This window comes from Enterocloster sp. OA13 (genome assembly GCF_022440595.1).
In the GTDB taxonomy this organism is placed as follows: Bacteria; Bacillota; Clostridia; order Lachnospirales; family Lachnospiraceae; genus Enterocloster; species Enterocloster hominis.
On the sequence record NZ_JAKNTF010000001.1, the window covers coordinates 5,017,423 to 5,248,108 of the forward strand.

Consider the following 230,686-nt stretch of genomic DNA (forward strand, 5'->3'; position numbering starts at 1 on the left):
GACCAAATCTCCCACAAAGTGGGACGCACAGCTAACGGAAAGCAATTTTCAAACACGCCCTAAAACCTGAAATAAATGAATGGATTATATGTACTGCCCACAGCCACCGCGATGCTGTATGCAAACAGCAGGATCAGCCCCGCTCCCTCCATAAGGGAAATGCCTTCCTCATCCGTCATATGGCGCCTAAGTCCTGGCGCCAGGGCCTGGGCCGGGCCGCAAAGCACGATTCCAATCATCATGAATACCGTTGTTTTATGTGTCATGAACATGGAAATGTCATAAACCCCCGGTCTCATGGCAAACATCTGCCCAAGAAGCATGACCCCTCTTGTAAGGGAATCCGCCCGGAACATGGTCCATCCGATGACCGTGACAAAGAACATATACAGGAAACTTATGATTCCTGGTAAATGTTCCAGGCGTTTTTTCAGGAAAAGCCGTTCCGCCACCTGCAGGACGCCATAGTACAGGCCCCAGGCAATGAAGGACAGCCCGGCCCCATGCCAGAAACCGGTGCAAAGGAATACAATCATCAGGTTCAGGCAGGTGCGCATGGTTCCCTTCCTGCTTCCGCCTAACGGAATATACAGGTAGTCCTTAAACCAGCTGGACAGGGAAATGTGCCACCTGCGCCAGAACTCCCCCACATTCCGCGCCAGATACGGGTAATTGAAATTCTCCGGCAGATTAAAGCCAAGCATTTTCCCCAGCCCCACCGCCATATCGGAATACCCTGAAAAATCAAAATAAATCTGAAGGGTATAGAGAATCCCGATGTACCAGCCCAGCCCTCCGCTGATCTGCTCCATGGGATGGGAAAGTACCTTATCCACCACACTTCCGAACTGGTTTGCAAGAATCAGTTTCTTGGAAAGTCCATAGATAAAGCGCCTGACCCCATAGGCAAATGTCTCAGGCGTCACACGGCGGTCATGGATACATGCGTCAAAGCCCCTATAGCGGACAATAGGCCCCTGAATCATTTTCGGAAAAAATAAAAGATACAGCGCCAGGTGGGACAGGCGGCTTTCAGCCGGTATATCCCCTCTGTATACATCGATGACATAAGAAATCATCTGAAAGGTATAAAAGGATATGCCAATGGGCAGAAGCAGGTTCCTGGGCGCCATGATCTGCCTGCCGGACAATTTCCCCAGTAGGTCCGTAAAAAAATCAAAATATTTAAAATATCCCAGAAAGCCCAGGTTAAATACCAGAAGCAGGATCAGGACGGCGGGACGGCACCCAAAGCCTTGAGACCGTGAATCCGCAGCCTTCCCCATGAGCCGCGCGCCACAGTAATTGACCAGAAGGGATAGCAGCAACACCCAGATGTACTCCTGTTCACCCCAGGCATAGAATATAAATCCGGCTGCAATCATGAACCAGTTTCCGGCCCTGGGGGGAAGTATTAAGTTGAGAATCAGGACACATGGCAGAAACAGCCATAAAAATATCATTGAACTGAACAGCATGGCGGGAGAATCCTCCTGTTTTAGTGTGCGTACATGGAATCCCCATCCAGAAGGGCGGGGCGGAATCCGTACTATTATCCTACCATATCATTCTGTTCCAATCAACGGATATCTAAAAACCATGGCAAGGCATGAACCTGGATAGCTGAAGCATCTCAAGTCTTTGATTGTGCTGGACAGGCTTCTGTGATATAATTGTATGGTCAAAAAAACATTGGACTTAAGATGAAAGAAGGAAGTGTTATGGATTTAAAACTGCAGGTTAAGCAGACACAGACCCTGTCCCAGCGGATGATACAGTCGGCTGAGATTCTGCAGATGACCTCTCAGGAGCTGAATACCTATATTAATGAATTGGCATTGGAAAATCCTGTGATTGATATCGTGGAGCCTCCTGCCGGGAATCAGCAGAAGGAATCGATTGAGGAACAGCAGTGGCTGAATTCCTTTAATGAAGAGAACTATTACCTCTATCAGAGACAGAATAATGACGATGATTATGATTTTAAGAACAGCTGGAACATCAACACGGACGACGGCGAGACCTTACAGGATTACCTGTGGTCCCAGCTGGTTACCGAGGACTTTTCAAGCCTGGAAACCGACATGATTAAATTCATGCTGGAATCCCTGGACAATAAAGGCTACCTGGGGGAGGGCGTGGAGGATATCGCTTCTTACTTTCAGACCGACCTGTCTGTGGTGGAAAGACTTTTATATACCCTCCAGCAGCTGGACCCGGCAGGCGTCTGCGCCAGGAACCTGGAGGAATGCCTGTCGCTTCAGCTGGAACGGCGCCAGATGCTGACCCCTGTCCTCAGTTCCATCATTAATGGCTGCCTGGAAATGGTGGCCAGGAACCAGATTCCCGCCATTGCAAGGAAGCTGCACCTGTCCCAGGCCGAGGCCGCCGGATACTGCCAGATCATCAAGTCGCTGAACCCCAAACCCGGAGTCTCCTTCAGCAGCAGGGAAAAGCTCAGATACATCATACCGGACGTGACCATTGTTAAATTCAAGGAACATTTTGACATACTTCTCAATGAGTCCATGTACCCGAATATAGAGATTAACAGTTACTACAGCCAGATGAACCGCAACCCCGATTCTGCCGAACTGAAGGAATACCTGAGCAACAAGATCCGCCAGGCGGAATGGGTGAGGCAGTGCGTGACCCAGAGGGGAAAGACCCTGATGCAGGTTTCCAAATCCATCCTGGAACATCAGGAAGGCTTCTTTACCTACGGTCCCTCCCATCTGGCGCCCCTGAAGCTGGCTGACATTGCACAGGAACTGGACATCCATGAGTCCACGGTCAGCAGGGCTGTAAGCAAGAAGTACCTCCAGTGTTCCTGGGGCGTATACCCTATGAACTTTTTCTTCTCCCGCAAAGTCTCTGTCCAGGAAAATACCGCTGACCCGGATAACGCCTCCGCCGTCACTGCCGCGGACATCAAACGGGCGCTTCGGGAAATCATAGACGCCGAAGATAAGAAAAAGCCCTACAGCGACCGCCTGCTGGGCGAAAAGCTGGCTGAACGCGGTATCTCCATCTCCAGAAGGACGGTTGCCAAATACCGCGAAGAAGAAGGGATTGCAGATGCCAGCGGACGGAAGGAATATGTGTGACAGGCGTGCATGGCCGCGGGGAAAACCATAACTTCCCCGTGGTTTTTAACTGTCTCCCGTCAAAGCGGATAGTCAGTGTTTCAATCCATCATCTGAAAAAAGGTAAAAATAAAAAATAATTTTTTGTATTTTCACTTGACAATTGGGCAAAAACTGGGTAAAATATTAGCGTTGTCGGCATGATGAAGAAGAACAGGATTGTTCCTCAGAATCTGCGGATAGATGCCCAGATAGCTCAGTTGGTAGAGCAGAGGACTGAAAATCCTCGTGTCGCTGGTTCGATTCCGGCTCTGGGCACTGCTGAGATCATATCAGCAGAATGCAGGTGTAGTTCAATGGTAGAACACTAGCCTTCCAAGCTAGATACGTGGGTTCGATTCCCATCACCTGCTTTTAACTGAATCAGTTATATATGCGCGAGTGGCTCAGTGGTGGAGTATCGCCTTGCCAAGGCGAGGGTCGCGGGTTCGAATCCCGTCTCGCGCTTTTTTTATTGGCTGGAATCCCTTGATTTACAAAGGATTCCAGCCTTTTCGTTCTCCAGAATGATGTAGACAGCTGTAGACACTTCCTATTCTGTCCAGATGGGAATCGGGCCATCTATCCTTTCCCCTCTATCCCTTCACCCGGCCGCAAAAGACCATCACCGTTCTTGGCGGAATCACAAATCCTGGCTCCACAGGCCCGGACTCCCTGATTTGTGCATCCCACGTATTGACCGCCCGGAACCATTCCATGCCATCCGGCAATTGAGGAAGCACTGCCTCCAGCTGCTCCCAGTACGCATTACTGGCAATATAGACTGTCTCCGGCCGCTTCCCATCCTCCTGGCCTGCCATCATGACACCGATGTACCTGTCATAGCCGGAAAATCCTTCAACCCATGGACTTGTGCCATGGAAGCTGATATCTGGAATGTCTCCAAATCCATTGCTTATATTAGAACGCAGCACCGGATGCTCCTTACGGAACTGTATCATGAACTTGAAAAACCGGAATATGTCCTGGTTCTTTTCCAGAAGGCCCCAATCCAGCCAGGACACCTCATCGTCATGGCAATAGGGGTTATTGTTTCCAAACTGCGTATTGCCAAACTCATCCCCTGCCAGGAACATGGGTATTCCCCTGCTGCACATTAGTACCGCACAGGCGTTGCGTATCATCCGCCTCCTCAGGGTATTGACCGCCTCGTCCCTTGTCTCCCCCTCCGCCCCGCAGTTCCAGCTGTGATTGTCATTGCTGCCATCGGTATTATCCCATCCATTGCTCTCATTGTGCTTTTCATTGTAAGAGTATAAATCATACAAGGTAAAACCGTCATGGCAGGTAATGAAGTTCACGGATGCATTCTCACGGACAGAGGGATCATATATGTCGCTGGAACCTGCAATACGCAGGGCCGCAGCGGCTGCAGCGCCTTCATCCCCTTTCAGGTACCTGCGGATATCATCCCGGTAACGGCCGTTCCACTCTGCCCAGCGGTTCCAGGAAGGAAACTTCCCCACCTGGTATAATCCCCCTGCATCCCATGCCTCTGCAATCAGCTTCACGTCCCCCAGGATGGGGTCAAATGCCAGCTGCTGCAGAAGCGGCGGCTTTTCCATGGGTGAGCCGTCCTCATTGCGCCCCAGGATGGATGCCAGGTCAAACCGGAAGCCATCCACCCGGTAAGCCGTCACCCAGTAACGCAGGCAGCTTACTATCAGCTGCTGGACAATGGGGTGGTTACAGTTCAGCGTATTGCCGCAGCCGCTGAAGTTGTAGTAAAATCCTTCCGGTGTCAGCATGTAATAGATATTGTTGTCAAAACCCTTAAAGGAAAAAAATGGACCGTTTTCATTGCCCTCGGCCGTGTGGTTGAACACCACATCCAGATAGACCTCAATCCCATGGGCATTGAGCAAATGGATCAGCCGCTTTAATTCATTTCCCTCCCGGTTGTACTCCTTGCTGGCTGTGTAGCTTGTATTGGGCGAGAAAAAGCTGACCGTGTTATAGCCCCAGTAATTATACAGCTTATTCCCATCCACTTCCCGGTAATCCAGCATCTCGTCAAACTCGAATATGGGCATGAGTTCCACTGCATTGACTCCCAGCTCCACCAGATAAGGGATTTTCTCCTTTATCCCCTCAAATGTGCCCGGAAATTCCACCCCCGATGAACCATGCTTTGTATATCCCCTCACATGCATCTCATAGATAATCAGGTCCTCCATGGGAAGCAGGGGCTGTTGATTATCACCCCAATCAAAATCATCCTTCACCACCCTGGCCTTATAGCGCTGCCCCAAAGTGGAAGGCTGTCCCCACAGGCTTTGTCCGGTCACGGCCTTGGCATAGGGATCCAGAAGGTATTTTTCCCTGTTGAAAATCAGGCCCTTTTCCGGCTCATAAGGTCCTTCCACCCGGTAAGCATATTCAAATTCCCCGATATCCAGCCTGAACACAATCATGGAATACACATTCCCAATCCGGTAATGGGCCGGAAACGGCAGGACTGCATAGGGTTTATCCTCGGTCCGCCTGAACAAAAGCAGTTCCACTCCCGTGGCATGGTGGGAATGGATGGTAAAATTCACGCCGCCCGGTATTGCCGTGGCCCCGTATATATCGTAAAACCCGGGACGCACGGCATATCCGCCTATGTGGTCCATGGCAACCAGATGGATGGCCCCTTCCGCCCCCACAAGGGTTTCCTTGACCTGGGGGCATTTCCCCGTTTCCTGTGCCGAAGTAATCCTTCCTGTTTCCTGTGCCATATTTCCTCCGTTTCCGCACACTTACCATGATATCTGGCATTTCATGGTCCATCATCTGTCATGACATGCGCTGCCTCTGCTGAAAGATTCCTGTTTTTATTATATGTGGCAGATAGGACAATAGCAAGGAGGATACACCTTTATTTCCAAAAAGGGTATGGCACGACACCGCACCATACCCAGTCTATCCGCCTATTTCCCCTGCGCTTTCTGTCCCCCCACCGTATTCAGGTACTCCATGATGCCCACATGGATGGTCCATGCCATCCGGTCCTGATAATCCTCCTGCTCCAGTTTAGCCGCCTCCTTTTTATTGCTTAGGAAGCCGCATTCCACTATGACAATGGGCTGTTTTACATGGAGAAGAAGGTAATAATTGTCATTGGCCTTGGCCATGCGCTTATTGGCATCACCCAGCACATAATCAAACCGTTTCTGAAGGATTTCCGCCAGATATTTCCCCTTCTCTGAGGTTTTATAATAGAATACCTGCCCGCCGTTCACATACTCCTCATGGTAGCTGTTCTGGTGTATGCTTACAACCAGGTCAGGGACTGCCTCATTAATCACGTCGCAGCGTTTCCTCATATCCGCCATCTTCTTATGGCTGTCGCCGGAGGTGTAAAGGCCCTGATCTGAGTCCCTGGTCAGCACCACCTTCACATCGGATGCCTCCAGATAAGCTTTCAACCGCTCTACAATCTTTAGATTAATGTCTTTTTCCAACTGCCCGTCAATTCCCACCTTGCCGGGGTCGTTGCCGCCATGCCCCGCGTCTATCACCACCACGGGCCTTGCCTTGTCAGCGTCCGCCTTATCATTCTGGACAGCCACCAGTGTCCCGGCCTGCCACGATACAAGCGCCACGATTCCCAGCAGGAGAATCCCCATCACGGTCTGCCATGCTGATTGCTTCATCAATGGGTGCTCCTTCATAACCTTTAATCCAGTATATTCACCCATCTACCTGAAAAAGACCTGTTTTTACTCCACACTCAGGCTGTTATAGTCCTGAACCGCATCCTCCACTATATATTCCAGATATTCGTACAGGATGGCCGGATAACAATATTCCTGCCACATCCCATATCCCGGCTGCTTCACAGCCTCTTCCACCACCTCATAGGCCCTGCCCGCATAGCAGGCCGCATTGATATCCGCATATACCTTGGACATCTGCTGTTTCTGTGTCTCTGACAGCTTCACGAACAGGCTTCCCGTCTCCTCCTCAGCAGAATCCTTCATTGCGTCATATGCCTGATTGTAGAAAATCCGGTTCAGGGTAGGGGGACTGTATGTATTGAAATTCAACAGGTTCTCATCCGTACTCCTGTGCCTCCTGGCCCACTTTTCCATGTCAACCTGCCTGGTATGGTAGGAAAATGATTCATCCTCCATATATTCCAGGACGCCATACTGGCAGGGCGGCGTGCTCAGGGAACTGGTTACGATTTCATGGATTCCGAAGCTGTTGTTGCGCATGAAATGCTGCACATGAAGATGACCGCTGAGGAACAGCGGGATGTTCTCCCCTTCCAGCTTCTGTATCAGCTCCTCGCTGTGCTCAATGGTACAGTCATCCACATATACCTTGCTCTCCTCCAAAAGGTTGTGGTGGGCCACGGGCAGAAGGATGACACCGTCCTCATTGGCAGTCTCCAGCTGTCTGTCAATCCATTCATATGTTTCGGTCTTAATCATGCCTCCCACACGGTTACGCGGCTCATACTGGCAGGTATCCAGCATCAAAAGCCTCATGGACGGACTCAGGTCATAGGTGTAACTCAGGGAACTGGTATCCCGGCTGTTGGCCTCAGAGTAACCGAATTCCTTATAAATCCTTACGAAGTCCGCTGGCGTGGTGGGTTCTGCCGGGTAACGGTCCGCACCGGAATACACGGCCGCGCTGGGGTTATTGATGTCATGGTTGCCGGGAATCACCACAACGGTTATCCCTGCCCGCTCCAGCGCATCCAGCTTGCCGGCCAGTTCCTCATGGCTTTTCTTTTCGCCCTGAAGGCTCAGATCCCCGCTAATGATCAGCACATCCGGGTTCAGAAGCTGGATTTCCTCAAAGGCTGCATCCGTTATCTCCCACACATAGTTGGTCAGCTTACCGTCCCCATGCTCCACCATTGACTGGAACATGTCGCCTCCATCTGTAAGTGATTCAGCCAGATAATGGATATCCGTCATCACCACAATCCGTTTACCGCCTTTCAGCGGTTCGGCCTTTGTCTCCTTTTCCGCTCCTGGAAAAGGCTCTATCTCCGACGGGCTCGGCGCCGTGGGCTTCACAACCTCCGCCTCGGTGGAGGGCGCTTCTGTCCTGCCGGCAGATGTCTGTACGCTTTCCTCCACAGCGGTCTGGCTGCTGCACCCGGCCGCCATCACCATCAATGCTGCTGTCACAATCCCTGCAATCCACTTCCTGTTTCCCATATCCATCCCCCGGGTTCATATTATCTATTTCACCGTTGACACAATGTCCCATATGTCAGATGATTCAAATCCAAGCTTCCAGCACGCCACGCCTGCCAGGTCAAAATCCTTCACCAGACCAATCTTGAGGGCCATGGACTTCTCATCTTCCATCCATATATATTGCTCCCCATTGCCGTTAACCGTACTTCCGTAAGACAGTCCAAGCCCTTCATCCCAGGCCAGCTCCACATGATTATCCGCAACCCATTGCCTGGCGTCCACAATGCCGTAAGCCTTGGATGTGGTCTTTCCTTCATTGACCGTCCACACCCTTGTGTAGAAAGGCACGGCATTGATGACCTTTTCCTTTGGAACCTCCTTCAAAGTATTCCCTATCCCGTCCTTTACATAGGAAATGGATGCAACAGGGCCTGCTTCTCCTCCTGCATAATGTTCGTCATATCCCATGATGATCACATAATCCGCTACAATCCCCTGTTCCCGCCTGTTATAAAATGCAGAGTAAGAGGAAGGGACATAATTGTCAACTGACAGCACCAGCCCCTTCTGTCTGCATGAAACGGACAGTTCCCGGATGAACTGTACATAGTGGGGACCTGCTTCTGCCTTCAGGCTTTCAAAATCCAGGTTGAATCCGTCAAAGCCATAGGTATCGGCTTCCTTCATGAGATTCTCAATCAGCTTCCTGCGGGTGCTGGTAGAGGACATAAGCGTCTTGGTGTTAAGGTTCTTCACACTTTCCTGCGTACTCACGTTTTCTACCATGGCCCATACCTGAAGCCCCATCCCATGTGCTTTGTCCACGTACTCCTTGCTGGCCAGGGAGTTATAGGTGCCGTCGTCCGATATCACATTGAACCAGGTGGGGACAATCACATTCATGTCCTTTGTAACAGCCACATAGCTTTCCAGGGTACTGTTGGCCTCCTGGCGCGTCACCTGATGGAAGCCGAGGCGGACCTTTTCATCCATGGAAATGCTTGTGTATACCGGCGCCTCAAAGGAACTCTGAGGCGTTACCTGTTCCCGGGCTTCCAGCCTGCGGTTCTCAATATAGCCGATATAGCCGTCCTCCGTGCGCACCCTGGACCACTTTTCCATGGTTTCCAGCACATCCACGGACTCTCCCTGCTCAAGTTCTGTCAGGATTGGGCTTTTCACCCCGCCCTTTTCCCTTACCTGCCCTGCTTTCTTGATTACCGCGGTATCGTAAGGCTCCCACAGGGTGTCAATGAACACGCGCTTAATCTGGCTTGTGGCAAAGGACTGGGTCCGTATGTCCGTGTAATTGACCACAAGGCCCAAAGACAGATACATGCCGTCATCCGTCACCTTAAAAAGAGGGCCTTTTTCCCCCTGTGCATCCTCATCCGCGTAAACAATGGACTCCGGAAGGGCATAGACCAGAAGCTTCTCGCCCTCGTCCCAGTAAAAACGCTGGTTCAGATATTCATTCACCCATTCCACCGGCAGATATACCTGTCCATCCTCGTAAATACCCTTTTCTTCCTGCAGTTCATTATCTAATAGCAAGGCAACCTGGCTGCCCTTAATCCCAAACACCTTTGTCTTATCTGACAGTTCACTGGTCGGCATATATTTACGGATATAAACATAACCTCCGGCGCCGCCTGCCGCCATCAAAAGGAGCAGCAGGACCAATACCGTAACCGCACACCCATGACCTTTTCTTCTTCTGCCCATCCTGTCCTCCAGTTCTCATATAATTGTTTTTATTTTATCACAAAACAATAGGAATGGGACATTTAAATATTTACAATTTACGGTCATGGAGGATTACAATCTTCTTATTCCACCCCTTATGAAAGAGTCCTACAGGCACGCTGCCGGCTTTGGCTGCACAGGCTTGGGATGATACCCTTGGCAGCGTACCGGTAAAACTCCCTAACTCATACTAATCACCTTTTTTCTTTTGGGGAGGGTCACAAAGATATACTTTATCAAAACGTATCTCTTTCAGGCATCCCTGTTCGGCCCCTATATAGTCTCCCATATAGAAACCACCGTCTTCCCCCATCTCAAATATGCGTTCCCATTCTGTCTCAGGACACTCTTTTCCATCAATCAGTATACGAACTCCCTTGTTTTTATACCGCCTTAATCCATCCAGATAGACTTTCTGATGTTCCCTGCGGTCCGCATATTCTATATTTCCAACCATAAAGTACCCTCCACCAGATGCATTTAAAAGACAGGCCGTTGTTTCAGGAGGCAGTTCGTGACATATCCATTCATGACGGCCTGCTTCTTTATCTTTACAGGATTCCCTCAAACCACTTCATCGTCCTGTAGTCCACGGAAAAGGCATCCACTGAAAGAGGGACTCTTCTTAGGGGAATACTGAACTGCCTTTCGATTTCCCTTCTGGTGTCCTCGCTGCCAAAGGCAGCCGTATATATCCACCCTGCACCGCACTCTTCTTCCCCTGTTAAAAGTTCCATAAATGCCTCTAACTTCCACTCGCTAAGGGACGCTGTGATAATCTTAACCGTGCTCCTGAGCCACTCATCCCGTATGGAAGGCCTCATCTCCCCAAAATCAATGATGATGTCTTCAAAATCCCCTTCCATACACCGGGCCAGGGCACCTGGGGATCCCTGGGTATAATATGTCACCCCGAGAATCCTGAATCCGTACACCGCAGCATCTGCGTTTTTTTCATTATTCCTCCCTGATGCGCAAGCCATGGACATGAGGTCCCCATGGCCGCTCCAATCCAGGACAGCTGTCCTGCGCTGCAGGGAACTGGCAAGGTAATTAGCCATCAGTATGCAAAGATGGGTTACTCCTGTCCCGCGCCCTGCCCCGGCGATGCCGGTGACCCTGCATCTTCCTGCCGGGTCATGCCTGCGTTTAAAAAGGCTTCTTTTAATCTTCTCCATCCCATTGGCCAGCCTTTCCTTACGTTCCCTGGCCTGCCGCCGGACACAGCCTTCCATAATGACCTGAAAAATGCTTCCGTTTCCTTCTGCTGCATAAAAGGATCATCATATTCCGGCGAGGCAAACACCATGGACTGCTTCAGCAGCCTGTTCCAATCCAATGGCTGCCTGGAATGATCCAGATACCTGTCCTTAAGGGTCCATTTCCAATATCCGCCCTGTCTGTGGCGGAACACCACAACCGTCCTCCGGTTCCCATCCCGGTTCCAGACCGTTTGTATAAAGGAGGACATGGAATCCACAAAACAGCTTTCCCACGGACTGGACACGGCCACGGCAACCAGTACTCCCATGCCGTCCACCGCATCCTTTGCAAGCTGGCTCCAGTCTGTCCCGTAATCCCTGAGGATGACACGGTATCCCAAAGGCCTGTCCAACCGGACCGCGGGTCCATACCATGGCTTCATATTACAGCCTTTGATTGTATAAATCCCCTTTTCGTCCGGACGCGCACAGACATGGGCGGAAAGCTCCCGTACTGCCCGGGAATGGTTATGCTCTTCATACAACGGGCACCATCCCTGGTCCGTAAGGAAATGCAGCAGCCCAAATGCCAGATGGGTCACTCCTGCCCCTGGTCTCATGCCTGCCAGATATATAATGAGAGATGAGTCTGGTATTCCTTCCTGATTCCCAGCCGTTTCCCTGGCACAGAGCATACGCAGTGCGGCCTCTGCTTCCTTGGCAGAACCGTACCGTTTGTCCATGTCAGGACTCATACACTTTCCGATTATCCGCTGCAGCGGTCCTGATATGGACTTGGACGTGCCTGCCTCCTGCTTCAGGGTTCCACATAGCATGAAACGGAGGACCGCACCAATGGCATAAATATCAGTCCTTTGATCCAATATATGGTCAGAAGTATATTGCTCAGGGGCAGCGCATCCCGCTGTGCCGTACCTTAGCCGTTCCTGGTTGGCGTCGGTATAGCGCGCAGCATGGTCAAAATCAATCAGCTTTACTGTGCCGTCGCAGATAATCAGATTGTTCGGTTGTAAATCTAAATATAATATGGGTAATTTATATGCAGAGTGCATATATTCCACAAGTCCGCAGATCTGCATCCCATAACGGACTGCATCTGCCTCTTGAAGAGCGCCCTGATGTTTAACCAGGGTGTAAAGAGAGTTCCCTTGCAGGAATTCCTCGATTAAATAAAAATATTCAGAATCTTCTTCCAGGTCATAAATCAATGGGATTCCCGGATGCTGCAGTTCCTTCAGTATCAATGCCTCCCGGCGGAACGTTTCATAATCCGCACACTTCCTGGATACGCACTTGATTGCCCTGTATTCTTCCAGGCCCAGATGAACTGCCAGCCAGACGGTTCCCGACCGCCCAGATCCCAGTCTGTGCAGCAGGCGGTATTTGCCAAATAGTATCCTGTCCCTTTTCCTTCCCTCCTTTGTCACAGATTCATCTCACTCCATGATTTTAACCTATTTTTTGTCATTCGTCTATGGTCGATATATCCTCTATCTTATTCCTAAGTATTTTTCTTGGTTCACTGCAAAAACCTCCTGACTGGACATATTCTTTGCCCAGCCAGGAGATAACCCTTTAAGGACGTTCTGCAAGTTTCTGCCTGGTATAGGGTATAATCCCGCCACATGCAACTAACTCCTTAACATATTCCGGATACTGTTCAAACCTAAACATCCCTGATGCAGTATATATCTCCCCCTTTTCCATATCAATGGACACATTTTCCCCGGCTTGGATTGCATCTACTGCATTGGGGCAGACTATGGCCAGCAGCCCTTCATTTAGACAATTACGGAAATAGATGCGCGCAAAGCTTTTCCCGATTATTGCTGATACACCTTTATATTTCAGGGTTTTCACCGCCTGTTCCCGCGCAGATCCGACTCCCCAGTTTTTACCTCCAACAATGATATCTCCCGGCTGTACCAGTCCGGCAAAGCTGCTGTCAAGGTCCTCCAGTGCATGGGAGGCAATCTCTTGCTCTGTTAACAGCTGATATGTGTAACGGCCCGGATAAATTACATCCGTATTAACATCATCCCCATATTTCCAGCTTTTTCCACTGATTTTCATATACCACCTCCGGATATTATAATATTTTTCTTGGGTCCGTAATGCAGCCATTCAGGGCAGATGCTGCAGCTGTTGCGGGCGATGCAAGGTAAATTTCTCCCTGCCTGCTCCCCATTCTCCCCTTAAAATTACGGTTTGATGTTGCGATGCAGGTTTCCCCATCGCCAATAACCCCGCCGGATACCCCGATGCATGGGCCGCAGCCCGGAGGCATGACTGTGCAGCCTGCATCCACAAGTTCCGCAATGATTCCTTCTCTCAGTGCATCTGACATCACTTCACAGGATGCCGGAATCACGATTGTCCGGACACATACCTGCCTGCCGCGCAGGATATCAGCCACAATACGCAGGTCTTCCAGCCTTCCATTTGTACAGGCACCGATAAATGCCTGGTCAACATGTATGCCTTCTACCTCTTTCATCCCTGCCAGATTATCTACCCTGCTTGGTTTTGCCACGCTTGGTTCAATATCTTCAAGGTCAATGTCCATGACATCGCAATAATCCGCATCATCATCAGCCCAAAGCCAGTCCACATTTTCATGAATCCCTTTTTTCTCCACCATAGACCTTACCTTTTCATCCGGTCTGCATACAGCAGCCTTGGCATCCATTTCAATAGCCATGTTACAGATTGTCATGCGTTCTGCCACACTCATGTCCTGTATTCCCTCGCCGTGAAATTCCAGACATTTATAACTTGCGCCGCCAGCTCCCAGCATGCCGCAAAGTGTAAGGATTAAATCCTTAGCATATACGCCTTTACCCAACCGGCCATGGACATTAACCTTGATTGTCTCCGGCACCTTCAACCAGATTTCACCCAATGCCCATACAGAAGCCATCTCACTTCTTCCAATTCCGGTGGCAAACGCCCCCATGGCCCCCGAGGTACATGTATGGGAATCAGTCCCCACAATCAGCCGTCCCGGCGCCGCATACACTTCCTGGCACATAATCTGGTGGCAGATGCCGCCATGGCGGTTCATGTCATAAAAATGAGTGATGCCTTGATCAGCGGCAAACTTACGGATTACGCTGTGGGAATTTGCATAAGATTCAGTGGAAGCAGGAACCGTGTGGTCTAAGGTAAGGACAATCCTGTCAGGGTCCCAGACCTTATGGGTTATTTTATAAAATGTCTGACTGATGGAGGATGCATTTTCATGACTTATACAATAATCAGGGGATACTATGACGATATCTCCGGCAGATGCATTCCTTCCTGCCTTTTTGCTTAATAGTTTCTCAGCAAATGTCTGCCCCATCCGCTCCACCTCCCTGCTCCTGATTTTTAATATAAGGCACCACTCCTCCTGCCGCCAGGATATCTTTCATTATATCCGGCATTGATGCAACGGGTATATCAATCCCTTTAGACAGATTGTGGACCAGGCAATCTCCAACAGAATATTCGATTTCATCATTTTCATCAATCAGATCCGTGTTGCATTCCGCTACGCACAACCCCAGATTAATGGCGTTTCTATAGAAAATACGCGAGAAATCCTTTGCCAGCACACATTTTATACCTGAAACCTTTAAGGCAACCGGTGCCTGTTCCCGTGATGAGCCACATCCAAAGTAAATTCCAGCTGCAATCACACAGCGCCCAGCAGCTTTCTCATGAAAACACGGGTCCAGATCTTCCATGGCATGGGCACCAAGTTCCTGTATATTCAGGGTTTTTGTATATTTTCCTGCAATAATCGAGTCTGTACTGATTTTGTCACCATACTTAATCACTCTGCTCTTCATACTGTTAACTCCTTCAGATATTTTCTAGGGTCGGCTATATGCCCCTCAATTGCAGATGCTACAGCAGTCTGAGGCGATGCAAGATATATCTGGGCTTTATTATTTCCCATCCTTCCTTTGAAGTTCCGGTTTGCCGTGGATATGGCAATCTCCCCGTCAGCAGGGACCCCGCCATGGCTTCCCACGCACACACCACAGCCCTGGGTGAAAAATACGGCTCCGGCACTTAAAAGCACTTCGACAATCCCCTCTTTAGCTGCCTGAATCATGATGTCGCGGGAAGCCGGTGTCACAATCATCCGTACACCTTCTGCTACATGGTGCCCCTTTAAAAGCCTGGCTGCGATACGCAGATCCTCAATCCTCCCATTGGTACAGCTGCCAAGAAATACTTCCTGAACAGGAGTCCCCTCAACTTCATGAACCGCCGCATAGTTATCCACCATATGCGGCTTAGCCACACATGGAATCACGGAGGATAGGTCAATATGGATTTCCTGGCAGTATTCCGCATCCATATCCGCCTGTATCTCCACATCCTTCCCACAGATATATCCGCACTTTCCCCCCATTTCCACTACCATGTTGGCGATGGTCATACGGTCTGCCAGACAGCAGTTATCAATATACTCCCCGTAAAACTCAACAGATTTATAGTTAGCCCCAGATGCCCCGACCTGCCCGATTACAGTCAGGATTACATCTTTCGCACTGCTTCCTTGTGGTAAATCCCCACTCAAAACTACTTTTATCGTCTGAGGCACTTTAAACCAATTGCGCCCGGTATACATGGCAACCCCCATATCGGTTGCGCCAACTCCTGTCGAAAAAGCACCCACCGCACCATATGTACATGTATGCGAGTCCGTACCTAATATCAGGTCCCCTGCCTTCACATGCCCCTTTTCCATCATAAGTTGATGACAGACTCCCTCCCCACTTTCATAAAACCGGATTCCCTGTCCTTTCGCAAAACTTCTCAGCAGCGCATGCAGGTTAGCTGCTCTTTCATATGGCGCAGGGCATACATGGTCCATGATAAAGAAGATTTTATCCGGGTCACAAACCTTGATTCCTCCCAGCTCATGGAATGCCTGAACAGCCATTGGACCATTAGCATCATGGGCCATCATCTTGTCTATGGTACAGAATGTAATGTCACCTGCATAAACCTTTTTATCACTGTGTGCTGAGAGGATTTTTTCAGCAACCGTCATTCCTTTCAAATCATCACCCTGCCTTTCACATGTTTGAATAATGATGTAATATATGGAATAAATGCCCTAAATCCAATATTTCATCCTGCATAATACATTTATAGATATCTGATTGCTCTGACCGGCCGTATATCCCTTTACAGCAGGAAGACATTTTCCCCATTAAATCAGCCTCTGTCAGGGGAGTCTCAGGGTCGCCCTTGGGAAGCAGCCTGCTGACTTCCATCATCCGGCCATCTTCCATAATCAATGCCACATGACATCCACGTATGTGGTCTTCTTTATTTTCATAAAACTGGTCAGGGATAATTTCCATCTTATCAATCAGTGCACTTGTTTCCTGGCTCATATTCTTACAGTCTTCCAAATCGTCCAATGTATAGGTCCCATTCTGCAGGGCCTTTGCTAATGCATAGGTCATACTGAATTTCCCCTCATCTGCGGAAACCGGCTTCCTTATATTTCCTGTCACCAGAATTGAATTTGGGTAAGTAGTAATCTTTATGCTTTTTATCTGATTCAGATTGACATCATCCATTTTCCTCAGGGCTGCACCAGCATCAACAACCGGATGCAGATGCCGGCAGGCCGGATACAGTTTCACATAAGACGTATCAATCAGCAGAGGACCACCCAATCCTGATGTAATCTCTTCCACATGGGGATTTCCTGAAAATGCTTTATAAAAACCTTTAACGCCTTCAAATGGATGGATAGGTGCATGGATTCCTTCCCTTGCCATCAATGCGGATATGACTCCCGTACGGCAGGCATTGGCCGGATTAACCGGCTTTGTCATCTGTCCGCTCTCAGAAACCTCAAACAGTCCTGAAGCCTGCACAGCACCGTAACTGATTGCCTGGCATGTTTTATCTGCATCTAACCCCAGTAGTTTTGCACAGGCGGCAGAAGCAGCAACTGCACCCACCACACCGGTTCCATGAAATCCCCGCTGCAGCGCGCTAGGCTGTACCGCATTGGATACACGGATATAAATCTCATAACCAGTAAGGATTCCTTCGTAAACAGATTGATTGGATCTGTCTTCTGACTCTGCCAGGGCCAATACGGCTGGAATGACAGCAACCCCGGGATGTCCATTTGCGGTTTTATGTCCATCGTCCAGGTCGGCCCCATGTCCATAAGATGCATTCATATAAGCCGCTGCCGGGGCAGGTACTTTTTTTTCGCAGAACAGGACGCTGCTTTGTTCATTGCCGCCAAAACCATACATCACCCGTTCTACCATATGGTTATAATCATTATTTACTTTAAGACCAGCAATCGCTGATATCACGTAATCCAAAATCCTGAACCGTACACTGTTCCCATAATCTTTATCCGTATCATTCAAATCAAAGGCAGCGGTCCAGTCACCTAAAACCTTACAGGTATTTATCTGTTCCATTCCTATTCCCTTTCCACGTAAGTTCTATTTCCTGCCTGTTATAGTCAGCAGAGGAACTGCCTGTTGACAATCGCATCCGGATTTAATTTTCCTCTATCAAATGATTCCAAATTTTCTTTTACAAGGTCAGCCATGACAAGACCTATGTCCGATGTATTGCCTCCCACATGGCAGCTCAGGGTAACATTATCCAGGGACAGAAGGCGGTTTTCCGCGGACACAGGTTCATTTTCAAAACAATCCATTCCAGCTGCCAGCAGTTTTCCATCCTTGAGCTGTTCGTACAAAGCGTCTTCATCAATAATGCCTCCACGGGCTGTATTGATGATGACTGCAGTAGGTTTCATTGATTCCAGCTGTGCCTTTCCAATCATATGATAGGTTTCATCTGTTTTTGGTATATGGATACTGATAACATCCGAAGTCTTCATAAGTGTTTCCAGGGAGACATACTTCATTGCCAGTTTTTCCTCCACTTCCTCAGCCAATGGAAACACATCATAGTATTGTACTTTTGCACCAAAAGCCTGGACAATCCCTGCAACCCTGCGCCCGATATTGCCTGCTCCAAGAAGACCGACTGTCTTGCCCTTCAACATATAAGAACGGCCTTCAATGGAGGATTTAATCCAATGCCCATCACGTATATTCTTATCAATAAAAGCAGTATTCCTCAGGGTTGCCAGCATCAGGTTAACGGCCTGTTCTGCCACGGCCGGGGCATTCCCTCCTGCTATATTGGCAACAACAATCCCCCTCTTGCCAGCAGCTTCAATATCAACCGTATCCACACCTGCACCCCAGCGCTGGATGAATTTAAGGGACGGCATTGCATCCATCTCCTCTTCATTCATTCGCAGGATTCTCAGAATTACATAATCTGTCTCCGGGTGCTGCGTAAGTTCCTCCTGCTTTGACGCAAAGTACAGATTAAAATGACTGTCTAAAAGACTTATGATTTTTTCTTTTACATCCGGAGAATAAGAACCGGCAACCAAAACATTTTTCATTATTCCATCCACTCCTTTCAATCTTATTGATTACAAAGTTAACCTGCTTTCTGGATTTTACGCTTAATGATATCCCCGAAAAACCCCCAAACCAGCATTCCTGCAGTCAACACCAGGAATACCAGGGTAATGGGACGCCTCAGGAAAGGCAGGAAACTTCCATGATAAAGCATCAGCCCCCGGAATAGGTTCTTTTCTGCAATCCTTCCAAGTATATACCCCATAATCAGTGGTGTTTTGGGGAATTTTAATTTGGACAGCCCATAGCCGATGATGCCGAATATCAAAACACAATATACATCAAACATACGTGAATTTACCCCAAACGCCCCTACACAGCACAGAACGAAAACAACCGGCAAAAGAATATATTTGGGAATTTTTAGTAATTTAACAAACATTGGAAGCGCAACCGTTTCAAGGATTGCCATTACAATTGTTGCAATCAGAAGCACACAGAACACAGCTCCCACCAAGGTACGCTCTTTTGTAAACAGCAGCGGCCCGGCACTGATTCCTTTTAGTGTCAATCCTCCCAGCAGGATTGCAGTCACATTATCTCCCGGTATCCCCAATGTCAATAGAGGTATCAGCGCACCTCCTATGGATGCGTTGTTAGCTGCCTCCGATGCCACGATTCCATCCGGGATACCGGTGCCGAATTCTTCCGGATGCCTGGAACTGCTCTGAGCCACGGAATATGAAATGATATTAGATGTACCACCTCCGATTCCAGGAAGGATTCCAATGCCAAGCCCAATCACCGATGAACGGATTAAATTAATCGGTTTGGAAAAAATATCCCTGAATGTATCGCGAAGCTTGGGAATTCCTGTCAGGGAACCGATAATCATTTTTTCTTCACGCCCAACCTTTTCTGAAGCAGCCATGACTTCTGCCACCGCAAAGAATCCAAGAAGGATTGGAAGGGTTGAAATGCCGCCCAATAGTTGGGTATTATTAAAGGTAAAACGTGGCGCCCCATCCACAGGAGCCTGTCCAACCGTGCTGATTAATATCCCAAAAAGGCAGGCCATCAGACCTTTGATAGGGGATCCCTTGACCAAAGTGGATACTGTACTCAGAGAAAACAATGCAACGGCAAAATACTCCGGCATGCTGAATTTGATTGCCACCTTGGCCAAAGCAGGGGATATCAGTACCAATCCAAACCAGCTGATTAGCGTGCCCAAGAAACTGGCAGCTATCCCAACTGAAATGGCCCGCCCGGCCTCTCCCTTCTGTGCCATGGGATGACCGTCAAAACAAGTTGCCAGCGAACTGGGTGTACCCGGGATCTGAAGTAAAATAGCCGAAATCAAACCTCCGGATATCCCACCGACGTAAAGCGCAATCAAAAGCGTAATTCCCTCAATGGTTGGCAGTGAATATGTAACAGGCAAAAACAGGGTAATTGCCATAGCTGAAGTCAGGCCGGGGATGGCGCCAAATACAATACCGGTAAACACACCTAGAACTATTAAGACCAGACTGATTGGATTAGCAATTGCAGGAAATCCCATTGTAATTAAACTCATTTCGTTTCACCTCTCTTTTAAAACGGCATGATACCGCGGGGCAGCATCAGATTCAGGCCATAACGGAATATATAGTAAATAGCAACGGATACTATTACCGATATAATTGCAAACAGAATGTAATTGCGTTCCTTTGGTTCGGATAAAATACAGGTCAGGGCAAACAGGAAAGCGGATGATGACGGACAGAAACCGACCGGACGCATGATAAGGATATATACGCTGATTACAATGAATGTAAGTATGAATGCGAGCCAGTTGATATTAGTCTTTGTACCCTCCCTGCTTCCGGAATCTTCACGCCTTCGTACTTTCCTGATATCTGTAATAATCAGGATAAGTGACAGCGCCCACATGGCATAGCAGATCCATTGAGGGATTGTTGCAGAATAGAACCGGCCTGTCAGTCCCCGATTTTCAATATAGCCTGTATTGTAATAAACAAAAGCAGTAAAAACGCCTGCTCCTATACCAATGAAACTTTCCTTATATTTATGGACAATGCTCATTTCTATCCCCTTTCACTATAAGTGACAGCGTTTTGAACCCTATATATCAAGATGGGCAAGTTTATATCCTTGCCCATCTTCACTATATACCTAGTTACCCCGCATCATATTCTCCAATTTCTTATAATAATCTTCCTGCTTCATCCAGCTGTCAATGGCTCCTATGGAATCAGCATTAACGGAAGCGCCGCAGGCCGCTGTAAACCTCTGCTGAAAATCAGTATCAGAACATATCTGGCTCATGATATCGCGCCAGTAATCCTCAACAGCCTTATCCGTACCCTTGGGAAATGCCATCACAAAGTAGCGTGTTGCCGAAACATCGACCCCCTGATCCTTAAAAGTTTCAACATCCGAATCAATATCCGGTTTAGCATCAGCCGTAAAACCAATACAGCGGAACTGCCCTGACTCCACATAATCCTTTACAGTTACCCATTGGGCAGATATGATATCCACAGTGCCGGACAGCAGGGCAGCACACTTTTCAGCCGCAGTTCCCACGTCAACCGGATGCAGGTCAACATCTGCCTCATTTTCAAACATCAACATAGTTGCATAGGTACTGGCACCAATCTCCGTGGCATAAATAACCGTATCCGGTGCAGCTTTTGCCGCTTCAATGATATCTGCAACCGTATAATACGGTGAATCCGCGGAAACATACCAACCGGCCGTATTATCACTGATTACACATGAAATGATATCAAACTTCTCTGATACATAATTAGGGATACTTCCTGCAGACGCTGCTGCTGTCAGGGATGTGTGATAAAACAATGCAGTATTTCCATCGGTTCCGGCATCCAGTGCATTTTGGAAGCCAATGGAACCTGAACCACCGCTGACATTTGAAACAACTACTGCTACCCCTGTTTTTTTGCTCATTTCCTCAGCAAAAAACCTTGCATTAATATCGGAATCTCCTCCCGCACTGGCACATATCACCAGCGTTAAGGCAGAGGACGGTTGATAAGAACCACTGCTTTCTTTTGTACCCGTATCCTCTTTTTCACCCGCTTCAGAAGTTGGGGCCGCAGTACTGCTATTATTGGCCGTACTGCTGGTTTTTGCTGAACTGCCGCAGCCGGACAACAAAGATATGATCATTACCGCCGCCATAAAACCCGCTGTCAATCTCTTTTTCATTTAAAATCCTCCTTTGCCACACTAACCTTAAGTAACATTTTCCATTTCAGGTATGATTTCCGAGCCATATGGAACCACCATAAATGAAGCCTCCGGGCCATATCGTTCAAGAGCCTTATTAATCGCCGCCTCATAGGAAACATATGATTCAAAAAACATTTGTTCCAACGTTGTATCCGGAACCTTACTATATAATATTGTAATCCTGAAGTTCTCCATGGCCCGGGCCCACATGAAGGCTTTACTCAAAGCATCCGGCTGATAACCCGTTGCACGGAAGCGCTCAACAACCGCATGCGGACTCCCTGCCTCTAATAAAACCTTTCCTGGTTTACCGATTCCATCCCGCATCTCTGCAACCATGATGATCATTCCGCCTTCTTTGCAGAGCATCTCCGCGCACCCAATTGCCTTCTGGGACTGGTGTAAATCGAAATCCCGTGGATATCCTCCCGGACTCACTATTACCACATCCGGCTTATGGTCTATCTTCACTGTCCACACTTTACGGCAGAGTCCAACCCCTTCCATATATGCGGATTCTAAGTCACCCGCAACACACTGGATTAACTCATGCAATTCGTTATCAATTGAATTGACAATAAAATCAACTCCCGCAATACGTGCTGCTTTCAGGGATTCCTCATGAAATGGGTTTCCCTGCAGCCAGCCAAGGGATGTTCTTTCTGGGCGGATAGGAAAGGAATGATGTTCCTTTAGGGTCTTAAATCCTGATATACCAGGCACCACACTCTTTCTTCCTCCTGAAAATCCAGCCAGTTGATGGGGTGCTATACATCCGGTCAGGATTCTTAAATCTGCTTCTGCAAATTCCTTTGTAGCCTGAACAATAACCCCTCCATCCGTAACCCCCATGATAACCAGCCGGTTATCGTCAAATGCATCATGATGGACAATCCGGAACCGGTTTACAACCTCATCCCCAAACATACTGCGAAGCTCCGGTTCTGTATTCATCCTGTGGGCTCCATATGCGACAATCAATATTATCTGGCTATCCTCCATCCCCCCCTGGTGCAGTTCCTCTGCAATCTCAAGCACCATCTCACCGCCGGGATAAGGACGTGTTATATCGTTGACCACAATAGCCGCCATCCGCTTTCCCTTTGCCAACACATTCAGATGCGGCGTCCCTATCGGATTTTTTATAGCACGCCGTATTTCTTCACGGATATCCGATACACCTGCAATATGTGTTGGCGCTGCTATCGGCATCATATTGGGTACTGATATGGTTACCGTCCCTTCCCCAACAGGTATCTCTGTTTCTGTAAATCCCATCCCCGTGTTTTGCCTCCCTTCTCTCTCCATTTTTTATATCACTTATCATTATAGATGGCGCATGTCCAATTAACCAGTTATTTACATAAATTGGAAGCAATTTCCATCATTAATTCTTTTGTCGGATTCTTTTTATCCAGTCTGGATACCTCTACAATCAATCGCTTTACATCCACTCCATATTCCTTTGCAACGGCTTTAAAGGTTTTCAGGAACCCTGAATGACATCCCGAATATCCCAAAATCATCTCCAAAGGCGTAATAGCCGGCTTATATCCATGTATTTCCATTGCAGGAATTAATTCCTCTTCCAGGAAATCCAGAAGGCCGTAAAAATCCACCTCCAAAGCCTCGTTGTATTTTTTTCCAAGAACCACGGCTATCTCTGTAGCCATGTTTCCTGCACTTCTCGCCATTCCTAAAAGTCCGCAATCAAGCAGATCCACTCCTGCTTCCATGGCTGCCTGTCCATTAGCCGCAGACATTCCCAGGTTATTATGGCAATGGAATCCAACCGGAATGGAAATATTTTCTTTTAATGCTTTTACATATGCCTTTACCTCATCCGGCATCATATACCCAGCCGAGTCCATAATGGTAACTTCATCCACTCCATGATTTTGAAGGTCCAATGCCTCCCTGGCCAGCTCTTCCGGTGATAAGAGATAAGCTTTCATAAGTGAATATCTGCATTTTAAACCATTATCCTTTACGGTTTTGATAACATCATAGTAAAGGTGTGCGTCACCGGCATCGGCTCCAACCCTTAAAAAACAAAGACCTGCTTTAGCAGCACTTTCCACATTTTCCTTTTTATAGCGCTTGGCATTTAAGAACATGCCAATCTCAGCTTTATTAAGGAATGGTTTTGCAAGTTCATAATATTCTTCATCTGTACACGGAGCAGCAAATCCCAGATTACCAGCTCCTATACCCTTTGCGTTTCCGTATTCAATAACTGATATCCCGTTTTCCGTCAGCCCCTTCAGCATCATAACCGTCAAATCCTTTGGGAAACCACTGCCCAGAACATTTCCCCCATCTCTCATTGTACAGTCCATAATTTTCATATCCCGCCGCACCCCTTCATATGATTTTTTGTTGTTTTTTATAAATGCACTTATTTTTTTTGTTATATTTATCATAATGCTTTTCTTAGTAAAAGTGAAACAGAGAATCTTTGTCTTTTAACAAATATTATTTGTTGTTTTTATAATATCAACTATTTATTTTTGTTATTTTCTTGACAAACAGAGTTACTGCTGCTTATAATAAAGGAAAAGAACAGCAGGGGGGATATATATGGAAACAACAAGCCTTCTTTACTTTGCAGAAGCCGCCAAAGATTTGAATTTTACCCAGACCGCCAAACGGCTGTTTATTTCCCAGCAGAATCTCAGCAACCATATTGCACGCCTTGAGAAGTGTTATGGTGTTAAATTGTTTGAAAGGAAGCCCCACCTTTCCCTGACATATTCCGGTGAGGTCCTGCTGGCCTATGCCAATGATTTTAAATTGGATGATGATAATTTAAGAAATGTCCTGCTGAACATTAAAGAAAAAGAACACGGTGTGCTGCGCATCGGGTGCAGCCCAATCCGCACCAATATCGTCATGCCCAGACTGACGGAAATATTCACCCAGAAATATCCCAATGTGGAATTACAGTTTTTTCAGGAACATTCTTCGGATCTTCTGGAAATGCTGCTGGCAGGAGAACTGGATTTTTCTGTGAGTATTGCCAAGGGAAACCAGCCCAACCTTATCACAACCCATCTGTTTGATGACAGGATTTACCTGATGGTATCAAAAAAACTCCTGCAGAAATATTTTGGCGAGGATACGGACGCACTTATCGAGCGGTCAAAAAAAGGAATACACTTAAAGGAATATGAATGCCTGCCTTTTGTAAATGTACGCTCCAGTAAGATTTTTAAGGACATACTTTATTATTCCGACTGTAAACCGAATTTTCTGGTCACCACCACATACCCGCTGTTTTCGCAGCAGAACCTGTACGAAAATATTGCAGCATCCATCGTGACTACAACGATTTATTTCCATATCCGGGCGTACATGAGTGAGGATATATACTTTTTTCCAATCATCAAGCCGCCGGAAATGCCGCTTCACGACATTGTCTTCATCCGCCATTACAGAAAGTATCTATCAAAATATGGACAATATTTTTTTGATATTACCGTAAAATATTTTGAGCAGCTCAATGATTTATGATTTCATACCGGATTCATATCCGTATTTTCCAAAAATTTTTATTAAAATTCAAAAGAGTAATTGATATTTTCCTATGTAATGTAGTATATTTAAAGTGTAGAAGTCTATCTTGCGCTACAGATGCAGGAAGACAAACCACAGTTGATATAGAACAGGAAGTGATCCTATGAAGATAGAACGTATTAGTGATAATCAGATCCGCTGCACATTGACCAGTTTTGATTTAAGTGTACGCAACATTAACCTGGTAGAACTTGCCTATGGCACTGAGAAGGCCAGGAAGCTGTTCCGGGAGATGATCCAGAAAGCATCCAACGAGGTTGGGTTTGAAGCGGAAGACATCCCTCTTATGGTGGAGGCCATCCCGCTGTCCAGCGAAAGCATCATGCTGGTGATTACCAAGATTGAAGATCCGGAGGAGCTGGATACACGCTTTGCCAAGTTCTCGCCATTTACGGAGGAGAACCAGAACCCGTTGCTGTCCCAGCTGGCCAGCGAGTTCCTGGAAGGCGCTGAGAATCCCCTCAACTATCTGGAACCGGATACGGTGGAGGAGGCGCAGAATAACGCGGACTCCGCGGTCCAGGGCGCGGATAGTGCCAAGAAGAAGAAAAATGCGGTCAGCAGCGCCCGGATATTCCGTTTCGACAGTCTGGACCGGATCAGTGAAGCCGCCCGCGCGGTCGACGGCATTTATAACGGCGTCAATACCCTTTATAAAAAACCGGATACCCGCCAGTACTATCTGATTGTCAAGCGCCTGGACTGCGAGGACCTTGACTTTTCAAGGGTGTGCAACATCCTGGCGGAATATGCGGCAAAGCTTCCCAATGAATCTGCCAGCGAGGCTTATTTTAAAGAACATTATGAGGTGATGATTGAAGGCAGTGCACTGCAGAATCTGGCTAAGATATGATGATTGGGACATATTGGCCCATTCGGGCTGATATATCTAAGATGTGTTGTCCGGGATTGGATGCTCAGATATACCATAAGATGCAATGTCCGGGATATGGAAAACCAGATATATTGCTAAGGAATGACAACTGAACTTTAACCGCTAAGTTTCGTACAAAATCAAACCAGCCACTATGATTCACAAAAAGCAATCCAATTGTAAAACACCCCAACCATAACGCCATATCAAAAATTCCCCCCGTGGCCCACATCCGGCCACAGGGGGAATTTCCTTATTATCCATAACTACTAGGGATTTCTCTAATTATCTATAATATCATCATAAACACCATCATTTAAAATACTGCGGATACTGCTCCCTGAACAGCTTTTCATTCAGCATCCAGTTATTCAGATGCCTGTCCATGGTTTCCACTGCCCTCTTCTTATCCTTTAACCGGATTGCATCCAGAAGTTCCCGGTGCTCCCCGATAATCTTATGGTCCTTGACCGTGGTCACGGAAAGGCTCCGTATCCGGTCATAGTGGATGGACAGGCGCTGGCACATGCTGTAGGTAAGTTCCTTCCTGCATATGGAAAAAAGCTTTCTGTGCATCTCATTGTCCAGTTCCAGCAGTTTTTCAGGAGAACCGCCTTGACGATAGAACTCCTGAAGCCGGATATTCTCGTCCAGCCACTTGAGGTCGTCCTCACACGCCATGTCGCATACCAGCTCCACGGCTGCCTTTTCCACAATCAGGCGCAGGAACCTTGCCTCCTCCACCAGCTCCACATCAATCAGGGCAATACGCATGCCCCTTTGGGGAAATATCTCGATGATGCGGGATTCCTCGCTGAGCTGGATGACCGCCTCGCGCACAGGTGTACGGCTGATGCCAATCTGCTGTGATACCTCAATATCATTAAAGGGGGCCCCGGGTTCCAAATCCAGGGAGATGATATTGTCGCGGATGGTGCGGTAGGCAAATTCCCTTGCGGTCTCGCCTGATTTCTTTTCTTCTATCTTCATGGGTACAGTCTCCTGTTTCTAAACTGATGCGGGATTACCGGTCCTGCTTTTCAATGGCCTCCCAAAGCCCGTTTAAGTAGCATGCCCCAAGTGCCCTGTCATAAAGGCCGTATCCCGGCATGGACACCTCGCCCCAGATAGCCCTGCCGTGGTCAGGACGCATGATTCCGTCAAATCCGATATCATGGAGCGCCTTCATTATTTCATACATGTCCATGCTTCCGTCCTCTGACAGATGGGCTGCTTCCTGGAAATCCCCTGGCGCATTATACTGCAGGTTGCGTACATGGGCAAATGGAATCCTTCCTTTAAGGGAACGGATGATGTCGGGGATATCATTCTCCGGGTTGCTTCCCAGGGAACCGGTGCACAGGGTAACGCCGTTAAACGGTGCGTCCACTGCCTTCATAAGCTTTAACAGCTGCTCCTTGCCGGTCATGATTCTTGCCAGTCCGAATACAGGCCATGCCGGATCGTCCGGATGGATTGCCATGCGGATGTCGTATTTCTCACATACCGGCTGGATTGCCTTTAAGAAATATACCAGGTTGTCAAACAGTCTGTCAGCATCCACATCCTTGTACATTTCAAATAATTCCTTAATCCTGGCCATACGCTCAGGCTCCCATCCCGGAAGTTCAAAACCATTGGACTTCTCACCCATGGATTCAAACATGTTCTCAGGATTAATCTTGTCAATCTCCTTCTGGTCATAGGCCAGGACCGTGGAACCGTCCGGGCGTACCTTGGCAAGGTCGGAACGGGTCCAGTCGAACACAGGCATGAAGTTATAGCAGACAATATGGATATCTGCCTGTCCCAGGCGCTCCAGCGTTGTAATGTAGTTGGCAATGTACTGTTCCCTCTCAGGCGCGCCCACCTTGATGGCGTCGTGGATGTTCACGCTCTCGATTCCCATTACCTTCAGGCCTTTGGACTCCACGTACTCCTTCATCTGAAGAATACGCTCCATGGGCCATGCCTCGCCTGCCGGGATGTCATACAGTGTGGTGATGATACCCTTCACACCTGGAATCTGGCGGATCTGCTCCAGGGAGACTGAGTCAACACCTTCACCAAACCAACGCAATGTCATATCCATAATCCTTGTCCTCCTTAATTGTTTCATGGGTTTTAAATAATCCTGTAATCCTATGATTCTATACAGCTTTAATATCTTAGTATACTAATATATTACTCTCGGGAGCACGTTTTGTCAATACATAATTGACAATATCTCCTATGGAAAATGCCCTGGGCGTATTTAAGCACCCATTTCCGCTCTCTGCACATCCCATAGTTATCTTATATTTAAGCATTAAAATACCTCATGCCAATAAAACAGAAAGCCATCTGCCATCCCCCATCAATATAGAAAGGCGCCTGCCATATCCCATGGATACGGCGGACGCCCTTTCATTCCCTAACCCGCTACTGCCTCTAAAGCCTTACCTGCTGGCCAGGACTTCGTTCATCCCTGCAACCAGCTTATCACAGTCAATACCGTGAACCATGCAGGCCTCTTCCAGGGACTCACCCTGGGAAGCAGGACAGCCTAAGCAGTGCATTCCTGCACGCATCAGCATAGGTGCAACCAGCTCATCCATCTGTATCAGTTCGCCAATCAGCATGCTCTTATCAATTGTCATGACTATAGTACCTCCTTATATTTCTGCTTTTAGTATTCCCTTAAAAACGGATACCTGCGCTTTTATCATCATAATACGATTTCGTGTTTTTGACAAGCCCTGGATCCACTTACATTTTTTTCATATTAACCAGAATTATCAAGGATTGTTAAAAAATATTATCATTAAAACCTATTGACGTGTATACAATGTACATCTTATAATAAATGTTGCAAAAGCAACAGCATAAACCATTTATTTTTAGTACACTATGGGTGCCAGAAGAACCGGTAAATATTTCTGAGCAGTATGGCTGTCATTCATATGGCTAATAATAATTCTATTATGATACTATCAGCACACGCATTCCACAGGAGGAAAAGTCTATGAGAACAGAATGGAACACTTTTAACGGCGGTGTATGGCAGCGGGAAATCAATGTCCGCGATTTCATACAGAAAAACTATACCCCCTATGACGGCGATGACGGATTCCTGGAAGGGCCTACTCAGAATACCACGGAGCTTTGGGACCAGGTCATGGAGCTTACAAAGAAGGAACTGGAAGCCGGCGGCGTCCTGGATATGGATACGAAAATCATTTCCACCATCACTTCCCATGGGCCGGGATATTTAAATAAGGAAAAGGAAACCATTGTGGGCTTCCAGACCGATAAGCCATTTAAGCGTTCCCTTCAGCCTTACGGCGGCATCCGCATGGCGGTGAAGGCATGCCAGGACAATGGCTATGAGGTTGATCCTGAGATTGTAGAATTTTTCACAAAGCATAGGAAGACACACAATGCAGGTGTGTTTGACGCATATACGGATGAGATGCGCGCATGCCGTTCCAGCCATATCATTACAGGCCTTCCTGACGCCTATGGCCGCGGCCGCATCATCGGCGACTACCGCCGTATTGCCCTTTATGGCGTGGATGCGCTGATTCAGGAGAAGAAGGAAGAAAAGGATTCCACACGCACCATCATGTACTCCGATGTCATCAGGGAGCGGGAAGAGCTGTCCGAGCAGATCCGCGCGCTGGAGGATCTGAAGACACTTGGAAAGATTTACGGATTTGATATTTCAAGGCCGGCGGCAGACGTTAAGGAAGCAATCCAGTGGACCTATTTCGGATATCTGGCGGCTGTTAAGGAGCAGAACGGCGCAGCCATGTCCCTCGGCCGTACCTCCACCTTTATTGACATTTACGCGGAGCGTGACTTGCGCGAGGGCAGATACACCGAATCCCAGATTCAGGAATTCGTGGACCACTTCATCATGAAGCTGCGCCTTGTGAAGTTTGCAAGGACACCTGAATATAATGACCTGTTCTCCGGCGACCCCACATGGGTTACGGAGTCCATCGGCGGAATCGGCATTGACGGGCGCCATATGGTTACCAAGATGTCCTACCGTTACCTCCACACCCTTAAGAACCTGGGAACTGCGCCTGAGCCGAACCTGACCGTGCTCTGGTCCCCAAGGCTGCCGGAGAACTTCAAGCGGTTCTGTGCAAAGACCTCCATTGAGTCCTCCTCCATCCAGTATGAGAACGATGACCTGATGCGGGTAACCCACGGGGACGACTACGCCATTGCCTGCTGCGTATCCAGCATGAGGCTGGGCAAGGAAATGCAGTTCTTCGGCGCAAGGGCCAACCTGGCAAAGTGCCTGTTATACGCCATCAATGGAGGCGTGGACGAGATTTCCGGCAAGCAGGTAGGACCAAAATACCGTCCCATCACTTCTGAGTACCTGGATTACGACGAGGTCATGGACAAATATAAGGACATGATGAAATGGCTTGCCAAGGTATATGTCAACGCCCTTAACATCATCCACTACAACCACGACAAATACAGCTATGAAAGACTTCAGATGGCCCTTCATGACAAAAAGGTGACCAGATGGTTTGCAACCGGTATTGCAGGGCTTTCCGTCGTGGCAGACTCCCTGTCCGCCATCAAGTACGCAAAGGTTAAGACCGTGCGCAACGAAAAGGGTATTGTGACAGATTATATCGTCGAGGGAGATTTCCCTAAATATGGAAATAATGACGACCGCGTGGACCAGCTGGCAGCCGACCTGGTGCACACCTTCATGAGCTTCATAAAGGGCAACCACACCTACCGCGGCGGAATCCCCACCACCTCCATCCTTACCATTACCTCCAACGTGGTGTATGGCCAGAATACCGGTTCCACACCGGATGGACGTAAGGGCGGTCAGCCATTTGCCCCCGGCGCAAACCCAATGCATCACAGGGACAGCCACGGTGCAATCGCATCCCTTGCCTCGGTTGCCAAGCTTCCGTTCAGGGATGCCCAGGACGGTATCTCCAACACCTTCTCCATCATACCGGGCGCCCTTGGTAAGGATGACCAGGTATTCATGGGTGACCTGGAAGTGGAACTGTCCGGCTGCGGCGGCTGCGAAGTGGGAGGCAACCTGTTCGAGGGCCTGGACACCGAAGCAGATATTGAGGAATCATGAACCAATAACCGTTTAACCATTCAAATGACATAAAGAAAGCGAGGACAACATTATGGTAAAAGCAAGCGAATCCCAGATTGATAACCTGGTGGCACTGTTGGACGGCTATGCCCAGGAAGGCGGCCATCATCTTAATGTAAATGTATTCAGCAAGGAAACACTTCTGGACGCCCAGGCACATCCTGAAAAATATCCTCAGTTAACAGTCCGGGTATCGGGCTATGCCGTAAACTTCAATAAGCTGACAAAACAGCAGCAGGATGAGGTCATTTCCAGGACCTTCCACGGAGCCATCTAAAATCATAACTGTCATAACCAGGGGGATTGTGGTAAAGTAAAGAGGAAAAAGGAGGGCTGCACATGATTGGACGTGTACATTCGGTTGAAAGCTTCGGCACGGTTGACGGACCTGGCATCCGCATGGTCATTTTCTTAAGCGGCTGTCCCATGAGATGCCTTTACTGCCACAATCCCGATACATGGGACCCCAAAGGGGGGACCCCTATGACCGTGGAAGAAATCCTGGCGCAGTTTGAACAGGCCCGCCCGTTTTATAAAAAGGGCGGTATCACGGTCAGCGGCGGCGAGCCATTGATGCAGATCCGCTTTGTCACCGAACTTTTCGAGGCGGCCAGGGCCAGGAATATCCATACCTGTCTGGATACCTCGGGCATCACATTCAACCCTTCATCGGAAGGAGTCATGGCCATGTTTGACCGGATTATGGCTGTCACCGACCTGGTGATGCTTGATATCAAACATATTGACCCGGAGGAACATATAAAGCTGTGCGCACAGCCCCAGGACAATATACTGGCATTTGCCAGATACCTGGAGCAGAAGAAAATACCTGTATGGATCCGCCATGTGGCGGTGCCGGGCATTACGGACAATGAAACATATCTGTACCGTCTTGGCAGGTATCTGGGAACCCTTAAGAATATAAAGGCCCTGGATGTACTTCCCTACCACGACATGGGCAAGGCCAAATATCACGAGCTTGGACTTCCCTACGCCCTTGAGGATGTGGCACCCATGGAGGCCGGCAGGGCAGTGGAATGCCGGAAGGTCATCCTGAGGGGAATGCGGGAAGCCAGGTTGTCCCAGACAGGAGGCGTTTAGGCTGATTGCTCTTGAATTTATACAATATTAACACACAGAGGCAGCATTTTCCTCTTGAATAATTGTACTTTATAGTATAAAATAAAATAACAATGTAGACAAATCTAAGGAGGTACTTAATCATGGCATATGTAATTAACGACTCTTGTGTAAGCTGCGGCAGCTGTGCTGGGGAATGTCCAGTAGGCGCTATTTCTGAGGGAGATGGAAAGTACGTTATCGACGCTGATACCTGCATCGACTGCGGAACCTGTGCAGCTACCTGCCCAACCGGAGCTATTGAAGGCTAATTGAGTTACATAAGAGCTTCTTCCTGAGGGAAGGGGCTCTTTTTCAGTTTACGGAAACACCCAAAGGCGGCACACCGCATAAAATCTATTAATGTGGAATACATAAGTTATCCGGAGGAATTCAATGATGATGAAAAAACCAGTAATTGGAATCACCCCATCCCATAATACTGAAAATGATGATATCAGCCTGCGCCCCACCTATCTGAGGGCTGTTCTGGCTGCCGGGGGTATTCCTGTGGTCCTCCCGTTAGAGGCAGGGAATGAAGATCTGGAAATGCTTGTACAGATGTTTGACGGATTTCTCTTCTCCGGCGGACCGGATCCCCATCCCTTCCTCTTTGGTGAGGAAACCCAGGCAAACTGCGGCAACGCGTCCATTCCCAGGGATACCATGGAACTGGCGCTTTTAAAAGCTGTCATGGCTGAGAAGAAACCCATCCTTGGCATCTGCCGGGGCGCCCAGATCATCAATGTGGGGCTTGGGGGAAATATCTATCAGGATATCCCCAGCCAGACCGAACGCAGTTTTCCCATTGCCCATAAGCAGCCCTTTGCATATCCGGTCCCATCCCATCATGTGCATGTTGTAAAGGATACCCTGCTTGCAAGGATATGCGGCGGCAGGACGGAAATCGCAGTCAACAGCTTCCATCATCAGGCGGTGCAGGAACCGGCTCCAGGCCTTATTGTCAGCGGCCTGGCGCCGGATACAGTCATAGAGGCCGTGGAAATGCCGGATTATCCTTATCTGCTGGGTGTGCAGTGGCATCCGGAACACATGTGGCCCAAGGACCAGGCTGCTGCCAATATATTTAAGAGTTTTGTGGAGGCATGCAGGTAATAGATACAGATAAGCCGGGAGGATCCATGATACATAAGAATCTCCCCGGCTTTCTGTTATTACTTTATACCATTACTTTCCGTTACTTCTATATATTAATGCATCCCGCTATTTATTGTCGATTACCTCTCCCGCCATCTGCACCATCTCTTCCGCAGTCAGGGAGCCGTCAAATGTAAGCATATTATAATGTGTCCCGCCATCCGTCCAGTCCACACTCTTCACCACCTGATCCTCTACCTGATCCGAGCCATAGGAGATATAAAGCTCCCCTGCATCCATCCTGGCCTGTTCCTCCTCAGATACCTGGTAGTTCGGAGGTACAAAGCGGTACTGGTCGGCCCTGTACTGAATAGCTATGCCATTGTGGTCAAAGGACTGGCTCTGTCCCGAATCCTCCCCATATGAATCCATATTGCCTACATTGATAAACAGGTCGGGCATACCGGACTTTTTATATGTCAGGTTAAGCTCCTGGCCCTGCTGAACCACATTCCCCTCATCATCCATCTGGCTCTCATTTACCGGGACGCCTGTACTGAACTGAAAACCATTGGCAAATGTCTCCGGCGCCTTTGTGACAAATCCCAGCTTTGTCTCCATCTCCCCCAGCTTATCATATGTGAAATCATCTGCATGGGAGCTATGGGAACTTATCTGTGTAACCTTACCTGCCGCCACTGCTGTCATGCTTCCAATTACACATACCGCTGCTGCCGCTACCATTATTTTTCTTGGACTCCATTTCCTCATTCTTGATTCCTCCTCTATTTTCCGGTGAACAGAGCACCGCATCCTCTCTTCATCTGCGGAAGTTACCTGTAAAGATCCAGCCTGCTTATATAAGGCATGGCTTATCTGTTCATCGAATCCCGCCATGTTCCCTTTTCCCTGCTGTCTGTTCATAAGGCTACCTCCTTTTCTGCATCCTGCCGTCTGGTCAGCTCTCTCTTTAAATTAATCCTGGCTGTGTACAGCCTTGACTTGACAGTTCCTTCCATACAGCCCATGATACCTGCAATTTCCTTTGTTGACATCTGGTTAAAATAATAGAATACCACCACCGTCCTCTGCTTGACCGGAAGGCTGCCTATGGCCCGGTACAGCTCATCATCCCTGGAATGGGCCAGCACTTCATCCAGGACCGAGGATGCCTGGGGCTCCTCCTCCCCATATACCTCCTCCACCGGCTGTTCCCTCCGGCTCTTCCTGCATATACGCCATGCTTCCCTGGTGAGTGTCTTATAGAGCCAGCTGGAAAAATGTTCCGGTTCCTTTATCTTCTTTCGGTTCATCCAGCACAGCACAAAGGTTTCCTGCACAATATCCTCGCTGTCTGCATGATTTCCGGATATGAGATATGCCATGCGAAGCACTTTGGGATAGTAATGTCCCATTAGCTGGTCAAATGCCTGGCTGTCGCCTTCCGACATCCTGCCCACAAGATATGACACTGACTGTTCCGCTTGCGTCTGTTCCGTGTGCGTCTGCCCTGTGTGCATCTGCCCTGTGTGCGTCTGCCCCATATGCATCTCCTCCTTCCATCATATATTAGTTAGTATGGTCTGTTTCTATATTTTATCGGTGCACCTGTTATATAGAGGATGCTGCGGGGAATTTGGTTCATTTTTATGAGACATATAAATTAAAATTTTTGATTATCCATATATATGCTCCATCCAGCCAGAAACCATACTGCCAGCACTGCCTATTTTGCCATCTGCCGCGTTGTCGTCAGTCAGCGGAGGACCCACTCCGCTTCCTTCCTCCGCCTTGCAGGCTGACAAAATATTCAGCGCTGGCAGTACGGTTTCTGACTGGATGGAGCATATAGATGTAAAAAGAAAGCATCCACAAAAAAGCGGATGCCTTCCTAAACTTTATTTTATCATGGGAACCTATGTCTTTCAATCATGGAATGAACGGATCCTCCAGTGAATTATCTGACTCTTCATCCACCGTTTCACCTTCCGTATCACCTACCGGGCCATCACCCCACCGCCGCCTTCATCTGCCGTACATAGTTACACACAGGCTCCACACATCCGCGGCCATATTGGGCAACCATCTTCACAATGGCGCTTCCCACAATCACCCCGTCTGACTGGGCCGCCATCTCTTTGGCCTGCTCCGGTGTTGAGATTCCAAAGCCTACTGCGCAGGGCACCTGCCTTGCCTGTTTTACCGTATCCACCATTTCCTTTATATTAGTAGTAATCTGGCTGCGGACACCGGTAACGCCCAGGGAGGATACGCAGTACACGAACCCGTCTGATTCCCTGGCAATGGCCTGGGCCCGTTCCTTGGAGGTGGGGGCTACCAGGTATATCAATACCATGCCGTATTTTTTGCAGGCAGGAAGCAGCTCCTCCCGCTCCTCAAAGGGCATATCCGGCACAATCAGGGCATCGATTCCACAATCCGCGGCATTTTTCATGAACTTACCCACACCGTAGGCAAATACAGGGTTGATATATGTCATGAATGCCAGCGGCACGTCCGTCTTCTGCCGTATCCTTCTTACGCTGTCAAATATCTTATCTGTGGTGGTGCCGGAAGCCAGGGCGCGCATATCTGCTTCCTGGATTACAATCCCCTCTGCCACCGGGTCAGAAAACGGGATGCCAAGCTCAATCAGGTCCGCCCCTGCCTCAGCCATGGCCGGAACCAGTTCCTCAGTCACTCCCAGGTCCGGGTCTCCTGCTGTTATAAATGGTATGAATGCCTTCTTATTCTCAAATACTTCCTGTATCCTATTCATAGAGTTCCACCCCCCTGTATCTTGCAATTGCCGCAACATCCTTATCCCCCCTGCCGGAAAGATTTATCACAATAACCTGGTCCTTATCCATGTCTCCCGCCACCTTCCTGGCATATGCCACCGCGTGTGCGCTTTCCACAGCCGGGATGATGCCCTCCATCCGTGAAAGATATTCAAAGGAATCCACTGCCTCATCATCAGTCACGGGGACGTACTCAGCCCTCCCTTTATCATGGAGCGCCGCATGCTCAGGCCCGATTCCCGGATAGTCCAACCCGGCGGATATGGAGTAAACCGGCGCAATCTGCCCATACTCATCCTGGCAGAAATAGGACTTCATACCATGGAAAATGCCCAGCTTCCCGGTTGCAATGGTGGCCGCGGTCTTCTCCGTCCGCACGCCCAGCCCGGCTGCCTCGCAGCCCACCAGCTTTACTCCCTCATCACCGATAAATTCATAAAAAGCCCCCATTGCATTGCTGCCGCCGCCCACACATGCAATCACCATGTCCGGAAGCTTACCTTCCTTTTCCATGAGCTGCGCCTTGATTTCCCTGCCAATCACACTCTGGAAATCCCGCACCATCATGGGAAATGGATGAGGCCCCATGACCGAACCGATGACATAGTGGGTATCGGATATCCGGTTGGTCCACTCCCGCAGGGTTTCATTGACAGCGTCCTTTAATGTCTGGGTGCCGCTGGTCACCGGATGTACCTTTGCGCCCAGAAGTTCCATGCGGTATACGTTTAACGCCTGGCGGTCCGTGTCCTCCTTGCCCATGAACACCTCACATTCCAGTCCCAGAAGGGCTGCCGCTGTGGCAGTAGCCACGCCGTGCTGTCCTGCACCGGTTTCTGCGATGACCCTGGTCTTACCCATCTTTTTGGCCAGCAGCACCTGGCCCAGGGCGTTGTTAATCTTATGGGAACCTGTGTGGTTTAAATCCTCCCTTTTCAGGTAAATCCTGGCCCCGCCCAGGTCTTTTGTCATCTTCTCTGCATAGTACAGGCGCGACGGCCTGCCCGTGTATTCCTCCAGCAGATATTTAAGCTCAGCCACGAACTGAGGGTCCTTTTTATAATGTTCATACGCTGCTTCCAGCTCAGCCACGGCACTCATCAGTGTTTCCGGTATAAACTGGCCGCCGTGGATTCCGAATCTTCCATTTGACATTGTATTAAGCTCCTTTGCATTCATTATATTCATTGATGGTCCTTACCATGGCCACCAGCTCCGCAATCCTCATCCGGTCCTTACGCCCCTCTGTCTCGGCCCCGCTGCTCACATCGATGCAGTAAGGTTCAAAGGATGCGGCCTGGACCAGATTATCCCTGTTGATGCCTCCTGCCAAGAAAAACGGCTTTGTAAGTTCAGGAATCATGTTCCAGTCAAACCGGACGCCCGCTCCTCCGTATGCGTTGGCGGTGCATGTATCCAGAAGCAGATATTCACAGGGAAGTTCCTGTGCCCTCAAGATCTGCTCCCTATCCCTGACCCTCAGGGCCTTTATGATCGGCAGGTCTGTATGGTTCCTTAATTTCCTGATATAATCCTCGTCCTCATCACCGTGAAGCTGGATCATGTCAATCACAGGCCCCTGTCCATTTCCCCTCCCTGTCAGGGAAAGGATTTCCTCCTGCGGCGCATTGACAAATACCCCTACAGCCTGAATCCGTCTGTCCAGCTCGCTCTTAAGCTGTCTTGCCTTATCCGCCGATACCTGGCGGCTGCTCTTTGCAAATACAAAGCCAATATAATCCGGTCCCGCCTCATTAACCGCCATGATATCGCTGAAACGGCTGAGGCCGCAGATTTTGATTTTACATGGTCTCATCTGATGACTCCTTTATTTACTTACTTTTCCCGTTTTAACCGCCTCCGCGTTTTATGTGTTTCCGTGTTTTAACTACATCCGCTTTTCAACTCCGCCAAAGCCATTTTCCTATCCTGCGCCCTCATCAGCGTCTCGCCAATCAAAACCGCATCCACCTTTGCCTCTGCCAGCGCCTCTATATCCTGCGCCGTCCTGATGCCGCTCTCAGCCACGAATATGGTGTCAGGCCCCACCAGTCTCCTGAGCCTTAACGCATTGGAAAAGTCCACCTCAAATGTCTTTAGGTTCCTGTTGTTAATCCCTATAATACCGGCCCCGGCATCCGCCGCCATGGAAACCTCCTCCTCTGAGTGGGCTTCCACAAGGGCGGAAAGCCCCAGCTCCCTGCTGATACGCAGATACTGCGTCAGCTGTTCTTTGCCCAGAAGGGAACAGATAAGAAGCACTGCCGATGCCCCCAGCAGCCTGGCCTCGTATATCTGGTAGGGGTCAACCGTAAAATCCTTTCTCAGGAGAGGAAGCCGTACCGCCTGGTGTATTTCCTCCAGATACCTGTCATTTCCCAGGAAAAATTCCGGTTCGGTGAGCACGGAAATGGCGTCTGCTCCAGCATCCTCATAGTCTTTCGCAATATCCACATAAGGAAAATCCGGTGCAATCAGCCCCTTTGACGGGGAAGCCTTTTTTACCTCGCAGATAAATGATATCCCCGGGCCGGACAGCGCCTGTTCAAAGGCCGTACGGCTTTTGGCTTCCCCATTTCCGCCCCCTCTGTTCTTAAGGCCTTCAGCACAGGTCAACGCCTGCTCCATTACCAGCGCCAGCGGTTTTATCCGCTTCCTCTCCTCCACCCGCCTGCGGGCGGCCGCTGCAATCGTGTCCAGTATCATGACGCCTTCTCCTTCTTTCCTGCTCCGTCCACCCCGGTTCCCGCCGCCTGGCTGGTGGCCTTGATGAACTCCTCCATCTTCCCAATGGCTGCTCCTGAATCAATGATGTCCTGGGCCTTCTTTACACAGTCCTTAACCGTGCAGCCGTCAATGCCAAGATACAGGCTGATGGCTGCGTTGAGCACCACCACGTCCCGCTTTGGCCCGGTCAGCCTGCCGGAGAGGATATCCCTTGTGATGGCTGCATTTTCCTGGGGCGTGCCTCCGATAAGTTCCTCCAGCTTACAGGATGTAAGGCCCAGTTCCTCCGGCGTGATGTCATAGGAGGACAGCTGTCCGAACCGTATCTCACACACATGGGTGGGTCCTGTTAAGGTTGCCTCGTCCAGTCCATCGCCGCCGCATACCACCATGCCCCGTATCACTCCCAGGTTAGCCAGCACCTGGGCCAGAGGCTCCACCAGTTCCCTGCTGTAGACGCCCAGAAGCTGCATGGACGCCCCCGCCGGATTGGATAAGGGACCTAATATATTGAAAATGCTTCTGATTCCTATTTCCTTCCTCACCGGCGCCGCGTATTTCATGGAGGAGTGGTAGGCCGGGGCAAACAGGAAACACATCCCTGTCTGTTCCAGCACCGCCTCCGCCTGGTCCGCTGTCAGGGCAAGCTGGGCGCCCAGGCACTCCAGCACATCCGCGGCCCCGCTCTTACTGGATACGCTGCGGTTTCCGTGCTTTGCCACATGGATGCCTCCGGCTGCTGCCACGAATGCGCTTGTGGTGGAAATGTTGAAGGTTCCCACTTCATCCCCTCCCGTGCCCACAATATCCATGACCGGGAACGGCGGGGCCAGCTTCACCGCCTTATCCCTCATGACCGTTGCACAGGCCGTAATCTCATCAATGGTCTCCCCCTTCATCCTGAGCGCTGTCAGGAAGGAAGATATCTGCGCCTGGGTTGCCTCCCCGCTCATGATCTCATCCATTACTGCCTTTGTCATATCAAAATCCAGGTCTGCCCTTTCTACTAACTGATGGATTGCCTTCTGAATCATAATCATTCTCCTTTTCAAATAAAACTGCGGTTGATAGGTCACATATGCCCACTGTATAGCTGCGTATTCACGCTGGAAAAACAAGCTGGAATATCATGCTGGAAATCACGCCGTACAAGCAAGTGAAAGGAAATTCCCCAGTATCTGTTTCCCATCCGGCGTCAGGATGGATTCCGGATGGAACTGAAGTCCGTAAACCGGATATTCCCTGTGCTGCACGGCCATCACTTCCCCTTCCTCCGAATCCTTTGCAATGATTTCAAGTTCCCCGGGCAGGTTTCCTTCCTCAGCCGCCAGGGAGTGGTATCTGGCGGCCTGTATCCTGGGCGCCAGCCCCTTAAACAGTGGTGACTGGTTGTTCACCTCAATGCTGCTCTGCTTTCCGTGCATCAGCTTCCTTGCGTGTGAGATGGTCCCTCCGAATGCTTCACAGATTCCCTGATGTCCAAGGCATACGCCCAGGATAGGCATCCTGCCCTTCAGTTCCCTCACCGCCTGTTCCAGGATGCCTGCATCCTTGGGATACCCCGGTCCCGGGGACAGGACCAGATGGCTGGGGGACATTCCCTTAATGTCCTCTATGGTAATCCTGTCGTTCCTGACCACCCGGATGTCCGGGTCGATGCTTCCAATCATCTGCACCAGGTTGTAGGAAAAGCTGTCGTAATTATCAATCAGAAGTATCATTTATCATCTACCTCCCCTGCGTTCTTGATGGCGTTTATCACGGCCATTGCCTTGTTTGCGGATTCCTCATATTCCAATTCAGGTACGCTGTCCGCCACGATTCCTCCTCCGGACTGGACCGTGACTGTCCCGTTCTGTTTGACCGCCATGCGGATGGCGATGCATGTATCCATGTTTCCGGTGAAATCCAGATAGCCAAGCGCTCCTCCGTATATTCCCCTGGGGACCTGCTCCAGTTCCTCGATGATCTCGCAGGCCCTGATTTTGGGCGCTCCTGACAGGGTTCCGGCTGGCAGCAGCGCCTCAATGGCGGAACAGCCGTCGTATCCAGGTCTTATATCGCCCTCCACCTGGGAGCAGATGTGCATGATTTTTGAGTAGCGGTGTATCATCTTGTACTCGGTCACTTCCACGGAGTCAAAGGATGCAATCCGTCCGATATCGTTCCGCCCCAGGTCCACCAGCATGTTGTGTTCTGACAGTTCCTTTTCATCTGCCAGCAGCTCCTTTTCCAGTCTCCTGTCCTCCTCATCCGTGGCTCCCCTGGGCCTTGAGCCGGCCACCGGGAATGTGGTCAGACGGCCGTCCTTCAGGCGGATCAGCGTTTCCGGGGACGTACTTATGATTTCATCGTCATCTATGTTCATGTACACCATGTAGGGCGACGGGTTGGTGGTGCGCAGGACCCGGTAGGCGTTTAACAGGCTGCCGCTGTAGGGACTGGAGAACTGTCTGGAGATGACTGCCTGGAAAATGTCGCCGTCCAGGATGTATTCCTTTGTTTTCTCCACTGTATCACAATAGGCTTCCCTGGATACATTGCAGGTAAAAACGGGTTTGGATACGGATGTAAGCTTTTTCAGCGGGGCCGTCTCATTAATCAGGGATGCGATGGCCTCAATCTCCCCGCACGCCCTTCCATACTCCTTCATCAGGTATTCCAGGTACTGGGTTTCCTTTGGGCGGGAATCCGGGGAAGGAGGATTAAAGGCCACAAGCCCCTTGGCGCCCGGATTTTCCTCAATGTTCCTTCCGGTCCTCATGTTAACCACAATCCCGATTTTCTGCTTCAGGTGGTCATAGGCAATCACCTTGTCAAACAGCATCAGGTCATAATCATTGGCTTCCCCCCTGGAGATATGGAGGGTGGGTTCTGCATATCCAATCATGGCATATGCAAAATACCCCACGAACCCGCCAGTGAAAGGAGGTTCCCCGTCAAGCCTCGGGGACTGGTAACGGTTCAGGATTTCCCTTATGACCTGAAGGGGCTGGCTGGTGGGGATGGTCTGGGACGGTATCTCTTCCATGCTGCTTTCAATGGTAACCAGGCTGTTTTTGCAGGTCACCCGCATGACAGGGTCATACCCCAGGAAGGAGTAGCGCGCCCATTTTTCCCCGCCCTCAATGCTCTCCAGAAGATAGAAGCGGCTGCTTCTGCCTGCAATGCGGCGAAGCAACGTGATGGGGGTGACGATATCCGCGTACACCTCGCGGCAGATGGGGATGATATCGTATTTGGGGGAAAGATTCAGTATTTCTTCACAGGTTGGGATAATCATATGGGAATGTCTCCTTTCTGGTTGTGGGTGCGGCTGCAGGGCCAGTGTCATCCGGCTTACATACGCCGGGCGGTCCGGATGTTGATCATCTGCAAAAAAAGAAGCCTCCATCCCTAAGCTGACCATATGTCAGCAGGGACAAAAGCTTCTGAAAACTTCTGCGGTACCACCCTGGTTGGCGTATTCCTGTTCCATGGAGTCCACCCCATGGATATAAAAAAGCATCAAGTCAAAAATAACCTGATGCTGTGTCATCGAACAAGAATTATAATACGCCCGCTCTGTAACGCACCATCATGCGTCCTCCCTGGTAACGGTGGGATACCCGTCAGCCCATACTCCCATCAGCTTAACACTGCTGGTTTCCAGCTGCCCTCGCAGGTCCATTCAGACTCTAATCCAACGCTCCCTTACACCGGCCGGAAGCTCTCTGTGCCTGGCATTACAATCTTACTTACTCCTGCTCAACAGTTTTTTATGTTTTGTTGAATGTTGAGCTTATTATAATCACATGATATTTAAATGTCAACTGTTTTTTGGAAATAACTTGAATTTTTATCACGGATTTTTATCATGGCTTCTTTTAGCCGGGCAGTAGCCAGGCATATGTCCTGTGCCGCGAAAATGCCGGAAACAATGGCTGCCCCGGCCACGTGGCTGCCTTCCAGAAGCCCGATATTCCCCAGGTTGATGCCTCCGATGGCAACCACGGGAACGTCCGAACAATCACATATGGACCGCAGGGTCTCCATGGTCATGGGCCTGGCATCGGCTTTGGTGGTGGTGCCGAAAACAGCACCGCTGCCCAGATAATCCGCGCCCTGGACACAGGCCCTTTTTGCCTGCTCCACGGTCTTGGCCGTCACCCCCAGTATCCGGTCAGGCCCCAGCAGCTTCCTGGCCAGGCCAGCATCCATATCATCCTGCCCCACATGAAGCCCGTCCGCGCCGCAGGCCAGGGCCAGCTCTATGTCATCATCGATAATCAGCGGGACCTGGTAACGCTCTGTCAATTTCCTGAGTTCCAATGCCTCGGCCAGCATCCGGTCATAATTTCCCTGTCCCAGGTTCTTTTCCCTGAACTGGACCATGGTGGCGCCTCCTTTCAGGGTTTCCTCCACCTGCTCACACAGACTCCTGCCCTTTGTCCACGCCCTGTCCGTCACCGCATAGATTAAAAGCTGATTCCTATGAAATCTCAATTTTTTTCCCTCTTTCCAGCATCCCGTCATCCAGAATGCTCATATAGTCCGTCAGGTACATCCTAAAGCTGCCTGTTCCGCCTCCTGTCCTGACGGCCTTTCCGGCAGCCAGCTCCCCGCACAGGCCATGGGCGCATACTGCCATGGCGGCGGCTTCCGTCATGGCATCGGCTTCCGTCACAGGCGCGCCCACTGCGCAGAAAGCTCCGATAATCCCATCCAGCATACACCCGCTGCCCGTAATGCGCCCCATAAAGGGATGCCCGTTCCTTATCTTCATGACCCTGCCGTGTCCGGCCACAACATCCGTTGTCCCTGTCATCACCACAACAGCGCCCGTACGGTTTCCAAGGGATACGGCGGCTTTTTCGGGCTGGTCCGTCCAATCGCCTGGCACGGAATCCACCCCGCACAGGTTCCCTGTCTCCATTCCCATAAGCGCCTGTTCCAGCATATGGATTTCAGAAACATTTCCCCGTATCACCGATGGCCTGACGGCCTTAAGGATCCTAAGGGCCGACACCCTCCGAAAGGCTGACGCAGTCACTCCCACCGGGTCAAGGATAACCGGATGTCCCAGGCCAGCCGCCTTTTTCCCGGCCAGGATCATGGCCTCAACCCGTTCCTCTTCAAGGGTTCCCATGTTCAGCACAAGGCTTTGGCAGATGGACGTGACGTCCTCCACCTCCTTAATCCCCTGGGCCATGATGGGGGAACCGCCAATGGCCAGCACCATGTTGGCCACGTCCCCAGCCGTCACATAATTGGTGATGCAGTGGACACGGGGTGAGGTATCCCTTATTTTTTTTATCCATTCTATCTGTTTCATCTGTCAGTTCCTTCCGGGCTGTACCTGCAGCCCTACCTCCCCTGTCCCTTCACTGCCACGGACGGCTGCACATCGGCATCCAGCATATGCTTCATGTACTTAAACGCCCCTGACTTACACAGCACGCCGATGAAGAACGCGGCAATCACGGTTCCGCACAGCGTACTCATAAGGAACGGCATCACGTAGGCAAAGATGGCAGCCTCCTTGCCCATCACCAGGGTGGCAACCGGATAGCACAGGATACCGCCCAGGATTCCCGTGCCGAAAACCTCGCCTCCATACGCCAGGGCCAGCTTACCCGTATGACGGTACAGCATCCCGCACACCAGCGCCCCTATCATGCTTCCAGGGAATGCCAGAAGGCTTCCGGTTCCCATCAGGTTACGGATAAGGGAGGTACAAAAAGCCATTGCCACCCCGTACCACGGCCCCAGGAACACGCCGGCCACCACATTGGCCAGGTGCTGCATGGGAAAGCACCTGGACGCCCCGATGGGGATGGAAAAGCCGGACAGCGACACCGCCACCGCCACCAGCATTGCGCTTACAGCCAGTTTCTTAATGTTCATCTTCATATCCATTTCCCTCCATATGAATTAAAAAAAGTCCATACCCCCGCGGGATATGAACCTTGATATACACAATGAAGCGCTTCATATTTCCCTACGTTGGCATTACCCAAATCAGGTACGATAGGTCGAAGTTCGATTACTTCCTCTCAGCCTGCATCACAAGCTCCCTGCTGTTACTTAGCATAGCACCGGCCATCTGTTTTGTCAATCCGGCCGTGGGAAATCCAGTTGGGAAATCTAGCCGAGAAATCCGGCATCTTTAATTTTATTAAAGTTAAGATAAATAATCTTTTATTCCATAGTTGACATCCCATATGGTATTCTTATACAAGAAGAGAAGAAAAAGTTTAACAATTTTAGGTATTCTGCTTAAGCATGGAATAAACCAAACAATTTTTATGCATATCCGGAAATGCATGAAAAGGCAAATGAAAGGAGAAATTGAATGTCAATACAGGTAGGTATCCCACAGGCAGCGATGAATTCGCTGATTGATCTTGTAGACAACGTTGCTGAGGTCAAACCTGGAATGGAGGTTGTAATTGTAGCCCATAAAGACGGGCTGTACGGCGGTGATAATCTGGTGGATGAGGAAGCCGTTTCATGGATGTCATCCGTGGTACAGTCGCGGGGCGCCCATTGTTCCATCCTTTGGCTGGACGATCCACAGGAACCGCATCACTGGCGCTATCCCCCGATCTTAAGAGGAGTTGTTGAGGAAGCAGACCTTGTGCTCTGTACTTCATTTGACATCACTACCACAGAGCTTGGGAATTTCCGCAGACATTTTGAGGATGCCCAGACATGGATGGTGCGTATATTCCCAACCACAGCACCCCTGCTGATGAGCAGATGGGCACAGACGCCTTATGAACTGGTCACGGCCATCCGCCATATCAGCTCAAAGCCGTTCATGAACCATATGTCCAGGTTTGTGCTGACCGATCCAAACGGCACCCATCTGGAAGGCTATACACTTGATCCGGTGAAGCGTCCCGGTATCCCGGGGCTGCCTTATGACTCCTACCGCAAACAGGTCCGGCATGTGTCGTTCTGGCCGGAATGGGTACATCCGCCTGTGAACTGCCAGGATATCAACGGCGTTTATTACTTTGACCGCATGCTCAGCTGGTGGTCCCGCTACATCGGGATCAGGCCGCAGTGGGAGGACTTAATCCGCCTGGATATCAAGGACGGCCGCATCGTAAAGATTTCCGGCGGTTCCGAGGCAGACGCGCTCCAGAGATTCTTAAAGGACATGGAAGGAAAGGTGGGCGATGGCATCTGGAAGTTCGATACATTCCATTTCGGCGTCCATCCCAATGCGGCGGTTACTGAGAATGAATGCCCCAATCCGCTTCACAGAAGGCTGATTGAGCACTCACATACATCGAACCTCCATGTACATATCGGCTCTGCCGGGGCAAATGAAAATTATGGCTATTACACACATATTACCGGGGACATCCGCCATGCAACACTGACGGTAGGTGATACCCTTGTATATGACAATGGATGGCTCTGCTGTCTGGAAGATCCGGAAGTACAGAAGGTTGCCGAAAAGTATCCGGGCCTGCCGGGCATTCCGAAACGATAAACCGGTGATGAATTTATATTGACACAAGTTGATGATGATTAGGGGGTTACAATATGGACTTTTCAGCAATTTCATTAATTGTATTAGTTCTGGTAATAATCGTTGCCTATATAACCAGGCTGAATGTAGGTCTTTTAGCGCTTGCAGTAGCCATTGTCCTGGCACGGTTCGGCGGAATCAAGGATTCCGTCATGTATGGCGGTATCAATCTGAACGTTTTCTGGACCCTGATTGGTATTTATTTCTTCGGGCAGTGTATGACACAGTCCGGGACACTGGCCCTGTTTGCCAAAAAGCTGATTACGAAACTGCCTGTTAAGGCAGAGGTCTGGCCGCTGATATGTTTTGTGTTTACCATGCTGTTTGCACTTTTAGGACCAACCACCATCCTGGCCCTGACCGTGGTGCCGCTGATTACCATTGAAATCGCGGGATACATCGGCGCCAATGTGGAATGTTCCATGATCCTGACCATGTTCGGCGGTCTTGCAGGCAGGATGACCCCGCTTGGCGGCAACCTGGCGGGACAGATTGCAATTGCGGAGGGCGAAGGCTTTATCGAGACAGGGGTTCTTTCCAAAATCTTTTTCTGGGACCATATCCTGGTCTGTACCATACTGGGAATTATTTACTACTTTGTATTCCGCGGGTTCAAAAAGGATAAGAAGTATGTTTCGGAAGTGGAAGCGCTTAAGGATATCCCTGCCTTTAACAAGAAGCAGTGGATCTGTATGATCTGTATGTTTGCATTCATCCTCTTTTACGCCTTCACCCAGTGGCATATCGGATTCGTGGCAATCATCTTCTCCGTAATCATGATTGCAGCGGGCTGTGTGGAGCAGAAAGATGTGCTTGATAAAACCAAATGGGGCACTGTCATCATGGTTGCCGGCACCGGCATCCTGGCGTCCGTTGTCCAGGCTCTTGGCGGTATAACAATCCTCTCCAACTTTATCGGATATGTTGCAAACCTCCCCATCGTATCCGGGGTTTACAGCGCCGTATCCGGCGTGCTGTCCATGTTTACACACGCCATGTCGGTTCCGATCCCCATTCTTTTTGCAACCGTGGAAGAAACCATACAGAGCCTTGGCGGCACAAGGCAGGATATGTTCCGCTGCCTGGCAGCCATCGGCAGCGGCGCCTATATCGGAATGTCCTGTCCTATGTCACTGGCTGGCGCCAATGTATTCGCATGCTGGACATCTGTTGTGAATCCAGGTCCCAAGGAGCAGCAGAAACAGTTTGGTAAAATGATGCTGCTTGCATTCGTGTCAACCGTCTTAAGCGGCCTTATCTGGGTATTCATAGTAAGACTGTTTTAACCGATAATACACACAGAAAAAACCGGCCGGAAGCGCTGTCATTGCGCTTCCGGCCGGTTCTTATATGGCAGCTGCTAAACGCCTGCCTGCCGTCCTCCTGGACCGTGGCCGGACTTCAGGAGGATGTGCTCTATCAATGTGTGGGTTTTCTTATTCTGGAACTTATCCTTGCGCCATACCAGTGAAAAGGTGATGGGTATCTTCTCCGTCAAGGGGACCGTCACCACCTCCGGCCATGTATCAGCCAGTTCCTTGATGAGGAAGGTTCCGGCCTGCCCGGAGGAAACCAGGTTCCGGATTAGAGACAGTTCCACGCCGTACATCAATATGTTGGGAACCGAATTTGCATTATAAAACGCCGTCTTCAGTATCTTGGCCATGTAGGAGTTCTCCTGGCTCAATATGATGGGGGCGTTTTTCAGGTCCACGATATTAATCGCCTTTTCCTTTGCCAGGGGATTGTCAGGGTTGACACAGAACACGAATTTCGAACTGAAAACAGGCCTTTTTTCCAGATTCCCCGGAAGCTTCCCCTCATCGACGATGATTGCCACATCGCAGGAGCCGTCATCAAGTGATTTGAAGGCCTTGGGGGAATTATACTGTCTGATTATATAGTAAATGTCCGGATGTTCCTTGCGGAAATCATTCATGAAAAGGTTGAGCATGAACATCCCGGTAAGGATCGGGACTGAAATGCACAGCTGGTTCCGGTGCTTTCCCAGGTCCTTCATCTGGACCTCGAGGGCGTTAATCTGGGTCAGGATGTCCTTTGTGACCTCATACATATATTTCCCTTCCTGTGAAAGCTGGAAGCGCTTATTCTCACGGTCAAACAGTGTAACACCCAGCTGCTCTTCCAGATCCTTGATTGCCAGGGAAATGGACGGCTGAGAGATGTGGAGCATTTCAGCGGATTTCGAGATGGTCCCGTATTCACATACGGCGACAAAATACTGCATTTGTGTAATGGTCATGATATCCCCCTCCGTGGTGGCTGCAATAAAAAATGTCAACTGCCTTTATTATAGCATGGACAATCAAATTACAGAACCCGGTTTACGTCAAAATGAACAACCGGAACCATAGTTTTTTTTAAAGATATATGAGATTATCTATATTTTACTTTTGCACACACGGCATTTTATAATTGAATCAGGATAAAACAAAGCAGAAAAGGAGAAGTGTGAACCATGAGCGATACTATCATTACTGGTGCATATGACATGCACATCCACACAGGCCCTGACATCATGGACCGGAAACTGGACTTCCTGGAAGAGGCGGAACGTGTGAAAGAGGCCGGTATGGCCGGATACGTCATTAAGAGCCATTATTTTCCCAGCTCCTCCTGGGCAAAGGTTGCTAATAAAAGGGTACCTGAGTGCCAGACCTTTGGCAGCATTGTCCTTAACAACTCAGTGGGAGGGCTGAACCCTTACGCGGTGGACGCGGCTGCCAGGGACGGCGCCAAGGTGGTCTGGTTCCCAACCGTTGACACGGTTGCAGCCATCAAGAAGACAGAGCATATCGAGGAAGGCGGACGCCGCCCCTTCTGGCTGGACGTCCTTCTCTCCATCCAGGCCGACGGGATGACCCTGCAGCCGGTGCGGCTGCTGGATGATGACGGCAGGCTGGTGCCGGAGGCCATTGAGGTCCTGGACGTGATTGCAAGATACGACATGGTCCTGGCAACCGGACACATATCCGTACGCGAGGCAAAGGAACTGATTAAGGTTGCAAAGGAACGCAAGGTCGAACGGATTGTATGCACACATGTGGATTCCCAGCTTTGCTTCTGGGAAATTGAAGAGCAGATTGAATTCGTAAGGAAATACGGCGTCTACATGGAGCACTGCACCAACAGCTGCACCACCGGGAAGGTGGAGTGGGATGTGTGCCTGAACCAGATTAAATCCGTGGGCTGCGACCACATCATCATCAGTACGGATCTGGGCCAGAAGAAACACAAATACCCGGATGAAGGACTCCTTGATTTTGCAAACTGGATGCTGGAAAACGGTATCTCCGAAACAGATGTCAGGAAGACCATCCATGACAACCCCAAACAGCTTCTGCTGGGTTAAGTGAACAAAAAATATTGAAAGATAAAGGAGAAGAACAATATGTTTAGTGATCAGCGTTTATTAGTTGTATCTGCACATTCCGCGGACTGGGTATGGCGCAGCAGCGGCACCATTGCCAAATATCTGGCAGGAGGCGCCCAGGTATATGTGGTCTGCCTTACCTACGGCGCGCGCGGGGAGTCCGGTCCTCTTTGGAAACAGGAGGGACAGGACGCGGAGAATGTGAAGAAAATCCGCCTTACCGAGTCCATGAACGCGGCAAAGGTCCTGGGCGTCACCAATTTTGAGATGTGGGACTACGATGACTGCATGCTGGAAGTCAGCCCTGAAATCATCCGGAAGCTGAACGAGAAGATCCGCGAAGTACAGCCCACCCTGATCATCACCCATGACAAGGTAGATCTGACAAACCCGGACCATGGGTTTGCAAGGGACATTGTTTACCGTGCATCCATCATGTCCAGACAGGCCGGAATCGAAAGCAGCGGCCTGAAACCCGCCAAGGCAGCCCCCATCTATGGATTCGAGGCATCCGAGCCTGAGCGCAGCGGCTACGTACCCGCCGTATACATTGATATCACCGATTTCTTTGAGAAGAAGCTGGAAGCCATGAAATGCATCGCAACCCAGACCGAAGGCCCCCATATCCACACAAGGCTCAGCACACACAGGGGCTGGCAGGCATCCAGGACCATCGGCGATAAGAACATCAAATACGCGGAGTCCTTTACCATGAGCGATTCCCTTGTGGTGACGGAACTGCCTGTTTCAAAGCTCCAAACTTTTTAACGGATGAAGGAGGTTACATATATGGCTGAATTAACAAAGGAACTGAGAGAACGACTTTATAAACTGGGCACCACCAATATTTCCGATGCCATGGACGCGCTGGGATTTTCCAATGTCTGTGCCGGAATCACCCCTCTCTATGAGAGCTGTAAGAAAATCGTAGGCCCTGCCATCACGCAGCGGTTCATCCCAACGGACCACCTGCCCAAGCAGAAGCACGGGGGCATGGAAACCATCCAGAACGCCGCGCCTGGCAGCGTGATCGTGGTGGAAGGCAGCGTCCGCCCGGACATGAACACCTGCGGAGGAATCGCAGCAACCGCAGCCTGCATGAACGGGCTGGAGGGCTGGGTGTCCGATGGACTGGTCCGGGATGTGGATGAGATTGTGGACCTTCAGTTCCCCATGTACTGCAAGGGAAGGACCGTACTGACGGCCAGGGGACGTTTCATGGAAGCCGCTATCAACGAACCGGTCTGCTGCGGAGGCGCGCTGTGCCGCTTTGGGGATATTGTGGTAGGCGATAAAAGCGGGGTGGTCATCATCCCACAGGAACGGATTGAAGAGGTAACTGCCAAGGCTGAAGAAATTGCCGCTAAAGAAGAGGAAATGATCCGCAGCATCAAGGAAGGCGCAAGGCTTGGGGAAGTGGATTCCAAAGCAAACTACGAAAACATGTTAAACCGATAAAAGAGTGAAAAGGAGAAAAATCATGGAACTGAAAGACAGAATTCTGGCACCGGAAATCATAGAGGCATATAAGGAACTGGACACCACCGAGGTAGCGGACGCAGTAAACCGTTTTGGTTATAACACAGGCATGTTCGGACTGAACTGCATTGTTCCCGGGACAAAGCTCTGCGGCCAGGCATTCACCGTACTGTTCGGCGTCTGCCAGGGCGGATTTGAGGGCAAGATGGACTATCTTGACGAAGTGCCTGCCGGCAATGTCATTGTAATTGACAATGACGGCCGCCTGGATTACTCCTGCTGGGGCGACTTAATGAGCCGCGTTGCCATGCGCAACGGTGTCAACGGCACGATTGCAGACGGCATCATAAGGGATATCCCGGATATCCGTGAGATGAAGTACCCCACATTTGCCCGCGCAACCCATATGTGGACCGGGAAAATGCATTCCTATCTTGAGGCAACCCAGGTTCCTGTGCGCATCGCAGGCGTTTCAGTCAATCCCGGGGACCTGATTTTTGGCGACGACACAGGCGTTCTCAGCATTCCCTTTGAAATCGCTGAAAAGGTCCTGGCAGCTGCCCAGGAAATCCACGAAAGGGAGAAAGTAATCGAAGGCTTCATCAAGCAGGGGATGCGCCTTGACAAGGCACGTGAGGAAACAGGATATTACTTCCTGCAGGAAGCTAAAAAGGCCGGAAAGTAAAGGAGATCATTATGTCAAATGTCGGATTTCGCCAATACAACAATATAAAACGTGCGGACCCCAGCCTTGTAGAGCTGTTCCGCGGTATCCCCACCCCCAATATTGATGACAATATGAACCGCATGTTTTCCCTCCGGGGCCTTAAACCCTACAACAGGACGCCCCTTCTGGGCACGGCCTTTACGGTCCGGGTGGCTGCCGGAAACAACCTGATGTTCAACAGGGCCATCGACCTGGCCCAGCCCGGGGACGTAATCGTGGTGGATGGCGGCGGTTACATGGAACGCGCCCTTTGCGGTGAAATCATGATCAGCCACGCCAAAAAGCGGGGGCTTGCCGGATTTGTGGTCAACGGCTGCATCCGGGATGTGGAGGCTGTTGCAGCCATTGATTTCCCGGTCTACGCACTGGGCTTCAACCCCAACGGCCCCATGAAAAACGGGCCTGGTGAAATCAACACCCCGGTTGTCTGCGGAGGCATGGCCATCCTGCCCGGCGATATCCTGGCAGGGGATGCCGACGGCATCGTGGTCATCCGGCCGGACGATGCTGCCGGGGTGGCCCAAAAGGCCGCCAGACAGAACGAAGGCGAGAAAAAGCTCCTTGAAACCATTGCCCAGGGCAAATGGGACCGAAGCGGCTTCGCTGCAACACTGGCTGAACTTGGCTGTGAAATCATGGACTAATCCAGCCGGAAAAACATACTAGGAGGAATATTTATGTCTCAGGCAAAAGAAGTTTCAATTGTTCTTGATACTTATCCCCATACCAGCGCCATAAAGGACGGCAGCTTATCAGATCCGGATATCAAATTAAATTTTACGGAATACAAACCCATCAGCAAGTCATTTGACGATATGCTCCGTGACCAGCCTTTTGATATCTGCGAAATGGCGCTGGGTACCTTTTTACAGGGGCTGGACAGCAAAACCCCTATCAGGCTCCTGCCCATCGTCATGGGCGGGGAGTTCCATCACGGAAGCCTCTGGTACAACCCGGCCCTGGGAGCCATGGGCCCTGCTGACTTAAAGGGGAAAAAGGTGGGCGTGCGGGCCTACACCCAGACAACCGGCGTATGGGTCCGGGGCATGCTGTCCGAACAGTTCGGGGTATCATCCGGGGACGTGACCTGGGTTACCACCGAAGCCCCCCATGCGGCTGATTATAAGTGCCCGCCAAACGTAGAGCTTGCACAGGGGGCAGACCTGGCGGGTATGGTCCGCTCCGGTGAACTGGCAGCCGTGATCATGGGCACCAAGCAGGGCGCGCCAAAGGGACTGGAGCGGCTGGTTCCCGATGTGGACGGGGCCATCACGGAATGGTTTGAAAAACATCAGGCAGTTCCCATCAACCACATGGTCGTGTTCCGTGAGGGCGCTGACATAGACGCGGTCCACAAGGTATATGACCTGCTGGCTGCAGGGCTTTCAAAAGCCTATCCGGCAGAAGGACGAAGCGGACGGTTTGCGCTGCAGTGCGGCGTGAAGAACGTGTGGAATGCAGTGGAGATGGCTATGAAATATTCTTATGAACAGGGTCTTATCTCCCGCGTCTTTACCATGAACGAGATTTTCCATGAATCATTCCTTTGATTATAGTTACTCAGACAAATAAACAGTTGAGAAGGAGCAGAATAATGAAAGTTCTTATGACGGGCAATGAAGCAGTTGCGCGTGGTGTATGGGAGGCTGGTGCACAATTTGCATCAGCCTATCCGGGGACGCCAAGTACAGAAATTATGGAATGTCTGGCTAAATTTGATAAAAAAGACATCTATGCGGAATGGGCGCCCAATGAAAAAGTCTCCATGGAAAGCGCCCTTGGCGCATCCCTGGCCGGGGTCCGTTCATTTGTTTCCATGAAGTGCGTGGGTGTGAACGCATCCGCGGATCCATGGATGTGCTTTTCCTATACCGGATGCGAAGCCGGTATGGTGGTGGCTGTCGCGGATGAGCCGGGCCAGCAGTCAAGCGGGCAGTCCGCCCAGGATGACAGGGTATTCTTCAAGCATGCCCGTTATCCGTTCTTTGAACCGGCCGACAGCCAGGAAGCCCTTGACATGGTCAAGGAAGCCTACCGTATCAGCGAGATGGCGGACACCCTGGTGGCGCTGCACATGACCACCAGGATCTGCCATTCCAAATGTGTGGTCGAAACAGGGGAACGCATGGAGGTGCCGGTCCGTCCTTATGAAAAGAACGCGGCTAAATACATCCCCCTTCCCGCCCATTCGCCAGCAATGGTCAGGCATAGTTACACAAAACTGGAGGATTTAAAGGACTACTCCGAGCATACCCCGTTCAACCGCGAGGAAATGCATGATACCTCCATCGGAATCGTATGTTCCGGATGCAGCTACTACTTTGCAAAAGAAGTATTCGGGGACAAAGCCTCCTACTACAAAATCGGCTTCGTCAATCCGCTTCCCATGGAAAGCATCCGCGCCTTTGCCAAAAAGGTAGATAAGCTTTATGTCATTGAGGAGACAGACCCCTTAATTGAAAATGAAATGCGTCTGGCCGGGATTGAATGTACCGGAAAGGACGTGCTGCCGGTTACCGGGGAGCTTCTGCCCGACGTGCTCCGTGAAAAGCTGTTAAACATCACCAGTCCGAAGCCGGAAGTGGACCGGGATAAGATATTGCCCAGGCCGCCTGCATTCTGCGCGGGATGTCCTCACCGCGGCGTATTCTACACACTGTCAAAGATGAAGGATATCATGGTTGCCTCAGACATCGGATGTTACAGCCTCAGCCCCGTGGAACCCTATTATGTGGGGGATACCGGAATCTGTATGGGTTCCAGCATCAGCATCGGCCACGGATTCCAGCAGGTCATGAACAAGGTGGGCGGCAGCCGGCGCGCGGTTGCCGTGCTGGGTGATTCCACCTTCCTGCATACTGGATTTAATTCCCTTCTGGATGTTGCATATAATCAGAGCAATACCGTAACCATCATTCTCGATAACCGCATCACCGGCATGACCGGGCATCAGGAAAATCCCGGTTCAGGTTTTACCGCGCAGGGAGAAGCTGCTCCTGAGGCTGACATTCCCGCCATCTGCCGCGCCATCAACATAAAGCATGTGGTAACCGTGGACCCCAACCATCTGGACGAATTCAAGAACGCCTTAGATGAGGCCCTTGCCCTGGATGAGCCGTCCGTCATCATCACCCGCTGGCCATGCGCCCTCAAGAAAATGTCCCAGGAAAACAAAGAAGAATTCCCGGATGCCTTCAGCCAAAGGTATCAGGTGGATGACAGCGCCTGTGTCGGCTGCAAGGCCTGCCTTAAGGCCGGATGCCCTGCAATCCATTTTGAGAGGGAGAAAAAGAAGGCATTCATCGGCAGCGATTGTCTGGGCTGCAGCGTATGTTCCCAGATATGTCCGGTACACGCAATTATAAAAAAGTGAAAAGGAGCCAGAGAAAATGACAAAAAGTGTATTACTGGTCGGCGTGGGAGGCCAGGGAACAATTACTGCGGCTAAGCTTCTTACCACAGGGCTTCTGGAAGCTGGATGTGATGTGAAAATGAGCGAGATACACGGCATGAGCCAGCGCGGAGGAACGGTTTCCTCCCATGTGCGCTATAACGCCGACGGCCAGGTATGTTCCCCTGTCATCGGGGAAAAGGATGCGGATATCCTGGTATCCTTTGAGCAGATGGAAGCCCTGCGCTGGATTGATTATGTAAAACCCGACGGCGCAATCGTGACCAGCACCGAGAAAATCGACTGCCAGTCCGTACTGACCGGACGGAGCGCCTATCCCGGGAATATAATTGAGGAACTGAAAAAGGTGGGCGGCCAGGTATTCGTGATCAACGCATCGGAAGAAGCGGCAAAGCTTGGCAGCAGCAAGGTTGCCAACGTCATCCTGTTAGGGATGATTGTGAAGTATATGGGACTTGAACACATCGACTGGGAAAAAATCATCCGGGAGAATGTAAAAAAGAACTTCATCGAGATGAACCTGAAGGCCCTGGAGTTAGGAAAGTCCCTGATTTAGGCCCCGGGCCATGTAAAAGGAGGTAACAGCTATGAAAACCCTTGTCATCAATCCTGGTTCCACTTCCACAAAGGCCGCTGTGTTTGAGGACGATAAGGAACTGGCCCGGGAAAACCTGGCCCATTCAAAGGACGACCTTTCAGGCTTCAAGGTATGGACAGAGCAGCTGGACTACCGGTATGGGCTGGTGATGCAGTTCCTGAAACGCGCGGGATACAGACCCCAGGACCTGTCCTGTGTCATGTCCCGCGGCGGTTCCCCGCCCGGAATCCATGCAGGCGCAACCGCTGTGGACGAACGTCTTGTGGACGCGCTGCTAAACCGTCCCCTGGAACCCCATCCCGCCAGCCTTGGACCTGTGATTGCCGCAAAAATCGCAAAAGAGGCAGGAATCCCCGCCTTTGTATACGATCCCATCACTTCGGATGAACTGAATCCCCTTGCAAAGGTCTATGGGGTAAAGGGAATCCAGCACAATAGCATGTGCCATTTCCTGAACACACACGCCATGGGAATCCGGCTTGCCAAAAACCTGGGCAGGGATTTTCATGACATGAACATCCTGGTGGCCCATATCGGCGGCGGCAACAGCATATGCCTCTGGAAGAAGGGGCATCCGGTGGATGTGGTCCCCGGGGATGCCTGTGCATTTTCTGCGGAACGGGCAGGCTTCATGCGCTCAGAGCGGATGGTTCAGCTGGTGCAGGAATACGGGGCCACAAACTGCATCGGATGGCTCCATGGAAAAGGCGGATTTGTCTCATTACTTGGGACAAATGACCTGCGCGAAGTGGAGCAGATGATAAAAGAGGGGAACGGGGACGCGCTCCTGTGCCAGAAGGCAATGGCATACCAGCTCAGCAAATGCATCTGTTCCCTGCTTCCCGCCGCTGACGGCAGGCTGGACGCCGTCATCATCACAGGCGGAGGCGCCTACTGGGAACGCCTTACCGATGATATCAGGGACAGGATCGGTTTCCTGGATACGCCTGTATATATCATGCCCGGTGAAAATGAAATGCAGGCCCTGGCCGAAGGCGCGCTGCGCGTCATGAACGGCGAGGAAAAGGTCCAGCAATACAATGGCTGAGACGGATGAACCAAACCAAAGGAGGATCAGATGGAACTTCATAATTTTAGTGAAATGATGGCGATGAATTCATCGCTGGGAAAAAAATGCACCATGGCAGTGGCCGGCGCAGGGATTCCCTCCGCCATTGACGCTGTGCTGGACGCCTATGATAACCAGGTGGCGGACGCAATCCTGGTGGGTGAACCGGAGGTCATCCGCTCCCTGCTCAGGGAACGCGGGCGCAATGTTTCCAGCTTCAATATCGTAAAGACGGCTGCCGGACAGACCCCGGCGGACACTGCCGTGGAAATCATCAAACAGGGGGATGCCGATTTCCTACTCAAAGGCATGGTGGAAACCTCAGACCTGTTCCGTCCCGTGGTCAAAAAGGAAAACGGACTGAGGACAGGGCGTACCATCTCCCACGTGGCGTTTTACCAGCTTCCCTTTTACCATAAGCTTCTGATTACAACGGACGGAGGGGTATGCGCCTATCCTGACCTGAATAAGAAGAAGGACATCCTCGTCAACGCGGTGAACACCCTGCACTGTCTGGGTTATGAAAACCCAAAGGCCGCCGTCCTGTGCTGCAAGGAACACGCGGATGAACATATGCCTGAGACAATGGACGCCGCCGCCCTTAAGGAGATGTGCGCCAGCGGCGGACTTGCCAGCTGCATCGTGGAAGGCCCCATTTCTTATGACCTGGCAATGAGCCCGGAACGGGCCGCCATCAAGAAGTATGACTGCCCGTACTGCGGTGATTTTGACATCCTCGTATCCCCCAATGTACACGCGGGCAACATCCTGGGGAAATGCCTGGAGCTGCTCCCCGGAGTCACCATGGCAAGCTACGTCGCGGGAGCCAGGATTCCCATTGTCCTTACGTCACGGGCCGCCCCTGCCGAGGAACGGCTTCGCTGCATCGCGCTGGCAGGCATTGTAGCGTCCCGCCAAGAGGGATAGGCCATGGGGACAAAAATAAACCGATGGCTGATCCTGGCCCTTGGCACCGCTGCCATGTTTTTTTCCGGCATCATTTATGCGTGGTCTATCTTAAAGGCACCGCTGCAGGATGAATTTTCCTGGTCGGCATCCCAGCTGGCCATGAACTTTACCCTGACCATGTGCATGTTCTGTATCGGCGGCATCATCTCCGGCATACTTCTCTCAAAAATCAGTTTAAGACTGCTTCTCGGGGCGGCCGGGTTCCTCTCCTTCGCAGGCTTCATCCTTGCGTCCGGTATCGGGGCTGGCGGGCTTGGCAGGCTGTATCTGTCCTACGGAATCCTTTCCGGCCTGGGCATCGGCATCGGATATAACGCCGTCATCTCTGTCATAAACGAGTGGTTCCCGGATAAAAAGGGAACCAGCTCCGGGGTCCTGATGATGAGCTTTGGGGCCAGTGCCCTGATTCTTGGGAATATTGCGGACTCCATGATAGCATCCTCCATGGGCTGGCGGGCCACCTACCGGATACTCGGCTTCTTCACTGGCCTTACCCTGCTTCTGGCGGCTGTATTCATGAGGCATCCGGTCAGGGAAGATCATGTGCCCGGCAACCCGGGGACAGCTCACGGCAAGGGACCGCAGAAAAATTACACACCAGGGGAAATGGTCAGAAGGCCTGCCTTCATACGCTTTTTCCTCTTCCTGATACTGGCCTGCGCCGTGGGCAACAGCACCATCAGCATGGCCCGGGATGTGGCGCTGTCCGTGGGCGCCAGGGCAGGGCTTGCGGCCCTGCTGGCAGGCGTGCTTTCACTGTGCAACGGATGCGGCAGGCTGCTGGCAGGAATGCTTTTTGACCGTTACGGACAGAGGATGACCATGACCATTGACGGCATCATCACCATGGCGGCTCCCGCTGTCATGCTGCTGGCAATCAGCAGCCATTCCGTTGTCATCTGCGCAATCGGGCTTTGTATCACCGGACTGTCCTACTCCTTCCAGCCGCCCGTCACATCCTCGGTTGTATCCTCCTTTTACGGCACGGAGCATTTCTCCCTTAATTACAGCATTGCCAACCTGATGATGATTCCCGCTTCCTTCACGGCAACAATCGGCGGCGCGCTCCTTACTTTTACAGGTTCATATTTTGCGCCGTTCCTGCTGCTGCTGGTATTTTCCGTGATATCCTTTGGACTGAACCTGAGCATACGCCATGGGTGAATATGAGGTTGAGATATGAAACAGCAAACGGCTTCCCAATATGAGAAAATGATAAATACAGACGTGGCACCGCTGATTGCCCGGCTCTGCGTCCCGTCAATCCTGACCATGCTGGTCACGAACATCTATAATCTGGCCGACACCGCCTTTGTGGGCCGGCTGGGCACAAGCGCAAGCGGGGCAGTGGGCGTGGTGTTTGGCTTCATGACCATGATTCAGGCCATCGGCTTCGTGTTCGGCCAGGGCGCGGGCAGCATCATTGCCCGCCTGCTGGGGCAGCAGGAAAATGAAAAGGCCACCGTAACCGCTTCCACAGGATTTTTCTTTTCCTTTGGATTCGGTGTCCTGCTCTCCATTGTATCCTGGCTGCTGTTAGACCCCCTGGTCATGCTTTTGGGCAGCACGCCTACCATTGCCTCCTATGCCAAGATCTACATTTCCTATATCCTGGCGGCTACTCCGTTCATGTCAGCCAGCTTTACCATGAATCAGATCCTGAGGTATGAGGGAAAGGCCGCATTGGGCATGATTGGCATGATGACCGGGGGCATCCTCAATATAATCGGGGATCCCATCCTGATGTTCGTCTTTAAAATGGGCATTGCCGGGGCCGGATTATCAACGGCCCTCAGCCAGATGGCCGGATTTTGTATTCTGCTGGGTATTTACATACGTGGGAAATCCGTGTGCCGGATTACCTGGAGGAAAGTCTCATTTGACAGAAAACAGATTTTAGATATCCTGGCAACAGGGCTTCCAAGCCTGCTGCGCCAGGGGCTGAACAGCGTGACTACCATGGTGTTAAACGGGCAGGCCGCTGTCTACGGTGACGCCGCCATCGCGGCAATGAGCATTGTGAACCGCATCATCCATTTCATATTTTCCATTGCCCTTGGCATCGGGCACGGCTTCCAGCCGGTCAGCGGTTTCAACTACGGCGCAGGCAGGTACAGCCGCGTGCGTAAGGCATTCCGTGTGACCGTCATCATGGCGGAAACATTCGTCAGTGTCTCAGTGGTGTTTCTGATCATCTGGTCCGGCAGCCTGATTGGGCTGTTCAGGGACGATCCGGACGTGATTGCCATCGGTACACGGGCGCTCAGGGTCCAGGGCCTTTCCCTTCTGCTCCTCCCCATGTCCATGGCAACGGAGATGTTATACCAGAGTACCGGACAGAAGCTGGGCGCCTCCGTGCTTTCCCTGCTGCGGGGAGGACTGATCTTCATTCCTTCAATCCTGATACTGGCAAGACTGAGGGGACTTCATGGGATAGAGGAGGCCCAGGCCGTTGCATTTGCAGGGGCATTCCTGCCGTCCTTCCTGTTCATGTGGCGCTTATTCCGGAAGATGCCTGAAAAGGATACTGCCGCGGATCCGCCTAACTAGTACAGCATTGCGTAAGGCAGCACTAAATTTTCAATGGCGTATGCCACCCCGTCCTGGCTGTTGGGGCGCGTCTGGCATTTGGCGGTCTTTTTAATGCGTTCCACGGCATTCCCCATGGCCACCGTGTACTTAAGATTCATGGACAGCATGGAATGGTCGTTCTCGCTGTCCCCCACCGCCATGATTTCATCCCGCCGTATATTCCTCATTGCGGCGTATTCTGCCAGGGCCTTGCCCTTCTGGGCCTCCTGGTGGGTCAGTTCCAGGTTGGTAGCGGCCGAGGACGCGATGGCCAGGCCGGGAACCGCCCGAAGCCGTTCCCTGAGTCCATCCAGCACAAGGGGGGATTCATGGATGACGGAAATCTTATAGAACTCCAGCCCCCGTTCAAACAGCTCCCCGGGAGGCAGGAAGGTAAAACGCCGGCGCACGCCTTCATAGGAAAATTCAGCCATTGGCAGCAATACATTGCGGTTAAAATAATCCTTGAAGGCTTCCTCTTCTGCAATGGTACAGCTTCCCTTATCCGTCATGAAGTCAAAGATGACGTCCGCATCCTTACAGCATTCCACAATCCGTTCCACCTGTGTCCCGGCAAGCTCCACCTTGCCGATCCGCCTGCCCCGGACGTCATAGGTGGAAGCCCCGTTCATACATACAACCGATGCCTTAAGCCCTGCCTCTTCAAGCGGAAGCAGGGCGTCTTCATAGCTTCTTCCCGTACATATGAGAAGCTCCACCCCCATGTTCTGCATACACCGTATCACATGGGCATTCCGGTCCGACACACGCCCGTCAGGTCCCAGCAGTGTGCCGTCCATGTCAACCGCTACAAGTCTTATCATTCCATCAATCCTTTCCTGAATCCGGCATCAGCCAAAGGGATCCACCCGGTCGGCCACGCTTCTGCACAGATCCGGTTTATTGGTGATGATGGCCTCCACTCCCTGCCTTACCAGCATTTCCATATACTCCTCATCGTTGACCGTCCACACGTGCAGGGCCAGCCCAAGGGACCTGGCCGACGGGATCAGTTCCGGATCCTGCATGTGGTACAGCGCGGGATGGAGCGCATCCACCCGGGCCGTATGCCGCCCATAGGAAGCCACGTCAATCCACCCGTCAGAATAGAGCAGCCCGGTTTTCACCGAGGAATCCAGCATTTTCAGCTTCACAAGGCTTGGGTGATGGAAGGAGGAGTAGATGACCCGGTCACCCATCCCCATTTCAGATGCCAGGTCAAGCACCCTTTCCTCAATTCCCTCATAGGGCACGATCCCTGTCTTCAGTTCAACGTTAACCACAAGCCCTGTGGGTCTTAACAGCTCATAGACCTCTCCCAGCGTGGGGATGGACGCATCCCTGTACTCAGGGAACAGGCGGTTAAACCGCAGTTTCTTAAGCTCACTTAAGGTATGGTCCTTAATGTAGCCTGAACCGTTGCTGACCCTGTCTATGGTTTCATCATGCGCCACTACCAGTTCATTGTCCCGGCTCAGCTGTACATCCAGCTCCACGCCGTCAGCGCCCTGTCCCGCCGCCAGCTTGAATGCCTCCAGCGTATTCTCCGGCGCATAAGCGGACGCGCCTCTGTGTGCCCATACCTGTGTCTTCATGTCCCATCCCCCACTCATCATTATCACTCATTTAAAAGATTATATTCCTCAATTGCCTTATTAATCTGCTTTGCCATATTGGCAGCCGTATCCTCAGGAGTTATATTGTTGTTCAGCATGTTCTCGATTTCCGTCTCCACCACCTGTCTGGCCTCAGGGAACACACTTAAAAGCGCGCCCGCGGACTCCGGAGCGGAATCATGGAGCTGGTCAATGGCTGTCCCGAACTGGGGATACTGAGCCATATTTTCCTTAAAGACCGGCTCGTCATGGGCGTCTGCCGTCACAGGGAAATATCCGGTCTGGGCATTCCAGTATGCCTGGCTTTCAGGCGATACAAGGAATTTCACGAACTCCCATGTGGCTGCCTTTTTCGCATCATCCTCGTTATTCAATGCCCACAGGGATGCTCCGCCAATGGAAACGCCGCCCTTATCGTCTGCATTTACCTTTGGGAAATAAGCGGTCCCCACCTCAAATTTACCGTTCACATCCCCTAATATCTGCTTCAGGGAAGCCGTGGAACCCAGGGTCATGGCAGATTTCCCGGAGCTGAAATCAGCCAGTCCGGAGTCGCCTCCCCGCCCCACGATTGGGGCATATCCCTTGTCATACAGCTCTTTCCAGGCCGTCAGCGTGCTCACGGCCGCACCGTTCCGGTCAAAATCCACAGCGGTTGCTGCCGCCTGTCTTCCATTTCCATTGTTGACATATGAAAGCCCCTGTTTACATGTGAACTGCTCGAAAAACCAGCCGTAGATGCCAAGGGAAATCGGCTCTCCGGCCCCGCCCTTTTGTACCAGGGCGTCCGCGGCATCGGCAATCTCCATAAGGCTTTCCGGCACCTTTGTCACGCCTGCCTTCTCAAACATATCCTTGTTGTAGTAAAGGATCGGGGTGGAGGAATTAAATGGCATGGAGTACAGCTTATCATCTACAGTATAATACGCAGCGATGTTTGGTTCAATCACTGATTTATCCCAGCCGTCCGCATCCATCAGTTCCTGCATGGGCACCACCCAGCCGGAATCAATCATGAAACGGGTGCCGATGTCATATATCTGGACCAGGTCAGCCCCCATGTTGCCGATCTGGGCGCTTTTTAACTTGTTGATTGCATCATCATATTCCCCCTGGTACTGGGCATCCACCTTGATTCCAAGGGTATTTTCCGTATTAAAACGGTTAACCAGGTAATCCAGCGCCTCCCCGTTCACCCCGCCCATGGAATGCCAGAAGGTGATGTCCGTACCCTCCGCCGGTATGGTCCCGGTCTGTTCCGTGCTGCCGGAAGCCTCCCCTGGCTGGCCCTGTCCTGCCGTGTCCTGCCCCGCGCCATCCTGTCCGCTGCCGTCCTGCCCGGTTCCTTCCCTGCTTCCCTGTGCAGACGTATCCGAAGATGCCGCCTTGGCCCCGCATCCTGTCATGGAAGCGGCCAGCACTGCGGCTGCCGCGAAGGCTGTCATTGTTGTCATCCATCTTTTCTTCATAACCGTTCATTCCTCCGAAATCTTATTTATGATTTATTTTATATGTAAAGGGCTGGTCATCCCTTAACAGCGCCTGAGAACATCCCCCGGATCAGCTGTTTCTGTCCGGCGATAAAGATAGCTATGGAAGGTATGATTACCAGGATTACCCCCGCAATCATCAGGGTAATGGACTGGGCATCCTCATTATTGAGCATACTGATACCGATCTGCACGGTCCTCATCTCATTGGAACCCGTCACAAGCAGCGGCCACATATACATATTCCATGCATTGATGAAGGTATACACCGCCATGGCCCCGATGGCTGACTTGGTCAGGGGCAGGAGTATCCTGAATATGAACCGGAGGTTCCCGCATCCGTCTATTTTGGCGGATTCATACAATGAGATGGGAAAGGATTTATAAAACTGCCTGAACAGGAAAATGCCCATGGCCGATGTAAGATACGGCACGATCAGCACCTGATAGGAATCCAGCCATCCGAAACGGCTTACGGTCAGGTAATTGGATATGATGGTCGCCTCCCCCGGTATCATCATGGTTGCCATCACAAGCATGAACAGCGCTTCCTTCCCCTTAAAGTCCAGGAAGGAAAAGGAAAATGCTGCCAGGGAACAGGATATGATCTGCCCCAGGGTAATCAGCCCGGCCACCATGAAGGAATTGGCCACAAACCTGGCCAAGGGCACCTTGATGAGGGCCTGCCGGAAGTTCTCCAGGGTCGGCGATGAGGGCAGCAGGTTCATCTGTGTGGTAAACAGTTCGCTGGAGGGCATGAAGGCCACGCTGACCGCATACAGAAGCGGAAGCAGCACAAACAGGGAGACAAGTATATTAAGCCCAATAAGGACGGCGGTCCTCCCTCTTCTCACCAGCAGCGCCCTGCGGTTGGCCGCCTCCTGGACGCGTCTGATTTCTTCCCGGTCCATTTCCCCGGTCCTTCTGATAACAAGTGTCTGCTCCATTAATAGCTGACCCCTTTCTTCTCTACTTTAAACATGATTAACGTCAGTGCCATGATGATGGCAAACAGGATGACGGACTGGGCAGCCGCGCTGCCGAACCGGTAATTAAAGAATGCATCCCTGTAAATGGAATATACAATCAGGTTGGTGGACTCCCCCGGCCCGCCCTTGGTCAGGATCTTCACCTGCCCGAAGGCCTGGAAGGCCTGGATGATATTCACCACCACCGTGTAGAACATGATGGGGCTGAGCCCCGGCAGGGTCAGCCGGAAGAATTTCTGCAGCGCGCCCGCTCCGTCCACCGATGCCCGCTCATAGATGGACTCATCGATATTGCCAAGACCTGCGGAAAAGTACAGGAAGTTGATGCCGCTGTTCAGCCACGCGGTAAGGAGGGCCACACAGACCAGCGCATATTTGGGGTCATTGACCCAGTTGATGTCAAGTCCCAGCAGCTTGTTCACAATCCCGATGGACGGGTGGAGCATGATTTTAAATATCAGGGCAGCGGAGCTGGACGCAATAGCCATGGGAAGCGCATATGCCGTGCTGAACACCCGGATACCCGGAAATGCCCGGTTGCACAGCATGGCTGCCATGAGTCCAAGGGCCATGCTGACCGATACCACTATCACCACGAATATCAGCGTCACCGTCAGGCTGTTAAAGAATGACCCGGACCGGAACAGGTCCGTATAATTCCCAAGTCCCACAAACAGCTTGGCCTGACCCATTTTATTTGTCTTAAACAGGCTTAGATAGATTGTCTTAAAAAATGGATAAAACAGGAATACGGCAAAGACCAGAAGCGCAGGCGCCGTGTAGGCGTATGGTCCCGCCTTTTTTATGAATGATTTTTCTTTCATGGTTCTGCTCCTATACATACAGAATATTTTCTTCTGTTATTGTGTCAAACAGTTTGATACGGGCCATATCCACATAAAGGCGTACCCGGCTGCCTGCCTTCGCAGGACAGGAGGGCGGCAGCTTGGCAGATATAATTGGGGAATTTTCCCAAATGATTCCTTCCGGAACCGGCCCACCTTGGGCTGCATCGCCCCGGGCCGGCCCGCTCTTGGCTGCATCGTCCCTGTCAGCCCCGCACTGGACCATATCACCCCGGACAGTTCCGTCCTGGTCCATACCGTCCCGGACACTCCCGCCATCCCCACACACCCGTCCATGGAGCAGGACTTCCGCGCCCAGCATTTCCCTCACATCCACCAGAACCTCCAGCCAGGCTTCTCCCGACGCCTGTCCATGCAGGTCTTCCGCCCGGATTCCCAGGGTGACCGCCTTTTCCATATAGCCTTTATTCATAAGCTTTTTCCCCTGGGCCGCGGTCAGGGGAAGCTGCCAGCCTTTTCCTTCCAGGCACGGTTTCTGGTCCTTAAGGATTACCTTCCCTTCCAGGAAGTTCATGGCCGGGGAGCCGATGAAGCCGGCCACGAACCGGTTCACCGGGTTCTGATACAGTTCGGCAGGCGGCGCCACCTGCTGTATGGCCCCGTCTTTCATGACGACGATCCTGGTGCCCAGGGTCATTGCCTCCACCTGGTCATGGGTCACATAGATCATGGTGGCTCCCAGCTGCCTGTGAAGCTTGGCTATCTCCACCCGCATCTGGCTCCTCAGCTTTGCATCCAGGTTGGACAAAGGCTCATCCATGAGATACGCCCTGGGCTTGCGCACAATCACGCTTCCGATTGCCACCCTCTGCTTCTGCCCTCCGGAAAGGGCGCTGGGCTTTCTGTCCAGAAGGTGGCCTATCTCCAGTATCCCGGCCGCCTCCCTGACCCGTTTGTCAATCTCTGCCTTGGGCGTCTTATGGGCCCGCAGGCCAAAGGCCATGTTTTCATATACCGTCATATGGGGGTACAGGGCGTAGTTCTGGAATACCATGGACAGGTCCCTGTCCTTTGGCTCCACCATGTTCATGAGGCAGTCATCCATCCACAGTTCCCCTGAGGATATATCCTCCAGGCCCGCAATCATCCTGAGGGTGGTGGACTTTCCGCAGCCCGATGGACCCACGAAGATAACCAGCTCGCCTTCCCGGATATCCAGATTAAAATCCTTTACCGCGCAGTAGCCGTTTTTATAAGTCTTGCTTACATTTACCAATGATATATCAGACATGGCCGTTCCTTTCACATTTCCAATCTACTCTTAGATTTTAGCCGGACAGTGTAAAATCAAAAAGTGAGGTCCTGTAAAATAGATGTAAAACAAAAACTCCATGGCACAAAAAAAATCGCCCTGGAGAGTATGTAACTACTCCCCAGGGCAGAACTGTAAAAACAAAAACCCTTCTATCCAACTGCATCCTGCTGACTCAGGAAATGACACACCTTCTCCTCCGGCATGGGACGGGCATAATAATATCCCTGAATGAACTGCACGCCGGAAACAGCAATGGCATTTAATTCTTCCTGTGTCTCAACCCCTTCCGCCACTACCCCCAAATCGTTGATGGCAGCCATTTCCGCAATGGATTTAAGCAGGGCGCACTGTTTAGGGCTGGTCAGGATCTGCTTGGTCAGGGAACGGTCAATCTTAATGACATCCACCGGAAGGTTGGATAGATAGTTAAGGCTGCTGTAGCCCACACCGAAATCATCCAGTGCGATGTGGACGCCGGACAGACGTAACTGCTCCAGTACCTCTGCCGCCCGGTCAATGGATTGGATCAGGATACTCTCCGTAATCTCCAGGGTAATCCGCCGTGGATCCACCCCGGTGGAGTGGATCAGTTCCAGCAGGTGCCGGGCGCTGTTTTCCACCAGAAGCTGCTGCACGGACAGGTTGATGCCAATACGTTTAAGTCCCAGACCCACGCCCTGGTTCTGCATGAATACGCATGCCCTGGACAGCACATAATCGCCAAGTTCCTCCACGATGCCATTGCGCTCAGCAAGTGAAATCACCTGCCCCGCGGAAAAATGTCCCCCGTTTCCATCCGGCAGGCGTACAAGCGCTTCGGCCGCAGTGTATTGTCCGCCATCCAGCTGCATGATGGGCTGATACCAGACCTCCAGCGTGTCCTCCCGGATGGCATCCTTCATGCGGCGCAGGATGTCGGCCTCTGTCCGGATGATTTCATCCAGCTGGCGGCTATAAACCACCACCGCATCTCCTGATTCCTTGGAGAAACGGAGGGCGGACTGTATATGGTCCAGAAGATCCCCCGGTGTTTTGCCATGTTCCGGATACAGGCATGCCACGATGCGGATCTGCAGGAGAAAGGAAAGGTTCCCTACCGTAATCGGTGTGGCAAACATTTTCTGCAGCCGGGTAACAAAGAACCCTACGCTTTCATCGGAGAGGGATACCCCTAAAAATACATCGCCGTTAATACGGTAGACATAGGAACCAAAGGGCCGTGACAGACGGCGCAGTACCTCATGCAGGATTTCATCCCCTATGCTGGCGCTGAACAGCTCATTGTACTGGCTGAAGGAACAGATATCCACGCAGTACAGTTTGAACCGCCTTTTTTTGTCATAGGAAATCAGCATATTCGTATCCCGGAGGAACTTCGGCCGGTTCCCCACATTAAACACAGGGTCAAAATAGGCCAGCTGCTCCACCTGCTTGCGGTAACGGTTAAAGGTCTTGGACAGCTCCATCATTTCAATATCCGTATATTCGTCAAAGGTCACATCGCTCTTCCCCGCAATCAGCTGACAACATTTTTCTGTCAGCATACGGATGGGAGATTCCTGGGACACGCGGCGGTAATACTCATGAATCAGTTTGGAGATTTCTTCCTCCCCCCTGCAGACGCCCGGCTGGCAGCAGGCATATTGGTAGCGCGCCATCAGGAAATTCTTTTCCCCGTCCATACGCACCTGTAATAAAAGTTCCAGGGACAGTCCCTTTGCAAAATCCTCCCGCTGCTGCTCTTCCATCTTCTCCCGCACGGCTATGATATAGCTTCCGGCGTCCAGCCTTCCGGCAAGATAGGGATTATGGATATAATCATCCAGCCGGGCCGGAATGCTCTTAAGGAATTCCAACTCCTCTGCCTCCCCTATCATCCGCGCGGCTTGGATATACCCCTCAATGGAGAAGTAAAACAGGGTAACAGGACGGTCCCCGTTACTGAGCCAGCCGTCCAGCGCAGCCGTAAAACCCTTCCGGTTATAAAGCCCGGTATCTTTATCCATGGAACCTGTTTTCTCAAGCGCACGCTTTTGCTGTATGGTTGTGCACAACAGGAATGAAAGCGCCAGCAGAGCGGCTGCCTCCAGCATGCATATCAGGATCAGGGACACCCATTGCGCGGCGCTGAGCCAGCCGGCTGTCGGCTGGATGCTGAGTGTCCATTGGGTCGGCAGATAAAAAACAGTCTTCTGCGCCAACGAGAAATCCACATCCGCCCGTGAGTTGGCAATGACCTCCTTGTTCCCATTCTGGGGTTCCACGCGCCACAATTCATAATCATACCCCTGGGTATACAGGTCATTAAGCCCAAGCTGGCCAAGTACATAGTCCCGGTCCAGGGCCACTGCCACCTGTCCCAGATAGGCATCCTTCTCTACAATCGGCTGCAGGAACAGGAACACCTCCTGCTGTTGTGGATCATCCGCCAATACAACCGGGCCCTCCACCACAAGGTCCTTGACAACCTTGGCCAAGGTATAGATATAAGAGAAATCCTGCAGTTCCCGTCCCACCAGGTTCCCGAACCTGTCCTTTGGCAAGGCTGCGGCCAGGATATCCCCTTCAAACAGATATGTTATGCAGACCTCGTCCCGCTCCAGCAACGGCCCCGCCGCATGCTCAAACCAATCGGACTGATCCGCCTGGCCTTTCTCCATCGCATACGCTGTCTTGGCCAGGGCGCCTGCCTCATTCATGGTACCCTGCATCTGCAGCAGGATTTTCTCACTGTAGTAAAACAGTATATTTTCTGCTTCTCTCTGGCGTAATCCTACAATTGAACGGCACAGTCCCAGCCCTGTGGCAGCGGTCAAAACCAGCACCAGCAGCACTGCGGCCAGACAAACCGGCAGCCGCCTAATGAATCTGTCCATACGTCCCTCAATTCTGGTGGATATGATAATATCCTTTTCCATTCTGTTTCACATAATAAAGGGCCTCGTCCGCATCGGCAATCATCTGCTTCAGCTCCGCCCCCGGCTGGTAGATGGAAACCCCGATACTGCACTGGACCGGGATACTCTGCCCGCCTGACTGGATATGGGTCTGAAGACGGAGTACAAGCTCGTCCAGCACATTCAGCAGCTCCTTCTCATCGTCCAGACTGGTCAGAAGCAAAACAAATTCATCCCCGCCGTACCGGCCTACCACACCGTCATATTTTTTCTCGTATTCCCGAAGGGTATATCCTATACTTTTCAGCCCGATATCCCCACCCGCATGGCCGCAGCTGTCGTTGATATATTTCAGGTTATCCATATCCACAAAGCACAGGGCCTTAAGTTTCTGCGGGTCGGCCTTTTTCAGGCGGGAGGATGCCTGGTTCAGGAAAACCGAACGGGTGACCACGCCGGTCAGGCTGTCTGACAGGCCATTGCTTGTCAGACGCAGTACCTCCTTAAAGTCCACTTCCTCCGGACGTTCATCCTGGTAAACCCTCTTTTCCAGTTCCTCCACGGAATGGACAAGGGTGTCCACCACCTGCATCTGGCCGGCGATATAACGCCGCACAAACCACATGAGTCCCATACAGACCAGCGCGGTCAGCCCGAATACCATGCACAGCGCAGGAAGCGTCTCCCCAAAAGCGGTCCAGAAATTAACCGAGCACAAAATATCCCACCCGGTATTCTCCACCCGCTGATAAGTGGTATAATAAAGACCTCCATCCCTCAGGCTCCAGAACGACCCCGGAAGGGAAGCCAGAAGCTGTTCCTCCAGCTGATCCGCCGTGGTGCCGAACAACACGCTGTCCTGAAGTACATTCATGATGGATTCCCCATAGGGAAGACCGTCCGAGGAAGACATGATCTGACCGCGGGTGCCGACCAGCGTCACCTCCAGGCCATTGACCCCCGCCGACTGACCCAGGATTTCCACCACCTCATCAAAGTAAATGGCGCAGAACAGGCAGCCTGTGATTTTTCCCTGGCTGTCTTTCAGTGGAACCGCTACCGTATAATTCAGCGTTGCCCCATCCGCCCCTGCTGCAAAACTGTCCGTCACCTGCCGCTGCCCCGTGGAAAACAGCCGCTGCATGTAATCCCGGCTGGCAAGGCTGGCCGGTTCGGAACCATCCGAATAAACGGTGATGCCGGAATCCACATAACAGATCATCATGTATCCGAAATACGGGTTCATCTGATCCAGTTTTTTGACCTTTTCGATGGGCGGCAGATCCGGGTCATAAAACTCGGGAAGGCTTGCAAGGGATTCCAGCAGATGGATGGCTCCGGCCACCCGCTGGGATATCTGTGCATGGCTTGTAATCAGGGATGCATCGGCATCCGTCTTCATCCGTCTGATAGAAAGGATGCCTCCTCCCAGAAGGATGATGATAAGGACCAGCGCGCAGAATGTCATGCTGTACCGCGTAATGGGGGCAAAGGATATTTCCCATTTGCCTCCTTTATTCTTTTTCTTTCTTTTGTTCATGATGATGATCCGTCTTCCTTTCACTACATTAGATGCTGCCTGGAAGTGCATTACTTCCACAGGGACCTGCCGTCATATACCTGCATGGCCGCATCCCAATACCCCAGCCGCCTGCATTCCGTGATGATCAGGCCCCGGACCTGTCCGTACATATCTGCCGCCATCTTTGCAAACCGGACAGTATCGCCCCCGGCCAATATGGCGGCTGCTTCCATATACTGCCGGTAAATGCTGATATTCCGGGGATTCTTATCCGGGCTGACCAGCTTTGGGATACTCCTTCCAATACTGAAGTTCCTGGACAGTATCTGATAAATGGAGCGCAGGGCGTCATACTGGATATGCCCTGTAATGAAATCCAGCATGGTGCGCGGTATCAGCTGATGCTCATAGGGCTGTTCATACTGCCAGGCAATGGCCTTACAGAGCCGTTCCCTGTCTTCCTGTGTCATATGCGCCGCCCCATGGGCAGCGGCCCTCTCCACGGTCATGCAGAGCAGCTCCAGGCTGTCCAGATACCGGCGCACATGGCAGGCGATTACTTCCGGCGTGATATGGATTTTTTTAAGTCCCTCCAGATTCATCTCAACTGAGATCCCCCTGCGGGGCGCGGCAGCCACCACTCCCCAGTCCTGCAGCATACGGACTGCCTTCACCGTGGTATCCCGGCTGACGCCATAGATTTCCTGTAACTGGTCATGGGTCGGCAGACGGTCACCGGGCTGGTATCGTCCTATGGCAATCAGGCCGAGCAGGTCCAGGCAGACCGAGGAATACCGCTCCTGTCCCAGGCTGATCTGCTGTCCAACCCCCTCTGCCTTAGCCAGTCTTGGGCAGAGAGGAACCATCATGAAAAACTGGCGTTCCCCTGCCGGTTCTGCGATTATCCTGTATTGGGAAAATATCTGTTCAAGGTCAGCCTGTTTGGGCTTATCCCCATTTTTAACGGTCTGAAACATGTTTCTGATATTGGTATGGTACCGCTCCCGGTCTTCCAGTGAGCCGTGCTGCGGCTCCTTCCCCTTAAAACCCAGACCGTCCACGGCCCGCATAAGCAGTTCGTTCTCATTCCTGGCAATGAAAAAACGCCATATCCGGCTGGAGAGCTGCCAGAATTCTTCCGGCTTTTCCGGATCCATATTGGATAGCAGCATATCCGGCGTATGCCAGTCTTCGCCGGTACAAAGATGCATCCCCCGCAGGAAAAAGGGATAACACAGCAGGGTACCCGTCTTCAGCAAATCGTCTACCTGGGCCCTGTCCGCCTGCTTTACGTTTCGCATCCCCTGTTCCCTGGGGGATGCAAAGGCCGATACCACGGTTGGCCGTTTCCTCGGGGCTGTCTCCAGAAATCCATCCTGCTCCAACAATTCCAATGCACGCCGGACCGTCTTCTCAGACGTTCCCAATTCCTTGCACAGCACAGACCTCCCCGGCAGTTTTTTGCCAACCGGGAGGATACCGCACTCAATCCTGCTTTTCAGCAGGTTATAGGTCCGTTCATATTGGATTACATCACTTTTCATCTAATCCTCCATTCCCAGTAATCTGGGAACCTATACAGACTATTATGCATAAAAAAAGTATAGTTCCTGCCGATTACCCAACTGGGTACTTATACAGTCTATTTATTTATTGATTATAGCACCTATCTCCCAATAAAGCAATAAGCCCAACTGTCTCCCAACCATAAAATAAAACATGATAAAATAAAATCCCCCGCGCGGCATATATCAACATATCGTTAGCCGCGCAGGGTCCTTTAACTGTTTTAACTTCTACTACCACCTATTTATTCTCATTGCGTGCCTGCAGCGCCATCTTAGCCTGCATGTTCCGCTGGAACTGGTCGATGATGACAGCCAGTACGATTACCAGGCCCTTGATGACCATCTGCCAGAACTCGGACACGCCGCACATAACCATGCCGTCATTGATGACGCCGATTACAAACGCGCCCACAATGGTCCCGCCGATGGTCCCCACGCCGCCTGCCATGGAGGTCCCGCCCAGTACGGCTGCCGCGATGGCGTTCATCTCCCAGCCCTCACCGGTTGCAGGATGGGCGGCCACCAGCTGTGAGGAAGCGATAATCCCCACCACTGCCGCGCACAGGCCTGAGAAGGCGTAAACCATGATCTTAACCTTATTCACCTTGACGCCGGACAGCCTGGCGGCCTTCTCATTGCCGCCGATGGACAGCACATGCCAGCCAAATGCAGTCTTTCTCAGGATGACGGCCGCAATCACGGCAATGATTGCCAGGATCACAACGCCCACAGGAATCACGGTCCCGGGGATATTGCGTCCGAACACCTCCCAGCCCGTGTTGCCCAGGGCCTCGTTACCCGTAATCTTTGAATAGGTGGCGCCGCCTGAACGGATCATGGCAAACCCACGGGCCACATACATCATGCCCAGGGTGGCGATGAAGGGTGCCACATTGAACCTGGTAATCACAAGTCCGTTCAAGGTTCCGATTACCACGCCTAACAGCATGGTGATGATGAACACGGCCGGGACATTAAAATACAGGGTCACGCCGAACATCTGAAGGGTAAGCCCCTTTTCCAGAAGCCCGCCCGCAATCATTCCGGCCAGTCCCACGATTGCGCCCACGGAAAGGTCGATGCCTCCCGTGATGATGACATAGGTCATGCCGATGCCCAGGATGCCGTACAGGGCCACATGCTTTGCAATCAGCATGGCTGTGTTCAGGCTCAGGAAATTAGCGGCCTTGATGCTGAAAAAAACCATAAGGACAATCAGCACAATAAAGGTCCTGCCCTTTAACAGCGTCATGGCCAAGGCATTATTCGAAGATTTCTTATTCGTACTCATAATGTATACTCTCCTTTTCCAATCATTGGCCGTGGTGGCCTTTATATGATGACAATACCAGGCTTTCTTCCTGAATCTCGTCCCCAATGAGTTCCCCTGTCTTGATGCCATTGGACAGCACCATGACCCTGTCCGCAATGGCGATGATTTCCTTTAACTCAGAAGATATCACAATGATGGAAAGCCCTTTTTCCGCATACTGGTTGATGATGTCAAATACCTCGGTCTTGGCGCCGATGTCAATGCCCCTGCTGGGTTCGTCCAGAAGCAGGATCTTGGGATTGGTCAGCAGGCCCTTCCCAATGACCACCTTCTGCTGGTTGCCTCCTGAAAGTGAGAGGATGGGCAGGTTCTTGTCAGCCACCTTGATGTGGATATCCTTAATCTGTTCATCCGCCCTCTGGCTCTCCAGCTTATCATCCAGCAGGAATCCCTTCACATACTTTTTAATGCTGGACAGGGAAATGTTCTTAAGGATGCTCATGGTCTGCACCAGGCCCTCCCTCTGCCTGTCCTCCGGCACCAGGGCAAAGCCCCTTTCAATCTGCTCTGAGATGGAGTGGATTTCCATCTTCTCCCCCTCCAGCAGGATATCGCCTGTATGCTCCGGCCTCAGGCCCATGATACATTCAAAGACCTCGGTGCGGCCCGCGCCCATAAGCCCGTATATTCCCAGGATTTCCCCCTTTTTCAGGTTAAAATCCACATGGTTCAGCAGGTAGCCGCCCCCGCTCTTTGGAAGGGTCAGGTCCCTGACCTCCAGCACGGTCTCCTGCTTATCCCAGTCAATGTCCCTGTCCTTTTTCGGATAGGACTTGCCCTCGCCCGTCATCTGCTTTACGATCCAGGGCACGTCGATGTCCTTTACATCCGCGTCCGCCACATACTTCCCGTCCCTCAAAATCGTCACATGGTCGCCGATTTCCATGATTTCCTCCAGGCGGTGGGATATGTATACAATGGAAATGCCCTGGGCCAGAAGTTCCCTCATGATTTTGAAAAGGATCTTAACCTCCTGCTGGCTTAAGGATGAGGTGGGTTCATCCATAATCAGTATCTTAAGGTCGTCCGCAATCAGGTTCCTGGCAATCTCTATCATCTGCTGCTGTCCCACCCTCAGGTCCCCAATCAGGGTATCCGGGCTGATGGGATGCTCCAGACGCTCTAAGATCTGGGCTGCCAGCTGGGCATGTTTCCTGTTATCCAGCACAAACCCGTTCTTTTTCTCCTTGGCCATGAAAATGTTCTGGTACACATTCAGGTTTGGAAACAGGCTCAGTTCCTGATGGATGATGCCGATGCCGTGCTTCCTGGCTTCCGTGGTATCCTTAAAGGCCACTTCCTTATCCCCCATATACAGGGTGCCTGCGCTGGGCTGTTCAATCCCCGCGATGATTTTCATCAGGGTGGATTTACCCGCCCCATTTTCCCCAATCAGCACATTGACCTTGCCGGCAAGCACATCAAAGGAAACATGGTCCAGGGCCTTGGTGCCCGGATAAATCTTGTCAATCTGCTCTGCGTGAAGGCAGACGCCCTCCCGGCATTTAACTGTTGACTCCATAAAGCCACCTCCTATTTTACAGTCAGCTTCACAGGCGTGATGAGGATCTCATCATCCTTATTAGCGGTAAATGTTCCTGTAAATTCAATGGTTTTGCCTTGCAGTGTCTCTGGCGCCGCCGCCTTAACCACGGTGGCGTCAATAATATCATGGAAGCTCTGCGAAACAGCCGCCCACTCCTGCTGGTTCTTGTAATCCCCGAATTTGATGAAATCCAGCGAATCCCTGACCGATGAACCCTTATATACACTGCCGATCTGAAGCTTTATGACCACATCCCCGCCATAACCCTCAGGCTTTACCACCATGTATCCGGCCTTCTTTTCCTGGTTGACTTCCTCCACCACGGCCGTTCCCTTTACCACATAGTTAATCTCTCCCGATGTACCCATGGAGTATTTTCCATATTTATCAACCAGGGACTTCAAATCCCCGCCGGATTCTTCCAAAAACTGGGTTATATCCACGGCCTTTCCCTCCAGTTCGGGAAGCGCCTTGGAATCCCAGATGTTAGCCACATTATCCCCGGCGTTAAATTCCACATCTCCTGTTAATTTTCCTTCTTCGCCAATCTTAACTACCTTCACACATCCGGTCATGCTGAACGCAGATGCCGCCAATATAAGAGCTGTTACCAGACTTATCACACGTTTTTTCATAGTACACTCCTATCTCCATACTTATATGTTCCTGACTTCACTTCAAAACTGCCTTCATACTTCAAAACTATCTTCATTTTTGAGGAAATATCCCAATCACCGTTACCCTTATGGAATTGCAGGAGGTTTTAAGGCCTCCTGCAACCGGGTCATCTTATTCGCTGTATACGAACGCGCTTAACCTGTCAACATTCTCAGAAGTAATGGCTACACAGTCAACCAGCTGTTTCTCTTCCAGTCCCGTGGTGCCTTCCTTTAAGTACTTGTCAGCCTGCTCAACCGCCATCTCTGCAATCAGTGCGCACTGCTGAAGCGCGGTGCCTGTCATGTAGCCGGACTTAATCTCAGCTGCCGCCTCGTCAGATCCGTCCACGCCGATGATGCAGATATCCTTTAAGCCTGCTGCCTTGATGGCCGCTGCTGCGCCCACTGCCATGGTGTCGTTGCCGCATACAATACCCTTGATGTCAGGATTGGACTGTAGGATGGTCTCAACCTTTTCATAAGCCTCGGTCTGCTCCCAGTTAGCGGTCTGCTGTGCAACCATCTCCAGGTCCTCGTACTGGTCAATCACCTCATGGAACGCGCTGGAGCGCACGCCTGCATTGGTATCACTTTCCTTGCCTAAAAGCTCTGCGTACTTGCCTTCCTCACCCATGGCCTCAACGAATACTTCCGCAATGGCCTTGGCGCCCTGATAGTTATTGGCAACAATCTGGGAAATGGCAACGCCCTCCGCGTTGATCTCACGGTCAATTAAGAATGTGGGGATTCCTGCATCCCTTGCCTTCTGTACGGCTGCAACGGTTGCGTCGGCGCCTGCGTTGTCACAGATAATGGCTGCTGCCTTGTCTGCGATGGCATTGTCAAAAAGCTCTGACTGCTTGGTAGCGTCGTCGTCATGGGAAACCTTCTTAACCTCATAGCCCAGTTCAACCGCCTTCTTCTCAGCCTGGTCAGCCTCGGTCTTAAAGAATGGGTTGGAGTGGGATGGCGTAATGATATACATGATATTGGAACCGCCGCCTGGAAGCGCCTCTGCTGCTGCCGCAACTGCTTCGGTTGCCGCCGCTGCCGCTGCCTCTGTGGCTGCCTCGGTTGCCGCTGCCTCGGTTGCCGCCGTAGTGGCTGCCTCGGTCGCTGCCGCTGTTGTCTCTGCCGGCTTGGAGCCGCATCCCATCAGCAGACCGGCTGCCATGGCCGTACATAATAACATACTCATCATTCTTTTTTTCATTTTTGTTTCCTCCTTAAATGAATTATATAGTTTTGTATAGATAACCGGGTTCCCCGGTAAATCCCTGTTTATTCCAGCACCTTTGATACCGCATGCTTCCAGCCCCTGTACTTCATGTCCCTGGTCCCTGGGTCCATGTCCGGCCTGAAGGTCCTTCTTCCCATCCTGGCAAACAGCCGGTCCCTGTCATATATCCCCATGGCAATCCCGGCAGCATAAGCCGCTCCGATGCCGGACAGTTCTTCTGCCGGAGGCACGCTGACAGGAATCCCTGTCATATCGCTCTGGAACTGCATCAGGTACCGGTTCCTTGTAGGTCCGCCGTCCACCCTCAGTTCCCCGATGGGTATGCCGGATTCCTCTTCCATGGCAAGGACCACATCGGTAATCTGGTATGCAATGCTCTCCAGACCCGCCTTCACAAGCTCTGCCTTCCCGGTCAGCCTTGTCATTCCATAGTACATACCCACTGCCCTGCTGTCCCAGTAAGGGGCTCCCAGTCCTGTAAACGCAGGTATCAGATAGGTGGTGTCATCCGGGTTGGCTTCCCCTGCCAGCGCCTCCGTTTCACCCGGGGACTCAATCAGCTTAAGGCTGTCCTTCAGCCAGGTAATGACCGCCCCCGTGTAATTGATGTTGCCCTCCAGCACGTAGGTGGCCTTTCCATCCATATGCCATGCAAGGGAGGTCACCACCTTTTCACTGAGCACCGGCTTTTCGCCGATATTCATCATCACGGAGGATCCGGTGCCGTAGGTGGTCTTAATCATTCCCTTTTCCAGGCACCCCTGGCCGAACAGCGCGCCGTGGCTGTCCCCCAGCACCCCATGGATGGGGATGGGCGTTTGAAGGAATCCGTCAAAATCCGTATACCCATAACATCCATCCGAGCCAGTGACCTGTGGCAGGCTTTTTGCCGGGATACCGAACAGGGCGCATACCTCCCCGTCCCATGCAAGTGTTTCAATGTTAAAAAGCTGTGTCCTGGAGGCATTGGAATAATCCGTCCTGAATTCCTTCCCCCGGGTCAGGTTCCATACCAGCCAGCTGTCCATGGTGCCGCAGCACAGCTTTCCCTCTGCCGCCAGCGGGGCGGCGTCCGCCACATGCTCCATCACCCAGCCCAGCTTGGCGGCTGAGAAGTAGGGCGAAAGCTTAAGCCCTGTTCGGAGCCGTATCATCTCGGCCATGCCTTCCTGTTCCAGCCTGTCGGTGATGTACGCGCCTCTGGCGCACTGCCATACCACCGCGTTATATACCGGCTTTCCTGTCTCCCGGTTCCAGGCAATGGCGGTTTCCCTCTGGTTGCTGATGCCCAGGCCCACAATCCGTGATCTGTCAATCCCGGCCTTTTCCACCAGGTCCTTTACCGCCTGTACCGTATTCCTGTATATCTCTTCCCCGTCATGCTCCACCCAGCCCTTCTCATTCACTATCTGACGGTGGGAAATGTCCGTCCTGCAGATCAATTCCCCCTCATTGTCAAACAGCAATGCCTTGGTTCCCTGGGTGCTCTGGTCTATCCCCAATATGTAGTCCATCCTGATATCCCAAATCCTTTCCGTCCATACGTGCCGGGACGCCTCCAGCCATTCTGGCACATCCCCGGCCATTCCGGCACATTCCCGGCCATCCTGGCACATCCCCGGCCATTCCGGCCTCCTATCCTCGTCCCAGGGCTTTTTCAGCCATCCCTGCAATCCCTTCTGCATTCAGTCCATAATAAGCAAACACTTCCCCGGATGTCCCGGTAATGACCGGCGCGTCCGGAAGGGACATGTTAATCACTTTCCTCGGGCATTCCCTTGCAACCACCTGGCTTACCATGGAACCCAGGCCGCCGTAGGGCGCGTGCTCCTCCACAGTGATGACTGCCTTGGCCCCGGACGCGGCCCGGATTACCGTTTCCTCATCCAAGGGCTTCACACAGTACATATCCACCACGGAGGCGCTGATTCCCTTTTCCTTCAGTATCCCTGCCGCATCCCTGGCAGGCTTTACCATCTCGCCGCAGGCAATGATTGCCACGTCACTTCCCTGGGTAATCACGGTTGCCTTATCCATGGCAAAGGGAACATTTCCCTCCTCATACACATCTTCTACCGGGTTGCGTCCCACCCGGATGTAAGCCGGCTTTTCATCCTTTAACAGCGCCTCCATGAGGCATCTTGTCTGGAACCGGTCGCTGGGCAGATACACCCTCATATTGGGAACCGATGCAAATGCAGCGATGTCCTGTGCGGAATGGTGGCTCATGCCCAGGGCGCCGTAGCTGACCCCGCCGCTGATCCCGATTAATTTCACATTGGTATTGGAGTAGGCCACATCCACCTTGGCCTGTTCAAAGCTTCTGGTGGAAATGAAGCTGGCCGGCGAGGCCGCATACGGTTTCTTGCCGCATTTGGCCATGCCCGCGGAAATGCTTACCAGGTTCTGCTCCGCAATCCCGACCTCCACGAACTGTTCAGGAAAGGCGGATGCAAATGGAGCCAGGGACGCGGATCCCCTGGAATCGCTGCATAACACAACCACATCCCTGTCCTCTTTTGCGTGTTCCATAAGTACCTCACAGATGACCTGACGGTTTGCGATCTTATTCATGAAGCGCTTCCTCCCTTCTCCTGTTAAGCTCCGCTGCGATGGCTTCATACTCTTCCCCAGTGGGGACCTTGTGATGCCACGGGGCCTTGTCCTCCATGGTGGCGCCTCCGCCAAAGCCTTTTACTGTGTTGGCAATGACCGCGGTGGGACAGCCCTTTGTATTCCTGGCCTCCTCAAAGGCCCTGTCAAGTTCATCCATATCGTTGCCGTTTACCTGTATCACATGCCAGCCAAAGCTTTTAATCCTGTCCTCAAGATTCTCATGGTGCATCACATCCTCGGTGCTGCCCGATATCTGGAGCCGGTTCCTGTCAATGACCGCGCACAGGTTATCCAGTTTATAATGACCTCCCGCCATGAAGCCTTCCCAGACCGAACCTTCCGCCAGCTCTCCGTCCCCCATGACCACATACATGCGGTTCTTCCTGCCGTCCATCCTGCAGGCCAGGGCCATGCCGATGCTCACCGGAAGCCCATGTCCAAGGGAGCCGGAATTCATTTCAATTCCAGGAAGCTTATTGTTGGGATGTCCGATGAATTTGGAACCGAAGGTGGAAAACTCATCAATCACCTTTTCTGTTGGGAAAAATCCCTTTGCGGCCAGCACCGCATAGTAGCTTTCCACTGAATGCCCCTTGCTCAGCACAAACATGTCCCGGTCCGGGTCATCCATATTGTCAGGCCCTATATCCATCTGCTTAAAATACAGGTTTACCAGTATATCCATCACACTGAAATCCCCGCCGATATGTCCTGTCCTGGCTTTCATGATCATGTCCAGCACATTGCGGCGCAGTTCAAATGACTTGACTTTCAAATCGTTCATAATTTCCTCCTCATTACAGACACTTGGCACAGTCCTATCTATAAAAACGCTCCCGGCCGGATCATTCCCCTCTCAGGTATGCTTTCACGTCTTCCTCAATGGGGTCATACAGGTCAGGTTTGATACCGATATATTTGCATGCCTCATATAACACAGGGACCACGTCCTTATGGATTCCCACACAGTGGTGGATATAGGGTCCGGTCACTATCTTCTCTTCTAGGCGTTTGATATTCTCCACCTCAACCCACAGATAGGTTCCCATTCCCTTTGGTCCGTCCACTCCCTTTGCATTGCCAAGGAGCAGCGAGTACTCGCCATTATCCCCGTCAAAGCGGCACAGGGTCACGTTGCCGTGTTTTGCCTCCGCCGTAATGCTGCCCGGATGGTCAAATGCCAGCGGATAGGTGATGGACGGCCTCTCCTTTGCAACCGAGATGGGCCATGGGCCGCAGTGCTGGAGCAGTTCGCCGTTTTCAATATCAGGATGGCGGATGGTCCAGTCCGCGAAGAACCCTCTTGTCTCACCCATGCCTGCCGCCTCCACCATAAGGGCGGTGATGGCGCCGTGGATATCCGTCTCACAGACAACCGGGATTCCCTCCTCGTTCATCAGCGCATTGGCAGCACACGGCATGATGCCAAGCTCACACTGCAGCTGGTTCCAGCACTGGATGGCGGCTGCCTGGCAGCCGTACTTTTCCACAAGCCCCTTCATGGCAACCTTGAGGGCCGCCACATTTTCCAGCTCATCGTCCTTTATCCTGATGTCCATGTGTTCCCGGCAGTACTGAATCACGTCCGCGACCTCCCTGCCTTCCTCCTTGGCGGCCTTCACCGCATCGGTCAGCTCCGGCATGGGAATGGGGGACAGCTGGATGTTGAACTTCTCAAGAAGCTCCCCTTCGTTGCACATGGTGGTCCAGAAGTCAAAGGGACGGGTGGAAATCTGAAGGATGCGCATGTTACGGAACTTCTTCACCACATTGCACACCGCCATGAAATCCCTTACCCCCCGTTCGAATACCGGGTCATCCAGCCTGCAGTTGGTCATATATGTAAATGGGACCCGGAACCGCCTGAGCACCTTGCCTGTGGCGAACAGCCCGCACTGCGTATCCCTTAAACGGACCCCGTTTTCGTCCGGTCTTTCATCCAAAGGCCCCCATAAAAGCACCGGGACCCCCAGTTCCTTGGCAAGCCTTGCACATTCATACTCCGTGCCGAAGTTGCAGTGGGGCAGGAACAGCCCGTCGATTTTCTCCTGTTTGAACTTCTCCGCAATCTTCTTCATGTCCTCGTCATTGTAGAGAAGGCCCTCTTCATTTATATCCGTGATATCCACATAATCAATCCCCAGCTCCGTCAGCCGGTCAGCCGTAAGCCCTCTGTACTTAATTGCATCCGGCGCACTGAAAATGCTTCTTCTGGTTGGTGCAAATCCAAGTTTAATCTTATCCATCTTTTTCTCCTCCATTGGTTTTATATATCAGCTGCTGCGCATTGCAGCGCCAAACTGCATGTTGTCCGATTTATTTATATCTCCAGCCCATTTATATCTCCGGCCTATTTACATCCCCGGCCTATTTACATCCCTAACGCTGTCCCGCTCCACAAACCGGGTGCTGACCAGTGTCTGGGTTTTGGTATCCATCCCCTCTTCCACAATATCCAAAAGCCTCCTGACCGCCATCTGGCCCAATTCCTGCTTGGGAACCCTCAGGCTTGTGAGCCTGGGCGATACGATATCGCAGAAAGGCAGGTCGTCAAATCCGATTAACGATACGTCCTCAGGAATCCTTATACTGCATTCCTGAAGGGCTTTCATGCATCCAAGGGCAATCATGTCGTTATCCGCAAAGTAGGCGTCCGGAAGCCGCGGTTCCTTCTTCAGATATGCCAGCATGTCCCGGTATGCGCCGTCCATGGTGGTGCTCAATGTCACCGTATATCCGGGGTCATAGGGAATCCCCTGTTCCGCCAGGGCCGCCCTGTATCCCGCTTCCCTGAGTCTGAATGCCTTAATCTCAAAATCCCCTTTCAGATGTCCCAGGCGCCTGTGTCCCTTTTCAACCAGATAATTCACAGCAGTCCTGGCTGACTCCGTATTATTGGTAATGATTCCGCTGTACGGCAGGTCCTCGCTCCAGTAATCCAACGTCACCATCCTGCACCTGGCCCCGGAAAAATAATGCAGGTCCTCATCCATAAGCTCGGCTCCCATCAGGGCCACCAGGGAGTCCCTGTCCTCCAGGAGGATATCAAGCTGGTCCTTAAAATCAGCCGCCCTCCTGTCCAGATAATTGATGACCATGTCATACCCCCTGCGGCGGCATTCGCTCTGGAACCCATCCATCATCATGGTAAAGAAGGGGGTGTCGTCCGTAATCAGGCCATTGGTACGGTACATGACAAAATGAATCTTCCTCTGCTGGACCACCGGCAGATATCCCATCTCGCTGGCTGTCTTAAAGATTTCCTCTGCCGTCCTGGGGTTTACCCCCTTTTTCCTGTTCAGGGCATTGGATATGGTTGCCGCTGAAAAACCTGTTGCCTCGCTGATCCGCCTGATTGTTGTTTTCATATATTCAAGTCCCTTTGTTTTTTGCCTGTCCAATCGTATAAACATTATTATAAACATTTTAAATGATTTTGCAATATTTTTTACAAGATTCCATGTTTCTTTGTATGTTTTAGATGATTTAATTGGTTATTTTTTATGCAATATAACTATATTTTAATCGTATTTTTGCCACCTTGTCTGTATTTCATGTAAACGTTCATATAAACGTATATGTAAAATTTTATATGAATAATTTATTTCTTAACACTTTATCCGGTATGCGCTGCTTTTTCATTCCTCCTCTTTATGGGTACATGATAAAGGATTCCTGATACAATAAAAAACAGGCACAATAAAAAATGGTATTTTAATCTCTGCCATTGAAACGTATTAACCTTCGAAAGCCTTTATAAATGCTGACATCTTCTTCCATTAGCATACTTATAACAACAATGATTTTTGCCACTTTGGTGCCCAAATGGTGCCTGGATTTCTTATAGCAACATAAAACGATATGGACAGATATAAGAAAAACCATAATATGCTAAAGCGTGTTTGAAAATTGCTTTCCGTCAGCTGTGCGTTCCACTTTGTGGGAGATTTGGTCCCGATGATGGAGGCGTAGCGGGCTACGCTGACTGAATCGGGGCCAAATATACCGCGAAGCGGGACGTGCAGACGGCAGGCGAAGCCCGTTCATCCCGACCGTCGGCAAGGGCAGCCGGCTCTGCTATTTCGTACAAATGTGGAGAAATGATAGAGAAATCCATATATGGGCGCTATAATATAAACATACGAAGCGACAAACAAGAAGTTCATGGGGGGTATTATGGTACAATGGATTATTCCTTGTAATATAAGTTTATATGATGTGATAGGCGCATTTAAAAAGTTAAGATGTATTGAATGGAAACAATCAAACCATTCCATATCAGTTGAGGACGAGGTGTTTATTTATGTCGGTAAACCAGTATCGTCTATTTTGTATAAATGTAAAGTTAATAGAGCAAATTTTAGTAATACTGAAATTGACGATTCTGAGTTTGTTTTAGACGGTGAAACATATCAAAACTACGGGAATTATATGGAACTTGAACTGATAGAAGAATATGAACCATCACGGTTTCATGTTGATGTTTTGACAGCGAATGGTATGAGAGGAAGAATTCAGGGACCAAGAAGGGTAAACGAGTTAGAAACATTTTTAAATCAAGAGCAAGAGGATTGGGTTGAATCGGTAGATAATATTATTTCAGAAAGTTTACTCGAAGGAAAAGAAAAAGAGACTATCATAAAGGCAAGAGTTAACCAAAGTGTTTATAGAGAAAGGCTACTACAGAAACATAAAAAGTGTTGTTTGTGTGGTGTATCAGAGAGCAGAGTACTTATTGCCAGCCATATTAAACCATGGTGTCAATGCAATCCAAAAGAAAAAGTAGACGGATATAATGGACTTCTACTATGTCCAAATCATGATAAAGTTTTTGATATTGGATTGATAACTTTTAATGACAATGGAAATATAATGATTTCGCATAAATTAAGTTACAATGATAGAATTTCTTTAAACTTGAGAGACGATATGAAAATTACACTTCCTGAAAAAAGTGCAAAATACATAGAATATCATAGAAAGCATATATTTCTTAAATAGCAAAAGAACATAAATTTCCTCTTTGGTGTGGGTTTGGGATATTTCTAACAAGCAAAAATCCCTCTTTCTGCCGCAGTCGGAAACGAGTGGTTTTTACGGAAAGGGGTGCCCATTTCTTATGCTTGTTACGCATTTAAAGAACATTTTTGAGTGAAAAGGTATAAATGCATAACATCACGGCGTATGACAAAGGCCTTCTAATTGTCTTTGTTGGTGTGATAACACCGCCCTGTGCTTATCATTTTTGACTTGTTTATGGCGCTAAAATAATGCTCAGATTTGCAAGGATAGCAGGATACATCAAGGTGTTTTTAGCCTTTAACCCGAAAAGAACATGATAGGCATGAGAATAGCCCCGGTATGAGACGGGTCCAGTCTCACGCTGGGGCTGTCATACAAAACGGCGGACTCCGCAAAGTCCCATTCTGTCAGGGGATTTCAGGATGGGATATTCCGGTTGAAGGCCCCTTCCTGCACCGTACCTGTAACCTGCCATAAAAAGCTTTCTGGGATTGCTGCGGAAACCTTTACCGCCTTATGACGGCTAGGTTGGCTGCACGGGCAATCACATATCATTGAATCATATCACGGTCTGGGCCAGCCTCTTCACGGTCTGCCGCTCAATGAATTTCGTACATACCTCCGTCTTGGTCACAACCACCTCTCCCGGATTCTGGATCATATCTATCAGCCTCCTGACAGCCAGCCGCCCCATCTCCTTATTTGGCACCCTGAGCGTGGTCAGGGGCGGATAGGAAATCTCGCTGAAGGGCAGGTCATCAAACCCGATGATGGACACGTCGTCCGGGACCTTATACCCCCGTTCCTGCATGGCTTTCATAGCCCCCAGGGCAATCATGTCATTGTCCGCAAAAAACGCGGTTGGAAGCCCTGGCTTCTTATCCAGATAGGCAAGCATGTCCTGATACGCCCCGTTTAGCGTGGTGGACAAGGTGATGATATAATGATTCCTTACCTCCAGCTTATACTTGCGCATGGCGGACTGGTACCCCTGCCCCCTTACCTTGAATCCATTGATGCGGTAAGCCCCCCTGATATAGCCGATTTCCCGGTGTCCCTGTTCAATCAGATACTCCACCGCCTTTTTGGCTGAGTCAAAGTTATTAATCAGGACACCGCTGAAATCCATGCTGTCCTGCCAGTAATCCAGGATGACCACAGGGCTTCTGGCATAGCGGAACGGATTCAGTTCCCCTCCCATCATCTCAGTGCCCAGGATGACCGAGGCAGACTCGCTGTCCTGAACCAGGTTCTTTACCTGGTGTTCATAATCAGAATCCCTCTCGTCCAGGTTGCACAGCACCATCTCATAACCGCATTGGCGGCACTCCTGCTCAAAACCGCTGATCAGGGTAGGGAAAAAGGGGGTGTCGTCAATGATGGAACCATTTTTCTTAAATGTCACCAATTTAATTTTGGAAATGGAATTCTCGTTAATATATCCCACTTCCTTTGCCACCCTGAATACCTCTGCCGCTGTCTTGGCATTGACGCCCTTTTTATGGTTCAGGGCATTGGACACCGTGGCTGGTGAGAACCCCGTCAATTCACTTATGTATCTGATACTGGCTTTCATACCTGTTTCCTCTCACACATTCATTCTATGCTGCCCGGAACCCCTACAGCCTGCCGCCGCACTTTGGACAGTACTCAAAATCCTCCTCTGTCTCATACCCGCAGCGCACGCATTTCTTCCATACCTTGTAGGCTCCGTTTTCATAGGTGCTTCTCCTGTTCCCTTCCTGAACCAGGGTCAGGTCCGACTGGGTGATGTCCACCTGCTGTCCCCGGGCCAGGGCCTTGCCCTTTTCCGGATTCAGTTCATAGACGGCTTCGCAGCAGGACATTTTCACATAAAACTTCTTATTCCACTTAAACAGCGGTATGAAGAAAAAGCTGAAATACATATAGGTCATCATGACCTGGTACCGGCCGTACGCCCCGCACCTGTCGCAGATGACCGTCTTTACATAATTAAGGATTTTCTGTCCCTGGCTGATTCCTCCTATGAATATCATTGCTGTCCATTCTCCCCTCAACGCAGTCTTCAGGCAAGTTTCCGGCGCATCCGGTCCCAATCTGCCCGTAAACGCCTGAAACAGGACAGAGCCTTGTTTTTCCCCGGCCCTGTCCGCTGTGTCATTACCGGTCTCCCGCTGCCCACAGGCACCATGAAAGGCCGGTAATCCATCTATTAAATTATAAATACGCCTTCTTAAGGGCCTTTAACAGGATCTTAGGCTGCCTGTTGTACGGTGTGACCGGGCATATGGTCTTCTTCACATCCAGAAGCCCGTACACTGCCAGCCTTGCCGCACGCACGGAATACTCCTCCGTAAATACCATGTCATCCGGTATCTCCACAAACTGGCTGACCATGGCGAAGTTGGTGGAGCCGGCCGGGATTACCTGGGGCCTGTCGCTGTATTTGCGCGGCTCGAACTGGGCATCCACGTAAGGCATATAGCATGGAATCACGTTGATAACGGTCTTCATCAGCTCTGCAATCCGGTCCTCCGGGATATGCAGGTGGTGCAGGTATTCATTCAGAAGCTCCTGACCCGTGCATTCCTTCATGGGCTTCTTCACATAGTCGCCCACTGCGTCCGTATACAGTCCATATCCCCAGAAAATGGTGGTATCCATGGGCTGGTTCACAAAGTGGGGCTGGGCAGCAACCACGCTGCTCATGAGCCAGCTGGAATCCTTGAATGTCATCAGGGCGCCGCTGCCCGGAACATTGCCGGTAAAGTTCTCAATGGTCTTTAAGATATCGTCGCCCCTGCAGGTTACGGTAAAGCTGAGCCAGTTCGTCTCCTGGGGCTTTGTAAAGAAGGGTTCCGGATTCCCCAGTCCCGGCTTCTTGGCCGCAATCTTGGCCCACAGCTCCCCGCTGATCGGCTTCTGCACGGGAACCGGCGCCGGTGTATGGAAATCACCCAGGGTAGCGCTGTCGGTCATACATGCATTGGTCATGATACAGATATCATTCTTCTCTAACTGGACGGTTTCAAATACATAGGAATCCTTCACAGCTTCCCCATTCTCGCCTGTGTCGTCCGTGTCCTCCACCCTGCGCTTCAGGTAAAGGGTCCTGGCCGTAATCCCATGTCCGTCCTCAAAATCAATATCCGTAACCTCACAGTTCTCCATGAAGCTGACCCCGGCCTTCCTCAGATAGGACTCCAGGGGACGGATGACACTGTCATACTGGTTCAGCGGGGTCCTGGTCACGCCTTCCAGTGTCTCAATCCGGCTGAACTCAAATATCATGCGGTTCATATAACGGCGGAATTCATAAAGGCTGCTCCACTTCTGGAAGGCAAACGTGGTCTGCCACATATACCAGAAGTTTGTCTCAAACATATGGGGCGTTTCCTTGAACCAGTCCTGGATGGTCAGGTTGTCCAGTTTCTTCTCATCTGTCATGAGAAGCTTCAGCAGCGCCATGCGGTCTGCCTGGTTAAAGCCCATGGACTTCACATCCAGGATATTGCCATCCTTGTCCACCAGCCTGGCTTTTGCGCAGGTAGGATGGGCATGGTCAAAGTCCAGGATTTCCTCTGTCACGCTGCGTCCGGGCTGGCGCAGGGACGGGATGGAGCCAAACAGCTCCCAGAAGTTCTCATATGTCTCTTCGTTGAGCATACGGCCGCCGCGGCACACGAATCCCTTTTCCGGCGTACCGATGCCGTCATTGCTTCCACCCAGGATATGCATTCCTTCATAGATGGTAATCTGCTTGCCGGGGAACTTGCAGTCCCTTACAAGATATGCGGCAGCTGCCATGGAGGCCAGTCCTCCGCCAACCAGGTACGCCTTCCTGTCACCGTATTCACGGTTATTCATCACCGCTTCCTCGATGGCGGATATCCTTGCGTCTTCCTGTTCCTTCCTGCTGTCGCGCATCTTCTTAACCGCCACACCAGCAGCCGCTCCCACAGCCGCTGCTGCAAGGGCTTTCTTCATGTTCTTGTTCATTGCTATCCCTTCCTTTCTGCTTATATATAGATTCTCAGATATCCAAGAATAATATTCCTGTTTTATGCATTTTCTGTAAAATAATTGGACAGCCTGGCAAACTGCTCCAGCGTCAGCGCCTCACCCCGGACGGACGGCGATACCTGAAGGCTCTCTATGGCTTCTACAATCTGCTCCTTGGTGTACGGTATGTCCGGCGAATTGTTAAGGCCGTTCTGCAGCGTCTTCCTCCGCTGGTTAAAGGAAGCCCTTACCAGCTTGAACATCAGCTTCGGGTCCTCCACCTTAACAGGCGGTTCCTTGTATCTTGTGAGGCGGATGACGGCCGAACCCACATTAGGACGGGGGATAAAACAGTTAGGCGGCACATTGGCAACAATGTATGGCTCGGCATAATACTGCACGGCCAGGGACAATGCCCCATAATCCTTGGAACCCGGCCCCACCTGCATCCGGTCCGCCACCTCCTTCTGCACCATGACCGTTACATTGTCAATGGGCACGTCACCCTCAAACAGCCCCATGATGATAGGGGTGGTGATATAATAAGGCAGGTTGGCCACCACCTTGATTGGCCTTCCTCCATTATACTCATCCACCAGTTTATTGATATCCAGCTTCAGTATGTCGTTGTTGATTACGGTTACGTTGTCGTATCCCTTTAAAGTCTCGTCCAGGATAGGCAGGAGGTTGGTGTCAATCTCCACCGCCACCACGCGGCCCGCGTGTTCCGCCAGGTACTGGGTCATGGTCCCGATTCCAGGCCCGATTTCCAGCACACAGTCCTCTTTTGTGATTCCCGCGGCGCTTATGATCTTGTCCAGTACGTGGGTGTCTATGAGAAAATTCTGACCGAATTTCTTCTGGAATGCAAATTGATATTTCTGTATGATTTCAATGGTATGTTTCGGGTTGCCCAATTTATTTTCCATATGGAATTTACCTACTTTTTATCTTTTAAAATTATGGTATCCTATTGAGGGTTAAAAGTCAATACAAAACGCGGGTACTGTGTCATCCTGGATATGCTCCTTATTCCTTAATTGCATGGCGGGGGAATTGTTTTCGTGATATACTGTGGTGATTTTTATGTCAACTTGTCCGCCTTGCCCTGAGCTTTGTCTGCACCTGCCATGGTTTGACTTTTCTTATCTTTAGCGGTAAAATATTTCCATAAGCAGAGCCGCCCCATGGGGAAGGGTGGTAAGGCCATGGATTTTGCCGGCTACTTTACGGAAATGATTTATGATTAGACAGCCTATGGCCTTTTAATACAATGGCATAGCCAAAATTAAGGAGGGTTTACTTATGAGAAAGACAAAATTATTCATCGCCACATTTGCAATGTCCATGCTGCTGAGCAGCACTGCCCTGGCCGGAACCTGGCAGGCCCAGGATAATGGGCAATGGAAGTATCAGAATGATGATGGCAGCTTTGCAACCGGGTGGATTGAAGATGGTGGTAAAAGCTACTATCTGGATGCCGGTGGCATAATGCTCGCCAACACCACAACGCCGGATGGTTATTATGTGGGAGCAGACGGCGCATGGATTGCCGGTCAGGAGGCCCCCAAATTCGACTTTTCAATCGCTACCTGTTCCATAAAGTACACCGGTCATAAAGTGTTTTCCTTTGATTACGATGGGTATCCCTGCGTTGCGCTTTACTATGATTACACCAATAAGGATGCAGAGCCTACTGGCGCATATTTAGCAGATTATTATATCACGGTATTCCAAAACGGCATTGAATGTGATTCCGCATTCTTGTCTTACGATGAAAGGGAAGACGCCTTTGACAACTACACAAAGAAGGTCACAAACGGTACAACAATCAATGTTGCTCAAGCTTACAGGATTTCAGATATGAGTGATATTACGATACAGATAAAGGAAATGTGGAATTGGAGTAATCCACGGGTCGATACCGTCACCTTAAGTTTAAGATAGGCTGCAGATTTGAATTAGTCTTTGATTAAAATAGTAAACAGTGCCCCTGCCCTCTCATTCAGGAATCGCAGGGGCACTTCTCCATGAACATGATATACCTAGCTCAGCCCATACAGCCTCAATGCATTCTCCCATGTCACCCGGATCACAGTCTCCCTGTCCACGCCCTTAAGCGCACTGACCGCATCCACCACATAAGGCAGGTTCAGGGATGAATTGCGCTTGCCCCGGTTGGGCACTGGCGCCAGGTACGGACAGTCAGTCTCAAGCACCAGGGACTCAAGGGGCGCATACTCCACCACTTCCTTAAGCTTTTTAGCATTGTTAAAGGTGGACACGCCTCCAATCCCCAGGAAGAACCCCATATCCAGGTACTCCCTTGCAATCTCCCTTCCATAGGAAAAGCAGTGGATCACACCGCCCATGTCACCGGCTTTCTCCGCTTTCATGATATCCAGTGTATCCTTGGCAGCGTCCCTGCTGTGGATGATTACAGGAAGCTTCACCCTCCTTGCCAGGTCCAGCTGGCGCACGAACCACTGCTTCTGTATGGAGTGCTCCGGCTCCTCCCAGTAATAATCCAGTCCAATCTCGCCCACGGCCCTGACCTTTTCATGGGAGCACTGGAACTCCATCCACTTAAGGCCTGCCTCGTCAAGTCCTGCCGTCTCGCTGGGATGGACTCCCAGGGCAGCGTACATCCAGTCATAATGTCCGGCCAGCAGCAAGGTGGTCCTGCAGCTTTCCAGGCTGGCAGCCACATTCATCACCGCTCCGATACCGCCGGCCTTAAGGCTCCCCAAAAGCGCCTCCCGGTCCTCTTCAAATGCCTCATCATCATAATGGGCATGTGTGTCAAAAATCATATATCCCAAGCTCCTTTAATCCTCTGTCCTGTACCGTGTATTCTAAGCCTTCAGCACATACCGGCCAATCCCATATAACACCAGCAGGTGTACCGGATAAAACACATAGAACAGGTACTTTAACTGAAACGCCCCACGTCTGCCATTATACAGCACAACCGGCACAAATGCCAGTGCGGAAACACAATAATAGCTGACGCTCTCCAGGGCGCAAAGCACGACCCCCACTGCCAGCTGGGCAATATCGTTATGGCGGAACCAGTACATGGCAGTAATCAAAAGCACCCCGATTACATTATAGTCCGCCTGGCACACCCAGGACAGCGCGCATCCGGCCGCAAGGGCCGCCAGCTGAATCCCCAGGTTCCTTGTATATTCCATGACCATGATGACCATGATTCCGATAAACAACGTAAACAGCATGTTCTGGTAATAAGGATAAAACACCTTGTGGTATACAGCCAGATCAAAGGGCACCTCTGAAATCACGGCACAAAGCAGCATGCGGAGCGCATACCTTCCCCGCTCCCTGGTCCGGACAAATTCCTCCGCCACCAGGAACGCAAAAATCGGAAATGCCAGCCGGCCCATATAACGGCAGGCCTGCCCTGCAATCATCCATATATGCCCGGACCGGGTTGCAATCACGGCCTGGTACAGGGTCCGGTCAGCGGCGTGGAGTATGCCTCCCTGTATAAGCACTGCCCCCACATTATCAATCAAAATAGCCACTATGCCCAGGACCTTCAGCTGGTTGCCCGTAAGTCCGCGGCGCCGGTTTCCATATGATCTGCTTGTGTACAGCCTGTAGCTGCCAGTTCCTGTGTCCATTCCTGTTCCTCATCAATCCTGTGTTTATCATGCCCCTGGTCTTTCGTGTCTTTCTATCATACTGCAAAATGGGAAAAAATGCAAGTTTCTCCCACTTTTGGTCTTTTTTTCCACCGAAAATGCAGCTATTCTCCCATTTATTACCTATTTTATCCCGATTCCGCTTCAAATCCGTTTCAAAAAGCAAAAAGAGCAGGACATTTAAAATGTCCCGCTCCCACAGTTGTCCATATTCTATTTAACAGATTTCAGCTCCGGCCGGCATATCCTTCTCCGGCTTCATCAGCGCCAGGTTGCCCTCTGCGTCCTCGGCGCACAGGATCATTCCCTCTGACAGCATGCCTGCCAGCTTTGCAGGCTTTAGGTTGGTCACTACCATGACCTTCTTGCCCACCATCTCTTCCGGTGAATAGAAAGCCTTGATACCGCTCAGGATCTGGCGTGTCTGGCTTCCGATTCTTACCTGGGAGCAAAGCAGTTTCTTGGACTTTGGAACCGCCTCGCACTGAATGATTTCCCCTACCTGGAACTGAAGCTTTGCAAAATCATCATAGGTTATCTCCGGCTTGGCCTCAATGTCAATGACATCCTCCCCGGCTGCGCTGCTGCCGTCTGCCCCGGCGCCCGCGCCCTCTGTCCCGGCATCCGCGCCCTTTGCTCCGGCGCCGTCCGCTGCCTGGGCAGCATGCATGGCTTCCACCTTTTCCAGCACTTCCTTCATATCCATACGGGCAAAGAGGATCTCCGGCTTGTCCGTCACCTTGTTGCCGGACGGATACAGTCCGAAGGCATCCATCTGGGACAGTTCCCTCTTAACCGTGTTAAGCTGGGCCAGGATCTTCCCGGCTGTCTCAGGCATGAAGGAATACAGAAGGGATGCGCCGATGGTAATGGATTCCGTCAGGTTGTAAAGCACTGTGGACAGTCTGTCCTTCTGGGCCTCATCCTTGGCAAGGGTCCACGGCGTTGTCTCGTCAATATACTTGTTGCATCTTCTGAAAATGTTGAAAATCTCTGTCATGGCATCTGCCACCCGCAGCTGTTCCATCTTGGCGTCCGCCTTCTTAACTTCCTCCAGGACCACCTTCTTAAGGTCTTCATCCACCTCTCCGGCAGCGCCCTTATCAGCGATTACACCGTCAAAATACTTGTTGCTCATGGAAATGGTGCGGTTCACAAGGTTACCCAGGATGTTGGCCAGGTCAGAGTTCATACGCTCCACCATCAGCTCCCAGGAAATCACCCCGTCATTGTCAAACGGCATCTCATGAAGCACAAAATAGCGAACCGCGTCAACGCCAAAGAAGTCCACCAGGGTATCTGCGTAAAGCACATTGCCCTTGGATTTGCTCATTTTGCCATCGCCCTGAAGCAGCCACGGATGTCCGAACACCTGCTTTGGAAGGGGCACATCCAGCGCCATCAGGAAGATAGGCCAGTAGATGGTATGGAAACGGATGATATCCTTACCAATCAGATGCAGGTCGGCAGGCCAGTACTTCTTAAACTGGTCCGTGCTGCTGCCGTCGCAGTCGTAGCCGATACCCGTGATATAGTTGGTAAGCGCATCCAGCCATACATAGGTCACATGCTTTGGATCAAAGTCAACCGGGATTCCCCAGCTGAAGGTGGTCCTGGACACGCACAGGTCCTGAAGGCCCGGAAGCAGGAAGTTATTCATCATCTCGTTCTTCCTGGAAACCGGCTGGATGAACTCAGGATGCTGGTTAATATGTTCAATCAGTCTGGGGGCATACTTGCTCATGCGGAAGAAATAAGCTTCCTCCTTGGCCGGCTTCACCTCGCGCCCGCAGTCAGGGCACTTGCCGTCCACCAGCTGCGACTCCGTGAAAAAGGACTCGCACGGAGTGCAGTAAAGGCCCTCGTAGTAGCCCTTATAGATGTCCCCCTGGTCATAAAGCTTCTTGAAAATCTTCTGCACCTGGGCCTCATGGTCCGCATCCGTGGTACGGATGAATTTATCATAAGAAGTGTTCATCAGGTCCCAGATCCTCCTGATTTCAGCAGCAGCCTTGTCCACGAATTCCTTCGGGGTCACTCCTGCGGCCTGAGCCTTCTCCTCAATCTTCTGACCATGCTCGTCTGTGCCGGTCTGGAAGAATACGTCATATCCCTGTTCCCTTTTATATCTGGCAATGCTGTCAGCCAGAACAATCTCATAAGTATTGCCGATGTGGGGCTTCCCGGAGGCATAGGCAATGGCTGTGGTAATATAATATGGTTTTTTACAATCCTGACACATAATCATTTCCCTCTTTTTCTGTAATAGTTTTAAGTATAAGCTTTTCCCACTTATCCGTCAAGACGTGAGCCCCGTTTTTCCCTTTAATACAGGCATTCTTTGACACATAAGTTGATATTTCCCCACATATACTATATAATGGTCCGAGTGCCACAGGCCAACTAAACGCATGCAGCTTGACGGAGGAATGATTGTAGAATGAAACAGTTAAAGAACATATATTTCCAATTTATCTTATCCCTGATCCTGGTCATCACACTGGTAACCGGGTGTGTGGCCCCGACACCAGGGACCGGCAAGGACACCCCTGTCCAGGAAGGAACGGCGGCGGAAAGTACGGCTTCCTATGAAAAGTATGAGAAGACCGCGCTGGAAACCCAGGAACATTTTGACCAGATGATGAACGACCTGTTCCTGGACGAAGTGGATAATTCCCTGATTACCCTGCACTACACCCTGGCCAATCCGGCCGCCTTCGGCATCACTGATTATGATAAAACCCTGGGGACCGTTTCCCTGGAGGATACCAAACAGGCTCTGAATAATGCAAAATCCCTGAAAGTACAACTAAATGACATTGACAGCCGTTACCTGCGGGAGGACCAGCTGCTTACATATACCATCCTGTCCTCTTACCTGAACACCTCGCTGGACAGCGAAGGCATGGCGCTGTATGACCAGCCCCTGTCCTCTTCCCTTGGCATCCAGTCCCAGCTTCCCATCCTTCTGTCCGAATATGTTTTCTATACCAGGCAGGATGTGGAGGATTACCTGTCCCTGCTGTCCTCCATCGATACTTATTACGGAAGTATCGTGGAATATGAAAAGCAGAAATCAGATGCCGGGCTTGGACTGTGCGACACTGCCATTGACCGGATCATCCAGTCCTGCAACGCATATCTCCTGGACGCGGACCACAGCTTCATGGCAGAGACATTTTCCCAGAGGCTCAACCAGGTGGAGGGGCTTACCGACCAGGAAAAGGAAGATTATAATGCCAGGAACCACGCTGCCATCAATGAGCATTTTGTCCCTGCTTACCAGAAGCTCATAGAAGGCCTGACCCCGCTAAAGGGCACAGGAGCCAATGACAAAGGACTGTACTATTTCCCTGAGGGCCAGAAGTATTACCAGTACCTGGTGAACGCATACACAGGCACCTCCTACCAGGATATCCCATCACTGAAAAAAGCCATGAGCAGCCAGATGATGGATGACCTGACAGCCATGGATGAACTGCTTACCGAGAATCCCCTTCTGGCAAAAAAGCTGTACTCCTATTCATTTTCCCTGACAGACCCCAATGAAATCCTGGAAAACCTGCGCACGCAGTGCGCCAGGGACTTCCCTTCCATTGGAGACTATGTCTGCAACATCAAGGATGTACCTGCCGCCCTGGAGTCCACCCTAAGCCCTGCGTTCTATCTGGTCGTGCCCATTGACCGGCCCCAGGACAATTCCATCTACATCAACAACGGAAGCACCAATACTGCCAGGAACCTGTACACCACCCTGGCCCATGAGGGCTATCCCGGCCACATGTACCAGACCCTTTACTTTAACCGCAACAACGACTGCAACATAAGGAAGCTTCTCAGCTTCGGCAGTTATTCGGAAGGATGGGCCACCTATGTGGAATACTATGCCTACACCCTCGACAATGGGCTGGACCCGGAGCTTGGGGAACTGCTCCGCCACAACGCGGCATTTACCCTGGCCCTCTATGCCATCCTGGACGTGAACATCCATTATGAAGGCTGGGACTTAAAGCAGGTGGAGGATTACCTGAACCTATACTTCCGCATCAGCGATTCCTCTGTCATCAGCACCATCTACTATGACATTGCAGAGAATCCGGCCAACTACCTGGAGTATTATGTGGGCTACCTGGAAATCATCAACATGCAGGGCGAGGCTAAGAAGACCCTTGGCAGCCGTTACACGGACATGGAATTCAACCGTTTCCTGCTGGATATCGGCCCTGCGCCCTTCAGCGTGATCAAACCTTATTTTAATGAGTGGCTGGTCCGGCAGAACCAGCAGTAAGGAAAGGGATTTCGGAAGAACCGACAATAATAACGGGGTTTTAGATGGCGCCAGCTGATAATCAGCGGTAATACCATCCAAAACCCCGTTTCCCATCCTTACAGATACGCCCTTAAGAACTCCTTGACGATTTTCATGACTTCAGGTGTCCATGTGCGGTTTCCATGTCCCCCTCCCTTAACCTTATACAATTCAACAGAATGGCCGTTTTCCTTCAGTAGGTTGTAGAATTTCACGCTTTGGCTGAAAGGGACTTTTGCATCCTCATCCCCATGGACCAGAAGAAATGGCGGAAGCTGTTTTTCGCTGTTAACATACCCTGCCAGATTTGCGCGCCGTACTTCATTTTCATGTTCACAAAGAGGTCCGCCAAACAGCTTCTCAATGGGATCTCCTTCAAAATATTCTATGAGTTCCGGCGTCATGGTCTCGCTCATGCTTTCAAACTCAAACACACCATAAAAATCAACACAGCATTTTACAGCGGAGGACTGTTCAGCGTACTCTGGCATGTCAAACTCCTCCACACCTTCTGACAGTGCGGACAATGCCACCGTATGCCCGCCAGAGGAATCCCCCCACAGCGCAATACGCGCCGTGTCTATCTGATACTCCTCTGCATGGGCCCTCAGAAACCGGATTGCTGTCTTTAGATCCTGCACCTGGGCCGGGAACAGACCGCCCTCATCGCTGTAACGGTATTCCACGGAAGCCACCACATATCCTTCATGGACAAACTCAGCCAGTTGGGGAATGGGTTTAAAATATTCCTGTTTGCGGAATCCCGACCCCTGCACATAAACAATCAGCGGATACTTTTTCTGTGGTTCATTAGACACCAGCTTCATTAGCTGAAGGTGCAGCGGCCTCTCCCTCTCCACATACACAATATCAGGAATCAGGGTTGCGCGGAAGCTGTCCGTCCTGTCCCCATAGACAACCTTCATCCCATCTGTTGTCATGGGGGAAAAGTTCTCCCTGTCCATATCATAAGTCACTTGTTTTAAATTCATGTTTTTACACCCTTTTCTAATTATCTTTTTTACTTCCCTTAGCCACAACGGAAACCAGGGGCATCAAAACGCTGACAATTGCAATTAACAGAAACACACATGAAACCGGCCGTGTAAAGAATACAAAGGGATTGCCCTTTGCCATCATCATGGAGCGGCGCAGATTCGTCTCCAGCTCACCGCCCAGGATGAACGCCAGCATCATAGGCCCCATGGGAAGCCCTGCCATCTGCATGAACAGCGCGAAAACCGCACATGCCAGCATCAGCCCGCAGTTAAACAGCGCGTTCGTATCGCTGAACGCCCCTACAAAGCAGATGATTCCGATGGTTCCGAATAAATAGTGGTAAGGTATGGTTAAAAGCCTTGGGAAAAGACGCATCCCGAAAAGCTGAAGCACAAGCGTAATCACCGCTGCCAGCAGGACTGCGCCAAAAATCACATATACCAGTTCAGGCTCTTTTGTCATCAAAAGCGGGCCTGGTTCTATGCCATGTATCATAAGGCCGCTGAGCATGATGGCAGTCACCGTGTCACCTGGGATTCCCAGGGCTATCAGCGGTATGATGGCCCCGCCAATGGCTGCATTGTTCGACACCTCAGATGCAAATACGCCGTCCACACAGCCTTTTCCAAATTCCTCCGGATGCCTGGACGCACTTTTGGCCTGGGAATATGCAATCATATTGGATATTCCTGCCCCCATACCCGGAAGAAAACCAATCCATAATCCAATGAAGAATGACCTTATGATATTAACGGCATTGTCCTTTAACTCTTTCAGTGTGACACCAATGCCTTTAATATTGGCCTTTCCAACCTCAGGCAGGTTCTGCTGGTCCATGGCATAGTTAATCATTACCTGGTACACGGCAAATGTCCCCAGCATCAGAGCCACCATATTAATGCCGCCGCTGATGCTGCTGACGCCAAAGGTAAAACGGGCGGTTGCATCAAAGGGCGCATATCCCACAGAGGATAGGAGCAGGCCGATGAAGGCAGCCGCAAGTCCCTTAAACATATTCCCTTTGGAAAGGGATACCACAAGGGTGATTGCCATGGTGCATAACCCGAAGTACTCCCAGGGGCCCAGATTCACGGCGGCCCTGGCAATCAGCGGGCAGAAAAACACAGCTATGACCGTACTTAAAAATGTTCCCAGGAAGGAACCAAGAACCCCTGCCCCCAATGCCTTGGTGGTCTGTCCTTTCTGACTGAGGGGATACGCATCAAAACAAGTGGCAATGGAAGACGGCGTCCCCGGTATCCCAACCAGGGTAGCTGCAATAAACCCGCCTGACATTCCTCCTACATAGATACTCATCAAGGTAGTAATACCAAGCTTAGCCGTCATTTTAAAGGTAACAGGCAGCAGAAGGGTAATGGCCATATTAGAGGTAAGCCCCGGTACTGCGCCAAATACAATTCCCAGGACAACGCTTCCCAGCATGATTGCAAAGCTGGCTGGTTCCAGAAGCGTGCTCAGGGTCAGTGAAAGATATTCCATGGTTTACCCCCTTAAAAGAACAATCCCCTTGGCAGGACAATGGACAGCAGTTTTACAAACACCAGGTACAGGGCCCCTGTAAGGATCAGGGCATAGGCTGCTGCCCCTGCCAGATTTATCTTTTTTTCCTTTTTTAATATGTAAATCAACACAAAGGCTGCTAATGGCGTGGAAATGATAAAGCCCAGATACTTTAATCCCAGCAGATACCCAATCAGGACCAGGAATAAGAATACAAATTTCCCCCACTGCTTTTTTCCCATAACCAGCATCTTGGTGTCCGGCACCCTGGAAAGGATGATTCCGGCCCCACATACCATCAGCCCAACGGCAGCTATATAGAGGAACAGTTTCGGGCCGGGATCTCCTGCCGACAGGCGCATCTTAACCTGCATTGCCTTTGTGGCCAGGGCTGTCACTGCCCCAATCATCATCAATACGCCTCCCACTGCCCGGTCTCTTGCCATCTGATTATTCATTCATATCCCCCTTATCCCCTGTCAGTCATTGGAAACCCAGATTTTTGGCATTCTCCTGCATTTTCGCATCAAAATCCTTTATATACCGGGCTGATTCCTCTACATCCAGGCCCTTCATGGTATTCTTCATGGCCGCAAACTGACCTACGACTTCCGGATCCTCCATTGCTTCCTGGAAAGCTTTATTTATCTCCTGCACAAGGCCATCATCCATGCCCGCAGGTCCCAACAAAAGCGTGTCAAATCCAAACATCGTGCTGCCAAGTCCTTCTTCTGTGACGCTGGGTATATCAGGATAAATCGGATCCCGTTCCCCGTTTCCCGTCACACAGCCCAGCACCCTGATTTCCTTTGTTTCCAGGTACTGCTCCGCTGCACCCGTGGATACAAATGTGAAGTCCACGTTTCCGCCCAGAAGCGATATCAGCCGTTCCGCATTCCCCCCGGCATCCACCATGCTTAACGCAGCGCCCATATCAGACTCCATCATGCCTCCCAGCATATGGAGGGCCTGGCCGCTGGTCATTCCATATGTAACCTTTCCAGGATTGGCCTTTACGTCATCAATGATATCCTGGACCGACTGATATTTCGAATCTGCCTTAACCGTCAGCCACATGCTTCCCGTGCTTGTGTCAACTGCCAGGGGCGTGAAATTATCCGGCAGGGTCTTATCATATACTCCTGTATGCGTCTGCACCACCATCGAATTAAGGAAATACAAAAGCGTGCTTCCATCCTTATCTGCGTTTCTTACTGTCTCATATGCCACTACCCCATTGCCGTCTGTCTGGTTTACCACCACAAAACTTTTCCCCAGCTTTTCCTCCAGCACAGGTGTGATGAAACGGATGTACAGATCTGCCTGGTTCCCGGCCTTGGTAGGTACATAGATAGTTACCGTATCCGCATCCCAGGCCTGCTGTCCGCTGCTGCTTTCTTCCTCCCCCTTGGCTGCCGTCGTACCAGAAGTCTGTCCCCCCGCCTGTCCCCCACTGCTTTCCTGCTTCGCCGCACCACATCCGCATAAAATACCTGCGGCCAGAAATACAGATGCCATTCCGTACAAAAATTGTTTTTTCATAAGTGCCTTCTCCTTTAACATTTGTGATTTTTGCCTATAAGCAATTGTTTTTTATCTATATAGTCAGTATAATGTCTATATGATAGTTTGGAAAGTATATTAAATTCTAATTTATTGTGAATTTTTTTCACATCAGGAGGTTTCCTATGGATTTTAAACAGCTTCACTATATAACTGCCATTGCAGAAGCCCAGAACATTACAAAGGCCGCAGAAAAGTTATTCATTTCGCGTTCCGCCCTTAATTACAGCCTTCTGAACCTGGAACAGGAAATAGGGCTTCCCCTGTTTAAGAGAATCAGCAATACCATGATTCCAACTGCCGCTGGAACTGTTTTCCTGGAACATGCCAGCAAAATCCTCCAGATTTCCAAAGAGTGCAGGAAAAACCTGGAGGATATGGTGGATTGCGCCCGCGGAACATTAAGCCTGGGAATTACCCCCGGATACGGGCAGGCTTTATTTTCAGTGGTGTTTCCCGAGTTTTACAAAGCCTTTCCCAAATATGACCTTGACCTGATAGAAGGAAATGTAAAAGATTTATACGGCTACCTTCTCAGCGGCCGGATTGACTTTGCCTGGAGCGGCTTCCACCGCGGGGAGGCCGGATTAGAGCACACAATCTTCCATAAAAGCGAAGTCCTGCTGGCTGTTCCTGAATCCAAGTGCAGGGAACGGACTTCCGGCAACTATATACAGACTGAACCGGCCGACCTGTCCCTTTACAGTTCTGAACGGTTCGTGCTCATGAACAACAGCAGCCTTATACGGGACATTGCTAATATCTGCTTTGAAAAAGCCGGATTCACCCCTCATATATTGTTCGAATGCAGTAAGATTGACATGACCCATGCCATTGCCCAGGAAGGGATTGCCCTGACCTTTGTCCCCAGGAACCTGTGCCTTCCCGACCGGGGTGTGGTATATTTCCCGGTTGAGCCGCGGGAACATTTCGGAATTGCCATATCCTTTAGGAAGGGTACATATCTAACTACTGCGGAGCAGCATTTTATTGACCTGCTCCACCGGCACTATAGGTCTGTCATGATGCCCGGCCCTCTGTTTGATTAAAAGCAGTCCGGCCATAATAGAAAAAGGAGCGCACGCGCTCCTTTTTCCCTGATCCACTTTTATTGCACCGGCCTTGGTAACCCACCCTTATTTCCGGTTCAGCTTTCCCATCACCGACGCCCCTCCCAGGACCCCGGTAACAAGTCCAAGGAACACCGACGCCCTTACAAGTCCCGGAAACACGGCTGCCTCACTGAGCAGTCCCACCTGTCCTGAATATATACCCAGTCCAGGGATTGCCAGCCCCGTCCCCCACCGGTAGCATGCCAGCAGCAGGACCAGGGGGATGCAGACGCCTGCCACCGCCATCACGATTCCCTCTGCCAGGAAGGGGATCTTAACAAATCCTTCCCTGGCGCCCATGAGCCGCATCACCCTGGTTTTCTCTTTCTGGGCCTCAATCCCAACAGCCAGGGTGTTATGGATGAGCAACACGGATATCACCACCAGCACCGCCGCGCTTCCGGCAATGAGCCGGGACGAGGTGGACTTAATCTGCTGCAGGGCCCTTATGGTATCCGCGGAATGGGTCACCTTCCTGACGCCGGAAAGCCCGGACACATAATCCACGAAATCCTCCTGCCGGTCCGCCCCGTCTATATACACCTGGTAACTGCCGCTGGCCGCCAGGGGATTATCATCCTCAAATATACCGTCCAGGACCTCCCCGTTCCCATAATAATCTTCCTTAAATCCGCTCCAGGCCTCCTCTGCCGACACATATACCGTCCGCAGCACCTCCGGCCTGTCCTGAATCAGCTTCCCCACCTCATCCACACGTTCAGGCAGCACGTCCTCGTCAAAGAACACGGATACGTACACGTCCCTCTCTGTCTTTTGGACCAGTGCGTCCACATTGGCCACCGCAAGATAAAAGATCCCGAACAGGAAAATGCAGGCCGACATGGTAATCACCGAAGCCGCCGAATACACCCTGTTATGCCAGAGGTTTTTCATCCCCAGCCTGCACAGGTACAGCAATGTCCTAACGCGCATATGCCAGTCCCTCCCTTGCAAGGTCCCGGGCCACCTTGCCGTAGCGCAGCACAATCTGGCGCTTGTGCATATATTTCACCAGTTCCTGGTTGTGGGTCACGGCCAGCACCGTGGTCCCCTGACGGTTCACCTTTTCCAGCAGCCGCATGATTTCCTCCGCGTTCTTCTGGTCCAGGTTGCCCGTGGGTTCATCCGCCAGCAGCAGTACGGGCTGGTTCACCACCGCCCTGGCAAGGGCTGTCCTCTGCCGCTCCCCGCCCGAGAGATGGGATGGGTAACAGCGTGCCTTCCCTTCCAGCCCCACCTGGCTTAACACCTCCATGACCCGGCGCTTCATCACCTTTTTATCAGCCTCAACCACCCTCTGGGCAAAGGCAACATTTTCATAAACCGTAAAGTCAGGGAACAGCCTGAAATCCTGGAACACCATCCCGATATAGCGGCGGTAACGGTATACCTGACGTTCCCGCAGACAGCTCAGGTCAATCCCATTGACCCTTATGTTTCCCTCAGACGGCTCCGTATCCTTTAAGATAAGCTCCAGCATCGTGGTCTTGCCTGCCCCGCTGTTGCCCGTCAGGAACACGAATTCTCCCTTATCCACCTGGAAGCTGACCTGGTCCAGGGCTTTTTCTCCCTTTCCGTATATCTTTGTCACCTTCTCAAAAACAATCATGCTGTTATCCACTGTATTCCCCTTTTTATCCCATGTTATCAACAATCAAAGCTTTTTATCGTTGAGCTTATACACAAATGCAAGGATTTTGGCAACTGTCTGGTAGTACTCCTCCGGTATCTCCATATCCACCTCCACGCTTGCATACAGCCCCCTTGCAAGGGGTCTGTCCTCCAGGATATAGACGCCGTTTGCCTCCCCCACTTCCACAATCTTCAGCGCCAGATGGTCCGCGCCCTTGGCCAGCACCACCGGCGCCCGGTTCCTGTCCGCGTCATAGCCCAGGGCCACCGCGTAATGGGTGGGGTTACGGACAATCACATCCGCCTTGGGCACGTTCTGCATCATGCGCATGGAAGCCATCTGACGCTGCTTTTCCCTGATCTTTCCTTTAATCTGGGGGTCGCCTTCGGTCTGCTTGTACTCTTCCTTTATCTCCTGCTTGCTCATGCGCAGGTTCTTCTCATACTCCCACCACTGGTACAGGTAATCCATGGAAGCCAGGAAAATGAACGCCACCCCAACCGTGTCCACCAGGGATATGACGGTATTGCCGGTAAAGATAAGGGCGCCCTCCACCGTTCCCTCCATCAGCCTGGACAGTTCCTCCATCCTTCCCTTCAGGAACACATAGACCACCCAGCCAAGGATGGTAATCTTGATAAGCGCCTTAATCAGCTCCACCACGGAGCGGATGGAAAACATCCTCTTAAAGCCCTTAAGTGGGCTGATACGCTCCATCTTGAACTTCAGGACATCCATGGAAAATGCCATCCTGGTCTGGAAAAAGGTGACCGCCACAGCCGTGAGGACCCCGATGAACAGAAGGGGAAGGGCTGACTCCAGGAACAGCAGCATGGCCTTCACCAGCATTTCCCTGCCCGCCTCCTGATGGAAGCTGTCAGAATCAGCGGCCATCCCCATGAACATGTACATGGCGTCCCGGAAATTCCGGTACATATGGGGAGCAAGGGCCTTCAGGGAGTGGAACAGGACCAGCATGGAACAGACAGCGGCCACGTCGTTGCTCTGGAACACATTGCCCTTCTTCCGCTCATCCTGACGCCGTTTTGGTGTTGCTTTCTCGGTCTTTTCATCTGCCGGCACGGTTCACCACCTCCCTTCCATGATTTTGTCTTTGGCAGGTTCAATCATACTTTACAAAAGGGATGCCGCGCAAAGCAGCACCCCCTTCCCGTATGAAAGCATTTCCTCAGGGCATGCTTTGCCCTAATGGGGTATCTCTGGCGGATTCCTCAGGACAGATGACGGATAGGAATTTCTAAACACTCCCTGGCATTGCTCCGGGACAGAATTGGATATTCAGGCACGCCCCAGCATCATGATTATATTCTGGGCCTCCTTCATCATGGCATCCGCATACCCGTCCATGAACGCGCCCATGGGATAGGCAAACAGGATCATAAGAAGGATTCCCAGAAGGATCTTACACTGTATGTTAATAACAAAGACATGAATCTGCGGAATCAGTTTCATCAGCACACCCATGGTCATCTCCAGCACAAACTCAGCCGCCACAAACGGCAATGCCAGCTTAATCACCATCAGGAACACGGTTGCGGACATGGTGATGATATACCACAGCACGTTCCTTCCAAAGAACACCCCGGCCCCTACCGGTATCACCTCATATGTGTAGGCGAACAGCCGGACCGTCAGCAGATGGCAGCCAGTGGCAAAAAAGTACAGGAAAAAGAATATATTCACAAACTGCCCCAGGATTGCCGTCTGTACCCCGTTCATGGGGTCCATGACCTTGCCCATGGCCAGGCCGAACGCCGTATCCAAAAGGTCCCCGGCCACATACAGCATATAAAAAAACAGCTGGAACACGCACCCAATCCCCAGACCCAGGATTAATTCCCTGACCAGTGCCTCGGCCATATCAAAGGTGGAGTATAAAACCACTGCCTGCCCCCCGGCCCTGGCCGCAGGCGCAATGAGGAGGCTCAGCGCCAGCGCCAGGCCGGTCCGTACCATAAGCGGCACACCCTTCCTGGCAAACACGGGATTGATGAAAATCATTCCGCCCATCCTTGCAAACACAAGAAGGAAAATGTCAAAATATTCCAATACGCTGCTGTCCATCACGCACCCCCGGCATTAAAGGGCTGCCATGATTGCAAACAGTTCCACCACAAATTCATTCATGACCTTGCTCATCCATGACCCCAGAGCCAGAAGCACCAGCGCAATGACCAGAAGCTTGGGCACGAATGTAAGGGTCTGCTCATGAATCTGTGTGGCGGCCTGGAAGATGGCCACCAGAAGCCCTACCGCAATACTGACAATCAGGAGCGGGCCTGCCAGCTCAAATGCCACCAGCATGGCTTCCTTCATAATTTCCATAACCTGTTCCGCGTTCAACCTTATCCCTCCTTACCGAAAGCTCTGTACCAGCGTCTTGATGACCAGACTCCATCCGTCCACCAGCACGAACATCATGATCTTAAATGGCAGCGCAATCATCGTAGGCGGCAGCATGACCATTCCCATGGACATAAGGGTACTGGATACCACCAGGTCTATGATGAGGAACGGGATGAATATAAGGAACCCCATGGTAAATGCCTTGTTAAGCTCACTCAGGATAAAGGAAGGCACAATGGTGGTAAGCCCCAGTTCCATATAGCCCTCCGGCCCTTTGGACGTATCCGGCGGATCTGTCTTCGATATGGACAGGAACAGATCCAGGCTTTTCTTCTCAGTCTGTTTCAGCATGAATTCCTTCATAGGCTCCTGGGCCCGGTCAAATGCTTCTTCCCTGGTAATGGTCCCTGACTTATACGGCTGGTACGCCTGTACGTTAACAGAGGTAAATACCGGGGCCATGATGAACAGGGTCAGAAAAAGCGCAAGCCCTACCAGTATCTGGTTGGGCGGGGACTGCTGGGTGCCTAAGGCATTTCTCAGGAAGGACAGCACAATCACAATCCTGGTAAAGCTGGTCATCATGATAATCAGGGAGGGGACCACGGCCAGAAACAGGAAAAGGAACATGATATCCAGCATGTCCATGGGCTTTCCGGCGCCTGATGAACCCTGAAGGGTCACGGATACATCCGTTGCATAGGCCGTCATTGCACTGCCTGCCCATGTCAGGGCGAATACGGCCCCGGCCAGGATTTTGCCCATATTCCTTCCCAGTCTTATGCTGCTTCCACTCATTGCTTCTCTCTCCCGCCTCTTTTTCCTTCGTCATCCCTGTTCTTACGCGCCTTTAGCTGGGACGTGAGAACAGCAACAAAATCCGGCGGTGCCTCCGCCGGCTCCAGTGTTTCATATGTATCCAGTTTTTCCAGCCGGGTAATCCCGGCCGGGGAAACCCCTAACAGCAGGATTTCCTCCTGCACCTTAACCACAAGGAGGAAACTGTCCCGGCCAACAGCCATCTGGTCCAGCACCTGCATGCCCGCCGACCTTTGCTTTAAGCTCATGCCCCGCCCCAGGATCCTGGTGGTATGATAGGCCAGGAACAGGACCAATATAAGGACAATCAGGTAAAACAGTATTTTCAAAAATGCCATATCATTCCCTCTTGCCCATGATTTCTATGATACGGGCGCCAAAATGGTCCCCGCTCACCAGCACATCGCCCCTGCCGATCAGCTCTCCGTTGGCCACCACGTCGGCCGGGGAACCCGCCTGCTTATCCAGCACCAGGACCTGTCCTTCCTTAAAGGAAAGCACATCCTTCACGCTGCACACGGTGCTTCCAATCCGGACCGATACATCCAGGGTAATGTCCAGCAGCTTCTTCTTATCATCGCCAATCTGCTCCCTGTCATACTGAAGGGGCGTGTACTTAAATTCGGGAAACGCCACCTCCTGGACCGATACGGCTTCCTTCGGCTTCCCCATATGCTCCTGGATTGCGGGCATGGGCATTTCCTCCATGACCGGGATACCCAGCACCTGTCTCATTGTCTGGGACGCAAGGATATAGGCATCCGAATCCACCACCCCATCGATGGTATAGTGCAGGCGGACTATCACGAACGGACTTCCCATCCCCCACACCCTGGTCAGGTCCTGGACACGCTCCGTGTTGTCATAGGCGGATATCCTGGTAATGAATTCCCCCATGTCACGTCCCAGGAAATCATTGAGTTCAGCCACGGCAGCCGTCATACACTGGGATGCAACCTCCTTAAGGGTGCTGAGCGCAATCTCGTCCAGGGGACTGTCCGTGTCAATGGGAACCCCCATGATATAATTGGTCAGCCGCACCATGTCTTCCTTGGAGAAAACCAGCAGCTGGTCCGCTGTCAGCCCATTGGCCGTCCTGCGCCCTTCAACGACCACATTAAAATGAGGCAGGCACTCTGCCAGCCCATCCGTGTCTGTCTCCTCCACCCCCGACACGGTCATCTTAACGTTCCTGCCAAGAAGGGAACCTAATATATTGCACACAGGAACCGCTTCCATCTCCAGCAGTTCCTTTATGGCTTCCTTATCCATGTTTAACATACTCATTCCTCCCGGCTACAGCTCATTGCTGATTTCCACTGCCTTGCGCAGCCTGGTATGCCCCGCCTTTGCCTCAAAGCAGGCCACATCTTCCACATATATGGAAATACCGCTGTCCACCTTCTTGTTTAAAGGTATCACATCCCCTGGCGTAAGCTGGAGTATATCCTGGGCATCCAGGGTAAACTCATGGAGTATGGCCCTCAGTTCCACCTCGGACTCCAAAAGATGCTGTTCAATATAGTGCCGTTTGGACTTCTGCTTCTCCTCGTCCTGCTTCTTCTGGCTGGCCGCAAAGGAATAGCCGAACTTCGATGTAAGCTCCTCCACATTAGGCGCAGGCATCACCATGTTAAGCCGGGCAGACAGTTTGTCGATGACCACCTCCAGCTCCACCTGTATGACCACGTCCTCCTGGGCGCTCATCTGCAGGAGATGGGGATTGGTCTGCAATCCTGTCAGGGACGCCTGCACATCCAGGTACTGCCCCCACGCCTCCCCGAGGAACTCGGTAATCTTGCCCAGGACGTACTGCAGGATTGCCTTTTCAATATCCGTGAAATCCCTGGTCAGTTCATACTCCGAGCCAACGCCTCCCAGAAGGCGTTCAATCATAAAAAACGCCAGCCTGGTATCCACTTCCATGGTCAGAGGCGCTTCATTGTAATCCTTATTGGCCGGGCTTAGCGTAATCATCCCAAACAGGGAATGGTCCGGCACCGAATTGCTGAATTCCTGGTAACGCTTCTCCACAATCCCGTTGATGCTGATTTCACAGTAGGACTGGAGAAGGCCTGTTAGATACGGCGCCAGGGCACGGGCAAAACTGTCATACAGATTTTCCACCGTGCTCATGCGCTCTTTTGTAAATTTCTTAGGTGATTTGAAATCGTAACTCTTAATCACTGCCTGTTCCTTCCTGTATCATGGCCTTATCTCCCGGCATGGTCACCGGGAACAGGGGGTCCATTGTCTCCATTGCGTCGATGGTATCCGGCGGTCTGTATCCATTTCCAAGGATAATCATGTCCACCCGGCGGTTCTGTTCACGTCCCTCCCTGGTGGCATTATCCGCAATGGGATAATACTTGCCGTAACCGCGGCATATGAGTTTCTTAGGGTCGAACCCCACCTGGTCTTCCAGGTAAATGGCCACATTGTCCGCCCGCTCCGAGGACAGCAGCCTGTCATTAATCAGGGAGTTGGCTGCCTGGGCCGTGTGTCCGTTAATGTAAACCGCAAGGATATTGTCCTGCTTTTCCTTTAACATGATTCCTACCGCATCCAGCATGGATTTGCTGTCCGCCCTTAAGCTTGCGCTGTCAGGGTCGAATAAAAGGTCATTCTTAAAGCGGATAAACACCGCGTTCTCGCTGTTGGACACAATGGCATCCAGGTTCTCGGAGTCAAAGTAGGTCTGTATGTCCCTGGCCATCAGGGCCATCTCCCTGGCTGACGCCTGGGTATTCTGGGAACCGGTGGGTACCTGGGTGGATTCCTCGTTATTCTCCCCTATGACGGGATACTTTAAATCCTGGGGCACATCTTCAATATCCGTCTGCGCCTCAATGCCCAGCTGCCTCTGCATGGCCGAGGCAATCTCCTCCAGTTTGCTGATATTCACATTTGATATACTGTATAATAATACGAAAAAGGTCAGGACAAGGGTTATCATATCCGCGTAGGTATTTAACCACTCCTGGCCTCCTTCTTCATCCTTCTGCCTTTTCATTTATTTACCAATCTCCAGGGCCTTTAAAGCCATGCTTTTTGCAATATTGAGGGCCGTGACATTGGCCTCATAGGCGCGGCTGGCAGCCATCAGGTCCACCATCTCCTCCGCACTGTTCACATTCGGCATCATCACATAGCCGTCTTCATCTGCATCCGGATGGTCCGGGTCATAGACAGGAACCAGGGGATTCTGGCTCTCCACCACTTCCTCCACATACACGCCGCCATTCTCCGCCTTGGTCATGGCCTTGCCAAGTTCACTTTTAAAATTCAGTGAGTTCTCGCGGAACACCACCTGCTTCCTTCTGTAAGGCCCGCCGTCAGCCGTCCTGGTGGTGTTCTGGTTAGCCAGGTTCTGCATGATGATGTCCGTGCGGAACCGCTCCGCCGTCAGGGCGGAACCTGTTATATTAAGTGAATCCAAATACCCCATAGCCTGCTCCTTTACTTACCTGTATTATTAATCACGTACCGCAGCGTGGTCAGCTTACCTGACATCCGCATGGTCAGCGCGGAATACTGGCTGTACGCCTTCCACAGTTCCAGTTCTTCCTTTTCCACCTGGACATTGTTGCCGTCCGGCCTGGCCTGGGTGGCTGCGTCTTCCTCCACCACCGGCTTAGCAATCCGCTCCACGCCCTGCTCCGTCTCACGCAGCACGTCCTTAAATTCCACCTTCTTGGCCTTGAATCCAGGCGTCTCCACATTAGCTATGTTATGGCTTGAAACCTGCTGCTTCAGCCACATGGCGTCCATTCCCCGTTCCAGGGCGCCTAACGCCCTGTCGTCAAATAACGGCATATTCCGTCCCCCTTATCTCATCCCGTATGGCTCATGCGCACCTGTTTATCCGCCTGGGCAAATGCTTCCTTCAGTTCCATTATCATGGGAAGGACCTCCCTCACCGGGTCAGGATTCTTCTTGATATTGGCCTGAACAATCTGATAATTAAAATACTCATAAAGAGAGGACAGGTTCTGTGACACCGGATACTGGCCGTCCAGTGTGGACTCCAGATGGCTGATAATGGCCTGGGCCTTCTTAAAATGGGTATTGCTGGCTTCAAAGTCCCTTACCTCCAGTCCCAGAAGCCCCTTGTTCAGACGGTTGATGATCTCGTCATATAACAGGTTGATCATATCTCCCTGGGTCATGGTCATAACGGACTGCTGTTTATACTTTGCATATGGATTCTGCATATTGATTACTCCTTCATCATGATGAGAACTGCTGGGTAAGCCATGAACTCTGGCTGTTCATATTGGAAATCGCCTGTTCCATGGCGGTAAACTGTTTCCAGTACCTTGTCTTCTCCAACTGATACTTGGTGTTTAAGTTGGAAAGCGTCTCCGTAATGTGCTTCATCTCCTCATAGAGGGTATTGCTCGTGGTAAGCACATCCTTGGTACCCGCATACCGTACCATGCTGCCCGGGCTTCCGCTGCTCACATTCGCCGCCGCCTTGATGGCATTCTGCATCTTAACACCCAGTCCCTGGTCCCTGTCCGTGAACAGGGTCGCAATGGCGTCCGGATTGGTGGCCACCGCAGACCTGAGGGCATCCTCGTCAATGACCAGTTTCCCGTTATCCCGCCAGTTATCCGATGTCTCGATACCGATATCATAAAGCGACAGTCCCGCTCCCTCCACACTGCTGTAGAGGACCATCCTCATGTCCCCCAGGAAGCTGGAGATATTCGAATCATTGTGAAGGAGTCCCTGCTTGGATTTCTCCTCCCAAAGCTCAATCTCCTTGTCACTCATCTCTTTCTTCTGGGCATCCGTGAGAGGGGCGTACTTCTTGTAGTTGGCAGTCTCTGTCAGCTGCTTGTTCAGCTCTTCGATGAGGTTGTTGTAATCTTCTACAAAACTCTTCAAACTATCTACTATTTTATCAGTATCACGGGATGTAGTCAAGCTGATTGGACCGTTGGAAGCATCATAAGTGGAAGTAATTTCCATGGTAATTCCATCCAGTTCAAAGGTGTTGGTGTTGCGCTCGATGTCGGTGCCGTCGACGGTCAGGATGGCGTTTTGGCCGGAGGTGACGGAGGCGGTCATTTGGGAGGAAACCCTATCTCCGCCAAACAGTTTATTCAGCAGGGCTTTCCCATCCGCATCCGCTCCCTCTATGGTGAAATCAACACCATTTAGCTGAAGCTTTCCCCCCGAGAAGTCTACGGTTCCTTGGGTTTCATTCCTGATTTTATCTGCCAAGGCGTCAAAGTCGGTTGCGCTGGCATCGAGTGTAGACGATTCAGTTGCACCGTCAGCTCCGACCCAGGTTATATTAAGATTTCCTTTGAAAATATCCGTGCCTGTCACCTGGTTCGCAACCAAGGTATTCGGTATGGTTTCTACAATCTTCTTACCAAACATCTTTTCAACAGGATTCTTGTCATCATCTCCTGGTGTGCCTTCAATTTTTACATTGCCGGTAAGTCCTGATATATTAAATCTGCCGTCCTCGTATGTCACTTCCGCGCCGCCTATGGCGTTCTTCAGACTCCGGGCCACGTCCTCTAATGTTGTATTTTCAGTAATATAAATCTCTGTCCCATTAACACTTATACTCCCGGACATACCTGCGCTTCCCCATGTAGCGGTTTTAACAAGTACATTGTCCACCGGATTATTGAACCCTAGTTTCTTTGCAATCCCACCATCCAGGTTCTCCGCAGAAAACCCAACCTTATATTCGGAAGATGACAGAACTGCCCGTTTTTTATCCGGATTCGAATCATCTTTTTTAAGAGAGAATACAATCTTACCATACCCATAGTCCCTGTTCAGTTTGGAATTAATGGCGTCAATCACGCTCTTCTCATCCTTATATGATTCACTGCCGGTCTTACCATCTAACTTAATCGTAACATCCTTACCGTCCACCTGAAATACCAGGGACTGGTCCTTTCCACTGTTCAAATCTGCCAAAAGGGAATCCATATCAGTAAATGCATCGCTGGTAATATCTTCAGAAAAAAGGGATGACTGAAACCCTGTGGACTCCACACCAAACATTGTGGTCAGCAGATTGCCGTATTTCTGTGACATCTTTATATTGGATATCTGTCCCGTTGAAGATGATTCCATTATGAATTTGTCAGATGCAGACGAGTAAGATACCCTGACCCCAGCATTGCTGCCGTTAATGGCACTAATCACATCACTCAGTGTGGAATCGCCAGTCAGCCCCTTAATGGTCACACCATTAATCTCAAATTCATATCTGTCACCCTGCAACGGCGTGGCAAAATTCATATTCTTTAAAGATGTGCCATAATCAAGCTTGTTGGAAAACCCGCCGCTAAAGCCCAGGCTAGCAATTGTATTCGATGAATCGCTGCTTCCGGTTGTCTCAATAATAACCCTTCTGGATGAGTTTACAGGGATACCCGCCACATCACCATTACTATTCAGCTGGACCAGTTCCATGGTGCCTTTCATACTTTCTGTTGGATCCGCCTTAAACTCCATACCAACTGACGTTCCAAAATTACGGTACAATGCCTCATTGATATTATCAACGGTTTTAACCACATCCACGGTTCCGGGAGTGGTATCGTCCGCCCCCTTTGTACCTTCCACCACAAAGTCAATGGTTCTGCTAACGCCATCCAGCGTTACGGTAAAGGACTTTGTCTCCCCTATGCTGGATTCAAATCCTGAGAAATCCGCGTTCTTACCCACCGGCGCCCCAGTCACCGTCCCCGCCGTCTTCACCGTACAGGCCGTAGCCAGCTGTTTAACAGCATCCACCTTCATGGAACTGACCGCATTCGAAGAAACCGAACTGATCTTAATGGCGCTGTTACTGCTAAGTCCTGTCATGGTCTTAAAGGTGGTTGGACTCATCAGGTTGGTCTGCCCTGAACCATAATAAGAAAAATACTTATCGCCAAAGGTATTAATCTTCCCAATCAGATCCCTGTAAGTTTCCTGCTTCCACTCCAGCTGCTGCTTTAATCCCGTCTGTTTATCAATCTTAGTCTGTGTGCCCATCAGCAGGCTTTCTACGATGCTGTCTGTATCCATGCCGGAAGCAAGGCCCGATATATAGTTTTTATTGCCGGCTGCGCTGACTGTATTAATTGATGATGCTGATGCCATCGCCCATCCCCCTATCTTCTTTTATCGTAGAGCACGCCTTTGCTCCCCTGATTCATCTGCTTTAAGTACCCGGTAAATTTACCGCTTACATTGTTCTTCTTTATCTTTTCCTGAAGCTGTGCCTGAATCGCCGCCATCTTCCCCGGCACCCCGGCTTCCAGCTCCTGTATTCTCGTTATCATGGTAAAAACAGCCTGGCCGTCCCGGAACAGTCCCTGTTCCCCTTCATTCAGGCTGCTGTAATCACAGCGGTTCTTACCTATGTTGTAACAGCGTTTCCCATAAGCCGAGCCGTCCCTCAGGCCTTCCATCTGTTCATCAAGCCCATCTATCTTATCTATGACGGCCTGCCTTGCCTCCACGGCGGCCACGATTTCATCCACTGCCTCCGGGTCATCCGTGTCCAGTCTCATGGTTTCCTGCTCATATTGTCCCAGCAGGATGGCCTTTTCCCTGAGCAGCATCCTCATCCGGTCAAGTATCTCCATCCCTGCCCTCCTTCTCCTCCTGGGCGCTGTCCTGCGCAAGAGCCTTTAAGTTCCTGGAAAGCTGGAATACCTTCAGAAGGTCCACCTTATCGGACGCCTCCTTGTTATTCTCCACAGTAAGGTACAGTTCCGTGCGGCATATCTTCATGTCGTCCGGGGCCGATATGCCAAGGCGCACCTTGTCGCCTTTGATTTCAGCCACGAATATCTCGATATAATCTCCGATTTTAATGGATTCACCCTTTTTTCTGGATAATATCAGCATAGGCCATCCCTCTCTCCCTGGCCGAATATAGCCTGCCGTATGGGATAATCCTGATCCAGAATCACCTGGACGGCCAGATTTGTCTTGTGGTTGATGATGACAGGGCTTTTAAGGTTCACGGTGGAATCACGGAAGGTTTCCCCGATGACCATGAGCACCCAGCAGTCCAGGTCATCCTCAGGTACTGCCTGCAGAAGGATTAGCACATCCTGCATCACCACCGGGGCGTAATCACGCTTTACCTCCAGAGGGTTCAGCATGATAAAGCAGACATTTTTCTGCTCAATGGACTGGAGCCAGCAGATTCCGCTGCCCATGTTGGAATCATTTACAAGTACGAACTGGGTATATTCCTCAAAGCCGAAAACGGGCTGCTTAAATGTTATGATGTTCTTCTCTTCAATATCAAGGATTCCGAAATCCCGTGTCTCAATCTTCAAAAGTATCCCTCCATCAAATCCCTATTCCGCAGCCGCCTCATGGGCCGGATTGGCGCTGGGCGGCACATACATGGGTTCGCCCATATATTCAATATCCACTTTCGGATACTGCTCCACATCCACCCTCAGTTCTCCCGGCACATAGGTGGCCGGTGGTTCCTGTACCTGTGGTCTGAATTCCACCTGGGCCGGTGTATAGTCAATGGATAAATCCGGCGGCTGCCAGGAAATGTCAGGCCCAACCGAAGGTATGAATGCAATCCCGGTGGTGATATTGGTCTGGGCCATCATCTGGTTCTTCATGATATCCGCAACCGTGACCCCGTCCTGTATCTGCATCATCTGGTTGCCAATCCTGGAATATTGGGCCGTGGCGTCCGATGCCGCCTTAATACCTGCCTGCGCCCCGTCCCTCATGATTCCCCTGGCTGTGCGGAATCCCATGCTATCCCTGGAACGGGATGTATCAATGTCCACTTTGATATTCTCCGACTTCATATTCAGTTTGCCAGGATTCTGTATGATACCCACTTCCGGGTCAGGTATCCTGCTCTCAAGCCTGGCCCTCTGGGAGGTCATGGACAGCTTAATGGGAGTGGTTGTAATTTTTAACACATTCATCCTCAGACACCTCTTTTCAACTTATTTCATAAAGTCAAATATGGACGGCGGTATGATGCTGGATCCCAGCTGAAGGGTAATCATCCAGGCTGTTTCCGCGGATTTATTGTTCACGGCCTCTGTCTCCACCTTAACCGCTTCCAGGTCCTTCTGGCTTTTCTGCAGGTTCACAAGGCTTGTTTCCAACCGGTCCTGGGTGCGCTCCAGCATTTTCTCCCTGGTCCCTATCTCAGATGTGGCAATGGAAATATTGCTCTGCTTCTTCTTTAACTGGGACAGTGAATCCATGGCGCCTTCCTTGTCCCCGGCCTTTAGCTGGTCCCTTACCTGCCCTATGAGGCTGTACAGGTTATTGGGCATCCCATTCTCGTCCTTCCCGCATCCCAGCACATCCACGCCGGAGGTGGATATCTTGATTCCCGTCTTAGCCGTATTGGTGCCTGTTGCATACGTACCAAAACCAATGTCCAGATAAACCGGCTTATTTTCACTGAAATAAGTATCCGGGTCATTCTTATCATATGCATCCACGGACTTCCCGTTAAACAGGAGGTTCCCATCGGCATCCAGGGTAAATGGCGCCGTGCCGTTGGCAGATCCGGAGAACAGGAATTTGTCCCCGTACCTGGCGTTCATGGTCTGCAGAAGCTCCTCCATCTGGCCGCTCAGTTCCTCCGCAATGGCATCCATGGAATCCTGGCTGCTGGCCCCTCCTGCTTTGGTGGCCTTCTCATAAATATTCTCAAGGATGGAATTAAGCGTCAGTATATTGGAATCCGCTGTCTCCAGTTCCCCCGTGGCATTCTTCACCACATTGATATGTTCTTCGGTCCTTGCAATCTGGTCACGGATTGCAAATGCCTTGGAAGCGGTTGCCGGGTCCTCGGATACGTGGTTGTACTGCCGCTGGGATGCCAGCTTCAGATTGGAGGAAGCCAGATTGGAAATATTCCTCTGAAGATTTTTATTATATGAAGTTGTCATCATACTTTCCGTGATTCTCATATGCCCCTCCTTAACGTCCTACCATACCCATTTTATTGATAATCATATCCAGCTGCTCATCCATGGTTGTCATGAGACGCCCCAGGGCCTGATACGCTTTGTTATATGTCATCATATTGATTCCCTCTTCATTGAGGGAAACCCCGGAAACGCCCATGCGCTCCGACTCCACGCTTTCCGCAATGGACAGGGAAGCCTGCATCCTGGCGCTGTTGGTCTTAATTTCACTTCCCAGTGTATTGGTGGTCTTGGTGATAAACTCACTGAATGTACCTGAGAACCCGCCGCCAAAATTAAAATCCTGCTCCAGGGCCGCCTTCATATCCAGGATATCCGTGTTATCCAGATCTCCGTCCGGATTCTTATCCCTGATAATATAAGAGGAGTCCTCCGCCCACTTATCACTGATGGAAATGTTCCCGGCCGTGATATTCCCGTTCCCATCCCCGCTTAGAAGTTCCTTATACTTATCCGGAAAATCTGGGTCATCTGCATGAACCTTATTGTTGAACACATCCGCAAGCGTCTTTGCAAAATTATCCAGCTGGTTCTGGTAATACGGTATGCCAGACATGATGGAATCATTGCCCGTAAGCATGTCGGTAAAGCCCTTGATTGCCCCGCTGCCCAAATTAGCAGTCTTGCCGTTGCTGTTCCAAGTAAGGCTGGTGCCGTCGCTGCCTATCATAAGCTGGTCATTGGTATAGGAAGCCCCTGACACATCCACTACGACCTTGCCGTTAAACTTAACCTGTACCCCGCCTCCATCCAGGTTCGTAACCTGGACAGAACCATATCTGGATAAGTCATCCAATATGGTATTGCGCTGGTCCAGCAGGTCATTCGGCCCATAATTCACCCCGTCATAATCGCTGTTTGCAAATATCTCATGGGCAATGGACTTATTCAGTTCCGACAGCTGGTTCAGCTTGGTATTGATGTCCTGCACCGCAATGGAAAAATCGTTCTTGGTCTGCTCCATCAGTGTCTGCAAATTGGCATCATATTCATTCAGGACCTGGGTCACGGCCTTAAACGCATGCATGACAATATTGGCGTTGGTCTCCTGATACGGATTCTGGCTGAAATCCGCCAGGGACTGGGACAATGCGGTAAGAGCCGACTTAATGCCGGTGCCTTCCACCTCCGGGTCACTGATGATTCCCTCAATCTGGTCCAGGATGGCTGCCTTCTGGTCAAAATACCCAACATCGCTGTACTGTTCCCTGAACTTGGCGTCCAGGTATGGATTGCGTATCTGGGCTACTCCCTTTGCATCCACGCCCTGTCCTGCCAGGGGTATGGAACTGTAATTGAACTGGCTGCTCCCATAGACATTGACGCTTACTGAATCCAGACGCTGTCTGGTATATCCCTTTGTATTAACATTGCTTATATTATTTCCCACGATATCAATGGCTTTCTGGTTTACCATGATACCCCTCTTAGCTGTCTCCAGCCCCATGAATGTCGGTCTCAATCTGCCACTCTCCCTGTATCAGCCTGATATCAGGCCTTTTTCTCCAGCTTGCTCCCCTTTTGTACGGTCGGGCGTCCATAGATTCCTGTGGGATTGCCCACCATCCTGGAATCAATGCCCATGCGTTCCAGTTCAGACTTCGCAAGCACCTCTGCCTTCTTGTTATAATACTGGATATTGCCGATGGATCCGTCAATCCTCCGGTACAGCTCCAGCAGTTCCTTCCGCTCACTGTCCTTTGCCTCATCAGCTATCTGTTTTAACGTCCTGCCATCCAGTCCGTGGGCAGTAAACAGTTCCTGGCGTCTGTGTTCCAGGTTCTCAAGCTTCTTATCCATGGCCTGCTGCATCATGATGGTCTGCTCCACCTTATCCAGCTCCCTGGTCATCAGAAGTCCCAGCTTTTCTACCTGCTTCTGCTCCATGGCCTCCAGGGCCTCTGTATATTCCAATAAAAAATCAATGATTTCTTCCAATTGCTTCCCCCTCCTACAGACCGCTCATCAGGCGCCTTGCAATCTGTTTAGCCGAAACCTGGTATGTGCCGTCCTGTACCTGCTGCTTAAGGGCAGCTATCCGCTCTGCCGGGGCCTCTTCTTCCATGGACCTGGTCAATGCCGATGCAAATGCGGAAGCATCGCTTTTCTTGGCCCCTTCACTGCTGATGCAGATAGCATCCCCTCTGGCCTTCCCTGCTGCCTGGGGAGACACGGGAGCACTTTTCTCCGTATGTTTTGCACTGCTCACAGCGTTCTGGTACGCTGCGTAATTTCTCGTAATCTTCATATCCATAGCCCGGCTTCCTTTCCTTAGGTGCTCTTTGTATGGCAATACTTATGTCCTGATTCTATTAACCCTATAATAGTTATCGAACGCCAAGTTGAAAACTTTACAGGTTAAATGTTATTTTTTATATTTTTCAAATAAAAAGCCGCCGGGGCATAGCCTGAAATGATACCATTCCCGGCACTGCCCTGACGGCTTATGACCTTCCAATCCCATCGTGCATGCTGGCGCTTAATGCCATGGTTCCTTCTTCACCACCAGAATGGCCTGCACAAGGGCCCCTGTGACCTCCGAACCGTTCTCCAGTTCTGCCTTACTGCGTTTTTCCTGGTCCCCTTCCTTCATCACCACATAGCGCGGTTTCAAACGGTTCAGGGCCAGGGCCGCAATATCCTTTTTACACTTGTCGCATTTACAGCAGTTAAACCTGTCCAGGGTGGAATCCAGCCGCGATATGACCAGTTCCTCCATCAGATTCACCAGCACCATGTTGTTCTCTTCCTTAAATGGCAGGGTAACCGGATTGCGCTTTAAGGCTTTTGCCATGGATGCCGCTGTGGGCGGTGTCAGGGATCCAAAGCCCGGTGCGCCGGACATACCTGACGCAGCGCCTTCTGCTTCCCGTGCCATTCCGGCGGATGCCGCCTGAACGGCACCATCTGCATGCATATCCCCTGCATTACCCAGCGTATCCTTTTTTGCGGCAGACGGCATGATTTTGCGGTACATCATTTCTTTATCAATCTCTGTCCTGGTCTTAGCCATTTGCCTTAAGCCCCCTTTGCATCAACTCCTGAATCAGGCTCCCATAATCCCGCACCGCATTGCAGTCAGGCGCATACTCCAGCACGGAACACTGCAGGGACTGGGCCTCCCTGAGCGCTACGCTCTCACGGATGAATGTTTCCAGAACAGGCATCTGCAAATCCTCTGCCACCATCCTGAGCGTTCCCTCCACCTCTTTGCTGAACCTGGTCCTGAGATTGTGCTTGGTAAGGAACACCCCCAGGATCTGAATATCAGGATTACAGTAATTCCTGACACGGCGTATGGTTTCCTCCAGCTGGGTAATCCCCTGCAGGCTGAAAATATCCGAGAGCATGGGCACCAGCACATAGTCAGCTGCAGTAAATGCATTCACGGTCAGGATGCCAAGGGCAGGCGGCGAATCAATGAGTATGTAATCATAAATCCCCTTCAGTGAATCCAGGGCCTCCTTAAGAAGGAACTCCCTCCTGACCCCTGTAAACTCCAGTTCAATACTGCTGAGAAGGATGTTGGATGGAATAACATCTACCAATGTGGACTTCTGAACCGCATATCTGGGCTTTAGCTCCCCCTTCAGAACATCATAGATGGTGGCGCTCTCCGTATCCGCCCCCAATGAAAAACTCAGGTTTCCCTGCGGATCCATATCCACCGCAAGGACCCTGTAGCCCATTTCCTTTAACGCCGTTGCAATCACATAGGCTGACGTGGTCTTTCCCACACCGCCCTTCTGGTTAGACAACGCAATGGTTACCGCCATAATGTACTCCCCCAGGAACTCCTTTGTTCCTCATTTGTTATATTCTGGTTTTTATTATATCAGGAAATGCTGGTTGAGACAATTGGGTTTTTCTTCCTTTAATGGCCTATTTACACTGGATTTGCGGTTAATGCTGTTTTCTATGCAGCCGTATGGATACAAAGCCGGAGCGCTGCCGCGGGCTGATGACAGCCACGCAGCAGCGCCCTATATCAGGAATTGCAATATTTTTACATCATGGTTTTCAAATTCGTAATGTATAGCATCCTCATATACATCTAAATCAATATTGTCAGTTGGCATTAGCCGTTCAAATTGATAGTTTCTTTCTGTCTTCACTAACACATCATTCTCTTTTTAATATTCATCGCTTAGCAGGAAATCAGCAACGTGCATGGTTTTGATTCCCTCATAATTGCCGCCCGCAAATGCATCTGTACGCAACACATACTTAGGATAGTTATCCCGAATATCAAGCAGCCTGCCATATTCGCGTTTTTCGGTTTCAGGGGAACCAATCTCCTGAGTCACTTGAATGTACAGCTTGTTTTCCTGCTTAATGGCAATGAAATCTATTTCAGCGTTTTCTAATTTTCCAACGTATACATCATATCCTCGGCGCAGCAATTCAAGATAAATGATATTTTCCAGCATGGCCGCTACACTGTTCGCTGAATATCCCAGCACGCTGTAACGCAGCGCCGGATCAGCCAGATAGAATTTTTCCTGTGTTTTCAAAATTTCCTTGCCCTGTACATCGAAGCGGGAACAGCGGTGTAGGATATAGGCGCTTTCCAGCTTGCTGAGGTAGTTATAAACCGTTTCGTTATCAATGGCCCGATTTTCGCTTTTCAGATATTTTGAAACGGAAGCAGCGGAGAAGGTCCGTCCAACATTGTCAAATGCGAACTTCACAATACGCTCCAGCTGATCCACCTTGCGGATTTGATTACGCCTTACAATATCAGTAAATATTGTAGAATTGTAAATATCCCTGACGATGGTATAGACCTCGTCCGGCGTATATTTTTGCAGATGAACTGCCGGGAACCCCCCAAGCCGCAGATAATTTGCAAGTTCTGTGTAAGAGTCAAGAATCTCCGTATATTCCTTTCGGAAGGTCATATACTCGGAAAAGGATAAAGGGTAAATGCGAAATGCGATATAACGGCCAGTCAAGTAAGTAGATATTTCAGAAGACATCATCCTGGAGTTTGAGCCGGTTACATAAATGTCTACATCATAGTCAGCCATAAGGGAGTTTACAACTTTCTCCCATGATTTTACTTCCTGAATCTCATCCAGAAAAAGGTAGGTCTTACCCTTTAAAAATAAATGCTGCTTGAAGTGTGCAAACAACGCTTTCGCTGTCTTTATATCCTCATATTCCAAAGAATCAAAGCTATAATGCAATATTTGCTCCTCATGGATACCCTGTTCTTTCATTTTATTTATCAGCATTTTCAAAATAGTTGATTTCCCACAGCGGCGGATTCCAGTAAGGATTTTTACAAATGGTGTATCCGCATATGTCATTATCTTATCTACGTAAATTGGTCTATTAATCAAAAAAGACACCTCCCATCTATAATAGGATACCGCATTTTCATCAAAATATCAATAGTTTTTAAGGTTATAACCGCAAAACTTTAAATCAATATATCCGTTGTCAGTGGACGGTCGGACTAGACTTTGATTTTGTGGCTAATGTAACATCTTCTTGCATCCCCTCCTTTTACAGATTTTAATATTAGTAGAAATAATGAAAAAAGGATAAAGATAACCCCCTCAAACCCTTACATGGGGTTTGAGGGGGGAGTGGTGGGGCGATTGAGGTGTCTTTGCTATACAGTATGGGCATATCCATGTCATGGATACATTTATATTAAGGAATTCTCCTTTTCCCATCCTGCCGCCCTGTTCTCTGACAAAAATCCCATCAGAAGTCCTTGGCTGCTGAAGTCATCTACTTCGACTTCCTCCAAAACCACATCAATCCTGTCTTGCATTTTCTCTTTCTGATGGAACCATTCTTTATCATTTTCCGGATATTGGAAATAACTGCGCTATCCATGTATGAATCCATTATGCATCAGCCATTCCTCTGCTTTTTCCTTATCGGAAAAAACACGTATCTCCTCACCTTTCACCTCGAACTGGATTATCCCCATCTTCATACGTTGCATTTTGAGTAAATACATTTTTACCTCCCTTTCATTTTCGCTCTAACCTGCATCAGACCCGGATTACGTCATATATCCTGTCATGTATTTTCCATCAAAATATATTTTTGTCAAGAAGCGAAAAATCCACCCCCCCCCATTGTTTCCCCATTCCTTCATGATAAGTTCACCATAGCGGACATAGCCATTCATGGTAAGTATGACCGGATATTTGTCAACTACGTTTTTGTATCTCACCCAATTGGGACTGACATAATCGAATATATCTTTTCATATTAATTCCTTTCATCAAACACGACACATGTAACTGGACATTCAAGGCCAGAAAATAATAAATAAAAATTGCAGTACATTGCTCTGTCCTCTTCCACATATGGCTGGGGATACGGTTCGAAAAAGCTCATTATAACATGTTTCTACCCGGTCTGTCATATAACTGCAGACAGCTTCTGCCCAAATGGCTTCAAAAATCATTAAATATAAAGGCAGTGGGACAGCCGTATACATCCGTCTAATCCAGATTCCATTTCATATATCTGTATGGACGGTTTGCATCCGGTTGATTGGTATCTTTATACTAAAAATATCCATTTATGTTTCCCCTGGTGATATCCAGCTACCTGTTCCAAAAAACCTGGCCAACCAGCCCTCATAGCAGCACGCCATATTATCTTCATAGTTCTTTGTTTCCGGTGTTTGCAGAAGTGACCGGAGAAAAATGACAGCAACTGCCCCTGTTGCCTTTTTTATCTCGATATTTCTTTCCCCTTCCCAATTGCTGACATCCGATTGTGTGGCACTATCTGGTTATAGGACCGTATTTAATATATATAATTATAATAAAAATCTAATAGGAAATCTATATTTAAAAGAACGAAGCAAAACAAATCCTCTGCAGTCAAAAAGGCACTGCCTCCAGACCAATGATAAATGGTCCGAAGACAGCACCTTAATATTCAAAAGAATAATATTATATAAACTTAAAATTATCTTACTGTAATAACTGCAAAATGGACTGTGGCTGCTGATTAGCCTGAGCCAGCATAGCCTGAGCAGACTGCATCAGAACACTGTTCTTTGTGAACTCCATCATCTCTTTTGCCATATCAACGTCACGGATACGGGACTCGGCTGCTGTGATGTTCTCGGTGGTAACACCCAAGTTGTTAATAGTGTGCTCAAGACGGTTCTGAATAGCGCCCAGTTTACCACGGCTAGTGGATACCTGGTTAATAGCATCCTTAATTTTGCTGATAGCATCTGCCGCGCCTTCTCTGGTGCTGATATCGACATTAGCAAGACCCAAAGCGCTTACATGCATGTCTGCAATCCCCAGTTCTAGCTGGTTATAGGAATCGTTGGTATCACCGATTTGAAGCTGCAATCCACCACCATCCGCAAGACCAGTACCACCACCTAAAACAAATTCACCAGCGGCAGCACCAGTACCGCCTTGAGCGGCAACTAAACTGGCTCCCGTCTGTGTTCCATCAAAGTCAACCGTAAGCTCTATACCGGCTTCTGATAACATTTTGTTAATATCATTTGCTGTATAAGTCTCGCCTGCAACTAAATTCATTTCAAAGTTGCCTGTAGCAGCATCTACACTACCACCAACCTTACCAGCAGCATTTTTAAACGATAACTTCTTACCATTGACACCCGCCTTATTTGCAGTTACCTTTATTCCCTTTGCATTGTCCACTGCAGATGCCTGTTTTGCAGCTTCTGATGTAAGAGTTACTGCAGCTGATCCATCTGCCTTAGCACCATCATCACCAAATTGAAAGCTCTTATCTATAGTTAATTCAACTTTAACCCCAGAATCTTTTGGCGAACCACTAGCATTTTTAATAAGATTATCAATATCCTGTTGCGTATACGTCTTACTCTTGTCGCCATTTAATGTGATTGTCAGCTTATTGCCAACCCAAGTCGCACTATTAGCGGTTCCCTTTGCTGCTGCAGTAACATCGACAGTATAACCCTCAGGTGCTGATAAAGTGAATTTAGTATTACCAGCTATCTCACCAGCAACATTAGTAGTACCAGTTACATCTAATACCTTACCTGACGATCCAGCTCCCATGGAACCATCCAGTAATTTAATGCCATTAAAATCAGTACCATCAGAAATGCGGTTAATCTCATCCTTCAATGCACTGACTTCATCCTGCAAAGCCCTTCTATCTACATCATCCGTATAAGTACCATTCGCTGACTTTGTAGCCAGTTCCTGCATACGGTTCAGCATGGAATGAACTTCCTGTAGTCCGCCTTCAGCTGTCTGTACTAAAGAAATAGCATCCTGTGAGTTGTCGCTTGCCGCTGTCAGACCTTTAATCTGTGCCCTCATCTTTTCAGAAATTGCCAGACCTGCTGCATCATCGCCTGCGCGGTTAATTCTGTAACCAGATGACAGTTTCTCAAGTGACTTTGATACGGCACCATTGTTTACGCCCAGCTGTCTGCTGGAGTTTAATGCCATAATGTTGTGTTGAATCCTCATACTAATTACCTCCATGTAATTATAATATTCCGGGAAATCCTTTTCCCTGTTTCATAACATATCCCAATGCCGGACGGGCCCTGTCTGACACTGGACCAAGCTTCCGGAACATCCATTCCTTCCGCTCTGTAATATTTATCGTACGCACCCCCTCTTTTATTTACCAAAAAAGTGCACAAAAATCGAATTCGTTTTTTGTGCACTCTATCTATACGGACTCTATTCATAAAGACTCTATCCATAAAGACTCTGTTCAATATAAAATTCTTCCAGGGACAGGCCATGCTCCTTCATATACCTTGCCGCTTCCACCCCCACATAACGGTAATGCCACGGCTCATACTCAATCCCTGTGATATCCACCTTATCTTCCCCATACCTCATGATAAAGCCATAATCCTGGGCATTCTCCATGAGCCATTGGCTTTCCAGTGTCTTCTCAAATTCCTTCTCAAGCTTATGGTACTTATTAGTATAAAAATCAACCGCCAGGCCCAGGCAATGTTCCCCTGACCCCGGGATGGATATGGTCTGCCTTGCAAGAATATATGATTCTTCTTTCGTATGACCGCTTCTCACATAAGACTGCACCTTCCGGTTAAACAGTTTTTCCTGTTTGTCCAATGTTCTGTAGCCTGAGCACACGACAGGTGATAACCCCTGCGCTTTCATATCTTCCAGCATCTGCATCAGCGGTTCATAAATCCGCTCGTCCACAGACTGCTCGGTTCCCGGAATGGCTTTTAACTCCGCCGCATAATCTTCAGGCACCGGGTACTCCGCATTAGTAAGTATCAGGCACCACATATCATCCTGGTTGATGAACAGTTCTTTATCTCCATCCATTCCACCGCTATGCTTCGTACCCTCACCTGTCTGCCCGCCTAAATGCATCCGTTCATCTGCACTTCCCCCATCCGGACCACCGTCTGCCCTATACCCCTTTCCAACACCCAGGCCATACCCAGCCGCAATTCCCCCATCCGCTGCCGAAACCGTCCCTGCTCCCACAGCCTCCGTCACCTTCGCCGCCTCCACCGCCCGCTCCCGTTCCAGCTTCCGGTGTGCCGATATATAAAACAGGGTCAGGATTATCAGGAAGGTATAAATCATCACCCGCCTGTTCCTGACCATCCGCCGGTCCTGTGATTTTCCCTGGGCCATGTCCCCGTATCCTCCTAAACATAACTTCCCTGCTGTCCATTTCCTGCATTATCCGGCAGTATCCCACTACCGTATCCGCCTTAACTGGTCCCCCTGCCTCCGCAGGATATACCGGTACAGCAAATCCTCCTGCCTGGTAGCCATTTCCATAAACTCGCATCCATAGCCATAATCCCCTTCGGGCCTCTGCACCTGACGGCGCACCTCGCAGGTATACAGCATGGAATCGCCCATGGCCGGTATCACCATATTAAAACGGTCATTGGTCCTGAATTCTTCCTTGCTCCTGAACATCAGGCCGCCCAGGCTGATATCCACCAGCTGTACCTTAAGCCCGTTGACATCCTTGGAATCGCCTTCCATCTCCATCACATCGTCCCCGCGCATGCAGTTATAGATGATGCCTGTGTCCCTTGTACTGATACGGAAATACTCCCGCCGCTCATCATTGGTGGCCTCGTTTAAATCAATTATCCTAGCCAGCTTGGGCGAGGACAGGTACACCCTGCCAATCAGCACCTTAAAACCAAGCTGGGTATTATAAATCTCCAGCTTTATCAAAAGATTATATGGAATCCCCGGCAGTTCATTGCGGGAGCTGCCCACATCGATGAAATTCTTCCCGATGCGGTGCAGGACCCCCATACTGATTAAATCGTTATTCTTTGCTTTTATGACACACGACGAGCCCACATACCCATCCAGCAAATCAACCAATTCCGCCACCCCCTGTATTCATCCTGTTGTCGTCCATCAAGTGACATCCGGCGTAAACACGCCGTCAGCTGTCATTCCTCTCGCGCCCGGAGACCAGATTCCGGCGCAGACGGCCGGCCTGACTTCCCGTCCCTGAAGTTTTTCCTTCTAAAGCTTTTGCAGCAGCCGCCTTCTCCACACCCCGTATCTGGGCCGAGGTTTCCATGAGCTTGCAGTAAATCCCCGCAACCACCTCATACAGCTCCACCGGTATATTGCACCCCACATCCAGCATACAGAGCAGGGATGCCGCACTGTCGTCCTTGAATACAGGAATCCCCTTTTTTTCCGCAATATCTATGATGTGCTCTGCAACCGTCCCATAGCCTGATGCAATCACCACCGGGGACGTGTCTTCATCTGCATTGTATTTTAAAGCCACCGCTTTATTTTTCTTAAATTTTGACATCTACGCCCGTCCTTTTAAATGGCAGGTTTTTAAATACCTCCATCAGGGAACGCACATGGTCCATGCGCTCCACCTCTATGTCAGCCGCCCGGTAACCGTGTTCCTCCATGATTTTCCTGAACTCGGGTACCAGTCCCCCGAATATCCCTGTATAAGATTCAGGACAGTACAGGTGGAACCCCAGTTCCTTTCCCGCCATCATGAACTCTGCCTCCATCTGCCCAATCCCAGGTATGTCAAAGGTAATGAGCACATGGACATGGTCTGTCCCGCCGGAATCCCGGCTTCCCCGTTCCCCGCCCCGTCCCTCGTCCTTAGGGTCTATCCAAAGTTCGGAAAATGCCTTCATCCCCTGGTAATCCACCGGGATTACAAAATGCAGCAGCGGCGTATAATTACAGGGCGAGGACAGCAGGCTGGTGATGATTTTCTCTATCTTATCCCCGTTCAGGCTGTTCATGGGGGTTTCCCGGTCCTGCTTTGTAATGATTTCCGCCAGGGTATCCATGATCCTGGAACGGTTTTCCTGCCGCTCCGGCCCACGGAAACTTTCTATGTAATCCCGGACCATTTCCCGTAACCGTCCCTTGTCTTCCCGGCTGTTCACATGGATGAGAAGGTTCAGAAGCGCCTCCTGCAGATATGCCTCGTTGTCCTGGTACCTGGACATATTGTAAAGGATATTGGGCAGGACCCTGGCTGTCTGGGGAGAGTAGAGCACGCTCTGTTCCAGTTCCTTTAAGGCCTGCTGCACCTCGGTCTTAAGCTCCTCAAACTCCTGGCCGCTGCGGACATCCCGGACCCGCGCGGCCAACTGTACGAACTTCCCATAGAGCGTCCTGCTGCCGGACAGCTGTTCCGACAGGTATTCCAGGCTGTTGGCCACGGAATCCAGCACGTCCTGCCGGGAAATGCTTCCATTTATTGCCTTTAAAAGCTCCGCTGTCTCCAACCGCAGTTCCGGCTTATCCCCCAGCTGGTTCCTCAGGAAGTCAAACAGTTCCCCCTTAAACAGGGTGGAGGCATATTCCTGGTCCACCAGTTCATCCACAATATGCTCCGGCTCAATTAAAAGCGCGTCAAAAAGCTGCCTTATCTCCTGGGTCACCGTGTTGTTATTCACCGGCAGGAGGCTGATGATTTCCTCCAGCATATATATATTCTTCAGGTAGTTGACCGTTACCGCCGGGTCCTTTAACAGGTTCATCAGGGTAGCGGCCCCGGCCTCCCGCTCCAGCACATTGTGGTTTCCCAGAAGGCCGCTGCCCTCGGGATTCTTGGTGATATGCCGGATTTCCTGCATGTCAAAGGGGACCGATGGGTCTTTCATCGCCTTATCCGGCTGTATGATATTCTTGTTGATGACCGGAGAAGTCACCCGTAAGATGTCTGCCATTAGCGAATTCCTTTCCTGATTTCCCCGTCAAGATAGTAGAAGGTACAGTTATCCTCCTTTTTAGTGATGCTCATCTTACAATCCCCAATGTTGATGACGCTTCCGGGATAAACCTCCCTTGCCGTGAGCCTTGATTTGCCAACCTCCCGCAGTTTCCTGGACAGTTCGGCGCCCTGCTGCTTCAGTTTCTTTTCCTTCAGCGAATTGATGGGGGCTTCCAGCTTAAGCTTTGCCAGACGGTCACGCTGGATTGGCGTGATGCTGCCCTCCTTGAGCTTTCCGTTAAGATATGATATATCCTTGTTAAGCTCGGTGAGTTTCCTGGACAGCAGCAGCATTTCCTTCCCCACTGCCTCCATCTCCTCCATCAGCTGGGGAGTCAGGCCGAGGGTAACCGAGGTCATGATATGGCTGGGCGCGCCTACGGCCTTTACATTCATACAGTTATAGACCGAGCAGTTCCCGCCGATGAACGCGCCGCGCTTTCCCATCAGGGTCAGGTCATGGCCGCAGGACACCTCTGAGTTGATGATGTACTCTGCCTGTATGTTATTTTTTGCGTAAATGTTGCAGTCTTCCAGGAACTTGGCCGTGATATCCCCGTCCGCCTCCAGGACGCCGCTTTTCATTCCTCGCATTCCTTTGTGCAGCAGGATGTCCCCGCCTGCCTTCAGATAAGCGCCTTCCACAATCCCCATCACCGTGATGTCGCCCTTGGCAATCACCCTGTATCCCTCCAGCACATCCCCGTGAACCACAACGCTGCCTGTAAAATCAATATTTCCCACGCTGTTGTCCACATTGCCGGACACGGAAAATATATTCTCCACATGGAACCGGCCGGAACGGAAGGTCAGGTTGCCCTCACATGCCGTAACCAGCTTATCCCGCTCCGGGGTATATACGATATTCCTTCCCTGGGGGATGGGAGGCATGGTGCCGTTCTTTCCCCGTACAGGTTCGCCGAACACATCCACGCCGTCCTCCGGCTCCGTGGGCATGGTGATATCGCACACCACATCCCCTTTCTGGACATTATGTATCAGGTTCATGCTTTTAAAATCAATGCCGCCATTGCCCTTGGAAGCATACTTTAACTGGGCCTTCCTGGGAAAATAGTCCTTAATCCGTCCATCTTCCCCATTGATTGCAGGCATTCCGTTTGCAATGACAGCCATCTGCAGATACTGCCTTTCATTGACAATGGTTCCTATCTTCTCCTCGTCAACGCCAAAGCATATCCCCTTCTGCTCCAGTGCATCATGTATCATTGCCCTGGACACGTCCTGTCCTTCCCCCTGGGGGCCGTGCACCATCATGGAGACACTCATCCTGTCGTCAGCCACAATCAGCTCCACCCAGGCATCCTGGTCCGTTTCCCCGGCCGGCACATCTTCACCCTGGACTGAACCATATCCACCCTGGCCTGAACCATATCCACCCGGTCTTCCATCCCCATATCCGGTCCCGCCATATGAATCCTGGTCATATGCATCCCGGCCGGACATATCCCAGTCGGACGCATCCTGTCCATCTGCCCCGGTCTGCTCCTTTCCCAGAAGCTCCCGTTCCACCTGCTCCCTCCGCCTTACTTCAGCCTCATTCCAGTCCTCAACCGTTTCCACCCGGTGGTCACTATCCTGGTCCCTGCCGTTCTGGTCCCTGCCGTTCTGGTCCCTGCCATTTCTGCTCCCGCTGTCTTGGCTCCTGCCGTCTTGGCTCCTGCCATTTCTGCTCCCGCTGTCTTGGCTCCTGCCATTTCGGTTCCTGCCATCCTGGCCCCTGCCGTCCCGGACACCGTCCGCATTTTGGCCTCCTGTCCCTTCATCTTCCCTATCTGTATCGTCATAGGACTGCCCCTGTGTCCGTGATTCTCCTTCCCGTTCATCCTCTCCCGCATGTTCCGGGATCCCATCCTCCTGATTGTCATCAAGAAATTTAGATAACAAGCTGTAAATCAGACTTTTTTCGTTCATGGGCACCCCCTTTTAGCACAATCTGCTGATGTCGTTACCTTAAGTTATTAATCATCTCTTCCATCTGGTCCGCAGTGCTTACAATCCTGCTGTTAAGCTGGAATGCGCGCTGGGTCTGCATCAGGTTGACCATCTCCGTGGACATATCGGCATTGGACATTTCAAGGGTCCTGGTCATGACCGAGCTTTTCTCCTGGTCCTCATCCAGATCCTCTATGGACATCCACTCCCCGGAAGCCTCACCGGTACGGAACAGGTTGGACCCTGCATGGATAAGGCCCTCCGGGTTCTCGCACACAAACAGGCCAATCCGGTCCGCAATGGAATCCAGGTCCAGTTCCCCTGTGTCATCTCCCCTGCCGTCTTCCGCCGCCTTGTACTCCAGCTCGATTGGCTCGCCGTCCCAGTCCAGCACATAACTGCCGTCGCTGGTGGTCAGGTAATTGCCGTCCTCGGTGGAGCTTATCTGGAAGGCGCCGTCCCTTGTGTAAGCCGGCTCCTCCTCGTCCTCGCTGGTCTGGATTGCAAAAAACGCCTTGCCTGACACGGCAAAATCCAGGGCACGTCCGGTCTTGCGGAAAATCCCCTGCTGGAACGTGGTTCCCGGCCCGTTGTTCTTCACGCCGTGTCCCACCTGGGCCTCCGGCCTCATATCCATCTGGGTGTACAGCAGGTCATTAAAATCACTGCGCATGGACTTATATCCGTTGGTCCCCACATTTGCCATGTTATTGGCAGTCACATCCAGGTCCTGCTGGAATGCGTTCATGGCTGAGACTGCCGTATAATATGAAATATTCATCTCTTATCCCCCTACAGCTTCCCTATCTCATTGGCTGTCTTCTGGTTCATCTGGTCTATGATGGTAAGGGCCTTGCCGCATGACTGGAACGCCCTCTGGACCTCCATGGCCCTGGTCATCTCATTGTTCAGGTTCACCCCTGACTGCTCCAGCTTTCCCTGGTAGACCGTGGGATAGACCTGGGTAAGTGTCACGCCGCCGCCCGCCCCGTAGGTGCCGTTGTCATAAAATGTCAGGTTGTCATAATCATCCGGCTCCACTATCTGTATCTGGTCCAGCTCCCCGTCCTCATTGTCGTAGATGATTCCGTCCGCGCCAACACGGAACCCGCTCTCATCCACGTACACAGGGCCGCCGTCCCCCATTACCTGGCCAACGCCGGGAAGTATCAGGTTCCCCTCCTCATCCCGTTTAAAATGTCCGTTGCGTGTGAGATACTGGCCGTCCGTGCCCTGGATGACGAAGAATCCGTCCCCGTTAATGGCCAGGTCATAGGTCTGCCCTGTATCCACCACCGGAGCCTGGCCATGGGTGGTCATCTCCCTTGTGCCGATGGATATGGTGGAACCCTGGCCCAGCCCCTGGGTCTGCCCGTTCATCTGGCGCACCAGCTGTTCATTGAACGTGGTTTTTACCAGGCGTTTGGGCTTATAGCCGCTGGTCTTCACATTGGCGATGTTGTTGGCCGCCATGTCTAATGACCGCTGGTTCATCAGCATGCCCGAGGCAGCTGTATAAAATCCTGAAAACATATCCTTATCCCCTCATATAATCTTCCAAACTGCTTTTCAGTTTCCTGATTGCCTTGGTGTGGATCTGGCATACGCGCGACTGGCCGATGCCCATGACCTCTGCAATCTCTGAATATTTTAATTCTTCATAATAATACAATGTTATGACAAGCCGCTCCTTTTCCCCCAGGCCGTCAATGGCAGCCGTGAGCATTTCCATCATTTCCCTGTAAAAAAGGCTTTCCTCGGGCTTGCCGTCCATGTCCCCTGCCTCCAGCTCCCCTTTTGCAAATATGGCTGTCATATCCTGCAGCGCTGCTTCAAATGAAAGCACGGATGCGTGGTTCATGTATTTTATATGGTTTTCTACTTTTTCAACGGGCATGTCAAGGTATCCGGCCACATCCTTCACATCCGGCTCCCCCATCTTTTCATGGGACAGGATGGAAAATGCCTCATCCACCTTTTTCTGGAAATTCCTTGCCCTGTGGGGTACCCAGTCCTGGCTGCGTATATAGTCAATCATGGCCCCGCGCACGCGCACGAATGCATATGTCTCAAACCTGGCCCCTTTGCCGGGGTCATAGCGGTCCAGACATTCCATCAGCGCCAGCACCCCCTGGTCCGTCAGGTCCTCCTGCTCCAGAAGGCTTCCGGCCATGGTCCGCAGCTGTACGGCGGCGGACCTTACAATGGGGAGATAATGTAGGACCAGTTTATTCCTCAGTTCCTGGCTGCCGTTTTTCCTGTACGCCTCCAGGGCTCTGGTCATTTCCTCATGGTCTGTCTGTTCCATCTGCATAACCTGTTACCTCTGCTGCCATTCCTAACTCAGGGAAATGCTTCCCAATGCCTGTATCTGTATATTGTTGTCTATCTCACTGAAGGATACCACCGCCACATTGGGGTAGAACTGGTCAATCAGCTTTTTAAAGTAAATCCGTACCACCGGGGAGGTGAGTATGATCGGGATATTTACCAAATCCTTAATCTTGTTGATCTCCGCCGTGGCCGATGACACGATGCTCTGGATTGCAGCAGGCTCCAGGGCCAGATAGGAACCGGTGTCCATCTTCTTAACCGAGGACATGATCATGTTCTCTATCTTGTCGTCCAGGCTGATGACCTTCATCTGCCCGGCCTCTGAGAACCTGCGGGAGATGGTGCGCTTTAATGCCTGGCGCACATACTCGGTCAGCATATCCGTGTCCCTGACCTGGCTTCCGTAATCGCTGAGTGTCTCCACGATGGTCTCCATGTCGCGGATGGGGATCCCCTCCCGCAAAAGGTTTGCCAATACCTTCTGCAGCCCGCCCACCGTGATGATGGACGGTATGGTGTCCTCCACAATACTGCTGTTGGTCTTTTTCAGTGTCTCTAAAAGATTGTTTACCTCCTGACGGTTAAGAAGCTCATGGAGATGCTCCTTCACCACCTCGGAAAGGTGGGTTATGACCACGGAGGTAGGGTCAATCAGGGTATATCCTGCCAGCTCGGCCTGTATCTTCCTGTCCTCGCTGATCCATTTGGCGGGAATGTGGAAGGCAGGGTCGATGGTGTCGATTCCCGGCACGTCGTCCGCGTCCGTTCCAGGCGGCAGCGCCAGGTAGTGGTCCATCAGGATATCCCCTCTGGCCACCTCCTCCCCCTTTAACAGGATGCTGTACTGGTTGGGGTTAAGCTGCCCGCTGTCCTTAATCCTTACAGAGGGAATGACAAATCCCATGTCCAGGGCCATCTGCTTGCGGAACATGACCACACGGTCAATGAAATTGCCGCCGTTGCTCTCGTCCGCCAGGGGAATCAGGCTGTAGCCGAATTCCATTTCTATCTGTTCTACATTTAATAGTCCATAAACGTTTTCAATGTTTTTGTAATAGGACGCCTCGCTGGTGACTTCTGTTTCCACAAATTCTTCCACGGTCTCCGCCACCAAGCCCTGCTGGCGTTTATACAGGTAATATCCCCCGCCTGTCAGGCCCGCGGATATCATCAGTATCTGGGGCACCGGAAATCCGGGAATCAGGCACAGGCAGGCAGCAGCGCCGCCCGCTGTCATCAGCACCCTTGGCTGGGCCAGGAACTGCTTTGTCAGATCCTCGCTCAGGCTGTTCTCCGACGCGGACCGGGTCACGATCATACCTGTTGCCACCGATATGAGCAGGGCCGGAATCTGGGATACCAGTCCGTCCCCAATGGTGGAGGTGGTATAAATCTGCATGATATCCTGTATGCTTCCCTGGCTGTTCATGATACCAACGATGACGCCGCCCACAAAGTTGATGAAGGTAATGATGATGGAGATAATGGCGTCTCCCTTAACAAATTTGGTGGCACCGTCCATGGAACCGAAGAAATCCGCTTCCCTCTGGATTTTGGAACGCCGCTCCTTGGCCTGCTGCTCATCAATGAGGCCGCTGTTCAGGTCGGCGTCAATGGCCATCTGCTTGCCGGGCATGGCGTCCAGGGTAAACCTTGCAGCAACCTCGGCCACACGCTCCGAACCTTTTGTGATTACAATGAACTGAACCAGCACGATGATTAAGAAAATAATAAAACCAATGACCACATTGCCCCGGATGACAAACTGTCCGAAGGTCTTGACCACCTGCCCCGCATAACCGTTGTCAAAGAGGATTTTCCTGGTGGATGATATGTTAAGCCCCAGCCGGAACAGGGTCGTGACCAGCAGGAGGGAGGGAAATACGGAAAACTCCAGGGTTTCCCTGATATACATGGTCATCACAAGGATCAGCAAAGACAATGTTATGTTCAGTATAAATAAAAAGTCCAGTATGGGTGTGGGCAGGGGAATCAGTATCAGGAAAATGATTCCGATGATTCCCGCTGTTACAAGGATATTAAACCGTTTCAACTTTATTCACCATTTCCAATAATGCTTCTTGTATTTACTATTTCAGTGATACGTACACCGAAGTTGTCGTCAATCACAACCACTTCCCCCCTGGCAATGAGCTGTCCGTTGACAATGATGTCCACAGGCGCATCTGCCTGTTTATCCAGCTCCACCACGGTTCCGTTGTTGAAATTCAGCACATCCTTAAGCCTGCGCCTGGTCTTGCCGATTTCCACCGACACGTTAAGGGGCACATCCATGATAAGCCCCAGGTTACCGCTGATGGCAGGGCTCCTGTACATGGTGTCCTGCCCGGGCTGTGTCCGGGCAGCGGCGGCATTCCCGCCCCACGAAAGTCCCGGGACTGCCGGGGCTGCGCCGTCCATCATCCGTCCTGCCGCGGGCGTTGCCTGACCGCGTCCGGCTCCCTGGCCCACAATCACGCTTTTCTCCATCTCACGCGCCTGCCTGGCAGCCTCTTCCTCCTCCTGCCTGGCCCTGGCCTGCGCTTCCTGCCTGGCCTGAATCTCCTGCGCCAGGCTGTCTATGGCTGCGGCCGATATGCACTCAATGAATTCCGACTCAACCATATCCTTTATCCGCATGGTATAATTAACAACCATGATCCTGGAATCAGGCTGGTCGCCGATGACAGGGGACAGGTTCTGGCGTCCATCCGACAGGACCAGCTGGCAGTCCGCAAAATCCATGGTATCGCCCAGATACTGCGCCATGGCCGAAGCCGAGGCGTGGGCCATCTGGTTCATCAGCTCCCCCGCAGCGCTCATGGCCACGTCGTCAAACACAAAATCCGGGTCAGGAAGGTCATCCACACCCATGAGTTCATTTAAAAATACCTGCATATCCCTTTGCCGGAGGATTATCACAACATTTCCGGCCACCTGGGAGGTAAGACAGCTTTTCACAAAGATAGCCGGTTCCAGGAGGCTGTATTCCACTTCCTTCACCGTCATCTCATGTATCTGGGGTTCCCCTATGGCTATGTCCGCCTTTAAAATGGATGAAACCGCTTCCCCCGCTGCCTGTGCATGTATCCTTATCAGTTCTTCAAACATCTGTCCGTCCGTCATTGCCTGGATATCCTGGCCTTCCTGTGCCTTCGCCATGGTTTAAGCTCCTTCTATTCCACAATCTCTTTGTTATTTCTTCTGCGGCGTTTCTTCTTAGCTGCCTTTTTCTGGCCGTCCTTTTCTTTTTCCTCTTCCGTCTTCTTATAGCTGGCCGGAAGAAGCTTGAACAGCTTTTCCTCTATGAATTTGGGGTTCTCGCCTTCCTGGATGGCCAATACGCCCTCCATCACCAGCTGCTTGCACAGGAATTCCTCTTCATGCCTGGCCTTCAGCTTGCTGGCCATGGGCAGGAATATGATATTGGCAAGCAGGGAACCGTACAGGGTGGTGATAAGCGCCACGGCCATGCCCTTTGCAAGGGCGTCCACATCCGACATGTTGCCCAGCATGAGGATCAGGCCCACCAGGGTTCCTATCATGCCGAAGGCAGGCGCGTAGCTGGCCGCCTTTTCATAGAAACGACGGTCCAGGGCGTGCCGCTCATCCAGCTGCTCAAGCTCTGTCTCCATGGCCTTGCGCACCTTCTCCGAATCCACGGAATCCACCACCAGCATCAGGCTGTTGTGCAGGAACGGCTCGTCGATTTCATTGAGCTTATCCTCCAGGGATAACAGCCCCTTCATCCGGGCCTCCGTGGCCAGGCTTACAATCTGGCTTATGGACTGCACCGGATTAAAGGCATAGGGCCTCACAATGATTTTCAGGTGGCTGCCAATCTTCTTGAAGGCCCCTGCGGGAAATGATATCATCATGACCCCAATGGTCCCTCCAATGGTAATCGCCATACTCGGCACATCCACAAACGCCCGGATATTGGTAAAGACCAGTTTCATGGCCTCCTGGTCAAAGGTCATACCAAAACCCACAAGCCCCACCGCTAATATAAAACCTAGAATTGACAAGAAATCCATAACCCTACTTCCTTTTCTCCACTTTTCTCACTCTGCCCGTATGCTCAGCCCTTAATCTGGTCAATCATCCCGCGGAATGCCTCCCGCCGGAACTCCACTACCTTCTTTACCACTTCTTCCTTGGATTCCCTTACAATCAGGTGCTTTCCATTGGTCAGGAGTATGGTGGTATCAGGATTCTCCATAATTGTTTCAATTAAATCACAGTTCAGCACAAAGGCTTCCCCGTTTAGTTTTTTAAGTATGATCATGATACCGCCCTCCTGTCCTGTCATCAGGCCCTGTCTGATGCCTTATCCGGTTTCTTATCGCCAGGGCCTGATTGAAAATCCATTCCGCCATCTGAACGGCCTAAGGCCATCCATGCAGTTACCTCTTAAGGTTTACCAGCTCTTCCAGGATGGAATCCGATACCGTGATGATTCTTGAGTTGGCCTGGAAACCTCTCTGCGTGACAATCATGTCCGCAAACTCTGTGGAAATATCCACATTGGACATCTCCAGGGACGAGGTCTTCAGGGCGCCTGTGCCGTCCTCACCTGCCTTGCAGGCCTTGGCGTCGCCGGAGTTGCCTGTGGCCTTAAAATAGGAATTGCCCACGCCCTCAAGTCCGTACGGGTTATCAAAGGTTACCAGGTCAATCCGCCCTATCTGGATTTTTCCAAGATTCGGGTGGTTGGCTTCTATGATACCGTTTGCCAGGATGGTCACGCCCGCGTCGGAAAGGGATACGGTACCGCCTGCGCTTCCGTCCGTCAGGGTGAATGCCTTGCTGCCAAGGCCCAAATCCCTGGAATTGGTGGCTGCGGTAATGCTTCCGGCTGCAACCGTTTTAGGAGCTGTGGGATTTATTTTAAAATAATCTTCAATGGCCGTATAGCCGGGGTGCTGCACTTCAATATACTGTCCGGCTTCCTCACCGCTTGGCGGGGTCCCGGTTTCCTTCAGCCATACACTGTTGGCCGAGGTACTGTTCTCTGAAATCTGGCCCTCAAATGTCCTCTGTACACCATCCTTTTCCACGGTAGCTGTTAACTTCCACGCGGCCGGGCTGGTGCCTACCTTGACAATTGTATACTCCACATCCCCCGACGCCGTAAACACGGGTTCCGTGCTGGTGCTGGAAGGCTTGATGCCTCCGAAAATCCCGCTGTCCTTAAAAGCATCTTTAAAAATCTGCTCACCAGGCTTAATCCCGAAATTCTCTCCCATCAGTTCCTTGCCAGTAAACCCGCCAGTCTGGGCCGGCTGGGCCGTTATGGTAAAATTGCCTGCCGGATGGGGTGTGCCGTTATTGGCGCGGGAAATGGCGCTGTTCATTTTTTCATTAAAATCAGATAAACTTGCAAAGGATGCCTTGTCACTAATCCTCACCACAATGCTGGAGGTATTGAACTCGCTTGGCTGAACCACCACATCCGCGCCGTCCGGAAGGGTTTCATCCAGCTTGAATGAAATGGATACATTGGCGTCCCCTGTGGCGTTCTGGGATGTTATGGTGTATTTAACCCCGTTGATTTCCTGGGTACTGCTGGACTGGGCATTGTTCTTGGACGGGATGCTTAAATGTATCTTATCAGAAGAGGCAGCCTTACCCAACGGGTCCCCCGTCACGCCCAGCACCGTATATCCGTTGGCATCCACCAGGTTGCCGCTCTTGTAATCCAGCTGGAGGTTTCCTGCCCTGGTGTAGAATATATTGCCGTCAGAGTCCATTACCTGGAAGAATCCCTCGCCGGTAATGGCCACATCCATGGGCCTTCCCGTGGACTGCAGGGCTGAACGTTCCATGTTCAGGTCGATTCCTGCCAGCTGCGCGCCGTAACCTACCTGGCTGGCATTGGTACCGCCCCTGTTGTTATCGCCGCTGGTCGCACTCTGGAGCGTCTGGTAATAAACATCCTGGAAACGCGCGCGGCTTGACTTAAAACCATACGTATTAACGTTGGCAATGTTGTTGCCGATGACATCCAGTTTGGTCTGATGGGCCTGCATGCCCGACACTGCTGAAAATAGTGATCTTAACATATTCAATTCTCCTTTTTAAACCGCCTTACCCGTCCGTCATTCGGGGTAAGGATAGCCTCCTAAAGGACCGGCTATATCATAACGGTTCCGTCAATATTCGTGAAGACCGTGCCTTTCAGGCTGTCCTCATTCACAACTGTAACTACTTTATTATTCCTGACATTGACAACGAAGGCCGTGGAACCAAGAAGGATCAGCGGCTCTTTTAGGCCCTTCTCTTCCGCCATGCGGATGCCTTCATTGAGACGGCCGATGTTCTCTGAGGATACATCCACGCCGCGCTCCACCACACGCTCTATGGCATGCTTGGAAAATGACACCTGGCTTTCTTCCTTAATCCTCTGCTCCAGCAGTTCTTTAAATGCGCTGTCATTGCCTTTTGCTTCCTGGGGCCTTTTTTCCGGCGGCCCGCTTGGAGTCCCCGTATAGATGGGGGTATGAAGCATTTTATTATATATCATTGAATCCATTGTTCATCCTCCTATCCCGGACTGTGTTTGTGCGTTTCTGAGTTTCCTTACCTTCTGTCAAACTGTACGGACTACACCTTGCCGCTTCCATCCCCCTGATTGCCGGAATCCCCATCATCCCCGGGATTCTTGTCATCCTTATCGTCCTCATTGGGAGGGGTGGTGGCTGGCGGTGTCTTGATTTCCATGATTTCGTCCATGTCGTATGCTTCGCCGTCCACATATATCACAAACTTTTCATCCAGAAGGGATACCTTATCCACAAGCCCCTCCGACTTCTTCAGTTCTCCTGATACCGTGAACTTGGCGGCCGACACATACTTCCCCACAAGGGATGTGACATATGTGCTCTTGGCATTGTAGGCCATCTGCTCCATCTGCTGCATGGTGGATATCTGGGCCAGCTGTGTCACATACTGGGTATCGTCCACAGGGTTCATGAAATCCTGGTTCTTAAGCTGGGCAACCATCAGCGTGAGGAAATCCTCCATGCTGACCATCTTGTCATCCGCATCCCCAAACACGGCGTCAATCACATTGCCTGCGCCGGAACTTTCGTCCGTGTCAGGGGTATCGGTCTTACTTTTGCTGTCCGTGCCGCCCGGTCCCGCCGTGCTGCCGGACGATGCGGCCCTGGACGTGGTCCCCGGCCCTGTTGTCCCTGATGCACCCAAGGCATAAGGCGAGGTATAATTTGGAACCTGTACTGACATTTCTATCTCCTTTTCCTGTTTTGGACCTTATACATATGCATACAGCCTGCTCATGCGGCTTTCCGCCATCATACGCCGGGCCTCCATGAGGATATCCTCATCTGAACCTGCATCGTCATCCCCGCCGTAATAGCGGTAATGAGGTTGGGCCTGCTGTCCGCGGTGGTCCTGCATCTGTTGGTCATAGCCTGCAAAATCCATGGTTCCCTGGCTGTCACGGTACACTTCCGCCACTTCCGTGTTCAGCGGCCTCAGCATATCCTTCAGGCTTTCCATCTGGCTGGTAACAAGCTTTTCTGTCTCCGGGCTGGTCACGCCTATGCGCACCGACATCTTCCCATCGGTACCCGCAATGTGTATGACAATATCCCCCAGGCCTTCCGGCTTCAGGTGCACGGTCAGTTCCTTCATCCCGGTCTTGATTCCCTGCTCCAGGCCTGTCTTAAGCTGCTCCAGCACCGGAACCTGCTGTTCCTGTCCCTCTTTCACACTGTTGATGCCAAATCCCGGATTCATACGGTTATGGCTCATACGGTCTGACAGGTCCAGTCCCCTGGCCTCTGCATTCCGTTTCAGTTCCTCAAGGACCTGGTTGGCTGTCCCGGATTCCTCATCCACTGCAGCGGACACTTCCTGCTCCCGGCCCATGGCCCTTAACAGTTCCTGTCTGCCCTGCATGTTGGAAAGGCTGTCCTCACCGGATTCCTGCGGCTGTGCATTGCCCTTAACGGATACTTCCCCGCGGGCTGCCATCCCGGCTGCATCCGCCGCCTTCATGGCATCGGAAAACATTCCGGTCCTGTCCGGTCCCGTCTGTTCCTGCCCTGCTGTCTGCTGCAACGCATTTTCTTTAGCATCGTATGCCGCTGGCCGGATCATATCCTGGCCGGATACCATACCCTGTCCTTCCAGTCCTGTCATGGCTGTCAGCACGGAGCTTATATCCTGTTCCTGATGGACTGTCTGTACAACCGGTCCTGCCTGTACCGAAACCTGCCCGTCCTGCTGTCCTGCTGTCTGTATCCCCACATCCTGTGTATCGAGATCCCCGTATTGCAGGAAGGCCATCATGGCCTGCATGCTCATGGCCGCTTCCAGGTTCAGGCCGTCATCCGGACGGATCTGTGCATCCCCTTCTATTCCGGAATCAGCTGCCGCCGTCTTATCCGCGGAATCTGCTGCCGTGCTGTTTCCATCCTCCAGGTTCCTGTTGGCGCCAGCCGCGGGCTTCCCATCCTGGCCTGCCGTCATCCGGCTGCCATCGGGCCTGCCTGTATCCTGTTTTTCCGTATGCCGTGCCTTTACGCCTGATCCGTGATCCTGTTTCCCGGCAGATGCCCTGGCATCCGCGGTCCTGCTGCCATCCTGCAGGCTCCTGGCAAATACATCCGCGAAATCAGCCGTTGCCGCCTGTCTTCCTGTCCCTGGCAAAGAACCGTATGCCTGGGCTGTTTTATAGCTGCTGTCTGCCCCTATCTGCGTAAATGTTCCTGTATTCATCTTCTCACCTCCTTTCACATATGCCGTCCTGTATAAGTACTGCCCTGCAGTACCGGGCCATGTCTGAAAACCAAACACACCCTAGGAAACACCATTTCTGACAAATGTCCCGGCAACATGTTCCGTGATTATGTCCTGCTGCTCCTTTGCCTCGTCATGGTGATATTCCTCCAATTGATTTTCCTTCAGCTTCTCCAGTTTTTTTACTTCCTTGGAAGCCTCCGTGACAATGTGGCGCTGTTTCTCCACCCTGGCCTGTGCCTGGGACAGCTCCTTTTTTGTATCCTCCAGCTGGAGCCTGACGCCCTCCAGGACAGAAAAGCATCCCTTCAGGATGAACACCGTGGTTCCCTCGTCCTGCCGTCTTTTAATCTCCATCTGTATATTGGCAATCCTGTTTTCCTGCCCTTCTTTTATCTCCTCCAGTTCATCCCTGGCAGCCGTAAGCTTTCCGAGGATCCCTTTCTCTTTTTCCAGGTTCTGCTGCTGGTACACAAGCATCCGTTCCAGCGAAAATACAAACTTTTTCATGATAAGCCCCTTAATCCGTTACCTGAATCATCTGGATGACTGCCTCATCCAGTGAAAAACTTTCATCTGTCTTCTGCTGGAGGAACCCATAGATGCTGTCTATACGCTCCAGGGCCTCATCCAGTTCCGGGTTCGTCCCCTTTTTGTAGGCCCCGATGGAAACCAGGTCGCTGTTGCTCTCATAAACCGCCAAAAGCCTCCGCAGCTTTCCCGCGGCTTCCTTGTGTTCCGGGGTCACGATGTCGTTCATCAGACGGCTGACACTGGACAGGATGTCGATGGCCGGATACCGGTTCTTGGCCGCCACCTTCCTGGACAGCATGATGTGCCCGTCTATGATTCCGCGCACCGTATCGGATATGGGTTCATTGGCATCATCGCCTTCCACCAGCACGGTATAGATTCCGGTAATGGAACCTTCCTCAAAATTGCCGGAACGCTCCAGAAGCTTTGGAAGTTCGGAATAGATGGAGGGCGTATATCCCCTGGCCACAGGCGGTTCCCCTATGCTTAGCCCCACTTCCCTCTGGGCCATGGCAAACCGGGTAAGGGAGTCCATCATCAACAGCACATCCATGCCCTGGTCCTTGAAATACTCCGCAATGGTAGTGGCTGTCATGGTGCACTTGGAGCGCATCATGGCGGACTGGCTGGAGGTTGCAACCACAAGCACGGAACGCTTTAATCCTTCTTCCCCCAAATCCCTGTTAATGAACTCCACGACCTCCCTGCTCCGCTCGCCGACCAGCGCAATGACGTTCACATCCGCCTTCACATTCTTGGCTATCATGCCCATTAACGTGCTCTTTCCAACGCCGCTGCCAGCGAAGATTCCCATCCTCTGGCCCTTGCCAACGGTCAGAAGGCCGTCAATGGCCTTGACCCCCATCTGTATGATTGTATCAATCCTGGGGCGTTCCATGGGGTTGGAGGGTTTCCCCGTGATGGGATAATAGGAAACGTCATCCACCGGTCCCAGGCCGTCAATGGGCATTCCCATGGCGTCCACGGTCCTGCCTATGAGTTGATTGGAAACCGCAATCCTGAGACGTTCCCCTGTATTGCGGACCGCGCTTCCATAGCCGATTCCCTCCATCTCCTCATAGGGCATCAGCAGTACCCGGTTCTCCCTGAACCCCACCACCTCGGCCCTGACCGGGGTCGTGCCCTCCACCACATCAATGGTACACACATCCCCCAGCCTGCAGGCCGGTCCCATGGATTCCACCGTGGTTCCCACGATTTTGTCTATCTTGCCCAGGTAGGTATATAAATCCGCATTCTGTATCTCCTGCTGTATTTCCTGCTCTATCTGCCCTAATTCCATATGGTTACCGCCTTATTGCCTGCTCTCCAGAGCCAGCAGATGTTTTTTCAGGTTATCCAGCTGGACATCCAGGGATGCATCCACAATCCCTTCCTCTGTCTCCACCTGTACAAAGCCCAGGGGCCGTTCCTCCGCCTTAATCCTTATGGTGCCCCCGCTTCCGGAATTCTTATCCCTCAGCGGTTCCAGCCGTTTCTCCAGTGTCTCTATCAGCTTCACGGCCTGGGCCGGCATATGGAGGGTGATATTCTCCTTATCCCGCTCTGACAGGACCGCCTTTTCAATCATATCTGCCAGCTCCGTCTCGTCGCACTCCACTTTCTTCCTGAGGATTTTCTCTGCCATCATGAAGGACAGGTCCGCAATCCTGCTGCCCAGCCTCTGTTCAAATCCGCTGAACTCAGCACCGATCTTTTCCACAGATGAACGGATACCGTCAATATCCTGCCCTATGTCGCCCAGGGCCTGCCTGAGTCCCTGCCCATAGCCCTCCTGCCTGGCCTGTTCCCGGATCCGTCCGGCTTCATCCCTGGCCGTGTTGACTATATTATCCCTCTGCGCATAGGCCTCCTCCAGTATCCTGGCCGCTGCCTGTTCCGCCTGGTTCCTGGCGTGCTCCAGTATCTTGCGCTTTTCCTCCGATATAAGGGCGTACCGTCTGCCGCCCTGGTCCTGTTCCGGGTCCGGCGGCTCACTGACGCCGGATTCCTGCCCTGTCTGCGCCCCGGCTTCCTGGACGGGCTGGTACAGCCTTACCATGTGGCTTCCCGCAACAGTCTGGGCGGGTTTTAATATCCTAGACAATTATCTCATCCTTTCCATCCTTGGAAATTACAATCTCGCCTTCCTCTTCCAGCCGTCTTATGACAGCCACGATCCTCTGCTGTGCTTCCTCCACATCGCTCATGCGGATGTTATGCAGGTATTCCATATCGCTCTGTATGGATTCCCTCATCCTGCCGGACATATTGGCAAAGATGGTATTGGTCACATCCTTGTTGGCCACCTTGAGGGCTACCGACAGGTCCTTTGTATCGATTTCCCGCAGGAAACGCTGTACGGACAATGGATCCAGATAGGCAATGTCCTCGAATACAAACATCAGCTTGCGCACATCCTCCGCCAGCTGCGGATTCTTCATATTCAGTTCGTCAAATATATCCCGCTCCGTGCTGCGGTCCACATGGTTCATCACATCAGCCACATAGGTCAGGCCGCCCACCTCCATGGTTTCCTCAGAGGAGGAGGCGCCGATTTTCTTCTCCAGCACTTCCTCTGCAATCTTGATTGCCATGGGAAGGGCGCGGTCCATGTTGGCAATCCGTTCCACCACATCCACCCGTGTGTCCTGGGACAGGTTTGCGATTATCTTGGACGCCTGTTCCGGGGTTGCATAGGATAGGATCAGGGCCAGGGTCTGGGGATGTTCATTCTGGATGGCTGCCATCAATGTCTTATAATCCACTTTACGGATAAAGCTGAAGGCCTTTGTCTTAAGGGCCTTGCTGACCCGGTCCATCAGGTTCTTGGCCTGCTGCTGGCCAAATGCCTTTTCCAGCACCTCCTTGGCGTAATCCTTTCCGCCTTCTGTTATTACCTTCTCTGTCACACAGCAATTATAGAAATCCTGGGCAATGTCTTCCAGCTCATCTTCCGTGAGCCTTGGCAGCCTTGTAATCTCCATGGAGAGCTGCTCCACCTCATTCTCTGTCAGATACCGGAACACCTCGGATGCCCGTTCGCTTCCCAGTATGGATATGACAGCAGCAGCCTTTTGGGCTGGTCTTCTCTCTTCTGCAGGCATCTTACTTCTTATCCTCCTTCAGCCATGAACTGATCATGGATGCAATAATCTCAGGATTCATCTGGGCAAAGGAACGTACCTGGTCCACAGGGTCGGAAGAATCCGGCTGGATCCTGCCCAGGCTGTTCTGTACCGCATCCTCCGCTGCCCGCTGTTCAACAGACTCCGGCTCCTGGGTATCCCCGTCTTCAAATGGCGCAAACAGCATCTGGTCTTCTTTTAAATGCTTTTTCTTCCTGCTGCGCATGAGAAGCAGGAGGAGTAACAGGAATATAAGGATGCCCACGCCGGCCGCGGCCACTATGAGCCGGTAATCCAGTCCTGTCTGGGCCGGCGCCTGTACGGGCAATGCCGGCTTGTCGTTCTTGACTGTTTCCTTTGGAATCTCACGGAAACTGGACACCACGATATCCTCCGGCGCGATATTGGCGGCCTTGGACGCCGCGTCTATCAGCTGCTGCTTCTTGGAATCAGTCAGGTTGTCGTCATTGACCGTGATTGCCACGGTGGCCTTCTGCAGCTTTACGTTATCTTTTTCTATCTGTTTCTTGATGTAGCTTACAAGGTAATCCACATCCCTGTAGTAATCTCCTGTGCCGCCTGCACCGCCGCCGGTTCCCGCGGTTCCGTAGGCAGGTATGTCCGTATTATTCTCCTCGCCGGCAATCCCGCCTGCGCCGGCAGCCCCGCCGTTCAGGCTCCTGCCTTCCTTATACTGCTCCACCACGCCCTGTCCGTTGTCCTGCGGCTCATAATGCAGGTCTTCGGTAATCATCCTGTCATAGTCAATGACAACGGTTGCCGAAACCCTCAGCTTATCCGGGGAATATGCCAGTGTAAGGACATTCTTAATCTTATTCTCCAGCCGTTCCTCCACCTTGGCCTCAAAATCCAGGCGGTTCAGGCCGTATGAGGTGGTGCCGATATCATCCGCAACCATTTCCTGCATGGTTTCCGCGTTGACCACCGTCACATTTTCAGGCAGAAGCCTGGGTACGCTGTCCGCCACCAGGTTCTTGATGGCTGACACCTTCTCAGGCGAAAGCTCATAGGAGGGCATCAGGGTCAGGGAAATGGAACCCGTGCTGTTGGAACCCCCTTCATCCCACACATAATTGCTTTCATCCGGCACATTAAGGGTGACGATGGCATTCTTAACCCCGGTCATATCCTTAAGGGTACGTTCAATCCTGTCCTGAAGGTTCATGAGAAGGTACTGGCGCTTCTCGAATTCCGTGGTGGTAAAGCCCATATTATCTGAAAAAATGTCAAAAGGAAGTGCCGTTTTCGGATATCCCAATTCGGACATATCAAGCATGATATCGCCCAACTGGTCTTCCGGAACCGTCACTTCTCCTTCGCTGTTTCTCCTGGCCTCAACCCCTCTTGCGTTGAGTACCGTCAGAACCTCGTTATTCTCTTCTTTGGATATTCCCGGGAACAGCGCTACATAATTCCCGCTCTTTTTCGTGTTCAGCAGCACGCTGGCTGCAAGTGCTATAACCACGGCTGCCGTTATTCCCGCAGCCACCGCCTTCTTCTTACCCGTATCAAGTACACGGCCGATACCGCCTTTCTCTCCTGATACCGATTTCAACTTTTCCTTAATCCCCATGACCCACCGATAATATCTTTCGTTTTAATATCAAACCTGCATACCCATAATCTGATTATATGCATTCACTGCCTTAGATGCTAACTGAGTAGTGAACTCAACCGCAGCAGCACTCTTCTCAGCCTGTATCAGTGCCGTATGAAGATTATCCACCTGGCCGGATGCCAGTTTTATATCCATCTCCTGGGTTTCCCTCATGGCCTGATCTGCTTCTTTTACAGCGGTCCTCAGCATTTCCTTAAAGGGTACCGGACCTGTCTGCCCTTTGGCAGGGCTGCTTTTCTGGCTATCGGAAGGTACAATCCCATCCATTCTTGCAATCGGAACAATAAACATAAAATCCCCCTGTAATCCCCTAATATTTACACTTTTCGTCATTAATTCAAGTATAGCCGTCTTCGGTCACTCCGTCAACAAAAATAAACGTTTTTGTAACCATTTTGTAATTTTATGTTATCCCCTCCCGGCATTATGATAACTGTGTCCACAAAAATAGCAGGAAGGAGTGTAACCTGCTTCTCCTTCCTGCCATGCCCCTGGCATTTCTGCCGGTAACCGATTCATTCCTGCCTGATCCCGACGCAGCGTCTGCTAGTCCTTCCATACCCCTGCTGAATCCAGATACCTGCCTTCCACGGTTGTATTCCTTACCATGGTTCCGTTGTCCGGGCTCATATAATGCCATGTGCCGTTATCCAGAAGCCACCCTGTATGCATGGAGCCATCCTGGTCGAAGAAGTACCAGGTCCCTCCTGCGTCCAGCCATCCCGTGTGCATGGCGCCGTCCGGTTCCAGGTAATACCACTTCCGGCTGTCCTGAAGCCATCCCGTCTGCATGACCCCATTGATATCCAGGTAATAATACCTTCCGTTATTAAGCTGCCAGCCTGTCAGCATATAACCGCTGAAGTCAAACAGGTACCAGTTCCCGTCAATCGCCTGCCATGTGCCTGTGGGATAGGTGCCGTCCGTGTTCCTGTACCACCAGCCCTCCTCATCCTTGACCCAGCCGATCTGGGCAGGTGTCAGCTGCTGCTTATCCTCCTGCGGCCCGGTCACCCCGCCGTTTAAGGTACACACCTCATCCGCGTCAATATCCAGTTCATCGGAATACACCCAGTCGCTTCCGGTTATATAGGCCAGTTCCTCCGAATCCTTGGGTATGGCCCTGACACGGAACTGGTATGTGCCGGCCAGGGTCATCACCGGATAAAAATCATAGGTGGTCGCAATCACCTTGGGAACGCCCTGTACCATCTGGCCGTCCCTGTAAAGCTTCAATTCATAAGCGCCCGCATAGGGGACAGGCGCCCAGGTGGCCTTGCCCGGAGGATACCCCATCCACTCCACGCTCTCAGGTATCTCAAGGGTTCCTGATGCCGGGGTCAGCTTAACGGTCAGCAGAAGCGTCTCGTCATTATTGGTCCGTTTGACAGAGGCATAGGTGGCCCCGTCAATCTGGAACTTGCTGGGCCCTGTCACACGGTTAAAGTAATAACCGCTTCTTGCATGTATCTCAATCTGAACCTTGGGTTCATCCCCGGGTTCCCAGTATTCCTTGTTCTTAGTGACCCATTTATAGGCGCCCGTGGTGTACAGATTGCTGTCCGTGGCGGCATATACAGTAGCTTCGTTCAGCTCATAATCCGCCTGGACATCGGAGCGCACCCGGATGGATACGCTGGTAATGGGCGTCCTTGTCTCCGTCTTGACCGCTGCCAGCGAAGGCATGGGACATGCTGCCATGGCCATCAGGCACACGGATACAGCCGCTGCCTTTTTCCATAAATTCATAGTGATTCTCCTCCTGTTAAGGTATCCAGATCCCGTCCTGGTTAATATAATACTGGTCCACCACCTGGTCCTTCACCATCTGCCCGTTCCTGGGGTCCAGATAATACCAGTTCCCCTGGGACAGAAGCCAGCCCGTCGCCATGCTTCCATCGGGATTCAGATAATACCACTGGTCCCCCTGCTGCAGCCACTGCCCGGTCAGCTTGCCCTGCTCCGGATCCAGGTAGTACCATATCCTGTTATACTGAAACCATCCTGTGACCATATCACCGTTGGTCGTCAGATAATATTCCCTGTCATTCTTCCACTGCCAGCCCGTAAGCATATAGCCGTTCATGTCAAAAAGGTACCATTTGTCCCCTATGGCTTTCCAGCTGCCCACCGGATAGGAGCCGTCCTCATTCCTGTACCACCAGCCGTTGCCGTCCATGGCCCACCCCGGTGCCTGGGCCATGGGTCCGGTCCCGTCCTTGGTGCTGACGCCCTTGGTACCGGTGGAGGCCGCCCGCTTGTCAGCCGCCCTGGCATCCTTTTTCGTAATCTCCTGATTATCGGATTCCGCCCAGTCCCCTGCCTTCAGGTAGCCTGACTCGGATTCTGATTTGGCAACCGCCCTGACCTTGAAGTAGTAGTCCCCGTCCTCTGTCATATAGGGGAAAAAGTCATAACTCACCGAGTTGGTCCTGGGCACATGATAAACCATGCTCTCATCACAGAACAGCTTTACCTCATAGGAGCTGGCCCCTTCTACCTTTGCCCACCTGGCCTTGCCCAGAGGCTTCTCCTCCCAGTAGGCATCCTCCACACGGTCCAGGGTACCCTTTACCCCCTTCAGCTTAACCGTTATGGTCAGGCTGCGCTTGGCATCGCTTTTCTTGCACGTGACGTAATCCGCGCCGCGTATATGGGCGCTGGATGAACTGATGCTTCCGAAATAGTATCCTTCATCCGCAGCCAGTTCTATGGAAGCTTTGGGTATGTCCCCTGCCTTCCATTGGGACTTCCCATTGATGAAATCGCAGGAAACCACATGGTACTTCGTGCTGTCCGCGGCAGCGGACACACTGCCGCCGTCCCCGTTGGCAGTAACAGAGGAAGTTACCGTCACTGTTACGGACTTGATGGCCTCGTCCGCATATGCCGCCGTGGCCATGGCCAGCCATGTCCCTAATATGATTCCTGCCCCAACGGCAGTTTTCAGCCATCCGGCTGTACGCTTCTTGTCTGATATCACTGTCATTCACCCCATCTGTCAGTATTGTATGTTCACTGCCACGGCCTGCGGATGGACACGATGGTCCGGTAAGCCGGGTCATTGCCCACCTTGATTCCTTCTTTCCTGGAACTGGCATGGACAATCTGTCCATTGCCTATATACATGGCCACGTGGCCGGAATAGCAGACCAGATCCCCGGGTTCCATGTCTTCATAGGGAATCTCCTTGCCAAACCAGGCCTGCTCCGCGGATGTCCTTGGGATATCCACCCCAAAATGGCGGTAAACCGACTGGGTGAATCCGGAGCAGTCCGCGCCCGAGGTCAGGCTTGTGCCTCCCCATACGTAGGGGTTGCCCACAAACTGCAGGCCGTAATCCGCTATGCTGCGTCCAAAGGCAGTGCCTCCGGCGCTTTTAAGCGGCTGGCGGATGCCTGGCTCCGTTCCCTGGCCGGACATTGGTTCCTGGCCGGCCGTGTGTGTCTGCCCAGCACCATGGTCCGTCTGCACCCCTGCAGCCCGTCCACCCGCCTCCGCTTCGGACCGGATTCCTGCCTCTTCCCTCAGTCTTGCTTCTTCCCTTTTCCTGGCCTCTTCCTTTTTCCTGGCTTCCTCTGCCCGCAGGCGGCGGATTTCCTCATTCTTCTTCCTTACCTGGTCAGCTGACTTTGCAGCGCGTTCCCTGGCGGCAGCCAGCTGGATGCCAAAATCCGCTGTCTCCTGTTCCTTTGTGCGGATCAGCGTGCGGATATCTGCCTGCTGGACCTCATACTCCTGTTCCATGGCTTCCATCTCAGATTGCTTTTCCTCCAGTCCACGCTTCCTCATAAGTACTTCTGCCTTAACCTTCTCATACTGGACCAGCTGGTTCTTGTCATAGCGGTAAAGCTGGTCAAAATATTCCGTCTGGTCCACCACGTCCCCAATGTTCCTTGCCTTTAACAGAATATCCAGGTATGTGATATCGCCCTCCTCATAGAGGAAACGGATTCTCTTCTTCAGCATCCCATACCGGCGTTCCTGTTCCTTCTTAGCCGCCTCATACTCCTGGTCCGCTGTCCCTATCTGCTGGTCCAGTTCCTTCATATCGGACTTAAGGAGATTGCTTAGGGTGAGAAGCCTGGTCAGTTCATCGCCCAGTTCCCTGGCCTGGCGCCCTGCATCACCCTGCTTCTGTTCCAGCGCCTCCGCCTCTTCCCTGGCCTTCTGCCCTTCTGCCTGGGCTGCTTCCCTTTCCTGCTCCGCTTTTGCCACAGGTGATGCCCAGGCCTGTCCCACAGGCGCGGATGCCCACAGCATAAGCGCTGCCCATAAGAGGAATGCCCTTCTCCTGACCCAGTGTCTCTTTGCTTTCATCTCAATCTTATGTATACCCCTTGGCCCTTTAATTACATTCTCAGATACCGATACTGCCAGTATAACACAAACGTAACCAGGAAAAAAGCCCCAAAACAGCAGACAGAAAAATCCCGGCACAGGTCAGACACACATTATCCTGCACCGGGAATCCCCCTGCCTATCATGATTATATAAGCCTTCAGCCTTCCATCTGGCGTCCCAGAAACCCGGCTGCCGTCAATGCCAGCTTCGTTTCCATATCGCCAAACTTGGCCCTTGGCTCCCTGCTCATCAGCGCTACCGCACCGATTGCGTCCCCCTCGCAGATGATTGGAGCCACCACCTGGGCGGATACGCCCTCCAGGTCCTCATCCACCAGCTGGATGAATGCCTTGTCATCCCTGCCAGCCATTACCGTGTTGCGCTCATTAATGGCCTGTTCCAGCTGGCGGCTGATGTTGCGCTGCAGCAGGTCCTTTTTGGCACCCCCGGCAACCGCAATGACCTGGTCCCTGTCCGTAATGCAGACAAGAAGCCCGGTTGACTGGGCCATGGCTTCCGCATACTGGACCGCGAATGTGGTCAGTTCCATCATGGGTGAATATTTTTTGAGAATGATTTCCCCTTCCCTGTCCGTGAATATTTCCAGTGGTGTACCTTCTCTGAGTCTCAGGGTACGGCGGATTTCCTTCGGGATTACCACACGTCCAAGATCGTCAATTCTTCTTACTATTCCTGTAGCTTTCATAAACAAAATTCCTCCATTTTACTTTCTGACATTTATCTTCTTTGTTGCCCGTAAATGTAGTATCTGTAAAAGAGAGGAATTTATACTTAAAGTAACCTTCAAAGTCATTATGAGGTTTTTATATTTGATTTAAACACATTCCGGCAGGGTTTTCCTAAAATCTCCCCTGTCCGTCACCACTTCATATCCAATGGAAGCCATGCGCTGTTTTAATTCTTTAATATTGGCCGCCGCCTCCACGCCTGTGCTGATCTTATTATCATAGAGCATATACTTTTTGCGCACATCAAGGGGCGACAGGTTGGGCATGACCACATTGGCCCCGGCCATCACGCCCTGTTCCCGGCCGTCCGGCTCAATGGTGCCAAGGGCCGTGGTTGCCGGCAGGAGCACACCTGGAAGCATAAGACGCACAATGGCCAGAAGCAGGATCGTCTGGCGCAGCGTACCGGCCGGACGGTCCCCGAATGGCGTGTCATGGTGCGGGATGAAGGGGCCGATTCCCACCATCTCAGGCTGAAGCCCGTACATATATTCCAAATCCTCTGCAATGTGCCCGGTTGTCTGGTAAGGCGCGCCCACCATGATTCCGCAGCCTGTCTGATAGCCTATTTTCTTAAGGTTTCCCAGACATTCCTTCCTGTGTGCAGAGGACATCTGCGGCGGGTGGAGGCTGGCATAGTGGCATGGGTTTGCTGTCTCATGGCGCAGCAGGTAACGGTCCGCACCGGCGTCAAACCACATTTTATAAGTATCATAATCCTTTTCCCCAACAGACAGGGTGATTGCACAGTCCGGGTACCCGCCCCTGATGCGCTCCACCAGGTAAGCAATCTTGTCGTCGGTAAACCACGGGTCCTCCCCGCCCTGAAGCACGAATGTCCTGAAGCCCAGGCCATATCCGGTATGACAGCAGTCCATCACCTGTTCCGGCGTCAGCCTGTACCGGGACGCTTTCTGGTTGCTCCTGCGGATGCCGCAGTAATAGCAGTCGTTTTTACAATAATTGGTAAATTCCATCAGGCCCCTGACAAAAATCCTGTTTCCGTAACTGGCCAGCGCCTGTTTCCTGGCTTTTTCATAAAGATATCCATCCTGTTCCGGCCTTATATTCTCCAGCAGATAACAGAATTCCTCCCTGGACAGGATATGGTCCACAGCCAGACGGTCCACAAGGTTTTCTATGCCTTTTGCGCCATCTATCATTCCCGCACCATCCATACGTTTTGTACCTTCCATACGTTTTGTGCCTTCCATCACGCACCTCTTTCCATCACTTCTTTTAATCCCACCGGCAGGACACACGTATAGGTGCGGTCTTTATGCTTCAGCGGATACAGCTTTACCTCCACGCCAAACGCCTCGTCCAGATGTTCCTCGCTCAGCACCTTGCCGGTTGGCCCGAATATGGTCTCCCCCTGTCTGGTAAGAAGAAGGGCTTTCTGGGAAATGGACAGGGCGTGTTCCGGATAATGGGTATTCACAATAGCCGAAATCCCTTTTTCCCTGCACAGCCGTTCAATGGTTTCCAGCACAATCAGCTGGTTCCTGAAATCCAGGTTGGACTCCGGTTCATCCAGTATTAGGATGGAGGGTCCTCCGGCCAGCGCCCTGGCAATGAGCACCATCTGAAGTTCCCCTCCGCTGATACGGCTGCAGAGCTTACCTTTAAGATATCCGATTCCAATCTCCTCCATACAGGCCAGGGCGATTTCCCGGTCCGCCTTTTTTGGCTGGCCAAAGGTGCCCAGATGCGCGTTCCGACCCAGAAGGACCATATCCTCCGCATGATAGGCAAATGCAGACGCCTTGGCCTGGGGTACGTATCCGATTTTCTGCCACAGCTGGTGATAAGGTATTTCCTTTATGTTAATCCCGTCAATATACGTGCCCCCTGTCTTCCATTCCAGAAGGCCCAGCATACATTTAAGCAGGGTTGTCTTGCCTGCGCCGTTGGCGCCCAGTACGGACAGAACCTCCGGCTTATCCATTGTGAAATTCACATGACTGAAAATACATCCGCCCCGGGGATATCCAAATCCCCCGTCTTTTACCTCAAACCTCATAACCGGATACCTCCTGTCTTTCTGAGGAGCAATATAAAGCATGGCGCTCCTATAAGGGATGTTAATATGGAAACCGGTATCTCCGATGCGGTGACTGACCGTGCAGCCGTATCGATGATAAGCATGAATACCGCGCCGAAGGCCATACTGGCGGGCATCACGGAGCTGTTGTCATTGCCGAATATCATGCGCACCATATGGGGGATGAGCAGCCCCACCCATCCGATCTGGCCGCACATGGACACCACTGCCGCCGTGACCATGGCTGACCCCACGATTACAAGCCCCCGGATCCTCCTGACCGGGATTCCTAAGGACCTGGCTTCATCCTCCGGCAGGGACATGGAATTAAGCTTCCATCTTAACAGGAACAAAAGGATGCTTCCTATTATGATGAACGGCGCCCCCATGACCAGGGTGGCCCTTGTAGTGCTTGCCATGCTTCCCATGAGCCAGTAGGATATGGCGGGAAGCACGTCCTGGGGGTCGGCAGCGTATTTCACCAGGGATACAAGGGCTGAGAACAGGGAACTGACCACCATGCCTGCCAGTATGACCATAAGGGGCGGCATGGCGCCTTTGACCCGTCCCACGCCCCAGGCCATCAGCACTGCCACAATCCCAAGTATCATGGCCAGCAGCTGGATTCCAAATGCAGGCAGTCCCAGAAGGATCCCAAGCACCGCGCCAAAGGATGCGCCATTGGCGGCTCCCAGGGTATCCGGCGTGGCCAGGGGATTGGCAAATAGCCCCTGGAACGCCGCGCCTGCCGCCGCAAGCCCGGCGCCTGACAAAAGCGCCAGCAGCACCCTTGGCAGCCGGATATTGGATATGACGGTCCTGACCTGTCCCGACACCTCCTCCCCGGGAAATGCCCCGGGCATCAGTACCGCTGCCAGCTCCCTGGGTGATATGGTAAAACGGCCGATGGCCATGGCTACGGCCGCGGCCGCTAAGATTACGGCCAGGGAACCAACGGTCCAGTACCGGTTCCACCTGTGTCTGCATTCATTCATGTTCCTGTCCCACCCCTGCTTTTATTTCTTAAATCCGGCCGCAGCATCACGGCCCGGATGGTACATCCTCTGTACCTGCCCGTCATTCAACTCCACCCCGTACATATCCTTATAGTAATCCTTAACCTCCTTGTTGATGTCCACATCCGCAAACAGATCGGGATATACCTGTTTTGCCATCCACAAAAGCGTCAATGGCGTATCCGTGCTGGGCGTATAGCTTCTGTATGTGCCCAGGGGAAGTTTGAATACATTTTTATCCTGGACCGCCTTTACCGGACTCCAGTCATCCTGGCCAATTGCATTTTCATACAGATCCTCCGGTTGGGCCGGGGTAAAATTGGTGATGAAAATGACATCCGGGTTCCACTCATATACCTGTTCCATGTTGATGACCGCATTGGAGTTTTCCGCTGCCACGCCTTCCGCAGCATTGCGGCCGCCCACGGCATCGCACCAGAACTGTCCAAAGAACTTCTTACCTGAGGTTACCATGGTGGTATCGCTGTAGTTGAACAGGAACAGGATATTTTTACGCTCCCCGTCCTTAAGGCCGGACACCCTGCTCTGGATATCCTCATAAACCTTGTGGCTGTACTGGGACACACGTTCCGCCGTGTCCTCTTTTTCCGGGAATATCTCACTTAACAGGTTAATCCACTGGTCATATGTCTCAATGCTGTCATAGTCCCACTTGTTAACAGATATGCCCACTGCCGCAAAGCCTGCCGAACGCAGCGCCTCCCCTAGCTCCTTGCTGCCCGCGCTGTAGATGACCACGTCCGGTTCCAGTTTCATGAGTTCTTCCATATTGATATCGCTGCCGTTCATGAAGTCCGTGCTGGCGTTCAGGATATCCGGGAACAGCTCCCCTAAAAGACCTGTCTGGGCAGCACTCATACTGGCCGGATTCATGCCCACCACCTTCTCACCCGACCCCAGAAGTACGGTTATGATGGATGGGATTGGGAAAATGTCAGTGACCACCACCCGGTTCACTTGCCTTGGGATCTCCACCTGGTTTCCTGCATGGTCTGTGATGATTTTCGTGCCGGACGTGCCTTCTGACGCTGACTGGTCTTTTCCCTTGTTCTGGCCGGAAGCGGCGCCCTCTGCCTGGTCCTGACCTGTTCCCTGGGCCTGGGCCTGGCCCTGTCCGGTCCCCTCTGCCTGATTCCCTCCCGTTCCCTGGGCCTGATTCCGCCCGGCGCCCTCTTCCTGCCCGGCGCCTTCAGCCTGCCCCGGTGCGCTGCTTTCTGTCTGCCCCTGCACCGGATTTCCCGCTGCCTGCTGCCCTGACTGGCACCCTGCAAGGCCTGCGGCCCCAAGACATATACTTAAAACTACTGCTGCTAACTTTTTCATAATATCCTCTCCTCTTATCCTGTTCCCTGCTGATGCCGGGAACCATCCTTACTTAAAGGCCCCGCCTATGAACCGCATATAAACGGCCTCATGGCGCTGTGATACATCCTCCCGGAACACGCCTCATGCGGGAAATCCACGAATACCCTCTGTCCATCCCCCGGACAGACCTGACGGTAAAGGGGGTCTGCAATCACAACCGTGCTTCTCCCGATACGGCTGATTGCCTCATCCTCATCCCACACAAGCATATCCCCCTCCTCTGCCATGCATCCACTGCCTTTTGTGGGGCAAAGTACCGTTACATCCTGCGCTCCCAGATCCTCCCTGAGACTGCACCGCAGGGAACCTGCAATTACCTGCTCGCCCACAATCAGCACCCGCTCCCTTGAGAGATCATCCGGCAGGCCGGGAATGCCGGGATTGGCATGCAATGAGCCGGTTTTGCTATCCGCGTCTTCCCTGTCTGCGGCTTTCTCGTCTACGGTTTCCCCAACTGCGGCTTCCCCATCTGCGGTTTCCCCAACTGCGGGTTCTCCAACTGCGGGTTCTCCAACTGCGGGTTCCCCGCCAAACAGGGTCTGGTCCTTCCGGGTCACTGCCCCCAGCCGCAACAGGCTGGCCAGGCGCAGCGCCGTCCCTCTCCCTATGGGGGCGCCTATCACATAAGGGGTTCCATATTTTCTTTCCAATTCCATGGCAGCGGGCAGGCCCACGGCTGAAACTACCAGGTTCACGTCCGCCAATCCGGCCAGGCACATGTCATCCAGGCTGCTTTCCATTGCCCAGCAGCCCACTGTCTCCATGCCATGGCGGGACAGGAACTTCCTGATTCCTGAAACATTTCCCGTCAGGGAGAAATCCAACGGTGTGGCCCCCAGTATGTTGACCCTCAGACGGATGCTGCCAAAACCGGGATTTTCCCAATCCCTTTTGCCCGTCAGCCCTTTTTCCGCCGCCATTTTCCCCAGTTCATCCACGGGCGGACAAAACCGTTCCGCAATCTGGAGCAGCGCCTCTCCTGCTCCCTGGACGTAGGAATGCATTCCATTGGTGGCAATCCCAAAAGTGGGGATTCCTGTTTCCTTCTCAATCATTCTTGCAAGTCCCTTAAAGTCGGTTCCCATCATCATGGGGATGGGCGTCCCTCCCAGGCAGATGAATCTGGGATGAAGGTTCCTGGCTGCATCCACAATGTCGCGCACCAGCTTATCATCATCCCCCATGACAGCTTCCAGCTCGGATAATGCGGATATGTAAACCATGCTGTCCATGGAATACCACCTTGGCTCATCATGGGTGGTATATGTGGAATTGCAGCCGGACGCATCATGCATCACAGTCATACCCCCCAGTTCATAGAGGGCTGAGCAAACCCCTGATATATCTGCCGCGTAAACCGGCAGGATACGGTTTGTCCGTTTCAACAGAAGCACCCCCATCCTTTTACCTGAATCAGTTTCTCCGTGTCCTTTTCTTCCATGGCAGCTTCCTGCATCAGACCGGCAAGCTCCAGGATTCCCCCGCAGCCATACAGACCTCCGTCCTCCACCATGTTGACAAAATGGGGCGTTCCTGTAAAGTAAGCCGCCTTCTGCCCGATTGCCAGCACCCTGCCCCCGGATTCCTCATACATGCTGCGCGGCAGGACCGCCATCTTATGATAGACCGTGGGACAGACACGGATGTGGGGGCAGCGCTCTTTCAGATAGGCAATGGTGTCTTCCTCCTCCGGCGATATGGTATCGGCATAAATCCTTTCCACCCGGAATCCGTACCGTGTCAGGAGCCGCGCCATGCCAAAGGGCCGTGAAGATGCGGTATAATCAATGACCACCGACCATCCCTCTAACCGATGGGCCAGCCTGATTAAAGCTTCTTCCGCCTTCCTGCGTAATTCCCAAAGTTCCAGGCTTCTCCACACAACATCCCAGTCCAGTTCCAGAAGGTCGGACAGGCATTTCCAATGCTCACCGATTTCATCCCAGTCATAGCTGACCGGAAGGTAGACCCATTCCTGCCCCAGACGCTCCTTTAACTCCCTGGCAGCCGGACGTCCCAGGGGATGGGTGACTATGTTAAGGCGGGCCGAGGCCATTTCCTGGTATTCCTCAAAGTTCCTACAGGTACAGATATCCTTAAGGAAGAAACCATTTTCCTCAAGCCCCCTGTATAACTCTGAACTTTCCCTGATTGCCAGGTTGCTGCCGATTATGTTAATCTGCCTCTGGTCCGTCTTAGCAGGCTTTAGCAGTGAATAAAGCTGTTTTCTCATAAACGGGTCCGGGGGCATCTTGGTCTTGCGCATGATTGGGTTCATCCAGCACTGGACAAATCCAACCTGCGGGAAGCGTCTGTCCAGTTCCCCAAACACCAGCTTCATATCCGTTCCGAGGAAATGATGGATGCAGCTTGTAAAAAGGAGCAGCGCCTTTGGAAGCTTTGGAAGGCCTTCCAGGATATGGGTGATTCCTTCTATGATGATTTCCTCACAGTTTCCGTCCAACACAGACTCCTCATCCACGGTAATGGTTGAAAACCGGTCTGAATCATTAAGCTCTGCCGCTGACAGCACCACGCCCCGCAGACAGCTTTGGGCGCATACGAACACCTGATGGCTTTCCGGCAACAGCATGCCGATATGTACAATGGTCCAGCCTCCCCTGGCCGGTGCGCTGTACTCCAGGCCATATGTAAACGGCGCCAGGCCGGACAGGTCAGCCAGTTCGACTGCCGTACCCCCGCCGTCCACCCCTTGGTTCCGGTTTCCCAAGGGACATTCCGTGACCTCATGCAGATTCTTTAGCATAGCCCTTCCTCACCTCTTCCTCTTTGCAGGCCGCCAGCACTGCATCCGCCAGATTCCTGTATTCCCCGGCCATATCGCTGTCCGGAAATGCTTCCATCACGGTCTTGCCCAGTTCCTCCGCCTCTGCCACCAGGGCGCTGAAGTCAAGGGAAGCAATGATATCCGTCCCCATGTCCCGGGCCAGTTCTTCCGTCTTCTCCTGTTCCCGCTTCACGCCCCGCCGGTTGAGGATAAGGCCGCCCAGGCTGGCATACCCCCGCGCCTCAAAGGACTTGACGGCGGAGGCAATATTGGCCGCGGCATAGATTGCCATGTTCTCCCCGGATGTGACGATAAATACCTTGTCCGCGTACCCCTCGCGGATGGGCATTGCAAATCCTCCGCACACCACATCCCCCAGCACGTCATATATCACCACGTCAGGCCGGTAAATATCAAATGCATGTCTCTCTTCCAACGCCTCAAAGGCCGTGATGATTCCCCTGCCCGCGCATCCCATGCCGGGCGTCGGACCGCCGGCCTCTGCGCAGAGCACGCCTTCACTGCCCTCTGTCACCAGTTCCTCAAGGCCCGCCTGATCCCCCTTTGCCCGGATGATGTCCAGGATGGAGGCGACCCCGTTTCCCTCATGAAGCTGGATGGTGGAGTCCGCCTTTGGGTCGCAGCCGATCTGCATGACCTTATACCCCTTCTTTGCCAGGGCAACTGACAGGTTGGAGGAAATCGTGGACTTTCCAATCCCGCCTTTTCCATAAATCGCTATTTTCAGCATAACCGTTCTTCCCCTTTACATTTTTTATCACCGCAAATAAAAAATCCCCTCTCTGAAAGTCAGAGAGGGGATGTGGATGACAATAATACACCTGGCCCGCACAGGAATACCGGCTGCCTGGTAAATCCGCTCTCTCTTTATCTCAGGGTTGCTTCGCATCAGAGAAAGGTTTTATTCGATTACTTACCATCATATTCCAGGCCGGGAAAAAATGCAAGTACTAAAATATTTCTTAACAATCCTGTAATCTGTAATCCTTAATCCTGGTCTTCTTTATTTATAAGCTGTCTATTTATTAACCCTTTCTAAAACCGGAGGGGGAGCTATGGACAATTGGCCTGTTTGTGTTATACTGGATTCACAGGAATATTAGACCATTCCATATCCTGTGGATTCCTTCCACAGTAAGGTTCACTGCCCCAATGGCAGTCTGGCGTGCTTATGCACGGTAATGGCCGGTTCGGCCGCAGATTCACGGAAATCAGAGCATTGACAGAAGGATAGAAAGGAAATTTCAGGAGGGCTATTGAAGTTACGTTTTTTTTTAATTATACTGAAGGGAGTAGCATGGATGGGGAAAAAGGCATTACAGTGGCATCCTGCGTTCCAGGCAGCGCTGCAGGTGGAACTGGCAGAGGACAGGCCATTCCTTTGCTTTCATGAGGAATATAACCTCAGCAGGAAGCCGCTGCAGATGGATACGCTGATCATCAAGCTGGAGCCGGGACACGTTGTCAGCAAGAGTATCGGACGGATATTCAGGACCTATAACATCGTGGAATATAAGAGTCCTGAGGACTATATCAGTGTAAATGATTTTTATAAGGTCCTGGGTTATGTATGTATTTATCAGGCTGACACCAAAAAAGTTTTGGAGATACCGCCGGAAGAATTGACCATCACACTGGTTGGGGACCATTATCTAAGACGTCTGGTCCGGCACCTAAAGAGACGGTATGGGGTAAGGATCAGGAATATCACAAAGGGCATCTATTACATAGAGGACTTTATCTTCCCTGTGCAGCTGCTGGTAACAGAACAGTTGTCAAAAGAAGAATACGCCTGGCTTGGCAGGCTCCGGAAGGGGCTGGACCTTAAGCTGGACATAGAGCCGCTGGCCAGGGAATATAAGGGTAAGAAGAACGCCCCGCTCTATCAGGCGGTGATGGACGTCATAGTCAGGGCCAATCAGAAACAATATGAGGAGGGCAGGAGAATGTGCGAGGCATTGAAGGAATTGTTTGCAGATGAACTGGCGGAACGGGAAGAGAAGGGGATTGAGAAAGGCATAGAAAAGGGCATACAGGCCCTGATAGAGACATGCAGGGAACTGCATCTGTCACACGGACAATGTCTTGACAAATTAATTGAAAAGTTTCAGTTAACTGAAGCCGACGCCGGGATATATTTGAATACATACTGGAAATAACTCTCCTATTGATTTAAAAAATTTATTAGTTATTGTACCACATAATCAAATTGAGAATGGGGTTTAGTTGGGTTGCAGGCATAATCTGCCGTTTGTGCTATACTCACCGTATGCACTATACTCAATCAAGAATATAGTAAGAATTTCAAATCTTGTGGATTTCTTCCACAAAATGATTCACTGCCCCAATGGCAGTCTTATGTGCTTATGCACGGCAATGGTCGGTTCGGCCGCAGATTCACGGAAATCAGAGCATTGGCAGAAGGATAGAAGGGAAATTTCAGGAGGGCTATTGAAGTTACGTTTTTTTTAAATTATACTGAAGGGAGTAGCATGGATGGGGAAAAAGGCATTACAGTGGCATCCTGCGTTCCAGGCAGCGCTGCAGGTGGAACTGGCAGAGGACAGGCCATTCCTTTGCTTTCATGAGGAATATAACCTCAGCAGGAAGCCGCTGCAGATGGATACGCTAATCATCAAGCTGGAGCCGGGACACGTTGTCAGCAAGAGTATCGGACGGATATTCAGGACCTATAACATCGTGGAATATAAGAGTCCTGAGGACTATATCAGTGTAAATGATTTTTACAAGGTCCTGGGTTATGTATGTATTTATCAGGCTGACACCAGAAAAGTTTTGGAGATACCGCCGGAAGAATTGACCATCACATTGGTTGGGGACCATTACCCAAGACATCTGGTCCGGCACCTAAAGAGACGGTATGGGGTAAGGATCAGGAATGTCACAAAGGGTATCTATTACATAGAGGACTTTATTTTCCCTGTGCAGCTGCTGGTAACAGAGCACTTATCAAAAGAAGAATACGCCTGGCTTGGCAGGCTCCGGAAGGGGCTGGACCTCAAGCTGGACATAGAGCCGCTGGCCAGGGAATATAAGGGCAAGAAGAACGACCCGCTCTATCAGGCGGTGATGGACGTCATAGTCAGGGCCAATCAGAAACAATATGAGGAGGGCAGGAGAATGTGCGAGGCATTGAAGGAATTGTTTGCAGATGAACTGGCGGAACGGGAGGAGAAGGGGATTGAGAAAGGCATTGAAAAAGGCATGCAAAAGGGCATTGAAAAAGGAATCGAAAAAGGCATGCAAAAGGGCATACAGGCCCTGATAGAGACCTGTAAGGAACTACATCTGTCCCGCGGACAATGCCTTGAAAAACTAGTTGAAAAGTTCCAGTTAACAGAAGCCAATGCAGAAATATATATGAATACATACTGGAAATAACTCCCCTGGGCGGAAACCATTTCCGGCTCCGCCGGTTCCGCCCAAGGTCTAAAACACATACAAGGAGGACATACTTTATGGAAGACCGTCTTGCTGTCATCAGCTGCATTATCAGCAATCCAGATTCCGTTGCAACTGTAAATGAAAAATTCCATCTCCAGTCAGGCCTGATTATCGCACGCCTGGGAGTTCCCTGCCGGGAGTACGGGGTTTCCGTCATAAGCGTGGTCATGCATGGGACCCAGAACCAGATCAGTTCCTTTGCCGGTGACCTTGGCAAAGTGGATGGTGTAAAGGTTAAATCCATCCAGGTTCCCGTCACTTCATAAATACAGTCCAACAACGCAGAAGAACGAGGTTATCCTATGGAATACTTAGAAGAACTCCTGTCCTTGGTGGCAAATGCCGCAATCCTTATTTTTGAATTCATCGGCGTAGGCATCATTATCTACTCCGGCCTGACCGGTTTCCTCAGATTCGTGCGCAGGGCGCCCGACACCAAGATATACCTGGCCAAAGGCCTGGCCATGGGCCTGGAATTCAAGATGGGCAGTGAGATCCTCCGGACCGTGGTTGTGCGTGAATGGAAGGAAATCGGAATTGTGGCAGGCATCATTGCCCTGCGGGCCGCCCTAACCTTCCTGATTCACTGGGAAATTAAGGAGGAGGAAAAGGCCGGGGAGTGATTCCCCGGCCTTTCCTTTATCTAGTACGACATAGCGTAGATAGCTGGTACTGAATTCACCGTTATTTGCGCAAGGCTGTACCGGTGCCGCCATCACATCTGCGCACCGCCGGCACTGCCAGGCACAGGAACGCGGCCAGCAAGACCAGCGCACCCGCAATGAGGAACCATTTCTCAACTCCATATCGTTCCGCGAACAATCCCGACAGGGACAATCCAACCGGACCGCTGATTAACCGTATACTGCTGGATAATGACAGGACCCGGCCAAGATACTTTGCCTCAAAGTTGCTTTGGAGCAGCGGCGTGTATATTCCCCAGTAAAAGGGGCCGGACACCCCCATCAGCCAGGAGCACACAACGAAAATGGCAAATCCGCCTCTTGGAAGTATCCCTGAAACAAATAAGCTGAAGCTCATCAGCAGGAATGAACCGATGATGGTATAAATCCTGTTCTTTGTGCCGCCCCATCTGGACAATACCAGGGATCCAACTAAAAGCCCCACGGAAAATACTACCTCAACAATACTGGCATGGGTGCTGGTCCCGTTAAAATAGGACATGCTCATCAGTGGAAACAACGCGCTGGTAGGCATCAGGGCCAATGTATACAGGGTACTGATGAGCACCAGCCCCAGCATCCCCTTGTTGGTGCAGAGAATCAAAAACCCTTCCTTTGCCTCCCGCAGAACCTGCACCTTTCCCTGGTCCATGCCCTGGGATAATTCCGGTATCACGCTAATCCCCAGGGTGAACACTGCTATCAATGCCCCAGCCACATCCAGGAAGATAATTCCGCCAAGACTCCAGGAGCTGTATAAAACAGCTGCCAGCACCGGACTTAATATCTGTGACACAGACTCCAGGGCCTGGGAATACCCGGCGCATCTTACCAGCTGGTCCCCGGGCACAATCTGAGGGGTAACCGCCTGCAGGCAGGGCGTATGGAACGCCGAGCCGATGGAGCGGCACAAAAGGACTACAAGTATCAGCCCTGTTGACAGCTTCCCCATCCATCCCGCTATCACCATGGCAAAACTGGCTGCGGATATAAGCAGGTCTGAAATGATCATAATCCGTTTTCTGTCATAGCGGTCAATAAACACGCCAATGAATGGACCCAGAACCCCCTGGGGCAGGAATCCCATCATCATGGCGGCCGACAGTACCAGGGCGGAACCCGTCTGGTCCGTCAGATACCATACAATTGCAAATTGAAGGACGGAGCTTGAGAATTGGGAAAATGCCTGCCCTGCCCATATTGTAAAAAAGTTCCGTTTCCAACCAATCATACGCATTTTCCCTATTCCTTCCTGCTTAAAATGGCACGGCACCAATCCCAGTGGACTCAGTACCCGCCAACTGCCAGCGCTGAAAGTACGGTTTCTGACTGGAGGGGGGCACTAATGCGCCTCCCTCAGTTCCCCCAGCCCTTTCAGGATTTCCTTGGCCTTCTCCACCATGGCAAGGCTGTCCTGGTTCTTATTCCTTCTGTCAATATAGTGGAACGCGGGGACCTCCCCCGGCACCAGTTTCAGATCCCCCTTGTAGGCCTTAACCAGTTCAGGAATCTTCTCAATCTGAAGCCTGGCCTTCTGGTACATGGAAAGCCTGATTTCCTGGCGGTTAATGACCACCTCTGTCACATATGCCTGGTGTGCCAGCGCACGCAGGCCCGCAATCATCAGCAGGTTATCCACACTGCGCGGTATATCGCCAAAGCGGTCCATCAGCTCATCCTGCATATCCATATACTCATCCTCTGTTTCAATGGCGGAAATCCTCTTATAGATATCCAGCTTCTGATACTCATTCTTAATATAAGAACCGGGAATATATGCATCGATGTCGCACTCCACCACGGTTTCGTAGGAATCCTCATCCGGCTTCTCTCCCTTGAGCGCAAGCACTGCTTCGTTCAGCATCTTGCAGTACAGGTCGTATCCCACGGCTTCCATGTGTCCGTGCTGCTCCGCGCCCAGGACATTGCCCGCGCCCCGGATTTCCAGATCGCGCATGGCAATCTTGATGCCGGAGCCAAGCTCCGTAAACTCACGGATGGCCTGCAGGCGCTTCTCCGCCTCTTCCTTTAACAGTTTATCACGCCTGTACATAAGGAAGGCATAGGAGGTCCTGTTGGAACGGCCCACACGGCCCCGCAGCTGGTATAGCTGGGACAGCCCCATCCGGTCCGCATCATGGATGATCATGGTGTTGGCATTGGGGATATCCAGGCCTGTTTCAATGATGGTGGTGGATACAAGCACATCAATCTCCCCATTGATGAAGTCAGCCATAATCCGCTCCAGTTCATGCTCCCTCATCTGTCCATGGGCAAATGTGACCACGGCCTCAGGCACCAGGGCCTGGATACGGTTCGCCACCTCGTCAATATCCGTCACCCGGTTGTATACATAATACACCTGGCCGTTTCTGGCCAGCTCGCGGTTAATGGCTTCCCGGACCATTTCCTCGTTATATTCCATCACATAGGTCTGGATTGGGGTGCGGTCCACCGGAGGCTCCTCCAGCACACTCATGTCCCGGATACCTGCCAGGCTCATGTGCAGGGTCCTTGGTATGGGGGTTGCGGTCAATGTAAGCACATCCACATTTTCCTTTAACTGCTTAATCTTCTCCTTGTGGGCAACCCCGAACCGCTGCTCCTCATCTATGATCAGAAGCCCCAGGTCCTTAAACTGCATATCCTTGGACAGGACCCTGTGGGTACCGATGACAATATCCACCATGCCCTTGCGCAGGTCCTCCAGGGTCCGCTTCTGCCTGGCCGGGGTGCAGAACCTGGACAGCATGTCGACCCGCACCGGGAAATCCTTCATCCTCTGGACAAACGTATTATAATGCTGCTGTGCCAGGATTGTGGTGGGCACCAGGTAAACCACCTGCTTGCTGTCCTGGACCGCCTTAAAGGCTGCCCGAAGCGCCACCTCGGTCTTGCCGTAGCCCACGTCGCCGCAGATCAGACGGTCCATGATACGTCTGCTTTCCATATCCGTCTTCACCGCGTCAATGGCATCCATCTGGTCATCCGTCTCATCATAAGGGAACAGTTCCTCAAACTCCCTCTGCCACACCGTGTCATGGCCGTACTGGAACCCGGCCTTCTCCTGTCTGGCAGCATAAAGCTTAACCAGGTCCTTGGCAATCTCCTGGACCGCGCCCTTAACCCTGGTCTTGGTCTTGCCCCACTCCGTGCCTCCCAGCTTGTTAAGCTTTGGCTTCTTGGCATCCGCGCCGGCGTATTTCTGGATGCTTTCCAGACGGGTGGCGGGAAGGTACAGGTTACCGCCGTCCCCATACTCAATCTTGATATAGTCCTTGATGACCTTATCCCGCTCAACCTTCTCAATTCCCTTGTAAATACCAAGTCCATGCTCCTCATGGACCACATAATCGCCCACGGACAGCTCGGAAAAGCTCTGGATTGCCTTGCCCTGGTAATTTGTTTTCTTCCGGCGCTTTTTCTTCTTTTCCACGCCGAACATATCACCCTCGGTGATATAGACAAATTTAAGGAGCGGGTATTCAAACCCCCTGTGAAGGCTGCCGTAGGTAACCATGATTTCCCCGGGCTTTACCTTTGGGTGGGCGTCCTTTGCCTCCCTTCCATCCCCGGTTTCCATCTCAGGCTCCGCCCCATCCGGGCAGTAGGCCCGCAGACCGTACTCCCGCAGGTCGCTGGCCAGCCTGCTGGCCCTTGTCCTGGACGCCGACAAAAGGATGACCCTGTACCCTTCCTTTTTCCATCTGGTCAGGTCCTTAATCAGGATCTCGAAGCTGTTCTGGTAGGAGTTCACATTCTTCACATCAATGCTGAACTTATGGTTCACCTTCATTCCCGGCAGCTTCTGGTCCAGGCCGGTAAGCATCACGGTCAGGGGCCTCTGGACCCTGGCCATGACCTCTTCCACCGGATAGAGCAGCTCAGTCTGCCCCGGCAGGAGATATCCCTTTTCCAGGCGGTGCACCATGCTTTCCCTGAACTCCAGTTCCACGGTTTCGCCCTTTTCCCTTAACCTGGCCGGTTCATCCAGGTACACCACGCTTTCCCCCTTAGGGAAATACTCCAAAAAGGACACCGTGTCCGGACAGAAATACCGGATATACGCGTCCAGCCCCCCAAGCTTCCAGCCCTCCCGAAGCCCGTCCGCCAGTTCCTCTATGATGGAATGGATCCTATGGGCTTCCTCCGTTTTGTGCTGTTCCCGCAGGGCCTTCTCATAGGTCTTAGCTTCCTTCCTCAACCGGTCCGTCCCTGCCTCCAGCTGCTTTTTATCCAGCACAACCTCGGCCGCCGGATAGATGGTGACAGCGTCCAGCTGCTCCACGGACCGCTGGCTCTCCAGGTCAAAGGTACGGATGGAATCCACCTCATCATCCCACAGTTCGATGCGCAGCGGCACTTCCTCTGTCAGCGGGAAAATGTCGATGATTCCGCCGCGGATGGAAAACTGCCCCATGCCGTCCACCTGGGCCATCCTCTCATAACCCATGGCGGTCAGTCTCTGCCTCCACACATTGAGGTCAATCACCTGTCCGCTTTCAACGGTAATGGCCTGCTCCTTCAGATACTGCAGGGGAAGGAGATGGTCCATCAGACCGTCCATGGTGGTGACCACAACCCCGCCTTGATCCTCCATCAGGTGCCTGAGCACGGCAATCCTCTGCCTCGTCATAAGGTTTCCATGGATGTCCGCGCTGTAGAACAGCAGGTCCTTGGCCGGATACAGCCATACCTGCTTTGTAAAGTTACGGAAATCATCGTATATTTCCTTGGCCCGGGTGTCATCATAGGTCACCACCAGCTTCCACGGAAATGCCGCCCCTTCCCCCAGCTCGTACATCAGATGTACCTTCTGGGAATCCAGCGTACCCGTTACCTGAAGAGGACCCTTCCCCTTATTCAGGGCCTGGATCAGATTGTCATATTCCTGTAATTCCAATAATGGGTTTTCCATCTTACCCTGCACCTCTCATCAGGCCTTATGGCCGTTAAACTGATTCATGGCTGTATCCATTCCGTCTGTTATCATCACTTCCACAGCCTTTGCCGCCGTCTTAAACGCATCCTCCATGGCTGCCCGGTCTTCTTTGGAAAAACGGCTCAGCACATAGTCGGCCAGGTCCATTTTCTTAGGCTTATCGCCTACCCCCACCTTGATGCGAGGAAATTCCTGGGTACCCAGGTGGGCAATGATGTTCTTAATGCCGTTGTGGCCGCCTGCGCTTCCCTTTTTGCGGATACGCAGCTGCCCCACATCCAGGCTGATATCATCATATATGATAATGATATGTTCAGGATCCACTTTATAGAAATCAGCCGCAGCCCTGATGCTTTCGCCGCTTAGGTTCATGAAGGTCTGGGGTTTTAGCAGCAGCACCTTCTCACCGCCGATGATTCCCCTTCCATAGCAGCCCTTAAACTTCTTTTCCTCAACCGTGGTCCCCAGCATGTCGGCCAGCACATCGATGACCTCAAATCCCACATTATGCCTTGTCTTCTCATATTCCCTTGTGGGATTGCCCAAACCTGCTACGATATACATGACCCTGTCGTCCTCCTTCTCATCCGGTTCCCTCTTTTTCCATCCCAGTATACCCTTTATTCTGTCCCATAATCCGCTCATTTTACGTCCCTCTGTCCTGTTTGATCCATCTTATATCAGAGCCGGCGGCGCGTCTTGATGACACGCCTTAAAGCGTTAGATACGCACCTATAGGGGTATCTAACGCTTCTGACTGTTTCCTCATTCTAACAGATTCTATATCAATTGTAAAGACTCATAATGAACCGTGCATATCAGTTTTACCTGTATTACCGGCTAATATTACTGAAAGGTATTACTGTTAAAAAGCACAACGGAAAAATGCAACCCGCACAATGGACGCAAGCCCCGGTATCAATGGGGTATATAAGATGTCCCCACCGTATAAAGTATGGTAGAAGTACTGGTACAGCTGATTATGGCTACTATGATGCCGTTGATGATTCCTGCCAGATAAGGATTATTGGTCTTTTTGTATATCTTCCGCGCAACAATGGGGGCAATGATTAAGATTGCAACCACTGCATAGGACCATCCGATTGCAGATTTCACCGAACCGTTATCATGCCATCTGGAATATCCGGTGGCCACAAAGGTCATGTACTGTACTGCCAGGAGCCCGATACAGCCAAGGGCATTTCCAACGGATACAATCAGGGTATTAATCCACTCCTTGCCCCCAATCCTGTTATAACGGAAGCAGTTGGTCGCAAGGGAGTTAGGGATATAGTACATCAAAAACAGCGGCAGGGAAACCAGGCTGTAAATTGCCTTATCCGATTCAAAGGCCCTGGCCGCAAAGGTCCAGAAGCGGAAGTCCGTGGTAAAGAAATAATCTGCCAGGAATACAAATCCATAAGCTGCAAGAGGAGCGATTATCCCCAGCAGGACCGTCTTTGCAAATGTGCCCTTCGGAAGGATGATTCCCCGTTCCCTTAAATCAATCCCGTTATTCTTTCCATAGAACCGGTAATTCAGGAACATGATCAGTAAAGATACGGCGCCGCTGATTACACCCCAGATTCCAAGGGACTTGGCCTGGATGATTGGCAGTAACGGGTCCGGCGGCGCTGTATTGATCCAGGTTGCAATGGGGAACAGCGTGGCATAGGATACGATTGCCGTAACAAGGATTGCCCCCCAGAACCATGCAAGCCCTTTGCCCTTCGGGGCCGGAAGCGGCTCTACCTTCTTCGATGCCTTAAGGCAGGCAAATGCAGGCGTTTCAACCAATACATACACAAGGGATACCATGAACATGAACATTCCAACCAGTCCCACTGCGGTAAACAGCTCCTTGATGAATCCAAGCTGGTTGGAGGCCCCAAGAGGATTAGGCGCTCCCAGGGAATCCTGGAGGAAGGATACGGTCATGCCGGTGGAAACCGGTGACAGCACGAACCAGGAGTGGATCTGTGTCGGTGTATAAAGCAGGCGTTTGGCAATCCTGCCGTCAATTTCCTTTTCATAGACCTTGCCAACCTGGACCTCATCCTGAATGTTTGCCGGATCCTCCCCAAAATTCACAAAGGATTTGGCCCGGTCTGTTGATGCATAGTCCCTGGGCGCATTATACCAAGGCCCATGAATGGTCGAACCATGATACTCAAAGTCATCATATCTGGCCGCAATCATGCAGACATCCCGGTTACCATAGGCATTAATCCATGCACCGTCCTTATCCTGATACGTGGGATCCGTACCTGCGATGACCATGGCTGCCACATCCACGGAACCGCCCTGGTCCGCCCATTCCGTTACCGCGGTACAGCATTTGCCTCCCATGGAATGGCCTGTAATGCCCAGTCGGTCAGCATCCACATATGGCAGGCCAGCCAGCAGTTCCAGTCCATTATAGGAATCCACAAAATTAAATTTCACATTGGAGGAATCCCCATGTCCGTACATATCAATGGCAAGGGCCACGATACCCCGGCGGGCCAGTTCCATGGCCGTGGAGGACTGGCTCTCCTTTGTCTTCCACCATCCGTGTACCACAACGGCAGCCGGCGCCGGATTCTCCTCAGTAGCTGAATCCGGTACGTATAGCAGTCCGCCCATGGTTAAGCCTGCGTCTGTTTCTACTTTGATTTTCTTGACAGTCACCTTCCCAAAATCACTCTGCAGTGTCCCTGCCATTACCATACTGACCAACATCAGCAAAACAGAGATTGCCAGCAGCCGTTTTGAGCTGTTTTTCATCCATTTCCCCATTATCTGTCCCTCCTTGAACACTTATCCTTATTAGTTTCGTTTACCATCATCCCTTCAAGGCAGGTATACACCCTACCCCGTCCGGTATGACCACAATTTTCTCTTTCCGTCCCAACAGTTCATCCGCCATCCCAATGGCCTGGGAAATGTCATCGGCAGGTATGATTCCCATCTTCTGTACCAGTTCATGGGGCTGTGTGCTTATGAGGATGACCGGATGCCTTACCATTGCCCTTGCAAGGATCTGGGACTGCCACTGGTCGGGCCGCGTTTCATCCTGGGGCACATCAAGGATATCCTGCAGGATTTCATCAGCATTTTTCCCAGATGTAAACGTATGGTAAAATTCATCTCCCCCATGGCCGTCCACACTGGCTGCCGCCATGATAATGACCCCGCCCCTGCGGCAGATGATATCTGCCGTGGATATCCCCTTTACCGCCTGATAGATGTTCTGGTCCAAGGGGAAACCGCCATTGCCTGTGATGACAATCCCCGCTTCTTCCTCCACCTGCATCCTGCACAATCCATTGAGAAAGCTTACTCCCGCAAGGTGCGCCTGTTCAAAATCCCCTGCGAATGCAGCTACAGTCTCCTTACTGCCGTTACACACCACATTCACAATGAAGCTGAGACCCACACGGCGCGCCCCCTCCACCATATCCTCGTGGATCCGGTTCCCTTGCAGACAGCCGCTGTGGGCACCTGGGCTGTCAATCATATGGGAACTGTGGTTGGCATAAACCGTACTGGCTGCGCAGATTCCCGGAAGCACGCTTTTGCGTCCGCCTGAAAATCCAGCAAAAAAATGCGGTTCAATAAAGCCTTCCGCAACCAGCAAATCCGCCTGGGCGCCAATCCGGTTCACGCTTAAAGGCGCGCCGGATGGAAGTACGCCATAATCCACCATGGAATCCTTCAGACAGTCATGGATGGCGATGGTCTCCTGTTCACAGATCTCCCGGCCGAACTTATGGACCAGTTCCTCCCTGGTGGATTCCCTGTGACATCCTGTGGCGATGAGGATTGTAATCTTTACCTGAGGGTTAAACCGCCTTATTTCCCGCAGCATGGCCGGCATGATTGCCTTGCTGGGAACCGGACGGGTGTGGTCGCTTGCCAGTATGACCACATTCTTTTTTCCTTTTGCAAGCTCACATAAAGGCGGACTGCCGATTGGTGATGCCAGAGCCTGCTCCACCAACACATCCGCAGCAGCCGGAGGCTCATAATCATGCAGCCGGTTATTAAGCACCGCGCCCACTCTTTCATCCGGTATATCCGCTGATAACACAGTCCTCCCATAGGGTATCTCTATCTTCATATCCCCCTCCTCATTGACTTTTGCGCCTGTTTTTCATGAATTAACTATAACATAAAATCATTCCCGGCGATATGTTACAAAAACCATATTTAATCAAAATAATATGGTATGTGTAATATATCAAATTGTATGTTTTGTATTTATTTACACATATTTTCATTTTATTTTTATGCATTTTTATCCATTATCCTCCCCCGTCTGCCAATGCTATGCCTTATCAAAAAAGGACTACCGCCTGCCGCAGTAATCCTCTCACAATTAGTCTATACCAATTCATATCACTCAATATTAATCCCTGTCATTTCATCCCATCTCACTCCATACTTTCATAAAACGCAATCGCCAGGTAATAATAAGGTGCCGCGCTCAATTTACGCGGATCATATCCCGTTTTTTCCTTTAACCGGTTCAGTTTATATTGCAATGTATTCTTATGGAGGTACAGCTGTTCAGCGGCCTGGTTTATGGAACCGTCGCATTCATACAGCACCCTTAAAATGCGGACAGCTTCCTTCATCCGCTTCTCCGAACATCCCTTAAATACCCGCTGTATGAACTCTTCCTTGGTGGCCTGTCCGATATCATTGATGAATATCTCCAGCAATATGCTGTCATAAAAGGCAACTCCGCTGTCCCCCTGCACCGCGGCCCCGTTCAGGGCCTTAATGGCCCGGAAATATCCGGCTTTCAGCTGTCCGCCGCTGATGGTACGGCTGTCCACGCCTGCAATCAGCCGGTACCCGCATTCCTTTTCAATGTCCGCCTGTATCTGGGCAATCAGCTTTGCTGCCATCTCGTCGCTGCGCTCACTCATCAGCACGATGAAACTCCCGCCGCTGCTGCCGCTTACATTGCGCATGTCCTCTTTCAGGATGCGGCGGATCCTGTGTTCAATCCGTTCCACATCCTCCTGGCTCATGATGGGATTCCCGGTATGCCCAAGCACCGCGGCCCGTCTGGGCACCATCACATCGATGCCCTGGGAGATTCCCTCATCCACCAGGGCCGGATTCATCCTCAGCTCATCCGTCATCAGCCATTCCTGCAGAAAGCGGTTCCTGGCGCTGCGTTCCCGGATTTTTTCTTCTTTCAAATAACTTTCCAGCAACAGGATTTCCGTCATTTTCTTTACAACCTGTCCGTAACGGCTGACCTCTTCTTCATTTCCAGTGATTCCCACCACGCCTACGACCTGGCCTTCAAGCTCCAGCGTCAGGTTAATCCCGGACCGGGTTCCTTGATAGGTATCGTCATCCGGAACCGTCAGTTCCTTAAGCCCCTCATCCAACATCTTCCTGCTGGCCTCATGGAAATCACCTATCCGTTTTTCATCCGTGCAGGCAATGATGTGACAGCTTTTATCCATGAACGTCAAATCTTCATGGATGATTTTCTTCACCTCTGTGACAATGCTCATTCCTAAACTGGACGATATCTGCATGTATTCCCCTCCCGTACCTGAATATCCCTATTATATCATCTAGTACCGCCTGACGTAAATACGCCGATAGATAGCGGGTGCCATCTATCGGCGTATTTGTATCAGGAATTATACCAGAATCCGTACCAAACGGCACTAAACCTGCATCATCAGTGAGCCTACAGCACATTCCCTGCCGCCAGCGTCTCAAGGGCCCGTTCCTCTGTAAAATATCCGCATTTCACCAAACGCGCCAACACCTGCTCCTGGCGTTTCTGCGCCAGTTCGGGACTTACGGTGGGGGCATATTTGGATGGCGCATTGGGGATTCCGGCCAGCAGCGTACTTTCATAATCCGTCATGTCATTTGGCGCTTTCCCAAAGTACCCTTCCGAGGCATCCTTCACGCAGTAATATCCATTTCCATAATAAATCGTATTCACGTAAAGTTCCAGTATCTCGTTCTTGCTGTAATTCCGTTCCAGGTCAAAAGCCACAAACACTTCCGCCACCTTGCGCTGCAGTTCCTTTTCCTGGGTAAAGTACATGTTCTTGGCCAGCTGCTGTGTCACCGTGCTGCCGCCTTCCACAAATGCACCTGCCCGGATATCATTGAAAACAGCCCTTCCGATGGCAATCATATCAATACCCGGATGATTGTAAAACCTGTGGTCCTCCACGGACAGCACCGCATCCACATAGATTTCGGGCAGCTCATCAAAGGTGGTATAATTTTCCTTGCTGCGGATGGAAGCTACTTTCTCTTCCAGGCTTACCTGAGCCACCGCATCCTGATACATGTGGTAACCGTCCATGATGACCATGGCACAGAGACAGATAAGTGCTGCCATAACCATGGCTGCCAGATATTTCAATCCTTTACGCACCTTCATTCACTTCACCCGCTTTCCCAATCTGATTTATCCTTTTCTATGGATATGCTGACAATCTATCACTTTATGTATCTATCATATCACAGACCTTGGATTTAATCTTTGAAAAAGCCTTAACACTACGTGACTATTCCCTGACTATTTGTGGAATTTTTTCTAAAGGAAGCGTTAGAAATTCTTAAATAATGTGGCGTATGCACTTATACAGCCATCTTATTTATTCCATTCCAGCCTCCGTATTAAGGCTGCGCTTACTCTTCCAGGCAATCTGCGCCATAAGCCGCAGCGTCTCCATCCCATCCATATCCTTACTTCCAAAACATCGTTCATATAAATTCCTAAGGTTTATTTTCCTGTCTGTTGTCATGGAAACACCATAGGTTGTCCGCATACTTGAGATATAGCGCATCAACAGCAGCCTGTGAAAAAATGCCTTATGTTCAATCACCATAATCGTCTGTGCTGTTTCCGTCCACTCCTGAAGGAAGTCCCTTAAAATGCTGTCGTATCTATCCGCAAATGTATCCTGCATCTGTTTTTTGATGTCTTCTCTGTTCATTATCCCGGCCAGGCAGCGCCTCAATGTCATGCTCGGAATCAGGCAGTCGAATCCCCACCGGGAAGCATACAGTTCATCCAAAGCCTTTTCCAGTGTATTCCATCTCATCTTCCCATACTCCATAGGAACCATCCGGTCCAACTCCGACATATATTTTATATATGTGCTGCCAAACACAAAATGCTTATCCATAATCATAAAGAATTGTTCCATATCGGAATTAGCCGCCTGGCTGCTTATATCCCCTGCATTCTGCCTTATGATTTCTTTTATGACGGAGTTAGAATCGTATCCCTTTGCCTCAGGAATATCCATCTTCTTATCAAAGGTCCCCATCTTGTCGCAGAGAAAATAATGTTCCCCAATAATACCCCGCAGGGAAAGCACATCCCTCTCCGCATATTGTTCCTCTATGTGTTTCATGAAAATGCCGAACTCTTCTGATGTCACCTCATCCAGTCCAATACCATCCTGCTCAAAATAGTCATCTGCAACCGTATCCAGCCGTCCGAATACAACATATGTCTTCCGGCGGAAGCCTTCATCGCTAAGCATCCTGACAATATCCAACATATGGTCATCTTTCCCATTCAACAGCGTATGGTATAATATGATATCCGGATTTGCGTCCTGGACTGAAACATGGACCCTGTTATATATGACTTCCTTTTCATTTCCTGATGGCAGCTGCCCCTGGTTTATTCCCAGGCCATCTATCAGAACAACACATCCACAGTCTTTCATTTTGTCAGAAACAAAATATAATTCTGCCCTTTCCACCAGCGGCTCTATCGAAAAGAAATCCTTGTTCATCTGCCTGCGTTTATTCCCAAAAACATGGTCCACCAAATCCTTTGTACCAGGTTCCCTGCTTTTTCCTTCAATCTGCAGATTATCCCCCATCCCTATATGTCTTCCATGTTCCTCTTCAAACATGACCGCAACACGGTCCAGTTCCCTCTCTATGTAATTGTAGATCTCCATATATTCACTGGGTCTATCATCCTCCCTGAATACCAGTTCGGAAATATCATCATTGCTCAGCTTCAGATGTTTACTGCGGATATCCGTAATGATTCCGCCATAAGCTTCTTCATACCCCACCTTACTGTAGGATGTGCTCTGTCCATAAACCTCCTGGATTCCTTTTATCAGGATGTTCTCAATGTTCTTGCCTTTCCCTTCCATATCCACAATATATCCTATGACAAAAGTCTTGGCCCTGTTGGACTTAAGCCGCTCAACCGCAATGCCCCTGGAATGCTCCCTGATTTCCTCCATACCGGCATTGTCATCCTTTGTCATTTCCGCAATGTCTTCATACATTTCCACCACGGCTTCCAATATCTGCATCTCGATATTCTTTTTAAGCACCTGCCCGGTCTTCAGCTTCACGCAGATTCGGAAATCCATCTCTTCTTCCGGACGGAACTCCGGGTCGTTGATATGGTAACGGATCATAAAGTTCGTACTTTCCTTAATACTGGTCAACGCAGGTATGAAATTCTTGCTGGCAGCATCATCCAGGATACATTTCAAATCAAATATCGTCTTTCCCGAAGAAGTACATCCTGTATTCAATATCGTAATCCGCTTCTTTTCATACTGTCTGTCATCCCCCTTTTCCCCCTTCTCTTCAATTTCATCCTTCCATTGCCTGTACTCATCCGGATATAGTATCCTGATGGCTATTTCCAGTGATTTTAAGGAAAACCTTAAAATATCCCTTTTCTCCCCCAGCTGGTTCTTTACCGAAATCAGGTAGTGCATCCTTTTAAGCAGACACAGACTGCATTTTTCTTCCAAAAGCTCCTTAACCTCATCTACACATTTTCTCGCGCCTACAACCGACATCTCATCCGTCCGCCCCACAACGATTTTTATCTGGATGCCCGCCCGGGATACCAGCAGTTTATGGTACTCTCCATCAAGAATAAGCCTTACCTTATATTCCATTTTTTCTCCCCTCCTGATTTTCTTTTGTTATTTTTTTGGAATAATTCCATACATTTATTCTATTTATGTTTTACCATTTCTTCTATTTTTTGTCAACAGAATTATGGAGTTTTTTATTAAATTTATTCCACATCTAATTCAACAAACAAAAAACCACCAGTATCCCTTTCGGCTCTGGTGGCATAATATCAATCATTTATCCCATTTTTCCATGATAAGGCCTACGCTTATATCCGCCCTTCCGCCTTATCCTTCCGTATCATCCTCCTCATCCCCTCAATGCCCACCTCAATGGCCCTCTGTTCCCAGCCGGATGGATAATCCTCCGCATCATTGGAATACTCGCCAAAGTTAGTGGCGCTTATCATGACACTGGCCGTCCTTATACCCAGGGACGCGCCCACAAGGAAAAGCACAGCGCATTCCATGCTGGTGTTGGTGGCGCCTCCCTTTATATAAGACTCCCATTTGTATTTAAGTTCCTCATACACCGGCTTTGTCTCAGGCTCAGCTTCGGTGTAGTAGGAATCCTTTGTGATGGTCACCCCCACGTTATACGGGTGCCCCAAATCAACGGCCGCTGCCTCCAATGCCTTTAACATCTCAAAATCAGGCACGGCCGGAAACTCAAACGGCAGATAATGATTGCCTGTACCCTCCATGCGCACCGCGCCGTTTGGTATTACCACGTCGCCAATCCTGACCTTGGGGGAGGTGGATGCGGCGGAACCGATGCGCATCATGGTATGTGCGCCGCAGGAATGCAGTTCCTCAATGGCAATGCATGCGGAGGGTCCGCCGATTCCAGTGCTGGTCACGGTCACCGGAACGCCTTCCAGGGTTCCTGTATAAGTTAAGAATTCCCTTTTATGGGCCACCTTTACCGGGTTGTCAAAATGCTCCGCTATCAGGGCCGCCCGTTCCACGCTTCCGGGCAGGAATACATATTTCCCAATCTGGTCAGATGTCACATCCGTGTGCATGGTTTTCTGTTCTCCCATATTTCATACCTTCCTTCTTACTGTTCTCAGGATTCCATTCCCTTCTCAAACCGATACTTATTGTTCTCTGGATTCCATTCCCTTCTCAAACCGGTACTTATTGTTCTCTGGATTCCATTTCCTTCTCAAACCGGTAGATTGCCTCAAGCACAATCTTGATTTCCTCATCCCAGCCCCTGGCCAGCCCTTCATTGGCAGTCTCATAAATCACTTCCCCTGTAACCAGGTTGCCGGAAACAGCGCTGATCATGGCCGCCCTCTTCTTCCTTTTATGGCAGACCGTGTAAAGCGCGGAGCTTTCCATCTCCACGTTCAGGCATCCCAGTGCGGAAAGCTTATCAATCCATTCCTGGGTTTCCCCGTAAAATGCATCGTCCGATGCATTGATTCCGTAATATATCTTTCCATATAAATCAGGCTGCATTTCCCTGGCCGTATCAATGATGGTCCTGGTCAGGTCGAAATCAGGCACTGCCGGGAAGCAGTCCGGTACATAGAAACGGCTGGTCCCCTCATTCTTCATGGATCCCGTGGAAATCATCAGGTCGCCGATTTTAATATCATCCTGCAGGGCAGCGCTGCTTCCGATGCGTATAAGGCACTCCGCCCCGATGTTCATCAGCTCCTCCGCCGCAATGGCCGCGGAAGGACAGCCCATGCCGGTGGAGGTAACGGAAATCTTAACCCCTTTATAAAATCCCGTGAATGTACGGTGTTCCCTGTTGTTTGCCACAAACTGCGCGTCCTCCAGATACTGGGCCACACGGTCAGAACGCGCCGGATCCCCTGGCAAAAGCACATATTTACCTATATCACCTGGTTTTAAATGAATGTGATACTGCTTCTTTCCTGCTGTCTTACTTTCTTTGTCCAGTGCCATCAGCCCTGTACCTCCTTTATTTTCTTCATCTTACGGCTGGCCGCGGCTGACTTCTGGATGGAGTAAACCGTGAGGCCTGCAATGGTTGCCAGATACGGCAGCATCTGTATAAACTCAGACGGGATCTTAAGTACCTGAAGGATATTGGAAAGCCCGTCAAAAAATGCAAATATCATGGATGACAGCAGCGCCCCCGCCGGCGTGGCCTGTCCCATGGAGCAGGCTGCCAGGGAAATGAATCCGCGCCCGGCTGTCATGTCCCTTACAAACATATTGAGATAACCCATGGAAAGGTACATCCCCCCAAGTCCTGTCATGATTCCGCACAGCACAATGGCCAGGAACTGTATCTTCACCACGTTCTGCCCCACGCTGGATGCGGCGTCCGGATTCTCACCCACAGCCCTCATGCGCAGCCCTGTAGGCGTCTTATACAGGAAGAACCAGATTGCAGCCACCATGATCAGCGCAAAGTACGTCAGCGCATTGTGGCCCGACAGGATGGTCCCGATAACAGGAATATCCTTGATGACAGGAATGTCCACGTTGGGAAATGAAAAGCTTTTTAAGGATGAGGAGTTGCCCTTTTCCCCGGTTGCCAGCTGAAGCACGAATACCGTAAGGCCCGTGGCCATGGTGTTAACAGCCGTGCCGCAAAGCACATTGTTGGCTTTTAACACAAGATGGAAATAGGCAAACACGGCGCTCACCGCAACAGCTGCCAGCAGACCGGCCAGGACGCCCCATACAAGGTTCCCGCCAAAGGCGCTGCCGAGGACGCCTGCCAGGGCTGATATGAGCATGATCCCCTCCAGCCCCAGGTTCACAACCCCTGCCTTCGTACAGATCACAGCGCCCAGGGAAGCAAAGATAATAGGGGTTGCCACACGTATCCACATGTACACAAAGTCCGTACTGACGATTAAGCTAAGTAAATTCATGCCTGCACTACCTCCTTTTCCTCTGCTTTCGCGGCCTTGACAATCAGATGCTGCCTCCAGCCTTTTAACAGTGCGTCCGCCGCAATCAGGAACATCATGACGCCCTGGATGATGTCCACCACCTCACGGCCCACGTCACTGCTGCGCGCCATGATATCAGCGCCCACATTCAGGTATCCGATAAATGCAGCCGCCAAAGGGACCAACAGCGGATTGCTTCTGGCCAGCAGCGCAACCACGATACCTGTCCACCCATATCCGGGGGTTGTGGTCCACTTGAACCGGTTATACATGCCAAGAAGCTCCGCGCCGCCGCCCATGCCTGCAATTGCCCCTGCAAGGACCTGGGCCGCAACCATGAGTCCGGTCACCTTAAGGCCCGCATACCTGGCAAACAGCGGATTGTCCCCGGTAATCCTGAGCCTGGTCCCAAGGGATGTGCGGTACAGGAAAAACCATACCAGGACACAAAGCACGATTCCCAGCACAATACCCGCGTGAATCCTGGTGCCGTCCAGTATGACGGGCAGCCTGGATGTCTTTTCAAATTCCAGGGAAGCCAGGCTGGAACTGCTGACCTCACGGAAATGATAGCTTACCATGTAAATCGCAAAAAACTGTACCACGTAATTGAACATGATGGATGTAACCAGCTCGCTTACATTCCATTTCATTTTCAGCAGGGCCGGAACCAGTGCGACCATTGCCCCGCAGAATCCTCCGAACAGGATGGCCGCAGCCGGGTGGATGCCGCCCGGAAGCTTACAGGCAATCGCCACCACCATGGCGCCTGTTATTCCGATAAAGAAGGAACCTTCTGCAATCATGGAAAATTGGCCCGAGCCAAAGATGATGATGACTGCCAGCGCCGTGAACATTAACGGCGACGCCGCCTCTATGATATTACCCACCCTGCGCAGGGAGGTAAATGGTCCCAGGAAAAAACTGCTGATGGCTGTCCACGGGTCATCGCTTACAATAAACACAATGACGGACACCAGCACACAGGCTATAAGGATTACCAGGGCCAGCTTCACAAGGTCCACCAGCAGGTTGATTCGTTTATTACTGTTCATGCCGCGCCTCCTTTATCTCTTCCTCTGACTGTACCTGGATTCCCAGCATATAGGTGCCCAGCTGCGCTTCCGTCATCTGTGAGGTATCGCTGATATAAGCCACGATCCGTCCCTCATACATCACAATCAGGCTGTCGGACAGGCCCAGTACTTCGTTTAAATCCGATGTGACGAGGATGACCCCGTTCCCCTCATCCCTCATCTCAACCAGGCGTCTGCGGATGAATTCCGTGGCTCCCACATCCACGCCCCTGGTGGGCTGGTCCGCAATGATGACCTGTGGGGACCCGGACAGTTCCCTTGCCAGGACCGCCTTCTGGATATTGCCGCCTGACAGGCTGTTGATGGCCACGTCCTGGGACTTGCAGAATATCAGGTACTGTTTTACCATCTCGTCCCCGTATTCCCTGACCGCCCTCTTGTCCCGCACTCCGTTTTTAAAGAAACGTTTCCAGCCAAGCTTATCTGCAATCATATTCTCAGTAATGGAAAGATGGGGCGCCATGCCCATGGTCATCCTGTCCGCGGGAATGTGGGCCAGCTTCAGGTTCCTTATCTTCTCAACCGAATATCCCCTGATATCCTGTCCGCTTATCTCAATGGTTCCATGGCTGTAAGCGCCCATACCGGTAATGGCCCGCACCAGTTCGGTCTGCCCGTTGCCTTCCACCCCGGCAATCCCCAGTATCTCTCCCTTTCTCAATGAGAACGATACATGGTCCACTGCATGCTTTCCGTTCTCGTCCACCACTACCAGGTCCCTTACCTTAACCAATTCCTCCTTTGGGCTGGCCGGTTCCTTCTCCACATTCAGGATGACGTCCCTGCCCACCATAAGCCGTGAGATATCCTGCTCCGAAACCTGGTCCACCTCATGCACCCCCATGGTGGTCCCCCGGCGGATGATGGTAATCCGGCTGCATATCTGCTTGATTTCCTGAAGCTTATGGGAAATGAAGATAATGGTGTACCCGTTGTCCCTCAGGTGGAGCAGCTCATCAAACAGCTCCTGGGTCTCCTGGGGAGTCAGCACGGCCGTGGGCTCATCCAGAATCAGGATTTTCGCCCCGCGGAACAGCGCCTTAAGTATTTCCACCTTCTGCTTCTGGCCCACGGTCAGGTCCTCCACCCGCTTGTCCGGGTCCACGTAAAGGTTGTATTTCCTGCCCATCTCCTCCACCTGCTTTCTTGCAAAAGCCAGGTCTACCATGACGCCCTTTCTCGGCTCCATGCCCAGGATGATGTTCTCCGCAACGGTCAGGGAGGATACCAGCATGAAATGCTGGTGCACCATTCCGATTCCCATTTTTATTGCCATCTGCGGGGATGACATATGTACCTGCTTCCCATTTACATAAATCTCACCTGATGTGGGCTGTTCCTCGCCAAACAGGATTTTCATCAAAGTTGACTTGCCCGCCCCGTTCTCGCCGGAAAGGGCGTGTATCTCCCCAAGGTTCACGGACAATGTCACATCCTTGTTGGCCATGACCCCGTTGGGGTAGATTTTCACAATATGGGACATTCTCAATGCTTCTTCTGCCATAATCAACACCTCATCCTTCCGGTGCGCCCTGCCTGCACCGCGTTTTTTCAAGATCCACACCGGATTTTACGTTCAAAAAAGGAGGCCCTGTATCTGATACAGCAGCCTCCTGAACCACACTTCCCTACATCAAGGTTTCATGCCATCACGAAGAGCTGCTACGTCTTCTGTTGTCATATCAAAAGCGGTTCCAACCGTGATATCACCGCTTATAACCTTCTGTTCTGTCTCATCAATGAACTTCTGGATGTCCTCGGGAACAAGTTTTGTATAGTTTTCATTCTTAGCCAGGCCCACAGCCCCGCTGTCCAGTCCCAGGATATAATCCTGATCCAGGCTCATGGTTCCCTCGCTCCATCCCTTGACAGAGGTATAGATGGACTCGCCCACATTCTTAAGGCTGGAGGAAATCACATTTGCGGCCAGTTCCGGATCGGAATCCTTTAATTCAGCATAAATGTCCTGGTCGCAGGCAATCAGGTACTTGTCTGACTTCTGCGCTGCCGTCACGGCGCCAAGGATGGACTGGGAAGCCGGTGCATAAACCACCTGCGCGCCCTGGTTATACAGCTGGGTAGTCATTTCCATGCACTTGGAAACATCCTCAAAGGAACCTACGTAAGAAGTCACAACCTTAATTTCAGGGTCCACATACTGGATGCCTTCCAGATACCCTACCAGGAAATCATTGATATTGGACGTATCCATGGAACCTACGAAGCCTAAGATTTTCTTGGAAGGATCAATCTTGGCATCACCGGAATCCAGCATCTTGGCTGCCAGTACGCCGGAAAGGAATGCAGCCTGGTTGGAGTAGTAGTTAACGCCCATCATATTGCCTTCTGTCACCACGTCCCTGTCAACCGACACGTCAAAAATCAGATAATTCTTATCAGGGAACTCAGCTGCAATATCCTGGGCCAGTTCCTTAACAGACCAGGTTCCGGATACAATCATGTCCCAGTCCTGCTCAGACACATCCAGGTAATTGCCCTCGTAGCTGGTTTCGTCCCTGCCCATCTCGATGGTCTTGACCTCGGCCCCCATCTTATCCGCCAAAAGCTGCATGCCGCTGGCGGCGGAGTCATTGAAACCCTTGTCGCCCAGGTTGCCGTTGCACAGATAAACCACTTTCAGGGGCTTGTCAGAAGCGCCTGGGTCATCTGCATTTTCCTCCTGTGCCGTGGTATCCCCTGCCTGGGTTTCCTTGCCTGCCGGCGCCGCTGTTGTCTCTTTTGCCGAAGAGCCGCAGCCTGCGAGCATGGATGCTGCCATGGCGGCCGCCAGTACGGTACTTACGATTCTTTTCTTCATTTCCATTTCCTCCTGTAGTCGTACATGTAATATTAACAATTATATTAACAAACTGCTTATTCAGCAGAAGGTTTCACTTATCACAGCCTGCGGTCCAGTGTAAAACGGTACCAGTTGCTGTCCATCCTGTACTTGTGATAGCATAAAGGCTCCTCGCCCTTAAACAGCACCTCATCCATTACAATGACAATGGGGCACTGGGGCTGGTCCACCACCTCGCTGGACCACTCCACGGCGCTCATGGAAAGCCTGGAACGCTCCGCCTGCTTATATAAGGAGGCAAGGGCAAATTCCTTCAGTCCCTCTTCATCATCAATGGCTATCTCCTCTTTTTCCAGGAGCAGCACAGGGATGATTGCCACCGAAGACGCCACGTAAGCATCGCCTACAAAATACTTCATGTCCACGGCCACTGCGGTGAACCCCCTGCCGTTATAACCCAGCAGGTCGCCGATCAGCCTTCCTCCGTTCTGGACGCTGATGACTGCCTCCACCTTGGTGATGGCGTCCACGCAGCTGCTGAGGCATGGGTTGGTAATGTGCTGGAGCCCATCCTTATTCCTGGCCAGCTGTCCCGTTACCGTGGTCTTTTTCCCCTGCATCTTATAGATATAACCGTCCTCTTCCAGCTTGCGCACCGCCATACGCACCGTACTGCGGCTTACGTTCCAGTACTCTGCCAGGATGTTCTCTCCCGGAAGGGAATCCCCCTCCTTCAGCTTCTCATCCTGGATCAGCTGGTAAATAATATCGTAAATCTGCACATAATAAGGTATGTTCAAATCCCCCAGCTGGGGCATTTCCTTATAATCCATCAATTATGCCATCTCCTTGTCTTTCCTGATCATAAGCCTCATTGCTTCAATTGCGGTCCTGATTGCCCTGTCCTCAATATCGATTTCCGATTTCCTGCCGTTATCGCTGTAGTTCCTGCAATTGGTGGCGCTGGCCATCACACAGGCCGTCCTGATTCCCAGGGACGCGCCCACCGCAAAGAGTGGGGCGCATTCCATGCTGGTGGAGGTGGCCCCGCCTTTTTCATATGCGGACCACTTATACTGAAGCTCCGGTCCCACCGGCTTGGTTTCCGGCTCGGTCTGTGTGTAAAAGGACGCCTTGGTGATGGTCACTCCCACATTATATGGATAATCCAGGTTAATGGCTGCCTGCTCGATGCATTTAAGCATCTGGAAATCCGGCACGGAAGGAAATTCCACCGGCAGATAGTGCTGGCTCACCCCCTCCATCTTCACTGCCCCGTTGGGGATTACCACATCCCCCAGGGACACCTTGGGAGATACGGACGCACAGGTGCCCACGCGCATCATGGTGTCCGCGCCGCACTGGTGCAGTTCCTCAACCGCAATGGCAGCAGAAGGTCCACCAATCCCGGTGCTGGTCACAGCCACCATGGTACCATCCAGTTCCCCTACGAATGTCCTGTATTCCCTGTTATAGGCAATCTCCCTTGGATTGTCAAAATATGCTGCTATCTTTTCCGTACGCTCCGGGCTTCCCGGAAGGAACACATACCTTCCCACATCCCCGGCTTCCAACGCAATGTGCATCATTTTCTTTCCCATAACATTTCTCCTTTATCCCTTTTTATTTATCTGGCTTATGGGCCTGCTACGGATATCCTGCGCCGCCGCGTCCGTTCCCTATATAAGTCCGGCCCGTTCCCCCAGATATCTGCCCGACTCCTGGGCCTGGGCCATCACATCCTCTGCGTCCATGGAAATGACCCTGCGCTCCCTCATGACCCATCTGCCGCCCACGCACATACCGCATACATCCGCACCCAGGGCGCTGTACACCAGCGCCGCGTACAGCTTGTCCGCCCGGTTCCTTATAAGAGGCACAAGGCGCGGGCTTGTCGTATCCATCACAATAAAATCCGCCTTCTTACCAATCTCCAGGCTTCCCCTGTCCCCTTCGCATCCCAGCGCCCTGGCGCCCTCTATGGTAGCCATCCTGACTGCCTCGCGGGCCGGAAGGAATTCCGCATTGTGAAGCAGCATCTTCTGGATCAGGCTTCCGGTCCTTAAATCCCGCAAAAGGTCCAGGCTGTTGTTGCTCTGCGCCCCGTCCGTACCGATGGATATCTGTATGCCCCGCTCCTTCATGGCCTTCATGGGCATGATGCCCGATACCAGCTTCAGGTTACTGACCGGATTATACGACACATGTACATTGTATGTCCGAAATACATCCATATCCTCCTCCGACAGGTGGATGCAGTGGGCCGCCAGGACCTTCTGTCCAAAAACCCCCAGGCTCTCCAGCCACTTCACAGGAGACAGGCCGTACCGCTCCATGATCTGGGCATTCTCATCCTCTGTCTCGGATATGTGGGTATGGATCAGCAGGTCATATGAATCCGCCAAGTCCACCACCTTCTTAAACAGATCCCCGGACACGCTATATGGGGCATGCGGGCCGATACACGGCGTAACCCTGGTCCCTCCTGCACGGCCGTGCCAGCGTTTCACAAAATCCGCCGCCTTTTCAAAGGAATCCCCGCCCTCCGCGGTTGACCAGTCAAAGACAGACGCAGCCAGATAACAGTTAAGCCCGCTCTCCGACGCGGCCCTTGCCACATCCTCTGCAAAATAAAACTGGTCCGCATACGTGGTGATTCCTGACCGGATGAACTCCAGACATGTCATTCTGGCAGCATTATATGCAATCTGCGGATTCAGATGCTTTTCCGCAGGCCACATGGCATGGTTGAGCCAGTCCATCAGTTCCATGTCATCCCCCAGGTTCCTGAACACGGAGGAGTGGGAATGGGTGTGGGTATTCACAAGTCCCGGCAATACCAGATGGCCCTTCAGGTCGATTATCCGGTCTTTTGCAATGACTGTCCCGCTGTCCGGGCCTGGCTCCTGTCCTGCCTTATCATCCAAACGCTCCTGTCTTTCTTGGCCCGCATTTCCTTCCAATGGCTCCTGTCCTGCCTGGCCCGCCTTACCTTCCAGCCACCCCTGTCCTTCCAGTTCCTCCTCAGGCCCAATCCACTGGATCCTGCCGTCCGCCACAATCATGGCTCCGGCTTCGTACACCCGGTCCTGCCCGTCAACTGTGAGTATGGTGCAGTTTTTAATTGCAAATGCGTCCTTCATAGCCCAGCCTTCTTTCTAAATCCGGAAAAACCCCGATATTACTATGACTTGTTATACCGTCCCGGCGTCATGTCCTGGAACACGGAGAACAGCCTGCGCACAGCTTTTACGGAATCCACTTCCACGCACACGGCGATTTCCTCCCGGTCAAGGTCCGGGACAAACCCGTTGTCAGTCTTAATCATGCCTTTAAATGCCTCATTCTCATATTCCACCCCTGCCCGGACCATCTTAAACATGCCCAGGGACGGGTCCTCCGCTATCAGTACGGCCAGCGGGTCATGGACCACACATGCATTGGCCATGCCCATGGATACCCGGTGGAATTCAAAATAGAACTTAAGCACATCCTTTATATACCCTGCAATGGGCCTGCACTCTTCCAGGCAGTATGTACACAGGTTCTCCACATCCCTGTCCGTGATGAATGTCTTCATGGTCACATCCAGGCCGGCCAGCATCAGGTTGAATCCTGCCTTGAACACAATATCCGCCGCCATGGCATCCCCGTAGATATTGGCTTCCGCATAAGGAGTTATATTGCCGGGTGCATTGAGGGTGCCGCCCATGGACACCACCTTCTTCACCTTCCCGGGAAGCTTTGGGTCCTTCCTGAGGGCCAGGGCCAGGTTGGTCATCCTGCCTGTGGTTATGATAATCAGTTCCCCTTTAAGTTCCTCTGCCTTCCTTATAATGAAATCACTGGCAGACTCCTCAAGAGGTTTCTGGCTGCTCTCCGGAAGTTCCACGTTGCCAATCCCATTATCCCCATGGATGAATGCGGGCGCCGACTCAAACACCCCCTCCAGGGATTCATTGGCTCCCACAGCCACCGGCACTTCATAGCCGCAGCCTGAAAGTTTTATTAATCGCAAGGAGTTGTCCGCAGACTGTTCCGCATTGTTATTACCGAAACATGTGGTAATCCCTTCCACGTGGAAATTCGGGGACCTGAGTGCGTATAATATGGCCAGGGAATCATCCACTCCCGTATCCGCGTCAATAATAATCCGTTTCATAAATCCATACTCCTTTTCATTCGCTTCATCTTGTATGTCCAGTTTACAACATGGCAGCCAAGTTGTCAACATGGTATCACTAGTTTTTTATGCTAAATGTATAGTTTTTTAGTTAATCCAGCATATATTTTTTTAATATTGCCTAATTATTTTTTAGGTCTTTTATATTTCGACCAAAAATTTTTGGCATTCTGTCCTTGCATAACCCGGGATTTTATGTTAAACTAATAGCGTTGCGATGCCTGTATAAGTTCATAATCGGATGAACGTATCTACCAGCTACCGGAATAGTTGACTACATGCTTCTATTTTGTATACTGGCTTTTTTTATGTAAAAAACCATGCACCACACAGAAACGCTTAAAATGCAAGCGAAAGGAGTTATTATTATGAATCCAACCAACAACTTCGACGTAATCATCATTGGCGCAGGTCCTTCCGGCATCTTCTGCGCATACGAACTCATCCAGAAAAAACCTGATATGAAGATTCTGATGGTGGAAAAAGGACGCCCCATCGAGAAACGCGTATGCCCCAAGCGCACCACCAAAGTCTGTGTAGGATGTAAACCATGTTCCATCACAACAGGATTCGCAGGCGCAGGCGCATTTTCAGATGGAAAACTGTCCCTGTCTCCGGACGTGGGCGGCAACCTTCCCGAGATTCTGGGCTATGACAAGACCGTGGAACTGTTAAATGAGTCCGACAACATTTACCTGAAATTCGGAGCCGATACCAATGTGTACGGCATAGATAAACAGAAAGAAATAGAAGAAATCCGCCGCAAGGCCATCAATGCTAACTTAAAGCTCATCGAATGCCCCATCCGCCATCTGGGAACAGAGGAGGGTTACAAGATTTACACCCGTCTCCAGGAACACCTTCTGGCCCAGGGCGTCGTCATGGAATTCAACACCATGGTAAAGGATATCATCATCGAGGGCGACACGGTGAAAGGCGTCATCACGGATAAGGATGAGACTTATCACGCGCCTGAGATTGTAGCTGCCATCGGACGCGAAGGCTCCGACTGGTTCTCCCACATCTGCGGTGACCATGGCATTGAAACCCAGGTAGGGACCGTGGACATCGGTGTCCGCGTTGAGGTAAGGGACGAGGTCATGAAGTTCCTCAATGAGAACCTGTATGAAGCCAAGCTGGTATACTACACCCCCACCTTTGATGACAAGGTCCGCACCTTCTGCACCAACCCATCCGGAGAGGTTGCCACGGAGTACTACGAGAACGGCCTGGCCGTTGTCAACGGACATGCCTACAAGTCCAAGGAATACAAGACCAACAACACCAATTTCGCCCTGCTGGTGAGCAAGAACTTCACCAAGCCGTTTAACGAGCCGATTGAATACGGCAAGCACATTGCACAGCTCTCCAACATGCTCTGCGGCGGCCGTATCATGGTACAGACCTTTGGTGACTTCCAGAGAGGACGCCGCACAACCGAAGAACGCCTCTGCCGCAACAACCTGATACCAACCTTAAAGGACGCAGTGCCCGGTGACCTGTCCCTGGTATTCCCTCACCGCATCATGACCGATATTAAGGAAATGCTTCTGGCCCTTGATAAAGTCACCCCAGGCATTGCCAGCGATGAGACACTGCTCTACGGCGTGGAGGTTAAGTTCTATTCCAACAAAGTAGTTGTGAACACTGATTTTGAGACCAGCGTGAAAGGACTGCGCGCCATCGGCGACGGGGCATCCGTTACCAGGGGGCTGCAGCAGGCTTCTGCTAATGGGATCAGCGTGGCACGGAGTATATTGGCAAAATAAAAATAGATGGCAATCCATCAACCATTAAGGGGGGACAATCATGACACAGGATTTTATCAACACCCTTCCAAAGGTGGAACTTCATGTCCATCTGGAAGGAACATTAAGCCTTGAACTGATTCTGGAACTGGCTGAAAAAAACCGGATGGAGCTTCCAAGACCAAAGGAAAATCTGTTTCAATTCACAGGACTGGCAGACTTTCTGGAAATGCTTAACTGGACCTGCTCCCTTGTAAAAGACGGAGCGGATGCAAACAGACTGGCCTATAACTACGCCAGATATGCATCATCCCAGAACATAATGTATGCAGAGGTAATGACCAATCCCACCCACTGGAAGTCCCTGTCATATCCGGACCTGATTGAGAACATACTGGAGGGCTTTGACCAGGCATATGATGACGGCTACTGCGACTGCCGTCTGCTGGTATCACTCCTCCGTTCCCAGACAAGGCGTGAATCCCTGGAACTGGTACGTTATATGAAAGCGCACCGTCATCCCCGTCTGCTGGGTCTTTCCGTGGACGGCAACGAAGCCGCTTCCCCCCAGTCCAGCCAGGTCCTCTATGAGGCATTCCTGGAAGCCAGGAATGCCGGTTTCGGCATCACGGTCCATGCCGGCGAGTCTTCTCCCGCAGAAGGGGTAACCGAAGCGCTGGATATATTGGGTGCCATGCGTATCGACCACGGCGTACGGGCAATCTCAGACCCGGATCTGTTAAAACGCCTTGCAGACGGACAGATTACCTTAAACACATGTCCGACATCCAACTTGATGGAACTCTACAAAACAATGGACGAACATCCGCTGAAGGATTTATATAATCTGGGAATACCTGTGACCGTAAGCACGGATGACCCTGAACTTTTCCGGATTGACCTCTGCCAGGAACTTGAACGGGCAGCCTTGGCCTGCGGCTGGACCGAAAAGGACCTGATCCGTATCCAGGAAAATGCAGTCCGCGCCAGCTTCTGCGATGAAAGCACCAAACAGATGCTTCTGGACAAGCTGGATGTATTCTGCCGGTTCTTTGGATTACCCACCTGATCAGGCGTCCCATGCCGGAACATCATAAGGGAGCCACTGCAAATGCGGATGATTCATCCGCATTTGCAGTGGCTCCTATCTTTTTATCTGGCATAATCCCTAACCCTGCAGCATATAGTTAGATAAATAAAATCAAAAGGTTTCCCAGTATATGAATATACGGAATAAAAGCGCCCTTATTATATCAATACTTATCCCCCTGGCCGTTGGTTCGATATCCGCCTTAATCAGCGGAAACATGGCATCATATTCTGCATTAAATAAACCTGCAATCAGTCCTCCTGGATATATTTTTCCGATTGTCTGGACCATTCTTTATATACTGATGGGAATTTCCGCATATATCGTTTATTCTTCAAATAGTCCCAATAAGGCCAAAGCATTATTAATTTACGGCATCCAACTATTCTTCAACTTTTGCTGGAGCATTCTTTTCTTTGGTTTTAATCTTTACCTGTCAGCTTTTATCTGGCTCATTGCATTAATTATCATAATAATCATTATGATAAGGGAGTTTTACACCGTCATACCGCTTGCCGCTTATTTACAGGTTCCGTATTTGATATGGTGTATATTTGCTGCGTATTTGAATCTGTTTATATTCATTATGAACTGATCAGTATGACCATGCGCATAATCCACTGAAAAGCTGGATGGAACGGCCAAGTCTGATTGTCTTTGTCCGTACCCTATTCCTCATTGTCATCCCCCGTGAATCACAAACCATCTTTAAACAAAACAGGAGCCATCACATGTAACCCAGTAGTTACACATAATGGCTCCCTTTAATTTACATATATACTATGCCATTCCCTCCTCAGCCGCCTCATTCTCCAACAGGGTAGTCTCATACTTATTCAGAATAATGGTCTGAATCATATCCCTTGTATTGGAGTTAATGGGATGGGCGATATCACGGTATTCCCCGTCCGCGGCTTTGCGGCTTGGCATCGCTATGAATAAACCCTTCTCCCCCTCGATAACCTTGATGTCATGAATGACGAATTCATTGTCCAGGGTGATGGAAACAATTGCTTTCATCTTCCCTTCCTTTTCTACCCGTCTCACTCTCACGTCCGTAACCTGCATGTTCTTATACCCCTTCCGTCTTATCCCGCATCATCCGCAGGCACGCTCCCCGTGCGCATTCCCGCGGTCAGATACGTCTTATAATGTATACCTCTCGTTCTTCTCCACGACGATTTTGATGTTCTCCGGTGTGCCGATATGTGTGGTGTTGGCCCGGATTGTATCCCTGCTCTCAACGATGCAGTTCTCAATCACAGTGTTATCCCCAATATAAACATCGTTCAGGATAATGGAATTCTTAATCACACAGTTATTGCCCACATATGCCTTTTTAAAGAGAATGGAATTCTCAACCGTGCCGTTTAAGATACAGCCGCTGGAAATCAGGCTGTTCCTTACAATGGCTCCAGGGTTATACTTGGCCGGCGGCAAATCATCAATCTTAGTGTATACGTCAGGGTACTGCTTAAAGAAATAATCCCTTACCTCGGGCTTCAGGAAGTCCATATTGGTCTTGTAGTAGGAATCCACGGACGCAATATTATTCCAGTAACCGTTCAGCTTATATGCATAAATCCTCTTCAGGTTCTTATAGCGCACAAGGATATCGTTAACCAGGTCATACCTGTCCTCTGCTGCACAGCGCTCCAAAAGCTCTATCAGCTGCCTTCTGCGGATGACATAGATACCACAGGAAATGGTGGTTGCATCGCTTGCCATGGGCTTTTCCTCAAAGTCCGTGATGCGTCCGTCGTCGTTCAGCTTCACGCATCCGAACCTGGTCACATCCGTGCCGTCTTCCATGTCCTTGCACACAACCGTGATGTCAGCCTTTTTCTCAATATGGTATTCCAGTACCTTGTTGTAGTCCAGCTTATACACGCCGTCACCGGCTGCAATCACCACATATGGCTCATGGCTGTTCTTTAAGAAGGTCAGGTTCTGGTAAAGGGCGTCCGCCGTCCCACGGTACCAGTCCCCGTTCTCCGGCGTAATGGATGGCGTGAATACGAATAATCCGCCCTGCTTACGTCCGAAATCCCACCACTTGGAGGAACTTAAATGCAGGTTCAGGGACCTGGAATTATACTGTGTAAATACCGCCACATTCTGGATGTGGGAATTCGTCATGTTGCTCAATGCAAAATCAATACTGCGGTAGCTTCCTGCAACCGGCATAGCAGCCACTGCCCTTTTATTAGAAAGTTCCCGCATCCTCTTGCTGTTACCACCAGCTAATACAATACCGATTGCTCTCATTTTACGCCACCTGCCTTTATAATGTAATTTCCGCTTGCCAGTAATCCGTCAGGATAGTCACTTACGGTTGTATCGCCTGCTATGGCAGTATTCTTTCCAATCTTAACCCCGTCAGGCACAATGGAATTCTCACCGATGGTCACAATATCAAACTGATAAACCTTGGGGTCATATGTACTTGGCGCGTACTCGCCCACGCCAATCTCCACGCCGGAGCCAATCTTCACATTCTCCGCAACAATTGCCTTGTTCACAACGCTTCCTGCTCCGATTACGCAGCCCTGCATGATAATGGAATCCCGGACCACGGCTCCCTTTGCAATGGTGACGCCCGCGCCGATAACAGAGTTTACAACCTCCCCGCAGATTTCCGTTCCCTCACCGATGATGCTTCTCTCGATGTTGGCTTCACTGGATATGTACTGAGGCGGGATCACATCACTCTTGGTGTAAATCTTCCAGTATTCTTCATACAGGTTAAACTCAGGAATGATGTCAATCAGTTCCATATTGGCTTCCCAATAGGAACCAAGCGTGCCCACGTCCTTCCAGTATCCATTGTACTCGTAAGCAAATTCCCTGTCTCCCTTTGCATGGCAGTATGGGATGATGTGCTTGCCGAAGTCACATCCAGGCTCGTCCTTCATCTTAATCAGGGCTTCCTTGAGCACCGGCCAGCTGAAGATGTAGATGCCCATGGATGCAAGGTTGCTTCTTGGCACCGGGGGCTTCTCTTCAAATTCCATGATACGGTTGGACTCGTCCGTAATCAGGATACCGAAACGGCTTGCTTCCTCAATGGGTACCGGCATGGCAGCAATGGTGATATCTGCGTTATTGGCTTTGTGATAGTCCAGCATTACCTCATAATCCATCTTATAGATATGGTCGCCGGACAAAATCAGGACATATTCCGGATTATATGACTCCATATACTCCAGGTTCTGATAGATTGCATTAGCAGTACCGGTATACCAGTCACTGCCTTTGCTTCGCTCATAGGGTGGTAAAATGCTTACTCCGCCCACGTTCCGGTCCAAATCCCACGGGATACCGATCCCTATGTGGGAATTTAAACGCAATGGCTGGTACTGTGTCAGGACTCCGACGGTATCTACCCCGGAATTGATACAGTTACTCAGTGGAAAATCAATGATTCGGTACTTCCCCCCAAAAGATACGGCCGGCTTGGCTACTTTCTGTGTCAGTACGCCAAGGCGGCTTCCCTGTCCGCCTGCTAAAAGCATAGCTATCATTTCTTTTTTAATCACGTTATCACCTCTTGCTGTTAAAATTTTTGTAATTTTAATTATAACACAAACTTCGTAAATAGTACATAAATTTTTAAATTTATTTCACCGTTTTTGTGCATTTTTCCGACATTTTCTTCCTAAAATATCCATTTAGCACCGATTTTCCCCATATCTAGTGCCTCATAATGGATTTTACCACTAAATATCCCACCCCCACCCTGTGTATTTTGTCTGATTCCGGTCAAATGTCTGTATGAACATCATACCAGATAAATCCTGCCTTATAACTGTTAATTTCTGCCACTGTCATGTCCGATTAGCACGCATTATAAATAGGAAGACAGAATAATCTTGAAACATTACGGGAAATATCTTATAATCACGTATATGTAGTTACCGTCCATTTCCTGGGGAATTGGGGATACTGTATGAAAAGAGAGAAAAGAAAAGGAGATTATCAGTCATGGATCTGATTACCGTAAGAGAACTTTATAAGCATCCGGAGAATTATCTGGATAAGGAAGTAAGCATTGGAGGGTGGGTCCGCAGTCTGCGCGATTCCAAGGCCTTTGGCTTTATTGTAGTAAGCGACGGAAGTTATTTTGAGACACTTCAGGTTGTGTATCACGACAGCCTTTCTAATTTTACAGAGATATCCAGGATGAACGTGGGCACCGCCATCATCGTGAAGGGAACCCTGGTGGCCACGCCCCAGGCCAAGCAGCCATTTGAAATCCAGGCCACTGAAGTAACCGTGGAAGGAGCATCCGCCTCCGACTACCCCCTTCAGAAAAAGCGCCACTCCTTTGAATACCTGCGCACCATCTCGCATCTCCGTCCCAGGACCAATACGTTCCAGGCCGTTTTCCGTGTGCGCTCCCTGATTGCATATGCCATCCACCAGTATTTCCAGGAAAGGGATTTCGTATATGTACACACGCCGCTGATTACAGGCAGCGACTGTGAGGGCGCCGGGGAAATGTTCCAGGTAACCACCCTGGACCTGAACAACATCCCAAAGACAGAGGACGGCAAGGTGGATTTCAGCCAGGACTTCTTTAACAAGGCAACCAACCTGACCGTAAGCGGACAGCTCAACGCCGAGACCTATGCAATGGCATTCCGCAACGTATATACCTTTGGCCCTACCTTCCGCGCCGAGAATTCCAACACGGCACGCCATGCAGCAGAGTTCTGGATGATTGAACCTGAGATGGCATTTGCGGACCTGGACGACGACATGCGTCTGGCCGAAGGCATGCTCAAGTATATCATCCGGTTTGTCCTGGAACATGCGCCTGAGGAAATGAACTTCTTCAACCAGTTTGTGGACAAGGGCCTTCTGGAGCGCCTTAACAATGTCCTCAATTCGGAATTTGGACACATTACTTACACGGATGCAGTGGAACTGCTTGAGAAGCACAACGACGAGTTCGACTACAAGGTATCCTGGGGCTGCGACCTTCAGACAGAGCATGAACGCTATCTGACTGAGAAGGTCTTCAAAAAGCCTGTATTCGTAACCGACTATCCAAAGGAAATCAAGGCCTTCTATATGAAGATGAACCCGGACAACAAGACGGTTGCAGCGGTTGACTGTCTTGTACCGGGCATCGGTGAAATCATCGGAGGCAGCCAGAGGGAAGACAACCTGGATAAGCTGGTGGCAAGGATGGACGAGCTTGGCCTTCGCAAGGAAGACTACGATTTCTACCTGGATTTAAGGAAATACGGCTCAACCCGCCACGCCGGCTTCGGTCTTGGCTTTGAACGCTGCGTCATGTATCTGACCGGCATGGGCAACATCCGTGACGTTGTGCCATTCCCAAGAACCGTTAATAACTGCGAGCTGTAAAGAATATCCGGTACAGCATTGCCGTACTGCCCGCCCGGGACATTTTCCATCAATGCCCCGGGCGGGGGCGCGCCAACCACAAACCAACAGGAGGCAGACATGAAATTCATCCACACCGGGGATATCCACTGGGGTATGTGTCCCGATGCCAGCAAGCCATGGGGCAAGGAACGTGCCCAGGCCATCAAAGATACCTTCCGGATAATCATTGAACATACAAAAGAGATGGATGCGGACTGCTTATTCATCAGCGGGGACCTGTTCCACAGGCAGCCGTTAATGAAGGACCTGAAGGAGGTCAATTACCTTTTTTCTTCCATTCCCTCCACAAAGGTCATCATCATAGCAGGCAACCACGACCGTATACGGGATAATTCCGCCCTTTTGAGTTTTACATGGAGTCCCAATGTGACATTCCTGATGGATGAGAGCCTGACTTCTGTTTACTTTGAGGATATCAACACGGAAGTGCACGGCTTCAGCTACCACCGCACCGAGATTAAGGAGCCGCTTCTGGACGACATCCAGGTTCCCTTAAACAGCAGGATCCAGATTCTCATGGCCCATGGCGGCGATGCGTCCCATCTGCCCATCAACTTTAACAGCCTGGAGCTGTCCCCATTTTCCTACATAGCCCTTGGACATATCCACAAGCCGCACATCGTGGGCGAGGGAAAGATGGCTTACTGCGGTTCCCCCGAGCCGCTGGATTTGACGGAAACAGGCGCCCATGGATACTATGCGGGAGAGGTGCATCCCCTCACAAGAAAGCTTGTAAGCCTGCAGTTCATCCCGGCGGCAAGCCTTCAGTACATCCCCCTGGCGGTGAATGTATCCAAGGACACCACCAATGGGGAACTGTCTGACCGGATTGCCAGGGAGATTGAGAACCGGGGCGAACAGAATATCTACCGGTTCCGGTTAAAGGGCATGAGGGATCCTGACATTGAGTTCGACCTGGAACAGCTTTCCTCACGCTTCAGGATAGCCGAGATCCTGGATGATTCTGAGCCCCAGTATGACTTTTCAGCCCTGTTTGCAGAGCATTCCAGCGACATGATAGGATTTTTTATCCAGGCCCTCCAAAAAGAAGACATGAGTCCTGTGGAAAAGAAGGCGTTGTATTACGGGGTCAACGCACTGCTTCGGACCACGGATGAAAGGAGCTGAACCATGAAGATACTGAGTCTGCACATTGACGGCTTCGGCAAGCTTCACGACCAGGACATCTCCTTTCAGGACGGGATGAATGTGGTCTACGGCAAGAATGAAGCCGGCAAATCCACGCTGCACACATTTATAAAAGGCATGCTGTTCGGCCTGGAACGTCAAAGGGGACGGGCCGCCAGAAATGATACCTACAGCAGATACGAACCATGGCAGGGAAGCGGCACCTATGAAGGATGGCTCCGCCTGGAAAGCGAAGGACAGGTTTACCGCATCCAGCGCAGGTTCCACAAGCGGGGCAGGGAACTGACCATTGTCAATGAAACCCTTGGCAGGGAACTGGAACCCACCAAGGCGCTTTTAGACCAGCTGCGCTGCGGCCTTTCCGAAACCGCTTACGACAACACCATCAGCATTGGCCAGCTCAAATGCGCCACGGACGGAGGGATGGTTTCCGAACTGAGGAATTACATTGCCAACCTGAACACCTCGGGGAGCATTGCCCTTAACATAACCAAGGCAACCGCCTACTTAAAGGCCCAGCGCCGCGAGCTGGAAAACCAGATGGTACCGGAAGCAGCAAGGAGCTATGCAGCCCTGTTAGGGGAAATCCGCAAGATTGAACAGGAGATATCCGCGCCCGAATATGCCAACCAGCTGATTGCCTGCCGCACCAGGAAAATGGAAATCCGGCAGCAGCTGGACAACCTTCAGAAGGAAAAGGAAGGGCTGCTGGAAAAGACAGCCAAGGGACGCCAGATTCTTCTTGGCAGTCAGTTCACGGACCGGGATTCTGTCCAGGTCTATATGGACGACACCAAGAAGCTTTACAGTGAATATGAGGTGACCAGGGCGGCCTGCAACAGGAAATCCAGGACGGTCTGGGCAGTCCTGTTATTCATGGTGACCCTGGCCTGCGGCGGTTTTGCCGGCCTATGTCTTGGCGCGCCTCAGATAATCCATGATGCCGTCAGGCTGCCAATCCACATGGCCGCGGCGGCTGGGATTACAGGCGGGATTGCGGCGGCTGCCCTTGTGACTGCCATCCTGCAGCTGAACAAGAACCGGCGCTTCAAAAAGGAGCTGGAGACCAATACAAGGCTGCTTCAGGAGATATTCGCACGCCACCTGGGGGATTCATCCATATCGCCGGAGGCCATGAACGCCCTGGAGGCCAAGATGGCTGAGTTCCTCCGCCTGAGCAAGGCCGTGGAACAGTCAGAGCAGACCTTAAACCAGCTGTCGGAAGAAATCAGCAGCCTGCAGGCCAACGAGGAAGTATTCTCCGGGGAAATCGAACAGCAGCAGCGCATCCAGTGGGAACTGGAACAGAAGCTGGAGCACCTGGCTGACTGCCGGACCAGGGCTGAGGGGTTAAAGCAGATACTGGCTGAAAATGAACGCGCCCAGGAGGAGCTGAACGCTATCGACCTGGCCCAGGACACAATGACCGCCCTTTCCACCACCATCCGGGACTCCTTTGGCCTGTATCTGAACAAAACAGCCTCAGACCTGATTTCAGGCATTACGGGAGGCATCTATACCAGCATGAGCATCAACGAAAACATGGACGTATTCATGAACACCCCCGGCAAGCTGGTGCCCATCGAACAGGTCAGCAGCGGCACCATGGACCAGATTTATCTGGCGGTCCGCCTGGCGGCGGCCAAACTGATCCAGAACGGCCGCGACTCCATGCCCCTTATCTTTGACGACAGCTTTGTGCTGTATGATGATGAGCGTCTGAAGACAGCGCTTAAATGGCTGGTGAAGGCTTATGACAGCCAGATCATCATATTCACGTGCCATCAGAGGGAGGCACAGTTATTGACGGCGAACCAGATACGGTATCATCTGGTGACGATTTAGAGGGAAGAGGTTTTAAGGCTTTCCTGAGCTGCCGCTTATTAAAATGCGGACAGGAAGCATGGCGCTTCCAACCATTGAGTTGGGATGGGGCCATGCTTCCTGTTTGTTTTTGTCTGTTTATCTGCTATATGCGTATTTGCTGCGCGCTCATCTGTTTGGCACGCATCTGTTATCTGTCTGTTATCCAATGGATTACCATCATACTACCATCTGGATGGGGTGTCGGCACAGCGGTTATGCGTCTTTGCCGCACGCAGGGCTGCAAAGCAGCCGCAGAGCCTGCATATCCCATTACTTAAAAATTCACACCGGCTGCAGGAGGACATCCCATCCCCTATATAACCCCCAAGGATTTCATCACCCATATCCCCACCGGAAGTGTAACCGCTGAAAGCAGCATGGAAACCGTAATAATCGCCGCCCCCAGTTCTCCGTCCCCGCCCATCTTCTTGGTTACAATATATACATTCATGGCCGATGGGACTGCAAACATCACAAATGCCGTTACAATCTGCTCCGGGCTGAATCCCATCCATTGCATTGGGACTGCAAATACAAGGGGTGTGACCACCACTTTATAAATCGCCCCAAACCCAATCCATGTCCCTCTGCCTGCAAAGGACGAAGGCCTGATACCTGCTCCGATTAATATAAGGGCCATGGGCGTTGACATCTGCCCCAGGTAGGATAGTGACTTCTCAGCCACAGACGGAAGCCGGATTCCCAGCAGTGAAAATGGCAGGGCTGCGAGAATGGCCACAATCATGGGATTCGTTAAAATATCCTTAAGCATCCTCTTCCAGCTGACCTTCCTGCCTGAGGGGTCATAGTAAGACAGGACAATGGTGGCCAGTACATTGTAAAAGGGGAGTACAAAGGTAACCACCATAATGGTGGAGGGAATGGATTCCCTGCCCAGTATGCTCTGACAGATAGGAAGTCCCAGATACACAAAATTCCCCCTGAACGCACTATGGACAACAGCGCTGACAGCCGTCCTGTCCCTGACTAAAAAAACACATAAAATCCAGGCCCCTGCAAAAGCCGCACAGGTACAGAGTAATAAATAGGCAGTAAATCCCACGTCCAGGCAGTCAGAAAAGTTGCTGCGGGATACATCCAGGAATAATTTAGCCGGAAGCGCGGTATAAAAGACCAATGACGTGGCCTGTCCCACAAAATCCCCTGTTAATATACTGTGCCGCCCCAAATAGAAACCGATGCCCATTACCATGAATACAGGTATGACTGAATTAAGGCTGAAAGCTAAATGTTCCATTACAATACCAGCCTCATTTCACTTAGTCCTGAATCCGTTGCGGTACATTCAAACGGTCCCGGCGTTGGATGCTGCCCCCGCTTTCTGCCTGAGAAATCCTCATCTATCCTCACTGGCGAGCCATCCGGGTTCTCATATGGCTGCTCTGTTTCAAAGGACATTCCTAACATGGAGGTGGAAATAAATTCCGTCTCCATCCGTGGCAGATAATCATAGAGATTGGTGCTGAAATAATACGAACCTTCCTTCTCAATCAAGTTAAAATAGACCCGGTTCTCCGTATCAACATGATTCAGCTGTTCCTTGACGTAAGGCCTGGCTCCGTTAAAGTATGCATTACCGCTGATATATACGGGCAGATGACTGTTATAATCATAACGGCGCCCCCAGGAAGTGTCCGGTGTCCCTTCATCCGTAAACTGATGATAATACTCATCATGAAGCGGATAATCATCATAGATATGCAGGCCAGCTTCAATATTCACCTGCGGGTTCATCCCAACCAGCCTGGCCACCTCAGGATTCCTGACCTGTCTTTTCTCCTGAGGCAGGTCCGGCTGGATGAATATATTGTTGTAGAACCGGTCATCACCGTTATTGATAGTCATACACCCCATTATATCTGTCTCATGGGGGAAATGATATGGTGTGAACCTTCCCTCAGAGCTTCCGATATCAATGGGACCCGCAATTATATTGTGGACAAAGGCCAGGCCCTGGGAGCGTTCCCTGAGCGCAAACCGGGAAAGGAACAGGTTATTATCGACAAGGGCCGGCCCATGGCTTACTTCTATGTACAGATCCTCGCTGGTGCGGGTATCCTCCTCCCCATGATTATCGTGGAACAGATTGCAGGAGACCCGTGTTCCCTGGGTCTGCCAGTCCAGCCATATCCCCCTGTGGCAATGATGGATATGGTTGCGGCGTATCACTGTGTCAATCGCACCGTGCAGCTTAATCCCGCCCAGTTCAGAACCGCTGAACTCCCCATATGTATTAATATGATGAATCTCGTTTCCCTCAATCAGGGAGAAGATTCCCCCCAAGTGGCCCACGATACCGGTCTGACCGCAGTTAAATATCCGGTTGCGCCGGACAATATGGGAACCCACCGTCTCCCTGCTCCATCCTGTATGCTGCGCATAATGTACCAGGTCGCGCTCCAGCTGGGTTCCTGATTTAACACGTTCCTTTGTCCAACGGTTATCTGATGGGTGCCTGCACTTGCCCAGGCTGATGCCCGAACACCGGGAATCTGAAATGACACAGTCCTCAATAATCCACCCCAGACTCCAATGCGGGCCAATCAGCCCATCCTGGAATGCAGTGGGCGGTGCCCATTGGGTTGCCGCCTGCCTGAGTGTGAACCCGGACACAGTGATATAATCCATCCCCGTTTGCTCCGGGAAGAATACCCTGGGACGCACATTAATCTCCACAAGATTTCCATGGGGCGCCCCGTCCGGGAACCTGGCATATATGACAGTGACATCCCCATCCTGCTCCGTATACCACTTGTGCTTCCTGGAATATTCCCTGTCCCACGCCCATTCTAATGGTTCATCATTCCAAAGCTTATCAAGGCAGTCCTCCTCATAAAGGGCCTGTCCATTAAAGTATACCTGCCCTGTATGGTTTATCCTCCCAAGCCCCCGGTACCAGTCTCCCCCAACCTGGGTAGTATATGGATTGTAACCGCCGAAAAAACCGCCAGGTATCCTTGTCATCCATATATCGTCCCTGACATGTTCCCATTCCCTTATCTCCTCTGCCCCGCTGATGACCGCCGCCCCCGGCGCCTGGGAACGGTATACGATCCGGTTCCGGTCAGAGGTTCCGCCATTTTTAGGGTTCACACACTCCCGGTATATTCCTGGAGCCACAATGACCGTATCACCGGGCCGGGCAGCTTCTGCGGCCTGGCTGATCCTGCGAAAAGGCGCCTGTTGGGAACCGTCACCCCATAACGGTCCATCTGCAGATACATAATAATTCATAACATACCCTCCTTCAATGTAGTACTGACTATTGTGCAGCAGCGCACCTATCCCTTGACCGCTCCCTGTGTCAAACCGTTGGATATCTGCTCCTGGGCGGAAAAATAAGCGATTATGACCGGCAGGGAGCTGATGAATACAGCACACATGATGGCAGGTATGTTAACCGCTGCTTCTCCGTAAAAGTTCTTAAGGCCAACAGGAAGCGTCATCCTGTCCTTGCTGTCAACCAGCGTCATTGCGTATATGAACTCATTCCATGTATGGAGGATATCATAAATAATGACCGTGGATACAGCCGGTTTGGCCAGCGGCATGATGATCCGTCCATACAGTGAAAACGGTCCGCACCCGTCTATGATGGCCGCTTCCTCTATCTCATGGGGTATGTCCCTGAAAAACTGGGTTATTATAACCGTGGAGATTGGAATGCTGAAGCTTACATACGGACCAATCAGGGCAATCAGATGATTGTAAATATTCAAATCCTTGGAGATGACATAAATCGGTATCAGCGTTGTGTGTACGGGAATCATCATACCTATCATGATGACTGCAAATAATAATTCAGCCCCCTTAAAACGCAGCTTGGATATGGCAAAGCTTACCATGGTGGAGCAGATGACAACCAGACACACCGCTGAAACACACACAATGATGCTGTTGAGGAAATACCGTAAAAAATCGCCTGTAAGGACCAGCTTGAAATTGTCCAGGCAGAAGGACGCCGGAAGTCCCCATGCGCTTCCAAAATACTCCTTTTGGGTTTTAAAGGATGTCATGACAATGAATATGAATGGATATACAGTGACAACTGTTATGGCCAGACATAAAAAGTACTGAAACACACGGAATATCCCCTTTAAAAGACCTGCATTACCGTTCATCCAGCCTTCCTCCTCCCTGTCCTGCCGGACCCGCTGCCAATATCCCCAAATGCCGCGGTTGCACCATAGTACACAATGGCAAACGTACCGCAGAACAGGAACAGGAAACTGGCAATGGCGCTGGCATAGCCCATGTTCCAGCCCTGGATTCCCTGCTTATACAGATAGGTTGCAACTAACTCGCTGGCGCCTCCCGGACCGCCTCCCGTCATGATCCAGATTAAATCAAAATACTTTAAGGAACCTACAATATTCAGAAGGGCAGCCGTACGTATGGTGGGCAGCAGCAGGGGAAAGGTCACATTCCAGAAACACTGCCAGCTGTTGGCCCCATCCAGCATGGCTGATTCCATCAATTCGCCTGGCACATTGGTCAGGCCGGCCTTCAGCAATATCATATAAAATGGAATGAAGGTCCAGCAGATTACAATCAGCACACATGGCAGGGCATAGGCCGGCTCTCCCAGCCACCCTTTAACCATGCCGCCTTTTCCAATCCCGCGCAGGACAGCCTGAAGAAGACCGAAATTAGGGTCATATATCAGGTTCCATAATATACCCGTGGCCGAAGTGGAAAGAAGCACAGGTAAAAACCAGAGCGCTTTAAAAATACGCACGCCTTTCAGCCTGGAATTAATCAGCAGCGCCAGTATCAAGGCCCCGGGCAGCTGGATACAGATGGATGTTACCATTAACACCAGATTATTCTTAAGGGCATGCCATACATTGGGGTCATGGACCAGACGGATCCAGTTATCCCACCCTGCCCAACCCGTGGACATGATGCCATTCCAGTCCAGAAAGCTGAAATAGATTGTTTTGGCAATGGCAAACACATTATAAAAACCATAGAACAACAGGGTCGGCGCAATAAACACCAGGATGGTCAGAACACGTCTGACAGATTTAGGCTTGCCCTTATCCTGACCAGGGATGCAAAGCCCTGTTGTCTCCGTATTATCAGACATAGGCCCTCCTTTGCCTTATACATATGAATGAACTATCATTTAAGCGGTCCGTAACAATCAACAGCTGCCCGTTCCAGGCTTGCAGCCACTTCCTCCGGGGTCATGGTCCCGCCATAAAGGGCCTGCGTATAGTCCTTGAATGCCTCACCCAGTTCTGCAACAAACTGCTGGTCATAGAAGTTCTGGGTCCAGTCAGCCTTAATCAGGTTGTCAAACTGCTCCTGGACCAGCGGGTCCTCAATCCTTACATCCTTTGCACCTGTAAAGCTGTTGCCTGCATCGATATAGTCCTGGCTGAAATCAGCATTGGTCAGGTAATACAGGAAGTCCGCTGCCATCTCTGGATACTCACACCGGGATGATATGGAGAATACGTTGCCCCCGGCAACAATGCCCACTTCCCCCGAGTCATTACAGGCCGGATATGGGAATGTGCCCACCTTTTCATAAAACTCCGCGTCCTCTGCCACACAGTTGCTTAAGAATCCATTGGTCATGATGAACATGGCCGCAACTTCATTATAAAACAGCATACGGCTGCCGCCCGCATTATGGTCAATACCATTGGTCCCGTCCGGATAATAGCCCTTCCTGGAAAAATCCGCAAGACGCCGGCCGGCTTCTATGAAATACTCATTATCAAAGGACATGGTACGGTCCGAAAGCCCCTTTGACATCTCCTCTCCCCCCAGGTTCACACCCAGCATGGTGTATTCCAGAAGACCGGGCCACTTGTTCTTATTCCCTAAGGCAAAGGGGATGTATCCTGCTTCCTTCAGCCTCGCGCATACCGTATCCAGTTCTTCCCATGTCCTGGGCACATCCAGGTTAAGGTCCTTAAAAATCTCCGTATTATAGAATACAACAGACGGCGCAATCCCGATACCCATCCCATAAATCCTGTCATCAAAGGTGGAAATCCCAAATTCAAAATCATAATACTCATCTTTATAGGGCGCGATTAAATCAGTGATGTCCGCCACCAATCCGTATTCAATATAGGACTTTAACACATCGCCGCCCCAGTTCATGAACACATCCGGGATGTCGGCCGCCCCTGCGCCCATTACTGTCTTAATCTTAGTCTTGTACGCATCGCTGTCAAGGCGGGTCTGCTCCACCGTTACATTCGGATAAGCCTTATTAAAACGGGCGATTGCGTTATCATACATCTGCTGGCGCACATCATCGGTCGCGCCGTGCCAGAAACTCAGGGTGTACGTCACATCACTCTTAATACCGGGATCCGCTTCCAGGGATCCGTCCTCCCCCGCCTTTGCAGGTGCAGTTTCTTGGGGTTCCACTGCCGCTGTGGAGGCAGGTTCCCCGCTGCCCGCACACCCCATCATACTGCTGCCCGCCAATACCGCTGCCATCACCATTGCCGCAAGTCTTTTCCTCATAATGTCCCTCTCCTTTTCATTTGCTCACATCATGTCCCTATGTGTTCCCTTCATGGTTCCCGTCCGCCACCTCAGATTCTTCCTTCAAAGCTCTTAAGCCGGCCATGACAAGTTCACGTATCATACAGGACCGTGAACGGTCATAGAACCATTCTTTCTTTTCCCTGTCCAGGATGGCTTCAATATCAGGCGTCACTACAAAAGATAATTTCTTCCGCCCGGAATCCATGAATATCACCTCCATTATCGATGGTTCAGAACCAATGAACCTGTATCAATTATAGTTCATAGGTTCTGAACCTGTCAAGGCTTTTGGCGTACACTTTTTTGTCTCTTTTAGTATCCTTTTTTGCTTGACAGAACGTATGAACCTGGGTATCATATGAACTAAGGAGGGATTGAATCATGCCTACAGAGAAGCCGCGCTATACGATTATTGTTGATAATGATTTATTAAAACAAATTGATGATTTCCGCTTTGAAAACCGCTTTCCAAGCCGTTCCGCCGCCACACTGGAACTGATCCGCCTTGGCATTGAACAGCTGCGCAGGGAACAGAAGGAACAAAAGTAAGCGGAAGGACATGATACCGGACATAATCCAGAATAGACATCAAAAGACGCCCATGCACCATCATTTAACCGATGATGCATGGGCGCTCCTGTACAGCAGGATTCATTTTATCCATAAAAAGAGGAGGCGCCAGATCATCCAACCGGATGTCCGGGCGTCCCCCTCCTTCAACTTCCGCTGCCATCACACGCGCTGCTGCGCCTGCCTTGACTCCTTATATACCTCAATCGCCTCCGTAATATTAGAAGCTGACCCGCCCTGAATAAGCCTGGACAGTTCAGAAAGCCTGTCCGGCTCCAGGAACTCCTTGCCCAGATAAGGGCCGAAGGTATCGGTAATCCGTATATTCTGCTGCTTGATGCTGCCCTCCAGCTCCCTCAAAGCCCTTGATGTGCCGTCCAATGCATCCTTAAGGCTGTCCAGGCGCGCCTTGTGGCTGGCTATGATTTCATCCGTGATGATGTTCTTTGTCACGTTCTCAAAGGTGTTCAGGGCGTCCTTTTTCTTAGAGGTAATCTCTGACAGTTCCTGTTCCACGCACGCTATCTCATCATCATATTTCTCAAGGTCATAGATATCCTCATTGCCATCCCGCTGGATTGTATGGGTGATGACCTTAATCTTCTTCTGGTTGGAGCGGAGGGTGTTGCGTATGGCCCGTCCCCGCTTTAAGGCGTCCTGGTGGCGGAGCCTTGTCTTATTCCCCACCAGCACATACAATCCCCCAAACAGCAGCACGTCCAGGAAATACACCGCGGCCAGGTACCACATCTGGCGTTCCGGCAGCAGGAAAAAGTATACCCCGCAGGGCACTGCCAGGAAACAAACGGTCAGGGTCAGGAGGAACAGCATGATTTCCTTCAGGCCTCCCGGATAATACAGCGCATAGTAAAATGTACTGTTACAGAATGACGGCACCCTTTCCTTCTGGAACAAGGTCCTCATCTGCACCTTTAAATCCCTGTTATGCTCCCTTAGCTCACTGGTCTCTTCGGCTATCCGCTCCTTCATTCCCCGGCTCTTGGCCTTCTCGCGTTTTGCCCTTGCTTTTTTCAGCCGCTCCTGCCCCTTGGCAATCTCCTTATCATAGCTGGAACTAATCTCCTCCAGCCGCTTTTTAACGGTCTGGTTAACAGCATCCGTAACAGCCCTGCCTGCTGTCTCCAGTTCCCGTTCCTGCTCCTCTTCCAATGCTTCCAGCTGACCCGCCGTATTCTGGTCACAGTCCAGACGGTACACCGCATCCCTGGCGTCTGCCAGGAACTTTACATAATCCGTAATTGCCTGTCCCACCTGCATTTCCTCCTTATGGGAACTTTTGTAACTATGTATAGCTTACTACAAATCACCCCTTCGGGCAAGGGATGTTACAAAAAGTTCAAATATGACAGAAATATGTCGCCAAAAGGAGGATTTTCAGGGATTCAGGACACTGTGGGGTGTCTGGAAACTGCCCTGCGGATGGGGTTAAGGCTTCATCCCCACGCCGCCCTGGATAAACAGGGTATCCCCTGTTATATACTTTGCATCATAGCTGGCCAGGAACACACATACCTTACCGATATCCTTCTGCGCATCCCCGTACCGTCCAAGAGGAATCTCATCCAGGTTTTTCTTAAACATCTCCGGATTTTCCTGCCCCCACTGGGCCAGCTTATCCGTCATGACCAGAGGAAGGACTACGTTCACATTAATATCATATGGTCCCCATTCATTGGCGGCCACCCTGGACAGGCCGCGGATTCCTTCCTTTGCGGCTGCGTAGGAGCTTTGTCCGGGCTTGCCGGAGATTCCTGCGCCGGATGCGAAGTTAATGACCGAGCCATGGGTCTCCTTCAGATATGGAAATGCATGCTTCATATAGAAAAAGGTTGCGTATAACCCGGAATAGATGGCCTTGTCAAAATCCGCCTGGGTGTGTTCCACCAGGGTAAGTCCGGAAGCCGAGGTCTGGGCGCTGTTAATCAGCACGTTCAGCTTGCCGAAATGCTCCACGCCTTTTTCAATGGCAGCCTTGACCTGGTCCTCATTGGAACCGTCCGCCACACAGATTACCACATCCGTGCCAAAATCTTTCTCCAGCTCAGCCTTTGTCTTTTCCATGCCTCCGGGGAAGATATCAGTGAGGATCATGCTGGCCCCCTCATCTGCAAACGCCCTGGCCACGCCCCGGGCGATTCCGCCGCCGCCTCCGGTAAGCAGTACAACACGGTCTTCCATTCTTCTTAAATGCTGCATAAACATATCCTCCTTTTTAATAATCCGGGGCAGGCCAGGACAGATTGCCGGGCGTGCCCCAAAAACCAATTTTCAGAAAACTCATCGTGATTACCATTATAGAAGAGAATATTTTTTTGTCAACATCATATTTTTTCGTTAATTAATTATTTATCATTAAATGTTTCCTTATATATTCAGACTTTTTATAATTATACGGATGTAAATTCACCCATTTTCTCCTAGATTTTTACTAAAAATTTTTCAGATTGTAGATATATTTAACAATTTTTTTGAGTTTTATCTAGGCCAGCGCTCCCTGGCACAGGGCAGCGCCTCAAACGCACCGTGGGGTTCCGTCTGATACCAGTAGGCCACGGAAGATAAATCGTCCTGCCGTTCAAACAGTCCCCGGTCACTGACCCCGATCTGCTGGACCGTAACCCGCAGGTCATGGTCAAAGATAACCGGATCCATGAGATGCCACCTGTAAAAGGAACGCATGGGAGGACAGTCGTCATTATGGTATGGATTACGGATATCCGCATCATGGGCAGAATAAAAAGGATATCCTAAAAAAGGGGAGTTATAGTTCGTCTCCACGGTCCGGCCGTCCTCCTGGCGTGCAAAGCTCCAGGAACCGCCAAAATAATCCTCCATCCCGGTCCCGCATATGGTGGGGTATTCCCTGTCCCCGTCAATGTAGAATTTCACTTCCCCTTCCCCCCACCAGTAACGCTCCAGGGTGCTTAATGCAATGAAGGTCCCTACATAATGTCCCCTTCCCCTGATATGATCCGCTATGACATAATCCTTTCCGGGGGAAGTGATTCTCTCACGCCTCCATTGGGCATGGAAATACGCCGTGTCATCCGGAATATGGTCATAAAGGCAATAATCAATCTGGTAAAAAAAGGCCGGAACCGGATCCGCGTGCTGGTTCACAAGTTCAATCCGCGCGCCTGCCCGGAACGGCATCGGGAAATAGCAGTTGAATCCCCTGGCCGGGGCCACCGTGACCGGGACAGAGTCCACCCTGTAATCCGTCCCAAAGCCGCAGCAGAAAAAGTCCCCCAAAGGGCTTTCCACGGAAGGCGCGGTCTCATCATCCCAGTACATGCGCAGTACCAGGTCCCTGAGCACATAGCGCTCAGCATCGGATGTTTTCCGGTCCACGGTCATCCAGATATGGTTGATCACGCCCGCGCCTTCTATCTCCCCCAGGACCACGCTCTCTCCCGGCTGTATATCCTTAAGGCATGGGCAGCCCTTCCTGGACGGCCCCAGCGGCCCTGCGGCCATGCCGCCTTTTCCTTTTTCCCCTGTTGGGTTCTCCGCGTTAATGGCCCTGCTTCTTCCATGCCGTAACATGGGAAGGGCGCCCAGCATACCTGTCATTGAATATTCAAACATTGTATCCTCCCTGTCCTTAGAGCGTGTTTGAAAATCCGCTCCCATCTTTTCCCCTACCCCTTCACCGCTCCGGCCGTCATGCCCTCTGCCACCCACTTATTCAGCACAAAATACACAATCATGGGCGGAAGGATTGATACGGCAATGGCCGCGTACGTGGAACCCCAGTCCACATTCCCAAAGGCCCCCACATAATCCTTAAGGCCCAGGGCTACTGTCTTGGCCGCCTGCTCGCTGATGAATGTGTTGGCGAATATGAAGTCGTTCCATATAAAGATACTGTGCATGGACGCCACCGTAATCACCGTATTCTTAGCCAGCGGGAAAACAATGGAGGTAAAGGTGCGGTATGGGGAACAGCCGTCCACAATGGCAGATTCTATCAGCTCATTGGGAATGAAGCTGTAAAAGCTGACAAACAGCATGACGGACAGTGGCAGCGCAAATCCCACCTGGGGCAGGATCAGTGAAAAGCTGGTGTTGAGTATGTGCATCCTGCTGTAAAAGATAAACAGGGGAATCAGGGTTATCTGAACCGGAATCATGATTCCGAACGTAAAAAACGCATAAATCCTGCCCGTGAGCCTGAACCTGAATTTAGAAATCGCAAACCCCGCCGTGGCGCTCAGGAAAACGATGAGGACAATGGAAACCGCCGTGATTTTAAAGCTGTTCCACATGTACCCCAGGATTTTCCCGTCTGAGAATATCTTAATATAATTTGCCAGGGTAGGCGATTTCGGCAGGGCAAACGGTGCTGCGGACAACTCCGTGGTGGGCTTGATGCTTGCCAGGAACAGCCACAGCACAGGATATAGCTGCACCGCCAAAAACAGGCATATAACAACCAGGAATATTACTTTTCCAATCTTCTTTTTAGCCATGTCATTGTCCCCCCGCGTGTTTTTTCTTTTTTATGAATGTCTTTTCCTCCGACATCACCGCCCGGAGCAGGGCAACCACCAGGATACTTTCTATGATGATGAACACGGACAGCGTGCTTCCATAACCATACTGGTTGCTGGAAAATGCCTTCTTATACATATAGGTAGACATCAGCTCGCTGACATTGCCCGGGCCTCCATTGGTCAGGAGGAACGGTATGTCAAATCCCCTCAGGGCGCCGGTCAGGCACATGGTCAGGGTGAGAAGGATGATCTGACGGATCATGGGAAGCTTAATCCTAATCAGCAGCTGCCAGTCTGTTGCCCCATCCACCCTGGCCGCCTCCATGACTTCCTTATCCAGGGAAATCAGGGCTGCATAGAAGATAACCATATACATCCCGGCAAACCGCCATCCCTCCGGCAGGGATACGGCTGCAAGGACCGTCTTGATATTTGTAAGCCAGCTGATGCTGCGGATGCCAAAAACATTCAATATCTGGTTAATCAGGCCCACGGGTTCGGTGGCATACATGCTTCTGAACAGCTGGGTAACAGCCACCGTAGTAATGATGCACGGAACATAATATAAGGTTTTAATCAGGGCAACGTGCTTTGTCATATAGGTAAGCAGCACTGCAAATATAAGCCCTATCATCAGCTGCATGGACACCACGATGACAAGGTATATCAGGTTATTCACAAAGGCGGTATAGAAGACAGGGTCCCTGAACATATGGATGTAATTATCAAGGCCCACGAACTTTCTGGCGCCAATGCCTCCCCATTCCATAAAACTCAGCCGGATTGACTCCTCAATCGGATAAAACACAGCCAGTATATAAAACAATAAGCCTGGCAGAAGAAATACACAGAACGCCTTCCTGTCCCTTAAAATGCCCATATCCCATTCCCCTTTCCATACCGGCTGCCCCGGGAATCCCAGATACCCGCGGCAGCCATGCAAGCCTTCTATTTAACATTGGAAGCAATGGCGTCATCCACAATCTTTATAAAGTCATCCACTGTCATGTCGCCGGCTGCCAGCAAAAGCATGTTATCCTGCATCACGGTATTTGTGTCCACATCCAGATACGTATCCCATGGCTTCAGGAAATTTTCCCCTGTCTTTTCCATGTCTTCCCGGATCCGTAAATACAGGTCCGTAAACTGGATGTCTCCCGGCAGTTCTGTCTTGATGGGCGACATCTGCATACGTCCGGCATAAATCTTACCATAATTCTCAATCACATACTTTATGAAGTCCTTGGTCTTAGCGTCAAAGGTCTGTGTGTTGAACGCCATGCCGATTCCTGAATTGACACAGAACTCATTGGCTCCTGTCTTTGCGCCTTCTGCGGTCGGAAGATAGAAGTAATCAACCTTGCCTGCGTTGTACGCTTCAAGCATGGCGGCCTGCTCCCAATCCCCTATATAATACATGGCTGACTTTCCGTCCAGGAACATGGACTGGGCCGTGGCGTAATCCGTCGCCCCGAAGCCTTCATTAAAATATTGTCCGATTTCCTGTAAGAATTCCACGGCCTGCCTGCCGGTTTCATCCCCCATGGAGGCCTTTCCGTCCCTCAGGTTAATGATATACTCATTCCCGGTCATCCTGAACGGCATCATTGCAATGTAGCGCTGTACCGGCCACCGGTCGATTCCGTCTACGGAAATCGGTGTAATGCCATTGTCCTTAAGGGTCCTGCAGACATCCAGCCATTCATCCATGGTCTTTGGCACCTCGACGCCATTTTCCTTAAATATGTCCTTATTGTACCAGATCATTTCCACATGATATTCCAGCGGCAGGGTGTACATGGAACCATCCGTAAATTCCTGATAGCGCAGGGCGGTTGGATAGAACCTGTCATAAAGTCCTTCATCCTGTAAGAACTTCTTCACGTCCACAAGATATCCTGCATCCACAAGTTCCTGACAGTAAGGGTCTGCGTCAATATCAATGATGTCCGGCATCTGTCCGCCTGCAATCAGTGTCTTAAGCTTCTGGAGGTAGGAGGGCCTGTCCGCCGTTGTCTCAACCTCTATCTTCCATTTTCCTCCTTTTTCCTTGCCGTACTGCTCGGCAATCTCCCTCATGGTCAGGTCTATTTCCCCGTCCACAGGTCTGGAGGCAAACCATTTGACCACGGTCACATCGCTGTCCGCGTTCCCTTTCCCATTCTCAGAAGCCCCGGACGGACTGCCTGATGGCGTCCCCTGGCCGCATGCCGCCATGGTCAGCATGGCTGCTGCTGTTAATACGATTGCTAACATTCTTTTTTTCATATTCTCTTCTCCTTCTCTGCATTATGATTATTTGACTTTTATCTGACATCCGCTGACAGCCGCCGTACCCCCCACTGTATAGATACCGGCAAGGCCGCCTTTATGGTCGTACATCCTGGTGGACATGGCCATCCGGTCATTCACATATAGCACACATAGGTCATCCTCCCGGAAAATCCTTATATGGTATGTATCTGCTGCCGGAAGCTTCCTTGAAGTCTCAATCTGGCATGGGATATCGCCCTTAATCTGCCACTGGTAAACGCCCTGGCCCGACCTTGGCCACATATCCCATGCAGCCGTGCGCCGCGACAGGTCCATCCTGAGGAAATAACCGTTTTCCATTCCCGTATCCGTGTGCAGCGCCACACCTGTCTCTGCGGATTGACCGGGGGTAATGGTGAGACCCAGTTCAAATCCCTGTTCCGGAACCGGAAACAGCACGGCGCCCAGGGTTTCCGACTGGATGATGGTTTTCCCCGCCTCTTCTCTGGCGGTACAATGATAATAACATAAATCATTGACGGGCAGTACCTGGTTATAGAAATCCTTCATTGCCTCCGTGGGTTTCACGCTTAATGTCCCGTCCGGTTCCTGGACAATCTCATGTGCGACCATGGTGCCGCCCCACTCCCAGGGACCGTAATCATTATTCCCGGCCTTACTTGCAATCCATCCGAATGCAAACCGCTTCTGACCGTCAAAAGCAGTCTTGATTGCGTAATCCGCCCTGGTGTCAAACACATCGTCGTCCGGAATCCCCCACGGCCCGTCCAGCGTCCTGGCCATTCTGTAATGCGTGGTAAAGCGGTCTGAAAATGTGGAGAATACAAGGTACCACCAGCCGCCCATCTGAAAAACCTCCGGGCATTCCATTGTCACATACATCTCCGGGGCGTAAAACGGTTCTTCATAGGTCCAGTTGACCAGATCCGTTGATTTGCACAGGGCCGTACAGCCGCCCCGGTGGGCGCCGCCGCCCTTTTTCCTGGCAGCCAGCAGCATCCAGTAATTGCCCTCTTCCTCATTTTTAAATACATATGGATCCCGCCAGTCAAATGACTCATACATGCTGTCATCTGCCACAAACAGAAAATCCTCATCCGTCTCCCAGTGGATCAGGTCCGTGCTGAACGCCCTCATTACGGACTGCACGCTCTTGCCATGAATCTGGATATCCGCATTAAACGCAGTGTAGAACGCATAATATTCATTTTCACCCTTCTTAATCACGGAACCTGTGTAAATGTTCTTATTGGGACGGTCATCCCCTCCTCTTGTTATGGCCTCGCCCTGGTACTGGAATTTCCTGCAGTCCTTTGTCGTGGCCAGGTGCCAAGTTGTCTCTTCTGCGAACTCGCCCGGGTTAACCCTGGGATCATGCAGGTAGTATGCATAGTATGTGCCGTCTTCGTAATATGGTATCAGGTCACCTACCCATGCGTTGTCTGGTTTGAAGAATAATTTATCCATTTGCCCCATCCTTTATAGTTACATTTTTCTTTCATTTGCACTTTTATTTTAGTTAATGCACACATTATTGTCAATGTATTTAGGGTGCTGCTCTATGAATTTCGTATACATATACAGTGAATCCTGTGGTTTATTATGAATTTAACACAATGTCTGTAGTTATATTAATGAAATTTATGTGTGCATTTGCACCCATCGTTGCACACCTTCTGTTTTATATATCCCATTCCTTGCAATGTTGCATTTGAACACAAAAACTGTTTGCATTTTCCCCAAATGCACATTATAATATGCTTATAAATAACTTCAGGAGGTTGTCATATGAACTGTACCATACAGGACATTGCCCATGAATTAAACATATCACGAAACACGGTCTCAAAAGCCCTTAATGGAAAAGGCGGGGTTTCGGAGGAAACCAAACGGTTAATCTTCGAAAAAGCCCGCGAAATGAATTACAGGAATATCTTAAATGAAACATCCGTCCCTGCATCCTCATCCTCCCAGGGAACCATTCTTTTCCTTACAAAGGCATCGGCAGACTACTCTGAATTCTGGGTCAATGTCATGAAAGGGATTGAATCCGTGCTTACCCCCTGCGGATACACCCTTACCCTGGGCATCATCACGGATGAAGAGCTGGAAAAGAAACAGTTTCCTCCCATTGTCTATGATACCTCCATCCAGGGCATCATCATGGTTGAGATATGCAGCCGTGAGGCCTGCCAGACATTAATCGAAACAGGCATCCCATGTGTGACCGTGGACATGCCCAAAGAATATGAGAACCTGATTGGCAGGCTGGATATCATCACCATGGAAAATAAGTCCAATGTAAAGCGGATTGTCAAGCTTCTGGCAGATCAGGGAAAACGCCGTTTTTCCTTTGCCGGTGACATCTATTCCTATAATGTGGGCCGCGGATTCCAGGAACGTTTCGACGCGCTCTGCGAAGCCTTGAATGAGCTGGAGCTTCCCCTTGACCAGGCCCACTCCCTGCTCTATGAAACCAATAACCAGTACATGGATTTTCCCTATCTTGTCAATAAGCTCAAGTCCATGGAAGGGCTTCCCGATGTCTATATATGCGGCAATGACTGGACAGCCATACAGGTCATGCACGCCATACAGTTCCTTGGACACCGCATTCCTGAGGAGGTTGCCTTTGTGGGTTTTGACGACATCAACCAGTCAGCCAAATGTAATCCTCCGCTGACAACCATACACACACCCAAGGAGCAGCTTGGCATAGCGGCCGCCAACTGCCTGCTGACCAGGATCAGGACACCCAGGACACCCTGTGTTTTCTCCCAGTATTCCACGGAGCTGATCATAAGGGAGTCCACAGATATATGACCTGCCGCCATTGAATCTTTCTCCTGAACCTTTACCTGAACCTTTGCCTGGACCTTTACCTGAACCTTTAAATTGCTGGGAAATAAATATAAATCCTTTTAAAACCTGGAATTAAATGATATACTAAACCTCAGACGCAAAATTGCTCACAGAAGCATTGCCTGATACAGCAGGTAAATATAAGAAAGAAGGAGAAGCCTTATGTTCAGAATGTGGGGAAAATTAATGAAGGACAACCATCTGTTACAGGATACCGTGATATGCATATCAGACTACTCCCTGTCCAGGACCCAGATGGTTTTTGACTCCCTGGACTCCATCTGCTACGAGTTCAATCTGGAAAAGCCCATGTGGCTGGACTCTACTGTAAAGGATTTTAAATATCACGATAAAGCCCGTTTTTCACAGGATAATTTTATCGAATCCATTGACTTTGATTATCTTGAGATACAGGTTATTGAAGAGTAGATGAAACCAGTCTTTTGATACTGCAATTGAAAAGCCGCCCTGCTGACTTACATCATCAGCAGGACGGCCTTTTATCCTTTATGGATTTACCGTGCCAAACAGTCCATTACAGCCTCTTAAGCAGTTCTTCCCTCTGCTCCTCATATCCAGGCTTGCCTAACAGTGCGAACATATTTTTCTTATAGCTCTCCACACCCGGCTGGTTAAACGGATTAATACCCAGAATATAACCGCTTACGCCGCAGGCAAATTCAAAGAAGTAGAACAGTTCTCCCAGATAGAACGCATTCTGCTCCGGTACCTTAACCATCAGGTTCGGTACATTGCCGTCCGTGTGAGCCAAAATCGTGCCGTTCATGGCACTCTTATTAACAAAATCCACGCTCTTCCCAGCCAGGTAATTCATTCCGTCGGTATCCACGTCTTCTTTATTCAGGAGAATCTCTTCCGGAGATTCCTCCACATTGATCACTGTCTCAAACATGATACGTGCTCCGTCCTGGATGAACTGTCCCATGGAGTGCAGATCCGTGGTCAGATCCACTGCTGCCGGGAAAATGCCTCTCTGATCCTTGCCCTCGCTCTCACCATAGAGCTGCTTCCACCACTCGGACACGTAGTGAAGGCTTGGCTCATAGTTGGCCACGATCTCAACTGATTTGCCTTTGCGAAGCAGGATGTTGCGCACTGCTGCATAAAGCAGGGCAGGGTTGGACTCATATGGGGTCTCCAGCGCTTTCTTCCTTCCTGAAGCAGCGCCTTCCATCAATTTATCAATATCCGCTCCACTGACCGCGATTGGCAGAAGGCCTACAGCTGTCAATACGCTGAATCGCCCGCCTACGTCATCCGGTACAACGAATTCCTCATATCCTTCTTCGTCCGCCAGATTCTTAAGGGCGCCTTTAGCCTTGTCTGTGGTTGCGTAGATGCGCTTGTTAGCCTCTTCTTTGCCATACTTTTCAATCAGCATCTCCTTGAATACACGGAATGCGATTGCCGGTTCAGTGGTAGTGCCTGACTTGGAAATGATATTGATGGAGAAATCCTTTCCTTCCAATACCTGCTTTAAATCATGGATATACTTGCTGCTGATGCTGTTGCCCACAAAATAAATCTCAGGTGTCTTACGAACGCTCTTAGGTAACACATTATAAAAGCTATGTGACAGAAATTCAATGGCCGCCCTGGCTCCCAGATAGGAACCGCCGATTCCCACTACTAAAAGGACATCAGAATCACCCTGAATCTTGGCTGCCGCCTTCTTAATCCTTGCAAACTCATCCTTGTCATAATCCACAGGCAAGTCAATCCATCCCAGAAAATCGCTGCCTGCTCCCGTCTTACTGAGCAAGGTTTCCTTTGCACTCATTACCGTGGTCTTAAAGTTGGCCATCTCCTCAGCAGATATGACTCCCGCTGTCTTGGAATAATCAAATGTTACTTCCTTTACCATAATTCGCGCTCTCCTTTTCTTATGTCCATGGACGGACATCCAAGCCGATCCATGCCTCTATCTATTGCGGTAAAGCCGCTTATCGTTTAAATTATACCATATCCCGTCTTATAATTCTATTTCTTTCTAATTTATGGATTCGATTTTCAAGTTCCATTTTCAGGACTTATTCTGAAAATGGTTTCCTGGAAATCTTTCTATGAAATAAACTCCTTTAACAATTCCCCAAGCATCCGCTTCTGGTCCGGATTCAGATCCTGAAGCCAGTTATCCTTGGACTTGTCCTCCTGTCTCTCCCTGCTGGCAGCTGTCTGCTCCAGCCCACGTCTGTTGTTATTATTTGAACGGCGTTCCCTTCCAATGGAGCGTACAGGCGCCGGTTCCCTGCGCTCCTCCTCTGCTGTAACGGCAGGCACATGCTCCGCACTGCCCTCGCGGTTCATTCTCGGCCACATCACATTTTCCATATAATCCTGTAAGCAGGTGAGAAGCTGCTGGCGCTTGGCCTCCAGATTCACCCCATAATCCACCAGCATGGTGAACATGCCTGCCAGGATACCGATGGAGCCGTAAAGAACAATATAATAATTATCACTTCTATACCAATAAGAGAGAAATGCTGCCCCGCCGCCTGCCAGGAAGCAGAGAAGTGTCAGCTGCCCTGACAGGTTGTCCAGTCCTCTTGCAGTCATTCCTGCCGTACGGAGGCTGTACATCTGGCGTTCCAGATAAACACGTGTGTTGCTCATACCCTGATTAATTCTATATGTATCCTCTGCATTCTGTTTCAAATTACGCAGACACTTGTTCTTGGTCAATGCCATGTTGGTACTCTCTTTAATTAATCGTTTGTAGAAGCTTCCCGCCATCAGCCGACTGAATACCCCCGCCAGGCAGATTGCTGCCAGCACATACAGTGCCTTTCCTGTTTGTAAAAAGCTCATCATTGTAAAAGCCCCTTTCTTCTTCCCGGATTCCTTCCAGTTACTATACTATTATTGACGGTATCTGATTGGCGGCCGCATTGCCGCAGGCGCCATTATCCGTCGTTTGGGAAATGCCCCTGCAGTCAGGCGTTTCCCGGTAAAGTCTATTATAGCAACGGATTTTAATTTGGGAAGTTGAGAAAGCCTAGAATCGTTCGCCAAATTCTCCTAAAAAACGATCCTGAAAGGTAAGATATCCCTTAAAAAGCCTGTATATTAAGGCCCTGTCTCCTCCTTCCCTGACAAACTCCTTCTCCCAATCCGGTCAATAATCATGCCTGCTGGAACATATAGTTTAAATTCCATCCCCTGTCCATGAGATATGATATATCTGCTTAACCCAGCAATTGAGAGGCCAAACGTAAGGTTTAGGTGGCAGCCGGACCCGCCTGGCATCACTGAAAAAACTGGGCCGTATATAGCAGGGGGGTAAGCGCAGCGCATCCTATCTGTACTGTGGACGCTGCGGGCGGCAGATGACCGCAGGAATCTGTCCCTGGTTTTATGGAAGCCGGGAATACGGGCGGGCCGGAACGTAGGGGAGGGTCGGAATTGGGTGGGGGCAGATTGATGTTAGGGGGATTGACGTTGGGATGATTGAAATTGGGAGGATTGGCGTTGGGAGGAATTGGCTTTGGGAGGATTGGCTTTGGGAGGATTGGCTTTGGGAGGATTGGCTTTGAAAGGGATTGGCTTTGGGAGGATTGGCTTTGGGGGGATTGGCTTTGGGGGGATTGGCTTTGGGAGGATTGGCTTTGGGAGGATTGGCTTTGGGAGGATTGGCTTTGGGGGGGGATTGGCTTTGGGAGGATTGGATTTGGGAGGGGTTGGCGTTGGGGGAATTGGCTTTGGGAGGATTGGCTTTGGGGGATTGGCTTTGGGGAGATTGGTAGATGAATCGATAGTTGGATTGGCAGGGGAACAGTGCTTTAGCGCTCTGTTTATTTATGATTTTATGCGGTCCCCTTCTATAAATATAGTGGAACTCTCCAGATGCTCTACCTTTGCTCCCGCTCAAATCGCTGGGGCATAACCTGGAATCTCTTCCCATTTTCTGTTGTTACAAGGTACCTCGTTGATATCCGGGTGTGGGTTTGACCTATATTTATCTCCATGAATGGTTTTGCGATTGACTTTGGGTATCAATCCATACACAACATTACCATTGGTTTAGGAAACAATTACCGGAAATAGTCCCTTAAATGTAAAGAACCTCCTGGAATGATACCAAAGAGGTCCCTGATTCTAAAAAGTGCTCTATTACTGCTTAATAAGAACGTATCATCTCCGTCAGCAGGTTTACTGAATGCGTGATTGCCTTTGCCTCAAAAGCAGGATAATCAACCGTAGCGCTGTCGTCCGCCTTATCCGAGATAGCCCTTACAATCAAAAATGGGATGGAATTCAAATAACATGCCTGTGCAATAGCGGCCCCTTCCATCTCAGTGCAATATCCGGCAAATGTCTCCACAAGCCATTGCTTCTTATCCTTATCCGAAATAAACTGGTCCCCTGTCACAACACGGCCCACGAATGTGTGTATATCCGGATTCACCCTGGCACAGCACTCCCTGGCCAGCTGAATCAGCTTCCCATCTGCCTCAAAAGCAAGTGTATCCACACGTGGAATCTGCCCTACAGCATATCCAAAACCAGAGGCGTCCACATCATGCTGCAACGCATCATTAGACAGGACAATATCTCCGATATCAATCTCCGCCTTAAGCGAACCAGCTATACCTGTATTCACAATTCCCTCAACATTATATATATCTGCCAGTATCTGTGTACACATGGCGGCATTGACCTTTCCGATGCCGGAGCGCACCACCACTACATCCTTTCCATCCAGTCTGCCCTTATAAAAATCCATAGCCGCCCTGGTCTCTACCTGTACATCTGTCAGCCGTTCCTTAAGCTTGGATACTTCTTCATCCATGGCTCCGATAATTCCTAACATAAAAACCTCCTTCTTGTCCCCTGTAGGACACCTATCCTTTATTATATCGAAAGTGTACAGTTTTTCAAGTATAAAGCTTATTCGCACTTGACATTCCCATTTTCATAAGGCATAATCTGATATACATGAATGATTCAAGCAGGAGGCTATATACATGAGGTATAAAACACAAGGAGTCTGTTCACGGGAGATATCCTTTGAAGTAAAAGATAACAAACTTACCAATGTCCAGTTCGTAGGCGGATGTTCCGGCAACACCCAGGGCCTGTCCAGACTGATAGAAGGAATGGACATAGACGATGCAATCACAAGACTGGACGGCATCCATTGCGGCCCCAGGCCCACATCCTGTCCGGATCAGTTGGCTCGGGCTTTGAAGCAGTATAAGGCACAGTAGTAGGGGGTATACATAAGAGTAAAGTTAAGGCAGGTCGGGGGACCTGCCTTTTGATTTATTCTATTAAGATACCATCCGTTACAGGAGTAAAGCCTTCATACTCGTTATTGTACATTACACCAAATATACCTCTTAAACGGTAATAATATCCTTTCTTCTGCTTCTTAAACGTTGTATTAACAGTAGGAGCTGTTAAACCATCCGGATAATCAGAAGCATAAAACTCAGCTTCATAATAATCAACTTGGCGCCAACGTTCATCCACTTCATCCCATTGATCTAAATAAATTGTGATATATGCCTCATCTACAGGAACTGCAGTATATGCTACTGCCAATGCACCTATATCACCATTGCCATCATCTTTGATTACCAAATCTGCTTTCATAAAAAAATCACCACGTGTACGAGTACTTTCTGTAACCCTACTTTGTTTAACTCCTGGTGGTAATAATTTTGATACCTCATCTACAGAAGTATATCCGTCAACGTTATAAGGCATAGCATATACATTCATTGTTGATAATATTAATACCATAACAGACATCATTATTGTATATTTTATCTTTTTCATTTTTATCCTCCGTTACTAAAATGTCAATTGTTCTACCATCTTCAGGAAAACATCCTCTTCTACATATCCGACTAAACTATAATATGATCCATCCACTACAAAAGAAGATTCATAGGTCACCAAACCATCCGAATGTGTTTCCATCTTAATTTTTATATCTTCCCTCAACCACTTATTATAAACTATAATATCATTCTGCGTATCAGAACTAAACTTATAATTATATGATGCCTTTTTATCATATTTTGTTTGTGTAAAATAAATCAGTTTATCCCCATATGTAAATTCTAGAAATGCATACCCATCCTCCAACCGTATGTCTGAGAACTTCATTTCAACAGGCATATAACCTAGTTTTAATGGTTTGATATTAAGTTCCTCTTGTATCAATACGTAAGCTTCCTCTTCACCATTAATTGATGTCTTATTTTTATCATTATTATAAACTGTATTTTTTAACATCTCATCCTTCCGCTCCCGGAAAAAATAAGACTTCCGCCCCATCGACACAATACTACCACTACCAGCTATCAAACATGCAATCAACCCAATTGCTGCCAGCCGCTTCCATCCAAACCGGACCCGGACTACCTTGTCCTCTTCTGGTTCTTCGGATTCGGCCAGTTCAGTTGTATCCGCTGACTCAGTCCTTTCTTCCTGTATCCTGGACCAGATTTTCTCAAATTCATCTGCAGCTGGTTCAGGAATAGGCAGGGGAATATCTGTATTGCTGGCTGCCTCAAATTCATCTAAAAGGTCTTCCCTTGAACAATCACACATTTCCCGAAGCAGGAAGTCTATTGATTTGTCCTTGTCCTGTTCTGAATCTTTGTTATAATCTCCCACGTGACACCTCTGTTTACAAAATCTCCTAAAGTTACCTTTGCCTTTAGGGTTGACTTTTTGCGTTTAATGCTTACTATAATAGTAGACGTTTATGATCCGGGATTTTCCCCATCATAACATAACCTTCAGGAGGTTTTCATGAAAAAAATCATTCTTACCGGCGGCGGTACTGCCGGACACGTCACTCCCAACCTGGCTTTGATTCCTTCCCTCAGGGAAGCAGGCTATGATATCCGCTATATTGGCTCCTATCAGGGCATGGAGCGCAAGCTTATTGAAAATGCAGGTATTCCCTATGATGGCATATCCTCTGGTAAGCTGCGCAGGTATTTTGACATCAAGAACTTTTCTGACCCGTTCCGTGTCATTAAGGGTTATGGAGAAGCACTGCGTCTCATCAGACGTTATAAGCCGGATGTAGTATTTTCCAAAGGTGGATTCGTCGCAGTCCCTGTGGTACTGGCTGCCAGACATTATAAAATCCCCACCATTATCCACGAATCAGATATGACTCCTGGACTGGCTAATAAAATCTGCATCCCTTCTGCTTCCAAGGTTTGCTGTAACTTCCCCGAGACACTGAAGTATCTCCCGGAAGACAAGGCAATCCTTACAGGCTCCCCCATCCGAAAAGAACTGCTTCAGGGTGACCGCCTGTCAGGTCTGTCTTATACGCACCTCAGTGCAGATAAACCTGTTCTCCTGATTATTGGCGGAAGTCTTGGCTCTGTCACAGTGAACCAGGCCGTACGCAGTATCCTTCCACGTCTTCTTGCCAATTACCAGGTAATACATATCTGCGGCAAAGGCAATCTGGACGAAAGCCTGATTGGTACAGCCGGATATGTACAGTATGAGTATGTAGATGCCCCATTAAGGCATCTGTTCGCAGCAGCCGATATCGTCATCTCCAGAGCCGGAGCCAATTCCATCTGTGAGCTGTTGGCGCTGCGCAAGCCAAACCTTTTGATTCCCCTGTCCGCTTCTGCCAGCCGCGGCGACCAGATCCTCAATGCGAATTCCTTTGCAAAACAGGGATTCAGCAAGGTTCTGGAGGAGGAGTCCATAACAAATGAGAACCTGTTTCAAGCAATTGACGGCCTGTATCAGAACAGGGCCGCCTATATACAGGCCATGGAACAGAGCCGTCTTAACAATGCAGTTGAGACCGTCATGTCCCTCATTGAATCATGTGTAAAATCATCTTAAGGCCAGTTATCATCATTTAACAATATCTCCAGATATTTTCTGATACGGCTGACCCGGGAATAGCATGCCTTTTCTGTAATGTTCAGGATTTCGCACACTTCCCTGGTCGGCCGTCCCTCTATTAATCTTAAGACAGCCACCTGTCTCCAGTTCTCAGGCAGTTTCTCAATCTCCTTGAGAAGGGCCTGACACTTCTCTTTACTTACCACAAAATCAGGAAGACTGCCCGACCTGTCATGAGATGGATAACTTTCACTGTTATATGCTTCTTCATCCAGTTCCCCATAGCTTCTGTGCTTCATCTTACGGTGAAAATCCATGCAGCGGCTTTTGAGAATGGTTATTAACAGCATCTTGGTATTGTCCAATGGCAGGTCAAGTGAATAATCATAGTGGGCATATGAGACAAATGTATCCTGTACCACATCATCAATATAATCATATGGAATGTCATTGACATAGGCCATCTTTCTCAGTATCAGCTGGAAATCCAGGTACATTTCCTCAAACTTCTTTTTCTTATCAGCATCCATTTTCTTTTCCATAGTCACTTCATCTTTACAAGCTGCTCTTAATTTTTTCTGCAATCTGGGCCAGTTCCTCCGGTGATGCCGTGCCGGGAGTCCAGCTTACTATCGATGGTCCATTCTCATATCTGGGAATTATATGCATATGGAAATGAAACACAGTCTGTCCTGCTGACTCACCGTTATTCTGAACCAGGTTAAAACCGGAACATCCAAGGGACTTCTTCATTGCAGCGCCAATCTTAGCACCCAGTGGAAGCACCTTTGCCGCAATCTCCTCATCCAGGTCACATACATCTGCAAAATGCTGTTTCGGCAGAATGAGTGCATGTCCTCTGGAAGCCGGACCTAAATCCAGGATTACCCGGAACTGCTCATCCTCGTACAGGGTTGTTGACGGAATTACCCCGTTTGCTATTTTACAAAAAATACAATTGTCATCTGTCATATTGAAAGTCCTCCTTCTGCTGCGGTTTACACAGCTGTAAGTTTCTACCTTCCTGTACCAAAGATCCTGGCAGTATGTTTCCTCCGGTACAGAAAGATACTTAAGATGAAGCCGGAAAACAGGCCTCCTATGTGGGCCCAATTGTCTACTCCCGATGCAGTAAAGCCATGGTACAGACTCAGGATAATCATGAACCCCAGCTGCCGGTTGGTAAGACCGTCCAACTGGCCATGATTAACAGCAACCACATAGACCAGGCCGCCTACCACACCGAAAATGGCTCCCGAAGCCCCTGCTGACACCGCTGCATATGCCGAACCCATATGAACCGCTATGGATATGATATTAGCAGCAATTCCGCTGACAATATAAAATATAAGATATTTTACATGTCCCAGGACCTGTTCCATTCTCTCGCCCAACACAAAGAGGACCAGCATGTTATTCACTAAATGACTGGCCCCAAAATGCAGGAACATGGAAGTAAACAGCCGGTAATACTCACCACGTAAGACAACAAGCGGTTCATAGACGGCTCCGTGCATTATCATGAACATTGTATCTTCCGTGTCACCGATTAACTCAAAATAAAGAAAAATAAGCACATTTACAGCAATCAACGCTATATTAACATATGCCTTATCCCTTATCTTATAAGCATTCATCGGCCTTCCTCACATCATCAATGATATCTTATCTTAGCATACTTTCAAGTTCTTGTTAAGTGGGTAAGTTACAATATAATTAATTTTATCGTCCCCCTCCCATGTGTTTTTTGTAATATATCACATTTTTTGACACAAAAGACGCATTTTTATGTCAACTTAATGTATCTGCCTGCTATTATTCAAATACAAATCCTACATCTGCAATATACAATTCATCACCTGTCTCTATTACAGATGTTCCATTGGCGTCAAGCGCCTTCCCGTTCACCCGTGTACCATTGGTGGAATTAAGGTCTGTTACCGTATATATCTCTCCTTCGTTATCAATTCTCAGATGAAAACGGCTTACCGTATCCTTTTGCAGCGTGTAATCTGCCAGATTCTTATTTTTACCTATTACAAACGGATAATATGGAAGAATGATATCCTCACAATCTTCATCCATTGCCCTTAGCCGGCGGACTCCTTCACCTGAAGGTTTTCCGCATAAAAGTGTGGTCCTGAAAACCTCATCATCTAATGGTTCGGGACTGCTTTTTACCTCCGGGACATTCCTGGCAGCAGGTTCCATTGTGGTTTTATCTGTTTCCGAAGACCATATTTCCTCTTTATCGTCATCATCATACAGGATTCTCCAGGAATCCTGCTCCGCTCCCGGCGTTGGCTCCGGCCCCCGCTCCGTGACCTCCCCATGTCTCTCCTTTATTCGGGATAATAGCATCCGCAGGATATCAAAGACAGCCAGGAACAGGAAAAGTCCTGCATCCAGCCAGATAAGGGTAACCTTCATGGAAACCAGTCTGATCTTTCCGCCAAATAGCCAGATTGCAGCCGGAACCAGAACAACTGTCGCCATCCACACCGCGGCCAGCCTTGCCATGGAAGCAAGTTCCTTTTTTATGCCACTTTTCTCAGCGTTGTCTTTATGGATATCCCGGACCGGCACCTCATCCTCTTTTATCCCATGCCATCCACTTTCATATTCCCTGTCAGGTGCCGGTCCCCCTTCTGCCTGAGGTTCATATCTATCCTTATACCCGGAGCAGGAAGCATGTTGTTCCTTCTGCTTTTCCGGCTCACGTTTATCATTATCTGAAACAATAAACTTTAAAATGTCATCCAGGCCATAATTATCCTTCAGGCTTTCCTGATATACCCCATATGCCAGGACCACGCACTCCCTGTCCTTGTGATTAACGCATTTAAGTATATACTGTAAAAAATGGCTCAGCTCTTCCGGAAATACCCCGGCCTGTCCCGGTACCAAGCACAGGCCTATTTGGAACAGTTCCGGGTCCATATAAATCAGGCCGGGGTCCATCAGGATGCCTCCATCCCCCAGCAGATACTCTTCCATCCGCATCAATGCAACATGAACCTGTATCAGAATCTGGCAGATTTCATCCCTGCTTATAAAACGCGCGTCCAGCAGACGGTTTAAAGGCTGCCTGGATGTAATATCATAATAGTAAAGGGGATTCCCATCCTGATACCGGATATGCATGCGCAGCAGCCCTTGAATCTCATTGCCGGCAAGCATACGTGCTTCATAACCTGGAATGGTTCCGCAATCAGGTGTTATGACCAGGTAATTGTGTTTTATTTCCCTCCTGTAACTAATCTCCATCTGATTCTCCCAGCCCCTCAATCAATGTGACTTTCCGCAGAAATGCTTCGGGCCTGAACCGCTTTCCTTCAATCTCATGATTCCATCCCGTGCCCTGCGCCTTTCCTGATATGCGGTTCCAGCTGCTTTTCAACTGTATCTGATAACTGGAAAATGTCATGGGATGCCCCATGTAATCCTGTACCGTTGATGAGATAACATGAAGTTCTGCTCCTTTTTCATGTCTGCCTTTTTCCACTGCTTCATGAAGTCCCATAGCGCCTACGGCTTCGTCACGGACATGTGCAGCCTGATGGATCATCACAGATATGGACAACAGGACTGCCGCCATGATACAGGCCGCCTCAACCGTAAAACTGCCTTTGACATAATATTTTCCTCTCCTCACAGAAACATCACTCCTATCCCGGCCGGTAAAATGAACGGCAAAAACGGCAGGCGCATGTGCCTTACATTCCTGCCGCTTCCCACGCCCCTCATGAAAAGTATGGCGCAGGCCAAAAAACATAAAATCAGGCCCCCGCACAGCAGCAGAAGATTCCTGGCAAAATCCAGATAGATGCCTGATACCACGAAAAACCATCCATCCCCCCTGCCCACGGCTTCCCCGGTAGCCGCGGACAATGCCAGGAGTGCACCTCCAATCACCATTGCCATACCCATATCCCTAATGCATTTTCCTGCCTGTATCCATGCTGCCTCCATTCCGTCCCCAGACATATATGACCTTAGTTCCAGTATGATCTGTATTCCCCTCAGCGCCGCCCCCGCAGTGCCGAATGCCAGGAACAGACTTACATGTATCCTCCTGTCCTTAAAATCCTGATAACTGGCTGCTGCCAGGAATATCAGGAATCCGCCTCTGAGGACAACTTCATTTACATTCATCCAGCCGCTTATATTATCCATATCATTTACCTCCACAATAAGAACACGCTCCCAGATACTCCACTTGTGATAAAGCCACTGCCTGTACATATGCAATGATGGATGGACAGGTCCTTGCCGTGTGATAACTGCCTCCATACGGCATGATGTACACAGTTCCATTGCCATTTCCTGTCCCACAGGTTTTACATGGCGCATACTTTCCCCCGGACTGGTTACGCATGGACTCCACCTCACCGGCAGACACGGCTTTTAAGTCATTGTACAGATAATGGCAGGTTCTCTGCCTGTGATAGCGGGTGGGGTTCTTTCCTATATAAACAATTTCCTCTTCCGTACCCTCTGATGTTCCCCCTTGCCCGAACCGTTCCCCGTCTGCTCCATTCCACATCCTCCGGCTGCAGACATGCTGCACCGGTACGCTGTTAAGCCCCAGTATGGAAAATGGAAGTTTCATCCTGTACTTCATGACAATCACTACCGTATCATCCGTGCCAATGTCCGTACCATCAAAGGAAACAGATTCAATCCAGCTGTTATCAACCTCTCCCAGTATCCGTGCCACGGCATAACCTGCGGCCAGAAGTGAACCTGCATCCTCACCGTCTGCCCGTTGCGTATCCACGGATGCCTCACTTCCTGAACGCAGGCAGTATTCCACATAGGCGTACTGGCTCAATTCCTCCCCCACTGATTCCACAACGGCCTGAATCTGTCTCTGCCTGTCCATCATCTTCATAGGCATCATCAAACATACACATAAAAAGAGAAATAAGGACAGGCACATGGCCGCCTCAACAGACAGGCTTCCACTTACAGAACAGGAGGTGCATGACAATGCCCTTTTATCATGACGGGCTGATATGGCAGATGGATAAAAGCAGCTTTTTTGTACCTGGAGAGGTGCGATATTTATATTTGATTTCTTTTTCATTTTATGTATCCGCATATCCTTTCCGCATGTAAAAGGGCATGGTCATGAACCTCCTTTCCTACTGTTATTAACGTTTTCTGGAATCATCCATGTAGCTGCCGGATGCCCCAATACGGGTTTCATAATCAAACTCCCTGTCCCCCATCTGTTTTTTCCACAATCCCGTTGAAAAAAATACATGTTTTCCACTGACTGTTGATTCTGTATCCACCATGCAGGCACAACGTCCCATGGAAAACCCATTCTGC

The 230,686-nt window shown here is 50.8% G+C and carries 214 protein-coding genes, 3 tRNA genes, 1 pseudogene and 2 riboswitches (2 of these 220 running past the window's edge); of the genes and pseudogenes, 46 read left to right on the forward strand and 172 right to left on the reverse strand.

Going from position 1 to position 230,686, the window contains the following annotated elements:
• Positions 1-70 (forward strand): annotated as a pseudogene (locus MCJ35_RS32295) (DUF6783 domain-containing protein); its annotated part reaches 32 nt to the left of the window's first position; the annotation flags it as partial.
• Here the strand turns inward: MCJ35_RS32295 and MCJ35_RS22140 are convergent.
• Positions 60-1,478, reverse strand: coding sequence for an MBOAT family O-acyltransferase (locus tag MCJ35_RS22140; protein WP_025485235.1), 1,419 nt, complete (start codon positions 1,476-1,478; stop codon positions 60-62). The pseudogene MCJ35_RS32295 and the gene MCJ35_RS22140 overlap by 11 nt on opposite strands.
• A gap of 243 nt (positions 1,479-1,721) precedes the next feature.
• On the opposite strand from MCJ35_RS22140, the gene rpoN reads away from it, so the two are divergent.
• The 4 genes from rpoN (at position 1,722) to MCJ35_RS22160 (ending at position 3,593) form a co-directional block, all read left to right on the forward strand.
• Positions 1,722-3,107: an RNA polymerase factor sigma-54 gene (rpoN, locus tag MCJ35_RS22145; RefSeq protein WP_025485234.1), complete on the forward strand. Its 1,386-nt coding sequence runs from the start codon at positions 1,722-1,724 to the stop codon at positions 3,105-3,107.
• 224 nt (positions 3,108-3,331) lie between these two features.
• Positions 3,332-3,404: transfer RNA gene (locus MCJ35_RS22150), tRNA-Phe, on the forward strand.
• Between the two features lie 24 nt (positions 3,405-3,428).
• Positions 3,429-3,499: transfer RNA gene (locus MCJ35_RS22155), tRNA-Gly, on the forward strand.
• Between the two features lie 22 nt (positions 3,500-3,521).
• Positions 3,522-3,593, forward strand: a tRNA-Gly gene (locus MCJ35_RS22160).
• 128 nt (positions 3,594-3,721) lie between these two features.
• Here the strand turns inward: MCJ35_RS22160 and glgX are convergent.
• The 18 genes from glgX to MCJ35_RS22250 form a co-directional block, all read right to left on the reverse strand.
• Positions 3,722-5,761, reverse strand: a complete 2,040-nt coding sequence (glgX, locus tag MCJ35_RS22165) for a glycogen debranching protein GlgX (protein ID WP_240299803.1) — start codon at positions 5,759-5,761, stop codon at positions 3,722-3,724.
• A 297-nt stretch (positions 5,762-6,058) separates the two neighbouring features.
• Positions 6,059-6,784 carry an N-acetylmuramoyl-L-alanine amidase gene (locus MCJ35_RS22170; protein ID WP_008720297.1) on the reverse strand — a complete coding sequence of 242 codons (726 nt, stop codon included), beginning with the start codon at positions 6,782-6,784 and terminating at the stop codon, positions 6,059-6,061.
• A 66-nt stretch (positions 6,785-6,850) separates the two neighbouring features.
• Positions 6,851-8,308 (reverse strand): metallophosphoesterase, encoded by a 1,458-nt coding sequence (locus tag MCJ35_RS22175; RefSeq protein ID WP_025485230.1) that lies wholly within the window; start codon positions 8,306-8,308, stop codon positions 6,851-6,853.
• A 24-nt stretch (positions 8,309-8,332) separates the two neighbouring features.
• Entirely contained in the window at positions 8,333-10,015 is a 1,683-nt protein-coding gene (locus MCJ35_RS22180) for a glycosyl hydrolase family 18 protein (protein ID WP_025485228.1), read from the reverse strand.
• Between the two features lie 211 nt (positions 10,016-10,226).
• Positions 10,227-10,493, reverse strand: coding sequence for a hypothetical protein (locus tag MCJ35_RS22185; RefSeq protein WP_025485227.1), 267 nt, complete (start codon positions 10,491-10,493; stop codon positions 10,227-10,229).
• 94 nt (positions 10,494-10,587) lie between these two features.
• Entirely contained in the window at positions 10,588-11,214 is a 627-nt protein-coding gene (locus MCJ35_RS22190; protein WP_227808505.1) for a hypothetical protein, read from the reverse strand.
• Positions 11,115-12,686: a serine/threonine protein kinase gene (locus tag MCJ35_RS22195; protein ID WP_025485224.1), complete on the reverse strand. Its 1,572-nt coding sequence runs from the start codon at positions 12,684-12,686 to the stop codon at positions 11,115-11,117. Before MCJ35_RS22195 ends, MCJ35_RS22190 begins: the two co-directional genes overlap by 100 nt.
• 148 nt (positions 12,687-12,834) lie before the next feature.
• Entirely contained in the window at positions 12,835-13,332 is a 498-nt protein-coding gene (locus MCJ35_RS22200; RefSeq protein ID WP_025485223.1) for a LeuD/DmdB family oxidoreductase small subunit, read from the reverse strand.
• A gap of 16 nt (positions 13,333-13,348) precedes the next feature.
• The gene (locus MCJ35_RS22205; RefSeq protein WP_025485222.1) at positions 13,349-14,602 is read right to left on the reverse strand and encodes a 3-isopropylmalate dehydratase large subunit; all 1,254 of its coding nucleotides are present in this window, start codon (positions 14,600-14,602) and stop codon (positions 13,349-13,351) included.
• Positions 14,583-15,092, reverse strand: a complete 510-nt coding sequence (locus MCJ35_RS22210) for a LeuD/DmdB family oxidoreductase small subunit (protein ID WP_025485220.1) — start codon at positions 15,090-15,092, stop codon at positions 14,583-14,585. The genes MCJ35_RS22205 and MCJ35_RS22210 overlap by 20 nt, the downstream gene beginning before the upstream one ends.
• Complete coding sequence (locus MCJ35_RS22215) at positions 15,089-16,309, reverse strand: 3-isopropylmalate dehydratase large subunit (protein ID WP_034577433.1); 1,221 nt, start codon at positions 16,307-16,309, stop codon at positions 15,089-15,091. Before MCJ35_RS22215 ends, MCJ35_RS22210 begins: the two co-directional genes overlap by 4 nt.
• Before the next feature lie 25 nt (positions 16,310-16,334).
• Entirely contained in the window at positions 16,335-17,717 is a 1,383-nt protein-coding gene (locus MCJ35_RS22220; RefSeq protein ID WP_025485218.1) for an MmgE/PrpD family protein, read from the reverse strand.
• 44 nt (positions 17,718-17,761) lie between these two features.
• Positions 17,762-18,727 (reverse strand): 2-hydroxyacid dehydrogenase, encoded by a 966-nt coding sequence (locus tag MCJ35_RS22225; RefSeq protein WP_025485217.1) that lies wholly within the window; start codon positions 18,725-18,727, stop codon positions 17,762-17,764.
• A gap of 38 nt (positions 18,728-18,765) precedes the next feature.
• Positions 18,766-20,265, reverse strand: a complete 1,500-nt coding sequence (locus MCJ35_RS22230) for a tripartite tricarboxylate transporter permease (protein WP_025485216.1) — start codon at positions 20,263-20,265, stop codon at positions 18,766-18,768.
• 17 nt (positions 20,266-20,282) lie between these two features.
• Positions 20,283-20,774 carry a tripartite tricarboxylate transporter TctB family protein gene (locus tag MCJ35_RS22235; protein WP_025485215.1) on the reverse strand — a complete coding sequence of 164 codons (492 nt, stop codon included), beginning with the start codon at positions 20,772-20,774 and terminating at the stop codon, positions 20,283-20,285.
• 90 nt (positions 20,775-20,864) lie between these two features.
• Positions 20,865-21,923 (reverse strand): tripartite tricarboxylate transporter substrate binding protein, encoded by a 1,059-nt coding sequence (locus MCJ35_RS22240; RefSeq protein WP_240299657.1) that lies wholly within the window; start codon positions 21,921-21,923, stop codon positions 20,865-20,867.
• Between the two features lie 27 nt (positions 21,924-21,950).
• Positions 21,951-23,225 carry a nickel-dependent lactate racemase family protein gene (locus tag MCJ35_RS22245; RefSeq protein WP_025485210.1) on the reverse strand — a complete coding sequence of 425 codons (1,275 nt, stop codon included), beginning with the start codon at positions 23,223-23,225 and terminating at the stop codon, positions 21,951-21,953.
• A 77-nt stretch (positions 23,226-23,302) separates the two neighbouring features.
• Positions 23,303-24,370 (reverse strand): 4-hydroxy-2-oxovalerate aldolase, encoded by a 1,068-nt coding sequence (locus MCJ35_RS22250; protein WP_240299658.1) that lies wholly within the window; start codon positions 24,368-24,370, stop codon positions 23,303-23,305.
• 157 nt (positions 24,371-24,527) lie between these two features.
• On the opposite strand from MCJ35_RS22250, the gene MCJ35_RS22255 reads away from it, so the two are divergent.
• Complete coding sequence (locus tag MCJ35_RS22255; RefSeq protein ID WP_025485207.1) at positions 24,528-25,460, forward strand: LysR family transcriptional regulator; 933 nt, start codon at positions 24,528-24,530, stop codon at positions 25,458-25,460.
• Between the two features lie 166 nt (positions 25,461-25,626).
• Complete coding sequence (locus MCJ35_RS22260) at positions 25,627-26,376, forward strand: adaptor protein MecA (protein ID WP_025485205.1); 750 nt, start codon at positions 25,627-25,629, stop codon at positions 26,374-26,376.
• A gap of 333 nt (positions 26,377-26,709) precedes the next feature.
• On the opposite strand, the gene MCJ35_RS22265 is transcribed toward MCJ35_RS22260, so the two are convergent.
• The 3 genes from MCJ35_RS22265 to MCJ35_RS22275 all read right to left on the reverse strand — a co-directional run bounded on the left by MCJ35_RS22265 (position 26,710) and on the right by MCJ35_RS22275 (position 29,036).
• Complete coding sequence (locus MCJ35_RS22265) at positions 26,710-27,387, reverse strand: GntR family transcriptional regulator (protein ID WP_008720324.1); 678 nt, start codon at positions 27,385-27,387, stop codon at positions 26,710-26,712.
• A 34-nt stretch (positions 27,388-27,421) separates the two neighbouring features.
• Positions 27,422-28,489, reverse strand: a complete 1,068-nt coding sequence (gene uxuA, locus MCJ35_RS22270; RefSeq protein ID WP_008720326.1) for a mannonate dehydratase — start codon at positions 28,487-28,489, stop codon at positions 27,422-27,424.
• Positions 28,490-28,835: 346 nt separating this feature from the next.
• Positions 28,836-29,036, reverse strand: coding sequence for a DUF1858 domain-containing protein (locus MCJ35_RS22275; protein ID WP_008720329.1), 201 nt, complete (start codon positions 29,034-29,036; stop codon positions 28,836-28,838).
• Between the two features lie 365 nt (positions 29,037-29,401).
• On the opposite strand from MCJ35_RS22275, the gene pflB reads away from it, so the two are divergent.
• From pflB to MCJ35_RS22300, 5 genes are all read left to right on the forward strand, one after another.
• Entirely contained in the window at positions 29,402-31,510 is a 2,109-nt protein-coding gene (gene pflB, locus MCJ35_RS22280; RefSeq protein WP_025485204.1) for a formate C-acetyltransferase, read from the forward strand.
• Positions 31,511-31,562: 52 nt separating this feature from the next.
• The gene (gene grcA3, locus MCJ35_RS22285) at positions 31,563-31,808 is read left to right on the forward strand and encodes an autonomous glycyl radical cofactor GrcA3 (RefSeq protein ID WP_008720332.1); all 246 of its coding nucleotides are present in this window, start codon (positions 31,563-31,565) and stop codon (positions 31,806-31,808) included.
• A gap of 62 nt (positions 31,809-31,870) precedes the next feature.
• Positions 31,871-32,632: a pyruvate formate-lyase-activating protein gene (gene pflA, locus MCJ35_RS22290; RefSeq protein WP_025485201.1), complete on the forward strand. Its 762-nt coding sequence runs from the start codon at positions 31,871-31,873 to the stop codon at positions 32,630-32,632.
• 122 nt (positions 32,633-32,754) lie between these two features.
• Entirely contained in the window at positions 32,755-32,922 is a 168-nt protein-coding gene (locus tag MCJ35_RS22295) for a 4Fe-4S ferredoxin (protein ID WP_008720336.1), read from the forward strand.
• Between the two features lie 130 nt (positions 32,923-33,052).
• A complete protein-coding gene (locus MCJ35_RS22300) occupies positions 33,053-33,766 on the forward strand; it encodes a gamma-glutamyl-gamma-aminobutyrate hydrolase family protein (RefSeq protein WP_025485200.1) in 714 nt (237 codons plus the stop codon).
• 108 nt (positions 33,767-33,874) lie between these two features.
• Here MCJ35_RS22300 and MCJ35_RS22305 read toward each other — a convergent pair whose 3' ends face one another.
• The 12 genes from MCJ35_RS22305 to thiW all read right to left on the reverse strand — a co-directional run bounded on the left by MCJ35_RS22305 (position 33,875) and on the right by thiW (position 45,168).
• Entirely contained in the window at positions 33,875-34,672 is a 798-nt protein-coding gene (locus MCJ35_RS22305; RefSeq protein ID WP_025485199.1) for a hypothetical protein, read from the reverse strand.
• Positions 34,669-35,268 (reverse strand): RNA polymerase sigma factor, encoded by a 600-nt coding sequence (locus MCJ35_RS22310; protein WP_051400647.1) that lies wholly within the window; start codon positions 35,266-35,268, stop codon positions 34,669-34,671. The genes MCJ35_RS22305 and MCJ35_RS22310 overlap by 4 nt, the downstream gene beginning before the upstream one ends.
• Before the next feature lie 488 nt (positions 35,269-35,756).
• On the reverse strand, positions 35,757-36,527 hold the full coding sequence (gene trpA / locus MCJ35_RS22315) for a tryptophan synthase subunit alpha (RefSeq protein WP_025485195.1): 771 nt from the start codon (positions 36,525-36,527) through the stop codon (positions 35,757-35,759).
• Positions 36,520-37,704: a tryptophan synthase subunit beta gene (gene trpB / locus MCJ35_RS22320; protein WP_025485194.1), complete on the reverse strand. Its 1,185-nt coding sequence runs from the start codon at positions 37,702-37,704 to the stop codon at positions 36,520-36,522. Before trpB ends, trpA begins: the two co-directional genes overlap by 8 nt.
• Before the next feature lie 4 nt (positions 37,705-37,708).
• Positions 37,709-38,365, reverse strand: coding sequence for a phosphoribosylanthranilate isomerase (locus tag MCJ35_RS22325; protein WP_025485193.1), 657 nt, complete (start codon positions 38,363-38,365; stop codon positions 37,709-37,711).
• Positions 38,366-38,433: 68 nt separating this feature from the next.
• Complete coding sequence (trpC, locus tag MCJ35_RS22330; protein WP_240299659.1) at positions 38,434-39,255, reverse strand: indole-3-glycerol phosphate synthase TrpC; 822 nt, start codon at positions 39,253-39,255, stop codon at positions 38,434-38,436.
• Entirely contained in the window at positions 39,252-40,310 is a 1,059-nt protein-coding gene (gene trpD, locus MCJ35_RS22335; protein ID WP_025485192.1) for an anthranilate phosphoribosyltransferase, read from the reverse strand. Before trpD ends, trpC begins: the two co-directional genes overlap by 4 nt.
• 105 nt (positions 40,311-40,415) lie before the next feature.
• On the reverse strand, positions 40,416-40,997 hold the full coding sequence (locus MCJ35_RS22340) for an anthranilate synthase component II (RefSeq protein ID WP_025485191.1): 582 nt from the start codon (positions 40,995-40,997) through the stop codon (positions 40,416-40,418).
• On the reverse strand, positions 40,994-42,559 hold the full coding sequence (locus MCJ35_RS22345) for an anthranilate synthase component I family protein (RefSeq protein WP_025485190.1): 1,566 nt from the start codon (positions 42,557-42,559) through the stop codon (positions 40,994-40,996). Before MCJ35_RS22345 ends, MCJ35_RS22340 begins: the two co-directional genes overlap by 4 nt.
• Positions 42,560-43,077: 518 nt before the next feature.
• A complete protein-coding gene (gene thiE, locus MCJ35_RS22350) occupies positions 43,078-43,761 on the reverse strand; it encodes a thiamine phosphate synthase (protein ID WP_025485189.1) in 684 nt (227 codons plus the stop codon).
• On the reverse strand, positions 43,748-44,590 hold the full coding sequence (thiM, locus tag MCJ35_RS22355; RefSeq protein WP_025485188.1) for a hydroxyethylthiazole kinase: 843 nt from the start codon (positions 44,588-44,590) through the stop codon (positions 43,748-43,750). Before thiM ends, thiE begins: the two co-directional genes overlap by 14 nt.
• 32 nt (positions 44,591-44,622) lie before the next feature.
• Complete coding sequence (thiW, locus tag MCJ35_RS22360) at positions 44,623-45,168, reverse strand: energy coupling factor transporter S component ThiW (RefSeq protein WP_025485187.1); 546 nt, start codon at positions 45,166-45,168, stop codon at positions 44,623-44,625.
• 67 nt (positions 45,169-45,235) lie between these two features.
• A riboswitch (TPP riboswitch) is annotated at positions 45,236-45,345 on the reverse strand.
• Positions 45,346-45,610: 265 nt separating this feature from the next.
• Between thiW and MCJ35_RS22365 the strand changes: the two genes are divergently transcribed.
• Positions 45,611-46,762: a M29 family metallopeptidase gene (locus MCJ35_RS22365; RefSeq protein WP_008720372.1), complete on the forward strand. Its 1,152-nt coding sequence runs from the start codon at positions 45,611-45,613 to the stop codon at positions 46,760-46,762.
• Positions 46,763-46,815: 53 nt separating this feature from the next.
• A complete protein-coding gene (locus MCJ35_RS22370) occupies positions 46,816-48,087 on the forward strand; it encodes an SLC13 family permease (RefSeq protein WP_025485186.1) in 1,272 nt (423 codons plus the stop codon).
• A gap of 74 nt (positions 48,088-48,161) precedes the next feature.
• On the opposite strand, the gene MCJ35_RS22375 is transcribed toward MCJ35_RS22370, so the two are convergent.
• Positions 48,162-49,064: a LysR family transcriptional regulator gene (locus tag MCJ35_RS22375; protein ID WP_025485185.1), complete on the reverse strand. Its 903-nt coding sequence runs from the start codon at positions 49,062-49,064 to the stop codon at positions 48,162-48,164.
• 216 nt (positions 49,065-49,280) lie between these two features.
• Between MCJ35_RS22375 and MCJ35_RS22380 the strand changes: the two genes are divergently transcribed.
• From MCJ35_RS22380 to MCJ35_RS22435, 12 genes are read left to right on the forward strand one after another with little or no spacing between them, the layout of a single operon-like run.
• The gene (locus MCJ35_RS22380; protein ID WP_008720381.1) at positions 49,281-50,174 is read left to right on the forward strand and encodes a DUF6282 family protein; all 894 of its coding nucleotides are present in this window, start codon (positions 49,281-49,283) and stop codon (positions 50,172-50,174) included.
• Between the two features lie 39 nt (positions 50,175-50,213).
• On the forward strand, positions 50,214-50,963 hold the full coding sequence (locus MCJ35_RS22385) for a PIG-L deacetylase family protein (protein ID WP_025485184.1): 750 nt from the start codon (positions 50,214-50,216) through the stop codon (positions 50,961-50,963).
• Positions 50,964-50,984: 21 nt separating this feature from the next.
• Positions 50,985-51,653: an RraA family protein gene (locus MCJ35_RS22390; RefSeq protein WP_040380417.1), complete on the forward strand. Its 669-nt coding sequence runs from the start codon at positions 50,985-50,987 to the stop codon at positions 51,651-51,653.
• Between the two features lie 22 nt (positions 51,654-51,675).
• On the forward strand, positions 51,676-52,359 hold the full coding sequence (locus MCJ35_RS22395; protein ID WP_050927280.1) for an RraA family protein: 684 nt from the start codon (positions 51,676-51,678) through the stop codon (positions 52,357-52,359).
• 11 nt (positions 52,360-52,370) lie between these two features.
• Positions 52,371-53,045 (forward strand): RraA family protein, encoded by a 675-nt coding sequence (locus MCJ35_RS22400; protein WP_008720387.1) that lies wholly within the window; start codon positions 52,371-52,373, stop codon positions 53,043-53,045.
• A 33-nt stretch (positions 53,046-53,078) separates the two neighbouring features.
• Positions 53,079-53,951: a substrate-binding domain-containing protein gene (locus MCJ35_RS22405; protein ID WP_025485181.1), complete on the forward strand. Its 873-nt coding sequence runs from the start codon at positions 53,079-53,081 to the stop codon at positions 53,949-53,951.
• A 44-nt stretch (positions 53,952-53,995) separates the two neighbouring features.
• Positions 53,996-55,774, forward strand: a complete 1,779-nt coding sequence (locus tag MCJ35_RS22410) for a thiamine pyrophosphate-dependent enzyme (RefSeq protein ID WP_008720390.1) — start codon at positions 53,996-53,998, stop codon at positions 55,772-55,774.
• Between the two features lie 16 nt (positions 55,775-55,790).
• Complete coding sequence (locus tag MCJ35_RS22415; protein WP_008720392.1) at positions 55,791-56,369, forward strand: indolepyruvate oxidoreductase subunit beta; 579 nt, start codon at positions 55,791-55,793, stop codon at positions 56,367-56,369.
• Between the two features lie 31 nt (positions 56,370-56,400).
• Positions 56,401-57,459 carry a butyrate kinase gene (buk, locus tag MCJ35_RS22420; protein ID WP_025485179.1) on the forward strand — a complete coding sequence of 353 codons (1,059 nt, stop codon included), beginning with the start codon at positions 56,401-56,403 and terminating at the stop codon, positions 57,457-57,459.
• Positions 57,460-57,489: 30 nt separating this feature from the next.
• Positions 57,490-58,407, forward strand: coding sequence for a phosphate acyltransferase (locus MCJ35_RS22425; protein WP_008720395.1), 918 nt, complete (start codon positions 57,490-57,492; stop codon positions 58,405-58,407).
• Between the two features lie 3 nt (positions 58,408-58,410).
• Positions 58,411-59,613 (forward strand): MFS transporter, encoded by a 1,203-nt coding sequence (locus MCJ35_RS22430; RefSeq protein ID WP_025485177.1) that lies wholly within the window; start codon positions 58,411-58,413, stop codon positions 59,611-59,613.
• A gap of 15 nt (positions 59,614-59,628) precedes the next feature.
• On the forward strand, positions 59,629-60,999 hold the full coding sequence (locus tag MCJ35_RS22435) for an MATE family efflux transporter (RefSeq protein WP_008720399.1): 1,371 nt from the start codon (positions 59,629-59,631) through the stop codon (positions 60,997-60,999).
• Here the strand turns inward: MCJ35_RS22435 and MCJ35_RS22440 are convergent.
• From MCJ35_RS22440 to MCJ35_RS22525, 18 genes are all read right to left on the reverse strand, one after another.
• Positions 60,996-61,844 carry a Cof-type HAD-IIB family hydrolase gene (locus MCJ35_RS22440; protein ID WP_025485176.1) on the reverse strand — a complete coding sequence of 283 codons (849 nt, stop codon included), beginning with the start codon at positions 61,842-61,844 and terminating at the stop codon, positions 60,996-60,998. The genes MCJ35_RS22435 and MCJ35_RS22440 overlap by 4 nt on opposite strands.
• 27 nt (positions 61,845-61,871) lie before the next feature.
• Positions 61,872-62,615, reverse strand: coding sequence for a glycerophosphodiester phosphodiesterase (locus MCJ35_RS22445; protein WP_025485175.1), 744 nt, complete (start codon positions 62,613-62,615; stop codon positions 61,872-61,874).
• 23 nt (positions 62,616-62,638) lie between these two features.
• Positions 62,639-64,105 (reverse strand): ABC transporter substrate-binding protein, encoded by a 1,467-nt coding sequence (locus MCJ35_RS22450; protein WP_240299660.1) that lies wholly within the window; start codon positions 64,103-64,105, stop codon positions 62,639-62,641.
• A gap of 56 nt (positions 64,106-64,161) precedes the next feature.
• Entirely contained in the window at positions 64,162-65,073 is a 912-nt protein-coding gene (locus MCJ35_RS22455) for a carbohydrate ABC transporter permease (protein ID WP_025485174.1), read from the reverse strand.
• On the reverse strand, positions 65,073-65,939 hold the full coding sequence (locus tag MCJ35_RS22460; protein WP_025485172.1) for a carbohydrate ABC transporter permease: 867 nt from the start codon (positions 65,937-65,939) through the stop codon (positions 65,073-65,075). Before MCJ35_RS22460 ends, MCJ35_RS22455 begins: the two co-directional genes overlap by 1 nt.
• 10 nt (positions 65,940-65,949) lie before the next feature.
• The gene (locus MCJ35_RS22465) at positions 65,950-67,212 is read right to left on the reverse strand and encodes an ABC transporter ATP-binding protein (RefSeq protein ID WP_025485170.1); all 1,263 of its coding nucleotides are present in this window, start codon (positions 67,210-67,212) and stop codon (positions 65,950-65,952) included.
• 173 nt (positions 67,213-67,385) lie between these two features.
• Positions 67,386-70,112 carry a putative bifunctional diguanylate cyclase/phosphodiesterase gene (locus MCJ35_RS22470; protein WP_025485169.1) on the reverse strand — a complete coding sequence of 909 codons (2,727 nt, stop codon included), beginning with the start codon at positions 70,110-70,112 and terminating at the stop codon, positions 67,386-67,388.
• 7 nt (positions 70,113-70,119) lie between these two features.
• Positions 70,120-71,673, reverse strand: a complete 1,554-nt coding sequence (locus tag MCJ35_RS22475; RefSeq protein ID WP_008720414.1) for a diguanylate cyclase domain-containing protein — start codon at positions 71,671-71,673, stop codon at positions 70,120-70,122.
• Positions 71,674-71,723: 50 nt separating this feature from the next.
• The gene (locus MCJ35_RS22480; protein WP_025485168.1) at positions 71,724-73,199 is read right to left on the reverse strand and encodes a GntR family transcriptional regulator; all 1,476 of its coding nucleotides are present in this window, start codon (positions 73,197-73,199) and stop codon (positions 71,724-71,726) included.
• A 262-nt stretch (positions 73,200-73,461) separates the two neighbouring features.
• The gene (locus MCJ35_RS22485; RefSeq protein ID WP_025485167.1) at positions 73,462-74,514 is read right to left on the reverse strand and encodes an ABC transporter permease; all 1,053 of its coding nucleotides are present in this window, start codon (positions 74,512-74,514) and stop codon (positions 73,462-73,464) included.
• A gap of 22 nt (positions 74,515-74,536) precedes the next feature.
• Positions 74,537-76,078, reverse strand: coding sequence for a sugar ABC transporter ATP-binding protein (locus tag MCJ35_RS22490; protein WP_008720421.1), 1,542 nt, complete (start codon positions 76,076-76,078; stop codon positions 74,537-74,539).
• Between the two features lie 11 nt (positions 76,079-76,089).
• Positions 76,090-76,737 (reverse strand): DUF2291 domain-containing protein, encoded by a 648-nt coding sequence (locus MCJ35_RS22495; RefSeq protein ID WP_008720423.1) that lies wholly within the window; start codon positions 76,735-76,737, stop codon positions 76,090-76,092.
• Positions 76,738-76,891: 154 nt separating this feature from the next.
• Complete coding sequence (locus MCJ35_RS22500; RefSeq protein ID WP_025485166.1) at positions 76,892-77,974, reverse strand: D-ribose ABC transporter substrate-binding protein; 1,083 nt, start codon at positions 77,972-77,974, stop codon at positions 76,892-76,894.
• Positions 77,975-78,042: 68 nt separating this feature from the next.
• Entirely contained in the window at positions 78,043-79,521 is a 1,479-nt protein-coding gene (locus tag MCJ35_RS22505) for an FGGY-family carbohydrate kinase (RefSeq protein ID WP_353656128.1), read from the reverse strand.
• A 115-nt stretch (positions 79,522-79,636) separates the two neighbouring features.
• Positions 79,637-80,575: a transketolase family protein gene (locus MCJ35_RS22510; RefSeq protein ID WP_025485165.1), complete on the reverse strand. Its 939-nt coding sequence runs from the start codon at positions 80,573-80,575 to the stop codon at positions 79,637-79,639.
• Positions 80,568-81,401 (reverse strand): transketolase, encoded by an 834-nt coding sequence (locus tag MCJ35_RS22515; RefSeq protein WP_025485164.1) that lies wholly within the window; start codon positions 81,399-81,401, stop codon positions 80,568-80,570. The genes MCJ35_RS22510 and MCJ35_RS22515 overlap by 8 nt, the downstream gene beginning before the upstream one ends.
• Before the next feature lie 61 nt (positions 81,402-81,462).
• Entirely contained in the window at positions 81,463-82,863 is a 1,401-nt protein-coding gene (locus tag MCJ35_RS22520) for an L-fucose/L-arabinose isomerase family protein (protein WP_008720437.1), read from the reverse strand.
• Between the two features lie 108 nt (positions 82,864-82,971).
• Positions 82,972-83,985, reverse strand: a complete 1,014-nt coding sequence (locus tag MCJ35_RS22525; protein ID WP_025485162.1) for a LacI family DNA-binding transcriptional regulator — start codon at positions 83,983-83,985, stop codon at positions 82,972-82,974.
• A gap of 534 nt (positions 83,986-84,519) precedes the next feature.
• Between MCJ35_RS22525 and MCJ35_RS32605 the strand changes: the two genes are divergently transcribed.
• Positions 84,520-84,606: a DUF6783 domain-containing protein gene (locus tag MCJ35_RS32605; protein ID WP_488473321.1), complete on the forward strand. Its 87-nt coding sequence runs from the start codon at positions 84,520-84,522 to the stop codon at positions 84,604-84,606.
• 187 nt (positions 84,607-84,793) lie between these two features.
• A complete protein-coding gene (locus MCJ35_RS22530; protein WP_025485160.1) occupies positions 84,794-85,618 on the forward strand; it encodes an HNH endonuclease in 825 nt (274 codons plus the stop codon).
• 580 nt (positions 85,619-86,198) lie between these two features.
• On the opposite strand, the gene MCJ35_RS22535 is transcribed toward MCJ35_RS22530, so the two are convergent.
• From MCJ35_RS22535 to rsmA, 4 genes are all read right to left on the reverse strand, one after another.
• Entirely contained in the window at positions 86,199-87,215 is a 1,017-nt protein-coding gene (locus tag MCJ35_RS22535) for a LacI family DNA-binding transcriptional regulator (protein WP_008720444.1), read from the reverse strand.
• A gap of 43 nt (positions 87,216-87,258) precedes the next feature.
• On the reverse strand, positions 87,259-87,657 hold the full coding sequence (locus tag MCJ35_RS22540) for a zinc ribbon domain-containing protein (RefSeq protein WP_008720445.1): 399 nt from the start codon (positions 87,655-87,657) through the stop codon (positions 87,259-87,261).
• A 181-nt stretch (positions 87,658-87,838) separates the two neighbouring features.
• Positions 87,839-89,620 (reverse strand): oleate hydratase, encoded by a 1,782-nt coding sequence (locus MCJ35_RS22545; RefSeq protein WP_025485158.1) that lies wholly within the window; start codon positions 89,618-89,620, stop codon positions 87,839-87,841.
• A gap of 62 nt (positions 89,621-89,682) precedes the next feature.
• A complete protein-coding gene (rsmA, locus tag MCJ35_RS22550) occupies positions 89,683-90,552 on the reverse strand; it encodes a 16S rRNA (adenine(1518)-N(6)/adenine(1519)-N(6))-dimethyltransferase RsmA (RefSeq protein ID WP_025485157.1) in 870 nt (289 codons plus the stop codon).
• 376 nt (positions 90,553-90,928) lie between these two features.
• On the opposite strand from rsmA, the gene MCJ35_RS22555 reads away from it, so the two are divergent.
• Positions 90,929-91,570: a DUF5067 domain-containing protein gene (locus tag MCJ35_RS22555; protein ID WP_025485155.1), complete on the forward strand. Its 642-nt coding sequence runs from the start codon at positions 90,929-90,931 to the stop codon at positions 91,568-91,570.
• A 98-nt stretch (positions 91,571-91,668) separates the two neighbouring features.
• On the opposite strand, the gene MCJ35_RS22560 is transcribed toward MCJ35_RS22555, so the two are convergent.
• The 3 genes from MCJ35_RS22560 to metG form a co-directional block, all read right to left on the reverse strand.
• Entirely contained in the window at positions 91,669-92,436 is a 768-nt protein-coding gene (locus MCJ35_RS22560) for a TatD family hydrolase (RefSeq protein WP_025485153.1), read from the reverse strand.
• Between the two features lie 42 nt (positions 92,437-92,478).
• Entirely contained in the window at positions 92,479-93,267 is a 789-nt protein-coding gene (locus MCJ35_RS22565) for a TraX family protein (RefSeq protein ID WP_025485152.1), read from the reverse strand.
• Positions 93,268-93,505: 238 nt separating this feature from the next.
• The gene (gene metG, locus MCJ35_RS22570; protein WP_025485149.1) at positions 93,506-95,530 is read right to left on the reverse strand and encodes a methionine--tRNA ligase; all 2,025 of its coding nucleotides are present in this window, start codon (positions 95,528-95,530) and stop codon (positions 93,506-93,508) included.
• A 198-nt stretch (positions 95,531-95,728) separates the two neighbouring features.
• On the opposite strand from metG, the gene MCJ35_RS22575 reads away from it, so the two are divergent.
• Positions 95,729-97,576 (forward strand): DUF885 domain-containing protein, encoded by a 1,848-nt coding sequence (locus tag MCJ35_RS22575; protein WP_025485148.1) that lies wholly within the window; start codon positions 95,729-95,731, stop codon positions 97,574-97,576.
• Positions 97,577-97,674: 98 nt separating this feature from the next.
• Here the strand turns inward: MCJ35_RS22575 and MCJ35_RS22580 are convergent, their stop codons facing one another.
• From MCJ35_RS22580 to MCJ35_RS22595, 4 genes are read right to left on the reverse strand one after another with little or no spacing between them, the layout of a single operon-like run.
• Entirely contained in the window at positions 97,675-98,589 is a 915-nt protein-coding gene (locus tag MCJ35_RS22580) for an alpha/beta hydrolase (protein ID WP_120058415.1), read from the reverse strand.
• A 16-nt stretch (positions 98,590-98,605) separates the two neighbouring features.
• Positions 98,606-100,096, reverse strand: coding sequence for a tripartite tricarboxylate transporter permease (locus tag MCJ35_RS22585; RefSeq protein ID WP_120058416.1), 1,491 nt, complete (start codon positions 100,094-100,096; stop codon positions 98,606-98,608).
• 11 nt (positions 100,097-100,107) lie between these two features.
• On the reverse strand, positions 100,108-100,575 hold the full coding sequence (locus MCJ35_RS22590; protein ID WP_025485144.1) for a tripartite tricarboxylate transporter TctB family protein: 468 nt from the start codon (positions 100,573-100,575) through the stop codon (positions 100,108-100,110).
• 25 nt (positions 100,576-100,600) lie between these two features.
• Positions 100,601-101,659 carry a Bug family tripartite tricarboxylate transporter substrate binding protein gene (locus tag MCJ35_RS22595; RefSeq protein ID WP_008720479.1) on the reverse strand — a complete coding sequence of 353 codons (1,059 nt, stop codon included), beginning with the start codon at positions 101,657-101,659 and terminating at the stop codon, positions 100,601-100,603.
• 146 nt (positions 101,660-101,805) lie between these two features.
• On the opposite strand from MCJ35_RS22595, the gene MCJ35_RS22600 reads away from it, so the two are divergent.
• On the forward strand, positions 101,806-102,729 hold the full coding sequence (locus MCJ35_RS22600; RefSeq protein ID WP_008720481.1) for a LysR family transcriptional regulator: 924 nt from the start codon (positions 101,806-101,808) through the stop codon (positions 102,727-102,729).
• Positions 102,730-102,816: 87 nt separating this feature from the next.
• Here MCJ35_RS22600 and MCJ35_RS22605 read toward each other — a convergent pair whose 3' ends face one another.
• The 60 genes from MCJ35_RS22605 to MCJ35_RS22895 all read right to left on the reverse strand — a co-directional run bounded on the left by MCJ35_RS22605 (position 102,817) and on the right by MCJ35_RS22895 (position 161,245).
• Complete coding sequence (locus tag MCJ35_RS22605) at positions 102,817-103,725, reverse strand: cell division protein FtsX (protein ID WP_025485143.1); 909 nt, start codon at positions 103,723-103,725, stop codon at positions 102,817-102,819.
• Positions 103,715-104,401: a cell division ATP-binding protein FtsE gene (ftsE, locus tag MCJ35_RS22610; RefSeq protein WP_051400646.1), complete on the reverse strand. Its 687-nt coding sequence runs from the start codon at positions 104,399-104,401 to the stop codon at positions 103,715-103,717. Before ftsE ends, MCJ35_RS22605 begins: the two co-directional genes overlap by 11 nt.
• A 45-nt stretch (positions 104,402-104,446) precedes the next feature.
• Positions 104,447-105,508: a flagellar biosynthesis protein FlhB gene (gene flhB, locus MCJ35_RS22615; protein WP_008720487.1), complete on the reverse strand. Its 1,062-nt coding sequence runs from the start codon at positions 105,506-105,508 to the stop codon at positions 104,447-104,449.
• Between the two features lie 216 nt (positions 105,509-105,724).
• Positions 105,725-106,510: a flagellar biosynthetic protein FliR gene (locus MCJ35_RS22620; protein ID WP_025485141.1), complete on the reverse strand. Its 786-nt coding sequence runs from the start codon at positions 106,508-106,510 to the stop codon at positions 105,725-105,727.
• A gap of 15 nt (positions 106,511-106,525) precedes the next feature.
• A complete protein-coding gene (gene fliQ, locus MCJ35_RS22625) occupies positions 106,526-106,789 on the reverse strand; it encodes a flagellar biosynthesis protein FliQ (RefSeq protein ID WP_008720490.1) in 264 nt (87 codons plus the stop codon).
• A gap of 12 nt (positions 106,790-106,801) precedes the next feature.
• Complete coding sequence (gene fliP / locus MCJ35_RS22630; RefSeq protein WP_371829075.1) at positions 106,802-107,503, reverse strand: flagellar type III secretion system pore protein FliP; 702 nt, start codon at positions 107,501-107,503, stop codon at positions 106,802-106,804.
• Positions 107,504-107,586: 83 nt separating this feature from the next.
• Positions 107,587-107,949, reverse strand: coding sequence for a flagellar biosynthetic protein FliO (locus MCJ35_RS22635; RefSeq protein ID WP_008720492.1), 363 nt, complete (start codon positions 107,947-107,949; stop codon positions 107,587-107,589).
• A 1-nt stretch (position 107,950) separates the two neighbouring features.
• A complete protein-coding gene (locus MCJ35_RS22640; RefSeq protein ID WP_025485137.1) occupies positions 107,951-108,892 on the reverse strand; it encodes a FliM/FliN family flagellar motor switch protein in 942 nt (313 codons plus the stop codon).
• A gap of 15 nt (positions 108,893-108,907) precedes the next feature.
• Complete coding sequence (locus MCJ35_RS22645; RefSeq protein WP_008720494.1) at positions 108,908-109,798, reverse strand: flagellar motor switch protein FliM; 891 nt, start codon at positions 109,796-109,798, stop codon at positions 108,908-108,910.
• Positions 109,791-110,624: an OmpA/MotB family protein gene (locus MCJ35_RS22650; protein WP_008720495.1), complete on the reverse strand. Its 834-nt coding sequence runs from the start codon at positions 110,622-110,624 to the stop codon at positions 109,791-109,793. Before MCJ35_RS22650 ends, MCJ35_RS22645 begins: the two co-directional genes overlap by 8 nt.
• The gene (gene flgC / locus MCJ35_RS22655) at positions 110,625-111,059 is read right to left on the reverse strand and encodes a flagellar basal body rod protein FlgC (RefSeq protein ID WP_008720497.1); all 435 of its coding nucleotides are present in this window, start codon (positions 111,057-111,059) and stop codon (positions 110,625-110,627) included. It lies immediately after the preceding gene.
• An 11-nt stretch (positions 111,060-111,070) separates the two neighbouring features.
• Positions 111,071-111,427 carry a flagellar basal body rod protein FlgB gene (locus MCJ35_RS22660; RefSeq protein WP_008720499.1) on the reverse strand — a complete coding sequence of 119 codons (357 nt, stop codon included), beginning with the start codon at positions 111,425-111,427 and terminating at the stop codon, positions 111,071-111,073.
• A 17-nt stretch (positions 111,428-111,444) separates the two neighbouring features.
• Positions 111,445-111,825, reverse strand: coding sequence for a flagellar export chaperone FliS (fliS, locus tag MCJ35_RS22665; RefSeq protein ID WP_025485135.1), 381 nt, complete (start codon positions 111,823-111,825; stop codon positions 111,445-111,447).
• A 16-nt stretch (positions 111,826-111,841) separates the two neighbouring features.
• Positions 111,842-114,736, reverse strand: a complete 2,895-nt coding sequence (gene fliD / locus MCJ35_RS22670) for a flagellar filament capping protein FliD (RefSeq protein WP_025485134.1) — start codon at positions 114,734-114,736, stop codon at positions 111,842-111,844.
• Between the two features lie 11 nt (positions 114,737-114,747).
• Entirely contained in the window at positions 114,748-115,224 is a 477-nt protein-coding gene (locus MCJ35_RS22675) for a hypothetical protein (RefSeq protein ID WP_025485133.1), read from the reverse strand.
• Positions 115,211-115,489, reverse strand: coding sequence for a carbon storage regulator CsrA (gene csrA, locus MCJ35_RS22680; protein WP_025485132.1), 279 nt, complete (start codon positions 115,487-115,489; stop codon positions 115,211-115,213). Before csrA ends, MCJ35_RS22675 begins: the two co-directional genes overlap by 14 nt.
• Positions 115,483-115,929 (reverse strand): flagellar assembly protein FliW, encoded by a 447-nt coding sequence (gene fliW / locus MCJ35_RS22685; protein ID WP_008720509.1) that lies wholly within the window; start codon positions 115,927-115,929, stop codon positions 115,483-115,485. Before fliW ends, csrA begins: the two co-directional genes overlap by 7 nt.
• A gap of 21 nt (positions 115,930-115,950) precedes the next feature.
• On the reverse strand, positions 115,951-116,550 hold the full coding sequence (locus MCJ35_RS22690; RefSeq protein ID WP_008720510.1) for a DUF6470 family protein: 600 nt from the start codon (positions 116,548-116,550) through the stop codon (positions 115,951-115,953).
• A gap of 21 nt (positions 116,551-116,571) precedes the next feature.
• Positions 116,572-117,555 carry a flagellin N-terminal helical domain-containing protein gene (locus tag MCJ35_RS22695; protein ID WP_008720511.1) on the reverse strand — a complete coding sequence of 328 codons (984 nt, stop codon included), beginning with the start codon at positions 117,553-117,555 and terminating at the stop codon, positions 116,572-116,574.
• A 10-nt stretch (positions 117,556-117,565) separates the two neighbouring features.
• Entirely contained in the window at positions 117,566-119,035 is a 1,470-nt protein-coding gene (flgK, locus tag MCJ35_RS22700; protein WP_025485131.1) for a flagellar hook-associated protein FlgK, read from the reverse strand.
• A gap of 29 nt (positions 119,036-119,064) precedes the next feature.
• Positions 119,065-119,511, reverse strand: coding sequence for a flagellar export chaperone FlgN (flgN, locus tag MCJ35_RS22705; protein WP_008720514.1), 447 nt, complete (start codon positions 119,509-119,511; stop codon positions 119,065-119,067).
• A 13-nt stretch (positions 119,512-119,524) separates the two neighbouring features.
• Complete coding sequence (locus tag MCJ35_RS22710; RefSeq protein WP_025485130.1) at positions 119,525-119,827, reverse strand: flagellar biosynthesis anti-sigma factor FlgM; 303 nt, start codon at positions 119,825-119,827, stop codon at positions 119,525-119,527.
• A gap of 225 nt (positions 119,828-120,052) precedes the next feature.
• Positions 120,053-120,586, reverse strand: a complete 534-nt coding sequence (locus MCJ35_RS22715) for a late competence development ComFB family protein (protein ID WP_008720519.1) — start codon at positions 120,584-120,586, stop codon at positions 120,053-120,055.
• Positions 120,579-121,349: a ParA family protein gene (locus tag MCJ35_RS22720; protein WP_025485129.1), complete on the reverse strand. Its 771-nt coding sequence runs from the start codon at positions 121,347-121,349 to the stop codon at positions 120,579-120,581. Before MCJ35_RS22720 ends, MCJ35_RS22715 begins: the two co-directional genes overlap by 8 nt.
• 357 nt (positions 121,350-121,706) lie before the next feature.
• Positions 121,707-122,918, reverse strand: a complete 1,212-nt coding sequence (locus MCJ35_RS22725; RefSeq protein ID WP_025485128.1) for an ATP-binding protein — start codon at positions 122,916-122,918, stop codon at positions 121,707-121,709.
• 497 nt (positions 122,919-123,415) lie between these two features.
• Entirely contained in the window at positions 123,416-123,550 is a 135-nt protein-coding gene (locus MCJ35_RS31690; protein WP_275891643.1) for a hypothetical protein, read from the reverse strand.
• 973 nt (positions 123,551-124,523) lie between these two features.
• Positions 124,524-126,041 carry a flagellin N-terminal helical domain-containing protein gene (locus tag MCJ35_RS22730; RefSeq protein WP_025485127.1) on the reverse strand — a complete coding sequence of 506 codons (1,518 nt, stop codon included), beginning with the start codon at positions 126,039-126,041 and terminating at the stop codon, positions 124,524-124,526.
• 234 nt (positions 126,042-126,275) lie between these two features.
• Complete coding sequence (locus tag MCJ35_RS22735; RefSeq protein WP_025485125.1) at positions 126,276-127,205, reverse strand: M15 family metallopeptidase; 930 nt, start codon at positions 127,203-127,205, stop codon at positions 126,276-126,278.
• 66 nt (positions 127,206-127,271) lie between these two features.
• Complete coding sequence (locus tag MCJ35_RS22740) at positions 127,272-127,922, reverse strand: PilZ domain-containing protein (RefSeq protein ID WP_008720541.1); 651 nt, start codon at positions 127,920-127,922, stop codon at positions 127,272-127,274.
• A gap of 64 nt (positions 127,923-127,986) precedes the next feature.
• A complete protein-coding gene (locus MCJ35_RS22745; RefSeq protein ID WP_025485124.1) occupies positions 127,987-128,370 on the reverse strand; it encodes an EscU/YscU/HrcU family type III secretion system export apparatus switch protein in 384 nt (127 codons plus the stop codon).
• Positions 128,357-129,766, reverse strand: a complete 1,410-nt coding sequence (locus tag MCJ35_RS22750; RefSeq protein WP_008720545.1) for a hypothetical protein — start codon at positions 129,764-129,766, stop codon at positions 128,357-128,359. The genes MCJ35_RS22745 and MCJ35_RS22750 overlap by 14 nt, the downstream gene beginning before the upstream one ends.
• Positions 129,766-131,742 carry a FapA family protein gene (locus MCJ35_RS22755; RefSeq protein ID WP_025485123.1) on the reverse strand — a complete coding sequence of 659 codons (1,977 nt, stop codon included), beginning with the start codon at positions 131,740-131,742 and terminating at the stop codon, positions 129,766-129,768. The genes MCJ35_RS22750 and MCJ35_RS22755 overlap by 1 nt, the downstream gene beginning before the upstream one ends.
• 34 nt (positions 131,743-131,776) lie before the next feature.
• A complete protein-coding gene (locus MCJ35_RS22760) occupies positions 131,777-132,544 on the reverse strand; it encodes a flagellar hook-basal body protein (RefSeq protein WP_008720548.1) in 768 nt (255 codons plus the stop codon).
• 11 nt (positions 132,545-132,555) lie between these two features.
• Entirely contained in the window at positions 132,556-133,296 is a 741-nt protein-coding gene (locus MCJ35_RS22765) for a flagellar hook-basal body protein (RefSeq protein ID WP_008720550.1), read from the reverse strand.
• 4 nt (positions 133,297-133,300) lie between these two features.
• Entirely contained in the window at positions 133,301-134,077 is a 777-nt protein-coding gene (locus MCJ35_RS22770; protein ID WP_025485121.1) for a sigma-70 family RNA polymerase sigma factor, read from the reverse strand.
• 24 nt (positions 134,078-134,101) lie between these two features.
• Complete coding sequence (flhA, locus tag MCJ35_RS22775) at positions 134,102-136,150, reverse strand: flagellar biosynthesis protein FlhA (protein WP_008720554.1); 2,049 nt, start codon at positions 136,148-136,150, stop codon at positions 134,102-134,104.
• 2 nt (positions 136,151-136,152) lie between these two features.
• Positions 136,153-137,259: a flagellar motor switch protein FliN gene (gene fliN, locus MCJ35_RS22780; protein WP_025485119.1), complete on the reverse strand. Its 1,107-nt coding sequence runs from the start codon at positions 137,257-137,259 to the stop codon at positions 136,153-136,155.
• Between the two features lie 14 nt (positions 137,260-137,273).
• Positions 137,274-138,134 carry a motility protein A gene (locus tag MCJ35_RS22785; protein WP_008720559.1) on the reverse strand — a complete coding sequence of 287 codons (861 nt, stop codon included), beginning with the start codon at positions 138,132-138,134 and terminating at the stop codon, positions 137,274-137,276.
• A gap of 44 nt (positions 138,135-138,178) precedes the next feature.
• Positions 138,179-138,385, reverse strand: coding sequence for a flagellar FlbD family protein (locus MCJ35_RS22790; protein ID WP_008720561.1), 207 nt, complete (start codon positions 138,383-138,385; stop codon positions 138,179-138,181).
• Between the two features lie 118 nt (positions 138,386-138,503).
• Complete coding sequence (locus tag MCJ35_RS22795) at positions 138,504-140,162, reverse strand: flagellar hook protein FlgE (protein ID WP_025485117.1); 1,659 nt, start codon at positions 140,160-140,162, stop codon at positions 138,504-138,506.
• Between the two features lie 71 nt (positions 140,163-140,233).
• On the reverse strand, positions 140,234-140,632 hold the full coding sequence (locus tag MCJ35_RS22800) for a TIGR02530 family flagellar biosynthesis protein (RefSeq protein WP_025485116.1): 399 nt from the start codon (positions 140,630-140,632) through the stop codon (positions 140,234-140,236).
• Between the two features lie 71 nt (positions 140,633-140,703).
• The gene (locus MCJ35_RS22805) at positions 140,704-141,345 is read right to left on the reverse strand and encodes a flagellar hook assembly protein FlgD (RefSeq protein ID WP_025485115.1); all 642 of its coding nucleotides are present in this window, start codon (positions 141,343-141,345) and stop codon (positions 140,704-140,706) included.
• Positions 141,346-141,372: 27 nt separating this feature from the next.
• Complete coding sequence (locus MCJ35_RS22810; protein WP_025485114.1) at positions 141,373-142,845, reverse strand: flagellar hook-length control protein FliK; 1,473 nt, start codon at positions 142,843-142,845, stop codon at positions 141,373-141,375.
• 81 nt (positions 142,846-142,926) lie between these two features.
• Positions 142,927-143,376 carry a flagellar FliJ family protein gene (locus MCJ35_RS22815; RefSeq protein WP_008720570.1) on the reverse strand — a complete coding sequence of 150 codons (450 nt, stop codon included), beginning with the start codon at positions 143,374-143,376 and terminating at the stop codon, positions 142,927-142,929.
• A 10-nt stretch (positions 143,377-143,386) separates the two neighbouring features.
• Complete coding sequence (locus MCJ35_RS22820) at positions 143,387-144,703, reverse strand: FliI/YscN family ATPase (RefSeq protein ID WP_025485112.1); 1,317 nt, start codon at positions 144,701-144,703, stop codon at positions 143,387-143,389.
• 12 nt (positions 144,704-144,715) lie between these two features.
• The gene (locus tag MCJ35_RS22825; protein WP_025485111.1) at positions 144,716-145,507 is read right to left on the reverse strand and encodes a FliH/SctL family protein; all 792 of its coding nucleotides are present in this window, start codon (positions 145,505-145,507) and stop codon (positions 144,716-144,718) included.
• Positions 145,500-146,507 carry a flagellar motor switch protein FliG gene (fliG, locus tag MCJ35_RS22830; RefSeq protein WP_025485109.1) on the reverse strand — a complete coding sequence of 336 codons (1,008 nt, stop codon included), beginning with the start codon at positions 146,505-146,507 and terminating at the stop codon, positions 145,500-145,502. Before fliG ends, MCJ35_RS22825 begins: the two co-directional genes overlap by 8 nt.
• Position 146,508: 1 nt before the next feature.
• Positions 146,509-148,122, reverse strand: coding sequence for a flagellar basal-body MS-ring/collar protein FliF (fliF, locus tag MCJ35_RS22835; protein ID WP_025485107.1), 1,614 nt, complete (start codon positions 148,120-148,122; stop codon positions 146,509-146,511).
• Positions 148,123-148,152: 30 nt separating this feature from the next.
• Positions 148,153-148,458, reverse strand: a complete 306-nt coding sequence (gene fliE / locus MCJ35_RS22840; protein WP_025485106.1) for a flagellar hook-basal body complex protein FliE — start codon at positions 148,456-148,458, stop codon at positions 148,153-148,155.
• 255 nt (positions 148,459-148,713) lie between these two features.
• A complete protein-coding gene (locus tag MCJ35_RS22845; protein WP_120058435.1) occupies positions 148,714-149,916 on the reverse strand; it encodes an N-acetylmuramoyl-L-alanine amidase family protein in 1,203 nt (400 codons plus the stop codon).
• Between the two features lie 16 nt (positions 149,917-149,932).
• Positions 149,933-151,156, reverse strand: coding sequence for a PspC-like choline-binding domain-containing protein (locus tag MCJ35_RS22850; RefSeq protein ID WP_008720586.1), 1,224 nt, complete (start codon positions 151,154-151,156; stop codon positions 149,933-149,935).
• Between the two features lie 26 nt (positions 151,157-151,182).
• Positions 151,183-152,487: a C40 family peptidase gene (locus tag MCJ35_RS22855; RefSeq protein WP_025485105.1), complete on the reverse strand. Its 1,305-nt coding sequence runs from the start codon at positions 152,485-152,487 to the stop codon at positions 151,183-151,185.
• A gap of 181 nt (positions 152,488-152,668) precedes the next feature.
• On the reverse strand, positions 152,669-153,217 hold the full coding sequence (gene spoVT / locus MCJ35_RS22860) for a stage V sporulation protein T (protein WP_008720590.1): 549 nt from the start codon (positions 153,215-153,217) through the stop codon (positions 152,669-152,671).
• Between the two features lie 129 nt (positions 153,218-153,346).
• Positions 153,347-154,423, reverse strand: coding sequence for a [FeFe] hydrogenase H-cluster radical SAM maturase HydE (hydE, locus tag MCJ35_RS22865; protein WP_025485104.1), 1,077 nt, complete (start codon positions 154,421-154,423; stop codon positions 153,347-153,349).
• A gap of 50 nt (positions 154,424-154,473) precedes the next feature.
• Positions 154,474-155,283 (reverse strand): ABC transporter ATP-binding protein, encoded by an 810-nt coding sequence (locus MCJ35_RS22870; RefSeq protein WP_008720594.1) that lies wholly within the window; start codon positions 155,281-155,283, stop codon positions 154,474-154,476.
• Entirely contained in the window at positions 155,280-156,299 is a 1,020-nt protein-coding gene (locus MCJ35_RS22875; RefSeq protein WP_025485103.1) for a FecCD family ABC transporter permease, read from the reverse strand. Before MCJ35_RS22875 ends, MCJ35_RS22870 begins: the two co-directional genes overlap by 4 nt.
• 21 nt (positions 156,300-156,320) lie before the next feature.
• Complete coding sequence (locus MCJ35_RS22880) at positions 156,321-157,664, reverse strand: ABC transporter substrate-binding protein (protein ID WP_025485101.1); 1,344 nt, start codon at positions 157,662-157,664, stop codon at positions 156,321-156,323.
• A gap of 65 nt (positions 157,665-157,729) precedes the next feature.
• Positions 157,730-159,106 (reverse strand): nitrogenase component 1, encoded by a 1,377-nt coding sequence (locus MCJ35_RS22885; protein WP_240299661.1) that lies wholly within the window; start codon positions 159,104-159,106, stop codon positions 157,730-157,732.
• Positions 159,088-160,473, reverse strand: coding sequence for a nitrogenase component 1 (locus MCJ35_RS22890; protein WP_227795647.1), 1,386 nt, complete (start codon positions 160,471-160,473; stop codon positions 159,088-159,090). The genes MCJ35_RS22885 and MCJ35_RS22890 overlap by 19 nt, the downstream gene beginning before the upstream one ends.
• Positions 160,454-161,245, reverse strand: a complete 792-nt coding sequence (locus tag MCJ35_RS22895) for a nitrogenase iron protein NifH (protein WP_025485098.1) — start codon at positions 161,243-161,245, stop codon at positions 160,454-160,456. The genes MCJ35_RS22890 and MCJ35_RS22895 overlap by 20 nt, the downstream gene beginning before the upstream one ends.
• Before the next feature lie 571 nt (positions 161,246-161,816).
• Between MCJ35_RS22895 and MCJ35_RS22900 the strand changes: the two genes are divergently transcribed.
• The 4 genes from MCJ35_RS22900 (at position 161,817) to MCJ35_RS22915 (ending at position 164,603) form a co-directional block, all read left to right on the forward strand.
• The gene (locus MCJ35_RS22900; RefSeq protein WP_240299662.1) at positions 161,817-162,674 is read left to right on the forward strand and encodes a 3-isopropylmalate dehydrogenase; all 858 of its coding nucleotides are present in this window, start codon (positions 161,817-161,819) and stop codon (positions 162,672-162,674) included.
• Between the two features lie 337 nt (positions 162,675-163,011).
• Positions 163,012-163,917 carry a FliH/SctL family protein gene (locus tag MCJ35_RS22905; RefSeq protein ID WP_240299663.1) on the forward strand — a complete coding sequence of 302 codons (906 nt, stop codon included), beginning with the start codon at positions 163,012-163,014 and terminating at the stop codon, positions 163,915-163,917.
• Between the two features lie 77 nt (positions 163,918-163,994).
• Complete coding sequence (locus MCJ35_RS22910) at positions 163,995-164,246, forward strand: TM1266 family iron-only hydrogenase system putative regulator (protein ID WP_008720612.1); 252 nt, start codon at positions 163,995-163,997, stop codon at positions 164,244-164,246.
• A 36-nt stretch (positions 164,247-164,282) separates the two neighbouring features.
• Positions 164,283-164,603: a DUF1622 domain-containing protein gene (locus tag MCJ35_RS22915; RefSeq protein WP_008720614.1), complete on the forward strand. Its 321-nt coding sequence runs from the start codon at positions 164,283-164,285 to the stop codon at positions 164,601-164,603.
• Positions 164,604-164,664: 61 nt separating this feature from the next.
• Here MCJ35_RS22915 and MCJ35_RS22920 read toward each other — a convergent pair whose 3' ends face one another.
• The 18 genes from MCJ35_RS22920 to MCJ35_RS23005 all read right to left on the reverse strand — a co-directional run bounded on the left by MCJ35_RS22920 (position 164,665) and on the right by MCJ35_RS23005 (position 189,437).
• The gene (locus MCJ35_RS22920) at positions 164,665-165,894 is read right to left on the reverse strand and encodes an MFS transporter (protein ID WP_008720615.1); all 1,230 of its coding nucleotides are present in this window, start codon (positions 165,892-165,894) and stop codon (positions 164,665-164,667) included.
• A gap of 111 nt (positions 165,895-166,005) precedes the next feature.
• Positions 166,006-169,581, reverse strand: coding sequence for a transcription-repair coupling factor (gene mfd, locus MCJ35_RS22925; RefSeq protein ID WP_025485089.1), 3,576 nt, complete (start codon positions 169,579-169,581; stop codon positions 166,006-166,008).
• A gap of 18 nt (positions 169,582-169,599) precedes the next feature.
• Positions 169,600-170,250, reverse strand: a complete 651-nt coding sequence (gene pth, locus MCJ35_RS22930; protein WP_025485088.1) for an aminoacyl-tRNA hydrolase — start codon at positions 170,248-170,250, stop codon at positions 169,600-169,602.
• Between the two features lie 273 nt (positions 170,251-170,523).
• Positions 170,524-172,383, reverse strand: a complete 1,860-nt coding sequence (locus MCJ35_RS22935; protein WP_025485087.1) for an alpha/beta hydrolase — start codon at positions 172,381-172,383, stop codon at positions 170,524-170,526.
• Between the two features lie 46 nt (positions 172,384-172,429).
• Positions 172,430-173,707 carry a nickel-dependent lactate racemase gene (larA, locus tag MCJ35_RS22940; RefSeq protein ID WP_025485085.1) on the reverse strand — a complete coding sequence of 426 codons (1,278 nt, stop codon included), beginning with the start codon at positions 173,705-173,707 and terminating at the stop codon, positions 172,430-172,432.
• A 313-nt stretch (positions 173,708-174,020) separates the two neighbouring features.
• Entirely contained in the window at positions 174,021-175,148 is a 1,128-nt protein-coding gene (locus tag MCJ35_RS22945) for a CdaR family transcriptional regulator (protein ID WP_025485084.1), read from the reverse strand.
• Between the two features lie 158 nt (positions 175,149-175,306).
• Positions 175,307-176,020, reverse strand: a complete 714-nt coding sequence (locus tag MCJ35_RS22950; protein ID WP_025485083.1) for a transglycosylase domain-containing protein — start codon at positions 176,018-176,020, stop codon at positions 175,307-175,309.
• A 217-nt stretch (positions 176,021-176,237) separates the two neighbouring features.
• Complete coding sequence (locus tag MCJ35_RS22955) at positions 176,238-178,535, reverse strand: hypothetical protein (RefSeq protein WP_025485082.1); 2,298 nt, start codon at positions 178,533-178,535, stop codon at positions 176,238-176,240.
• A gap of 227 nt (positions 178,536-178,762) precedes the next feature.
• Complete coding sequence (locus tag MCJ35_RS22960; protein ID WP_008720628.1) at positions 178,763-179,536, reverse strand: nucleoside phosphorylase; 774 nt, start codon at positions 179,534-179,536, stop codon at positions 178,763-178,765.
• A gap of 97 nt (positions 179,537-179,633) precedes the next feature.
• Positions 179,634-180,416, reverse strand: coding sequence for a nucleoside phosphorylase (locus MCJ35_RS22965; protein ID WP_025485081.1), 783 nt, complete (start codon positions 180,414-180,416; stop codon positions 179,634-179,636).
• Positions 180,416-181,357 (reverse strand): ABC transporter permease, encoded by a 942-nt coding sequence (locus MCJ35_RS22970; protein WP_025485080.1) that lies wholly within the window; start codon positions 181,355-181,357, stop codon positions 180,416-180,418. The genes MCJ35_RS22965 and MCJ35_RS22970 overlap by 1 nt, the downstream gene beginning before the upstream one ends.
• Complete coding sequence (locus MCJ35_RS22975; RefSeq protein WP_008720631.1) at positions 181,354-182,433, reverse strand: ABC transporter permease; 1,080 nt, start codon at positions 182,431-182,433, stop codon at positions 181,354-181,356. The genes MCJ35_RS22970 and MCJ35_RS22975 overlap by 4 nt, the downstream gene beginning before the upstream one ends.
• A complete protein-coding gene (locus MCJ35_RS22980) occupies positions 182,423-183,979 on the reverse strand; it encodes an ABC transporter ATP-binding protein (protein WP_227809879.1) in 1,557 nt (518 codons plus the stop codon). Before MCJ35_RS22980 ends, MCJ35_RS22975 begins: the two co-directional genes overlap by 11 nt.
• A 129-nt stretch (positions 183,980-184,108) precedes the next feature.
• Positions 184,109-185,293: a BMP family lipoprotein gene (locus tag MCJ35_RS22985; RefSeq protein ID WP_025485078.1), complete on the reverse strand. Its 1,185-nt coding sequence runs from the start codon at positions 185,291-185,293 to the stop codon at positions 184,109-184,111.
• 80 nt (positions 185,294-185,373) lie between these two features.
• Positions 185,374-186,108 (reverse strand): GntR family transcriptional regulator, encoded by a 735-nt coding sequence (locus MCJ35_RS22990; protein ID WP_050927308.1) that lies wholly within the window; start codon positions 186,106-186,108, stop codon positions 185,374-185,376.
• A gap of 3 nt (positions 186,109-186,111) precedes the next feature.
• A complete protein-coding gene (locus MCJ35_RS22995) occupies positions 186,112-186,876 on the reverse strand; it encodes a nucleoside phosphorylase (protein ID WP_008720635.1) in 765 nt (254 codons plus the stop codon).
• A 78-nt stretch (positions 186,877-186,954) separates the two neighbouring features.
• A complete protein-coding gene (locus MCJ35_RS23000) occupies positions 186,955-188,418 on the reverse strand; it encodes an amidohydrolase family protein (RefSeq protein WP_025485077.1) in 1,464 nt (487 codons plus the stop codon).
• A 41-nt stretch (positions 188,419-188,459) separates the two neighbouring features.
• Positions 188,460-189,437, reverse strand: coding sequence for a nucleoside hydrolase (locus tag MCJ35_RS23005; protein WP_008720638.1), 978 nt, complete (start codon positions 189,435-189,437; stop codon positions 188,460-188,462).
• A gap of 222 nt (positions 189,438-189,659) precedes the next feature.
• Positions 189,660-189,755: riboswitch (purine riboswitch) on the forward strand.
• 71 nt (positions 189,756-189,826) lie between these two features.
• On the opposite strand from MCJ35_RS23005, the gene MCJ35_RS23010 reads away from it, so the two are divergent.
• The 3 genes from MCJ35_RS23010 to MCJ35_RS23020 all read left to right on the forward strand — a co-directional run bounded on the left by MCJ35_RS23010 (position 189,827) and on the right by MCJ35_RS23020 (position 192,891).
• A complete protein-coding gene (locus tag MCJ35_RS23010) occupies positions 189,827-191,227 on the forward strand; it encodes an NAD(P)/FAD-dependent oxidoreductase (RefSeq protein ID WP_034577364.1) in 1,401 nt (466 codons plus the stop codon).
• 40 nt (positions 191,228-191,267) lie between these two features.
• Positions 191,268-192,275 carry an adenosine deaminase gene (gene add / locus MCJ35_RS23015; protein WP_025485076.1) on the forward strand — a complete coding sequence of 336 codons (1,008 nt, stop codon included), beginning with the start codon at positions 191,268-191,270 and terminating at the stop codon, positions 192,273-192,275.
• 151 nt (positions 192,276-192,426) lie between these two features.
• Positions 192,427-192,891, forward strand: coding sequence for a TspO/MBR family protein (locus MCJ35_RS23020; RefSeq protein WP_081739167.1), 465 nt, complete (start codon positions 192,427-192,429; stop codon positions 192,889-192,891).
• 185 nt (positions 192,892-193,076) lie between these two features.
• Here MCJ35_RS23020 and spoVG read toward each other — a convergent pair whose 3' ends face one another.
• The 3 genes from spoVG to MCJ35_RS23035 all read right to left on the reverse strand — a co-directional run bounded on the left by spoVG (position 193,077) and on the right by MCJ35_RS23035 (position 195,835).
• Positions 193,077-193,364 (reverse strand): septation regulator SpoVG, encoded by a 288-nt coding sequence (gene spoVG, locus MCJ35_RS23025; protein ID WP_002566320.1) that lies wholly within the window; start codon positions 193,362-193,364, stop codon positions 193,077-193,079.
• 78 nt (positions 193,365-193,442) lie between these two features.
• A complete protein-coding gene (gene glgD / locus MCJ35_RS23030; RefSeq protein ID WP_008720661.1) occupies positions 193,443-194,564 on the reverse strand; it encodes a glucose-1-phosphate adenylyltransferase subunit GlgD in 1,122 nt (373 codons plus the stop codon).
• Positions 194,561-195,835 carry a glucose-1-phosphate adenylyltransferase gene (locus tag MCJ35_RS23035; RefSeq protein WP_008720663.1) on the reverse strand — a complete coding sequence of 425 codons (1,275 nt, stop codon included), beginning with the start codon at positions 195,833-195,835 and terminating at the stop codon, positions 194,561-194,563. Before MCJ35_RS23035 ends, glgD begins: the two co-directional genes overlap by 4 nt.
• A gap of 445 nt (positions 195,836-196,280) precedes the next feature.
• Here MCJ35_RS23035 and asnS point away from each other — a divergent pair, with 445 nt between their 5' ends.
• The 3 genes from asnS to MCJ35_RS23050 all read left to right on the forward strand — a co-directional run bounded on the left by asnS (position 196,281) and on the right by MCJ35_RS23050 (position 200,708).
• Positions 196,281-197,672: an asparagine--tRNA ligase gene (gene asnS / locus MCJ35_RS23040; protein ID WP_025485071.1), complete on the forward strand. Its 1,392-nt coding sequence runs from the start codon at positions 196,281-196,283 to the stop codon at positions 197,670-197,672.
• Positions 197,673-197,771: 99 nt separating this feature from the next.
• Positions 197,772-198,842 (forward strand): metallophosphoesterase family protein, encoded by a 1,071-nt coding sequence (locus MCJ35_RS23045; RefSeq protein ID WP_008720667.1) that lies wholly within the window; start codon positions 197,772-197,774, stop codon positions 198,840-198,842.
• Between the two features lie 3 nt (positions 198,843-198,845).
• Positions 198,846-200,708, forward strand: coding sequence for an ATP-binding protein (locus MCJ35_RS23050; protein ID WP_008720669.1), 1,863 nt, complete (start codon positions 198,846-198,848; stop codon positions 200,706-200,708).
• A gap of 203 nt (positions 200,709-200,911) precedes the next feature.
• Here MCJ35_RS23050 and MCJ35_RS23055 read toward each other — a convergent pair whose 3' ends face one another.
• Genes MCJ35_RS23055 through MCJ35_RS23085 form a run of 7 tightly spaced genes read right to left on the reverse strand, consistent with a single transcriptional unit; the run spans position 200,912 to position 207,471 of the window.
• Entirely contained in the window at positions 200,912-201,073 is a 162-nt protein-coding gene (locus tag MCJ35_RS23055; protein WP_155858453.1) for a DUF6171 family protein, read from the reverse strand.
• The gene (locus tag MCJ35_RS23060) at positions 201,043-201,987 is read right to left on the reverse strand and encodes an AEC family transporter (RefSeq protein WP_025485070.1); all 945 of its coding nucleotides are present in this window, start codon (positions 201,985-201,987) and stop codon (positions 201,043-201,045) included. Before MCJ35_RS23060 ends, MCJ35_RS23055 begins: the two co-directional genes overlap by 31 nt.
• Positions 201,987-203,984 (reverse strand): right-handed parallel beta-helix repeat-containing protein, encoded by a 1,998-nt coding sequence (locus MCJ35_RS23065; protein ID WP_025485069.1) that lies wholly within the window; start codon positions 203,982-203,984, stop codon positions 201,987-201,989. Before MCJ35_RS23065 ends, MCJ35_RS23060 begins: the two co-directional genes overlap by 1 nt.
• A 47-nt stretch (positions 203,985-204,031) precedes the next feature.
• Positions 204,032-204,871, reverse strand: coding sequence for a carbohydrate ABC transporter permease (locus MCJ35_RS23070; RefSeq protein ID WP_008720692.1), 840 nt, complete (start codon positions 204,869-204,871; stop codon positions 204,032-204,034).
• Positions 204,868-205,839, reverse strand: a complete 972-nt coding sequence (locus MCJ35_RS23075) for a carbohydrate ABC transporter permease (RefSeq protein ID WP_081739166.1) — start codon at positions 205,837-205,839, stop codon at positions 204,868-204,870. Before MCJ35_RS23075 ends, MCJ35_RS23070 begins: the two co-directional genes overlap by 4 nt.
• A 35-nt stretch (positions 205,840-205,874) precedes the next feature.
• On the reverse strand, positions 205,875-207,242 hold the full coding sequence (locus tag MCJ35_RS23080) for an ABC transporter substrate-binding protein (protein WP_025485067.1): 1,368 nt from the start codon (positions 207,240-207,242) through the stop codon (positions 205,875-205,877).
• A gap of 37 nt (positions 207,243-207,279) precedes the next feature.
• On the reverse strand, positions 207,280-207,471 hold the full coding sequence (locus MCJ35_RS23085; RefSeq protein WP_025485066.1) for a hypothetical protein: 192 nt from the start codon (positions 207,469-207,471) through the stop codon (positions 207,280-207,282).
• A gap of 176 nt (positions 207,472-207,647) precedes the next feature.
• Here MCJ35_RS23085 and MCJ35_RS23090 point away from each other — a divergent pair, with 176 nt between their 5' ends.
• Positions 207,648-207,815: a hypothetical protein gene (locus tag MCJ35_RS23090; RefSeq protein WP_008720698.1), complete on the forward strand. Its 168-nt coding sequence runs from the start codon at positions 207,648-207,650 to the stop codon at positions 207,813-207,815.
• 183 nt (positions 207,816-207,998) lie between these two features.
• On the opposite strand, the gene MCJ35_RS23095 is transcribed toward MCJ35_RS23090, so the two are convergent.
• The 7 genes from MCJ35_RS23095 to MCJ35_RS23125 all read right to left on the reverse strand — a co-directional run bounded on the left by MCJ35_RS23095 (position 207,999) and on the right by MCJ35_RS23125 (position 216,094).
• Positions 207,999-209,108 (reverse strand): hypothetical protein, encoded by a 1,110-nt coding sequence (locus MCJ35_RS23095; protein ID WP_008720702.1) that lies wholly within the window; start codon positions 209,106-209,108, stop codon positions 207,999-208,001.
• A 174-nt stretch (positions 209,109-209,282) separates the two neighbouring features.
• A complete protein-coding gene (locus MCJ35_RS23100) occupies positions 209,283-210,053 on the reverse strand; it encodes an SDR family NAD(P)-dependent oxidoreductase (RefSeq protein WP_008720703.1) in 771 nt (256 codons plus the stop codon).
• Positions 210,054-210,332: 279 nt separating this feature from the next.
• Positions 210,333-211,445, reverse strand: coding sequence for a glycoside hydrolase family 172 protein (locus MCJ35_RS23105; RefSeq protein ID WP_025485065.1), 1,113 nt, complete (start codon positions 211,443-211,445; stop codon positions 210,333-210,335).
• 53 nt (positions 211,446-211,498) lie between these two features.
• Positions 211,499-212,329 carry a carbohydrate ABC transporter permease gene (locus MCJ35_RS23110; RefSeq protein ID WP_025485063.1) on the reverse strand — a complete coding sequence of 277 codons (831 nt, stop codon included), beginning with the start codon at positions 212,327-212,329 and terminating at the stop codon, positions 211,499-211,501.
• A gap of 1 nt (position 212,330) precedes the next feature.
• Entirely contained in the window at positions 212,331-213,233 is a 903-nt protein-coding gene (locus tag MCJ35_RS23115; protein WP_025485062.1) for a carbohydrate ABC transporter permease, read from the reverse strand.
• 68 nt (positions 213,234-213,301) lie between these two features.
• A complete protein-coding gene (locus MCJ35_RS23120; protein ID WP_025485061.1) occupies positions 213,302-214,621 on the reverse strand; it encodes an ABC transporter substrate-binding protein in 1,320 nt (439 codons plus the stop codon).
• A gap of 27 nt (positions 214,622-214,648) precedes the next feature.
• The gene (locus MCJ35_RS23125; protein ID WP_025485059.1) at positions 214,649-216,094 is read right to left on the reverse strand and encodes a glycoside hydrolase family 32 protein; all 1,446 of its coding nucleotides are present in this window, start codon (positions 216,092-216,094) and stop codon (positions 214,649-214,651) included.
• Positions 216,095-216,415: 321 nt separating this feature from the next.
• On the opposite strand from MCJ35_RS23125, the gene MCJ35_RS23130 reads away from it, so the two are divergent.
• Both MCJ35_RS23130 and MCJ35_RS23135 read left to right on the forward strand, forming a co-directional pair.
• A complete protein-coding gene (locus MCJ35_RS23130) occupies positions 216,416-217,450 on the forward strand; it encodes a LacI family DNA-binding transcriptional regulator (protein ID WP_025485058.1) in 1,035 nt (344 codons plus the stop codon).
• 201 nt (positions 217,451-217,651) lie between these two features.
• The gene (locus MCJ35_RS23135) at positions 217,652-217,918 is read left to right on the forward strand and encodes a hypothetical protein (RefSeq protein WP_008720717.1); all 267 of its coding nucleotides are present in this window, start codon (positions 217,652-217,654) and stop codon (positions 217,916-217,918) included.
• Between the two features lie 106 nt (positions 217,919-218,024).
• Here the strand turns inward: MCJ35_RS23135 and MCJ35_RS23140 are convergent, their stop codons facing one another.
• The 3 genes from MCJ35_RS23140 to MCJ35_RS23150 form a co-directional block, all read right to left on the reverse strand.
• A complete protein-coding gene (locus MCJ35_RS23140; protein ID WP_025485056.1) occupies positions 218,025-219,374 on the reverse strand; it encodes a glucose-6-phosphate isomerase in 1,350 nt (449 codons plus the stop codon).
• 197 nt (positions 219,375-219,571) lie between these two features.
• Positions 219,572-220,321 carry a hypothetical protein gene (locus MCJ35_RS23145; RefSeq protein WP_008720721.1) on the reverse strand — a complete coding sequence of 250 codons (750 nt, stop codon included), beginning with the start codon at positions 220,319-220,321 and terminating at the stop codon, positions 219,572-219,574.
• A gap of 1,306 nt (positions 220,322-221,627) precedes the next feature.
• Entirely contained in the window at positions 221,628-222,320 is a 693-nt protein-coding gene (locus tag MCJ35_RS23150; protein ID WP_025485054.1) for a 5'-methylthioadenosine/adenosylhomocysteine nucleosidase, read from the reverse strand.
• 154 nt (positions 222,321-222,474) lie between these two features.
• On the opposite strand from MCJ35_RS23150, the gene MCJ35_RS23155 reads away from it, so the two are divergent.
• Positions 222,475-222,717: a TIGR03905 family TSCPD domain-containing protein gene (locus tag MCJ35_RS23155; protein ID WP_008720724.1), complete on the forward strand. Its 243-nt coding sequence runs from the start codon at positions 222,475-222,477 to the stop codon at positions 222,715-222,717.
• Positions 222,718-222,772: 55 nt separating this feature from the next.
• Here MCJ35_RS23155 and MCJ35_RS23160 read toward each other — a convergent pair whose 3' ends face one another.
• Complete coding sequence (locus MCJ35_RS23160) at positions 222,773-223,291, reverse strand: DUF6147 family protein (RefSeq protein ID WP_025485053.1); 519 nt, start codon at positions 223,289-223,291, stop codon at positions 222,773-222,775.
• 15 nt (positions 223,292-223,306) lie between these two features.
• Positions 223,307-224,137, reverse strand: a complete 831-nt coding sequence (locus MCJ35_RS23165; protein WP_025485052.1) for a hypothetical protein — start codon at positions 224,135-224,137, stop codon at positions 223,307-223,309.
• Between the two features lie 138 nt (positions 224,138-224,275).
• On the opposite strand from MCJ35_RS23165, the gene murG reads away from it, so the two are divergent.
• Complete coding sequence (gene murG / locus MCJ35_RS23170) at positions 224,276-225,346, forward strand: undecaprenyldiphospho-muramoylpentapeptide beta-N-acetylglucosaminyltransferase (protein WP_025485051.1); 1,071 nt, start codon at positions 224,276-224,278, stop codon at positions 225,344-225,346.
• Here the strand turns inward: murG and MCJ35_RS23175 are convergent.
• The 8 genes from MCJ35_RS23175 to MCJ35_RS23210 all read right to left on the reverse strand — a co-directional run.
• Complete coding sequence (locus MCJ35_RS23175) at positions 225,343-225,891, reverse strand: RNA polymerase sigma factor (protein ID WP_008720728.1); 549 nt, start codon at positions 225,889-225,891, stop codon at positions 225,343-225,345. The two genes, murG and MCJ35_RS23175, sit on opposite strands and share 4 nt — an antisense overlap.
• A 13-nt stretch (positions 225,892-225,904) precedes the next feature.
• Positions 225,905-226,321, reverse strand: coding sequence for an HIT family protein (locus MCJ35_RS23180; RefSeq protein WP_025485050.1), 417 nt, complete (start codon positions 226,319-226,321; stop codon positions 225,905-225,907).
• Positions 226,322-226,365: 44 nt separating this feature from the next.
• Positions 226,366-226,986 carry a rhomboid family intramembrane serine protease gene (locus MCJ35_RS23185; protein WP_008720730.1) on the reverse strand — a complete coding sequence of 207 codons (621 nt, stop codon included), beginning with the start codon at positions 226,984-226,986 and terminating at the stop codon, positions 226,366-226,368.
• Positions 226,987-227,164: 178 nt separating this feature from the next.
• Positions 227,165-228,616: a DUF6382 domain-containing protein gene (locus tag MCJ35_RS23190; RefSeq protein ID WP_025485049.1), complete on the reverse strand. Its 1,452-nt coding sequence runs from the start codon at positions 228,614-228,616 to the stop codon at positions 227,165-227,167.
• A complete protein-coding gene (locus MCJ35_RS23195; protein WP_025485048.1) occupies positions 228,606-229,004 on the reverse strand; it encodes a hypothetical protein in 399 nt (132 codons plus the stop codon). Before MCJ35_RS23195 ends, MCJ35_RS23190 begins: the two co-directional genes overlap by 11 nt.
• Positions 229,001-229,525 carry a hypothetical protein gene (locus tag MCJ35_RS23200; RefSeq protein ID WP_025485047.1) on the reverse strand — a complete coding sequence of 175 codons (525 nt, stop codon included), beginning with the start codon at positions 229,523-229,525 and terminating at the stop codon, positions 229,001-229,003. The genes MCJ35_RS23195 and MCJ35_RS23200 overlap by 4 nt, the downstream gene beginning before the upstream one ends.
• A gap of 1 nt (position 229,526) precedes the next feature.
• Positions 229,527-230,243, reverse strand: a complete 717-nt coding sequence (locus MCJ35_RS23205) for a hypothetical protein (protein WP_240299664.1) — start codon at positions 230,241-230,243, stop codon at positions 229,527-229,529.
• 262 nt (positions 230,244-230,505) lie between these two features.
• Positions 230,506-230,686 carry the end of a DUF5702 domain-containing protein gene (locus tag MCJ35_RS23210; protein ID WP_025485045.1) on the reverse strand. The gene runs 1,787 nt beyond the window's last position, so only the last 181 of its 1,968 coding nucleotides appear in the window; its start codon lies beyond the right edge, outside the window; it ends in the stop codon at positions 230,506-230,508.

Excerpts from the sequence above, each read along its gene's own strand:
- MCJ35_RS22140 (WP_025485235.1), bottom strand. The coding sequence starts at position 1,478 with ATGCTGTTCAGTTCAATGATATTTTTATGGCTGTTTCTGCCATGTGTC.
- rpoN (WP_025485234.1), top strand. The coding sequence starts at position 1,722 with ATGGATTTAAAACTGCAGGTTAAGCAGACACAGACCCTGTCCCAGCGG.
- glgX (WP_240299803.1), bottom strand. The coding sequence starts at position 5,761 with ATGGACCACATAGGCGGATATGCCGTGCGTCCCGGGTTTTACGATATA.
- MCJ35_RS22170 (WP_008720297.1), bottom strand. The coding sequence starts at position 6,784 with ATGAAGCAATCAGCATGGCAGACCGTGATGGGGATTCTCCTGCTGGGA.
- MCJ35_RS22175 (WP_025485230.1), bottom strand. The coding sequence starts at position 8,308 with ATGGGAAACAGGAAGTGGATTGCAGGGATTGTGACAGCAGCATTGATG.
- MCJ35_RS22180 (WP_025485228.1), bottom strand. The coding sequence starts at position 10,015 with ATGGGCAGAAGAAGAAAAGGTCATGGGTGTGCGGTTACGGTATTGGTC.
- MCJ35_RS22185 (WP_025485227.1), bottom strand. The coding sequence starts at position 10,493 with ATGGTTGGAAATATAGAATATGCGGACCGCAGGGAACATCAGAAAGTC.
- MCJ35_RS22190 (WP_227808505.1), bottom strand. The coding sequence starts at position 11,214 with ATGGAGAAGATTAAAAGAAGCCTTTTTAAACGCAGGCATGACCCGGCA.
- MCJ35_RS22200 (WP_025485223.1), bottom strand. The coding sequence starts at position 13,332 with ATGAAAATCAGTGGAAAAAGCTGGAAATATGGGGATGATGTTAATACG.
- MCJ35_RS22205 (WP_025485222.1), bottom strand. The coding sequence starts at position 14,602 with ATGGGGCAGACATTTGCTGAGAAACTATTAAGCAAAAAGGCAGGAAGG.
- MCJ35_RS22210 (WP_025485220.1), bottom strand. The coding sequence starts at position 15,092 with ATGAAGAGCAGAGTGATTAAGTATGGTGACAAAATCAGTACAGACTCG.
- MCJ35_RS22215 (WP_034577433.1), bottom strand. The coding sequence starts at position 16,309 with ATGACGGTTGCTGAAAAAATCCTCTCAGCACACAGTGATAAAAAGGTT.
- MCJ35_RS22220 (WP_025485218.1), bottom strand. The coding sequence starts at position 17,717 with ATGGAACAGATAAATACCTGTAAGGTTTTAGGTGACTGGACCGCTGCC.
- MCJ35_RS22225 (WP_025485217.1), bottom strand. The coding sequence starts at position 18,727 with ATGAAAAATGTTTTGGTTGCCGGTTCTTATTCTCCGGATGTAAAAGAA.
- MCJ35_RS22230 (WP_025485216.1), bottom strand. The coding sequence starts at position 20,265 with ATGAGTTTAATTACAATGGGATTTCCTGCAATTGCTAATCCAATCAGT.
- MCJ35_RS22235 (WP_025485215.1), bottom strand. The coding sequence starts at position 20,774 with ATGAGCATTGTCCATAAATATAAGGAAAGTTTCATTGGTATAGGAGCA.
- MCJ35_RS22240 (WP_240299657.1), bottom strand. The coding sequence starts at position 21,923 with ATGAAAAAGAGATTGACAGCGGGTTTTATGGCGGCGGTAATGATCATA.
- MCJ35_RS22245 (WP_025485210.1), bottom strand. The coding sequence starts at position 23,225 with ATGGGATTTACAGAAACAGAGATACCTGTTGGGGAAGGGACGGTAACC.
- MCJ35_RS22250 (WP_240299658.1), bottom strand. The coding sequence starts at position 24,370 with ATGATAAATATAACAAAAAAAATAAGTGCATTTATAAAAAACAACAAA.
- MCJ35_RS22255 (WP_025485207.1), top strand. The coding sequence starts at position 24,528 with ATGGAAACAACAAGCCTTCTTTACTTTGCAGAAGCCGCCAAAGATTTG.
- MCJ35_RS22260 (WP_025485205.1), top strand. The coding sequence starts at position 25,627 with ATGAAGATAGAACGTATTAGTGATAATCAGATCCGCTGCACATTGACC.
- MCJ35_RS22265 (WP_008720324.1), bottom strand. The coding sequence starts at position 27,387 with ATGAAGATAGAAGAAAAGAAATCAGGCGAGACCGCAAGGGAATTTGCC.
- uxuA (WP_008720326.1), bottom strand. The coding sequence starts at position 28,489 with ATGGATATGACATTGCGTTGGTTTGGTGAAGGTGTTGACTCAGTCTCC.
- MCJ35_RS22275 (WP_008720329.1), bottom strand. The coding sequence starts at position 29,036 with ATGACAATTGATAAGAGCATGCTGATTGGCGAACTGATACAGATGGAT.
- pflB (WP_025485204.1), top strand. The coding sequence starts at position 29,402 with ATGAGAACAGAATGGAACACTTTTAACGGCGGTGTATGGCAGCGGGAA.
- grcA3 (WP_008720332.1), top strand. The coding sequence starts at position 31,563 with ATGGTAAAAGCAAGCGAATCCCAGATTGATAACCTGGTGGCACTGTTG.
- pflA (WP_025485201.1), top strand. The coding sequence starts at position 31,871 with ATGATTGGACGTGTACATTCGGTTGAAAGCTTCGGCACGGTTGACGGA.
- MCJ35_RS22295 (WP_008720336.1), top strand. The coding sequence starts at position 32,755 with ATGGCATATGTAATTAACGACTCTTGTGTAAGCTGCGGCAGCTGTGCT.
- MCJ35_RS22300 (WP_025485200.1), top strand. The coding sequence starts at position 33,053 with ATGAAAAAACCAGTAATTGGAATCACCCCATCCCATAATACTGAAAAT.
- MCJ35_RS22305 (WP_025485199.1), bottom strand. The coding sequence starts at position 34,672 with ATGAACAGACAGCAGGGAAAAGGGAACATGGCGGGATTCGATGAACAG.
- MCJ35_RS22310 (WP_051400647.1), bottom strand. The coding sequence starts at position 35,268 with ATGCACACAGGGCAGACGCACACGGAACAGACGCAAGCGGAACAGTCA.
- trpA (WP_025485195.1), bottom strand. The coding sequence starts at position 36,527 with ATGAATAGGATACAGGAAGTATTTGAGAATAAGAAGGCATTCATACCA.
- trpB (WP_025485194.1), bottom strand. The coding sequence starts at position 37,704 with ATGTCAAATGGAAGATTCGGAATCCACGGCGGCCAGTTTATACCGGAA.
- MCJ35_RS22325 (WP_025485193.1), bottom strand. The coding sequence starts at position 38,365 with ATGAGACCATGTAAAATCAAAATCTGCGGCCTCAGCCGTTTCAGCGAT.
- trpC (WP_240299659.1), bottom strand. The coding sequence starts at position 39,255 with ATGATACTGGACACGATTGCAGCGGCCGCCCGCAGGCGGGTGGAGGAG.
- trpD (WP_025485192.1), bottom strand. The coding sequence starts at position 40,310 with ATGATTCAGAAGGCAATCCATCAGTTAGTAGAAAGGGCAGACCTGGAT.
- MCJ35_RS22340 (WP_025485191.1), bottom strand. The coding sequence starts at position 40,997 with ATGATACTTCTGATTGATAATTACGACAGCTTTTCCTACAACCTGGTG.
- MCJ35_RS22345 (WP_025485190.1), bottom strand. The coding sequence starts at position 42,559 with ATGATTATCCCAACCTGTGAAGAAATACTGAATCTTTCCCCCAAATAC.
- thiM (WP_025485188.1), bottom strand. The coding sequence starts at position 44,590 with ATGAAACAGATAGAATGGATAAAAAAAATAAGGGATACCTCACCCCGT.
- thiW (WP_025485187.1), bottom strand. The coding sequence starts at position 45,168 with ATGAAGATGAACATTAAGAAACTGGCTGTAAGCGCAATGCTGGTGGCG.
- MCJ35_RS22365 (WP_008720372.1), top strand. The coding sequence starts at position 45,611 with ATGTCAATACAGGTAGGTATCCCACAGGCAGCGATGAATTCGCTGATT.
- MCJ35_RS22370 (WP_025485186.1), top strand. The coding sequence starts at position 46,816 with ATGGACTTTTCAGCAATTTCATTAATTGTATTAGTTCTGGTAATAATC.
- MCJ35_RS22375 (WP_025485185.1), bottom strand. The coding sequence starts at position 49,064 with ATGACCATTACACAAATGCAGTATTTTGTCGCCGTATGTGAATACGGG.
- MCJ35_RS22380 (WP_008720381.1), top strand. The coding sequence starts at position 49,281 with ATGAGCGATACTATCATTACTGGTGCATATGACATGCACATCCACACA.
- MCJ35_RS22385 (WP_025485184.1), top strand. The coding sequence starts at position 50,214 with ATGTTTAGTGATCAGCGTTTATTAGTTGTATCTGCACATTCCGCGGAC.
- MCJ35_RS22390 (WP_040380417.1), top strand. The coding sequence starts at position 50,985 with ATGGCTGAATTAACAAAGGAACTGAGAGAACGACTTTATAAACTGGGC.
- MCJ35_RS22395 (WP_050927280.1), top strand. The coding sequence starts at position 51,676 with ATGGAACTGAAAGACAGAATTCTGGCACCGGAAATCATAGAGGCATAT.
- MCJ35_RS22400 (WP_008720387.1), top strand. The coding sequence starts at position 52,371 with ATGTCAAATGTCGGATTTCGCCAATACAACAATATAAAACGTGCGGAC.
- MCJ35_RS22405 (WP_025485181.1), top strand. The coding sequence starts at position 53,079 with ATGTCTCAGGCAAAAGAAGTTTCAATTGTTCTTGATACTTATCCCCAT.
- MCJ35_RS22410 (WP_008720390.1), top strand. The coding sequence starts at position 53,996 with ATGAAAGTTCTTATGACGGGCAATGAAGCAGTTGCGCGTGGTGTATGG.
- MCJ35_RS22415 (WP_008720392.1), top strand. The coding sequence starts at position 55,791 with ATGACAAAAAGTGTATTACTGGTCGGCGTGGGAGGCCAGGGAACAATT.
- buk (WP_025485179.1), top strand. The coding sequence starts at position 56,401 with ATGAAAACCCTTGTCATCAATCCTGGTTCCACTTCCACAAAGGCCGCT.
- MCJ35_RS22425 (WP_008720395.1), top strand. The coding sequence starts at position 57,490 with ATGGAACTTCATAATTTTAGTGAAATGATGGCGATGAATTCATCGCTG.
- MCJ35_RS22430 (WP_025485177.1), top strand. The coding sequence starts at position 58,411 with ATGGGGACAAAAATAAACCGATGGCTGATCCTGGCCCTTGGCACCGCT.
- MCJ35_RS22435 (WP_008720399.1), top strand. The coding sequence starts at position 59,629 with ATGAAACAGCAAACGGCTTCCCAATATGAGAAAATGATAAATACAGAC.
- MCJ35_RS22440 (WP_025485176.1), bottom strand. The coding sequence starts at position 61,844 with ATGATAAGACTTGTAGCGGTTGACATGGACGGCACACTGCTGGGACCT.
- MCJ35_RS22445 (WP_025485175.1), bottom strand. The coding sequence starts at position 62,615 with ATGAAGACACAGGTATGGGCACACAGAGGCGCGTCCGCTTATGCGCCG.
- MCJ35_RS22450 (WP_240299660.1), bottom strand. The coding sequence starts at position 64,105 with ATGAAGAAAAGATGGATGACAACAATGACAGCCTTCGCGGCAGCCGCA.
- MCJ35_RS22455 (WP_025485174.1), bottom strand. The coding sequence starts at position 65,073 with ATGGAGCAGACACTTGTTATCAGAAGGACCGGGGAAATGGACCGGGAA.
- MCJ35_RS22460 (WP_025485172.1), bottom strand. The coding sequence starts at position 65,939 with ATGAAAGAAAAATCATTCATAAAAAAGGCGGGACCATACGCCTACACG.
- MCJ35_RS22465 (WP_025485170.1), bottom strand. The coding sequence starts at position 67,212 with ATGTCTGATATATCATTGGTAAATGTAAGCAAGACTTATAAAAACGGC.
- MCJ35_RS22470 (WP_025485169.1), bottom strand. The coding sequence starts at position 70,112 with ATGGACAGATTCATTAGGCGGCTGCCGGTTTGTCTGGCCGCAGTGCTG.
- MCJ35_RS22475 (WP_008720414.1), bottom strand. The coding sequence starts at position 71,673 with ATGAACAAAAGAAAGAAAAAGAATAAAGGAGGCAAATGGGAAATATCC.
- MCJ35_RS22480 (WP_025485168.1), bottom strand. The coding sequence starts at position 73,199 with ATGAAAAGTGATGTAATCCAATATGAACGGACCTATAACCTGCTGAAA.
- MCJ35_RS22485 (WP_025485167.1), bottom strand. The coding sequence starts at position 74,514 with ATGAGTACGAATAAGAAATCTTCGAATAATGCCTTGGCCATGACGCTG.
- MCJ35_RS22490 (WP_008720421.1), bottom strand. The coding sequence starts at position 76,078 with ATGGAGTCAACAGTTAAATGCCGGGAGGGCGTCTGCCTTCACGCAGAG.
- MCJ35_RS22495 (WP_008720423.1), bottom strand. The coding sequence starts at position 76,737 with ATGAAAAAACGTGTGATAAGTCTGGTAACAGCTCTTATATTGGCGGCA.
- MCJ35_RS22500 (WP_025485166.1), bottom strand. The coding sequence starts at position 77,974 with ATGAAAAAAAGAATGATGAGTATGTTATTATGTACGGCCATGGCAGCC.
- MCJ35_RS22510 (WP_025485165.1), bottom strand. The coding sequence starts at position 80,575 with ATGAATAAGATCGCAAACCGTCAGGTCATCTGTGAGGTACTTATGGAA.
- MCJ35_RS22515 (WP_025485164.1), bottom strand. The coding sequence starts at position 81,401 with ATGAACGATTTGAAAGTCAAGTCATTTGAACTGCGCCGCAATGTGCTG.
- MCJ35_RS22520 (WP_008720437.1), bottom strand. The coding sequence starts at position 82,863 with ATGGATAAGATTAAACTTGGATTTGCACCAACCAGAAGAAGCATTTTC.
- MCJ35_RS22525 (WP_025485162.1), bottom strand. The coding sequence starts at position 83,985 with ATGAAAACAACAATCAGGCGGATCAGCGAGGCAACAGGTTTTTCAGCG.
- MCJ35_RS22530 (WP_025485160.1), top strand. The coding sequence starts at position 84,794 with ATGGTACAATGGATTATTCCTTGTAATATAAGTTTATATGATGTGATA.
- MCJ35_RS22535 (WP_008720444.1), bottom strand. The coding sequence starts at position 87,215 with ATGAAAGCCAGTATCAGATACATAAGTGAATTGACGGGGTTCTCACCA.
- MCJ35_RS22540 (WP_008720445.1), bottom strand. The coding sequence starts at position 87,657 with ATGATATTCATAGGAGGAATCAGCCAGGGACAGAAAATCCTTAATTAT.
- MCJ35_RS22545 (WP_025485158.1), bottom strand. The coding sequence starts at position 89,620 with ATGAACAAGAACATGAAGAAAGCCCTTGCAGCAGCGGCTGTGGGAGCG.
- rsmA (WP_025485157.1), bottom strand. The coding sequence starts at position 90,552 with ATGGAAAATAAATTGGGCAACCCGAAACATACCATTGAAATCATACAG.
- MCJ35_RS22555 (WP_025485155.1), top strand. The coding sequence starts at position 90,929 with ATGAGAAAGACAAAATTATTCATCGCCACATTTGCAATGTCCATGCTG.
- MCJ35_RS22560 (WP_025485153.1), bottom strand. The coding sequence starts at position 92,436 with ATGATTTTTGACACACATGCCCATTATGATGATGAGGCATTTGAAGAG.
- MCJ35_RS22565 (WP_025485152.1), bottom strand. The coding sequence starts at position 93,267 with ATGGACACAGGAACTGGCAGCTACAGGCTGTACACAAGCAGATCATAT.
- metG (WP_025485149.1), bottom strand. The coding sequence starts at position 95,530 with ATGTGTCAGGATTGTAAAAAACCATATTATATTACCACAGCCATTGCC.
- MCJ35_RS22575 (WP_025485148.1), top strand. The coding sequence starts at position 95,729 with ATGAAACAGTTAAAGAACATATATTTCCAATTTATCTTATCCCTGATC.
- MCJ35_RS22580 (WP_120058415.1), bottom strand. The coding sequence starts at position 98,589 with ATGAATTTAAAACAAGTGACTTATGATATGGACAGGGAGAACTTTTCC.
- MCJ35_RS22585 (WP_120058416.1), bottom strand. The coding sequence starts at position 100,096 with ATGGAATATCTTTCACTGACCCTGAGCACGCTTCTGGAACCAGCCAGC.
- MCJ35_RS22590 (WP_025485144.1), bottom strand. The coding sequence starts at position 100,575 with ATGAATAATCAGATGGCAAGAGACCGGGCAGTGGGAGGCGTATTGATG.
- MCJ35_RS22595 (WP_008720479.1), bottom strand. The coding sequence starts at position 101,659 with ATGAAAAAACAATTTTTGTACGGAATGGCATCTGTATTTCTGGCCGCA.
- MCJ35_RS22600 (WP_008720481.1), top strand. The coding sequence starts at position 101,806 with ATGGATTTTAAACAGCTTCACTATATAACTGCCATTGCAGAAGCCCAG.
- MCJ35_RS22605 (WP_025485143.1), bottom strand. The coding sequence starts at position 103,725 with ATGCGCGTTAGGACATTGCTGTACCTGTGCAGGCTGGGGATGAAAAAC.
- ftsE (WP_051400646.1), bottom strand. The coding sequence starts at position 104,401 with ATGATTGTTTTTGAGAAGGTGACAAAGATATACGGAAAGGGAGAAAAA.
- MCJ35_RS22620 (WP_025485141.1), bottom strand. The coding sequence starts at position 106,510 with ATGGACAGCAGCGTATTGGAATATTTTGACATTTTCCTTCTTGTGTTT.
- fliP (WP_371829075.1), bottom strand. The coding sequence starts at position 107,503 with ATGACGGCCTATGCAACGGATGTATCCGTGACCCTTCAGGGTTCATCA.
- MCJ35_RS22635 (WP_008720492.1), bottom strand. The coding sequence starts at position 107,949 with ATGGCATTTTTGAAAATACTGTTTTACCTGATTGTCCTTATATTGGTC.
- MCJ35_RS22640 (WP_025485137.1), bottom strand. The coding sequence starts at position 108,892 with ATGTTAAACATGGATAAGGAAGCCATAAAGGAACTGCTGGAGATGGAA.
- MCJ35_RS22650 (WP_008720495.1), bottom strand. The coding sequence starts at position 110,624 with ATGAAAAGGCAGAAGGATGAAGAAGGAGGCCAGGAGTGGTTAAATACC.
- flgC (WP_008720497.1), bottom strand. The coding sequence starts at position 111,059 with ATGGGGTATTTGGATTCACTTAATATAACAGGTTCCGCCCTGACGGCG.
- MCJ35_RS22660 (WP_008720499.1), bottom strand. The coding sequence starts at position 111,427 with ATGCCGTTATTTGACGACAGGGCGTTAGGCGCCCTGGAACGGGGAATG.
- fliS (WP_025485135.1), bottom strand. The coding sequence starts at position 111,825 with ATGCAGAATCCATATGCAAAGTATAAACAGCAGTCCGTTATGACCATG.
- fliD (WP_025485134.1), bottom strand. The coding sequence starts at position 114,736 with ATGGCATCAGCATCATCAATTAATACAGTCAGCGCAGCCGGCAATAAA.
- MCJ35_RS22675 (WP_025485133.1), bottom strand. The coding sequence starts at position 115,224 with ATGGAGATACTTGACCGGATGAGGATGCTGCTCAGGGAAAAGGCCATC.
- csrA (WP_025485132.1), bottom strand. The coding sequence starts at position 115,489 with ATGCTGATATTATCCAGAAAAAAGGGTGAATCCATTAAAATCGGAGAT.
- MCJ35_RS22690 (WP_008720510.1), bottom strand. The coding sequence starts at position 116,550 with ATGAATGTGTTAAAAATTACAACCACTCCCATTAAGCTGTCCATGACC.
- MCJ35_RS22695 (WP_008720511.1), bottom strand. The coding sequence starts at position 117,555 with ATGAGAATCACGGAAAGTATGATGACAACTTCATATAATAAAAATCTT.
- MCJ35_RS22710 (WP_025485130.1), bottom strand. The coding sequence starts at position 119,827 with ATGGATATGAAGATTACGAGAAATTACGCAGCGTACCAGAACGCTGTG.
- MCJ35_RS22715 (WP_008720519.1), bottom strand. The coding sequence starts at position 120,586 with ATGGCTAAGACCAGGACAGAGATTGATAAAGAAATGATGTACCGCAAA.
- MCJ35_RS22720 (WP_025485129.1), bottom strand. The coding sequence starts at position 121,349 with ATGGCGGTAACCATTGCGTTGTCTAACCAGAAGGGCGGTGTGGGAAAG.
- MCJ35_RS31690 (WP_275891643.1), bottom strand. The coding sequence starts at position 123,550 with ATGTATTTACTCAAAATGCAACGTATGAAGATGGGGATAATCCAGTTC.
- MCJ35_RS22730 (WP_025485127.1), bottom strand. The coding sequence starts at position 126,041 with ATGAGGATTCAACACAACATTATGGCATTAAACTCCAGCAGACAGCTG.
- MCJ35_RS22735 (WP_025485125.1), bottom strand. The coding sequence starts at position 127,205 with ATGGCCCAGGGAAAATCACAGGACCGGCGGATGGTCAGGAACAGGCGG.
- MCJ35_RS22745 (WP_025485124.1), bottom strand. The coding sequence starts at position 128,370 with ATGTCAAAATTTAAGAAAAATAAAGCGGTGGCTTTAAAATACAATGCA.
- MCJ35_RS22750 (WP_008720545.1), bottom strand. The coding sequence starts at position 129,766 with ATGGCAGACATCTTACGGGTGACTTCTCCGGTCATCAACAAGAATATC.
- MCJ35_RS22755 (WP_025485123.1), bottom strand. The coding sequence starts at position 131,742 with ATGAACGAAAAAAGTCTGATTTACAGCTTGTTATCTAAATTTCTTGAT.
- MCJ35_RS22760 (WP_008720548.1), bottom strand. The coding sequence starts at position 132,544 with ATGAATATTTCATATTATACGGCAGTCTCAGCCATGAACGCATTCCAG.
- MCJ35_RS22765 (WP_008720550.1), bottom strand. The coding sequence starts at position 133,296 with ATGTTTTCAGGATTTTATACAGCTGCCTCGGGCATGCTGATGAACCAG.
- MCJ35_RS22770 (WP_025485121.1), bottom strand. The coding sequence starts at position 134,077 with ATGCAGATGGAACAGACAGACCATGAGGAAATGACCAGAGCCCTGGAG.
- fliN (WP_025485119.1), bottom strand. The coding sequence starts at position 137,259 with ATGGCGAAGGCACAGGAAGGCCAGGATATCCAGGCAATGACGGACGGA.
- MCJ35_RS22785 (WP_008720559.1), bottom strand. The coding sequence starts at position 138,134 with ATGGATTTCTTGTCAATTCTAGGTTTTATATTAGCGGTGGGGCTTGTG.
- MCJ35_RS22790 (WP_008720561.1), bottom strand. The coding sequence starts at position 138,385 with ATGATCATACTTAAAAAACTAAACGGGGAAGCCTTTGTGCTGAACTGT.
- MCJ35_RS22795 (WP_025485117.1), bottom strand. The coding sequence starts at position 140,162 with ATGTTAAGATCACTATTTTCAGCAGTGTCGGGCATGCAGGCCCATCAG.
- MCJ35_RS22800 (WP_025485116.1), bottom strand. The coding sequence starts at position 140,632 with ATGGATTCAATGATATATAATAAAATGCTTCATACCCCCATCTATACG.
- MCJ35_RS22805 (WP_025485115.1), bottom strand. The coding sequence starts at position 141,345 with ATGTCAGTACAGGTTCCAAATTATACCTCGCCTTATGCCTTGGGTGCA.
- MCJ35_RS22810 (WP_025485114.1), bottom strand. The coding sequence starts at position 142,845 with ATGAATACAGGAACATTTACGCAGATAGGGGCAGACAGCAGCTATAAA.
- MCJ35_RS22815 (WP_008720570.1), bottom strand. The coding sequence starts at position 143,376 with ATGAAAAAGTTTGTATTTTCGCTGGAACGGATGCTTGTGTACCAGCAG.
- MCJ35_RS22820 (WP_025485112.1), bottom strand. The coding sequence starts at position 144,703 with ATGGAATTAGGGCAGATAGAGCAGGAAATACAGCAGGAGATACAGAAT.
- fliG (WP_025485109.1), bottom strand. The coding sequence starts at position 146,507 with ATGCCTGCAGAAGAGAGAAGACCAGCCCAAAAGGCTGCTGCTGTCATA.
- fliF (WP_025485107.1), bottom strand. The coding sequence starts at position 148,122 with ATGGGGATTAAGGAAAAGTTGAAATCGGTATCAGGAGAGAAAGGCGGT.
- fliE (WP_025485106.1), bottom strand. The coding sequence starts at position 148,458 with ATGTTTATTGTTCCGATTGCAAGAATGGATGGGATTGTACCTTCCGAT.
- MCJ35_RS22845 (WP_120058435.1), bottom strand. The coding sequence starts at position 149,916 with ATGAATTTATGGAAAAAGGCAGCGGCTGTATCCGTGTGCCTGATGGCC.
- MCJ35_RS22850 (WP_008720586.1), bottom strand. The coding sequence starts at position 151,156 with ATGACAGTGATATCAGACAAGAAGCGTACAGCCGGATGGCTGAAAACT.
- MCJ35_RS22855 (WP_025485105.1), bottom strand. The coding sequence starts at position 152,487 with ATGAAAGCAAAGAGACACTGGGTCAGGAGAAGGGCATTCCTCTTATGG.
- spoVT (WP_008720590.1), bottom strand. The coding sequence starts at position 153,217 with ATGAAAGCTACAGGAATAGTAAGAAGAATTGACGATCTTGGACGTGTG.
- hydE (WP_025485104.1), bottom strand. The coding sequence starts at position 154,423 with ATGATAGATGGCGCAAAAGGCATAGAAAACCTTGTGGACCGTCTGGCT.
- MCJ35_RS22870 (WP_008720594.1), bottom strand. The coding sequence starts at position 155,283 with ATGAGGTTTGAGGTAAAAGACGGGGGATTTGGATATCCCCGGGGCGGA.
- MCJ35_RS22875 (WP_025485103.1), bottom strand. The coding sequence starts at position 156,299 with ATGAATGAATGCAGACACAGGTGGAACCGGTACTGGACCGTTGGTTCC.
- MCJ35_RS22880 (WP_025485101.1), bottom strand. The coding sequence starts at position 157,664 with ATGAAAAAGTTAGCAGCAGTAGTTTTAAGTATATGTCTTGGGGCCGCA.
- MCJ35_RS22885 (WP_240299661.1), bottom strand. The coding sequence starts at position 159,106 with ATGGGGGTGCTTCTGTTGAAACGGACAAACCGTATCCTGCCGGTTTAC.
- MCJ35_RS22890 (WP_227795647.1), bottom strand. The coding sequence starts at position 160,473 with ATGCTAAAGAATCTGCATGAGGTCACGGAATGTCCCTTGGGAAACCGG.
- MCJ35_RS22895 (WP_025485098.1), bottom strand. The coding sequence starts at position 161,245 with ATGCTGAAAATAGCGATTTATGGAAAAGGCGGGATTGGAAAGTCCACG.
- MCJ35_RS22900 (WP_240299662.1), top strand. The coding sequence starts at position 161,817 with ATGGGGAAAAAGGCATTACAGTGGCATCCTGCGTTCCAGGCAGCGCTG.
- MCJ35_RS22905 (WP_240299663.1), top strand. The coding sequence starts at position 163,012 with ATGGGGAAAAAGGCATTACAGTGGCATCCTGCGTTCCAGGCAGCGCTG.
- MCJ35_RS22910 (WP_008720612.1), top strand. The coding sequence starts at position 163,995 with ATGGAAGACCGTCTTGCTGTCATCAGCTGCATTATCAGCAATCCAGAT.
- MCJ35_RS22915 (WP_008720614.1), top strand. The coding sequence starts at position 164,283 with ATGGAATACTTAGAAGAACTCCTGTCCTTGGTGGCAAATGCCGCAATC.
- MCJ35_RS22920 (WP_008720615.1), bottom strand. The coding sequence starts at position 165,894 with ATGATTGGTTGGAAACGGAACTTTTTTACAATATGGGCAGGGCAGGCA.
- mfd (WP_025485089.1), bottom strand. The coding sequence starts at position 169,581 with ATGGAAAACCCATTATTGGAATTACAGGAATATGACAATCTGATCCAG.
- pth (WP_025485088.1), bottom strand. The coding sequence starts at position 170,250 with ATGAGCGGATTATGGGACAGAATAAAGGGTATACTGGGATGGAAAAAG.
- MCJ35_RS22935 (WP_025485087.1), bottom strand. The coding sequence starts at position 172,383 with ATGGGGAAATGGATGAAAAACAGCTCAAAACGGCTGCTGGCAATCTCT.
- larA (WP_025485085.1), bottom strand. The coding sequence starts at position 173,707 with ATGAAGATAGAGATACCCTATGGGAGGACTGTGTTATCAGCGGATATA.
- MCJ35_RS22945 (WP_025485084.1), bottom strand. The coding sequence starts at position 175,148 with ATGCAGATATCGTCCAGTTTAGGAATGAGCATTGTCACAGAGGTGAAG.
- MCJ35_RS22950 (WP_025485083.1), bottom strand. The coding sequence starts at position 176,020 with ATGAAGGTGCGTAAAGGATTGAAATATCTGGCAGCCATGGTTATGGCA.
- MCJ35_RS22955 (WP_025485082.1), bottom strand. The coding sequence starts at position 178,535 with ATGGAATATAAGGTAAGGCTTATTCTTGATGGAGAGTACCATAAACTG.
- MCJ35_RS22960 (WP_008720628.1), bottom strand. The coding sequence starts at position 179,536 with ATGGGAGAACAGAAAACCATGCACACGGATGTGACATCTGACCAGATT.
- MCJ35_RS22965 (WP_025485081.1), bottom strand. The coding sequence starts at position 180,416 with ATGGCACTGGACAAAGAAAGTAAGACAGCAGGAAAGAAGCAGTATCAC.
- MCJ35_RS22970 (WP_025485080.1), bottom strand. The coding sequence starts at position 181,357 with ATGAATTTACTTAGCTTAATCGTCAGTACGGACTTTGTGTACATGTGG.
- MCJ35_RS22975 (WP_008720631.1), bottom strand. The coding sequence starts at position 182,433 with ATGAACAGTAATAAACGAATCAACCTGCTGGTGGACCTTGTGAAGCTG.
- MCJ35_RS22980 (WP_227809879.1), bottom strand. The coding sequence starts at position 183,979 with ATGGCAGAAGAAGCATTGAGAATGTCCCATATTGTGAAAATCTACCCC.
- MCJ35_RS22985 (WP_025485078.1), bottom strand. The coding sequence starts at position 185,293 with ATGAAGAAAAGAATCGTAAGTACCGTACTGGCGGCCGCCATGGCAGCA.
- MCJ35_RS22990 (WP_050927308.1), bottom strand. The coding sequence starts at position 186,108 with ATGGATTATAAGGAAATGCCCCAGCTGGGGGATTTGAACATACCTTAT.
- MCJ35_RS22995 (WP_008720635.1), bottom strand. The coding sequence starts at position 186,876 with ATGGGAAAGAAAATGATGCACATTGCGTTGGAAGCCGGGGATGTGGGA.
- MCJ35_RS23000 (WP_025485077.1), bottom strand. The coding sequence starts at position 188,418 with ATGAAGGACGCATTTGCAATTAAAAACTGCACCATACTCACAGTTGAC.
- MCJ35_RS23005 (WP_008720638.1), bottom strand. The coding sequence starts at position 189,437 with ATGAAACGGATTATTATTGACGCGGATACGGGAGTGGATGATTCCCTG.
- MCJ35_RS23010 (WP_034577364.1), top strand. The coding sequence starts at position 189,827 with ATGAATCCAACCAACAACTTCGACGTAATCATCATTGGCGCAGGTCCT.
- add (WP_025485076.1), top strand. The coding sequence starts at position 191,268 with ATGACACAGGATTTTATCAACACCCTTCCAAAGGTGGAACTTCATGTC.
- MCJ35_RS23020 (WP_081739167.1), top strand. The coding sequence starts at position 192,427 with ATGAATATACGGAATAAAAGCGCCCTTATTATATCAATACTTATCCCC.
- spoVG (WP_002566320.1), bottom strand. The coding sequence starts at position 193,364 with ATGCAGGTTACGGACGTGAGAGTGAGACGGGTAGAAAAGGAAGGGAAG.
- glgD (WP_008720661.1), bottom strand. The coding sequence starts at position 194,564 with ATGAGAGCAATCGGTATTGTATTAGCTGGTGGTAACAGCAAGAGGATG.
- asnS (WP_025485071.1), top strand. The coding sequence starts at position 196,281 with ATGGATCTGATTACCGTAAGAGAACTTTATAAGCATCCGGAGAATTAT.
- MCJ35_RS23045 (WP_008720667.1), top strand. The coding sequence starts at position 197,772 with ATGAAATTCATCCACACCGGGGATATCCACTGGGGTATGTGTCCCGAT.
- MCJ35_RS23050 (WP_008720669.1), top strand. The coding sequence starts at position 198,846 with ATGAAGATACTGAGTCTGCACATTGACGGCTTCGGCAAGCTTCACGAC.
- MCJ35_RS23055 (WP_155858453.1), bottom strand. The coding sequence starts at position 201,073 with ATGGGTGATGAAATCCTTGGGGGTTATATAGGGGATGGGATGTCCTCC.
- MCJ35_RS23060 (WP_025485070.1), bottom strand. The coding sequence starts at position 201,987 with ATGGAACATTTAGCTTTCAGCCTTAATTCAGTCATACCTGTATTCATG.
- MCJ35_RS23065 (WP_025485069.1), bottom strand. The coding sequence starts at position 203,984 with ATGAATTATTATGTATCTGCAGATGGACCGTTATGGGGTGACGGTTCC.
- MCJ35_RS23070 (WP_008720692.1), bottom strand. The coding sequence starts at position 204,871 with ATGAACGGTAATGCAGGTCTTTTAAAGGGGATATTCCGTGTGTTTCAG.
- MCJ35_RS23075 (WP_081739166.1), bottom strand. The coding sequence starts at position 205,839 with ATGTCTGATAATACGGAGACAACAGGGCTTTGCATCCCTGGTCAGGAT.
- MCJ35_RS23080 (WP_025485067.1), bottom strand. The coding sequence starts at position 207,242 with ATGAGGAAAAGACTTGCGGCAATGGTGATGGCAGCGGTATTGGCGGGC.
- MCJ35_RS23085 (WP_025485066.1), bottom strand. The coding sequence starts at position 207,471 with ATGGATTCCGGGCGGAAGAAATTATCTTTTGTAGTGACGCCTGATATT.
- MCJ35_RS23090 (WP_008720698.1), top strand. The coding sequence starts at position 207,648 with ATGCCTACAGAGAAGCCGCGCTATACGATTATTGTTGATAATGATTTA.
- MCJ35_RS23100 (WP_008720703.1), bottom strand. The coding sequence starts at position 210,053 with ATGCAGCATTTAAGAAGAATGGAAGACCGTGTTGTACTGCTTACCGGA.
- MCJ35_RS23105 (WP_025485065.1), bottom strand. The coding sequence starts at position 211,445 with ATGTTTGAATATTCAATGACAGGTATGCTGGGCGCCCTTCCCATGTTA.
- MCJ35_RS23110 (WP_025485063.1), bottom strand. The coding sequence starts at position 212,329 with ATGGCTAAAAAGAAGATTGGAAAAGTAATATTCCTGGTTGTTATATGC.
- MCJ35_RS23115 (WP_025485062.1), bottom strand. The coding sequence starts at position 213,233 with ATGGGCATTTTAAGGGACAGGAAGGCGTTCTGTGTATTTCTTCTGCCA.
- MCJ35_RS23120 (WP_025485061.1), bottom strand. The coding sequence starts at position 214,621 with ATGAAAAAAAGAATGTTAGCAATCGTATTAACAGCAGCAGCCATGCTG.
- MCJ35_RS23125 (WP_025485059.1), bottom strand. The coding sequence starts at position 216,094 with ATGGATAAATTATTCTTCAAACCAGACAACGCATGGGTAGGTGACCTG.
- MCJ35_RS23130 (WP_025485058.1), top strand. The coding sequence starts at position 216,416 with ATGAACTGTACCATACAGGACATTGCCCATGAATTAAACATATCACGA.
- MCJ35_RS23135 (WP_008720717.1), top strand. The coding sequence starts at position 217,652 with ATGTTCAGAATGTGGGGAAAATTAATGAAGGACAACCATCTGTTACAG.
- MCJ35_RS23140 (WP_025485056.1), bottom strand. The coding sequence starts at position 219,374 with ATGGTAAAGGAAGTAACATTTGATTATTCCAAGACAGCGGGAGTCATA.
- MCJ35_RS23145 (WP_008720721.1), bottom strand. The coding sequence starts at position 220,321 with ATGATGAGCTTTTTACAAACAGGAAAGGCACTGTATGTGCTGGCAGCA.
- MCJ35_RS23150 (WP_025485054.1), bottom strand. The coding sequence starts at position 222,320 with ATGTTAGGAATTATCGGAGCCATGGATGAAGAAGTATCCAAGCTTAAG.
- MCJ35_RS23155 (WP_008720724.1), top strand. The coding sequence starts at position 222,475 with ATGAGGTATAAAACACAAGGAGTCTGTTCACGGGAGATATCCTTTGAA.
- MCJ35_RS23160 (WP_025485053.1), bottom strand. The coding sequence starts at position 223,291 with ATGAAAAAGATAAAATATACAATAATGATGTCTGTTATGGTATTAATA.
- murG (WP_025485051.1), top strand. The coding sequence starts at position 224,276 with ATGAAAAAAATCATTCTTACCGGCGGCGGTACTGCCGGACACGTCACT.
- MCJ35_RS23175 (WP_008720728.1), bottom strand. The coding sequence starts at position 225,891 with ATGGAAAAGAAAATGGATGCTGATAAGAAAAAGAAGTTTGAGGAAATG.
- MCJ35_RS23180 (WP_025485050.1), bottom strand. The coding sequence starts at position 226,321 with ATGACAGATGACAATTGTATTTTTTGTAAAATAGCAAACGGGGTAATT.
- MCJ35_RS23185 (WP_008720730.1), bottom strand. The coding sequence starts at position 226,986 with ATGAATGCTTATAAGATAAGGGATAAGGCATATGTTAATATAGCGTTG.
- MCJ35_RS23190 (WP_025485049.1), bottom strand. The coding sequence starts at position 228,616 with ATGGAGATTAGTTACAGGAGGGAAATAAAACACAATTACCTGGTCATA.
- MCJ35_RS23200 (WP_025485047.1), bottom strand. The coding sequence starts at position 229,525 with ATGGATAATATAAGCGGCTGGATGAATGTAAATGAAGTTGTCCTCAGA.
- MCJ35_RS23205 (WP_240299664.1), bottom strand. The coding sequence starts at position 230,243 with ATGAAGATGATGGACAGGCAGAGACAGATTCAGGCCGTTGTGGAATCA.